The 224,881-nt window shown below is 56.1% G+C and carries 211 protein-coding genes and 2 tRNA genes (1 of these 213 only partly in view); 101 read left to right on the top strand and 112 right to left on the bottom strand.

Annotation, left to right across the window (positions count from 1 at the left end):
• The 3 genes from ACR0BD_RS11840 to ACR0BD_RS11830 all read right to left on the bottom strand — a co-directional run.
• A partial coding sequence (locus ACR0BD_RS11840; protein ID WP_480830649.1) for a (2Fe-2S)-binding protein occupies positions 1–460 on the bottom strand: 460 nt, incomplete at its 3' end.
• Between the two features lie 110 nt (positions 461–570).
• On the bottom strand, positions 571–1,572 hold the full coding sequence (locus tag ACR0BD_RS11835; protein WP_480830648.1) for a molybdopterin-binding protein: 1,002 nt from the start codon (positions 1,570–1,572) through the stop codon (positions 571–573).
• Positions 1,569–2,537: an XdhC family protein gene (locus ACR0BD_RS11830; RefSeq protein WP_480830646.1), complete on the bottom strand. Its 969-nt coding sequence runs from the start codon at positions 2,535–2,537 to the stop codon at positions 1,569–1,571. Before ACR0BD_RS11830 ends, ACR0BD_RS11835 begins: the two co-directional genes overlap by 4 nt.
• Positions 2,538–2,782: 245 nt before the next feature.
• Between ACR0BD_RS11830 and ACR0BD_RS11825 the strand changes: the two genes are divergently transcribed.
• Positions 2,783–3,283 carry a hypothetical protein gene (locus ACR0BD_RS11825; protein WP_480830644.1) on the top strand — a complete coding sequence of 167 codons (501 nt, stop codon included), beginning with the start codon at positions 2,783–2,785 and terminating at the stop codon, positions 3,281–3,283.
• 3 nt (positions 3,284–3,286) lie between these two features.
• On the opposite strand, the gene ACR0BD_RS11820 is transcribed toward ACR0BD_RS11825, so the two are convergent.
• Positions 3,287–4,543, bottom strand: coding sequence for a vWA domain-containing protein (locus tag ACR0BD_RS11820; protein WP_480830642.1), 1,257 nt, complete (start codon positions 4,541–4,543; stop codon positions 3,287–3,289).
• A 58-nt stretch (positions 4,544–4,601) separates the two neighbouring features.
• Positions 4,602–5,510: an AAA family ATPase gene (locus ACR0BD_RS11815; RefSeq protein WP_480830640.1), complete on the bottom strand. Its 909-nt coding sequence runs from the start codon at positions 5,508–5,510 to the stop codon at positions 4,602–4,604.
• Between the two features lie 132 nt (positions 5,511–5,642).
• Between ACR0BD_RS11815 and pyrC the strand changes: the two genes are divergently transcribed.
• A complete protein-coding gene (gene pyrC / locus ACR0BD_RS11810; protein ID WP_480830638.1) occupies positions 5,643–6,680 on the top strand; it encodes a dihydroorotase in 1,038 nt (345 codons plus the stop codon).
• Here the strand turns inward: pyrC and ACR0BD_RS11805 are convergent.
• Both ACR0BD_RS11805 and ACR0BD_RS11800 read right to left on the bottom strand, forming a co-directional pair.
• The gene (locus ACR0BD_RS11805) at positions 6,677–7,972 is read right to left on the bottom strand and encodes an MmgE/PrpD family protein (protein WP_480830636.1); all 1,296 of its coding nucleotides are present in this window, start codon (positions 7,970–7,972) and stop codon (positions 6,677–6,679) included. The genes pyrC and ACR0BD_RS11805 overlap by 4 nt on opposite strands.
• Positions 7,973–8,010: 38 nt before the next feature.
• Positions 8,011–8,457, bottom strand: coding sequence for a type II toxin-antitoxin system RatA family toxin (locus ACR0BD_RS11800; protein WP_480830634.1), 447 nt, complete (start codon positions 8,455–8,457; stop codon positions 8,011–8,013).
• Positions 8,458–8,529: 72 nt separating this feature from the next.
• Between ACR0BD_RS11800 and hpt the strand changes: the two genes are divergently transcribed.
• Complete coding sequence (gene hpt / locus ACR0BD_RS11795; protein ID WP_480697304.1) at positions 8,530–9,072, top strand: hypoxanthine phosphoribosyltransferase; 543 nt, start codon at positions 8,530–8,532, stop codon at positions 9,070–9,072.
• Between the two features lie 35 nt (positions 9,073–9,107).
• On the top strand, positions 9,108–9,257 hold the full coding sequence (locus tag ACR0BD_RS11790; protein ID WP_480830632.1) for a hypothetical protein: 150 nt from the start codon (positions 9,108–9,110) through the stop codon (positions 9,255–9,257).
• 1 nt (position 9,258) lies between these two features.
• Here ACR0BD_RS11790 and ACR0BD_RS11785 read toward each other — a convergent pair whose 3' ends face one another.
• Together ACR0BD_RS11785 and lipA are read right to left on the bottom strand one after the other, a co-directional pair.
• The gene (locus ACR0BD_RS11785; RefSeq protein ID WP_480830630.1) at positions 9,259–10,401 is read right to left on the bottom strand and encodes an amidohydrolase; all 1,143 of its coding nucleotides are present in this window, start codon (positions 10,399–10,401) and stop codon (positions 9,259–9,261) included.
• A complete protein-coding gene (gene lipA, locus ACR0BD_RS11780; protein ID WP_480830628.1) occupies positions 10,398–11,348 on the bottom strand; it encodes a lipoyl synthase in 951 nt (316 codons plus the stop codon). The genes ACR0BD_RS11785 and lipA overlap by 4 nt, the downstream gene beginning before the upstream one ends.
• 264 nt (positions 11,349–11,612) lie before the next feature.
• On the opposite strand from lipA, the gene ACR0BD_RS11775 reads away from it, so the two are divergent.
• Complete coding sequence (locus tag ACR0BD_RS11775) at positions 11,613–12,161, top strand: redoxin family protein (protein WP_480830626.1); 549 nt, start codon at positions 11,613–11,615, stop codon at positions 12,159–12,161.
• 35 nt (positions 12,162–12,196) lie between these two features.
• Here ACR0BD_RS11775 and ACR0BD_RS11770 read toward each other — a convergent pair whose 3' ends face one another.
• Positions 12,197–13,123, bottom strand: coding sequence for a hydrogen peroxide-inducible genes activator (locus ACR0BD_RS11770; RefSeq protein WP_480697314.1), 927 nt, complete (start codon positions 13,121–13,123; stop codon positions 12,197–12,199).
• Between the two features lie 50 nt (positions 13,124–13,173).
• Entirely contained in the window at positions 13,174–14,280 is a 1,107-nt protein-coding gene (locus ACR0BD_RS11765; protein WP_480830624.1) for a DUF6456 domain-containing protein, read from the bottom strand.
• Positions 14,281–14,522: 242 nt separating this feature from the next.
• Here ACR0BD_RS11765 and ACR0BD_RS11760 point away from each other — a divergent pair, with 242 nt between their 5' ends.
• Positions 14,523–14,822, top strand: coding sequence for a DUF6477 family protein (locus tag ACR0BD_RS11760; protein ID WP_480697318.1), 300 nt, complete (start codon positions 14,523–14,525; stop codon positions 14,820–14,822).
• Here ACR0BD_RS11760 and ACR0BD_RS11755 read toward each other — a convergent pair whose 3' ends face one another.
• Positions 14,823–16,367 carry a trimethylamine methyltransferase family protein gene (locus ACR0BD_RS11755; protein WP_480697320.1) on the bottom strand — a complete coding sequence of 515 codons (1,545 nt, stop codon included), beginning with the start codon at positions 16,365–16,367 and terminating at the stop codon, positions 14,823–14,825. It lies immediately after the preceding gene.
• Positions 16,368–16,499: 132 nt separating this feature from the next.
• Complete coding sequence (locus ACR0BD_RS11750; protein ID WP_480830621.1) at positions 16,500–16,982, bottom strand: GNAT family N-acetyltransferase; 483 nt, start codon at positions 16,980–16,982, stop codon at positions 16,500–16,502.
• Positions 16,983–17,022: 40 nt separating this feature from the next.
• Here ACR0BD_RS11750 and guaA point away from each other — a divergent pair, with 40 nt between their 5' ends.
• The 9 genes from guaA to ACR0BD_RS11705 all read left to right on the top strand — a co-directional run bounded on the left by guaA (position 17,023) and on the right by ACR0BD_RS11705 (position 26,329).
• Positions 17,023–18,582: a glutamine-hydrolyzing GMP synthase gene (gene guaA / locus ACR0BD_RS11745; protein WP_480830620.1), complete on the top strand. Its 1,560-nt coding sequence runs from the start codon at positions 17,023–17,025 to the stop codon at positions 18,580–18,582.
• A 95-nt stretch (positions 18,583–18,677) separates the two neighbouring features.
• A complete protein-coding gene (locus tag ACR0BD_RS11740; RefSeq protein ID WP_480830618.1) occupies positions 18,678–19,583 on the top strand; it encodes a DMT family transporter in 906 nt (301 codons plus the stop codon).
• 124 nt (positions 19,584–19,707) lie between these two features.
• Positions 19,708–20,850, top strand: coding sequence for an OmpP1/FadL family transporter (locus ACR0BD_RS11735; protein WP_480830615.1), 1,143 nt, complete (start codon positions 19,708–19,710; stop codon positions 20,848–20,850).
• A gap of 98 nt (positions 20,851–20,948) precedes the next feature.
• Positions 20,949–21,845 (top strand): DMT family transporter, encoded by an 897-nt coding sequence (locus ACR0BD_RS11730; RefSeq protein WP_480830613.1) that lies wholly within the window; start codon positions 20,949–20,951, stop codon positions 21,843–21,845.
• 49 nt (positions 21,846–21,894) lie between these two features.
• Positions 21,895–22,767, top strand: coding sequence for an ATPase (locus tag ACR0BD_RS11725; protein ID WP_480697332.1), 873 nt, complete (start codon positions 21,895–21,897; stop codon positions 22,765–22,767).
• A gap of 39 nt (positions 22,768–22,806) precedes the next feature.
• Entirely contained in the window at positions 22,807–23,745 is a 939-nt protein-coding gene (metA, locus tag ACR0BD_RS11720) for a homoserine O-acetyltransferase MetA (protein ID WP_480830611.1), read from the top strand.
• 4 nt (positions 23,746–23,749) lie between these two features.
• The gene (locus tag ACR0BD_RS11715; RefSeq protein WP_480830609.1) at positions 23,750–24,700 is read left to right on the top strand and encodes an alpha/beta fold hydrolase; all 951 of its coding nucleotides are present in this window, start codon (positions 23,750–23,752) and stop codon (positions 24,698–24,700) included.
• Positions 24,701–24,748: 48 nt separating this feature from the next.
• On the top strand, positions 24,749–25,621 hold the full coding sequence (ppk2, locus tag ACR0BD_RS11710) for a polyphosphate kinase 2 (RefSeq protein ID WP_480830607.1): 873 nt from the start codon (positions 24,749–24,751) through the stop codon (positions 25,619–25,621).
• Positions 25,622–25,714: 93 nt separating this feature from the next.
• Positions 25,715–26,329, top strand: coding sequence for a TetR/AcrR family transcriptional regulator (locus tag ACR0BD_RS11705; RefSeq protein WP_480830604.1), 615 nt, complete (start codon positions 25,715–25,717; stop codon positions 26,327–26,329).
• Between the two features lie 6 nt (positions 26,330–26,335).
• Here the strand turns inward: ACR0BD_RS11705 and ACR0BD_RS11700 are convergent, their stop codons facing one another.
• From ACR0BD_RS11700 to ACR0BD_RS11690, 3 genes are all read right to left on the bottom strand, one after another.
• A complete protein-coding gene (locus ACR0BD_RS11700; RefSeq protein ID WP_480830601.1) occupies positions 26,336–27,394 on the bottom strand; it encodes an adenylate/guanylate cyclase domain-containing protein in 1,059 nt (352 codons plus the stop codon).
• Positions 27,391–27,759: a group I truncated hemoglobin gene (locus ACR0BD_RS11695; RefSeq protein ID WP_480830599.1), complete on the bottom strand. Its 369-nt coding sequence runs from the start codon at positions 27,757–27,759 to the stop codon at positions 27,391–27,393. Before ACR0BD_RS11695 ends, ACR0BD_RS11700 begins: the two co-directional genes overlap by 4 nt.
• Positions 27,760–27,880: 121 nt before the next feature.
• Positions 27,881–28,723, bottom strand: coding sequence for a glycosyltransferase family 25 protein (locus ACR0BD_RS11690; RefSeq protein WP_480830597.1), 843 nt, complete (start codon positions 28,721–28,723; stop codon positions 27,881–27,883).
• Between the two features lie 140 nt (positions 28,724–28,863).
• Between ACR0BD_RS11690 and speB the strand changes: the two genes are divergently transcribed.
• A complete protein-coding gene (gene speB / locus ACR0BD_RS11685) occupies positions 28,864–29,838 on the top strand; it encodes an agmatinase (protein WP_480830595.1) in 975 nt (324 codons plus the stop codon).
• Positions 29,839–29,856: 18 nt separating this feature from the next.
• Here speB and ACR0BD_RS11680 read toward each other — a convergent pair whose 3' ends face one another.
• The 8 genes from ACR0BD_RS11680 to ACR0BD_RS11645 form a co-directional block, all read right to left on the bottom strand.
• The gene (locus ACR0BD_RS11680) at positions 29,857–31,077 is read right to left on the bottom strand and encodes an aminopeptidase P family protein (protein ID WP_480830593.1); all 1,221 of its coding nucleotides are present in this window, start codon (positions 31,075–31,077) and stop codon (positions 29,857–29,859) included.
• 159 nt (positions 31,078–31,236) lie between these two features.
• Positions 31,237–32,448 (bottom strand): ABC transporter permease, encoded by a 1,212-nt coding sequence (locus tag ACR0BD_RS11675; protein WP_480697350.1) that lies wholly within the window; start codon positions 32,446–32,448, stop codon positions 31,237–31,239.
• A 5-nt stretch (positions 32,449–32,453) separates the two neighbouring features.
• Positions 32,454–33,725, bottom strand: coding sequence for an ABC transporter permease (locus tag ACR0BD_RS11670; protein ID WP_480697352.1), 1,272 nt, complete (start codon positions 33,723–33,725; stop codon positions 32,454–32,456).
• A 65-nt stretch (positions 33,726–33,790) separates the two neighbouring features.
• Positions 33,791–34,879 (bottom strand): extracellular solute-binding protein, encoded by a 1,089-nt coding sequence (locus ACR0BD_RS11665; protein ID WP_480697354.1) that lies wholly within the window; start codon positions 34,877–34,879, stop codon positions 33,791–33,793.
• A 101-nt stretch (positions 34,880–34,980) separates the two neighbouring features.
• On the bottom strand, positions 34,981–36,072 hold the full coding sequence (locus tag ACR0BD_RS11660; RefSeq protein ID WP_480697356.1) for an ABC transporter ATP-binding protein: 1,092 nt from the start codon (positions 36,070–36,072) through the stop codon (positions 34,981–34,983).
• Positions 36,073–36,219: 147 nt separating this feature from the next.
• Positions 36,220–36,927, bottom strand: a complete 708-nt coding sequence (locus tag ACR0BD_RS11655) for a maleate cis-trans isomerase family protein (protein ID WP_480830589.1) — start codon at positions 36,925–36,927, stop codon at positions 36,220–36,222.
• Positions 36,924–38,069 carry a M24 family metallopeptidase gene (locus ACR0BD_RS11650; protein WP_480830587.1) on the bottom strand — a complete coding sequence of 382 codons (1,146 nt, stop codon included), beginning with the start codon at positions 38,067–38,069 and terminating at the stop codon, positions 36,924–36,926. The genes ACR0BD_RS11655 and ACR0BD_RS11650 overlap by 4 nt, the downstream gene beginning before the upstream one ends.
• Positions 38,066–39,109: a pyridoxal-phosphate dependent enzyme gene (locus tag ACR0BD_RS11645; RefSeq protein WP_480830656.1), complete on the bottom strand. Its 1,044-nt coding sequence runs from the start codon at positions 39,107–39,109 to the stop codon at positions 38,066–38,068. The genes ACR0BD_RS11650 and ACR0BD_RS11645 overlap by 4 nt, the downstream gene beginning before the upstream one ends.
• A gap of 86 nt (positions 39,110–39,195) precedes the next feature.
• Here ACR0BD_RS11645 and ACR0BD_RS11640 point away from each other — a divergent pair, with 86 nt between their 5' ends.
• Together ACR0BD_RS11640 and argE are read left to right on the top strand one after the other, a co-directional pair.
• The gene (locus tag ACR0BD_RS11640; RefSeq protein ID WP_480830585.1) at positions 39,196–40,380 is read left to right on the top strand and encodes a M24 family metallopeptidase; all 1,185 of its coding nucleotides are present in this window, start codon (positions 39,196–39,198) and stop codon (positions 40,378–40,380) included.
• Positions 40,377–41,534 (top strand): acetylornithine deacetylase, encoded by a 1,158-nt coding sequence (gene argE, locus ACR0BD_RS11635; RefSeq protein WP_480830584.1) that lies wholly within the window; start codon positions 40,377–40,379, stop codon positions 41,532–41,534. Before ACR0BD_RS11640 ends, argE begins: the two co-directional genes overlap by 4 nt.
• On the opposite strand, the gene ACR0BD_RS11630 is transcribed toward argE, so the two are convergent.
• Genes ACR0BD_RS11630 through ACR0BD_RS11605 form a run of 6 tightly spaced genes read right to left on the bottom strand, consistent with a single transcriptional unit; the run spans position 41,531 to position 47,217 of the window.
• Positions 41,531–42,397: an urea carboxylase-associated family protein gene (locus tag ACR0BD_RS11630; RefSeq protein ID WP_480830582.1), complete on the bottom strand. Its 867-nt coding sequence runs from the start codon at positions 42,395–42,397 to the stop codon at positions 41,531–41,533. The genes argE and ACR0BD_RS11630 overlap by 4 nt on opposite strands.
• Positions 42,398–42,429: 32 nt before the next feature.
• Positions 42,430–43,908, bottom strand: coding sequence for an aldehyde dehydrogenase (locus ACR0BD_RS11625; RefSeq protein ID WP_480830580.1), 1,479 nt, complete (start codon positions 43,906–43,908; stop codon positions 42,430–42,432).
• Between the two features lie 8 nt (positions 43,909–43,916).
• Complete coding sequence (locus tag ACR0BD_RS11620) at positions 43,917–44,951, bottom strand: LLM class flavin-dependent oxidoreductase (protein ID WP_480830578.1); 1,035 nt, start codon at positions 44,949–44,951, stop codon at positions 43,917–43,919.
• Positions 44,951–45,871: a flavin reductase family protein gene (locus ACR0BD_RS11615; protein ID WP_480830577.1), complete on the bottom strand. Its 921-nt coding sequence runs from the start codon at positions 45,869–45,871 to the stop codon at positions 44,951–44,953. Before ACR0BD_RS11615 ends, ACR0BD_RS11620 begins: the two co-directional genes overlap by 1 nt.
• On the bottom strand, positions 45,858–46,646 hold the full coding sequence (locus ACR0BD_RS11610; protein WP_480830575.1) for an alpha/beta fold hydrolase: 789 nt from the start codon (positions 46,644–46,646) through the stop codon (positions 45,858–45,860). Before ACR0BD_RS11610 ends, ACR0BD_RS11615 begins: the two co-directional genes overlap by 14 nt.
• The gene (locus ACR0BD_RS11605; RefSeq protein ID WP_480830574.1) at positions 46,618–47,217 is read right to left on the bottom strand and encodes an amino acid synthesis family protein; all 600 of its coding nucleotides are present in this window, start codon (positions 47,215–47,217) and stop codon (positions 46,618–46,620) included. Before ACR0BD_RS11605 ends, ACR0BD_RS11610 begins: the two co-directional genes overlap by 29 nt.
• A gap of 107 nt (positions 47,218–47,324) precedes the next feature.
• Here ACR0BD_RS11605 and ACR0BD_RS11600 point away from each other — a divergent pair, with 107 nt between their 5' ends.
• Positions 47,325–48,185, top strand: coding sequence for a LysR family transcriptional regulator (locus ACR0BD_RS11600; protein ID WP_480830572.1), 861 nt, complete (start codon positions 47,325–47,327; stop codon positions 48,183–48,185).
• Between the two features lie 72 nt (positions 48,186–48,257).
• Here ACR0BD_RS11600 and ACR0BD_RS11595 read toward each other — a convergent pair whose 3' ends face one another.
• The 14 genes from ACR0BD_RS11595 to pyrH all read right to left on the bottom strand — a co-directional run bounded on the left by ACR0BD_RS11595 (position 48,258) and on the right by pyrH (position 63,620).
• Complete coding sequence (locus ACR0BD_RS11595) at positions 48,258–48,869, bottom strand: YrbL family protein (protein WP_480697378.1); 612 nt, start codon at positions 48,867–48,869, stop codon at positions 48,258–48,260.
• 235 nt (positions 48,870–49,104) lie between these two features.
• A complete protein-coding gene (locus ACR0BD_RS11590) occupies positions 49,105–50,514 on the bottom strand; it encodes a hypothetical protein (RefSeq protein WP_480830570.1) in 1,410 nt (469 codons plus the stop codon).
• A complete protein-coding gene (locus tag ACR0BD_RS11585) occupies positions 50,514–51,260 on the bottom strand; it encodes a methyltransferase domain-containing protein (protein ID WP_480830569.1) in 747 nt (248 codons plus the stop codon). Before ACR0BD_RS11585 ends, ACR0BD_RS11590 begins: the two co-directional genes overlap by 1 nt.
• Before the next feature lie 9 nt (positions 51,261–51,269).
• Positions 51,270–51,656, bottom strand: coding sequence for a GtrA family protein (locus ACR0BD_RS11580; protein WP_480697384.1), 387 nt, complete (start codon positions 51,654–51,656; stop codon positions 51,270–51,272).
• The gene (locus tag ACR0BD_RS11575; RefSeq protein WP_480697386.1) at positions 51,653–52,612 is read right to left on the bottom strand and encodes a glycosyltransferase family 2 protein; all 960 of its coding nucleotides are present in this window, start codon (positions 52,610–52,612) and stop codon (positions 51,653–51,655) included. Before ACR0BD_RS11575 ends, ACR0BD_RS11580 begins: the two co-directional genes overlap by 4 nt.
• Positions 52,613–53,350: 738 nt before the next feature.
• Positions 53,351–53,440 (bottom strand) — tRNA-Ser (locus tag ACR0BD_RS11570).
• A gap of 91 nt (positions 53,441–53,531) precedes the next feature.
• The gene (locus tag ACR0BD_RS11565) at positions 53,532–55,961 is read right to left on the bottom strand and encodes a DUF3772 domain-containing protein (protein WP_480830566.1); all 2,430 of its coding nucleotides are present in this window, start codon (positions 55,959–55,961) and stop codon (positions 53,532–53,534) included.
• On the bottom strand, positions 55,961–56,995 hold the full coding sequence (locus tag ACR0BD_RS11560; RefSeq protein ID WP_480830564.1) for a cysteine synthase A: 1,035 nt from the start codon (positions 56,993–56,995) through the stop codon (positions 55,961–55,963). The genes ACR0BD_RS11565 and ACR0BD_RS11560 overlap by 1 nt, the downstream gene beginning before the upstream one ends.
• 69 nt (positions 56,996–57,064) lie before the next feature.
• Positions 57,065–58,180 (bottom strand): NUDIX domain-containing protein, encoded by a 1,116-nt coding sequence (locus tag ACR0BD_RS11555; protein WP_480830563.1) that lies wholly within the window; start codon positions 58,178–58,180, stop codon positions 57,065–57,067.
• A 26-nt stretch (positions 58,181–58,206) separates the two neighbouring features.
• The gene (locus ACR0BD_RS11550) at positions 58,207–58,647 is read right to left on the bottom strand and encodes a TrgA family protein (protein WP_480830561.1); all 441 of its coding nucleotides are present in this window, start codon (positions 58,645–58,647) and stop codon (positions 58,207–58,209) included.
• Between the two features lie 16 nt (positions 58,648–58,663).
• On the bottom strand, positions 58,664–59,872 hold the full coding sequence (locus ACR0BD_RS11545; protein ID WP_480697436.1) for a class I SAM-dependent methyltransferase: 1,209 nt from the start codon (positions 59,870–59,872) through the stop codon (positions 58,664–58,666).
• Positions 59,873–59,941: 69 nt separating this feature from the next.
• Positions 59,942–61,366, bottom strand: a complete 1,425-nt coding sequence (locus ACR0BD_RS11540; protein ID WP_480830559.1) for a cryptochrome/photolyase family protein — start codon at positions 61,364–61,366, stop codon at positions 59,942–59,944.
• Positions 61,367–61,414: 48 nt separating this feature from the next.
• Complete coding sequence (locus tag ACR0BD_RS11535) at positions 61,415–62,641, bottom strand: aminotransferase class V-fold PLP-dependent enzyme (protein ID WP_480830654.1); 1,227 nt, start codon at positions 62,639–62,641, stop codon at positions 61,415–61,417.
• A 226-nt stretch (positions 62,642–62,867) separates the two neighbouring features.
• Positions 62,868–63,620 carry a UMP kinase gene (pyrH, locus tag ACR0BD_RS11530; RefSeq protein ID WP_480697440.1) on the bottom strand — a complete coding sequence of 251 codons (753 nt, stop codon included), beginning with the start codon at positions 63,618–63,620 and terminating at the stop codon, positions 62,868–62,870.
• Between the two features lie 96 nt (positions 63,621–63,716).
• On the opposite strand from pyrH, the gene miaA reads away from it, so the two are divergent.
• The 5 genes from miaA to ACR0BD_RS11505 all read left to right on the top strand — a co-directional run bounded on the left by miaA (position 63,717) and on the right by ACR0BD_RS11505 (position 71,433).
• Positions 63,717–64,610, top strand: coding sequence for a tRNA (adenosine(37)-N6)-dimethylallyltransferase MiaA (gene miaA, locus ACR0BD_RS11525; protein WP_480830557.1), 894 nt, complete (start codon positions 63,717–63,719; stop codon positions 64,608–64,610).
• A 326-nt stretch (positions 64,611–64,936) separates the two neighbouring features.
• Positions 64,937–66,607 carry an ABC transporter substrate-binding protein gene (locus ACR0BD_RS11520; protein WP_480830555.1) on the top strand — a complete coding sequence of 557 codons (1,671 nt, stop codon included), beginning with the start codon at positions 64,937–64,939 and terminating at the stop codon, positions 66,605–66,607.
• 121 nt (positions 66,608–66,728) lie between these two features.
• Positions 66,729–67,775: an ABC transporter permease gene (locus ACR0BD_RS11515; protein WP_480697446.1), complete on the top strand. Its 1,047-nt coding sequence runs from the start codon at positions 66,729–66,731 to the stop codon at positions 67,773–67,775.
• A gap of 13 nt (positions 67,776–67,788) precedes the next feature.
• On the top strand, positions 67,789–69,252 hold the full coding sequence (locus tag ACR0BD_RS11510) for an ABC transporter permease (RefSeq protein ID WP_480830553.1): 1,464 nt from the start codon (positions 67,789–67,791) through the stop codon (positions 69,250–69,252).
• Between the two features lie 93 nt (positions 69,253–69,345).
• The gene (locus ACR0BD_RS11505) at positions 69,346–71,433 is read left to right on the top strand and encodes a dipeptide ABC transporter ATP-binding protein (RefSeq protein ID WP_480697450.1); all 2,088 of its coding nucleotides are present in this window, start codon (positions 69,346–69,348) and stop codon (positions 71,431–71,433) included.
• Between the two features lie 58 nt (positions 71,434–71,491).
• Here the strand turns inward: ACR0BD_RS11505 and ACR0BD_RS11500 are convergent, their stop codons facing one another.
• Positions 71,492–72,070 carry a lytic transglycosylase domain-containing protein gene (locus ACR0BD_RS11500; protein ID WP_480830550.1) on the bottom strand — a complete coding sequence of 193 codons (579 nt, stop codon included), beginning with the start codon at positions 72,068–72,070 and terminating at the stop codon, positions 71,492–71,494.
• A 207-nt stretch (positions 72,071–72,277) separates the two neighbouring features.
• On the opposite strand from ACR0BD_RS11500, the gene ssb reads away from it, so the two are divergent.
• Together ssb and ACR0BD_RS11490 are read left to right on the top strand one after the other, a co-directional pair.
• A complete protein-coding gene (ssb, locus tag ACR0BD_RS11495; RefSeq protein ID WP_480697454.1) occupies positions 72,278–72,781 on the top strand; it encodes a single-stranded DNA-binding protein in 504 nt (167 codons plus the stop codon).
• 18 nt (positions 72,782–72,799) lie between these two features.
• Positions 72,800–73,870, top strand: coding sequence for a site-2 protease family protein (locus tag ACR0BD_RS11490; protein WP_480830548.1), 1,071 nt, complete (start codon positions 72,800–72,802; stop codon positions 73,868–73,870).
• Here ACR0BD_RS11490 and aroB read toward each other — a convergent pair whose 3' ends face one another.
• Both aroB and ACR0BD_RS11480 read right to left on the bottom strand, forming a co-directional pair.
• Complete coding sequence (aroB, locus tag ACR0BD_RS11485) at positions 73,871–74,983, bottom strand: 3-dehydroquinate synthase (protein ID WP_480830546.1); 1,113 nt, start codon at positions 74,981–74,983, stop codon at positions 73,871–73,873.
• On the bottom strand, positions 74,983–75,570 hold the full coding sequence (locus ACR0BD_RS11480) for a shikimate kinase (RefSeq protein ID WP_480830544.1): 588 nt from the start codon (positions 75,568–75,570) through the stop codon (positions 74,983–74,985). The genes aroB and ACR0BD_RS11480 overlap by 1 nt, the downstream gene beginning before the upstream one ends.
• A 79-nt stretch (positions 75,571–75,649) precedes the next feature.
• On the opposite strand from ACR0BD_RS11480, the gene ACR0BD_RS11475 reads away from it, so the two are divergent.
• The 9 genes from ACR0BD_RS11475 (at position 75,650) to ACR0BD_RS11435 (ending at position 87,195) form a co-directional block, all read left to right on the top strand.
• On the top strand, positions 75,650–75,799 hold the full coding sequence (locus ACR0BD_RS11475; RefSeq protein ID WP_480697462.1) for a hypothetical protein: 150 nt from the start codon (positions 75,650–75,652) through the stop codon (positions 75,797–75,799).
• The gene (locus tag ACR0BD_RS11470; RefSeq protein ID WP_480830542.1) at positions 75,789–77,312 is read left to right on the top strand and encodes a hypothetical protein; all 1,524 of its coding nucleotides are present in this window, start codon (positions 75,789–75,791) and stop codon (positions 77,310–77,312) included. Before ACR0BD_RS11475 ends, ACR0BD_RS11470 begins: the two co-directional genes overlap by 11 nt.
• 2 nt (positions 77,313–77,314) lie before the next feature.
• Positions 77,315–78,268, top strand: coding sequence for a site-specific tyrosine recombinase XerD (locus ACR0BD_RS11465; protein WP_480830539.1), 954 nt, complete (start codon positions 77,315–77,317; stop codon positions 78,266–78,268).
• A 64-nt stretch (positions 78,269–78,332) separates the two neighbouring features.
• Positions 78,333–79,640 (top strand): HlyC/CorC family transporter, encoded by a 1,308-nt coding sequence (locus ACR0BD_RS11460; protein WP_480830537.1) that lies wholly within the window; start codon positions 78,333–78,335, stop codon positions 79,638–79,640.
• A gap of 93 nt (positions 79,641–79,733) precedes the next feature.
• The gene (locus ACR0BD_RS11455) at positions 79,734–82,151 is read left to right on the top strand and encodes a GcvT family protein (RefSeq protein WP_480830535.1); all 2,418 of its coding nucleotides are present in this window, start codon (positions 79,734–79,736) and stop codon (positions 82,149–82,151) included.
• Positions 82,152–82,182: 31 nt separating this feature from the next.
• Positions 82,183–82,782: a nucleotidyltransferase family protein gene (locus tag ACR0BD_RS11450; RefSeq protein ID WP_480830533.1), complete on the top strand. Its 600-nt coding sequence runs from the start codon at positions 82,183–82,185 to the stop codon at positions 82,780–82,782.
• A 753-nt stretch (positions 82,783–83,535) separates the two neighbouring features.
• On the top strand, positions 83,536–84,972 hold the full coding sequence (locus tag ACR0BD_RS11445) for a DegQ family serine endoprotease (protein ID WP_480830531.1): 1,437 nt from the start codon (positions 83,536–83,538) through the stop codon (positions 84,970–84,972).
• A 182-nt stretch (positions 84,973–85,154) separates the two neighbouring features.
• The gene (locus ACR0BD_RS11440; protein ID WP_480697475.1) at positions 85,155–85,835 is read left to right on the top strand and encodes a response regulator transcription factor; all 681 of its coding nucleotides are present in this window, start codon (positions 85,155–85,157) and stop codon (positions 85,833–85,835) included.
• Complete coding sequence (locus ACR0BD_RS11435) at positions 85,828–87,195, top strand: sensor histidine kinase (protein WP_480830529.1); 1,368 nt, start codon at positions 85,828–85,830, stop codon at positions 87,193–87,195. Before ACR0BD_RS11440 ends, ACR0BD_RS11435 begins: the two co-directional genes overlap by 8 nt.
• On the opposite strand, the gene ACR0BD_RS11430 is transcribed toward ACR0BD_RS11435, so the two are convergent.
• Genes ACR0BD_RS11430 through ACR0BD_RS11420 form a run of 3 tightly spaced genes read right to left on the bottom strand, consistent with a single transcriptional unit; the run spans position 87,176 to position 89,916 of the window.
• Positions 87,176–87,643, bottom strand: coding sequence for a CYTH domain-containing protein (locus ACR0BD_RS11430; protein ID WP_480830526.1), 468 nt, complete (start codon positions 87,641–87,643; stop codon positions 87,176–87,178). The genes ACR0BD_RS11435 and ACR0BD_RS11430 overlap by 20 nt on opposite strands.
• Positions 87,640–88,395: a ParA family protein gene (locus ACR0BD_RS11425; RefSeq protein ID WP_480830524.1), complete on the bottom strand. Its 756-nt coding sequence runs from the start codon at positions 88,393–88,395 to the stop codon at positions 87,640–87,642. The genes ACR0BD_RS11430 and ACR0BD_RS11425 overlap by 4 nt, the downstream gene beginning before the upstream one ends.
• Positions 88,396–88,398: 3 nt before the next feature.
• Positions 88,399–89,916, bottom strand: coding sequence for a CHAD domain-containing protein (locus ACR0BD_RS11420; RefSeq protein WP_480830523.1), 1,518 nt, complete (start codon positions 89,914–89,916; stop codon positions 88,399–88,401).
• Positions 89,917–90,139: 223 nt separating this feature from the next.
• On the opposite strand from ACR0BD_RS11420, the gene ACR0BD_RS11415 reads away from it, so the two are divergent.
• Positions 90,140–90,487: a TfoX/Sxy family protein gene (locus ACR0BD_RS11415; RefSeq protein ID WP_480830521.1), complete on the top strand. Its 348-nt coding sequence runs from the start codon at positions 90,140–90,142 to the stop codon at positions 90,485–90,487.
• 53 nt (positions 90,488–90,540) lie between these two features.
• Here ACR0BD_RS11415 and ndk read toward each other — a convergent pair whose 3' ends face one another.
• Entirely contained in the window at positions 90,541–90,963 is a 423-nt protein-coding gene (gene ndk, locus ACR0BD_RS11410) for a nucleoside-diphosphate kinase (RefSeq protein WP_155143779.1), read from the bottom strand.
• A 102-nt stretch (positions 90,964–91,065) separates the two neighbouring features.
• Positions 91,066–92,268 carry a multidrug effflux MFS transporter gene (locus ACR0BD_RS11405; protein ID WP_480830519.1) on the bottom strand — a complete coding sequence of 401 codons (1,203 nt, stop codon included), beginning with the start codon at positions 92,266–92,268 and terminating at the stop codon, positions 91,066–91,068.
• 104 nt (positions 92,269–92,372) lie between these two features.
• On the opposite strand from ACR0BD_RS11405, the gene ACR0BD_RS11400 reads away from it, so the two are divergent.
• The 8 genes from ACR0BD_RS11400 to ACR0BD_RS11365 all read left to right on the top strand — a co-directional run bounded on the left by ACR0BD_RS11400 (position 92,373) and on the right by ACR0BD_RS11365 (position 99,684).
• Positions 92,373–94,223 carry an ABC-F family ATP-binding cassette domain-containing protein gene (locus ACR0BD_RS11400; protein ID WP_480830517.1) on the top strand — a complete coding sequence of 617 codons (1,851 nt, stop codon included), beginning with the start codon at positions 92,373–92,375 and terminating at the stop codon, positions 94,221–94,223.
• Entirely contained in the window at positions 94,220–94,612 is a 393-nt protein-coding gene (locus tag ACR0BD_RS11395) for an ACT domain-containing protein (RefSeq protein WP_480830515.1), read from the top strand. The genes ACR0BD_RS11400 and ACR0BD_RS11395 overlap by 4 nt, the downstream gene beginning before the upstream one ends.
• Positions 94,609–95,229, top strand: a complete 621-nt coding sequence (locus ACR0BD_RS11390) for a MarC family protein (RefSeq protein WP_480697492.1) — start codon at positions 94,609–94,611, stop codon at positions 95,227–95,229. The genes ACR0BD_RS11395 and ACR0BD_RS11390 overlap by 4 nt, the downstream gene beginning before the upstream one ends.
• A gap of 41 nt (positions 95,230–95,270) precedes the next feature.
• Entirely contained in the window at positions 95,271–95,852 is a 582-nt protein-coding gene (locus ACR0BD_RS11385) for a retropepsin-like aspartic protease family protein (RefSeq protein ID WP_480830513.1), read from the top strand.
• A gap of 48 nt (positions 95,853–95,900) precedes the next feature.
• Entirely contained in the window at positions 95,901–96,521 is a 621-nt protein-coding gene (locus tag ACR0BD_RS11380; protein ID WP_480830511.1) for an ImuA family protein, read from the top strand.
• 64 nt (positions 96,522–96,585) lie between these two features.
• Positions 96,586–97,800: an MFS transporter gene (locus tag ACR0BD_RS11375; RefSeq protein WP_480697498.1), complete on the top strand. Its 1,215-nt coding sequence runs from the start codon at positions 96,586–96,588 to the stop codon at positions 97,798–97,800.
• The gene (locus ACR0BD_RS11370) at positions 97,797–98,393 is read left to right on the top strand and encodes a YceI family protein (RefSeq protein ID WP_480697500.1); all 597 of its coding nucleotides are present in this window, start codon (positions 97,797–97,799) and stop codon (positions 98,391–98,393) included. The genes ACR0BD_RS11375 and ACR0BD_RS11370 overlap by 4 nt, the downstream gene beginning before the upstream one ends.
• A gap of 70 nt (positions 98,394–98,463) precedes the next feature.
• Positions 98,464–99,684, top strand: coding sequence for an MFS transporter (locus ACR0BD_RS11365; protein WP_480697502.1), 1,221 nt, complete (start codon positions 98,464–98,466; stop codon positions 99,682–99,684).
• A gap of 37 nt (positions 99,685–99,721) precedes the next feature.
• On the opposite strand, the gene ACR0BD_RS11360 is transcribed toward ACR0BD_RS11365, so the two are convergent.
• Positions 99,722–101,395, bottom strand: a complete 1,674-nt coding sequence (locus ACR0BD_RS11360) for a flotillin family protein (RefSeq protein WP_480830507.1) — start codon at positions 101,393–101,395, stop codon at positions 99,722–99,724.
• A 32-nt stretch (positions 101,396–101,427) separates the two neighbouring features.
• On the bottom strand, positions 101,428–102,183 hold the full coding sequence (locus ACR0BD_RS11355) for an OB-fold-containig protein (RefSeq protein ID WP_480830505.1): 756 nt from the start codon (positions 102,181–102,183) through the stop codon (positions 101,428–101,430).
• 218 nt (positions 102,184–102,401) lie between these two features.
• On the opposite strand from ACR0BD_RS11355, the gene metG reads away from it, so the two are divergent.
• The 3 genes from metG to ACR0BD_RS11340 all read left to right on the top strand — a co-directional run bounded on the left by metG (position 102,402) and on the right by ACR0BD_RS11340 (position 108,707).
• Positions 102,402–104,120, top strand: a complete 1,719-nt coding sequence (metG, locus tag ACR0BD_RS11350) for a methionine--tRNA ligase (RefSeq protein WP_480830503.1) — start codon at positions 102,402–102,404, stop codon at positions 104,118–104,120.
• A gap of 267 nt (positions 104,121–104,387) precedes the next feature.
• Positions 104,388–105,566, top strand: a complete 1,179-nt coding sequence (locus ACR0BD_RS11345) for an efflux RND transporter periplasmic adaptor subunit (RefSeq protein ID WP_480830500.1) — start codon at positions 104,388–104,390, stop codon at positions 105,564–105,566.
• 3 nt (positions 105,567–105,569) lie between these two features.
• On the top strand, positions 105,570–108,707 hold the full coding sequence (locus ACR0BD_RS11340; protein ID WP_480830497.1) for an efflux RND transporter permease subunit: 3,138 nt from the start codon (positions 105,570–105,572) through the stop codon (positions 108,705–108,707).
• Between the two features lie 32 nt (positions 108,708–108,739).
• Here ACR0BD_RS11340 and glpD read toward each other — a convergent pair whose 3' ends face one another.
• Complete coding sequence (gene glpD, locus ACR0BD_RS11335) at positions 108,740–110,314, bottom strand: glycerol-3-phosphate dehydrogenase (RefSeq protein ID WP_480830495.1); 1,575 nt, start codon at positions 110,312–110,314, stop codon at positions 108,740–108,742.
• Positions 110,315–110,508: 194 nt separating this feature from the next.
• Between glpD and ACR0BD_RS11330 the strand changes: the two genes are divergently transcribed.
• The 4 genes from ACR0BD_RS11330 (at position 110,509) to ACR0BD_RS11315 (ending at position 114,607) form a co-directional block, all read left to right on the top strand.
• Positions 110,509–111,270 (top strand): DeoR/GlpR family DNA-binding transcription regulator, encoded by a 762-nt coding sequence (locus tag ACR0BD_RS11330; RefSeq protein ID WP_480830492.1) that lies wholly within the window; start codon positions 110,509–110,511, stop codon positions 111,268–111,270.
• Between the two features lie 233 nt (positions 111,271–111,503).
• Positions 111,504–111,866 carry a DUF3302 domain-containing protein gene (locus tag ACR0BD_RS11325; protein WP_480697517.1) on the top strand — a complete coding sequence of 121 codons (363 nt, stop codon included), beginning with the start codon at positions 111,504–111,506 and terminating at the stop codon, positions 111,864–111,866.
• Between the two features lie 21 nt (positions 111,867–111,887).
• Entirely contained in the window at positions 111,888–113,033 is a 1,146-nt protein-coding gene (locus tag ACR0BD_RS11320) for an HlyD family secretion protein (RefSeq protein WP_480830490.1), read from the top strand.
• An 11-nt stretch (positions 113,034–113,044) separates the two neighbouring features.
• The gene (locus ACR0BD_RS11315) at positions 113,045–114,607 is read left to right on the top strand and encodes an efflux transporter outer membrane subunit (RefSeq protein ID WP_480830488.1); all 1,563 of its coding nucleotides are present in this window, start codon (positions 113,045–113,047) and stop codon (positions 114,605–114,607) included.
• A gap of 3 nt (positions 114,608–114,610) precedes the next feature.
• On the opposite strand, the gene mprF is transcribed toward ACR0BD_RS11315, so the two are convergent.
• Positions 114,611–117,220: a bifunctional lysylphosphatidylglycerol flippase/synthetase MprF gene (mprF, locus tag ACR0BD_RS11310; protein ID WP_480697522.1), complete on the bottom strand. Its 2,610-nt coding sequence runs from the start codon at positions 117,218–117,220 to the stop codon at positions 114,611–114,613.
• Between the two features lie 96 nt (positions 117,221–117,316).
• On the bottom strand, positions 117,317–117,745 hold the full coding sequence (locus tag ACR0BD_RS11305) for an Lrp/AsnC family transcriptional regulator (RefSeq protein ID WP_480697524.1): 429 nt from the start codon (positions 117,743–117,745) through the stop codon (positions 117,317–117,319).
• Positions 117,746–117,831: 86 nt separating this feature from the next.
• On the opposite strand from ACR0BD_RS11305, the gene rocF reads away from it, so the two are divergent.
• On the top strand, positions 117,832–118,752 hold the full coding sequence (gene rocF, locus ACR0BD_RS11300) for an arginase (protein WP_480830485.1): 921 nt from the start codon (positions 117,832–117,834) through the stop codon (positions 118,750–118,752).
• Positions 118,752–119,795, top strand: coding sequence for an ornithine cyclodeaminase (locus tag ACR0BD_RS11295; RefSeq protein ID WP_480830483.1), 1,044 nt, complete (start codon positions 118,752–118,754; stop codon positions 119,793–119,795). Before rocF ends, ACR0BD_RS11295 begins: the two co-directional genes overlap by 1 nt.
• A 119-nt stretch (positions 119,796–119,914) precedes the next feature.
• Here ACR0BD_RS11295 and ACR0BD_RS11290 read toward each other — a convergent pair whose 3' ends face one another.
• From ACR0BD_RS11290 to ACR0BD_RS11280, 3 genes are all read right to left on the bottom strand, one after another.
• Positions 119,915–121,318 (bottom strand): TRAP transporter large permease, encoded by a 1,404-nt coding sequence (locus ACR0BD_RS11290; RefSeq protein ID WP_480830481.1) that lies wholly within the window; start codon positions 121,316–121,318, stop codon positions 119,915–119,917.
• 3 nt (positions 121,319–121,321) lie between these two features.
• Positions 121,322–121,951, bottom strand: a complete 630-nt coding sequence (locus ACR0BD_RS11285; RefSeq protein WP_480830479.1) for a TRAP transporter small permease subunit — start codon at positions 121,949–121,951, stop codon at positions 121,322–121,324.
• Between the two features lie 64 nt (positions 121,952–122,015).
• The gene (locus ACR0BD_RS11280; RefSeq protein ID WP_480830477.1) at positions 122,016–123,032 is read right to left on the bottom strand and encodes a C4-dicarboxylate TRAP transporter substrate-binding protein; all 1,017 of its coding nucleotides are present in this window, start codon (positions 123,030–123,032) and stop codon (positions 122,016–122,018) included.
• Positions 123,033–123,461: 429 nt separating this feature from the next.
• Here ACR0BD_RS11280 and acs point away from each other — a divergent pair, with 429 nt between their 5' ends.
• From acs to ACR0BD_RS11240, 8 genes are all read left to right on the top strand, one after another.
• Entirely contained in the window at positions 123,462–125,426 is a 1,965-nt protein-coding gene (gene acs / locus ACR0BD_RS11275; protein ID WP_480830474.1) for an acetate--CoA ligase, read from the top strand.
• A gap of 7 nt (positions 125,427–125,433) precedes the next feature.
• Positions 125,434–126,117, top strand: coding sequence for an adenylate kinase (locus tag ACR0BD_RS11270; RefSeq protein ID WP_480830472.1), 684 nt, complete (start codon positions 125,434–125,436; stop codon positions 126,115–126,117).
• Positions 126,118–126,302: 185 nt separating this feature from the next.
• Positions 126,303–126,587, top strand: coding sequence for a DUF4212 domain-containing protein (locus ACR0BD_RS11265; protein WP_480697539.1), 285 nt, complete (start codon positions 126,303–126,305; stop codon positions 126,585–126,587).
• Between the two features lie 5 nt (positions 126,588–126,592).
• The gene (locus tag ACR0BD_RS11260; RefSeq protein WP_480697541.1) at positions 126,593–128,377 is read left to right on the top strand and encodes a sodium:solute symporter family protein; all 1,785 of its coding nucleotides are present in this window, start codon (positions 126,593–126,595) and stop codon (positions 128,375–128,377) included.
• A 111-nt stretch (positions 128,378–128,488) separates the two neighbouring features.
• Entirely contained in the window at positions 128,489–130,312 is a 1,824-nt protein-coding gene (locus ACR0BD_RS11255; protein ID WP_480830470.1) for a DUF294 nucleotidyltransferase-like domain-containing protein, read from the top strand.
• 25 nt (positions 130,313–130,337) lie between these two features.
• The gene (locus ACR0BD_RS11250; RefSeq protein WP_480697544.1) at positions 130,338–130,856 is read left to right on the top strand and encodes a hypothetical protein; all 519 of its coding nucleotides are present in this window, start codon (positions 130,338–130,340) and stop codon (positions 130,854–130,856) included.
• Position 130,857: 1 nt separating this feature from the next.
• Positions 130,858–132,270, top strand: coding sequence for a 3'-5' exonuclease (locus ACR0BD_RS11245; RefSeq protein ID WP_480830467.1), 1,413 nt, complete (start codon positions 130,858–130,860; stop codon positions 132,268–132,270).
• 89 nt (positions 132,271–132,359) lie between these two features.
• Entirely contained in the window at positions 132,360–132,860 is a 501-nt protein-coding gene (locus ACR0BD_RS11240; RefSeq protein WP_480830465.1) for a flavin reductase family protein, read from the top strand.
• 3 nt (positions 132,861–132,863) lie between these two features.
• Here the strand turns inward: ACR0BD_RS11240 and ACR0BD_RS11235 are convergent, their stop codons facing one another.
• Genes ACR0BD_RS11235 through ACR0BD_RS11225 form a run of 3 tightly spaced genes read right to left on the bottom strand, consistent with a single transcriptional unit; the run spans position 132,864 to position 135,096 of the window.
• Complete coding sequence (locus ACR0BD_RS11235) at positions 132,864–133,343, bottom strand: DUF6505 family protein (protein WP_480830463.1); 480 nt, start codon at positions 133,341–133,343, stop codon at positions 132,864–132,866.
• Positions 133,340–134,038, bottom strand: coding sequence for a biotin/lipoate--protein ligase family protein (locus ACR0BD_RS11230; RefSeq protein WP_480830461.1), 699 nt, complete (start codon positions 134,036–134,038; stop codon positions 133,340–133,342). The genes ACR0BD_RS11235 and ACR0BD_RS11230 overlap by 4 nt, the downstream gene beginning before the upstream one ends.
• Positions 134,035–135,096 (bottom strand): Mrp/NBP35 family ATP-binding protein, encoded by a 1,062-nt coding sequence (locus ACR0BD_RS11225; RefSeq protein WP_480830459.1) that lies wholly within the window; start codon positions 135,094–135,096, stop codon positions 134,035–134,037. Before ACR0BD_RS11225 ends, ACR0BD_RS11230 begins: the two co-directional genes overlap by 4 nt.
• A 109-nt stretch (positions 135,097–135,205) precedes the next feature.
• Between ACR0BD_RS11225 and ACR0BD_RS11220 the strand changes: the two genes are divergently transcribed.
• Positions 135,206–135,934: a c-type cytochrome gene (locus ACR0BD_RS11220; RefSeq protein ID WP_480830457.1), complete on the top strand. Its 729-nt coding sequence runs from the start codon at positions 135,206–135,208 to the stop codon at positions 135,932–135,934.
• On the opposite strand, the gene ACR0BD_RS11215 is transcribed toward ACR0BD_RS11220, so the two are convergent.
• Positions 135,928–137,880 carry a 4Fe-4S binding protein gene (locus ACR0BD_RS11215; RefSeq protein ID WP_480830455.1) on the bottom strand — a complete coding sequence of 651 codons (1,953 nt, stop codon included), beginning with the start codon at positions 137,878–137,880 and terminating at the stop codon, positions 135,928–135,930. The genes ACR0BD_RS11220 and ACR0BD_RS11215 overlap by 7 nt on opposite strands.
• Before the next feature lie 262 nt (positions 137,881–138,142).
• Between ACR0BD_RS11215 and ACR0BD_RS11210 the strand changes: the two genes are divergently transcribed.
• The 11 genes from ACR0BD_RS11210 to ACR0BD_RS11160 all read left to right on the top strand — a co-directional run bounded on the left by ACR0BD_RS11210 (position 138,143) and on the right by ACR0BD_RS11160 (position 147,719).
• Positions 138,143–138,697 carry a DUF3305 domain-containing protein gene (locus tag ACR0BD_RS11210; RefSeq protein WP_480697559.1) on the top strand — a complete coding sequence of 185 codons (555 nt, stop codon included), beginning with the start codon at positions 138,143–138,145 and terminating at the stop codon, positions 138,695–138,697.
• Positions 138,694–139,281, top strand: a complete 588-nt coding sequence (locus ACR0BD_RS11205) for a DUF3306 domain-containing protein (protein ID WP_480830453.1) — start codon at positions 138,694–138,696, stop codon at positions 139,279–139,281. The genes ACR0BD_RS11210 and ACR0BD_RS11205 overlap by 4 nt, the downstream gene beginning before the upstream one ends.
• A 4-nt stretch (positions 139,282–139,285) precedes the next feature.
• The gene (locus ACR0BD_RS11200) at positions 139,286–139,897 is read left to right on the top strand and encodes a TorD/DmsD family molecular chaperone (protein WP_480830451.1); all 612 of its coding nucleotides are present in this window, start codon (positions 139,286–139,288) and stop codon (positions 139,895–139,897) included.
• 63 nt (positions 139,898–139,960) lie between these two features.
• Positions 139,961–140,149: a ubiquinol-cytochrome c reductase iron-sulfur subunit N-terminal domain-containing protein gene (locus ACR0BD_RS11195; protein ID WP_068334771.1), complete on the top strand. Its 189-nt coding sequence runs from the start codon at positions 139,961–139,963 to the stop codon at positions 140,147–140,149.
• Positions 140,150–140,256: 107 nt separating this feature from the next.
• Positions 140,257–143,151 (top strand): formate dehydrogenase subunit alpha, encoded by a 2,895-nt coding sequence (locus ACR0BD_RS11190; protein WP_480697565.1) that lies wholly within the window; start codon positions 140,257–140,259, stop codon positions 143,149–143,151.
• Between the two features lie 15 nt (positions 143,152–143,166).
• Positions 143,167–143,763, top strand: a complete 597-nt coding sequence (gene fdh3B / locus ACR0BD_RS11185) for a formate dehydrogenase FDH3 subunit beta (RefSeq protein ID WP_480697567.1) — start codon at positions 143,167–143,169, stop codon at positions 143,761–143,763.
• Positions 143,764–143,869: 106 nt separating this feature from the next.
• Entirely contained in the window at positions 143,870–144,220 is a 351-nt protein-coding gene (locus tag ACR0BD_RS11180) for a putative quinol monooxygenase (RefSeq protein WP_480830448.1), read from the top strand.
• A gap of 26 nt (positions 144,221–144,246) precedes the next feature.
• Positions 144,247–145,443 carry a formate dehydrogenase subunit gamma gene (locus ACR0BD_RS11175; protein ID WP_480697571.1) on the top strand — a complete coding sequence of 399 codons (1,197 nt, stop codon included), beginning with the start codon at positions 144,247–144,249 and terminating at the stop codon, positions 145,441–145,443.
• Positions 145,444–146,706 carry a c-type cytochrome gene (locus ACR0BD_RS11170; RefSeq protein WP_480830446.1) on the top strand — a complete coding sequence of 421 codons (1,263 nt, stop codon included), beginning with the start codon at positions 145,444–145,446 and terminating at the stop codon, positions 146,704–146,706.
• A gap of 14 nt (positions 146,707–146,720) precedes the next feature.
• Positions 146,721–146,846, top strand: coding sequence for a hypothetical protein (locus ACR0BD_RS11165; protein ID WP_480697575.1), 126 nt, complete (start codon positions 146,721–146,723; stop codon positions 146,844–146,846).
• Positions 146,847–147,719 (top strand): substrate-binding domain-containing protein, encoded by an 873-nt coding sequence (locus ACR0BD_RS11160; protein ID WP_480830444.1) that lies wholly within the window; start codon positions 146,847–146,849, stop codon positions 147,717–147,719.
• A 1-nt stretch (position 147,720) separates the two neighbouring features.
• Here the strand turns inward: ACR0BD_RS11160 and ACR0BD_RS11155 are convergent, their stop codons facing one another.
• The 9 genes from ACR0BD_RS11155 to ACR0BD_RS11115 all read right to left on the bottom strand — a co-directional run bounded on the left by ACR0BD_RS11155 (position 147,721) and on the right by ACR0BD_RS11115 (position 156,643).
• The gene (locus ACR0BD_RS11155) at positions 147,721–148,536 is read right to left on the bottom strand and encodes an ABC transporter substrate-binding protein (RefSeq protein WP_480830442.1); all 816 of its coding nucleotides are present in this window, start codon (positions 148,534–148,536) and stop codon (positions 147,721–147,723) included.
• Positions 148,537–148,555: 19 nt separating this feature from the next.
• Entirely contained in the window at positions 148,556–149,290 is a 735-nt protein-coding gene (locus ACR0BD_RS11150) for an ATP-binding cassette domain-containing protein (RefSeq protein WP_480830439.1), read from the bottom strand.
• On the bottom strand, positions 149,283–149,996 hold the full coding sequence (locus tag ACR0BD_RS11145; RefSeq protein WP_480830437.1) for an ABC transporter permease: 714 nt from the start codon (positions 149,994–149,996) through the stop codon (positions 149,283–149,285). The genes ACR0BD_RS11150 and ACR0BD_RS11145 overlap by 8 nt, the downstream gene beginning before the upstream one ends.
• Before the next feature lie 151 nt (positions 149,997–150,147).
• Positions 150,148–151,137, bottom strand: a complete 990-nt coding sequence (locus tag ACR0BD_RS11140) for an ABC transporter substrate-binding protein (RefSeq protein ID WP_480830435.1) — start codon at positions 151,135–151,137, stop codon at positions 150,148–150,150.
• Positions 151,138–151,193: 56 nt separating this feature from the next.
• Positions 151,194–152,039, bottom strand: a complete 846-nt coding sequence (locus ACR0BD_RS11135; protein ID WP_480830433.1) for an ABC transporter permease — start codon at positions 152,037–152,039, stop codon at positions 151,194–151,196.
• Positions 152,036–152,968, bottom strand: coding sequence for an ABC transporter permease (locus ACR0BD_RS11130; RefSeq protein ID WP_480697589.1), 933 nt, complete (start codon positions 152,966–152,968; stop codon positions 152,036–152,038). Before ACR0BD_RS11130 ends, ACR0BD_RS11135 begins: the two co-directional genes overlap by 4 nt.
• Before the next feature lie 24 nt (positions 152,969–152,992).
• Positions 152,993–153,790, bottom strand: coding sequence for an ABC transporter ATP-binding protein (locus ACR0BD_RS11125; RefSeq protein WP_480830431.1), 798 nt, complete (start codon positions 153,788–153,790; stop codon positions 152,993–152,995).
• Positions 153,791–153,845: 55 nt separating this feature from the next.
• Positions 153,846–155,300 carry a dihydropyrimidinase gene (gene hydA, locus ACR0BD_RS11120; protein WP_480830428.1) on the bottom strand — a complete coding sequence of 485 codons (1,455 nt, stop codon included), beginning with the start codon at positions 155,298–155,300 and terminating at the stop codon, positions 153,846–153,848.
• A gap of 92 nt (positions 155,301–155,392) precedes the next feature.
• On the bottom strand, positions 155,393–156,643 hold the full coding sequence (locus ACR0BD_RS11115) for a Zn-dependent hydrolase (protein WP_480830426.1): 1,251 nt from the start codon (positions 156,641–156,643) through the stop codon (positions 155,393–155,395).
• A 171-nt stretch (positions 156,644–156,814) separates the two neighbouring features.
• Between ACR0BD_RS11115 and ACR0BD_RS11110 the strand changes: the two genes are divergently transcribed.
• A complete protein-coding gene (locus ACR0BD_RS11110; protein WP_480830424.1) occupies positions 156,815–157,423 on the top strand; it encodes a TetR family transcriptional regulator C-terminal domain-containing protein in 609 nt (202 codons plus the stop codon).
• Between the two features lie 34 nt (positions 157,424–157,457).
• On the top strand, positions 157,458–157,682 hold the full coding sequence (locus ACR0BD_RS11105; protein WP_480830422.1) for an N-(5'-phosphoribosyl)anthranilate isomerase: 225 nt from the start codon (positions 157,458–157,460) through the stop codon (positions 157,680–157,682).
• Between the two features lie 48 nt (positions 157,683–157,730).
• On the opposite strand, the gene preA is transcribed toward ACR0BD_RS11105, so the two are convergent.
• The 3 genes from preA to ACR0BD_RS11090 form a co-directional block, all read right to left on the bottom strand.
• Positions 157,731–159,035 carry an NAD-dependent dihydropyrimidine dehydrogenase subunit PreA gene (gene preA / locus ACR0BD_RS11100; protein WP_480830420.1) on the bottom strand — a complete coding sequence of 435 codons (1,305 nt, stop codon included), beginning with the start codon at positions 159,033–159,035 and terminating at the stop codon, positions 157,731–157,733.
• Between the two features lie 45 nt (positions 159,036–159,080).
• Positions 159,081–160,415, bottom strand: a complete 1,335-nt coding sequence (locus tag ACR0BD_RS11095; RefSeq protein ID WP_480830418.1) for an NAD(P)-dependent oxidoreductase — start codon at positions 160,413–160,415, stop codon at positions 159,081–159,083.
• A gap of 159 nt (positions 160,416–160,574) precedes the next feature.
• A complete protein-coding gene (locus ACR0BD_RS11090; RefSeq protein ID WP_480830417.1) occupies positions 160,575–161,207 on the bottom strand; it encodes a cupin domain-containing protein in 633 nt (210 codons plus the stop codon).
• A gap of 173 nt (positions 161,208–161,380) precedes the next feature.
• On the opposite strand from ACR0BD_RS11090, the gene ACR0BD_RS11085 reads away from it, so the two are divergent.
• The 3 genes from ACR0BD_RS11085 (at position 161,381) to ACR0BD_RS11075 (ending at position 164,456) form a co-directional block, all read left to right on the top strand.
• Positions 161,381–162,376 carry a hypothetical protein gene (locus ACR0BD_RS11085; protein ID WP_480830415.1) on the top strand — a complete coding sequence of 332 codons (996 nt, stop codon included), beginning with the start codon at positions 161,381–161,383 and terminating at the stop codon, positions 162,374–162,376.
• Positions 162,377–162,448: 72 nt separating this feature from the next.
• Positions 162,449–163,741 (top strand): O-acetylhomoserine aminocarboxypropyltransferase/cysteine synthase family protein, encoded by a 1,293-nt coding sequence (locus ACR0BD_RS11080; RefSeq protein ID WP_480697608.1) that lies wholly within the window; start codon positions 162,449–162,451, stop codon positions 163,739–163,741.
• Positions 163,742–163,745: 4 nt separating this feature from the next.
• Positions 163,746–164,456, top strand: coding sequence for a GNAT family N-acetyltransferase (locus tag ACR0BD_RS11075; RefSeq protein WP_480830413.1), 711 nt, complete (start codon positions 163,746–163,748; stop codon positions 164,454–164,456).
• Between the two features lie 2 nt (positions 164,457–164,458).
• Here the strand turns inward: ACR0BD_RS11075 and ACR0BD_RS11070 are convergent, their stop codons facing one another.
• Positions 164,459–165,154 (bottom strand): SIMPL domain-containing protein, encoded by a 696-nt coding sequence (locus ACR0BD_RS11070; RefSeq protein ID WP_480830411.1) that lies wholly within the window; start codon positions 165,152–165,154, stop codon positions 164,459–164,461.
• Between the two features lie 164 nt (positions 165,155–165,318).
• Between ACR0BD_RS11070 and ACR0BD_RS11065 the strand changes: the two genes are divergently transcribed.
• Positions 165,319–167,268, top strand: coding sequence for a hypothetical protein (locus ACR0BD_RS11065; RefSeq protein ID WP_480830409.1), 1,950 nt, complete (start codon positions 165,319–165,321; stop codon positions 167,266–167,268).
• Positions 167,269–167,329: 61 nt separating this feature from the next.
• Here ACR0BD_RS11065 and hppD read toward each other — a convergent pair whose 3' ends face one another.
• Positions 167,330–168,427, bottom strand: coding sequence for a 4-hydroxyphenylpyruvate dioxygenase (gene hppD, locus ACR0BD_RS11060; protein WP_480830407.1), 1,098 nt, complete (start codon positions 168,425–168,427; stop codon positions 167,330–167,332).
• A 146-nt stretch (positions 168,428–168,573) separates the two neighbouring features.
• On the opposite strand from hppD, the gene ACR0BD_RS11055 reads away from it, so the two are divergent.
• The gene (locus tag ACR0BD_RS11055) at positions 168,574–169,029 is read left to right on the top strand and encodes an Lrp/AsnC family transcriptional regulator (protein WP_480697617.1); all 456 of its coding nucleotides are present in this window, start codon (positions 168,574–168,576) and stop codon (positions 169,027–169,029) included.
• A gap of 18 nt (positions 169,030–169,047) precedes the next feature.
• Entirely contained in the window at positions 169,048–170,928 is a 1,881-nt protein-coding gene (locus ACR0BD_RS11050; protein WP_480830406.1) for a monovalent cation:proton antiporter-2 (CPA2) family protein, read from the top strand.
• A gap of 25 nt (positions 170,929–170,953) precedes the next feature.
• On the opposite strand, the gene cobT is transcribed toward ACR0BD_RS11050, so the two are convergent.
• Complete coding sequence (cobT, locus tag ACR0BD_RS11045; protein ID WP_480830404.1) at positions 170,954–171,967, bottom strand: nicotinate-nucleotide--dimethylbenzimidazole phosphoribosyltransferase; 1,014 nt, start codon at positions 171,965–171,967, stop codon at positions 170,954–170,956.
• A 79-nt stretch (positions 171,968–172,046) separates the two neighbouring features.
• Here cobT and cobS point away from each other — a divergent pair, with 79 nt between their 5' ends.
• Positions 172,047–172,811, top strand: coding sequence for an adenosylcobinamide-GDP ribazoletransferase (cobS, locus tag ACR0BD_RS11040; protein WP_480830402.1), 765 nt, complete (start codon positions 172,047–172,049; stop codon positions 172,809–172,811).
• Here cobS and ACR0BD_RS11035 read toward each other — a convergent pair.
• The 6 genes from ACR0BD_RS11035 to ACR0BD_RS11010 form a co-directional block, all read right to left on the bottom strand.
• On the bottom strand, positions 172,808–173,578 hold the full coding sequence (locus ACR0BD_RS11035) for an ion channel (protein ID WP_480830400.1): 771 nt from the start codon (positions 173,576–173,578) through the stop codon (positions 172,808–172,810). The genes cobS and ACR0BD_RS11035 overlap by 4 nt on opposite strands.
• Positions 173,579–173,694: 116 nt before the next feature.
• Positions 173,695–174,204 carry a CarD family transcriptional regulator gene (locus ACR0BD_RS11030; protein WP_480697627.1) on the bottom strand — a complete coding sequence of 170 codons (510 nt, stop codon included), beginning with the start codon at positions 174,202–174,204 and terminating at the stop codon, positions 173,695–173,697.
• A 284-nt stretch (positions 174,205–174,488) separates the two neighbouring features.
• Positions 174,489–174,827, bottom strand: coding sequence for a ferredoxin FdxA (fdxA, locus tag ACR0BD_RS11025; protein WP_171121124.1), 339 nt, complete (start codon positions 174,825–174,827; stop codon positions 174,489–174,491).
• Positions 174,828–174,893: 66 nt separating this feature from the next.
• Complete coding sequence (locus ACR0BD_RS11020) at positions 174,894–175,259, bottom strand: RNA-binding S4 domain-containing protein (RefSeq protein ID WP_480830398.1); 366 nt, start codon at positions 175,257–175,259, stop codon at positions 174,894–174,896.
• Between the two features lie 6 nt (positions 175,260–175,265).
• A complete protein-coding gene (locus ACR0BD_RS11015) occupies positions 175,266–178,067 on the bottom strand; it encodes a helicase-related protein (RefSeq protein ID WP_480830396.1) in 2,802 nt (933 codons plus the stop codon).
• A 22-nt stretch (positions 178,068–178,089) separates the two neighbouring features.
• Positions 178,090–178,698 carry a tetratricopeptide repeat protein gene (locus ACR0BD_RS11010; RefSeq protein ID WP_480830394.1) on the bottom strand — a complete coding sequence of 203 codons (609 nt, stop codon included), beginning with the start codon at positions 178,696–178,698 and terminating at the stop codon, positions 178,090–178,092.
• A gap of 31 nt (positions 178,699–178,729) precedes the next feature.
• On the opposite strand from ACR0BD_RS11010, the gene ACR0BD_RS11005 reads away from it, so the two are divergent.
• From ACR0BD_RS11005 to ACR0BD_RS10995, 3 genes are all read left to right on the top strand, one after another.
• Positions 178,730–179,020: an SCP2 sterol-binding domain-containing protein gene (locus ACR0BD_RS11005; RefSeq protein ID WP_480830392.1), complete on the top strand. Its 291-nt coding sequence runs from the start codon at positions 178,730–178,732 to the stop codon at positions 179,018–179,020.
• Entirely contained in the window at positions 179,020–179,997 is a 978-nt protein-coding gene (locus ACR0BD_RS11000) for an alpha/beta fold hydrolase (RefSeq protein WP_480830390.1), read from the top strand. Before ACR0BD_RS11005 ends, ACR0BD_RS11000 begins: the two co-directional genes overlap by 1 nt.
• A 66-nt stretch (positions 179,998–180,063) precedes the next feature.
• A complete protein-coding gene (locus ACR0BD_RS10995; protein WP_480830388.1) occupies positions 180,064–181,884 on the top strand; it encodes a M3 family oligoendopeptidase in 1,821 nt (606 codons plus the stop codon).
• Here ACR0BD_RS10995 and ACR0BD_RS10990 read toward each other — a convergent pair whose 3' ends face one another.
• Genes ACR0BD_RS10990 through ACR0BD_RS10980 form a run of 3 tightly spaced genes read right to left on the bottom strand, consistent with a single transcriptional unit; the run spans position 181,885 to position 184,083 of the window.
• Positions 181,885–182,772 carry a DMT family transporter gene (locus ACR0BD_RS10990; protein WP_480830386.1) on the bottom strand — a complete coding sequence of 296 codons (888 nt, stop codon included), beginning with the start codon at positions 182,770–182,772 and terminating at the stop codon, positions 181,885–181,887. It abuts the gene before it with no gap.
• 9 nt (positions 182,773–182,781) lie between these two features.
• Positions 182,782–183,051, bottom strand: a complete 270-nt coding sequence (locus tag ACR0BD_RS10985) for a DksA/TraR family C4-type zinc finger protein (protein WP_480830384.1) — start codon at positions 183,049–183,051, stop codon at positions 182,782–182,784.
• A 57-nt stretch (positions 183,052–183,108) separates the two neighbouring features.
• On the bottom strand, positions 183,109–184,083 hold the full coding sequence (locus ACR0BD_RS10980; RefSeq protein ID WP_480830382.1) for a Gfo/Idh/MocA family protein: 975 nt from the start codon (positions 184,081–184,083) through the stop codon (positions 183,109–183,111).
• 130 nt (positions 184,084–184,213) lie between these two features.
• On the opposite strand from ACR0BD_RS10980, the gene ACR0BD_RS10975 reads away from it, so the two are divergent.
• On the top strand, positions 184,214–185,395 hold the full coding sequence (locus ACR0BD_RS10975) for a dipeptidase (protein WP_480697649.1): 1,182 nt from the start codon (positions 184,214–184,216) through the stop codon (positions 185,393–185,395).
• Between the two features lie 46 nt (positions 185,396–185,441).
• On the opposite strand, the gene rpoH is transcribed toward ACR0BD_RS10975, so the two are convergent.
• Together rpoH and ACR0BD_RS10965 are read right to left on the bottom strand one after the other, a co-directional pair.
• Positions 185,442–186,338 (bottom strand): RNA polymerase sigma factor RpoH, encoded by an 897-nt coding sequence (rpoH, locus tag ACR0BD_RS10970; protein WP_480697650.1) that lies wholly within the window; start codon positions 186,336–186,338, stop codon positions 185,442–185,444.
• A 146-nt stretch (positions 186,339–186,484) separates the two neighbouring features.
• Positions 186,485–187,519, bottom strand: a complete 1,035-nt coding sequence (locus ACR0BD_RS10965) for an RluA family pseudouridine synthase (RefSeq protein WP_480830379.1) — start codon at positions 187,517–187,519, stop codon at positions 186,485–186,487.
• Between ACR0BD_RS10965 and ACR0BD_RS10960 the strand changes: the two genes are divergently transcribed.
• Positions 187,518–187,820, top strand: coding sequence for a DUF6476 family protein (locus tag ACR0BD_RS10960; RefSeq protein WP_480830377.1), 303 nt, complete (start codon positions 187,518–187,520; stop codon positions 187,818–187,820). The genes ACR0BD_RS10965 and ACR0BD_RS10960 overlap by 2 nt on opposite strands.
• A 7-nt stretch (positions 187,821–187,827) precedes the next feature.
• Here the strand turns inward: ACR0BD_RS10960 and ACR0BD_RS10955 are convergent, their stop codons facing one another.
• From ACR0BD_RS10955 to ACR0BD_RS10930, 6 genes are all read right to left on the bottom strand, one after another.
• A complete protein-coding gene (locus tag ACR0BD_RS10955; protein WP_480830375.1) occupies positions 187,828–188,811 on the bottom strand; it encodes a hypothetical protein in 984 nt (327 codons plus the stop codon).
• Positions 188,812–188,842: 31 nt separating this feature from the next.
• Positions 188,843–189,841 carry a glycosyltransferase family 2 protein gene (locus tag ACR0BD_RS10950; RefSeq protein WP_480830373.1) on the bottom strand — a complete coding sequence of 333 codons (999 nt, stop codon included), beginning with the start codon at positions 189,839–189,841 and terminating at the stop codon, positions 188,843–188,845.
• Positions 189,842–189,956: 115 nt separating this feature from the next.
• Entirely contained in the window at positions 189,957–191,951 is a 1,995-nt protein-coding gene (locus ACR0BD_RS10945; protein ID WP_480830372.1) for a hypothetical protein, read from the bottom strand.
• Entirely contained in the window at positions 191,948–192,892 is a 945-nt protein-coding gene (locus tag ACR0BD_RS10940) for a hypothetical protein (RefSeq protein WP_480830370.1), read from the bottom strand. Before ACR0BD_RS10940 ends, ACR0BD_RS10945 begins: the two co-directional genes overlap by 4 nt.
• A gap of 5 nt (positions 192,893–192,897) precedes the next feature.
• Positions 192,898–193,881, bottom strand: a complete 984-nt coding sequence (locus ACR0BD_RS10935; protein WP_480830368.1) for a glycosyltransferase family 2 protein — start codon at positions 193,879–193,881, stop codon at positions 192,898–192,900.
• A 151-nt stretch (positions 193,882–194,032) separates the two neighbouring features.
• A tRNA-Leu gene (locus tag ACR0BD_RS10930) sits at positions 194,033–194,119 on the bottom strand.
• A 142-nt stretch (positions 194,120–194,261) separates the two neighbouring features.
• On the opposite strand from ACR0BD_RS10930, the gene ACR0BD_RS10925 reads away from it, so the two are divergent.
• The gene (locus ACR0BD_RS10925; protein ID WP_480830366.1) at positions 194,262–194,921 is read left to right on the top strand and encodes a DsbA family oxidoreductase; all 660 of its coding nucleotides are present in this window, start codon (positions 194,262–194,264) and stop codon (positions 194,919–194,921) included.
• 39 nt (positions 194,922–194,960) lie between these two features.
• Positions 194,961–195,623, top strand: a complete 663-nt coding sequence (gene lipB / locus ACR0BD_RS10920) for a lipoyl(octanoyl) transferase LipB (RefSeq protein ID WP_480830365.1) — start codon at positions 194,961–194,963, stop codon at positions 195,621–195,623.
• A gap of 310 nt (positions 195,624–195,933) precedes the next feature.
• Here lipB and ACR0BD_RS10915 read toward each other — a convergent pair whose 3' ends face one another.
• On the bottom strand, positions 195,934–196,353 hold the full coding sequence (locus ACR0BD_RS10915) for an HIT family protein (RefSeq protein ID WP_480830363.1): 420 nt from the start codon (positions 196,351–196,353) through the stop codon (positions 195,934–195,936).
• A 290-nt stretch (positions 196,354–196,643) separates the two neighbouring features.
• On the opposite strand from ACR0BD_RS10915, the gene ctaD reads away from it, so the two are divergent.
• The 3 genes from ctaD to ACR0BD_RS10900 all read left to right on the top strand — a co-directional run bounded on the left by ctaD (position 196,644) and on the right by ACR0BD_RS10900 (position 199,574).
• Positions 196,644–198,302: a cytochrome c oxidase subunit I gene (gene ctaD, locus ACR0BD_RS10910; RefSeq protein WP_480697672.1), complete on the top strand. Its 1,659-nt coding sequence runs from the start codon at positions 196,644–196,646 to the stop codon at positions 198,300–198,302.
• Between the two features lie 137 nt (positions 198,303–198,439).
• A complete protein-coding gene (locus ACR0BD_RS10905; protein ID WP_480830361.1) occupies positions 198,440–199,039 on the top strand; it encodes a DsbA family protein in 600 nt (199 codons plus the stop codon).
• Positions 199,040–199,082: 43 nt separating this feature from the next.
• Positions 199,083–199,574 carry a DUF2244 domain-containing protein gene (locus ACR0BD_RS10900; RefSeq protein WP_480697675.1) on the top strand — a complete coding sequence of 164 codons (492 nt, stop codon included), beginning with the start codon at positions 199,083–199,085 and terminating at the stop codon, positions 199,572–199,574.
• Positions 199,575–199,598: 24 nt separating this feature from the next.
• On the opposite strand, the gene ACR0BD_RS10895 is transcribed toward ACR0BD_RS10900, so the two are convergent.
• A complete protein-coding gene (locus ACR0BD_RS10895; RefSeq protein WP_480697677.1) occupies positions 199,599–200,084 on the bottom strand; it encodes a GatB/YqeY domain-containing protein in 486 nt (161 codons plus the stop codon).
• Between the two features lie 184 nt (positions 200,085–200,268).
• Here ACR0BD_RS10895 and carA point away from each other — a divergent pair, with 184 nt between their 5' ends.
• Both carA and ACR0BD_RS10885 read left to right on the top strand, forming a co-directional pair.
• Positions 200,269–201,435, top strand: a complete 1,167-nt coding sequence (gene carA / locus ACR0BD_RS10890; protein WP_480830358.1) for a glutamine-hydrolyzing carbamoyl-phosphate synthase small subunit — start codon at positions 200,269–200,271, stop codon at positions 201,433–201,435.
• A 78-nt stretch (positions 201,436–201,513) separates the two neighbouring features.
• Entirely contained in the window at positions 201,514–203,379 is a 1,866-nt protein-coding gene (locus ACR0BD_RS10885) for a glycosyltransferase (protein ID WP_480830356.1), read from the top strand.
• Between the two features lie 3 nt (positions 203,380–203,382).
• Here ACR0BD_RS10885 and ACR0BD_RS10880 read toward each other — a convergent pair whose 3' ends face one another.
• Positions 203,383–204,030 (bottom strand): GntR family transcriptional regulator, encoded by a 648-nt coding sequence (locus ACR0BD_RS10880; RefSeq protein WP_480830354.1) that lies wholly within the window; start codon positions 204,028–204,030, stop codon positions 203,383–203,385.
• 100 nt (positions 204,031–204,130) lie between these two features.
• On the opposite strand from ACR0BD_RS10880, the gene ACR0BD_RS10875 reads away from it, so the two are divergent.
• The 3 genes from ACR0BD_RS10875 (at position 204,131) to ACR0BD_RS10865 (ending at position 206,384) form a co-directional block, all read left to right on the top strand.
• Positions 204,131–204,775: a pyrimidine 5'-nucleotidase gene (locus ACR0BD_RS10875; protein ID WP_480830352.1), complete on the top strand. Its 645-nt coding sequence runs from the start codon at positions 204,131–204,133 to the stop codon at positions 204,773–204,775.
• Between the two features lie 87 nt (positions 204,776–204,862).
• Complete coding sequence (locus ACR0BD_RS10870) at positions 204,863–205,111, top strand: hypothetical protein (RefSeq protein WP_480830350.1); 249 nt, start codon at positions 204,863–204,865, stop codon at positions 205,109–205,111.
• Between the two features lie 76 nt (positions 205,112–205,187).
• Positions 205,188–206,384, top strand: coding sequence for a UbiH/UbiF family hydroxylase (locus tag ACR0BD_RS10865; RefSeq protein ID WP_480830348.1), 1,197 nt, complete (start codon positions 205,188–205,190; stop codon positions 206,382–206,384).
• A 7-nt stretch (positions 206,385–206,391) separates the two neighbouring features.
• On the opposite strand, the gene ACR0BD_RS10860 is transcribed toward ACR0BD_RS10865, so the two are convergent.
• Entirely contained in the window at positions 206,392–207,519 is a 1,128-nt protein-coding gene (locus ACR0BD_RS10860) for an aminotransferase class V-fold PLP-dependent enzyme (RefSeq protein WP_480830346.1), read from the bottom strand.
• 274 nt (positions 207,520–207,793) lie between these two features.
• Here ACR0BD_RS10860 and ACR0BD_RS10855 point away from each other — a divergent pair, with 274 nt between their 5' ends.
• Positions 207,794–208,450 (top strand): GntR family transcriptional regulator, encoded by a 657-nt coding sequence (locus tag ACR0BD_RS10855; RefSeq protein ID WP_480830344.1) that lies wholly within the window; start codon positions 207,794–207,796, stop codon positions 208,448–208,450.
• A 1-nt stretch (position 208,451) separates the two neighbouring features.
• Here the strand turns inward: ACR0BD_RS10855 and ACR0BD_RS10850 are convergent, their stop codons facing one another.
• On the bottom strand, positions 208,452–208,910 hold the full coding sequence (locus ACR0BD_RS10850; RefSeq protein ID WP_480830342.1) for an Lrp/AsnC family transcriptional regulator: 459 nt from the start codon (positions 208,908–208,910) through the stop codon (positions 208,452–208,454).
• Complete coding sequence (locus ACR0BD_RS10845) at positions 208,907–209,362, bottom strand: Lrp/AsnC family transcriptional regulator (protein ID WP_480830340.1); 456 nt, start codon at positions 209,360–209,362, stop codon at positions 208,907–208,909. The genes ACR0BD_RS10850 and ACR0BD_RS10845 overlap by 4 nt, the downstream gene beginning before the upstream one ends.
• 132 nt (positions 209,363–209,494) lie before the next feature.
• On the opposite strand from ACR0BD_RS10845, the gene ilvC reads away from it, so the two are divergent.
• Both ilvC and ACR0BD_RS10835 read left to right on the top strand, forming a co-directional pair.
• Positions 209,495–210,517 carry a ketol-acid reductoisomerase gene (gene ilvC, locus ACR0BD_RS10840; protein ID WP_480830338.1) on the top strand — a complete coding sequence of 341 codons (1,023 nt, stop codon included), beginning with the start codon at positions 209,495–209,497 and terminating at the stop codon, positions 210,515–210,517.
• A gap of 72 nt (positions 210,518–210,589) precedes the next feature.
• A complete protein-coding gene (locus ACR0BD_RS10835) occupies positions 210,590–211,492 on the top strand; it encodes a DMT family transporter (RefSeq protein ID WP_480830337.1) in 903 nt (300 codons plus the stop codon).
• On the opposite strand, the gene glmM is transcribed toward ACR0BD_RS10835, so the two are convergent.
• From glmM to ACR0BD_RS10790, 9 genes are all read right to left on the bottom strand, one after another.
• Positions 211,489–212,832: a phosphoglucosamine mutase gene (gene glmM / locus ACR0BD_RS10830; protein WP_480830335.1), complete on the bottom strand. Its 1,344-nt coding sequence runs from the start codon at positions 212,830–212,832 to the stop codon at positions 211,489–211,491. The genes ACR0BD_RS10835 and glmM overlap by 4 nt on opposite strands.
• A 36-nt stretch (positions 212,833–212,868) precedes the next feature.
• A complete protein-coding gene (folP, locus tag ACR0BD_RS10825; protein WP_480830333.1) occupies positions 212,869–213,867 on the bottom strand; it encodes a dihydropteroate synthase in 999 nt (332 codons plus the stop codon).
• Entirely contained in the window at positions 213,864–214,784 is a 921-nt protein-coding gene (locus ACR0BD_RS10820; protein ID WP_480830331.1) for a dihydroneopterin aldolase, read from the bottom strand. The genes folP and ACR0BD_RS10820 overlap by 4 nt, the downstream gene beginning before the upstream one ends.
• A gap of 101 nt (positions 214,785–214,885) precedes the next feature.
• Entirely contained in the window at positions 214,886–216,253 is a 1,368-nt protein-coding gene (locus tag ACR0BD_RS10815; RefSeq protein WP_480830330.1) for a multicopper oxidase family protein, read from the bottom strand.
• 72 nt (positions 216,254–216,325) lie between these two features.
• Positions 216,326–217,000: a cell wall hydrolase gene (locus ACR0BD_RS10810; protein WP_480697709.1), complete on the bottom strand. Its 675-nt coding sequence runs from the start codon at positions 216,998–217,000 to the stop codon at positions 216,326–216,328.
• A 153-nt stretch (positions 217,001–217,153) separates the two neighbouring features.
• Positions 217,154–219,694 (bottom strand): putative PEP-binding protein, encoded by a 2,541-nt coding sequence (locus tag ACR0BD_RS10805; protein ID WP_480830327.1) that lies wholly within the window; start codon positions 219,692–219,694, stop codon positions 217,154–217,156.
• A 64-nt stretch (positions 219,695–219,758) separates the two neighbouring features.
• Positions 219,759–222,032, bottom strand: coding sequence for a glycine--tRNA ligase subunit beta (glyS, locus tag ACR0BD_RS10800; protein WP_480830326.1), 2,274 nt, complete (start codon positions 222,030–222,032; stop codon positions 219,759–219,761).
• Between the two features lie 9 nt (positions 222,033–222,041).
• Positions 222,042–223,256, bottom strand: a complete 1,215-nt coding sequence (gltS, locus tag ACR0BD_RS10795; protein WP_480830325.1) for a sodium/glutamate symporter — start codon at positions 223,254–223,256, stop codon at positions 222,042–222,044.
• Positions 223,257–223,259: 3 nt separating this feature from the next.
• On the bottom strand, positions 223,260–223,781 hold the full coding sequence (locus ACR0BD_RS10790) for a DUF6446 family protein (RefSeq protein WP_480830323.1): 522 nt from the start codon (positions 223,779–223,781) through the stop codon (positions 223,260–223,262).
• Between the two features lie 91 nt (positions 223,782–223,872).
• Between ACR0BD_RS10790 and ACR0BD_RS10785 the strand changes: the two genes are divergently transcribed.
• On the top strand, positions 223,873–224,505 hold the full coding sequence (locus ACR0BD_RS10785; RefSeq protein ID WP_480830321.1) for a MarC family protein: 633 nt from the start codon (positions 223,873–223,875) through the stop codon (positions 224,503–224,505).
• Positions 224,506–224,513: 8 nt separating this feature from the next.
• Here the strand turns inward: ACR0BD_RS10785 and ACR0BD_RS10780 are convergent, their stop codons facing one another.
• Positions 224,514–224,881, bottom strand: the 3' portion of a protein-coding gene (locus tag ACR0BD_RS10780; RefSeq protein WP_480830319.1) for a glycine--tRNA ligase subunit alpha. The gene runs 562 nt beyond the window's last position; 368 of the gene's 930 nt are visible here — the last part of the coding sequence; the start codon falls outside the window, past its right edge — the gene reads right to left on this strand; the stop codon is at positions 224,514–224,516.

The raw sequence follows: 224,881 nt of genomic DNA, 5'->3' as shown, positions 1-224,881 counted from the left end.
CCTGACCCGATGCGGCCATGATCGCCTTGACGATGTTATGATAGCCCGTGCACCGGCACAGGTTGCCTTCCAGATAATGCCGGATCTCTCCTTCCGTCGGGCGCGGGTTCTCTTTCAACAGCGCCGCCGCACTCATCACCATGCCCGGCGTGCAGAAACCGCACTGAAGACCGTGATGATCCTGAAACGCCTGCTGGATCACGTTCAGAGACCCATCCGCATTCGCCTGACCCTCAATCGTGCCAACATCCGCACCATCCGCCTCAAGCGCCAACATGTTGCACGACTTCACAGCCTCGCCGTTCACATGCACAACACACGCACCACATTGCGCCGTGTCACACCCAACATGCGTCCCCGTCAAACTTAAATGATCACGCAAAAATCCAGACAATAACGTCCGACCCTCAACTTCACCGCTCACAGCTACGCCGTTCACAGTCATCGAGACCTGTGCCATGAAATCCTCCCTTTTCGTGTTTTCCCTTGAGCCGAGTTAAACACGGGGGTTTTCATTTGAGAACAGAAAACTCAGCAAAGCCGGGGGCTTTTCCTGGTACCGCGAACTGTCTAGCGCTTGCGCTGTGACCGGGGTTGCGGTCTTGTTGGGATCTCTTTCAGCAAGCCACCAACGCCCATACCGGCGATATCGCGCCCCAAAGTTTCAACGCCGCAGGCCACGCGCGACAACACCCAATCCGCCCCGTTCAGGGCGGGAGAACGCGCACAGCCCGGCAGCCCAATGACGGGTCGAGCACCAATAGAGCCAAGGAACAATAGATTGCCCGGATCAACTGGCATTCCGAATCTATCCACCTGACCACCAGCCCTGCGAACGGCTTCGGGCGCAACGTCAGAGACATCGGATGTGGCTGACCCGGTCAGGATCATGACAATGTCCCCTGTGTTTTCTGACACGGCTTTGGCCAGCTGACCCGTTTCATGCGGAACGATGCAGACATCTTTCAGCGACATGCCCAGTGCCTCTACACGGCCCCGAATGGCCGCGATGCCTTTTTCATTTGACGGCCCGCCGGGAATATCCGTGACAACCAAACCCGCCGTTTCGTGGACCGGCGACGCCAACCGAATTGATGCCTGCGCAAGCTGTGATGCACGTGCTACATCTTCTGCCGGGACCGCGTATGAAATGACCTTGATCGTCGCAACCATCCCGCCCGCACTCATTTGCTGGTGCTGTGGGACTGTTGCGACGGTAATCATTGGATTGACCTGATTAAAGTCTTCAAGCGCCTCGACATTCAGAACAACCACACCCGGCCCGTCCGCCAATAGATTGACCCGACCGGTAAAGGGTTGCGTGACACGCAGCCCCGCAGCCGAAGGATCGGGTGCGAGAGCAGCTGCCAGCATCTGCGCGGCTTCATCTTCATGACAATCACCCGGCTCCAACCGGGCAGCGATGACCGAGGTATGCCCGGCCCCAATCAACTGGTTCTGGTGTTCGGCGGTTAGAACAATTCCCTTGCGAAGTTTTTTGTCATCGACCTGCACGGAATGCGCAAGAATGGCTCCCTGCGCTTTTTCAATGGGAATGGATCCGAATTTCACGCTTTTCCCCGTAGCACGGCTGTCATCTGGGCAAGAATAGCAACGGCGATTTCCGATGGATCTGCAGCGCCAATATCCAGGCCTATGGGGCCGTGAATACACGCGATCTGCTCTTGGGTAAAACCCGCCTCAGTCATTCGAGCCACGCGTTTTGCATGTGTCCGGGTGGAACCCAGCGCACCGATGTAGAAAACGCCCGCTTGAAGGGCGGATTCAAGTGCAGGATCATCCAGTTTTGGATCGTGGGTCAGCAGCACCACGGCCGTACGCGCATCAAGACCAAGCTTAGCAACGGCCTCATCTGGCCAATCGGTCAGGATAGTTTCGCCCGGAAAACGGGCGTCGGACGCGAATGCGTCCCTAGGATCGATGATCGCAGGATCATATCCGGCAATGCGCGCCATCGGCACCAGAGCTTGTGTAATGTGAACGGCCCCGACAACAATCAAGCGCAGTGGCGGGTTGTGGACGGCCACAAACGTCTTGCCATCCTCTTCGAAGCCCGACCGGTCCATCCGCAAGCGATCCAGATGTGCATCGCGGCGCAAAGCCCGTCGTCCCGATTCAACGTTGACCTCGTAAACCAGCGGCTCGCGGTTTGCGCGGGCTTCGACCAGTTCTTGCAGCATCGGTTCGGGCATGACGCTGCCAATCGGCTCGACCAACACCCGTATCTTTCCGCCACACGCGAGGCCTACGGCAAATGCGTCTTCGTCACTCACACCGAACTCAAGCAAACGGGCCTCGCCCTCTTCGATCGCTTCAAGGGCTTCTACGATCACGGCACCTTCGACACAGCCACCAGAAACCGAGCCTTCGATCCGGCCGTCTCCGCCTATGACCAGTTGCGCGCCCACGCGGCGCGGTGCACTGCCCCAGGTTTCCACAACTGTTGCAAGCGCAGCCTTTCGCCCGTCTTTCACCCAGCGCAAAGCCGTCTCAGGGCTGTTGTCGAATCTGTCCATTGCACCCTCCCGGCGTGTTCTGATCCAACATAGGGAGGTTTGGCGCAATGAAAAGTCAGCCTAAAGACCAATATGTTCAGCGCACTTTCTAAAGCTGATCTATCTGCGCACGTGATCGGCATAAAAGAGCCCAGATTAAGTCAACATATGCAAATTATTGATTGTCGAGATGTCAGATTCTACCTTAGACAAGCAACTGGGACGTACCAGTATGCCCCATCATTTTTTTCAATGGAGACAGAGAGTTGAAACGCATTTTAACACTTGGAGTGGCCCTTGGCTTGTTGGCGTCTACCGCAGCTACGGCTGATACTTTCTTGCGTTACGGCGAAGTGGAAGGGTGGAAGGTCTTTATCGACCAGGACAAGAAATCCTGCCTGATCGAGGCCGTGGACGACTCGGAAAACGTTGTGCAGATGGGCCTCACCGAAGATCGCGGTGTTGGCTATGTTGGCGTATTCACCAAAGCAAAGACCGATATCAAACGGGGCGATAAAGAGGCCGTTGCCATCCTGTTGGGTGACAACATTTATATCGGCGAAGCGACGGGCATGAAGGGCAATATTACCAAAGGGTATTCCGGCGGTTATGTCCTGTCAGACGACCCTCAATTTGCCGAAGACATTGCCAAGAAAGAAGTAATGATCGTGTTTCCTGAAAAGGAATTTGCGTTCACCGTTGATCTGACCGGCACATTCAAAGCCATGGAAATGGCCCGCAAGTGCAATCAGGAACAACTGAGCTGACGGTTAGCCGGAAAGCGCGGATAACAACCGCGCTTTCTCACCGACATCGTCTTGCTTGGAGATCACAGTTGCCAAATCTTCGAGCGACGAAATCGAATGCCCGGCACGGAAACTGTCGACATAAGGCAACATCGCAGCCACACCTTGCGCTTTGGGGGCGAAACCATCCCACCGGAGGAGAGGGTTAAGCCAGATCAAACGGCGCGCTGACAAATGCAGGCGCTCCATCTCTTTTCCCAACGCCTCGGGCGCGCCGCGGTCCAATCCATCCGAGATCAAAAGTACGACGGCACCCTGCCCCATAACCCGCCGTGACCAATCCCGGTTGAAGGCGTGCAGGCACTCACCAATCCGTGTGCCGCCTTCCCAGTCTTGTGCCTCGGCGCCGGCGGCGGCCAGCGCGGCATCGACATCGCGCTGTTGCAGATGGCGGGTGATATTTGTCAGCCGCGTTCCGAACGTAAACGCATGCACCTTGGCCCAGCCTGCGCCCTTGGCGTTCGATACCGTGTGCAGGAAATGCAGGATGATCCGGCTGTACTGGCTCATCGACCCAGAAATATCGCACAGCACGACAAGGTTCGGCCAACGCTGCTTGGGCTTCAACCGGGCAATTTCATGCATCTCGCCGCCTTGACGCATGGCAGCCCGCAAAGTCCCGGCGCGATCGATGCGGTGACCAAGATGGCTGGCCTGACCACGCCGCGATTCAATGGGTTTCACAGGCAACGCCATCCGGGCAAGGATACGTTTCGCTTGCGCGATTTCCGCGGTGCTCATCTGCTCGAAGTCAAGGCTGCGCAGGCGTTCTTCGGACGATGCGGTTTGAGATGCGTCGATCTCAAGCTCTGTCTCTTCCTCGGTCTCGGCAGTCTCGGGCAGGTCCTGTTCGACGCCATCCAACAACGCCTCAGCCGCCCGCTTTTCGGCGGCATCAGCCTTACGCTCCTCCTGCACACCACGAATGGCAGGCAGCATCATGGACATCATGTGCTCCATATACCGTGGGTCACGCCAATACATGCGAAACACTTGCGCAAAGACGGTGCGGTGTTCCGGACGGTTCACGAAACACGCGTGAAGCGTCCAGTAGAAGTCCCGCTTTTCCGAAAACCCGGCGGCCTGAACCGCGCGGATTGCATCAACCACACGCCCTGTTCCGATCGGCAAACCCGCTTTGCGCAGCGCGCGTGCAAAATGCGTGATGTTCTGCGCCAGCTTCGGGTTATCGGGTATGTCGAGGGGAAGTTGTTCAGCCATCAACGCTTATGGGGGTATAGCCCTCAATCCTCCGCAGAATGTTCAACCAGAGAAAACATCAGGCCGGTTCAAGAGTGGCTTTCGCCTCATCCAGTATCCGTTTCGCCTCGGAGCCTTGCAATTTTTGGATATCGTCCTGGTATTTGAGGATCGCGCCCAAAGTATCCCCGATCACCTCAGGGCTAAGGTTAATCACGTCCAGTGCAAGCAGACACTTGGCCCAGTCGATTGTTTCTGCCACGCCGGGCTTTTTGAAAAGATCTTCGGTACGAAGGTGCTGAACAAAGGCGACAACCTCACGGCTCAGCGCCTCAGCTGCTTCTGGTGCACGGGCATGCAGAATTTCAATCTCGCGCTCAAAGTCGGGATAATCCACCCAGTGATACAGACACCGACGCTTGAGCGCATCGTGAACTTCGCGCGTCCGGTTCGAGGTGACGATCACAATCGGAGCTTCCGGAGCGACGACTGTTCCAAGCTCGGGTATCGTCACCTGAAAATCGCTGAGTGCTTCCAGCAAGAAGGCTTCAAACGGTTCATCCGTTCGGTCAAGCTCATCGATCAACAAAACCGGTGCGCCCTGCTCGTCCGGACGCATGGCCTGCAAAAGCGGACGCTCGATCAGGTAGTCGTCCGAGAACAGTTCCGTTTGCAGCGCGCCACGATCCGCGCCACCTGATGCTTCTGCGGTACGGATCGCAACCATCTGCGCCGGAAAGTTCCATTCATAGACTGCTGATGACGCGTCCAGACCCTCATAACACTGAAGCCGGATCAATCGACGATTCAGACCAGCAGCAAGCGCCTTGGCGATCTCTGTCTTACCGACGCCAGCCTCACCCTCCAGAAACAGCGGACGTCCCAGTTTCAACGACAGGAAAACCACCGTCGCAAGGGCGCGCCCGCACACATAGCCTTGCTCGCCCAGCATGGTTTGAACCGCGTCGATGGAATTTGGCTGCGTCATGATATTCTCCCTTGCCACAACAGGTCATGGCCGCGTGCGCACGTCAAGGCCGTGGTCTTTTCCAGACCTACGACGTTCCGACGTGTTGACAAGGCCTTTTACGGGCGTCCCCTCTGTGCTAGCCGGAGCAGCATGACCGATAGCATCACGATCCGCCGCCCCGACGACTGGCACCTGCACCTGCGCGATGGCGCGATGTTGCAGGCCGTCCTGCCCGAAACTGCGCGCCACTTTGCCCGCGCAATCATCATGCCCAACCTTGTGCCGCCTGTGGTGCGTGGTGATCAGGCCGCCGCGTATCGCGATCGCATTATGTCAGCCCTGCCCGAAGGCATGACCTTTGAGCCCCTTATGACCCTGTATCTGACCGAAGACACCGATGCCGAAGATGTCGCCGCAGCCCATGCAAGCGGATTGATCAAGGCGGTCAAACTGTACCCGGCTGGTGCAACGACCAACTCTGCCTCGGGAGTGCGGGATTTTGACAAGGTGCGGCCTGTCCTCGAAAAGATGGCCGAAATTGGATTGCCAATGTGTGTGCATGGCGAGGTTACCGATTCCGACATAGACATCTTCGACCGCGAGGCTGTGTTTATCGACCGCGTTCTGGACCCGATCCGCAAGACGACCCCGGGTCTGCGCGTGGTGATGGAGCACATTACGACCTCGAACGGTGTGGAATACGTCAAGGCCAATGAAACCGACCTTGGCGCGACCATCACCGCGCACCATTTGATCATCAACCGCAACCACATTCTGGTTGGCGGCATCAAACCGCATTATTACTGCTTACCCGTCGCCAAACGCGAGGAACACCGTTTGGCGCTGTTGGCCGCTGCGACATCCGGCGATAAGCAGTTCTTCCTTGGCACTGACAGCGCCCCGCACACAGACGCCAACAAAGAGATGGCCTGCGGCTGCGCCGGGTGCTTTACCGCGACAAACACAATGTCGCTTGTGGCTGAAATGTTCGATCGCGCAGGCGCTTTGGATAAATTGGAAGGGTTCGTCTCGTTGAATGGGCCAGCCTTCTATGGGCTACCGGTGAATGGCGAAACGATCACACTGACAAAAGGCGATCCCGTCTCTTATCCGGACAAGATCGAATCTGGTGACGGACCGGTTACGGTTTTCGATCCCGGCTTCCCTTTACATTGGCGCGTCGTTTAACCCGCCAGCAAAGCCGCCAGATCGCGGGCGCGACCTCCGGTTCGCAGCATGGACCAGATAGCGTCCGTATCATCGCCACCAATCAGTTTGGCCGCCTTTTTGCGGACCCTTTCTTCGCGATCTGCCAACGTCATGGGGGCTAGCAGGTCGTAGTCGGCCTCTTTCCGTGCTCCGTCCCGGCGCAGCAGTGTCAGATGGGCTTGGGTCTCGGACAAGCTGTCATCAGCTTCGACCGATATGCGCTCGCGCAGAGACAGCAGACGACCGTCGCTACAAACCTTTTCGGAATAGCTGCTTGGTAAAGCCGTATCATAACCAAGCGCCTGCATTGCGATAACGGTTCGGTACGAGAACTTGGCACCCAATCCGGTGGTCGGCGACATTTGGTTGCATACGCTCATCCAACGTGGATGGGTTTTGATCTTGATCTCTGCAACTTCGGGTTCCGCGATATCCAGTTCCAACGCGGCCTCAAGTGCCGCGTGAAGGCCGTGGCAGCACGCGTGGAACTTGTGGCTGACGGCTTCAAACAACCACTCATCGCCAAGCCCCTGCAATGCAGCGCTTGTATCATCCTGCCCATTATGCGTCGCGCCGAAGCCAAATGGCCCTTCCATCGCGTTCGCGCTTGGCTCGAACCCTTTGGAAACAAGCAAAGCGGTTTCGACACCAGCGCTCGCAGCAAGCCCCGCGTTGTAAGGCTTGCCCATTGTCCCGAACTGCGCTTTTAACCCCGCAGCGCGCGTCGCCGTCAAACCCAGAACCTTGCGCATTTGCTCGGCATCGAAACCCAGAAGCCGGCCCGCCGCTATGGCCGAGCCGAACGCACCTGCCGTAGCCGTTTGATGAAATCCGGCTTGGTAGTGGTCACGCCCCAGCCACAGACCCACGCGAATTGAGACCTCCATCCCAACAAGCGATGCTTCCAGAAAATCCACCAGTATCCGGTCGTCCCACTCGCTAAATGCCAGCGCGGCTGGCAATACGGCAACGGATGGATGCCCTATATGGGAAAAGTGTGTATCGTCGTAATCCAACGCATGTGAAACGGTCCCATTGACCAAAGCGGCCGCGCGCAAAGGTACGCACCCACCACCAAAGAGATGAGCTTGGGCCGTTCCCCCTTCCTCCAACACCAGATCGCGCACGGTCTTGGAAACGGGCTCATTCCGCCCGGCCCGTCCAACGGCAATCCAATCGAGTGCGGACAAGGATGTAACAACCCGCGCGTCAGAAGATGTCGAAACGGGTGCTGCCGCAAACCCGGCAATGGCAGAGGTAAAATCGGACATGCAGCGCAGTCTAGCGCGCGCCGACCAGGGGTAAAGCCTTAGCCGTACAAATCTGCGGCACGGCTTTCGAAAGCGCGGACAACACGCTGCATGGCCTCATTGAAAACAACCCCGATAATGCCTTGCAGGATTGCGTTCTTAAATTCGAAATCCACGTGGAACGAGATGTTGCATCCTCCGTCCGCTGCGTCCTCGAACTGCCAGTCTGACTTCATGTATTTGAACGGGCCGTCCAGATACTCGGTGTCGATCCTGCGCTGTTCGGCAAACAAGGTAACCCGGCTGCCAAAACGTTCGCGAAACACTTTGAACGATATGATCAGGTCGGCTTCCATCACCTGAGCCTCACCCGCAGCGTACGTTCGGCGGATGCGGGCGGCGGCACACCATGGCAAAAACTCGGGGTATTTCGCCACATCGGCCACCAGATCATACATCTGCTGAGCGGTATATGGCAGGTGTCGGGTTTCCGAATGGGTAGGCATGGCGTCCGGTATTAACAGGTGACAATGGCGCGTGATTTCGTATGTTGCGCGCCAAAGATCAAGGGGGCAACGATGAGCGACCGCGCATATGTGATAGATGAGATGATCTCGGCAAAGGCAATCGCCGCCCGGATCGAAGAGCTGTGTCGCGAAATCACGCTGGAATTCGGCAATACCGACAAGCTGGTCGTGGTCGGATTGCTGCGTGGCAGTTTCGTGTTTATTGCCGACCTTGTCCGAGAGCTGGACCTGCCTATCGAGGTCGACTTTCTTGAGGCATCCTCTTACGGCGACGCGATGGAAAGCAGCCGCGAAGTGCGTATCCTGAAAGACCTGCGCGGCGCAATTGAAGGCCGGGATGTTCTTGTTGTCGAAGACATTGTGGATACGGGCCACACCTTGAATCACGTAACCAAGCTGTTGCGCAGTCGAAAACCAAGCCGATTGAAGTCCATCGCATTGTTGGACAAACCCAGTCGTCGTGAGGTCGATTTCCGCTCGGATTGGATCGGCTTTGAGATTCCGGATGAATTTGTCGTTGGGTATGGGATCGACTTTGCGCAACGTAACCGCAACCTGCCCTTTATCGGCAAAGTGCGTTTCACCGAAGACTGATCGAGGTTGGAATGAATCCACGCCACCTTTTTCGAATGTCGTTGTGGGCGCGAAATCCGCCTTCGGAAAAGCGCGTAAAGTTCGTGTTTGGTATCGTGCTTTTTGTCTTGCTGATTGGCGGGATCGAATACATGGGCTGGTGGCCAGATTGGGCCAAAGGGGAATGGACCCGCTTTAAGCCCTAGCTCAGCCCAGCAAATGTCGGATGGTCGACAGGAATACCCCTGATCCAACCGGTATCAATTCGTCTGGAAAGTCATAGTCGGGATTGTGGAGTTGCGGGTGATCGCGTCCAGCCCCCAACCACAACATAGCCGCCTTGGCGCTCTTGCCGAATTGTCCAAAATCCTCAGAGAACTTTTGTGGCAGCGACGTCAGTTCAAAATGCACACCCTGATCTTCAAAGCCGCATACCAGCGCGGAAACGGCTTCGCTATCGTTCACGCAAGCCTCGAATACATCGTCATACGCGATGTAAACTTGCAAACTGTGTTCTGCGGCAGTGCGGTTCACGATATGCTCTGCCTCGGTTACCAGTTGCTGCATCCGAGTGTCGGACACGGTGCGTAAGGTGACCCAAATCTCTGCCTGACCCGGAGAGACGCCAAAAGTCGGTTGACCCAAATTGGCGTGTGTTACCGTGGTCAGCGCAAATTCGGCGTTCAGATCCCCTCCTGCACCCAAATCTGCAAGCAATGGCATAAGAGACGACACCGCTTTGGCCGGTGAAATGCCATCTTGCGGCGCGGCTGCGTGAGACGTCTTGCCAGTCAACGTGATCCGCATGCCGCGCGAAGCGCAATTGGTCGGGCCCTTGCACAATTCGATCCTTCCGAGGTCCAGCCCCGGCAAGTTGTGCAGCGCAAAGATGTAGTCAGGCGCAATCTCGGCAAAACGTGGATCGTTGCGATAAGCTATCGCACCCTGCCCCGTTTCTTCGGCAGGCTGAAAAACAAGGGCGACTTTCCCTTTTGCCGAACGTCTTTGCCCCAGTGATTGGGCGACGGCAAGCACCATTACCATGTGCCCATCATGCCCACACAGATGCCCTTTGCCCGGAACGCGCGAAGTGTAATCGGACTGACCCAAATCCTCGATCGGCAATCCGTCCAGTTCACACCTGATCGCGACCGTCGGCCCCGGCTTGCCACTGTCAAACACCGCGGCCACACCATGCCCACCAAGCTGAGTCATTACCCGATCTGCACCAGCCTTGGACAACAGGTCAGCCATACGGGCGGCCGTATTTTGCTCCTGACCAGACAGTTCAGGATACATGTGCAACTCGCGCCGCAGCGCAGTCAGCTTCGTCAGTGTGTCCGGGGTCAACCTTGGGTCAGTGCCTTTTGGCGCGCATCCTGCAAGCGGGCGAAATCGTCGCCGGCATGGTAGGATGATCGCGTCAATGGCGTGGCCGATACCATCAGGAAGCCTTTGCCATATGCCGCCTTTTCGTAAGACGCGAACTCATCCGGTGTAACGAAGCGATCCACAGCATGGTGTTTCGGGGTCGGCTGCAAATACTGACCAATCGTGAGAAAATCGATATCGGCTGCGCGCATATCATCCATCACCTGACGCACCTGCTGTTCTTCTTCACCCAAGCCGACCATGATACCGGACTTTGTGAAGATCGACGGATCCAGTTCCTTGACCCGCTGCAGCAAGCGCAGCGAGTGGAAGTAACGCGCACCAGGACGCACCTCGGGGTACAGTCCGGGAACCGTTTCAAGGTTATGGTTGAACACGTCCGGTTTCGCCTCAACCACGACCTCCAGCACCGACGGTGCGCATTTCAGAAAGTCCGGTGTCAAAATCTCAATCGTTGTTTTCGGCGACCGGTGACGAATGGCACGGATCGTCTGAGCAAAGTGATCCGCCCCGCCATCCTCAAGGTCGTCCCGGTCAACCGAGGTGATTACCACGTGGTTCAGACCAAGTTTTTCAACTGCATGCGCAACCCGGCCCGGTTCGAAAACGTCCAGCGCATCCGGGCGACCTGTTGCAATGTTGCAGAATGTACAGCCACGGGTACAAATCTCGCCCATGATCATCATGGTCGCGTGGCCCTGGCTCCAGCATTCGCCAACGTTCGGGCACCCGGCCTCTTCACACACAGTTACAAGATTGTTGTCGCGCATGATCCGGCGCGTGTCGGCATACCCTTTTCCGCCTGGCGCCTTTACACGGATCCAGTTGGGTTTCTTCGGTTGCGCATTATCGGGTTTATGCGCTTTTTCAGGGTGACGTTGTTCGGGGATCTTCAGATCACGCACAGCTGGCTTTCCTGACTTTGGGTCAATTTGCTGACCTGTAACATAGTACACCCATGTGTACTATGCCACTGAGACATATCCGCCATGCAACGAAAATGCTGCAGCACAGCATTCATAATATCGAATAATACCTAAAAGTCCGTTTTAAGCTATATTTTTCAGACAACTAAGATTCTCTCACTTGCAGAAAATCGCACATTGAAGCCGCTCCACAACTGTTTTAGACACCGCCAAAAAACACCAAAAGCTTAACGGAGCTCATAAATGAAGACTGGCGCAAAACTGCCTGCGGTCACCTTTCACACCCGCGTACGCGACGAACAGATCGAAGGCACGAACCCCTTCCGCTGGGAGGATAAAACCACAGCGGACTACTTTGCGGGTAAGCGGGTCATCCTGTTTTCGCTACCGGGCGCGTTCACGCCCACATGCTCAACCTATCAACTGCCCGGATTTGAAAACGGCTATGCAGATTTCCTAGCTGAAGGCATTGATGAGATTTACTGCATGTCGGTAAACGACAGCTTTGTCATGAACAAATGGGCTCAGGATCAGGGATTGAAGAACGTAAAGGTTATCCCAGACGGCTCAGGCGAATTCACTCGAAAGATGGGTATGCTGGTGGACAAGGATAACCTTGGCTTTGGCATGCGCTCGTGGCGCTATGCGGCGATTGTCAACGACGGCGTCGTCGAGGCCTGGTTCGAAGAACCCGGTTTGATGGATAATTGCCCCGAGGATCCTTATGGCGTGTCGTCCCCTGAAAACCTGATGACACATCTGAACGAAGCCAAGGAACCCGCACTTGCTTAAATTCTAGCGTTCAAAGGCCCGCTTTTTGGCGGGCCTTATGGCATTCTGGTGGCGGTCACGATCTCGTCCCCGACAACGCGAATAACATTTGCCAGACTGTCGAACCAATCCTCTGTTGCTGTCGATACACGTCGAACAAGCCCAACGGTACGGGATGGCTGTGGCGTGCCAAAACGCTGCAATACAAGACCGGGAACAGCGTGCGTTTCAGCACGCGCCGCCAATTCCGGCATCAGGGTTAACCCAAACCCTTCTGCCACAAGGCGCGACAACGTGGCCAAAGAAGATGCCCCCATGTTGATCAAACCGCTACTGCGATCCTGCCCGCAAACCTCCAGGGCCTGATCAGTCAAACAATGCCCATCGTCCAAAAGCATCAATTGAGACGTTTTGAGGTCGACCGGCCGCAAAGATTCAGGGTCCTGTGCCATATCCTGAATACGACCCGCGCTGCCCGCCAATAAGAACCGGTCTTCGAACAAAGGCAGCTCGATCAGTTCACTATCACCTGTTGGCAGCGCAACGATCCCGGCATCAATCTCTCCGGCCCGGAGCATCGCTAGCAGTCGTTCAGTCCGCGCCTCTCGCACTTGCACCCTGAGTGATACATCAGACGATCTGAGCCCTGCCAGAACGCCCGGTAGCAGATAAGGCGCAATCGTGGGGATAATCCCAATAGACAAGGACCGGTGCCCCCCGGAATGATCCCGTGCGAACTGATCCAGTCTTTGTGCAGATCCCAATACCTGCCGTGCGTATTCCAGAACATCGCGTCCGAGTGGTGTTAGAAGAATATCCCGGGCCTGTCGTTCGAAAAGCGCACCACCAAGAGTATCTTCCAACGACTTCACCTGCACCGAAAGCGCTGGCTGAGACACATTGCAAACCTGTGCCGCGCGCCCAAAGTTGCGCTGTTCTGCGACAGCGTTGAAGTATTGAAGCTGGCGGAGCGTAAAGTTCATAACCTTTGACTATCACCACCGCCCAATCCTTCAACCCTGAATTATGGCTTTCAGCCAATCAAACGGCTCTTCTCCGCTTGATCCTGATAGTGGCGTTTGAGGCGCTGCAACGCGATCCGCAACACTATCTTTCCGGATCGTGCGGACCATCCCATACGTTTCTCAGCCAATTCCAGCCCTTCAAGGTAGCAGCAACAGCGCAAGGCAACATCACTTAAACCGGGTCCGAGGTCTGACAGCGCGCGTTCAACCCGATCCCGTGCGTCAGAAAACCCGCGACCGTCCGAAACACCCGACCCAAAACTACCGCGCCCGCCCGCGGTTAAAAAGCTATCCCAGTTCTGCGCGACCTGAGGCCCAATCTGCGCTATCTCAAAGTCTTCGCGCAAATGCTCTCCGGCGCGCACAAGGCTCTCGTCAAGAAAGGGTTTGCCGTCACGATCACGTCGGCGCGCTAAGGCAATCAAAGGGCTTTCGGCTGTGCTGTACCGAATACGCCGTTGTCTTTGATTGCTATCCAGCCCCGGTTGCGCGCGGGATGGAGCGGCCTTGAACGAGGCCTGAGCTTCGGCCATCCCAAACTCATTACGTGTTCGGGCCCTATTCTCTGTGTCTGCGATTAATTGACTAAGCGCATTGCGACCAGCAGCGGAAATCCGATAGCGTGAGATGCGTCCAGGGTTGTCGCAAGTGATCCAGTCCTTCAATGCCAACGCCTGCGCGGTCTTGCATTCGACAACAGCCGTTCTGGTAGTGCCGCATTCGCCCGCATCTCGCACGACGACCGCCTTGTCCATGTCTTCGGCAACAGCCAGAACAGCACCAGTTTCGCACAGGCGGCGAAGTACGCGCAGGGCCTCGCGATTGAAATCCTCTTCGGCGGCAACCGCATCTTCTTCTTGCAACGCTGCAAACGAACGTTCTGGTATCCCGTTTTCCGAAAAATGATCCGCAGCCAGGGTCTGTAGTGCGGCATCAACCAGCGGATCATCGCGCCGCATTTCGATACGGCGTATTTGTCTGAGTATTGTCGAAGCATGGCACCCCGCTGATCGCGCGATGTCGCGGATCGACTGACCGGTCTCGGTATGCGCAAGATATCGCTGTGCGCCTTCAGGTACCCAAGCCGGAATGGTGAAAGCCATGTTATTTTCCATAGTTACTTGCCCTCGTCGACAAAACAATTCCGTTCTCAATCGCCCCCGATGAATTTGTTAACCAAAACTAACTAGAGTTGCTTTCGTTACTCGTTCGTTAACCCAAGGCGGTAAGTGCCAGATTTGATTTAAAATCATAAACACTGGTGAAGTCAGAGTTCGGAGGGAAAGCACCCAAGGCAACACCCGTTAAAGTTGTGTGACAAAAGTGGCGACTTTCATTCGGACAAGGAATCCAGAAAATGCAGGACCTGATGACCATGATTACCGCCCTTCGCCGCCCTCGCCTTTTGGCGCGGGCCGCAAGACATGGGGCGCGGGATTATGATCGGGATCGCCACCTTCAGCGTCTGCTGGGCTACGGTTCTCTGCCAAGCACAGGCGCTGCGCTTGTCCGACTTTTAGAGCTGGAGAAAGAAGTTAACGCGCTACGTCTGGCCGAGGATGCCGCATATTCTCTGGCACGGCACCTGGATGTGCTCATCGCGCTTTTGGGCGAGGCGCAGCTGTACAAAGCCAGCCGCGCCGCGCAGTATCAGTAATCAGGCGAAGGCATCCGGCATGGATGCCTTTTTCTTTTCAATGTACTCGTTCAGAGCGGCATGGATTGCCGGGTCGAGCTGCGGCTGTTGGTAGTTGGCCAACAAGTGTTCGACCCGTTCCGAGGCCAGTTGCCGCGTGTCCCGCGCGCCTTCGTCTTCCCAGGTCTCATAGGGTTTGTAGTCCAGCAACTCGGACTTCCAGAACGCTTCCTTGAAGTTCGCTTGTGTGTGCGCGCACCCAAGATAGTGACCACCGGGCCCAACTTCACGGATCGCGTCCATCGCCTGAGCGTTTTCGTCATAGGCGATCCCTTTGGCGAGGCCGTGCAAAACGCCCAACTGATCGGCATCCATCACGAACTTCTCAAAGTCAGCGACAAGGCCGCCTTCGAGCCAGCCGCAAGCGTGAAGCATAAAGTTCACACCGGACATCAGGCCCATGTTCAACGAATTAGCGGTCTCGAACGCCGCCTGCGCGTCGGGTAGTTTGGAACCACAGAAGGAGCCGGCCGAACGGAACGGCAGCCCAAGTCGGCGTGCCAGTTGCCCTGCCCCATAGGTCACCATCGACGCTTCGGGCGTTCCAAACGTCGGCGCCCCTGAGTTCATGTCGATGGAAGACACGAAAGCACCAAAGATCGCAGGTGCACCCGGCCGCACGATCTGGCTGTACGAGACACCGGCCAAAACTTCGGCCAGAACCTGCGTCAACGTCCCGGCGACCGACACAGGCGCCATCGCGCCCCCGACAATAAAGGGCGAGATGATGCATGCCTGGTTGTTTGCGGCGTAAACCTCAAGCGACCCCATCATCACATCGTCGAAGGTCATCGGCGAGTTGATGTTGGTCAGCGACGTCATGACCGTGTTTTGCTGAACAAAGTCTTTGCCGAACAGAATCTCGCACATTTCGACAGAGTCTTGCGCGCGGCTTGGGTCGGTTACGGACCCCATGAACGGTTTATCCGACAAGGTCATATGGGCCATCAGCATATCCAAATGGCGCTTGTTCACCGGAATATCCGTCGGCTCGCACACGGTTCCGCCCGAGTGGTGCAGCCACTTGGACATGTATGCCAGTTTCACGAACTTGTTGAAATCGTCCATCGTAGCATAACGACGACCGCCCTGAGCATCCCGTACAAACGGGGGGCCATAAACAGGGGCCAAAACCAGATTTCGCCCGCCGATAACCACCGATTTTTCGGGGTTACGCGCATGCTGCGTAAACTCGCTGGGCGCTGTCTTGATCAACTCGCGCGCCAAGCCGCGAGGGATGCGAACACGTTCTCCATCCACATCTGCGCCCGCGTTTTTCCACCGCTCCAACGCTGACGGGTTGTCGACAAAGTTTACGCCGACTTCAGCCAGAATTGTTTCCGCGTTTGCTTCGATGATCTGCAACGCTTCTTCGTTCAGAACTTCGAAATTCGGAATATTACGTTCGATGTATTTGGCGGTTTCGATGCGAACCGCAGTGCGTTCGGCCCGGCGGGCGGCGCCACCGCCACCTCTTGCCCGACGCCGGGTGTTTGCCTCAGCCATGAGAAGATCCCGTCTATTGGTTGATTTGATGATTTTGTTAAAGGAACCGACCAATGCCAAGCATATGGATTGCGGCGCTATAGGGGAAAAAGCGACATCTAAGCGGCGTCTTTTGACAAGCCCGCCATCACCTCAATCCAAAGGTTTTTCCATCAGGATGCTGTTTCCCGAAACCTCGACCGTCACCCAGCCCAGATGTTGGTACATGGAAACCGTCTTTTGCATCTTTTGATGTGTTCGAAGCCTTTGGCAGTGCAAGCCCGCGTCCTTACCCGCCTTTTCAGCCAGGTTCATCAGTTTCCTTGCAAGCCCTTCTCCCTGCGCCAAAGGCGAAACGGCGAGATTGAAAATCATGACGCAATCATCGACCTGATCAAAAACGATGAAGCCCACCACATCACGCCCGGACACGGCAACCCAAGCTTGATGACCGGTGATATCATCCGCCACTCCGCCGGCGACATTTGGCATGTCAGGGATATCCACCAACGCTTGGGCATAGGCAGCCTGAATGCACTCGGTCGCGCCGTTTGCATCATCTCGGATGGCGCGGCGAATGATGATCTCAGGCATTTCGACCTCTTTCCGGGTTTCACCCTGCATAATTGGCGTCATAGAGCTTGCACATGCAAGGCTTGCAACCTAATAGCCAACCATGACCCAAGACACGCATGACCGCCTTCTGATTATCGACTTCGGCAGCCAGGTAACGCAGCTTATTGCGCGACGCCTGCGTGAGTTGAACGTCTATTGCGAAATCCACCCTTATCAGAACGTCACAATGGAATTTGTGCGCGGAATGGCCCCCAAGGCTGTGATTTTCTCGGGCGGCCCAGACAGCGTAACGCGCGACGGATCCCCTCGCGCGCCCCAAGAGATCTTTGATTACGGCGTTCCTATCCTTGGGATTTGTTATGGCCAGCAGGTCATGATGCATCAATTGGGCGGCAAAGTCGAAAGCGGGCACGGCACTGCCGAGTTCGGGCGGGCGTTCGTTACACCCAATAACAGACTGGATATTCTGGACGGCTGGTTTGCCGAAGGCGACGAACAGGTCTGGATGAGCCACGGTGACCATGTCAGCCAGATCGCCCCGGGTTTTGAGGTTTACGGCACCTCACCCAATGCACCATTTGCGATAACGGCCGATCCGAACCGGCACTTCTATGCCGTTCAGTTCCACCCCGAGGTTCACCACACCCCCAAGGGCGCAAAACTATACGAGAACTTCGTAAAACTGGCCGGGTTCAGCGGCGACTGGACCATGGGTGCCTACCGCGAGCAGATGATCGAGCAGATTCGTGCGCAGGTAGGCGATAAAAAGGTAATCTGTGGTTTGTCCGGCGGCGTTGATAGCTCGGTCGCGGCAATTCTGATCCACGAGGCGATCGGCGACCAATTGACCTGCGTCTTTGTCGATCACGGGCTGTTGCGCAAGAACGAGGCGGATGAAGTCGTCGGCATGTTCCGGGACAATTATAACATCCAACTGATCCACGCAGACGAAAGTGAACTTTTCCTCGGCGAGCTTGAAGGGCAAAGCGATCCTGAAACCAAGCGTAAGATCATCGGCAAGCTGTTCATCGACGTGTTCCAGAAACACGCAGATACAATTGACGGGGCTGAGTTCCTTGCTCAAGGCACGCTTTATCCCGATGTGATTGAATCGGTCTCTTTCTCTGGCGGTCCTTCCGTAACAATCAAGTCTCACCACAATGTCGGCGGCTTGCCCGAGAAAATGGGCCTCAAACTGGTTGAACCACTGCGAGAGTTGTTCAAAGACGAAGTGCGCGCATTGGGCCGTGAACTGGGCCTGCCCCAAAGCTTTATCGGCCGCCATCCCTTTCCTGGGCCCGGTCTGGCCATTCGTTGCCCCGGTGAGATCACGCGTGAAAAACTTGATATTCTACGCGAAGCTGACGCGGTCTATATCGACCAAATCCGGAAACATGGTCTTTATGATGAGATCTGGCAGGCTTTCGTCGCGATCCTTCCGGTCCGCACTGTCGGCGTTATGGGCGATGGACGCACTTACGATTATGCATGTGCGCTGCGCGCAGTAACCTCGGTAGATGGAATGACCGCAGACTATTACCCCTTTAGCCACGAGTTTCTGGGAGAGACCGCAACGCGGATCATCAACGAAGTCAAAGGTATCAACAGATGTACCTATGATATCACGTCGAAGCCTCCGGGAACGATCGAATGGGAATAGCGCAAAGCCGGGCACTGACCCGGCTTTTTTTATTGCGAAAACTCGGAACTCTGTTTTGTTCCCAAGTCGAACCTCCACGCATGTAAAGACGCGTCATGGACACCAAAAAACCTCAGATCGGCAAAGTTGCACTATGGATGACCGGGGCGATTGCGTCGTTTTCTTCCATGGCTGTCGCCGGGCGCGAACTGAGCGTGACGCACGACACCTTCGAAATCATGTTCTTCCGCAGCCTCGTCGGGATTTGCGTGGTGGCCCTGGTTTTGACAGTCACTAGCAAATGGCACCAAGTCTCGACGCATCGACTCGGGCTACATGGCGTTCGGAACGTACTGCATTTTACGGGGCAAAACCTGTGGTTCTATGCTGTTTCCGTTGCTCCACTCGCACAGGTATTTGCGCTGGAATTTACGCAACCGATTTGGGTCATCTTATTATCACCCTTGTTGTTGAAGGAACGTCTGACAACAGTTCGGGTCATGTCCGCTTTGATTGGCTTTGCGGGCATCCTCATCGTTGCACGCCCCGGAGCCGTTCCCCTGAGCGCAGGTATCTTAGCCGCGGCAGCCTCGGCTGTGTTTTTCGCGCTGACAACAATATCAACAAAGAAGCTGACCCAATTCGCCAGCATAGGTTGCATCATGTTCTGGCTGACAGTGATTCAGGCTGTATTGGGATTGGTTGCTTCGGGCATTGATGGGCACATCACTCTGCCGACTTTGGACACCGCCCCGTTTTTGTTGCTAGTCGGTTTGGCCGGCTTGCTGGCCCACTATTGTATCACTAACGCGCTGGCTATTGCCCCGGCCACAGTGGTCATCCCGTTTGACTTTGCGCGTCTGCCTACAATCGCGATTGTTGGGGTGATTCTTTACCACGAACCGCTGGATCATTGGACGCTTCTGGGCGCTCTGGTGATCTTCTCGGGTATCTTTCTGAACGTTCACGCCGAGAATCGTAACAGTTTAGCAACAGTTTTGCGTAACAGTCGTGTCAAGTAACGCACCGTCACCAGTTGACGCTAAAATGAACGACGAGTGAATATCGAGCGACACAAGTAATCTTTCTGCGCGTTTTACACCACATTACGGCGCAGCTCACAGGACAGAAGATGGGAGGAATTCGATGAAAAAGGCGCTTTTACAGGCGTGCGCTTTATGCGTTGGCGCGACCGGCGCTCAGGCTGGGGGGCTTGATCGCAGCGGACAGGGCATCAACGTGATCTTTGAGGACGGCTCGGTCGTTCAAGCTCGGCTGGGGTTCACCACACCCGATATCAGCGGCGAACAAAACGGCGTCGAGTCGGGTGACGTGAGCGAGAATTTCTTCTCACCTGGTTTGGCATACAAGCGCGCCCTTACTGACACTTTGGATTTTGCTCTTATCTACGATCAGCCATTTGGCGCAGATATTGCCTATCCTTCCAACTTTCCGTTGTCCATCAACCCGCTTGCACCACTGGGCGGTCGCACAGGAGTTCTCAGTGCGGACGCGGATGTAGACGCCCTGACAGCCGTTTTGCGCTATAAGCTGGGCAGCGGTTTCAGTGCGATTGGCGGTATTCGCGGCCAGCGCGCGGAAGCTAACGTTTCGGTTCCCTTCGTGGCCGGTTACGAAGTCGATTTCGACGACGCAATTGATTTCGGCTACCTGGTCGGTGTCGCATGGGAACGCCCGGAAATCGCGGCACGTGTTTCGCTGGTCTATAACTCGAAAATCACCCATGACTTGGGTACGACAGAGACGTTTGACCTGCCAGTCCCGCCGGGTGCCCCACCAGTTGGTGTTGTTCCTGTAACTCAGGAAAGCACGACGGAAATTGAAACACCGCAGTCTGTGAACCTTGACTTCCAGACAGGTGTTGCACCGAAGACCCTTGTCTTCGGCTCGATCCGCTGGGTGGACTGGCCGCAGGCGGCCGTTGCGCCTGATGTGTTCTCAACTCTGACTGGGGGAACGGACCTTGTGAACTTCGAGGACGACACCTTCACCTATACACTGGGTGTCGGATACCAGTTCTCGGATGCATTCTCGGGTGCGTTGTCGGTCGGTTATGAAAGAACCACCGGTTCCGAGGTTTCGAACCTCGGCCCGACAGATGGTTTCTGGAGCATCGGCGTAGGCGGGACTTACACCATTGAGAACGCTCAGATCTCAGGTGGTTTGCGCTACACCGACATCGGTGACGCGACGACCACTACCGGCGGTGAATTTTCGGGTAACTCAGCTTGGAGTGTTGGTCTCCAGCTGACATACGCTCTGAACTAATCGGAAAAAACACAACTATTAACGGCCTCGCCCAAAAGGTGGGGCCGTTTTCGCATGTTTCGGGTCGCGCCATCGGCGCAGGGGTGCGAAACAAAGCCATGAGCACGCAAAAACACCTCTCTGCCAAAGCATGGGCAGAACTCTTGTTACTCGGATTGATATGGGGAGCATCCTTTGTTGCGATCCGTATCGCGCTGGATACGGTTCCCGTTATGACATCGGTTCTTCACCGGGTGCTCTGGGCGACTTTGGCTTTGTGGCTGGTTGTCTGGCTGAGGGGTTTGCCAGTCCCAACGTCGCCGCGCATTTGGTTTTCGTTCCTAGTCATGGGTCTGCTGAACAACGCCTTACCGTTCACGCTTATGGCGTGGGGACAGCTACATATCGAAACGGGTCTAACTTCGATCCTGAACGCAACAACTGCGATTTTCGGTGTGTTAGTCGCGGCATTTTTTTTCGCGGATGAACGCCTAACCCTTCCGCGCGTCATTGGCGTTGGCCTTGGTTTTGTGGGGGTGACCACAGCCATAGGCTGGCAGAACTTCACCAACTTTGACATCCGCAGCTACGCGCAACTGGCGATCCTGGCTGGAACAGTATCGTATGCCCTGGCAGGTGCCTGGGCCCGCGCGACTTTGTCAGGCTTGCCACCTGTCGTAGCTGCTGCCGGAATGCTAACAGGAGCGACGCTTTTCATCCTTCCAATCACGTTGTTTGTGGATGGTCCTCCGTCGCTGAGTTTGCCCGTAATTACATGGGCAGCGATTGGCTACTACGCGTTGATCGCAACGGCTGGTGCTTACCTGTTGTATTACCGTGTGCTGGCCCTTGCAGGCGCGGGAAACCTGATGCTTGTAACACTGGTCATCCCGCCCGTTGCTATTGTCCTGGGGTCGCTGCTGCGCGACGAAACCCTTCCACCGCAAGCCTTTCTGGGATTTGCAATTCTTGCGCTGGGACTACTTATGCTCAACCGCTCAGGTCGACCCGATTGACGCCGCCCCCTGCCCGTTTTAGCAAGGTCGGAAAAAGGGATATGGGTCGATGATTTACAGCTCGGCAAAAGACTGGCGAAACGCCCCGCGTAAAAAAGTGCTGTTCTTCGGCATGTCCGGCCTTGGAAAAACGTACGTATCAAACGTCCTGCGGGATTCGGGCAATTGGTTCCACTATTCCATCGATTACCGGATCGGCACCCGGTACATGGGGGAATACATTACCGACAACGCCAAGGCTGAAGCGATGAAGGTCCCCTTCTTGCGCGAACTGCTGTTGTCCGACTCAATCTACATTGGCTCAAATATCTCATTCGAAAACCTGACCCCCGTGGCCGCGTATCTTGGCAAACCCGGTGATCCAGCCTTGGGCGGGTTGGAACTGTCTGAGTATCGCCGGCGTCAGGAGCAGTTTCGCCTGGCCGAAATCCACGCTCTTCTGGACACAGAATACTTCATTGACCGGGCGGAACGCCTATACCAATACCCCAATTTCATCTGTGATACCGGCGGTTCTATCTGCGAGTGGGTTGATCCCGATGACCCCCGCGATCAGGTACTCTCCGAGCTTTCGCGTCAGACACTGATGATCTGGCTCAAGGGGGATGAGGATCACACGGCTGAGCTGATCCGCCGATTCGACAAGGCACCTAAGCCCATGTCATACCAGCCCGAATTCCTGACCCGCGTATGGGATGAATACCTTCAGGAAAAGGGTTGCGAGCCGTCACAAGTGGACCCCGATGCTTTTGTCCGGTGGACCTACGCCAAAGCCTTGGCGCATCGTCAGCCACGGTACAAAGCTATGGCTGAAAACTGGGGCGTTTCCGTAACGGCAGACGACATGCACAACGTCCGTGATGCGGGTGATTTCGACGAGTTGATCGAACGCACTCTTGAGACACAGCCAAACCGCGCTTAATTACCCCTCTTACACTCTGTTTCCAAAGGCTTGCACCTGATGCCGATCAAGATTCCCTCTGACCTGCCTGCATTCGACGTCCTCAGCAAAGAAGGCGTCATGGTCATGGCCGAGGATCAAGCAATGCGTCAGGACATTCGCCCCTTGCGCATCGGTTTGCTGAACCTGATGCCCAAGAAAATCCAGACAGAGAACCAGTTCGCCCGCCTGATCGGGGCAACACCGCTGCAAATAGATCTGTCGCTGATCCGTATGACCGAACACCGGACAAAGAATACGGCTGCCGAGCATATGGCCGAATTCTATCGTCCTTTTCAGGAGGTCAAAGACGAAAAGTTCGACGGCCTGATCATAACCGGGGCGCCGATTGAGCATCTGGAATTCAATGACGTCACCTACTGGGACGAGATCAGCGAAGTATTTGATTGGACCCAGACTAACGTTCATTCAACCTTCGGCGTATGCTGGGGTGGTATGGCGATGATCAACCACTTCCACGGCGTCCGCAAACACATGCTGGATGCCAAGGCCTTTGGCTGTTTTCGCCACCGCAATCTGAATGCGGCATCACCATTTCTTCGCGGGTTTTCGGACGACTGCTTCATACCTGTCAGCCGTTGGACCGAGATGAAGCAAGAAGAGATCGACGATACACCGGGACTGACTACTCTGTTGGGCAGCGAGGAAGTCGGACCATGTCTTGTCGAAGACCCGAGCCATCGGGCGCTCTATATCTTTAACCATTTTGAGTATGATCGGGATACGTTGAAACAGGAATACGACCGGGACATTGCCAACGGTACGCCAATCAACGTTCCTGCCAACTATTACCCGGATGACGATCCGACCCAGACGCCGCAGAACAGGTGGCGCAGCCATGCACATTTGTTGTACGGCAACTGGATCAGTGAAATCTACGGAACCACGCCCTATGACATCAGTCGGATCGGCGTTGATACGACCGATCTGAGGGCCTGACGAAATGATACGAGCAGGCGTCATAACCCTTACGGTTTTAGTCCTGCTATGGGGTCTGGCAGTTTGGCGCGCCAACCGGAATGAAGCCCAGACCGAGGTGGATTTTCCACCCGAAGGGCAGATTGTCGACGTTGATGGCATACCTGTTCACGCGGTGGTCATGGGCCAAGGACCAGACGTTGTTTTGATCCATGGGTCCAGCGGCAATACACGCGATATGACCTTTGCTTTGGCTCCCATTCTGGCCCAGAACTATCGTGTCATTGTATTTGACAGGCCGGGACTGGGGTACAGTGCCAGCTTCAACCCCGATGGTGAAACCATCACGGAACAGGCGGAAATCCTGCAAAAAGCTGCAGCGATTTTGGGGGCAGAAAAACCGATTGTTGCCGGTCAAAGCTATGGCGGATCGGTGTCATTGGCGTGGGCCATAACGCGCCCCGACAATATATCCGGGCTTGTGTTGATCGCTGCTGCCGCCATCCCGTGGGAAACACCGTTGGATGGCTTTAACAAGATGGCCTCAACGCCAACGGGGAATGCGCTAGCTCTCCCCCTGATCAGCGCCTTTATACCCAGCTGGTACGTCGAAAGTGCGTTGGATCGCGTGTTTGCCCCTCAAACAGCGCCCGAAGGATACGCGGATCACTTCGGTCCCGGCCTTACAATCCGACGCGCCTCGATGCATGCAAACGCCAAGCAAAGAGCCAACCTTCTGGAAGAAGTACGCGCGCTACAGCCGCGCTATGGTGAGATAGACGTTCCCACAGAAATCGTACACGGAACGGCGGATGACACGGTTGGTTTGGACTGGCATTCCAATCGTTTGATCGACCAAATCCCCGGCGCGGAATTGATCGAACTTGAAGGGATCGGCCACATGCCGCAGGTCGTCGCAGCCCCCGAAGTTGCCGCAGCCATTGACCGGGCCGCACAACGCGCGGGTTTGCGTTAATCCCCCGGCTAATTCATAGTAAGATATGGATTTTATTTGGGGGACCTCATGAGCCGTTCCGAAAACGATGCCATCGAAAAATACTTTCGCGAAAACGCCCCCAAAGATGTTCGGCAAGCGATTGAGAACGCGGGAAAAGACGACATCCTGAACCCGACCTATCCTTACGACGAAAAAATGAAGCGTAAGGACTATGAAAAACAGATGGAGGCTCTGCAGATTGAGCTGGTCAAGATGCAAGCTTGGGTCAAATCAACCGGCAATCGTATCGCCATGGTTTTCGAAGGTCGGGATGCAGCCGGAAAAGGTGGCACTATCAAACGTTTCCGCGAGAATCTTAATCCCAGAGGCGCGCGCAATGTCGCCCTCAGCAAACCGACAGATCAAGAACGAAGCCAGTGGTATTTCCAACGCTACGTGTCCCATCTGCCGTCCGCAGGTGAAATCGTTTTCTTCGATCGAAGCTGGTACAACCGAGGCGTGGTTGAAAACGTGTTTGGGTTTTGTGAGCCGCAAGAACGTGAGCTATTCTTCCGACAGGTCCTTCCGCTCGAGACTGGGTTGGTTGATGATGGAATTCAGCTATTCAAATTCTGGTTGAACGTTGGCCGCGCAGAACAGTTGAACCGCTTTCTCGCCCGTGAAACCGACCCTTTAAAGCACTGGAAGCTAAGCCCAATCGATATAGCCGGGCTTGCCAAGTGGGATGAGTACAGCCAGTCAATCTCAGAAACCCTCACCCGAACGCACTCTGAGAATTGCCCATGGACCATTGTTCGTTCCGACGACAAAAAACGCGCCCGCCTCGCTGCGATTAGAACGGTCCTACACGCGGTGGACTATGATGCCAAAGACACCGATGCTATTGGCGAAAATGATTCCAGTATCTGCGGCGGTCCGGAAATCTGGGAAGCGCAGTAAACCTGAATACCCCAAAGGCGCGTTGGACCCGGGCAAGAAGACACACTATGTCTTGATTTTACAGGCAAAACAAAAAAGGCGACTGATCAGGGGATGACAAAACGCGGCTATCACCACGGCAATCTCAAGCAAGCGTTGATCGAGGCAGCCTTGTCTTTGATCGAAGATAAGGGCCCCACTGGTTTCACCTTGTCCGAGGCCGCCAAAACCGCCGGTGTGACGCCTGCCGCAGTCTATCGTCACTATCAAGGGCGCGAAGATCTGATCGCCGAGGCGGCCCGTCAGGGTTTTGAGATGTTTGCTGACCTCATGCAATACGCTTACGACAAGGGCCAGCCTTCTGCGCTGGCCGCGTTTGAGGCAACGGGGCGCGCCTATCTTGCCTTTGCGCGCAAACACCCCGGGCATTACATCGCCATGTTCGAAAGCGGTATCTCGGTGAACCGCACACCCGAGCTTTCGTTGGCGTCAAATCGCGCAAAAAACGTATTGGAAAAAGCCGCGGCCGATCTGTCGCAACACATTCCGCCAGAAAAACGCCCTCCTGCTTCGATGTTCAGCGCGCATATTTGGGCAATGAGTCATGGCGTCGTTGAATTATTCGCACGCAATACCGGAGCAAGTTCTCCTTTCCCGCCAGAGGAACTTTTGGAAACCGGTATTGGTATATATCTGCGGGGCTTGGGTTTGGTTCCACCGGATGAATAAGCGGCTTTAGAGTACCGATTTAGGCTGCGGCATGCTCAGGCCGGACGACACCTTTATCAGATCCATTTCGCCCATACCCTTGATGTTTTCGCGGCCCAAGTCGGACACCTGAAATTCATCGATCAGCGCATATTTCATTTCGTTCGGAGCAACTATTTCCATCGGGTTTGCAAATACTTGCAGGCGTGCAGCCGTGTTCACTGCCGGCCCGAACACGTCATATACGTATTTCTGTATACCAACGACAGAACCTACGACCGGCCCCATTCCAAGTCCGACGCGGGCCTGCCATTTGTGGGGATGGTTTTCATTCCGACGCTCTAAATAACGCAGAAACCGCACTGCACAATGTGCAACAGAGGTCGCGTGGTCTGGTGACGCGTCAGGCATACCGGAAACGGCAAGATAGGCGTCGCCGATCGTTTTGATCCGATCACACCCAAACTGTTCAACGATCCTGTCAAAGGCGGTAAAAATATCATTCAATTCGCTCAACGTAACCGTCGGATCGGTTCGGGCTGCGAAATCCGTGAACCCGACAAAGTCTAGCATGACCACTGAAACTTGCTCGTATAGCTGAGGGCTTACGACGCCAAAGGTCTTGAATTCCTCATACACCGCGCGCGGCATCAGGTTGAGCAGCAGCTTTTCAACCCGTTCTTTTTCGCGCTCCAACTCTCGTGTATTGCGCTCGACCATGGTTGAGTAGCTGTCGATCATACTCTCCAGCTCTCGAATCCGGGTGATGTTCTGACACTCGATGACCAGCAGCTGTTCTTCGGCCCCGGTCGCAAGGGACACCGCGGTCGCAAAGACTAACGTCCTGCGTTTGGGTTTCATCTGCATTTCAACCGAGTATCGCAAACCCGACTGCTTGACGTCTTCCAACTCGCGTGGATCAAGATCCGGGAAAACATCCAATAGCGTCTGACCGGCACTGGGGGCTCCGAACCATTCCGAGAAGGGGCCATTTACGAAGACAAAGCCGAAATCTGATGCCCTGACCACGGCCACTCCGACGCCGATCGCGCGCAGTAATTGTTCGTTTATCTCGAGAATGCTCATGCCGCGCGACGCGTAACGATAATCGCACGTTTGGATTCGATAGCTGCAACAGCAATCTCAATATGGTCGTCTTCCATGCCATGCATTTCCAGCGCCTGCGCGAACAAGTCCGCCATTTCGTCGAAATCCGCATGCGAGATGTCGAGGTGCTGGTGAACCGCTTGTATCCGATCATCGCTAAAAGACGCGGGCCCACCCACCAGTGAGGACACAAATTTAGTCTGATGATCGATCAACCGAGGCATGTCGATGTCTTCGAAATGATCGCCAATCTGGTCGGAATCCAAGGCCATCTCATAGAAGGTCATCACGACCCTGCTGATCGTTTTGAAGCCGCCATATCTGTCGTAAATCGTCTGGCCCATACCAAAAACCCTAGCATTAACCTACAACAACACCGCAACGATATATCAAATCGACAGTTTTGTTAACGTTAATAGGCTTGATGTGTAAGGGATTGGTTAACCCTGCACAGAGATTGCGCGCTTAGACGCTCAGGTCCTCGGCGCAAGGGATGAAACCGCAATAGCCGCCCTGCTCCAACAACCGTTTTTGACCACCCAAACGCCAGTATAATTTACGACCGGCGGCCTTGACCTCTCGCTGAAGGCGAAACCAGGTTGGTCCCTTGTCCAGACCGCTGTTGGTTTTATGGTCCTGAGACCGTTCGCTCACCTTAACTTCTTCCACGATTTCTGCTTGTTGTTTGGACCAGATGACCTGCACGCCTACCGCTGGAAAAAGCTGAAACATCCGCCAGTCCGGACGCGGAATGGACACAAAATCGTCCAGGTGGTCCGAGTATTCGACAGACCAATCCAGTAGTTTACGGCAAGCCGTTTGTGACAGAATATAAGCCGCCGCACTCGGTGCCATTTCCAACATCGGACGGGCCGTCACCGGGCCAATTTGTGTCGTCGCGCCGAAACGTAAAGAACGCGGTGAATAATCCAGTTTGACAAAGTCATACTCCCCTTCACGCTGCAGGATATCGACTATCACACGCCCGGCAGTTTCCGACATTTCCAAGTCATCTTCAAAGATCGCGACGGCGCGCAAACCTTTTTCTACCGCAGCTTTCCAAACCGCTCTGTGGCTTTCGAAACAGGCGATTTCACTTTGCTTCAAACCCCAGCGGCTGCCGGTTCCCGGAACATAGCCGTTTCCGTCCAAAGCTCCTGCCACCTGCCCATCTGTGGCGCTGAATCTCGTTGCGCCAGCTAGACCGGCACGGGCGAACTGCGCTTCCATAAAGGTGCGTCTGGCCGGTACGCGGTCAAGGTTGATGTAAAAAACACCCGTTTCCGGTGGCAGTTCAAAAGCTTCCAAGGCGTTTCCTTTCCAACGTCCCTGTCAGATAGACATTGAAGAGGAAAACATTCAAGCTGACCTTCCGAAACCTCGCCGCTATTCACAGCGTGTGATCTCAACTAAGTTGCTTTGGAAGAACAAGAAACGAGGATCGCGAAATGTCATCGCATGGGTACTCAAGTGGTCGTTTGAACCTACCGTTCGTCGGGATTTCAACGTTTGGAAAATCGCCGTACGTCGAGGATTGGGATCAAATCGACGCGGACGTCGCCATATTGGGTGCTCCGTTCGACTTCGGCACGCAATGGCGGTCCGGGGCAAGGTTCGGTCCGCGCGCCGTTCGCGAAGCCTCAACCCTGTTCAGCTTTGGCCACGCCGGTGCGTATGACCATGAGGATGACGCCACTTATCTGGATAGCTCGGTGCAAATGGTCGACATTGGTGATGCGGATATCATTCACACCAAGACCGACGAAAGCCATGCCAATATCCAGTTTGGAGTCGAAAAGATTCTGAACGCAGGCGCCCTGCCCGTGACGATTGGCGGCGATCACTCGATCAACATTCCCTGCATCAATGCGTTTGCTGATGACTGCGAAGAGAATGGCCCGATTCATGTGGTTCAAATCGACGCTCACCTGGATTTCGTAGACGAACGGCATGGTGTTACCGCAGGGCATGGCAACCCAATGCGGCGCGCAATCGAAAAGCCCTATGTGAGCGGAATGACCCAGCTTGGGATCCGCAACGTATCTTCGACCGCCAAGGAAGGCTACGACGACGCGCGCGCGCGCGGTTCAGACATACTATCGGTACGTCAGGTACGAAAGCTGGGTACAGAGGGCGTTTTGGCGCGTATCCCCAAGGATGCTCGGTACTATGTCACGATCGACATTGACGCCTTCTGCCCCTCGATCGCGTCTGGGACCGGTACGCCCAGCCACGGTGGTTTTCTTTACTATGACGTTCTGGAGATTCTGCAGGGTCTCGCAGGACAAGGCAATGTGGTCGGGATCGACCTGGTCGAGGTTGCACCGAATTATGACCCTACAGAAAGTACTCAGATTTTGGCTGCTCAGGTGTTGTTGAACTTTATTGGGTTCATTTTTCACGAACGCAGCAGGAGGGGATAACCTCCTCCTGCCGACGGATCACGCATGGATCGTGTTGTGCTCCGGCCCATATGGGAAGCCTGTGATATTCTGCGCGCCGGTTTCATCGACCACCAGAATATCATGCTCGCGATAACCACCCGCGCCGGGTTGTCCTTCGGGGACCCATAGCATTGGCTCCATTGAGACGACCATGCCGGGTTCAAGCACAGTGTCGATATCTTCTCGCAGTTCCAGGCCAGCTTCACGTCCGTAGTAATGGCTAAGGACGCCGAACGAATGGCCATACCCAAATGAGCGATATTGCAACAAGCCCTCATCAGCAAAGAACCGGTTGATCTCTGCGCAAATGCCGGAACAGGTCGCACCCGGTTTGATGAGGCTAAGACCCAGCTCATGCGCAGCCACATTTGCCTGCCAAATGCGAAGACTGTCTGCGTCAGGCTCACCCAGGAACAGGGTGCGTTCAAGCGCGGTGTAATAGCCTGAGATCATCGGAAAGGTATTTAGTGACAGGATATCGCCCTTTTGCAGCGCGCGTTTCGTAACCGGATTGTGTGCGCCATCCGTGTTCAAACCAGATTGGAACCAAACCCAGGTATCGCGGTATTCTGCATTCGGGTAAGCCCGCGCGATCTCAGCCTCCATCGCATCGCGGCCCGCCATCGCAACCTCGATCTCGGTTACGCCTTCGCGAATGGCGGCGTGAATGGCGGCTCCGCCAATGTCTGCGGTGCGCGCGCCCCCTTTGATCAGCTCAATCTCTTCGGATGATTTCACCATGCGCGCCGCCATCGTGTCCGGGGCAACATCCAACAATTCGACCGCGCCCAGCATGTCCAACGCGGTATCGCGCATGGCCAGTGTAAGGTGGTCGCCTTCAACCCCGATCCTGCGCGCAGAGCCGATCAGACTGGCGACCGCGCGCCAGTAGTTGTTCCGCTTCCAGTCGGTGTAAATCACGTTGTCTTCGACCGAACGACGCCACGGTTGCCCCGCGTCGATATTGGCCGACACCGTCGTACAGGCATCCTGCGTCACGACGCAGCCGTAGGGACGACCAAAAGAGCAGTACAAGAACCCCGAATAGTACGCGATGTTGTGCATCGATGTTAGCAACACCACAGGAATATCTCGCGCGGCCATCATCTGGCGCAAAGCTGTCATGCGCCTTTCATACTCGGCCTTACTAAAGGGCAAAGCGGCCTTATCGCCATTGTGGCTGGTGAAAAATTCGGGGCGGTCGCTCAGATCAGTCATCATGGTCTCTCCTCTTGCCGGACAGGCAGTGCCCGGCCACAAGCCCCGGCGTTCAGGACAAGCGGCCTCGGGAACCGAGAGCCATGCGCCCGTTAAGATGTCACGACGCCATCGTGACCGGGCTACATACCGTATCGCTATTTCAGGTTTCGGCCTGCGTCAAGCCGGGCTCAACCCACGCAGTCGCTCTGACCGCCGCCGCAGCAGCTCTACCGTCGTGAGTAGCGCAATGGACAGAACCACTAGAATAGTCGCAACCGCCAGGATAGTCGGGCTAATCTGCTCACGCAGGCCGGTGAACATTTGCCACGGCAGCGTTTTCTGGCTGGCCGATCCCACGAACAGCACCACAACAACTTCGTCAAAGGATGTGATGAACGCGAACAAACCGCCCGAGATAACACCGGGCAGGATCAGCGGCATTTGAATTTTGAAGAAGGTGCGAACAGGCCCTGCCCCCATGTTTGCGGCCGCCCGTGTCAGCGATTGATCGAACCCGACCAGAGTAGCGGTCACAGTGATGATCACAAACGGAATACCCAGCACCGCATGCGCCAAGATGACCTTAACATAGCCGACAAAGTTCTTGTCCATGCCAAGGGTTCCTTCCAGGAACCGGCCAATATCGCTGTAGAAAAAGAACATACCCGTGGCCGAGATGATTAGCGGAACAATCATCGGTGAAATCAGAATTCCCATAATTGCACGCCGCCCAGGAACATGGCTTTGGCTCAACCCAATCGCGGCAAGCGTCCCCAACGAGACCGAGATGATGGTAGCGATCGGCGCAATGATCAAAGAGTTCTTAAAGCTTCGCTGCCATTCGTTATTGGTGAAAAAGTCGCGATAGTGCTTCAGCGAATACCCTTCTGGATCAAGGCGTAGCATCTCTGGCGTGAAGGTGAAGAAGTCCTGTGCGTTGAACGACAACGGCAGGACCACCAGGATCGGCGTGATCAGGAACACAAAGATCGCGCCGCAGGTGACACGGAACGCATAATGCCAGAACACTTGCTGCCCGGTCAGGTAGGGCAACAGTTTTTGCCGGTAGCGTCCTTCGTATAGCCAGAAAATGAAAAAGGCGAAGAACCAGCCGACCAACAAGCCGATAATCAAACCGGTCAATCCTGCAAACAATAGGCCAAGTGCGGCCATCCCCAGAATGGTAATCCAGCGGGCGGCACGCTCGTTGTCCAACATGGTGATATAGACCCACGCAAGACCTGCCATAAGGGCAGCGCCAATCAGGATACCAAGCAGAACACTGCCCTGCCCGGCCCCGACGAACATACCGACCAGACCTCCGGCGATGGCGACTGCTGGTAGAACCACGGACAACGGTTTGCGGGATATTGGTGTAAGTGCAGCCATCGTCTTTATCCCAGCTTAACGTTGTCGATGCCTACGATCTTGTCGTAGCACCAATAAAGCAGCAGCACGACCGCCAGCAGGATTGTCCCCAAGGCAGCTGCCAGTCCCCAGTTCAATGAGGACGAAATGTGATAGGCGATCCGGTTCGAGATAAAGACACCTTTGGTACCGCCGACGATTTCCGGCGTGATGTAGTAGCCGATGGCAAGAATGAACACGAGGATTGACCCCGCACCAATACCCGGAATGGATTGCGGAAAGTAGATACGCCAGAAGGTCGTCCAGTTCGTTGCACCCATCGATTTGGCCGCACGGGTGTAAGACGGCGGAATGGTCTGCATCACCGAATACATCGGCAGGATCATAAACGGCAGCAGGATATGCGTCATCGCAATGATTGTCCCGAACTGGTTGTTGATGATGACCAGCCGAGCATCATCGGCCACCAGCCCAAGCCAGACGAGGGTTTCATTGATGACACCTTGCTGCTGCAGCATCACTTTCCACGCTGAGGTTCGCACCAGCAAAGATGTCCAGAAGGGTAACAACACCAATATCATAAGCAGGTTGGACACCCGCATAGGCAATGTGGCCAGCAGATACGACACAGGGTAAGCCAAAATAATACACGCACCGGTAATGATCAAAGACATCATCAATGTGCGGCCGAATAGCTTGATCAGAATTTGCTTATCTTCTGGCTGCGCCTGAGCCCCCTCCGGCGTACGGCGCATGTCGACTGCATTGAGGAAATACCCGTTCGTTATTGGAACAGAATGCGTCTTGATCGTACGCCATGTATCCACGTCGCCCCAACCATCGTGGATTTCGATAAGCTTGTCTTTGAAAGGCCCGTCCGTCTCTGGGTCCAGCTTTTTGATCTGACGGCCCGACCGACGGAACATTGACGACATGCCGGTCTGCTCATAGTTCAATCGGGATCCAAGACGCGTGTGGGTTTTCGCGTCAATCGCGGTTACCATGTCCTTGGTGAATGCAGCATATAGCGCCTCATCCGGCAGCTCTCCGCTTTCCGCATCCCAGTTTCTAAGCTCAACCACAGTCAATGGCAGGGTTTCTGCCACGATGCTGTTTTCCACCGACCGGAATAGCATTGAAACGATTGGTATTACGAAAGACAGCAGGACGAATAACAACAAGGGCGCAATAAGTGCCAAAGCGCGCAATTTGCGGCGGCGCAAAGACCGTGCCAACGATTTCTTGAGAGGCGTACCATCGGCGGCCAACATAGGGCCGGTTTGCGTAGCGTCAGTCATCTGCGTCCCTTGGTCTTTGGTGGGCTGGGGCCAATAGCGGCCCCAGCCATGTTCTCTAAGTCAGCTTATTGCGCCAACCACGCCTGAAACTTGGCGTCGATGTCGTCGCGGTAATCCGCCCAGAACTCGTAGTTATACAGGAACGTGTTCTTTGCGTTTTCCGGATCGGTCGGCATGTGCGGTGCCATGTCGATACCCAGATCGGCGTGCTGACCTACCAGCGGTGCCGACGAGGCGCGGGCCGGACCGTACGAGATGTACTTGGCCTGATCTGCCAGTCGCTGCGTGTCTGTCGCGAACATGATGTAGTCAAGTGCACGCTGCTGACGCTCTTCGCTCAGGCCTGCGGGGATGATCCAACCATCCAAGTCAAACACCTGTGCGTCCCACAGCATAGCGACGGGCTGCTTCTGCTCTTCGATCACGCTGAACAGGCGACCGTTATAGGTCGAGCCCATGATGACCTCGCCATCTGCCAGCAACTGCGGCGTGTCGGCACCTGCTGACCACCAGACAACGCTGTCCTTGATGGTGTCCAGCTTGGCCAGCGCCTGATCCTGTCCTTCAGGGGTTGCCAGAACGTCATAGACGTCGTCCTTGGCCACACCGTCACACAGTAGAGCCCATTCCATGTTGTTGATCGGACGCTTTTCCAGCGAACGCTTGCCCGGATAGTTTTCCAGGTCAAACACTGCGCAGATTTCAGTCGGAGGATTGTCACCCACCAAATCCGTGCGATAGCCGAAAGTCGTCGAGTAGACGATCTGCGGGATGAAGCAATCGCTGACCAGAAGTTCGCCAAAGTCATCCGAAGCAGGCGTTCCGTCCGGTGCCGGTGCCAGCATGGTGTCCGGATCAATCTCAAGCGCCAAGCCTTCATCGCACAAGCGGATCGCGTCTGCTGCAACAACATCCACCACATCCCACGTGATGTTGCCCGCTTCGTTCATCGCCCGCAGTTTTGCAACCGCTTCTGCCGAGCTGTCATCATTCAGGATGGTGACACCTGTCTTTTCCGAATAGGGCTCGTGATACGCCTTGAGCTGCGATTTGGAATACGCGCCGCCCCAGGATACGATGGTCATCTCTTCGGCCATCGCACCGCCGGCAACGGCTGCAACCGCACTTGCCATAAGAGTGGTTTTTACTTTCATGATTTACTCCCTGTTATGCCCGTTGATTTTCTTCCTGAGGCCGGGCCACGGGGCAACCCAACCAAGCTTCATCCCTGCGTTTGGCGCAGGGTATTCCGTACTCAGGCGTCCAGCGCGCGGCAATCGTGCGCCAGCCAGCCAATTTCCACCTCTTGTCCAGGCGACAACCGTACAGCATCGGGTGCGTTACGGGTCTTGATGATGAAGTCATCATTTCCGGCCACCGACATACGGAACCGGAAAACATCGCCCATATAGATGAATTCTTTCACTTTCGCCTTCAGCGTATGCGCATCCGCATGCAGGCGGTCTTTGTTGAATTCCACCCGCTCGGGGCGGATCGAAACCTTGGTCCGTTCGCCAGCAGATGTAACATTGACCGGCTTTGCATCGATCTCCGATCCGTCGTCCAAGGTAACCACACATGAATCACCATTTATCGATTTAACCACACCCTCCAAGGTATTGTTTTCACCGATAAATTGGGCGACAAAACTATTCTCTGGCTCCTCATACAACAGATCCGGCGGGGCCAACTGCTGAATCCGTCCGTCGTCGAACACCGCCACCCTGTCTGACATCGTCAGCGCCTCGGTCTGGTCATGCGTCACGTAAACAGTTGTAATCCCAAGCTCATGCGCAAGACGGGTAATTTCGAACTGCATATGCTCACGCAACTGCTTGTCCAGCGCACCCAGCGGTTCATCCATCAGGACAAGTTCAGGTTCAAAAACCAGTGCACGGGCCAATGCGATACGCTGCTGCTGCCCCCCGGACAATTGGGCAGGACGGCGGCTACCAAAAGCACCCATCTGAACCATGTCCAAAGCGCGCTTTACCTTTTCTTCCCGCGCCTCTTTCCCGATCTTCCGAACTTCCAACGGGAAAGAGAGGTTTTCGGCAACTGTCATGTGCGGAAACAGAGCATAGTTCTGGAACACCATGCCGATCCCCCGCTTATGTGGTGGGATATTGTTGATAGGCCGCCCGTCCAACATGATTTCGCCATGCGTCGCGGTTTCAAACCCTGCCAACATCATCAGACACGTCGTCTTGCCAGACCCTGACGGGCCAAGCATTGTCAGGAACTCGCCTTTTGGCATTGATAGGTTTAAATCTTTTACGACAAGGATCTCGCCGTCGTAAGATTTCTGGACACGCTGAAACTCGACGAACGCTGCGTCATTAGACATTACCAACTTGGCTCCCCTGTGTGCCCTTGGTCGCCCGGTTTATCCGGATCTCAAGGACCTGTCGCAGCTATTTAAGGACATGCAAGCGGCATCGCGCAACCAAAATGTGTCAGACCCATGACAATGATTTTATCACGCGCCTGTTATTCAGGCGGAATTCAAAACGCGCATGTGCCATGCAAGGCTTTGATTGCTGGAAAGAACTGGCTTCCTTAGCCTCTTCTCCACCTCGGGGATTGCGTCGATTGTCCTTAGATTTGTGCAACTTATAAAAACAGCTTCAACCATCGGATCAGCTCCCAATTTGAGAGCTGCGTCAACCACGGATTGTCGAGAGATTCGAACGACCTTGGCCTCTTCTGCCTCTCCGAAAGAACCAAATAAATCCATGGAGATTCCATTCTGAGCAAAAGCTCGCCGCAGGGGCTCATTCACTTCTTCGATATAAGGTGACAACAACGCAAATTTGGACACTCCCAAATGCGCCGCGCAGGCTGACGCAGCCCGCAACGGGTTCGTGACCACGGCCGTGTTGCAGGTCTTTTGAACCATCTGTTCGACCTTGTCAGAACCGATGACAGAACTTGCCGAAGTGCACCCGTACCCCACGACCTTGTAGCTTCGGGCTTTGGGTAGCAAATCGGCCGCCGCAGGCAGTGCTTTTTCCATCTCTGAAAGCGTATCTGTCGTGACTTCAGAGCCGCTTGGAATTCTGGACACGTAGATTGGGCACTTAGGATCAGCAAAATAGGCGCTGAACTCGGGTTCAATTGTCTCATCGGTCTGCAAAACGATGAGGCCTATTGGTGACGCCTCAGGATCATCTTTTTCAAGTTCGTAAGGTAAGTATTTCATATCACGGGAATCTCTGGGCCAATCCTTGGGCTTAGGAAACGCGCCGAGGTTTCCGTTATGACGATGTTCTCTTCATGCACCAAGATCTTTCCATCCACGGTAATTCCGGGCTCCAGCGTCAAAACCATTCCGGGCTCGAGCACCGTGTGATCGTCCGGTATCAAAGATGGCCATTCAGTCAGAGACATACCCAGACCATGACCCAGACGCCCAGCACCGGTTTCGCCACTTTGTCCCGACAAAACACTGCTCATCGCATGAAACAGATCGGACGCTGTCGCCCCCGGTCGTGCCATTTCGAAAGCGGCATCCGAAGCCTCGACCAGCGCGGCATAAGCTGAAGAAACTTTACCCGAAGCGGGACCTATCGACCAATTCCGATCATAGTCACAGAAATAGCCATCCCAAACCAAACCTGTGTCCAGCATCAAGACATCACCAGGTTGCAAAGCTTTTTCACTGGCCGGTGAGATTACGTCCGAATATCCATCTTGCCCCGCTCCACCCGCAAGATAGGGAACCCAGTCAGCACCTTCTTCAAGGCAAAGCATCTGAAACCGGCGAAATACATCATCAAGCGAACGACCTGCGCCAGCAACCTCAGGCACGCGATGAAAAGCGCGGGCCGCGATGTCACAGGCGGTTTCGATCTTTGCGATCTCGGCCTGCGATTTGATCATTCGCAACGCACGCAATATGCCCGCATCCCCTTCAAGGGAACGTGGCTTCATCAGGGATTTCAAACGCGTCAGGTCCGCCAGTGGCATTCGAACGTGCGTTTCGTGTCCGTCTGGAATACCTATCATCGCGCCAGCCGGTGTGATCTCTGACAAAGTATCAGCTAACAGACCTATTCCGTCATCCTTCAGGTCCGGTGCGCTCCAGGTTCGGATGTCATCTATCCATGTCTGCCCCATCAAATCGGCTCCGATCGAGGGTATGACCGCAATCGGTTTTCCGCTGGACGGAACGATCAGGTACCAAGGTCGGGTTGGGCTTTCCCAGAACCGGGTCAGGTAACCCGTGAAGTACCGCACCTCTGGCTCAGTCGTGAGCAATAAGGCCGAAAGCCCTGCATCAGCCATCATATGCTGGGCACGAGTGACCCTCGCACTAAATTCCGAAGTTGCGAACCCCCTCATTCAGCAACCTCAGACAGGAAACACAAAACCCGCGCATCAGGCCCAATCCCCAATTCGCGGCGCGCATCAGGGTTCATTGCCGCTGCGACCCCAGCCCCGCCCGAAGCAGTCGTCGAAATCCCCGCCGCCGCTATTGCAGGCAAATACTGGCTCACTTCGTCATCCGTCAGGGTCAGGAAGCTGTCTGCATCGCGTGCAAGCCCATTCAGCGCGATTAGTGAGGGCTCTTTGCAATCCAATCGCCCCATTATGCTGTCTGGTCCGTCGGCAAAAACGCACGACCCCGCTTCGATGCTAGCTTGCAGCGCTGGTGCAGCATCGGGTTCAACGACGACAATCTCGGGGACATCACCGTGGACATCACGGATATGGGCCGCAACAGCCCCGGCCAATCCACCGACACCGGCTTGCAGCATGATGTGCGTGGGTACCTCTGGACATTGCCGAGTGGCCTCGGCGGCCATCTGCAGGTATCCCTCCATCAGCGTATGCGGCAAGTCATAGTACCCGTCCCACGAACTGTCAGACAGCAGCGTCCAGCCATTTTCTACCGCAGCCTGACTGGCGGCGTTCATACTGGCGGCATAGTCTGCTCCCTGCCGGACCACGCGCGCGTTCTGCGCGCGCAGACGTTCCGCAAAGCTCTCAGGCACGGTTTCCGCTATGTAAACCACTGCATTTGCGCCAAAAACACGGGCACCGGCTGCAACGCTCATTCCGTGGTTTCCAGCACTCGCGGTCACGTAAGTGCGATCACTTAGCGTCGTTTCGCTTGGTTCCTGGTTGATTTCCGCGGCATGTCGCGCGATAACGTAGGCCGCACCAAGCGCTTTGAACGACCCAAGGTTCATGCGGCTCCGTTCATCCTTGACCCACAGCTTTGACACGTCTGCCAAACCGTCCACTTCGATCAGATCAGTCTCGGCTGCAGCGGGGCATTGTGCCAACAGCTCGGCAACACGGGCTGCATTCGTCGATGGGTACGGCGCCTCGGCGACAAGCTTCTGACCGCCGCGATAAGGGTTATGCGTGATTTTCAAGTGAGGGCCTTTCCTGTGTTGCCCATTGACGTGACCGTATTCCTCAAGTTCTGTCAACAGAACTCCACCGTTACAGGAAACCGCATATGGCGCACGCTGACCCGGCATTCTCGCAGGCCGAATATGACCGCCGACTTTCCAAAACACGCGCGGCAATGGCCGCGGCAGATCTGGATGCATTGTTTATCGAAGACCCCTCGAACATGGCGTGGTTGACCGGGTATGAAGGATGGTCATTTTACGTCCACCAAGGCGTATTGGTTCAGCACGATGCCGATCCTATTTGGTGGGGCCGCAGCCAAGATTCCAACGGCGCACGGCGCACGGTTTGGATGAATGATGACCGTATACACGGCTATGCCGACGAGTTTGTTCAATCCACCGTGCGGCATCCGATGCAGGATCTGGCCCGGCTGATCCGCGACAATGGGCTGGCAAGTAAACGCATCGGTGTTGAGCTGGACAACTATTATTACTCAGCCAAGGCACACCTGACGTTGGAGGCCGAACTGCCCGAGGCTCGTTTGGTGGATACCAATGCTTTGGTGAATTGGCAGCGCGCGGTCAAATCTGATGAAGAGATCGTATTGATGCGCAAGGCTGCGCGCATTTCCGAACATATCATCGACGGTGTGATCCAACGGGTCGAGCCCGGCTTGCGCAAAAATGAACTGGTGGCGCAAATCTATCAGGATGCCATTTCCGGCAGTGATGGGATTTGGGGGGACTACGCCGCCATTGTTCCACTGCTGCCATCCGGTCCCGACGCGGCCGCGCCGCATCTAACGTGGGACGGCGCGCCGTTCAAAACCGGCGAATGCACGTTTTTCGAGTTGTCGGGCTGTTACCGTCGATACCACGCTCCGTTTTGTCGTTCGGTCTTTCTGGGAAACCCTCCTGATCATCTGCGTCGGGCCGAGGCTGCGTTGGTCGAAGGGCTAGAGGCTGGTCTGGATGCCGCACGGGCCGGAAACCAGGCACGTGACATTGCGTTGGCACTGGCCGCACCGCTTGAACGCGCGGGGATCGAACGCGGTGCGCGATGTGGTTATCCCGTTGGCCTTAGCTACCCGCCAGATTGGGGCGAGCGTACCATTTCCCTGCGCCTCGAGGATGAAACCGTTCTGGAACCCGGAATGACCTTCCATTTCATGCCCGGCCTTTGGATGGACGATTGGGGGCTTGAAATTACCGAGTCCATTCTGATCACTGAAACAGGTGCCGCCGAGTGTTTCTGTAACCGCCCCAGAAAGCTGTTTGTAAAACCATGACATTGCCACGAACCAAAGAAATCCTTGCCGATCTGATCGCTTTTGAAACCGTGTCGGCAGACAGCAATCTGAAGATCATCAAATACCTTTCCGACCGCCTTAAGGCACTTGGGGCAAAGTGCATCGAAACCCGGGATGAAACCGGCACAAAAGCGAATGTCTTTGCGACGCTTGGACCAGATATGCCGGGAGGGATTCTTCTTTCAGGCCATACTGATGTTGTGCCCGTTGCAGATCAGAACTGGACATCGGACCCGTTCGAGATGACCGAACGGGACGGAAAACTCTACGGGCGTGGCACCTGTGACATGAAGGGGTTCATCGCGGCATCCCTGGCTTTTGCGGAAACGCTGGATACAACCAAATTGAACCAGCCGCTGCATTTTGCCTTCACCTACGACGAAGAAACAGGGTGTCTGGGCGCCCAGACCCTTGTTAACGACCTGTCCGAGCGCGGCATTGTCCCGGACGTCGCCATCATCGGTGAACCGACCGAGATGCGCCTGATTGAAGGGCATAAGGGCTGCTATGAATACACCACTCGGTTTGTTGGGCTAGAAGGCCACAGTTCAGCCCCGGATGATGGGGTAAATGCGGCTGAATATGCCGCCCGCTATGTCGGCAAGCTGCTGGAATTACGCGGCATTCTGAAATCACGCGCACCAAAAGGAAGTGCTTTTGAACCGCCTTGGACAACGATCAACATAGGCTTTTTCAATGGCGGCGTTGCACATAACGTCATAGCCAGCAAAGCCGAAGTCGGTTGGGAGATGCGACCAGTTCAAGCCAGCGACGCTGATCTCGTCAATCAAACCCTGTCGGACTACGTGACGCACACCCTGTTACCCGAGATGCAAACTGTACACTCCGAAGCAAGCATCACTCAGGACATCACTGCCGAAGTCGCAGGGCTTGAGCCGATGGATCAAAACGCCGCCCGTAAACTGGTAGCGGAACTGACCGGGGCGAACGGAACAGGCGTTGTGTCCTTTGCGACCGAAGCCGGGCTATTCCAACAATTGGGCGTCCATTCGATCGTGTGCGGACCGGGATCCATCACACAAGCGCACAAGGCCGATGAGTACGTCGAGATCGAGCAACTGGACCTTTGCTGCCGTATGCTGGATCGGCTGGGTCATCGACTGACCGCTTAGACGACACCATGCGTGCGATCATAGGGTGAGGGCGCCGGCTGAATATGGGCGGCACGCGCCTCTTCCCCGGGGTCGTAGACTTCCATCAACAATGGGAAGCAAGCCGCCGCATCCGACGAATGCTCGGATGAGCAATCGCCGCCCGGGCAAGCGGACAAACCGACAATCAGATCAATTTCGGCATAAAACTCCAGATAGTCTCCGGGCCGAACCGGACTGGCCTTCATAAAATATTGCCCAGTATCACGAGTGAACCCCGTGCACATGAAAACGTTGAGTACATCATGCACAAGCGTCTCTGCCTCGTGCAGCGGTAGGTCACAGTGGCTGGCCAACGCACGCGTCAGGTTTGAATGGCAGCAATAGTGGTAGTCATCCCCAGACAGCAACCTGCCGGTATAAGGATCACACCGAGTACCGATCACATCATGGACCGAGCCACCAAAGGCATCGAACCCATACCAGTCCAACGTATCCCCAATGATCGTCGCCATTGGGCGCAAGGTCGGAAAGCTAGACCACATTCGATCACCGGTCGACAAATGAGTGCCGTGTAACGCGCGTGTTTTCCCGGAATAGAACCGTTCGGTCAGATCATGCTTGTTCCACATGTTCAGATCACCGACCTGCGGACCATCAACGGAAACGACGCGAATAAAGGCACCAGCCGGAACCTCGATACAGGCCGCGTCACGTGGCGCAGCCGTCGCCTCGCCTGTTTTCACAGCCATGTCACGCAATGCGTTCAGTGCGGCAATGTCAGGTTGCGGCAGTGTATCAGGCGGATAACAGATGACCGGAGCAATCGCTTTGCGTTCCTGCGCATCAACCGGCGCTTTGAACTTCGGATCTATTAACTTCATTGCCGCATTCCCGTCTTTGCCTTTCCAAAGACTTAACGCATCACGAACGGGTTCGCCATTGGCTCTTTCGACGTACTGATCCAGGTGGTTTTCGTGCGGGTGTAATCCAGTATCGCCTCAACACCAGCCTCGCGGCCATATCCCGATTGATTGAACCCCCCGAACGGAGCGATCGGCGAGATTGCCCGGTACGTATTCACCCAACAGATACCCGCCCGAATACGCCGCGAGACGCGGTGAGCACGTGCCAGATTTTCTGTGAAAACGCCGGACCCCAGACCATAGGGCGAGTCATTTGCCAATGCGATTGCTTCTTCTTCGGTGTCAAAAGGCAGCAAGGACATCACCGGCCCGAACATCTCGACCTTGAGTGTCTCAGTCTCGGGCGTAGTGCATTCGACCAGGGTTGGGTTCATAAAGTTGCCAGGACGATCAGCCGTTTGCCCCCCGATATGAATGGTCGCACCCTGCCCTTGGGTCTTGGCCAGCGTCTCTTCTATCCGGCGAACCTGCGCCTTTGTGCATAGTGGCCCGACATGCGTGTCTGCATTCAAGGGGTCGCCCAACCGAATGGTTGCGGTCTTTTCCTTGATCCGCGCAATCAGCGGCTGGAGTATCGACCGATGGACCAAACCGCGGGTGCCTGCAACACAGCTTTGGCCAGCAGCGCCGAAATTCCCGGCGATCAACCCATTCGCGGCACCTTCCAGATCGGCGTCTTCAAAGACCAGGATCGGAGATTTTCCGCCAAGCTCTAACGAGGTTACAGCAAAGTTCTCGGCCGAATTGCGCACCACATGCCGTGCCGTTTCGGGCCCGCCAGTAAAGGCGATGCGATCCACGTCCGGATGCCGGGTCAACGGAATAGCGCAGTTTTCAGCGTCACCTGTAATCACCGCGACAACACCGGGCGGAAATCCCGCCTGTTCGATCAGACGCGCAAATTCAAGCATTGGCGTCGGCGCAATTTCTGATGCCTTCAAAACCACGGAACATCCTGCAGCCAATGCAGGCCCCAGTTTTGTTGCCGTCAGGAACATCTGCGCATTCCAGGGTACAATCGCCGCAACAACCCCAACGGGTTCCCGGGTCGTAAAGACATGCATGTCCGGTTTGTCGATCGGCGGAACGGTGCCTTCCACCTTGTCCGCCAAACCTGCAAAGTAACGATAATAGTCCGCCACATACCCGGTTTGGGCCGCAGTTTCGGCCAGCAACTTGCCACTGTCCGTCGTCTCAAGCTCACCTAAACGGGGGGCGTGTTCAGCAATAAGTTCCGCGAGGCGATACAACAGCTTGCCCCGCGCAGTCGCAGTCAAATCCCGCCACGCCGGATCAGACAAGGCGCGTTTGGCTGCGGCAACAGCACGATCTACATCCTCTTGCGCTGCACATGCAAAGGTGGCCCATCCCTGCCCTGTGGCTGGGTTTTCAGATGTCATGACTTGTGAAGCGGCGCCCTCGCTCCATTGTCCATCAATGAAAAGCTGAAAATGCGGTAAGTTTCCCATGATGGTCCTCACTGAAAAGCCGGCATGACGTCGTCGATGAACCGCGCCAGCGAGGCATGCTTTCGTTCATTGGTCATTCCGCTATCGACCCAGAATGAAAACTCATCATAACCCAGATCTTCATATCGTTTGATCCGGTCGATCACCTGCTGAGCTGTGCCAACGGTCAGATCCTGCGCCAGTTTCTCGTTTGTGTACATAGGGTTGGCGTCCATTTCTGCATCCGTCAGTTGCTTGATCAGCCCTTGCTGTATTGGTCGTTTGTTCATGAACCAAGCGCCGAAGTAATTGTAGTACCGCCGCAACTGCTGAACCCCCAAGGACACGTCATCTTCGTCTGCCCCGACATAGGTGTGGTGCAACAACATGATCTTGGGCCGCGGTCCATCGTAGCTGTCACAGGCATCGTTGAAACGGCTCATCAACGTCTCGATTTCTTCCATCCCCTGCCACAACGGTGTCACCTGAATGTTGAACCCATTGTGCACCCCGAATTCGTGGCTGTTGGGATCCCGCGCGGCAATCCAGATGGGCGGGCCGTTTTCCTGCAACGGCTTTGGCGCAGAAGTCGTTGGAGGGAAGGAATAAAACTCGCCCTCATGCGCACAGTCGCCTTGCCAGATCTTCGGAATAAGCGGGGTGGATTCCCGCATGCGCTGCCCTGCTTCCCACGCATCCATTCCCGGCATCAGGCGTTCGTACTCAAAGGAATATGCACCACGCGCGATCCCCAATTCGATCCGACCTTTCGTCATCTGATCAGCCGCTGCGGCCTCACCGGCCAGTTTGATCGGGTGCCAGAACGGCGCAATAACCGTACCCGTGCCCAAACGCACGTTCCGGGTTTGATGAGCCAGATCCACAAGCGACAGGAAGGGATTGGGTGCTATCGTGAATTCCATCCCGTGATGTTCACCGGTCCAGACGGCTCGCATGCCCCCTTCATCAGCCATTTTCACAAGACCGACGAACTCATCATGCAATACGTCATGAGGTTGATCAGGCGTTAGACGCTCCATGTGGGCAAACAGAGAAAACTCCATCAACCGGCTCCTTTGTCGAAAGTATGTAATTCACCCTGTTGCGCGTCTCCAAGGTACAAAGAGAAATTTCCCTCGCGCGCTTCAAGAGCGTAGCGGGTCATCATTTTCCCAACGCTTTGCGTGGCGTAGTTCAGGTTGGGCAGCGCGCTGACGTCTACCCATTCAGCGCCGGATGACGGCGTGATCTGATCGCAGCTTGCAAGGAAAAACGTGTAATGCTGCTTGGTCCTGGCATCGCCGAACGAAGAATAGACCTGATCAAGATGCGCATTGATGTTGCGGTCCGACAGTTCTTGTTCAAGCCTTAGCCGCTGCCCGCCCGGTTCAGCTCCGGAGACCTGCACTGGTGAGTATTTACCGTCTCGCAGATCCATCAAAACTTTCTCGCCGGATCGAATAATGGCTCCGCTAATTGTAGGTCGTTCGGCGTCCATCTCCTGCTCGAGCCCAAGGCTAAAATAGGACCCGCCGACATAGCCCAGACCGTTTCCTTCGCCATGTGCAAAATCAGCCACCTGCCCGATCAGGATTGTGTGGTCTCCGGCCGGAATGGCCTGATGGGTTTCACAACAAAACTGCGCCAAAGCGCCGTCAATCAATGGCAGGTCGAACTGTCCGTTGTGATGGGCAACCTTGGCAAAACGATCACCCTTAAATCCCGCGAAAGTATTCGAGATTTCACGCTGGTCTTCGGCCAGAATGTTGATCGCGAAGTGAGTACACCCAGCAAAGATATCATGCGTCGACAGGAACTTTCCGGGGCATACCAACAAGAGCGGCGGGTCCAGTGAGACCGATGAGAAAGAGTTGGCTGTAAAGCCAACCGGATTACCTGCAGTATCCCGGCTGGTGACCACGGTTACTCCGGTCATGAAACTGCCAAACGCATCCCGCAGGGCGCGGGGATCAAGCTGCGACATGACCGACCTCCTTCAGAAAGCGCAACAGGGCCGAATTGACCTGTTCGGGGTGTGTCATTGGCATCATGTGCGCCGCGTTCTCGACGATCTCGACCCGGCCATCCGGAACCAACCCAGCCATACGCTGGGACATTTCAGGAGTGGAGTTCGGCTCGTCACCGCCCGTCATGAAAAGCGCAGGACATTTGATGTTTCTTAACTGGGTTGCTGTCAGCCCATTGCTGGCGGCAAACGCAGAATAAGCGGCTTTGTATGCCTTGGGGTTTACCTCGGTCAGCCAACGGGCACAGGCTTCACGCTCAGTCGACGGCTGATTGGCAAACCAGCGCGTCAGAGTCTGCGTCGGGTCGTTTACACGGTCTGCACTCAAACTCTCTGCCCGCTGCAGAATAGCCTGATGGGCTTCAGGCGTTCGCTGATGAACGGCGTTCAAAGCAACCACGCCTTTTATGCGGTTATGGCCCGATGCCGCGATCAGCAAGGCGATCAACGCACCCATGGAATGCCCCACAAGCACCGCCGGTTCTTGCAAAAACTTTAAGACCGGCGCGACGTAGCTTTCCAAAGTCTCAGGCTCAGAAAACCGCGTCTCTCCGTGCCCCAGCATGTCCGGGCATAGAACTCTGTACCCAGATGAGACCAGAGGGGCGATCTGCGCCCCCCAGGCTTCGCTACGCAACCCGACACCATGCAACAAAACCACCAAAGGTCCGCTGCCCTGTGCAATTACTGCAAGATTGCCAATCTCAGACCGAGGCCGGGTTGTCCACGTCATGTCCCAGATCCTTCAGGTCCTGATAACGGTCTCCGATACGATGATGCGGGCGCCCGGATGTGGCACCACCCAGCACGACCACAACCTCATCAGCGCGAGGAGCATCGGGAATGGCGAACTGCAGTGTCAGGTAATGCGACCGGCGGCCCGCATCGTTCTTGTCCATCATTGGAACCATAATCGGTGTATTGGCTGGCCCGCGGGTGTTGGTGAAAGACAAGTACGACTTTGCGCCAACCGCCTGACGGTAGAAATTTCCGAAATGCAGCGTGTGGATCAGGCCCGAGGCATGCTCGACCTCACCGTCCAGCCCGACAACCGCGGCTTTCCCATAAGCCGCGATCCCGTCACCGTCACCTGCCAAGGCCACCATCCGGTCGGTCAGCATTTCACCCAACACAGGGCCATACGCCAGGATTTCGGGCCGCAAATCCTCGACATATCGACCCGCCCACGGGTTTTGAACAACGGCAGCAACTGCGAACATGCGCCACGGGCGATCTGCCTGACGGAACCCTTCGACCAGAACTTCTTCGTCGAAGGTGACAATTTTGCGGATATTTGGCTGCACAGAGCTCTCCCATTCAAACTTGGGAAAATATTTCTGCCTGAATCATCTTTTGACAAACGAAAGAACTTGAGCCTTAGGTATTAACATCACTTATAGGTTAATTACCGATGGCCAAAACTCTACCCCCGCTGACCTGGTTCAGATCCTTCGAAGCTGCTGCAAGACGGCTGAGTTCAACTGCTGCCGCAGACGAAATCGGGTTGACCCAATCAGCTGTCAGCCAGCAGATCAGGTCGCTTGAAACGCGCTTGGGGGTCGTCCTGTTTCACCGACACGCACGAGGTCTTAGCCTGACTGATGAGGGCCGCAAGCTGTTGCCGCAGGTCGAAGCCGCGCTTGAGATGCTGAGTCAGGCAGCTTCTCCGTATTTGACCGAGGAAAAGTCGAGACACATTACAATTGCCGCATCGATCAGCATCATAGAATGGGTGATCGCACCAGCATTGCCCGAGTTTCGAAGGATTCACCCAGAAACGTCTATGCGATTTGTCAGCACTATCTGGCCCGACGAATACGCCGCCTCGCGCGCGGACGTGGAGATACGCTTTGGATCGGCCAAGCAAGTTGGCGGAAATGCCGTCGCCTTGAAGCCCAACAATCTAGTGCCAGTAAAGTCCCCCGCTTTGGAAGGCAGCATCGACGATTTGCCGCTTATTGAGTCCGTCGGTACGTCGGATAACTGGACAACATGGGCCGAAGCATCCGGAAGAAAGATCGGCGCACCCAGTTACTATGTGGACTCATACGGGCTTGCACTACAGATGGCAGTTTCGGGTAATGGCGTCGCCTTGGTTAACACCATAATCGCCGATAATGCATTACGCCGAGGGACAGTTGTCGTGGCAAGCGACGTATTGGCGCAAGCGTCAGAGGGGTACTTTTTGGCCGTTCAACGTCGCTCCAGCGAAGTCGATGCGTTTACTGCGTGGTTTTCGGCACTTCTGGGCTCGGCAGACGCATCGCCGTAGCCGCAGTCAGAAAAAACATCCAACTTTCATAAGTCTATTCTAGTGGAGCGGTGTGATCATGATCGGCAGGCTTCAAGTTGTTTTAGGGCGCAACCCACTGAGCATCCGCTCGCGACGTCGTTTAATGGACTTGCGGAAGGCAAAATCGCTGACCAATGCCAGAGGAAACAGGACCCGTTCTCCGACGCCGTCAATGACGACAAGTCTGCCGCCCCGCTCTTGCGCGCGAACCACGTTTTCATGCCCCATGTCGCCCACAATGATGCGCCCACGCTCTAGGTCGTCCATGAGTTCTGCAAAGTCATCATGAAGCCGTTTCAGAGCCTGCGGATCATCTTTTACCTGACGCCATTCCGCGTGAACAGTTGGCGCCAAGCGACCATCGGGCCCGGTAAATTTCTCAACTACAAGCGCAGGACCTAGAGAGGTCGGCGCATAACCCATGAAACGCGCCAACCGCTCAATCTCGGGGCAGCCGCGGTGCAGAGCAGCAAGGTACTCATTCGCCTCGCGGTTCCATTGCCGCAGGTTTCCATATCTGCGTTCTGCATAGCGTGGGATAGCATGATCACGCACCGGAACATCGGACCGGACTTTAAGCAAAGCGCCATTCTGCTCCGGGTGATCGAACAACAAGTAATTCCGACTTTTGCGCAACGGTTTAAGCTTACTAAGATCAATCATTTCACTGCCTTGGACCTGAACCCGGTCAATTTACATGTCTCGCAAAGTACCAAATCGAAATGAGTTCATAAAACCTTCTTGAAACCGTTACAAATTACTTTTCGGCTCAATAATTGCGGACACTAAGAAATTTAAGCGCTCTTCTTTGGTCAGCGCCAAAGAAATCGGTTAAAAACTGATAGACTCACCCATTAAAACAATCGACGTTTCCGGTGTGTGTCCAATTGCCCCTGGTTCAAGGTCCTACCGGAGGATCAGGTAGCAAAACATAGGTGGTCTTGCCTTCCGTCTCGATAATCGGGGCGTAGGTCCATCCACCTGAGTCAAACGGGGGATTCAAGTCTTCGCAGTCCTTTGGTGTTTCGTCGCACATGATAGCTTTGACACCATTCAGATAGGTCAACCGCAAGCGAAGACCTCGGGGAAACTGAATCCCAGCGGGACCCGCACCGTTCAGCCCCAGATAGTGGCCATAGATGTAAACCTCTTCGGTTTCCGCCGGTATGGACGCCGCGAGTTCACGCGTGGTGTTTTGCCATTCTGGAATGCGAAAATATGTGGAACGTCCAAAGAGGATCATCTTTATCAACAACACATAAAGTATTGTAATTCTGGCAATACTTGCCCATCTACCCGGCGTCTTGGAAATGTGCAGTGTCACCGCTGTAAGAGTGAACCCGAACAGAATCCAAATCCAGCCGAAGGCCCGCACCGGCACCAAAACTCCAGACATCAAGGATTTTCCAAGCAAAGGCCCCAAACCGACAACAGCTGCAATCACAACCGTCATCGCCGTAAATCGGTCTGCCTTGTATAAACCGGCCCAAGCCAACGCGACGATTAGAAGAAGAACGGCTCCGCTTCCGGGTGTGCCACCTCCGAATTGTCGAACGGTACTTTGCAGGTATACTTGCAGTTTCCCTAGATTTTCGACCAAGTCCGCTAGGGTTTCGACCTCGGACGGCGACCGCCACTCAGCGATCGGAATGCCAAAAACCCCATGATGTAAGTAATTTAAGGAGTACACTGAAAGCACCGCAATGCCGAGGCCTGCAAAGAAAACAACCAGTGTGATCGCAATGCTTTTGTATGTTTTAGGCGCCTTGTGAGACAAAAGCACCAAGGTCATTAGTAGAAACGGATAGGTTGTGTACGCCATGAAAGAAAGTGGGACAGCAATCAGCAGCAATGCCAACGCGGCACGATGCGGAAGAAACACAACTGCCAGAGCATAAAGGGCAATGACCCAAACACCTGGAAGAAGGGTGTTGAACCAGAAACCAATCATGAAGGCCGGCAGCGAAAGAGCCACGAACAGGGCAAAAAAGCCCTTGTACCAACGGGGAGCCTCTAATCCGAACGCGACAACAGAGGTGCACGCCGAAAATATAGACCAACCAAAAAGATACAATGCAAAGCTTACAGGTGAAGACCAGATTATAGGGCGAAATTGCCACCAGTAATTTAGCCAGCGGCCTTCGTCCAGTGCTTTCCGATATGCCATGTCGCGTGTTCCCAACAAGGCTGGGAAATCGTCGTGACGGACCAGTGGATCCATGAGCAACGGCGCGTAAACAATCAACAACGCGCAGAGGCCAAGCAAAGAAAAGCGGGCGACGTCCCGCCCTAACGAACCTGATTGCATCATTTGCTCCGGTGAGAGCGCGCAATGACCGATGCGCGCGCTTGGGCAATCTGCGTTACCGTCTTTTGGGGTAAACGACGAACAATCATTTTACGAAGCTTCCAGCCGAGACTGCCAACCTCTTTCAACGCGCCCGACCCGACCTTGGTTTGCAAGACCTCCGACGGCAAACCCTGAGCCCCTGCTTCGTTGGCATAGAGGACACTGTTGTACCGGTACCAAGGCTCGATGGATGCATCGTTGAACAAGATCGGCCTCAGGCAGTCGTAGGCTGTGTAGCCTTGTTCCTCGAAAAGACCTTGCCAAAAAGATAGCGGCTGTTCGTTTACATGGAATTCTCCACCCTGCCCTGGGACCGCGGCCGAGAACAGAACCAGATCGCTGTGGGTCGTTAAACTCTGAACCAAACTGCCCGAAGCAGAGTTTGGAAGATGCTCGCCCACTTCCAAGGATTGTGCCAAGCCAAACTTGCGACCCAGCTCAACCGGTTTACTCAAGTCCTCACCGAAAAAGGACTCACGCGGGATCGCCAGACGGTCGCGATCGACATAGTCGCCATCCACGCCGGCGACGTCCTTGCAACCGGCGGCGATCCATTCGGACAACCAGACGCCGCGGCCACACCCAAAATCAACAACGCTGTCGGGGGTGACCCATTTTTGCAAACTTCCGATCAGTTTAACCGCAGACTGCCGCGCGCCGCGATCGATGTAGTCGAAAAACTCGTTGGAATAGATATGCGACATGATCACTCTCTAAATGGAATTTTCTTCGCGATAGACCCAAAGGCGCAGGATCACGAAATTGATGACGGGAAGAACAACCACGACCAAGGCGGCTGTAAGTGGCTCGTTTAGCCCAAGTTTTGGACCTGCAATGGCAGTAATGATCGAGGATACGATAAGGCCGATACCGATCATGCACAGAAACCGCCCGAATTGGCCCGGTGCAACCAGTGTTTTGCCAAATGTCCAAGCGGTTTGGCCAATGTACTGGATCAGGATCGCAGAACCAAAGGCCAGAAAATTCGCAATCCAGGCTGAACCGAACAGCTGCAACAACCCTAGGTAAGCCACGAAGTAATACCCCGCGACAACTGTGCCGACCACGGCGAACCGGAATATGCGGCGGCGTTCGCTCATGCGCGTTTGCTCATGTCTTCGGGCAGCTCTTCCAGCGGGTCACCGACTTGTTCGTCCACAAAGAACAACGGACGGCCCTTGGCTTCGATGTAAAGACGCCCAAGATACTCGCCGATAATCCCCAAAGTCAGCAGTTGGATGCCCGAGAAGAAACTGATGACAAGAACGGTCGACGCCCAACCAGCGACCGTACTGTACAGGATAAGGGACCAGAAAACGTAGATTGCCATGAGGGCCGCGATGACCAGGGTCAAGAATGCCAGCCGCGTCGCTACCTGCAAAGGCTTGATCGAAAAGCTCGACAACGCATCAAAAGCAAGCTTGACCATCTTGGACAATGGATACTTGGTTTCGCCAGCCATGCGCGGGTCACGCACATACTCGATCCCGATTTGCTTAAAACCTGCCCACGCAAACATCCCACGAATGAATCGCGCGCGCTCTGGCATATCAAGCACCGCGTCCAGCACACGACGGCTGACAAGGCGGAAATCGCCCGTGTCATTTGGAATAGGAACATCCGACAAACGGTTGAGAATGCGATAAAACCCATGCGCCGTCAGCTTTTTGAACCAGCTTTCGCCTTTCCGTTCACTGCGGCGCCCGTAAACCACGTCATAGCCGCGATCCATCATTGCCATCATGTCTGATAGCAGCTCTGGCGGATCTTGTAGATCTGCGTCCAACATGAAAATGCGATCACCGCGCGCGGCCATCAACCCAGCAGTCAACGCCACTTGGTGACCTCGGTTGCTGGATAGCTTTATACCACGCACACGAGGGTGTTGCGCACTTTGCGCACAGATACCGCGCCAGGTCTCGTCGGTTGATCCATCGTCAACCAGCAAGATTTCCGTATCATCTGCCCAAGATTCAGTAGCTGCAACAAGACGCTCGACAAGCATAGGAAGAGATGCCTCTTCGTTCATGCACGGAACGACGACTGACAGTAACATTTAACCTCCGAACGCGATCTGTCCTGCTCGATTTTGTGCGATTTACTCGCCTTTTCCGGAACACGTCGCTTTGGTTTTTCTTTCGTTTTGGGTCGCTGCCCTTGATATCTCAACAATAGTTCGTCGCTAATCGGCTTGTGCGAGTTTTCAATTCGTAGTTACCGATGCGACACATCCCTTTTGCCAGGCTCAAACGGTGTCCAAGCCTCACGTTTGATCCGTTCTTGCCGATACGATGTGGCAGCAATACGCCATTCTTTTGTCAAACCGTAGATTAAAGCGAATTTGGAACCAATTCACAAAAACCGATCTGAATTGGGCGCGACATTCCATAAAAATAGGACCATTCCAATCAGGCGGCAAAATTTGGAACATTCTTCCAACAAGCGCGGTGGCCTTCAAAGCGCAAATCTCATATTCAATAGCGCGAGTGTAAAGTAAGCGGTGCGGTCAAACGAATTCGAACGCGTCGCAGTTGAAACAATGACATTATGCTTTGTTGCGCGCCAAGCTCGTGTTGAAAATCATCCGCGTTCCGAAAGAAAAGCAGAAACCAAAAAGATAGCATTACAGCCCGGCTAATGATGTTGGCTTTGGTTTTGTAGGATTTGAACGAAGCTGGTTAGGTCGGGTTCGAAGGCTATGCAACCGCACTTCCCTGCTCAAGCAAAGCTATTCCAAGAGCCCTCTAGAAGTCTACTCGCTAGTCGGACGCCAGAGACCGGTGGTGAGGGTTGGTGGCGGAGAGACAGGGATTCGAACCCTGGAGACGGTTTCCCGCCTACACACTTTCCAGGCGTGCGCCTTCGACCACTCGGCCACCTCTCCGTGCGGGCGATATTTGGACTATCGCTTGCGGATTTGCAAGTCCCGAATATCGCTAAAATTCAACCGATTCCGTTCCTGCCGAACAAACGGCTTAAACTTCGTCACCGTCCCCGTCTGACAAGTCTGTCTCGGTCATCCGAGCAGGCTTTGTTGAGACAGTTGCAGCGCCTGATGTCCCGGTCTCTGGCCTAACAGCAGGGCCTGAGTCGCGCAGCGTTTCGGGATTGCGCAACCAGACATCGCGTTGTGCGAACGGGATTTCGATCCCTTCCTCTAGGAACCTGCGGTTGATTTCGTGATTCATGTCCGACTTCACAGATAGGACCCAATTCACATCTCGCAGGATTGCGCGAATTTCAAAATCCAAAGAGTCTGCGCCAAAACCCTGAAACACAACGCTTGGTGCCGGATGCGCCAAAACCATCGGATGCGCATTCGCGATCTCGCCCAGGATCTTTTCGACCCGTCGTGTGTCAGTGCCGTAGGCCACGCCGACCGGAACGATGACCCTGCCAATTGTGTTTCCGCGGGTGTAGTTTGTCACAACCCCGCTGATCAGATCAGAGTTGGGAACGATAACGTCAGAACGGTCGAATGTTTCAATACGCGTCGAGCGAACCGAGATATCGGCCACATAGCCCATCATCCCGTTGACGTCGATCCAATCCCCCTTCGAGATCGGACGTTCGACCAGCAAGATGATCCCGGACACGAAATTCGAAACGATGGTCTGCAGACCGAAACCGATACCAACCGACAAAGCACCGGCAACAATCGCCAACGACGACAGATCGAACCCGGCCACCATGATCGCCGACAACGCGGCAAGAAAAATCCCGACATAGCCTGTGCCCGCAACAATCGCGTTCTGCCCACCGGGGTCAATCTTGGTCTTGGGTAGCAACGAGGTACGCAACCCGCTTTGGAGCATGCGGGTCAAACCGTAGCCGATGGCAAATATGACGAGGAACGTAAAGAAATTACTGGGTGAGATCGTTACGCCGCCGATATCAAACCCAAGCAACAGACGCGACCATGCCTCAAGCAAATCAGTCTGGCGCGCGCCCCAGTACAAAGCCAGAATAGGGAGCGCGAGGATGGCCATACCAAAGCCGATCAAGACAGCGAAAAGTGAATCCTTGGCGGCCTCGCCCTGCCCTGTGATCCAGCCATAGACCGATGTCAAAAACCGCTGAACGATCACCAACGCCGCAATCAGGACCAGCGTCTTGACTGCCGGATAAACGATGGCCTCGGCCGCGTTTGTATACCCGATAAGGGCCAGAATTGGGCTGGCGATCCCCAAAAAGAACAGCGCCCGACGCAGGAATTCGACCAACTGACTGAGCCCTGCCCCCCGAGCTGTGGCCGACGGATCCTCTTCCTGTACAGGAACTTCTGTACTGCGCACCAAACGGACCCGCAGCAAAACCAATGCAGTGGCGATCGTAATTGGAAAGCCAACAACTGCGCGCGTGGCATCCGAGATATTCTCGATTTGCTCGAACAGGTTCACCAGTTCGTGCAGGATTAGCAGGATCGCCAGTACATCCAGGTAGACGCGCAGTTCGGCCACACGTTTCGCTGTGAGGCGTTTGAAACCCTGCGCCTTTTGCAAAACGTAGACTTGTCGGCCAATCCAGTCGAAGTACAACAATATGGCCGCCCAATACGGCACGTTATCCATCAGGAGCGTACCGCGAAGGCCCAGAACCCCCGTCAATACCACCGCCTCAACAAGCAGCCAAACGCCGACCCAAGGAAGCGCAATCCGCAGCAATGAGGTCAGGAATGTCCAGACACCGCTACCTTGCCCGCCCCATTGACGTAGGTATTCGCCCGCCAGTTCGGACCAGCGCCGCCCATAGACAAGTAAAACCCCGGCGACGACGACTAAAAGAAAGATGCCCAGCCCACGGTCCCGCAACCGCTCTCGTACGACGTCGGTCTGAAAGTTGCGGCGCGCTTCATTGAAAAGTGATCGCGCAGCCTCGGTCACATCAATCCAGGCAGGGTGCCAATAAGTTGGATTAACCGGCGAAGGGCCACGTTCCAAAAGCTCTTTGGTCTGGCGGCTGCGTAGAAGCTGATCAATCTCGGTAATCAGGCCATTGGCGCGGCTGAACGCTTCTTCGGAAATGATCTGCGGAACCTGAAGCGTATTCAGTTGCTCTTCAAGATGCGCGCGCAGAGTCGCAATATCTGCAGGTTCGGTCGCATCGCCCTCGGGTTTGGGCCCAAGGGTTTGAATTTGCGCTTCAAGCGTTTGAATACGTTCGGTATTCGCCCCCCGCGCCCGATTAAAATCGTCGCGGTATTGGTGGATTTCGGCTCGCAGGTTTTCTAAAGACGCGTTTGACGCACGATTAGCCTCGATAACCGCTTCGGCACGATCCGCCGTCTTGATCCAGCCTTGGTAATACTCACTTTGCCTGTCGCTTAACTGAGCGGCTGCAGGACCGCCCAGAACCGCAAGACACAGCGTTAACAGTGCTAGGAACAGGCGAACCTGCTGCAGCATCACACGTCCTCAAAAACGCCGGGAATACCACGAGGCGCTTCTGTCATCCAATCCGGCACCGGCAGCTCTTTCTCGCGCAGGAATTCTGGATTGAACAATTTCGACTGATAACGCGTTCCGTAATCACAGAGGATCGTCACAATCGTATGGCCCGGCCCCAAATCCTTGGCCAGACGCACCGCGCCTGCCATGTTGATCGCGGTCGACCCACCCATGACCAGACCTTCCTCGCGTAGCAGATCAAAGATGTATGGCAGCGCTTCGTTGTCTGACATCTGGTAGGAAAAGTCCGGTTTGAACCCTTCGAGGTTCTTGGTGATGCGGACCTGACCGATTCCTTCCGCGATCGAGCTGCCTTCCATCGCGATTTCACCGGTAGTGTAATACGAGTACAGCCCCGCGCCCATTGGATCGACCAGACCGATTTTCACACCTTTGGGCTGTAACGCATCCGCGACCCCAGCCAGTGTTCCGCCCGAACCGACGGCGCAGACGAAGCCGTCAACCTTACCATCGGTCTGTTCCCAAATCTCGGGGCCCGTCGTCTCAACATGCGCTTGACGGTTGGCGATATTGTCAAACTGATTTGCCCAGATCGCACCGTTAGGTTCTGTTTGCGCCAGTTCCTCGGCCAGCCGACGCGAGTAATGCACAAAGTTATTGGGGTTGCGGTACGGAGCTGCTGGAACCTGAACAAGCTGCGCGCCAGCCAGGCGGAGCATGTCCTTCTTTTCTTCCGACTGCGTCTCCGGGATCACGATCACTGTCTTAAAGCCCATCGAGGCCCCAACCAGCGCAAGTCCGATACCGGTGTTGCCAGCCGTACCTTCGACAATCGTTCCGCCCGGTTTAAGATCGCCGCGCGCGATGGCGTCACGGATGATATAAAGCGCCGCGCGGTCCTTAACGGATTGGCCGGGGTTCATGAACTCGGCCTTACCGAGAATCTCGCATCCGGTTTCCTCACTGATACGTTTCAACCGGATCAGCGGCGTTTTCCCGACTGCGTCGGCAAGGTCTCGTGCAATGCGCATGGCGCCCTCATTTCTTTAGGTATCAACGAAGATTTATAGATGCCGTGCGTCAACCACAAGCGGCGATCTTTACGCGCGCAGACGGTTCCGATGCCGCCCCAACCACTGAGCCAACGCAAGCAGGGGTAAGTCCTTGAAACCATGCGAATCCACTTGGTCCATAAAGTCGACAAACGGCAGGATTTGGGTGCGAATATTCTCTCCCTCAGAGGCCAGACCACCGTTGTCAATTGTCCGGTTTAGATCTGCCAAACCAACATAGAGGTACAGAAACTCTGTCGACGAACCGCTTGAGGAATAGGCCGATCCCGCACTTTCCAACGCAAGCAAATTGACCTGAGCTTCTTCCAGCGTTTCACGACGGGCCGCCTGCTTAGGAGTTTCCCCGGGATCAATCATTCCAGCGACAGGTTCCCACATCCAAGGTTCGGGATCGTCTGCCATAAAGACCGGGGCTCGGAACTGCTCAACCAAAAGAACGGCATCGCGGATCGGGTCATACGGAAGAACGATAACCGCGCTACCCTGCATCAAGCCGCTACGATGCATGACGGGCCCCATAGCTCCGTCATACCGCCGGTGCTGGAAATCAATCGCTTCCATACCAAAGTAGTCAACGCACTCGTGTGACCGATGGTGCAGGATTACATCTTTGCTGATGTTTCGCGGATCACCGGTCAATCGTTTTCGCGCGGCAATCTTCGCCCAAGCACGGGTTTCAATCGCGGGAAAACTGCGCGCGATTTTCTTTGCATCGATCTTGCCGAAATAACCCATCACTTCTTGCGCGGCGGCCAAACACATTTCGCCCCACTCGTCCACCCAATCCTGCAGTGACCAAGGTTCTTCGGGTTCCCATAGCCCGGGTTCGGGAAAGAATACATTGGCTTTTACACGCACGCCGTCTGCCCGCTCGACCGCGAAGGGAGTGACATCATATTCAAAGCCTGCCTCGTAAAAGCTTAACCGCCGCAAGTCTTCCCCGCTTAGACCCTCTAGAAGTATGCCCTGTGCGTGGCCGTTTTCTTCGGCAACGATCATGGGAAACGCTTCATCTCTCACCGCGTATACCGCGTGGTCCGCTAGAAATGCTTCGGACATTTCCGCACCGGAAACCGGGCGGCCCAGTACCAACTCAAGCAGTGGAATATGGCGGAGCGTTCCGTAGAAAAACAAATCTGACACTAACACAACTTTCGAAACAACACTTGCTACCGCCAGCGACGGCTGGCTTCTTCTGTCGCCAGACCTGCGACCAGAGCACCAATGGCCAGTGTCCATAGTATTTCAGGTGCCAGCAATTGCTGCCCAAACTCCAGGCCAATCTGCAGGATCGCCAAAAGGGCTTCGAAAGGCCCCTCATAGCGGTGGCGCATCGCCAAGCGGAACATCTCATAGCAGCCCTGAACGAAAAGTCCCCAGAAAACCAAAGACACCATTCCAGTCAGGCCGTTGTTAACGGCAGAGGTCCACCCACGGCCTGCCCGTTTTCCCATGATCTTCCAGCCGCATGCGAGGCCCAAGATCATGTTGACGTAGGTGAAGTACCCATAGTCTTTGCCCTCTTCCCCGTTCTGGATCACCATGCTCGACACTATAAACGCCACAACCATCAGGCATATGGCGGCTACGAGTCGCGAGGCGGTGGGCATGTGGTGGGTCCGTTCATTACGTTGGTTTCGCTACAGTAATCTGTGTCACATCGCAATTACCGGTGTCAAAGGCTGCGCCGCAGGCGGTCAAATAATAATTCCACATGCGGCGGAAACGCTCATCAAATCCCAATTCCGAAATAACGTCCCATTTGTCGTTGAACGTTTCATACCAACGGCGCAGCGTCAGGTCATAACTTTTGCCAAATTCCTTGGACGTCACAACGTTCAAACCGCTTTTCTCCACTTGCTCTTTCAGCACGGAAGGCGCAGGAAGCATACCGCCGGGGAATATATATTTCTGAATGAAATCAACGCCGTTACGGTACACATCCCACCTGTGATCCGCGACAGTGATGATCTGCAAAGTAGCCTGTGCCCCGGGTTTCAACCGGTCGCGTACGGTTTCGAAATAAACTGGCCAGTATTTTTGACCAACGGCCTCAAACATTTCGATCGAGGCAATTCCGTCATACTGGCCACGCTCGTCCCGATAATCTTGAAGCTTAAACTCGACCATGTCCGAAAGACCAGCCTTATCAATACGTTCCTGAGCGTACTTCAACTGTTCCTGGCTGATTGTCAAACCTGTGACCCTTAGGCCACGCTCTTTCGCAGCATATTCGGCAAACCCACCCCAGCCACAACCGATTTCCAGGATATGATCACCGGGCTTAGCGCCCATTTCATCTACGAGACTGGCGTATTTGGCTGTCTGTGCTTTTTCCAGGCTTTCCTGTCCGGTTTCGAACAACGCGCTGGAATATGTCATCGTGTCATCAAGCCATAGGCCGTAGAATTCATTACCCAAATCATAATGATACGAGATGTTCTTCTTAGCTTGCTTGCGACTGTTTCCATTCAACCAGAACCGAAGCCGTTCATACGCTTGGACGAGGAACTTGCCAGTAAAGTCGTCATACACGGTCTCAGTGCCAAGATGCACCAGATCCATAAAAGAACGAAGGTCAGGCGTGCTCCAATCACCCTCAAGGTATGCGTCAGAAAAGCCTAGCTCGCCTTCACGGACCAATCGGGCAAAGACGTCCGGGTTGTGGATATCAACGCGGGCGACCGGTCCCGGTTTTGGACCTTCGGATCGGAAGATACGCCCATCAGGCAAGGCTATGTCCAGCCGTCCGGATTCCATTTTATCCAGCATCTTCCGCACTTGCGTAAAATACCGTGGCAAGTCTTTCTGACCATCTGTCGTCGTAAGGATCATCCGCTCTCCCCTGTGCGGTTGTTGTTTCAGGCTAGGCCGAGTTTGTGTTTGTGGCAAGTTTTCAGTTCCTTAACGGTTTTTGTGGCGCTCATAAGCGGCCAACGCAAGCGCCCGCCCTGAAGCTAGGTCAACAACAGGACTTGGGTACGCAGCTTGGGGACTAAGCCCCCATGAACGCGGCACAGCCTCAAAATACGACAACGCAGTCACCGGAGGATCCTTCTGCCCTTCGGCGACCCAACGCCGTACATACTTGGACAAGGGATCGAACTTTTCTTGTTGTGTGTTCGGATTGAAGACTCGAAAAAACGGGGATGCATCTGGACCAGACCCAGCAACCCATTGCCACCCCATTGCATTCGAAGCCGGATCCCAGTCGACCAAACATTCTTCAAACCAGTTCATTCCTACGGACCAATGCGTCATAAGATGCTTTGTCAGATAACTGGCTACAATCATACGCACGCGATTGTGCATACGCCCGGTGACATACATTTCACGCAAGCCTGCATCTACGATTGGGATACCTGTCTGCGCGCGTTTCCATGCCACGACATTCGGATGGTCCTCATCAATCGACCAAGGGAACCCGTCCCACTCTGGCCGCCAGTTGCTTGTGAGCATATGCGGCGTATGAAACATCAAATGGTATGCGAATTCACGCCAAGCGAGCTGACGCAAGTACGGCTCGGTTCCGGACGCACCGTTCATTGCAGCACGTTGAACGGCGCACCAAACAGTGCGAGGGCTGATTTCCCCAAGCGAAAGGTATTCCGACAGGCAAGACGTGCCATCGACATCCAGCCTGTCACGATCAGTACGATATGAGCTGATCCGGTCCAAAAAACTGTGGAGCACATCCAAGGCGGCCTGCTCGCCCGGGCGCACATGACGCGAAACCACCGAAGAGCCCCGGTTCATGGCCGCGGAAAGGTTAAGTTCGTTCAAGCTTGCTGTATCGGGCCACATTTTGGGGGCCTTTAAGGCTATGGGAGCTTTGATCGGCGCTGGGACTTCACGACCCTGCACAGCCCTCCACATTGGGGTAAAGACCCGAAAGGGTTGACCCGTTTTTGTGGCAACTTCCCAAGGCTCAAACAACAAGTGTCCCGTAAAGGACTTTGCCACAACGCCCTTTTCCTTAAGCGCAGACTTTATTCGGGTATCGCGTGCGATGGATTCAGGGTCATAGCTGCGCGACCAAAAAACGGAATCGGCTTTGGTGTTTTCCAGCAAATCACACAAGACATCCAGCGCATCGCCACACCGAATGGTCAGCCGGCTGTTGATTTCGGTCAACGATTGCGCAAACGCGCTCAGCCCCAGCCCCAAGCGCCACTTTGGGGCCGCGCCTAACGCGTCGACAAATTCGTCTTGAATGAAAACCGGAATGATCGGCTGGCCCGTTCGAACGGCCGCGTCCAAAGCAGGGTGGTCCGACAAGCGCAAATCCCGTCGGAACCAAACAATGATTGGTGGCTGCTCTTTTTCCATTCAGGTACCGATGTTTTCTTCGCAATACGAAGCAGAGCGAACAGCGGATCACAAAACGGCGTCAAGTGCACCTAATAACTTATTGATTTCATTTTGCGACGTGTAATGCGTAAAACTGACACGCAATACACCCTGGTTCATATCCACGCCCATCGCCTGCAAGGGCCGCACAGCGTAGAAGTCACCTCCCCCCGCCATAATTCCATAACCGGCCAGTTCTTCGGCGACATCTTCCGCGTTTCTGTTTAGCTCCATTGCAACGGTTGGGGCTCGTTTAGTTGCATCGGACGTACCGATCAGACGCACCGTGTTGCGATCCTTGACGGCATCAAGAAGCGGCTGCAACAACGTAACCTCTTGCGCGCGCATCAGGTCGTGAACAAATGCACCGCGATCTGTGGCTTCGGTTTCGGGGCCGCCGTGGTGACTGCACAGAAGATCGACATAGTCTGCCATCCCCGCGCAAGCCGCAATCTGAGCATGGTCCGGGCCCGCAGGAGTAAACCGTTTGTGCAGTGTCCCTCCGTTGAAATAGTGGGCTTGGTTGGGCAACAGCTCTCCGATTGAGCGTCGGATCACCATACAACCCTGATGCGGCCCATAGGTTTTATAGGCTGAAAACAGGTAGATATCTGGCCCAAGATCACCCACGTTTGGCAGCCCGTGCGGTGCGTAAGATACGCCATCTACGCAAACGAAAGCGCCAGCCGCATGTGCAAGCGCCGTAATCTCGGTCACAGGGTTGATTTCCCCAATAACGTTCGAGCAATGCGGGAAACAGACCAGCCGGACACTTTCATCCAGTAGGTTTTCCAAGTCTTGCAAGTTTAACGAACCTGTTTCCGGATCAATCTGCCACTCTCGTATTTCGATCCCTTCTTCAGCAAGACGCCGCCAAGGGCCGGAATTCGCTTCATGATCCTGATTGGTGACGATAATCACCTCACCCGGCTGCATCCATCTGCGAAACGCCTGGGCCAGCACGTATGTGTTCTGCGTTGTAGACGGACCAAAACTTAGTTCGTCATCGTCAACACCAAGGATCGCAGCCAGACGCGTGCGGGCTTCGTCCATTTCCGCGCCTGCCACACGGCTGGTTTCATACGGGGCGTACGGCTGCACTTTTCGTTGGGTATAGAACCGAAAGAGCCGATCCAAGACCGGCTGGCAAGTATATGAACCACCAGCGTTTTCAAAGAAAGCCTGCCCCTGCAGACTGGGCTCGGAAAAAGCTGGAAATTGAGACCGGACAAATTCGATATCCAGAGCGGTCATGGCGTATGCCTCCTTGATCATGCAAGCCTATCCACGAGGGACCGGGGCATGATTTCGGTCCCCCTCGGAAATCATGGCAGGTCTTCCAGCCAGCCGATGTGATTGCGTCGGCAGTTCCTACTGCGTGCAAGAACGGCGCCACGTTGCCCAGACACAGGTCAGAGGTCAACTCACGAAAGAAAAAGCCGGACACAAAGCCCGGCTTTTCAGTAACTCAGGTGCGGTATTAACCTTGCACCTTGGTGTAGGTACCTTCGCCGGCCAGAATACCGCGGAAACCGCCCGGCTCATCCAAGCCGAAAACGATCAGAGGCAAGTTGTTGTCGCGCGCCAGCGCGATCGCAGAGGCATCCATGACCCGCAGCCGCTTGGCCAGAACATCATCGTATGTGACGGTGTCATACCGTACCGCATCCGCGTGTTCCTTGGGGTCCTTGTCATAGACCCCGTCCACGCCATTCTTACCCATAAAGATCGCTTCGCAAGCCATTTCATTTGCTCGCAAAGTCGCTGCTGTGTCTGTCGTGAAATACGGGTTGCCAGTACCCGCTGCAAAAATGCAGACCCGTTTCTTTTCAAGGTGCCGGACGGCCCGACGGCGGATATAAGGTTCGCACACTTCGTCCATACGAATGGCCGAGATAACCCGTGTAAACACTCCAACCTCTTCAAGGGCCGACTGCATACCCAGCGCATTCATGACTGTCGCCAACATACCCATGTAGTCGGCTGTCGTCCGCTCCATCCCCTGCGCCGAACCGCTGAGACCACGGAAAATGTTGCCTCCACCGATAACCATACAGATCTCAACGCCAAGATCATGAACCGACTTTACCTCTTGCGCGATGCGCTGAACGGTTGGCGGGTGCAGGCCAAAACCCTGATCACCCATCAGTGCCTCGCCGGAAATCTTCAGCATTACACGTTTGTACTTGGTTTTAGGTGTCTCAACGGCGTCGGTTGTAGGAGAAAGGCTCATGTTGCGCTCCGGGCTGGCACGGGTTTAATTCCGGCGCAAAATGAAGCAAAACCTCTGCGGGTTCAATGCGGATCATAAGGAACAAGGCACTCCCGAATGACCAATGCCAGTGAAGAACAGATTTGGGACCGCCTGCCCCGCATACCAGACGACAAACCGGTCTTGATTGCCGGGCCGACAGCTTCGGGAAAATCCGCACTGGCACTGCAAATTGCTGAAACCCATGGCGGCGTAATCGTCAACGCCGACGCAAGTCAGGTCTATGACTGCTGGCGTGTCATTTCGGCCCGCCCATCTGCCGAGGAAGAGGCCCGCGCACCGCATCACCTTTATGGCCACGTTACCTATGATCAGGACTATTCCACCGGTCACTGGCTGCGTGACGTGCAGCCTTTGCTGCAAGGCGGGCCACGACCCATTATTGTCGGTGGAACGGGTCTATATTTTTCTGCTTTGACTGAAGGCATGGTGGATATCCCACCTACCCCTCGGGAAGTCAGAGCAGAAGCTGATCAGTTGGATTTGCCGACACTGATCCGCGGCGTAGACGCAGAAACGCTTAGCGCGATTGATACACAAAACCGTGCACGGGTTCAGCGTGCTTGGGAAGTCCTGCGGTCCACTGGCTTGGGGCTTCGCGCTTGGCAGGCCCGTACCCCTCCGCCGATACTTGACCTTGCGCACACTGTACCCATCGTATTTGACGTGGATAAACAATGGCTTTTGGACAGGATGACCCGTCGCTTTGATCTAATGCTGGAGACGGGCGCGCTGGCCGAGGTCGAGGCTATGCGCGCGCTCTATGATCCTTCGCTTCCTGCCTTCAAAGCCATCGGTGTTCCCGAGTTAATAGCCTACCTGGATGAAGACCTGACGCTTGACGCTGCGCGTGAGCGTGCAACGATTTCCACCAGACAGTTCGCCAAGCGACAGCGCACATGGTTTCGTGCGCGCATGAAGAACTGGAATCATATTGATTTCTCAAAGTGATACCACAAATAGTTGATTGAAATCTGCCTGTGCAGGTTCGCAATCGTTCGCGCGCTCGAATCTGTTGCCTCAGATGGCACCAAATCACCGCCCATAGCGCACCGACCGGGTACACAATCGGTCAAGGACGCTACCCGATGTCGTTTTTGTACGTTTAATGACGAATTCGAACATTGACCTCACCGGGAATCTGGTGCGGAATGAGGTCATGGGGATGAAGAGTATCCAAAAAACCAAAACCTGCGAACCTGCTGCCCAACACCACAGGGTCTAAAGCGGTTCCGTAATCCAATCAAAAAATATCTATGTCACAGGGAGAGACATTAATGCAAAACCAAACATTGACCGGAGCACCGATGCACTGGGCGGCGGAAATGCACGCGAAGGAATACCGGGAAGGCAATCTGAGCCGCCGTGAATTCCTGGCACGCGTCACCGCGCTGGGTGTAGCCGTACCGGCGGCCTATGGCATGATCGGTTTGCAATCACCGGCAGCAGCGGCAGAGCCGCAGCGCGGTGGCACGATCCGCTATCAAATGGAAGTTCGCGCGCTAAAAGACCCGCGCACATATGACTGGACGCAAATCGCGACCTACACCGCCGGTTGGCTGGAGTATCTTGTTGAGTACAACAACGACGGTTCGTTCAAACCAATGCTGCTGGAAAGCTGGGAAGCGAATGACGACGCCACCGAATACACCCTGAACGTCCGCAAAGGCGTTAAGTGGAATAACGGTGATGACTTCACAGCCGAAGACGTGGCGCGCAACATCGAAGGTTGGTGTGATGCTTCGATGGAAGGCAACTCGATGGCATCGCGGATGGCCTCTCTGGTTGATGAGAGCACACAGAAAGCCGCCGATGGCGCCATCACTGTCGTCGACTCGCATACAGTCAAACTCAAGTGCAGCGCACCGGATATCACGATTATCCCCGGCATGGCCGACTATCCCGGCGCGATCGTTCACAGCAGCTTTGACGCCAACAACATGCTGGCCAACCCAATCGGCACTGGCTTTATGAAGCCGGAGAGCCATGAAGTGGGCGTCAAAGGCGTACTTGTCCGTAATGAAGACCACGACTGGTGGGGCTATGAGGCCGGCAAAGGCGGCTATATCGACCGGATCGAGTTCATCGACTACGGTACAGACCCAGCCGCGTTCCTGGCGGCCTATGAAGCCGAAGAAATCGACATGAACTGGGAGTCAGTGGGCGAATTCGTCGACATCTTTGACGGCATCGGCCTCGTCCGCTCGGAAATTCCGTCGGGCTTCACCATCGTCATTCGTCCCAACCAGCTGGCCGAAGACGCAAACGGCAACAAGATCTACGGCGACAAGCGCGTCCGTCAGGCCCTTGCCATGGCCGTCGACAACGAGGTCTGCCTGGAACTCGGTATGTCCGGATACGGCATCCCAGCCGAGAACTGCCACGTTGGCCCGATGCACCCCGAGTATGACTCGGCCGTGACCCGTATCCCTTATGATCCAGCGGGCGCGAAGGCACTGATGGACGAAGCGGGCATGGGTGACTACGAGCACGAAGTTCAGTCCATCGATGACGACTGGCGCCGGAACACCACTGCGGCGGTCGTGGCTCAGCTCAACGATGCCGGCATCAAGGCCAAGCACACGGTTCTGCCCGGATCGACCTTCTGGAACGACTGGACGAAATACGCCTTCTCGTCGACCAACTGGAACCACCGCCCGCTGGGCACACAGGTTCTGGCTCTGGCCTATAAATCCGGGGTTGCGTGGAACGAGACCGGCTTTGCCAACGAAGAGTTCGACAAGCTGCTGGCCGAAGCAAACTCACTCGCGGATGTCGATATGCGCCGCGAGGTGATGGCCAAGCTGCAGGCGATCATGATCGACGAAGGCGTCGCCATCCAGCCCTATTGGCGGACGGCGATGCGTCACCACCGCGACAACATGGTGGGCGTCGAAAAGCACATTGCGGACCTGCCGCAGCTGTATAAGTTCGGCCTGACATCCTAAGCCGAAAACAAACAGGCCGCACCATAACGGTGCGGCCTTTTCGTCCTGAATGAGGCGACCCAAAAAATAGCAAAGCGTGAAGGTCTGAGCCATTCGCGCGAGCCGACCAACAGGGGCTACCATGGGATTATTCATACTTAGACGCGTGGGTATCATGCTGTTGACAGCATTGTGCCTGACGTTCTTGGTCTTCTTCCTGACCAATCTCTATCCAAATCTGGAAAAGCTGGCCAAGACACAAGGCAACTTTCGGATGTCGGATGAACAGGTCGAGAGTTTTCTGGAAAAAGGCGGCTACCTTCAGTCAACGCCTGTAAAGTACGGCGAATGGCTTGGTGTTCTTCCCTCTTACCGTCATACGAATGAGGACGGAACAGTTCAGGGCAGATGCATCCTTCCCGGCAAAACCGCCGAAGAGTCGCCCAATTTCTGTGGTATTCTTCAAGGCTATTGGGGATATTCCACCGTCTTTAAGGAAGAGGTGTCGACGGTTGTCGGCAACCGTTTGGCTTTGACGGGACGGCTGATGTTCTGGGTAATGTTGCTGATGGTTCCATCCGCGCTGGTCCTTGGAATTCTTGCGGGCATGAAAGAAGGGTCCGCAACGGACCGCACGCTTTCGACATTTGCAATCACGACGACAGCGACGCCGGAATATGTGTCTGGCGTTATCTTCATCGCGATTTTCACCTCGTCCGCGGTAGGATTGAAATGGTTTAAGGGCACAGCCACGCAGGCGATGGAAAATCCGACGTTCGAGAACTTTTTCTTACCGGTTCTAACCATTGCACTTTACGGGATGGGCTACATCGCCCGCATGACCCGTGCGTCCATGACCGAAGTTATGACAGCGCAATACATCAGGACCGCGCGTCTGAAAGGTGTCTCGTTCTCTAACATCGTGATGAAACACGCGTTGCGCAACGCGCTGATCGCCCCTTTCACCGTCATCATGCTGCAGTTCCCATGGCTGCTGAATGGCGTGGTGATCGTTGAGACCCTGTTCAACTATAAGGGCTTTGGCTGGGCGCTGGTTCAGGCGGCGGGCAATAACGACATTCAGTTGCTTCTGGCGATCTCGGTCGTGTCGGTCTTTGTGGTGCTGGTAACGCAGCTGATCTCGGATATCGGCTATGTCTACCTCAACCCGCGTATTCGCATTTCATAAGGAGGGTTAGATCATGGAACCACTTACCTGGACCGGCTCTATTGCCTTCCTCAATCCGCTATTCGCATTGGCGCTTGGCCTGATGATTTTGTCCATCGTGGTCTGGATGCTGGCCAGCATCGTACTGCCAGAAGACCATATGACCGTAAATCCCGATGGCACACTTACTTCCAACTCGAGCACGCGAATACTGATCCAACTCGCCTTGCGGTACAGCTTTCTGGCGAGCGTCGGCATTGCTGTGGGCTATATCGTGCTTGGCATTGTGATGGGCACGAACGCCGGCATCATCGGGGCAATTGCCCGACAGTTTTTGCCTGTCTGGCTGTCGCTGATTATCCTTTATGCCATGTCGATTGCCTTTAAGCGCAAGCTGGGCTTGTACGGTAAACTGTTCGACAGCCCGATTGGGATGATCGGCTTTGGCCTCGTGATGTTCTGGGTCTTTACCGGTATCTTTGGCGCGATGGATCTGATCGTCACGCATGATCCGCTGTCGCAGGTCTCAGGCATGAAGAACAAGGTTCCCGGAACGCCCCTGCCAAGTGCAGAAGAAGGTGCGTATTCTTGGTACCTGCTGGGTGGTGATAACCTTGCACGCGACGTCTTTAGCCGGATGGTAAAGGGTGCGTGGATCGTTGTGCAGATTGCTCCGCTTGCGACGATGTTTGCCTTTATGGTCGGTATCACGCTGGGCCTGCCTGCCGGTTACTATGGCGGACGACTGGACACGTTGCTTTCGTTCCTTGCCAACCTGATCCTGGCCTTCCCTGTTATCCTGCTGTTCTATCTGCTGGTGACCCCTGAAATCGTGGCGACCGGTGTTCCGAACTATATGGCGGCCGTTCTGTTCGTGTTCCCGATAATCTTCCTGGGCGTGCTGCTCAATTCGCGTTACTATACGCGCCCGAATTTCCGAACACCCCTGCTGATCGGAGTTCTGGGTGTCGCCCTGTGGCTCTACCTGTCTTTGATAACAACTGACGGATACATCATTCGCACGGACAGTTACGGGATCTGGGGTCTGCCGACCTATCTGGACCTGTTCGACATACCAGGCGGTATTCTGGTGGTCTTTGTCTCGGTGGTCTTTGTGAACTCTCCTACAGTGTTCCGGATTGTGCGTGGTTTGGCCCTGGACATCAAAACGCGTGACTATGTTGCTGCGGCGCAGACGCGTGGCGAGGGCCCATGGTACATCATGTTGTGGGAAATCCTTCCTAACGCGCGTGGACCACTGATCGTCGATTTCTGTCTGCGTATCGGGTACACAACCATCCTTTTGGGGACATTGGGCTTCTTTGGTCTGGGTTTGCCGCCCGAAAGCCCGGACTGGGGTTCGACGATCAATGAGGGGCGTAAGCTGCTTTCGATCTACTTGCACCCCGCCCTTCCGCCTGCGCTGGCCCTCTTGTCACTGGTTCTTGGTTTGAACCTGTTGGCTGACGGTCTGCGCGAAGAAAGTCTGAAGGACTGATTGTGATCGAGGCCGGGGGCTCTGCCCCCGGACCCCCGGGATATTTTTAGCCAGATGAAGGGGATCCCCCGGACTCTCGCGAGGAGTAACAAGATGAGCAAAATGGCGGATTATGACGGGCCTATTCTGGAGATCGACAAACTGTCGATTTCGTTCTTTACCCGGCTGCGAGAAATTCCTGCCGTTATGGATTTCTCGGTCAGTGTACAACCGGGTGAGGCCGTCGGGCTGGTGGGTGAATCCGGATGCGGCAAATCCACGGTCGCTTTGGGTGTCATGCAGGATTTGGGCAAGAACGGGCGCATTGTTGGCGGCTCGATCAAGTTCAAGGGTCGCGATCTGGGCGAGATGACCACGGAAGAACTGAGGGACATTCGCGGCAATGAGATCGCAATGATCTATCAGGAGCCCATGGCCTCGCTGAACCCGGCGATGAAAATCGGCAAGCAGCTGATGGAAGTTCCGATGATCCACGAAGGTGTGAGCCAGGAAGAAGCCTATGCCCGCGCTCTGGAAGTGGTGACGGACGTGCGCCTGCCGGACCCCGAGAGGATGTTGAACTCATTCCCGCATCAGTTGTCGGGTGGTCAGCAGCAGCGGATCGTGATCGCGATGGCGCTAATGTCCAAACCCGCGCTGTTGATTCTGGATGAGCCAACCACGGCGTTGGATGTGACTGTTGAGGCCGCCGTGGTCGAGCTGGTCAAGGATTTGGGTAAGAAATACGGCACGTCGATGCTGTTTATTTCGCACAACCTAGGGCTGGTTCTGGAAACCTGCGACCGCCTTTGTGTGATGTATTCGGGTGAAGCGGTCGAGCGCGGTTCGATCAAGGATGTGTTCGATGAGATGCAGCATCCGTACACACAGGCGCTGTTCCGTTCCATCCCGCTGCCCGGGGCCGATAAGAACTCGCGCCCGCTGGTTGCTATCCCAGGGAACTTTCCCCTGCCCCATGAACGCCCGCCGGGATGTAATTTCGGGCCGCGTTGCGACTATTTCGAAGAAGGCCGTTGCGACGCGAAAGAAATCCTTATGGAAGCTGTGCCGGGCAATGACCGCCACCACACGCGTTGCTTGAAGTTCCAGGAGATTGACTGGAACGCGCCAATCACTGTGGGTGAGCAAAAAGAAAAAGCCGAGATTGGGCGGGCCGTTCTGAAAATGGACAACCTCAAGAAATACTATGAAGTTGCCGCGAACGCCTTGTTTGGGGGCGGCGAAACCAAAGTCGTTAAAGCCAACGAAACCCTCAGCTTTGAGGCACATGAGTCCGAGACGCTTGCCATTGTGGGTGAATCAGGTTGCGGCAAGTCGACCTTTGCCAAGGTTCTTATGGGCCTAGAGACAGCAACCGACGGTCAAATCCTTCTGGACAATCGCAATATCGAAGCTGTTCCGATTGAGGAACGGGATGCCAAGACAGTGGGTGAGGTTCAAATGGTGTTCCAGAACCCGTTTGATACGCTCAACCCCTCTATGACGGTTGGCCGACAGATCATTCGCGCGCTTGAGATTTTCGGCGTCGGTAATTCTGAAGCCGAGCGCAAGAAACGCATGCTCGAGCTGTTGGATCTGGTGAAGTTGCCGCGCGCTTTCGCTGACCGGATGCCGCGTCAGTTGTCAGGTGGGCAAAAACAACGGGTGGGGATCGCGCGTGCTTTTGCAGGCGACGCCCGTATCGTTGTGGCCGACGAGCCTGTGTCTGCGTTGGATGTGTCGGTTCAGGCGGCGGTCACTGATCTGTTGATGGAAATTCAGCGCGAGCAGAAGACCACCCTGCTGTTCATCAGCCACGATCTGTCGATCGTACGCTATCTCAGTGACCGCGTGATGGTGATGTATCTTGGTCATGTGGTCGAGTTGGGTACCACCGATCAGGTCTTTAGCCCACCCTACCATCCCTACACCGAGGCCCTGTTGAGCGCGGTACCGATTGCGGACACGTCCGTTGAAAAACAGCACATCGTATTGGAAGGCGACATACCTTCGGCCATGAACCCGCCTCCGGGTTGTCCGTTCCAAACACGCTGTCGTTGGAAGTCCGAAGTACCGGATGGCCGTTGTGAATCGCATGTGCCACCGGTGCAGACTCTGGAAGATGGCCATCAGGTCAAATGCCATCTGTCTGAGGATATTCTGGCCAAGATGGAGCCTGTGATCAAAATCGCAGCCGAATGAAACATAAAAAAAGAACCGGCCTCAGCGCCGGTTCTTTTGTTATCCCATTTCGGTAGAGTCAGCCGCCCCAGATAACCTCAACATAGTTCTGGGTTTCCTTGTAAGGCGGCACCCCGCCGTGCTTTTCAACGGCACCGGGGCCCGCGTTATAGGCGGCAAGCGCCAAGCGCCACGATTTGAACTTGCGGTATTGCCAGGACAGGTAGCGCGCGCCGCCTTCAAGGTTCTGTTTTGGATCATGTGGATTCACACCCAAAAGCTGCGCAGTGCCAGGCATGAGCTGTGCAAGGCCCAAAGCCCCTTTGTGGGACACGGCACGTGGGTTCCATCCACTTTCTTGCTGTACAAGACGCAAGAAAAGCTCTTCTGGGACATTGTGCTTTCGGGCAGCTTCACGGGCGAGCGTCACATACTCACCTTTGTATTTTCCGGTGTAGCGTTGGCTGAACTGACGTTTGGGTGTCTTGGGCTTTAGTCGCTCCGACCCCCGATACTGAGTTGCAGCCCGCGTATCCAAAACCTTGGATTGTTTGAGGAAAATATCACGGCGGTTCTTGGTCGACAGCGTTTCCGCTGTCGCATGGCCAGCCACCAGCGCAAAGCACAGAACCGAAAAACAACCAACTCGTAAACGCATAAATGCCAGTCCCGATCTCTCATGAACCCGATTGAGTATAGATATTTCAGCCAATAATGAAAGCATGGTTAATCTAATCCGAATAAATTCCCGGTCAGAACGGTACCAATCAACTGTGTTTTAACCATGACGCAGGCCGTATAGGGTCGCAGGGATACATGGTGTCAGATTCGGACGCTCACTAGTCAGTTAAGAACGGGAAAGTATATGGCAGGCTCAGTCAACAAGGTCATTATTGTGGGAAACCTCGGTCGCGACCCCGAAGTACGGTCATTCCAAAACGGTGGTAAGGTTTGCAATCTGCGCATTGCAACTTCAGAGACCTGGAAAGATCGGAACACTGGCGAGCGTCGCGAGCGCACGGAATGGCATTCCGTGGCGATATTCTCGGAACCTTTGGCGCGCATTGCCGAGCAATACCTGCGCAAAGGTAGCAAAGTTTACATCGAAGGCCAGTTGGAAACCCGCAAATGGCAGGACCAATCCGGTCAAGACAGATACACGACCGAAGTCGTCCTGCGCCCATATCGCGGTGAGCTGACCTTGCTGGACGCCCGAGGTGAAGGCGGTGGCGGTGGCTACGGCGGCGGACAGTCAGGCGGATATGGCGGTGGTCAGGCCGGGGGCGGATACGGCGATCCCTATGGTGGGCCATCCAGTTCCCCTGCCCCAGCTTCCAGCGGAATCGACGACGACGAGATTCCGTTCTAATCGACACGGAGACATAAAATGGCGTGGTCCCTTTCTCTCGGCCGGTTACTTGGGTCGGAACTTAGGGTCCATGTCACTTTCTTCTTGCTTCTCGCCTGGGTTGGGTTTGCCGCCTTTTCGAGCGGCGGACTGTCAGCTGCGCTTGAAAACCTAATCTTTGTACTCGCGCTTTTCGCATGTGTCGTTGCGCATGAGTTCGGCCATGCGTTGATGGCGCGCCGATATGGGATCAAAACTCCGGATATCACCCTATTGCCAATCGGCGGTTTGGCCCGGTTAGAACGAATGCCGGAAAAGCCGATGCAGGAAGTCTGGGTCGCGCTTGCGGGACCCGCGGTTAATATTGGTATCTGGCTGGTGCTTTTTTTGTTCGGCGCGGGAAGGCCGATGGAAACTTTGGCCCAAATGGGCAGCGGCACTCCTGATCTGGTGAACCAGCTAGCTTACGTAAATCTACTTTTGGCCGCGTTTAACATGATCCCGGCCTTTCCGATGGACGGCGGGCGGGTCTTTCGTGCCCTTCTCTGCATGAAGATGGATCGGGTGAAGGCGACACGGATCGCTGCAATCTCGGGTCAAGTCGTTGCAGTCGGCTTGGGCTTTCTGGGGCTCAGTCTGGCGAACCCACTGTTAGTTCTGATCGCTGTATTTGTGTTCGTGGCCGCAAACGCCGAGAGCCAGGACGTCGCGATGCGATCGGTCACACGGCGGGTTCTGGCCCGGGACGCGATGATCACTGAATTCCACGCGCTTTCACCTGATGACACTCTGGCAACAGCGGCGCAGGCGGTTATTCACACCACTCAGCACGAATTTCCAGTTGTCGAGACAGGCGGCGACTTGCTGGGGTTCGTCACGCGCGACCGCCTGTTCAGCGCGTTGGCAGGTGACACTCCACGATCGGAACCTGCGATATCCATCATGGAAACAGAGATTCCCAAGGTGCAATTAACAACCGGTTTGGCAACCGTACTGGATAAGCTGCACCAAGGCGCACCCGCTATAGCGGTTTGCACGAAAACCGGGCACATGGTGGGTTATATCACCCGTGAGAACATCGGCGAGTTGATGGTTCTCAGCGGGCGCTGATCAGGCCGTTTCCAAGGCATCCTGCAGAACGGTCAGAACAGCGTCGCGCGGAACATCCGAGGTGACGAAGGCTTGACCAATCCCTCGCGCGAGAATGAACCTAAGCTGACCGTCGATGACCTTTTTGTCCTGCGCCATCAGATCGACCAGCGCTTCGGCGCTTGGCAGTTCTCCGGGGATGTCTGCGAGATCAGTTTTCATGCCCATTGCTCGCAAATGCGCGCGAACACGGCTTGGATCTTCTTGCGAACACAGCCCTAAACGCGACGACAATTCGAACGCAAGCGCACAGCCTATCGCCACCCCCTCGCCGTGCAAAAGCCGATCTGAATAGCCTGTCGCTGCTTCTAAAGCGTGGCAGAACGTATGCCCAAGGTTCAACAGCGCGCGGTCGCCCTGCTCTGTCTCATCGCGGGCGACGATTTCAGCTTTCATCTCAACAGAACGCGTGACCGCCCGGACCCTTGCGGCCATATCGCCGCCTGACACATTCGTTCCATTCTGTTCGAGCCAGTCAAAGAACTCGGCATCCCCCAACAGACCGTATTTCACGACCTCACCATAACCCGACAGAAAATCCCGTTGCGTCATGGTTCCAAGCACGGATGTGTCCGCCAAAACCAAAGAAGGCTGATGAAAAGCGCCGATCAGGTTCTTTCCTTGCGGTGCATTAATTCCGGTCTTCCCGCCGACCGAACTGTCAACTTGAGCCAGCAAAGATGTGGGGATTTGAACAAAGCGCACGCCCCTACGCAGAACAGCGGCGGCAAATCCCGCCAAATCTCCGATTACACCGCCGCCCAAGGCAATGACGACGTCGCGGCGTTCGACTTTTTCGGCCAAAAGCCATTCGACGGAGCGTTCGAAATGGGGCCAGCTTTTCGTCGCTTCACCAGCCGGTAGCGCCAGCGATGTCATCTCAACCCCGGCAGTGGCCAAACCATCACGAAGCGCATCAAGGTGCAACGCTGCGACGTTCTCGTCGGTTAAGACGGCCACTCTGGGTCGATGCAGCAAGGGTGCAATCAACCCTCCGGAGCGGGACAATAAATCAGGTCCGATTTCTACGTCGTAAGAGCGCTCGCCCAGTTCAACATGTACCGTTTGGTGCATCAGTTCCGTTCCAAAACATCAGGGCGACTGGTCAGCGCGTTCACAACCCGGTCCACCATATTATCAATCGAGACCTCACCGTCTGAAATCACCGTAAGATCAGCCTGTTCATAAATAGGTACGCGTGCTTCGTACAATCCGCGCAGCGTCGCATATGGATCGGCAGTACGCAGCAACGGGCGTGTGTCCTTATGTTTGACACGATTCCAAAGCACGTTCAGGTCGGCTTTCAACCAGACCGAGGCGCCGCGCTCGGTGATCATGTGACGGTTTTTCGGGGCAAGAAAGGCACCACCGCCCGTCGACAGAATACCGCGTTTTTCGTCCAGAAGACGGCTGATTACCTGAGTTTCCTTGGTCCGAAAGAACGCTTCGCCATCGCGTTCAAAGATTTCCGGAATGGTCATATTTGCCGCTGATTCGATCTCAGCATCGCTGTCCAGAAAGGGAACGCCAAGCCGTGCGGCCAGCGCACGACCCACGGCCGTTTTTCCGGCCCCCATCATCCCAACCAGAACCACTGTTTTGTGCAGGGTAAAGCCCTGAACCGTGTCCGCTGAGTGAGTGTTATGCTTAATTTCGCTCATTTCACCGTGAATGACGTGATCTTAAGAAAAATGCCAGCTATAACTGAGACAAAAGAGAAAATTGAGGCAACGTTGAGCGATGGGCCGTCTAATCAAACTGCTGATATATCTGGTTTGCCTGTGTTTCATCGGGCTGGTGGGTTACGCCTATCTTGGGCCGGTCTTTGGCGTGGATTTCTCCGCGCCACAGGAAGAAATACGTGAACCGGTAATACTGAATGTCGAATAAAGCTGCGGTGATCGCGCTGTTATTGGCAGGCGCGGCACAAGCGCAACAGGAACCACTTTCTGCGATAGAATGGTTAAGCCAGCCGCCTGAGAACCTGCCGGGCACTGTTCTGCTGGAACCGCCGGTGTCGGAAACCGGCATACAACCGGATATCGAAGTCACCTCACTCGAAGCGCTATCGCAACCGCTGGGCCTTGTGTCTTCCAAGGTCACGGGTCTGCCGATGGGTATGTGGCAAAGCAGTGAACCCCAGCGATTAGCGGACCTGATTGCCAAAGTCCCGGTCAAATATAACCCTGCGATGCAACGCTTGCTGTTCACGCTTCTTTTGACCGAAGCCCGCGCGCCGTCAGGACCGGGTGCCGAGGAAACGCTGCTTTTGGCACGGCTGGACCGGTTGATGCATTTGGGCGCCGCCGATCCTGCACAGTCTTTGGTCCAACTGGCGGGTCCAACGGATACACGAGAACGGTTCCAACGCTGGTTCGATGCCACGTTGTTGACCGGGGACGAGGATCGAAGCTGCACAGCTCTGATCGCACAGCCTCATCTGTCTCAAGACTATGCGGCGCAGATATTCTGCAAGGCGCGCCGTGGTGACTGGGCCTCGGCTGCTTTGACACTAGAAGCCGCGCACGCCCTGCAGATTCTGCCACCAGAAGACTTGGATGTCTTGGATCGCTTCCTTAGTCCTGAGCTTTTTGAAGAAGCGGAGTATCTGCCGCAGCCCGACCACCCCGATCCGTTGACCTTCCGGCTATTCGAGGCCATCGGTGAACGTTTACCTTCAGCCCCGCTGCCGCGCGCCTTTGCCAATGCCGATCTCAGGGATGTTGCCGGCTGGAAGGCACAGATCGAAGCTGCCGAGCGTTTGACCCGTGTCGGAGCCTTAACACCGAACCAATTGCTGGGGCTCTATACCGAACGCAAACCCGCTGCGTCAGGTGCGGTCTGGGACAGGGTCGCAGCGATCCAGCGCTTTGAAAGTGCATTGAACGCTGGCGACACCGACGCGATATCCCGCACTCTGACCACAGTATGGACGCAGATGCGCAATGTCGGCCTTGAGGTGCCCTTTGCCGAGCTTTTCGCAGGCCGTTTGTCTCAAGTGAAACTGCCGGACTCTGCCGCAGAAACTCTGCGCTGGCGGATCCTTTTGCTGTCCGACCTGTACGAAACCGCCGCGTTGAAACCACCCAGTCGTGCCGAAGACATACAGTTCCTTTCCGCGCTGGCCCAGGGTGATCCGGGGCGTGCGCGCGCTCCCTCGCCCTTGGCGGATGCTGTGGCACAAGGGTTTGCCTGGTCGGCCCCCGTTCCGCGCGATATCGAAAACATGTTGGCCAATGACCAGCTTGGCGAAGCAATCCTTGAGACGATGGAACTGTTCGCCCACGGGTCACGCGGCAACCTTGTCGATCTGACAGCGGCGATTGCCACGCTGCGCCGCGTCGGTCTGGAAGACACCGCACGCAGGGCTGCTTTGAACCTGCTGATCCTTCAGGATGGCTGAATATGACCGCCCCTGCCACATATGAGCTTTGGATTTCCACCTTTCTGCAGGCCCAGGCTGCCGAGCTTGGAGCGGCCACGAACACACTGCTGGCGTATGGGCGCGATCTGAAAGACTTTGCGGCATGGTTAGCGCGCCGCAAGGTGACCTTCGACACCACAGAGCGTGATCATGTCGAGCGCTATTTGATAGATTGCGACGCTCAGGGTCTGTCGCAATCTACGCGCGCACGGCGGCTATCCGCGATAAAACAGATTTTTCGGTTCGCGTTTGAGGAAGGTTGGCGCGAAACCAACCCTGCCATTCAGATTAAGGGACCGGGACGCAAAAAGCGTCTGCCAAAAACGCTGGACGTTCCCGAAGTCGACCGGTTGCTAAAAGCCGCCCGAGATACCGGGCGTTCGCAATCAGACAAGATACGCAACACCTGTCTGATGGAAGTTCTTTATGCCACCGGAATGCGAGTGACCGAGCTGGTATCCCTGCCGGTGTCATCGGCACGCGGCGATCCAAGGATGCTGTTGGTTATGGGCAAAGGCGGCAAAGAACGGATGGTACCACTCTCTCCGCCCGCTCGTGAGGCGTTGGCGTTGTGGTTGCAAACCAGAGATAAGGCCGAGGATCGCTTGGTGGCAGATGGCGGCCAACGGTCCCGTTTTCTGTTCCCATCCCGAGGAAAATCCGGCCATTTGACCCGGCATATGTTCTTTCAACTGGTCAAAGATCTGGCTGTACAAGGCGGCGTTTCGCCGGAAAAGGTCACGCCGCATACATTGCGACATGCCTTCGCAACCCATCTGCTGGCCAATGGGGCAGACCTGCGATCGATCCAAACTCTGCTCGGCCATGCCGATGTCGCAACGACTGAAATCTATACCCACGTGCTGGATGAGCGGTTGTCAGAGCTTGTGTTAGAGCATCACCCGCTGGCGAAAGACCCAGAACCCAAGGGCTAACCCCTTGATCCAGCGGGGGCGCGACCCCATAACGAATGCATAAAACACCAACAACCAAGGACCGATGGAACCCTCTTCTTCTCTGATCGACGGCGCATTCTGGTTTACGACCGGCGCCATTTTGTTTTTGCTTATCCTGTCAGGATTTTTTTCGGGTTCTGAAACGGCGTTGACGGCCTCGTCACGAGGCAAGCTACGGGCGCAGGCCGACAAGGGCTCGCGCGGGGCCCAAAAGGCGCTTGATATAACGGACGACAATGAACGCCTGATCGGCTCGGTCCTGCTGGGCAACAACCTGGTGAACATCCTTGCGGCATCGCTGGCGACGGCCCTGTTCACACGGCTGTTCGGCGAAAGCGGTGTGGCGCTGGCAACGCTGGTTATGACCCTGCTGGTTCTGATTTTTGCCGAGGTTCTTCCAAAGACATACGCCATCACCAATGCCGAAAAAGCCGCCTCGCTGGTTGCACCGATCATCAGCGTTGTGGTCACCGTCTTTTCGCCGGTTGTGGCAGCCGTACGGCTATTGGTACGCGGCGTCTTGCGCCTGTTTGGCGTGCAAATCGACCCGGACAGCAACATTCTTGCAGTTCGCGAGGAAATTGCCGGCGCGCTTCAGCTTGGTCATTCGGAAGGCGTCGTGGAAAAAGAAGACCGCGACCGTATCCTAGGCGCACTTGATCTGGGGGAACGCGCGGTAGAAGAGATCATGCTCCACCGCTCGAACATCGAGATGATCGACGCCGACGACGCGCCACAAGCCATCTTGCAGCAATGTCTCGAAAGCCCGCACACGCGGTTACCCGTTTTCCGCGATGAGCCCGAAAACATCGTGGGCGTCGTGCACGCAAAAGACCTGTTTCGCGCCATGTATGCCCATGCGGGCAGCAGCGAAGGTGAAACCAACCGTCTGCAAGAATTCGATATCTCAAAAGTTGCGAACGACCCTTATTTCGTTCCCGAGACGACCACTCTGGACGACCAGATGCGCGAATTCCTGCGGATGCACAGCCACTTTGCTCTGGTGGTGGATGAGTATGGCTCGCTCCGCGGCCTCATAACGCTTGAGGATATTCTTGAAGAAATCGTGGGCGAAATTGCCGATGAATTCGATATCGAAGAGGATGTTCCTGTCACCCGCACCGAGGATGGACAGTTTCTGGTCGAAGGCGCAATGACTATTCGGGATGTGAACCGCGCCCTGGAATGGTCCCTGCCCGACGAAGAAGCCAACACTGTCGCAGGGCTGGTGATCCATGAGGCGCAGATGATCCCGATTGTAGGTCAGGTGTTTTCGTTTCACGGCTTCCGTTTTGAGGTCACGGCGCGTGAAGGCAATCGGATAACCGAGCTGAAAATACGTCATCTCTAAGCCCCCTCAAACGACGCTGAATGTCGGGAACGGGACAGTAAACCCCGACAACCCCTTACAGGCTTTGACCCAAATGCAATGGGAGGTGATGCGATGAAAACGACAACTCGGGTGGCCGTGATCGGTGGCGGCGTTGTGGGATGCTCGGTCTTGTATCACCTGACCAAGCTGGGATGGTCAGATGTGATGCTGTTAGAGCGTTCTGAACTGACCAGCGGGTCCACATGGCACGCGGCGGGTGGTTTTCACACGCTGAATGGCGACACCAACATGGCCGCCCTACAGGGATATACGATCCGTCTTTATAAAGAGCTGGAAGAGATTACCGGCATGTCCTGCGGATTGCACCATGTTGGCGGGGTGACACTGGCCGACAATCAGGACCGGTTTGACATGCTCTTGGCCGAACGGGCCAAACACCGGTTCATGGGTCTGGAAACCGAAATCGTCGGACCGGATGAGATCAAAAAGATCGCCCCTATTACCAATACAGATGGCATCATCGGGGCATTGTATGATCCTTTGGACGGCCACCTTGATCCATCGGGAACGACCCATGCCTATGCCAAAGCTGCACGTATGGGTGGGGCCACGATCGAAACGCATTGCATGGTCCGCGAAACAAACCAGCGGCCCGATGGAACATGGGACGTGGTTACGGACAAAGGCACAATCCACGCTGAGCATGTGGTCAACGCCGGTGGCCTCTGGGCCCGCGAGGTGGGCGCCATGGCGGGTGTCTATTTTCCTTTGCACCCGATGGAGCATCAGTATCTGGTGACGGACTCGATCCCCCAAATCGAAGCAATCATAGACGCAGGGGGTGAACATCCTCATGTCATGGATCCGGCCGGAGAGAGCTATCTGCGGCAGGAAGGACGCGGTCTGTGCATCGGCTTTTATGAACAACCCTGCAAACCGTGGGCCGTCGATGGGACCCCTTGGGACTTTGGACACGAGTTGTTACCGGATGACTACGACAAGATCACCGACAGTATCGAGTTCGCGTATAAACGCTTCCCCGTTTTGGCTGAAGCCGGGGTGAAATCCGTGATCCATGGGCCGTTCACCTTCGCACCCGATGGCAACCCCTTGGTGGGCCCGGTGCCCGGCTTACGCAACTATTGGTCAGCGTGTGGCGTAATGGCGGGCTTCAGTCAGGGCGGCGGCGTTGGTCTGACCTTGGCGCAATGGATGATCGAAGGCGAGCCCGAGCGCGACGTGTTCGCAATGGATGTGGCCCGTTTTGGCGACTGGATCAGCCCAGGCTACACCCGCCCCAAAGTGGTCGAAAACTACCAGAAACGTTTCAGTGTCGCGTACCCGAACGAGGAACTGCCCGCCGCCCGCCCCTGTCGAGCAACGCCTATGTACGACATTTTCACCGATCTCGGTGCCGTCTGGGGCCAGCAATATGGGCTGGAGGTTCCTAATTATTTTGCCCAAGCCGGTGAGCCTGACTTTGAAACGCCTTCGTTCCGCAGGTCTGATGCGTTTGTGGCAACGGGCCGAGAAGTCCGCGCCGTTCGGTCGGGTGTGGGCATCAACGAAGTGCATAATTTCGGTAAATATCGGATCACCGGCGACCACGCCCGGGCTTGGTTAGATCGGATGATGGCCGGACGAATTCCACAACCGGGGCGTTTATCGCTGACGCCCATGCTTTCTCACAAGGGCAAGTTGATCGGTGATTTCACCGTTTCTTGCTTAAACGAGACAGAGTTTCAGTTGACCGCCTCTTATGGTGCTCAGGCATTTCACATGCGCTGGTTCCAGCAGAACCTCGAAAGTGGTGTACAGATCGAAAATATCAGCGACCGTTTGAATGGCTTCCAGATTGCGGGACCCAAAGCATCGGCTGTTTTGGCCGCGTGCACGCGCGAGGACATTTCTGACCTTCTTTTTCTGGATGTACGCCGGATGACGGTCGGGATGACGGACTGTATTGTTCAGCGCGTCAGCTATACGGGCGATCTGGGGTATGAGATTTACTGCGATCCGATGGCGCAACGACAGCTTTGGTGGACGCTCTGGCAGGCCGGTGAACCAATGGGCATGGTACCCTTTGGAATGCGCGCCATGATGAGCCTGCGATTGGACAAGTTTTTCGGATCCTGGATGCGCGAATTCTCACCTGCTTACACGGCTGAAGAAACTGGCTTGGATCGTTTCATCTCATTTTCAAAGAATGTTGCCTTCATCGGCCGCTCTGCCGCCGAAGCTGAACAGCGCACAGGGCCAAACCGCAAGCTGGTTTCCTTTGTCGTGGACGCCGCAGACGCAGACGTAAACGCCTATGAGCCGATCTGGCTGGATGGAGAGGTTGTCGGCTTCTGCACGTCGGGCGGATACTCTCACCACGCAGAAAAATCTGTCGCAATGGGTTTTCTGCCCACTGAACGCGTTCAGGATGGGCTAGAGGTTGAAATCGAGATTCTGGGGAAATTGCGAAAAGCACATATGATCTCAGAACCTCTGTTTGACGCCGATGGAACCCGCATGCGGGGATGACTTGGGCGCGAACCGAGGGCATGCTAGCGCCATGAAAGACATACCGATCATACTGTTAGCCGCCGGGCAATCCCGGCGCATGGGCGGCGCCGATAAGCTGCTGCAGGACGTCGACGGAGAATCTTTGCTACGTCGAATGGCCCTGATCGCCTTGCAGGTTGGCGACGTCTACGTGGCGCTTCCACCCAAGCCGCATGACAGATATCAGGCGCTTGATGGGCTGGACATGCAAAAGATCGAAATACCAGACGCCGCCGAGGGGATGAACGCGAGCTTGCGCGGCGCTTTGGCTGGCCTGCCAGCAGGCAAATCCGGCGCAATGGTTTTGCTAGCCGATCTGCCCGAACTCACCAAAGAAGACCTGGTATGTGTCCTTCAATCGGTATCCGATTACCCTGACAACTTGATATGGCGGGGCGCAACTGCGGCAGGAAAGCCAGGACATCCCGTAATTTTCGATGCTGAGCTTTTTCCCGAACTGAAAGCTCTGCGTGGGGACGAAGGCGCCCAGTCGGTTGTTCGTGCAAACCGACAAAAAGTTCACTTGTGCGCCCTACCCAATCACAATGCTCTGCTTGATCTCGATACGCCCGAGGAATGGGCCGAGTGGCGCAAAAACCGGGTGACCTAAATAAACACGGCCCGGTCTTTTCAGACCGGGCCGGTGCCCAATGCAGGACTACCACGTTTCACTGTCCCAAAAACGCTGCCACTAATGCCGATTGGCACCATGGCTATTCCGCTGCCGAACCTAAACAAGACCCCCTCGTTAACATGCCGCTCAGCGTTTCTGGTGACTGTGACAAGCCATTGGCACCCCCTAGTGCCGCTGGCTACCCCTCGCTTGGGCGTGATCATCGTCACCGATCCAGTCCGGGCAAACAACGCAAAACTAGAACCTTCGGTTAATTTTAAGTGATTCTGAATGGTATTTACGCAACAACTGGGCACCAATCACTCTACCTTAAGGCGATTTTTCTTGGCTCAATTTGATTGGAAAATGGCCATTATGCGCACATCAAATGAACCAATGGTCGGTAAGATTTATAGTAGATCACTGGTCATGGTCATTAACCCAATTTGAGACTACAACCCAAAGCTGAGCGTCAAAGCAGTCATCGAAGCAGTATGCGATTTGTTTTCAAAACTGAATCAATTCGCCGCTTTTCCGGGTTTGGCTGGGTAACGGGAAACAATTGCACGATTCGTATCATTCGATTCGCAGCTCAACGCCCGACTCGCCACACAGTTATTTTGAATCAAACACGCCATTTGTGGCAAAATTAAGATTTCTTAATCTTTATCTCAGGAAAAGATCAGACTTGTACCGCATCTCCTGCATTAACGCGCGGCAGTAACCGCGTGAGTCAAACAGGAGACAAAAATGAGCATCCGTAAATCCTCTCTTCTCGTCCCACGCACGTCCAACTGGGTAGGTGTCAGTGCTTTGGGGGCCGCCTTGCTGGCAACCACTGCCCTGCCCGCGAAAGCGGACGAAGCACTGGCGGACTTGGTCGAGAGCGTTTCGCCGTCGGTTGTGACCATTCTAGCGGAACAAGAGGCGCGCCCGACGCCCGCGCAGGGACAAGGTTTTGATTTTGAAGGTCACCCTTTTGGCGAATTCTTCAAACGCTTTGGCACGCCCGAAGGTTTTGACGCCCCCCAGCGCGGACCCGCTCAGGGTTTGGGGTCAGGTTTCGTTCTGGATGAGGCCGGGTATATCGTGACCAACCACCACGTCGTCGACAATGCCTCGACCGTAACCGTGCGACTGAATGATGACCGTACTTTCGAAGCTGAGATTGTCGGCACTGACCCCCTGACCGACATCGCGGTTCTGAAGATTGACGCAGGCGAAACCCTGCAAGCCGTCGAATTGGGCGACAGCGACGTAATTCGTGTTGGCGAAGATGTTGTGGCTATCGGTAACCCGTTTGGCCTCAGCTCGACCGTGACCACCGGGATTGTGTCGGCCAAAGGTCGTAACATTTCGCAAGGGCCCTATGCTGAGTTCATCCAGACAGACGCTGCGATCAACAAGGGCAACTCAGGCGGGCCGTTGTTCAACATGGACGGAGAAGTTGTCGGCGTAAATTCGGCCATCTACTCGCCCAGCGGCGGTTCAGTTGGTCTGGGTTTTGCAGTGACGTCAAACATTGTCGAACACATCGCGGCCGATCTCCGAGACGATGGTCAGGTCAGCCGCGGATGGTTGGGTGTCTCTATTCAAAACGTGAGCCCTGAAATCGCAGCGGCCATGGGTATTGATGCATCGTCCGGTGCGCTCGTGTCTGATGTTGTGACCGGCAGCCCAGCCGAAGGCATCCTGAAACAAGGCGACATCATTCTGACCTTCAACGACGAAGAGGTCGACTCTAGCAGCGATCTGCCGCTGTTGGTGGGTACGACCAAGGTTGGCACCGAAAGCACACTGACCGTACTGCGCGACGGATCCGAGCAGCAGTTGCAGTTGACCATTGGCCAGCACCAAAGCGCAGAGGCTGAGATCGATAAGTCTGTCGACGATACGATCGAAGGCACCGCACTGGGTGTGACAGTTGCTCCGCTGAACGACACGACGCGTAGTCAGATGGGTGTGGCTGAAACTGTCGAAGGCGTGGTTGTTACTGAGCTTCAGCCCGATAGCCCGGCAGCCCGAGCTGGCCTCCAGCCCGGTGATGTCATCGTCAAACTGGGCAGTCAGGAAACCACGACGCCCGACGCGCTGAAGACCGCGCTCGACAACGAAAAAACAGGGCCCGCACTGGTTTTGATCAACCGCGGCGGCAGCCAGATTTTCGTGGCCGTTGACATCGCCTGATTTCACACCCGCGCGCGCCACGTGATGGGGAATATCTGGCGTGCGCCTCCCCGGCGGATTGAATTGTCCGCGTTCCGCCGGGACTGCCGGGTGCGCAACGACGCACCCGGCACGTTTTCTCCTAACCCCAGTGTCTTGCCCCAAAATTTGTGTTTAAATACTATATCAAAGGAGTTCGGAACATGAGCCGTCGCCTGCTGATCGTCGAAGATGATGAAGACACCCGCGAGTTCATTGCCAAAGGCTTTGGCGAAGAAGGCTATGTTGTCGAACAGGCCGCTGATGGGCGTGAGGGTCTGTACCATGCAACAGATGGCGGGTTTGACGCGATCGTTCTGGATAGGATGCTGCCCGGACTGGATGGTTTGTCGCTGATCCGATCCTTACGTGCAGCGGGCTTGAACACGCCGGTTCTGATGCTCACCGCCATGAGCGCAGTAGACGAGCGTGTTAAGGGATTACATTCCGGTGCAGATGACTATTTGGTAAAGCCTTTTTCTTTCCAAGAGCTACATGCCAGAATTGAAGCACTGTTGCGCCGCCCTCAGGAGGCCGAGGAAACCTCGACCCTGACCTGTCGCGACCTTGAGATGGACTTGCTGACCCGTAAGGTCACGCGTGAGGGTCATGAAATCACGCTGACCCCACGCGAGTTCCAGATCCTTGAATACTTCCTGCGCCGCAAGAACCGCGTGGTGTCCAGAACAATGCTGCTGGAGGGTGTGTGGGATTACCACTTTGACCCCAACACCAATGTGGTGGACGTCCATATCTCCAAACTGCGCCGCCAGTTGGATGAAGGCGGACGATCCCCGCTTATTGAAACCGTACGAGGTGCCGGATACATGATATCCGATGGATAACATTCGGCTTTCGTTCAATAATTCGCGTACGCGCCTTGTACTGGCCAGTATGGCACTTAGCACTTTGCTAACGGCCACTGTTCTGGCCTTGGTGTATTTTACCGCGAACCGAAGCATTGAGGGGGAAACACGATCGGTCGTCTCTGCCGAACTAACCGGGCTTGCGGATGAATACGAAAGGCGCGGTCTGATAGGGTTGATGACCGCAATAGAACGACGCCTTCCAAGCGCGTCAGAACGGGATGCGCTTTACCTTCTAACCGACCGTTTTGGCGCAACTTTGGCAGGCAACTTAAAGCAATGGCCTGCAGGTATTGCCGCGGGCAGCGGCTGGGTTGACCTTGAACTGCACCGTGCCGACAACAACGCCTTGGTTCCGATTTCCGCGGCGTCTATTCGACTACCGGGTGGAGAGCGGCTGTTGGTGGGTCGAGACGCCCTTGCCCGCCAGCAATTTGACCGCGCGCTGCTCCGATCAGTTGGGATCGCTCTGGCCATTGCCCTGGCGCTCAGCGTTCTGACCGGGTGGCTTTTTACCCGGTTGGTTTTTTCCCGCCTGTCAGACATTGCCAGCACAGCCGAAAACATCGTGTCCGGCGATTTATCCCGCCGTATGCCGATGCGCGGGACCGGTGATGAGTTCGACCAGGTCGCCGGGACGCTCAACACCATGCTGGACCGCATTGAAGAGTTGATCAGCAACCTGCGCACGACCTCGAATTCCATCGCGCATGATCTTCGATCTCCGCTCGCCCGCCTCAAACAAAGGGTCGAAGCACTATCCGACCCCAACAAAACCGAGCAAGAGCGTGAGATCGACGTGGCAAGGGCATCTGTCGAAATCGACCACGTTCTACGGGTCCTGAGTCAGTTGACCGAGATCTCGCGCGCAGAGGCAGGCGTTGGGCGCGAGCAGTTTGAAACCGTTGATCTTCAACAACTCGTTGCGGATGTCGCCGAGCTGTACGAACCCGTCGCAGCAGATCAGGGTATCGCGCTTGAGGTGCGGGGAACGGCTGCTCCGATACAGGGTCACCGTCCGTTGCTGTCCCAAGCCTTGTCAAACCTCTTAGAGAACGCCATGCGCTATGCGCCTGAAAACACGGCCATAACCATCACTATAGGTGAGGACGAATCTACAGCGCAACTTAGCGTTCGGGATCGTGGACCTGGTGTGCCGGCGAGTGAGCTTTCCCAACTGCAAGTGCCATTTGTAACGCTGGATCCTGCCCGGACCGAGCGCAATGCAGGGCTTGGGTTGGCTTTGGTCGCAGCGATTTCCCGCATGCACGCAGGCGCGTTTACCGCCCGCAACTGCGACCCGGGCCTAGAGGCGACGATCAGTCTGGCACGCCATTAACGGCCATTGCCTTGTTCTTATAGCGTGGGTCGTCTGTCACATCTTTGCCGAACCATTCCGGCGGCGCATAATCGCGCGCTTCGACTTCGGTCTGAAACTCGACCTCTACTAAGCACAATGGTGCCAGCGTGCCCTGAAACACATCCAGCTCAAATACATGACCATCTGATAACTGCCCGGAATACCGTTCTTTTTCGACGCGGCGACCTTCGGTCTCTGCCCAGAATGTCTCGAACTGTTCGACTGATATCTCAGCTTCGCGTTCGACCCTTACCATTCCACCACCACCTTTTAGCGTCAGGTAATAGCGGTCATTCTTTTGTCGAAGCCGCAGTTCGGTCGAATCTTCCGGAGCGGTCAAGTAGCCTTGGCGAACAACGGCCTTACTTGTTCCGGTTAAAACCGGCATTTGGGCGACAAGGAATTTTCGTTCAATTTCAGCGCTCATCCCTTTGAAGTCACTCCATTCTCTAGCTCTTCAAATAGCTCCGCATAGGCCGCTGCCGATGCGCTACGCTGCGCGAAAACCTTTACAGGCGCGCGGTTCTGTCCCATCCGTTCGATATCAGCGGCAAATGGGATTGCAGTTTGCATAAACCGTTTGGGGTACGTTGCTCGCATGCTCTCCATCGTCTCAAGATGCAGGCTTTTGCGGCGCTGTAGCATGGAAAAGAAGGCCTTCAGCTTCTTTTTGGGCAGGTTCTTTTGCTCGAAGAAATCAAACAGTTGGCCGAATGTACGTTCGGACAGGGTTGTTGGTATCACCGGAACAACGATCACATCCGCCGCTTTGAAGATGTTTTCGGACAGGGTCGAGAAATTCGGCGGACAGTCCAGAATGATAACGTCATAATCACTTCCGGCGGCGGCAAGAGCCTTTTTCAACCGCGACCTCTTGTTCCGCATCCGGGACAGGAAAACATCAAAGTCGCGGAACGTCAGGTTGGCAGGCAGGACATCCAGCCGATCGAAATAGCTTGCACGGATGGACTTGATAAACCGTTCGACATCCTCAAAAAATCGAGCCTCGGTCAATTTCTTGGACGGCTTTACACGGAGGTAGAATCCAGATGCACCCTGCGGGTCAAGATCGCACAAAAGTACCGTTTTACCGGCCGCAGCGTATGCATAAGCCAGATTAACCGACGTCGCGGTTTTTCCGACGCCGCCCTTGTTGCTGTAACAGGCAATGATTTTCAATCTTTAGCCCTCCATTCGGTGAAACAGATTTTGGAACAGCGCCCGGATTTTCGGGCTGTCAAAATGGCGGAAGTTGTTGATCACCTGATCCCGTTCAGCCTTTTGTCGTTCATCCAATACTGCGATCAACCCACCAATCGACATTGCCAATTGGGCGTTCGCTCGGTTCTGCTTGTTCGTTTTCTGCTCGACAAAAGCAAGTAAGCTTTCTTTTTGAACCGAACAATCATTGAATTGACCCAGATTATCCTGCAGCCTTTTCAAAGGCTTGATGATCGTTTTGAATGCTTTCCTGTCATACAGGGGGCCAAAAAACTCCATAAGATATCTCAGCTTCTTACAGTCGATGCGTAAGTCATGCACCAATGCATCGGGTGTCTGTGGGGTTATGCGGCGAGCCAGCTTACAAACCTTGCTATAGCGTTTCCAAATCAGTTCGCAGGCATAGTCAAATGCGCTGCGTTCAGCATTCGGGCCTGGATCGAGGTTTTTCGACGTCGCGAACAGAGACGTTAATTTACAGATTTCTTTTTCATAGGCAGATGATTGCAGCCATTTTCTAAGGTCTTCCAGTGCCTTCGTTCTTTCCGCTTGGAACTCGGTAAACATATCTTCGGCGCCCGCATGCAAACTGGTTGGGATCAACTCGAAATAGGTTTCTTTTTCCAGCAGGTAGACATCCAAGTCCCGCACACGACCCGTTGGCGACATAAGGGCCGCGAAAGTCTGTTTTAGTTCGGCCGTTTGAGCGGGAGACAAAACTCCTTTGAAGAGGCTTAAAACCGATCGAATGCGCCGCAAAGAAACGCGGTAGTCATGGAGGAATTCCGTATCGATATCCGCGGTGATACCCGCTTCGTTCTGGCGTGCGACCGATAGGAACGTCTGAATGATGTCGGTAGCCACTTCGATAGACGGCTCATCCCTGCCCAATTTTATTTCTGGTTTGGCCTGATACGGCACTGCGTTGGGAAAAAGCGCTGCAACAAACGGCTCCATCCCGTTTGCAAGAACGGGCATTGCGTCGATCAACTTACAAACGGCCTGATAGGTCCCTTCGTAGCCACGCATTGGTCGGACTGAGACAACACTGGCTTGGCCATTTACTGATGTCAGGGTTGTGAGTTCTCCGCGCATTTGGGTTTTTTGGACGTCATCCAAAACAGCAAAAGTGGTCGTCGACCGTTCCCCTTGCCCGATTGTCGTCAAAGCGCGCAACTTGAGAAATCCGACCAGCGCCTTTCGAACGGGCCCGTCGGACAGATCCTGAACAAAGTCACACTGCCCGCTCCCGGCTTGCGAAAGGATCTGCCCGTTCTCCAGGATCAAATTCAGTTCGCCAGCGCCCTGGATCAAAACCCGCCCATTTGCCCGGATAGACTGGTCGTAACAATCCAGCATTTGGAAGGCGGTCGGACGGCTGGAGTCCCCAACACTTACTTCGAAGCCGGGCAATGAGGCTGAAAGCGTTTTTGGATCAAACGAACCCGGCAGGACAAACGTCGTTTCTCCCTCCGTCATTGCGTTCGTCCTTTCCAACAGAAGTTACCCTAGAAAGCCGCCGCCCTTCGACGCCAAAGCTGTGTATTTAGTCGAGTTTTGGTGTTTTCTACGCTCTTGGCCTGCGACATAAGCACTTGCTTGATCATATGAAAACGCGAAACGGAACTATAATCAACCAAAGAACAACGGCTACCTGAGATCGGCAGATGACAGGGTCCAAGAACGCCGCTAAGACAAAAGCATGTCCGATCCAGTCTCATCGATCCGCAACCTTGGCCCGGCGTTTGAGCAGGCTTGCGCACGGGCCGGTATCCATTCAGCCCAGCAGTTGCGCGAAATCGGTGCAGACGCGGCGTATAGCCTGCTGCTGCAAAACGGATCACGCCCACATTTCATAGGGTATTATGTTCTGGTTATGGGCTTGCAGGGTCGGCCATGGAACGACTGCAAAGGCCAAGAGAAGAAAGAACTGCGCAAGCGGTTCGATGCAATCAAAGCCAATGTGCGTACCGCACCCGAGGCAAAGATGATCGCGGATCTGGATGCAATCGGGGTCCGAGTGAATGCTGGCGATATCAAACCAGAATAAAAAAAGCCGCACCCGGAAACCGGGAGCGGCCTGAAGACTAAGCTGGTAACGGATTAGCCGACCAGTTCGATGCCCGAGAAGAAATAGGCGATCTCAACTGCCGCGGTTTCCGGAGCGTCGGAACCGTGAACCGAGTTTTCGCCAACCGATTCAGCGAACTCGGCACGGATGGTGCCAGCGGCTGCGTCCGCGGGGTTGGTTGCGCCCATGACTTCGCGGTTCTTGGCAATGGCACCTTCGCCTTCCAGAACCTGCACAACGACCGGAGCCGACGACATGAATTCGCACAGTTCGTCATAGAACGGACGCTCGGCGTGCACTTCGTAGAACTTGCCAGCTTGCTCTTTGGTCATGTGGATGCGCTTTTGCGCAACGATGCGCAGGCCGGCTTCTTCGAACTTGGCGTTGATTTTGCCAGTCAGGTTGCGGCGGGTTGCATCGGGTTTGATGATCGAGAATGTGCGTTCCAGTGCCATATCGGCCTCTCCTTACAATGTGGCGCGGGGTGTGCGCCGAAATCCATCGCGCGCCGCCTAGCACGGTACGTGACCTAAGAAAAGTGTTATGTGGCTCGTCGCTCAGATCGTGTCCGGCAATGGGTCCAACTGATCGACCCGACGCACATAAAGGATGGATAAAAGCCCCGCGAAACTGCTAGCGAACATCATACCCAACACGATAAACGGCGCGTTCTCTGCGGTGACCAATCCACCTGTGGCAAAGGTCAGCAACGCGCCCAATGCGACGGTCATCGCCCCCGACAAACCAGCCGCGCTACCTGCCAATTGCGGACGGACCGACATCAGACCTGCAGTGGCGTTGGCGACGGTCAACCCGTTGCCAAAACCCACCAGAATGGCCGAGCCGAAAAAGGTCCAGACGCTGCCGCCTTCGGCAGCAAAGACCACGAACCCCATCAAAGGCCCGACCGAGGCAATGATCCGCCCGGTCAGGATCATATTGTTCAGTCGAACGCGTGCAGCCAGCCGTCCGGTCAGAAAGCTGCCCGCCATGAAACCCAGCGTGATAATACCGATCCCTAAACCCAGCAGCGCAGGGTTCAGATCGAACCATGTCGCAGCCACAAGCGGCGCGCCGGTGATAAACGCATAAAACCCGCCGATCGAAAACGCGGCGCAGAAAGAATAGCCCCAGAACCGGCGCGAGTTGAACAGTTGTGGGTAGAGCTTCATTTGCGCGGTAAAAGTGGCTGTCGTGTTGGTATTCGTCTCTCCCAGATCAGCCCAGACCAGCATCAGCAAGCCAACCCCCAGCAGAAAATACAGCACAAAGCCTGCGCGCCAACCGAACAGCATCTCGAGCAGGCCACCCAGCATCGGCCCCAACATCGGAGCCAGCGCCATAGCCATCGACACATACCCTAGCTTGCTGGCCGCCTCGTTCGGCGGATGCATGTCGCGGATCGCGGCGCGTGCGAGCACCTGCCCCGCGACAACCGCGCCCTGCAGCATTCGAAACCCGAGGAAGACCCAAATCGACTCGGCCAGTGCGCAGCCGATCGAAGCCACAACAAACACAGTCATGCAGAAAAGCAGAACAGGTCTGCGCCCAAATCGGTCAGACAATGGCCCCATAATCAATTGCAAGACCGCCGACAGGGCCAAGTAACCCGCTACAGACAGGTTGACGAGGCCGTAATCCGCCCCAAGCGCTTCGCCGATACTTGGCAACGAGGGCAGAAACATGTTCAGCGACAGCACCGACAACGCGGTCAGAAGGACCAGCGTGATCAAGGATGGAGGAGATTGTGCCGGTCTCATCAAATGTTCCAATGCAGCCAAACATATCAGCGCTATCACATTGATCGTTGGATGAACATGTCAACCCGCTGGCGGCGGCAAGATCGCTCTGCTAAGAGCGGCCCATGCTACGGATCGAAGACATCACCTATGCCGTCGAAGGCCGCCCTTTATTCGACGGGGCCAGTGCGACCATCCCCGATGGGCACAAGGTTGGTCTGGTTGGCCGCAATGGCACCGGCAAGACCACGCTATTTCGCCTGATCCGGGGCGAACTGTCGTTGGAATCGGGAAGTATCAACATTCCCAAACGCGCGCGGATCGGCGGCGTGGCGCAAGAGGTGCCCTCGTCCGATGTCTCTTTGATCAACACGGTTCTGGCCGCCGACACCGAGCGCAACGCCTTGATGGCTGAGGCTGACAGCGCGACAGATCCGACAAGGATCGCCGAAATACAGACGCGACTGGCTGATATCGACGCGTGGTCGGCCGAAGCTCGGGCGGCGTCAATCCTCAAAGGTCTGGGGTTTGACGATGAGGACCAACTCAAGCCGTGCTCGGATTTCTCAGGTGGTTGGCGAATGCGCGTGGCGCTGGCTGCGGTTCTGTTTGCGCAGCCAGACCTGCTGCTGCTGGACGAACCGACCAACTATCTGGATCTTGAAGGTGCGCTATGGCTGGAAAGCTACCTCGCTAAGTATCCTCATACCGTGATCATCATCAGCCACGACCGGGGGCTGCTGAACCGCGCTGTGGGGTCGATCCTGCATCTGGAAGACCGCAAATTGACCTATTACGCGGTCCCCTATGACAAATTCGCCGAACGCCGCGCCGAACGTATTGCGCAAGCGGAATCGGAAAACGCCAAGGCCAAGGCCCGCATCGCCCATCTGCAAAGTTTCGTGGACCGGTTTCGTGCCAAGGCCACCAAGGCCGTGCAAGCCCAGTCCCGCCTGAAGATGATCGAGCGCATTCAGCTTGTCTCAACCCCGCAAGAGGCAGCCCTGCGCGCGTTCTCTTTCCCCGAGCCCGAAGAACTATCGCCCCCGATCATTCATCTGGAAGGCGGCGTCACCGGCTATGGCGACACCGAAGTGCTTCGCCGCCTCAACTTGCGCATTGATCAGGACGACCGCATCGCGCTGCTGGGCAAGAACGGTCAGGGCAAGTCTACGCTCTCCAAACTGCTGTCCGACCGCCTGCCCCTGATGGCGGGCAAGATGACCCGCAGTTCCAAACTGCGCATCGGCTATTTCGCGCAGCATCAGGTCGACGAGCTTTATGTGGACGAGACCCCCTTGGATCACCTGCGCCGCCTGCGCCCTGATGAGGGGCCCGGCAAATGGCGATCGCGTCTGGCCGGGTTTGGCCTGAATGCAGATCAGGCTGAGACAGAAGTCCGTCGCCTGTCGGGCGGTCAGAAAGCCCGCCTGTCGCTGCTGCTGGCCACCATTGACGCGCCACATATGCTGATCCTGGACGAACCTACCAACCACCTCGACATCGAAAGTCGCGAGGCGCTGGTCGAGGCGCTGACTGCCTATTCCGGCGCAGTGGTTCTGGTCAGCCACGACATGCACCTGCTGTCGCTGGTGGCGGATCGGCTTTGGCTTGTCTCTGACGGCACCGCCAAACCGTTCGACGACGATCTGGAAGCTTACCGCGCGCTGCTGCTTGCGCGAGACAAGCCGGTTAAACAAAAGCTACAGCCCACTAAGGCAAAACGCCCGTCGCGCGATACTATGCTGGCCCTACGCGCCGATTTGCGCAAATGCGAAGATCGGATTGAAAAACTGACAGACATGCACGACAAGCTGTCGGCGAAACTGGCGGACCCTGCCTTGTACGAAGACGACCGGATAAACGACCTTGAAACGTGGAACCGCAAGTTCACCGAAGTGGTTGAAGCAATGCAAAAGGCCGAGGCTCTTTGGGTTGCAGCCGCAGAACGTCTTGAAGAGGCAGAAGCCTCATGACCGAACCTGTTGTGGACCGCAATGCGATGATCGCAGGAATGCGCCCGGAAATTCAGCCCGGCGAATTCGCTTTCGTAGTCTGGCCCAGCGATCAAGCCTGGCCTTCGGGAACGCGGGGCAGCTATGTTGAGGCTGAGGGGCTTTCCCTTATTGTGCCCTTGGACGCCGCGCCTTCAGATGCGATGCCCATGCGTTGCATCACACTGCAGGTGCATTCCTCGCTAGAGGGGGTAGGTTTGACGGCAGCAGTTTCCAGCGCGCTTGCCCAAAGTAACATCCCTGCAAATATGGTTGCGGGCTATCACCATGATCACGTTTATATTCCCAGCCGTTTGGCCGATGAGGCGCATTCAATATTGCTGGCACTGCAGCAAGGCACGGCGGAATGATTGATCTGGCCTTTTTCATAACTGCATTCACAACGATGTTCGTTGTGATTGACCCTTTTGGAACAACTCCGATTTTTGTCGCTCTTACGCAGGACATGGATGCTGCAACGCGCCGCAAGACTGCGATCCGAAGCTGTCTGACTGCCGTTTGTATCCTGATCGCGTTTGCCGCCTTTGGTGAGGCCGTTCTGGGGTTTGTCGGCATCTCCATGCCGGCCTTTCGCGTCGCCGGAGGCGCGCTGCTGTTCCTGACCGCGCTCGACATGCTGTTCGAGCGCCGCACCAAGCGACGCGAAGATCGCGCCGAAGAGGAAGAGCATCCAGACCCTTCGGTCTTTCCCCTGGCCATCCCGTTGATTGCCGGTCCCGGATCCATTGCCACGATCATCCTGTTGGCCGGGCAGAACCCCGGCATTTCCGGTATAGCTGCCGCATGCGGCGTAATGCTTGCCGTGATGCTGGTGGTGTTTGTCTTCTTTCTTGCGGGTGGTTTGATCGCCCGCATTTTAGGAAAAACCGGTTTGAACGTACTGACCCGGCTTTTGGGAATGTTGTTGGCCGCCTTATCCGTCCAATTCATTCTGGATGGCCTAAAGGCCTTTGGTTTCGCGTCGTAAATCCCCATATACCCTTCAGGGTAACAGGTTAGGATTACAGTATGGACGGCGACAGCATTGCACGTTTGGCCTATCTGGGGTTGCTTGGCGCTGCTGTTGTGGCGTGGTTCATCTCGCAAAACCGTCAAACGCTGAATAAAACGCTGCAACAGGCGATGGCCTGGGTGTTCATTTTTGTCGGCGTCATCGCCGTCGTTGGCCTGTGGGAAGACATCCGCAGCACCGTTGCCCCCTCGCCCCAACTGACCTTTACAGGGGAAACGATCGAAGTCCCCCGCGCCTATGATGGTCATTATTACCTGCCGATTGATGTGAATGGTCAGACTATTGATTTTCTGGTGGATACGGGCGCCAGTCAGATTGTCCTCAGCTCACAAGACGCCGAGCGTTTGGGGATTGATCCCGACCAACTGAACTATTTCGGGCGCGCCGCCACTGCGAATGGAGAGGTCCGGACTGCTCCGGTCCGGCTCGAGACGCTGACTGTAGGTCCTGTCACGGACCGCAATGTCTCGGCCTGGGTGAATGAGGGTGAGCTGTTTCAATCCTTGTTGGGGATGGATTACCTGCATCGGTTTTCCAACATTCAGTTCGCCGATGGCCGGATGATCCTGTCCCGTTGATTGCACTCCGGGATTGAGAACAAAATAAGAACATGCTAGCTTGCACGCATGTCTACACATCTTCTTGGCCGCAAACCAGCACGTGCAGCATCCGGGGTGGCGCTGCATCCTCAGATCACATTGCAATTGGGTCGCGTGCACGAGGCGTGCGGCTCCGCCCGACGAAGCTTTGCCCTATGGCTGGCCGGGCAGACGCAAGGACCGGTCTTGTGGATTTCACCCGCGTGGGAGCCGGGACAGTTGAACCCCGATGGGATGATGCCTTTTGCCGATCCGGCCCGATTCATCTTTGTCCGCCCTACCCGGGTCGAGGATCTGCTATGGTGCCTGGAAGAGGCACTGCGCAGCGGGGCGATCCCGCTGGTGATCGGCGACCTGCCAGACGCGCCTGCCCTGACGCCAATACGTCGGATGCATCTGGCCGCCGAACAGGGCGGTTTGATGGGACAGGCACCACTTGGGCTGCTGCTCACGCCCGGTGATGGCGGCGCGCAGGGGGTCGAAACCCGTTGGCACATGGCCGCGGATCATCAAGGGGAAACCCGTCGCTGGACCCTGACCCGCCGTCGTGCTCGTGCCCTGCCTCCGGTCAGTTGGCATGCCACCCAAACCAAGCCACGCGCCGGGCTGAACCTGCAAAGAGTCAATAAAGAAGAGGTTTTAGCGTGACATCACCATGTGCTCACGCAAGATGTGACTAGCCAAACCCCTACCCGCGCCCTAGCGTTCCGGGATGACCCACGCGATCCACGATAGCCGCTATTCCTGGCTGCGCCTGCTTATAACGCTCGCCATTGCGATGGTGGCGAATGTCGGCATGTGGGCCGTCATCGTGGTGATGCCTGCGATTGAAGCCCAGTTCGACGCGGGTCGGGCCGAGGCGTCATTGCCGTATGTGCTATCCATGATCGGTTTTGCCTTGGGGAATATGTGGCTAGGTCAACTGGTTGACAGGTTGGGTGTCACCAAAGCGCTGATCGGCGCGGCCGTGCTCAGCGCAATCAGCTACCTATTGGCAACACTTGCCCCGAACATGGTGATGCTATCGCTGGCACATCTGCTATTGGGATTGGGCACCTCGATCGGGTTCGGCCCTCTGATCGCTGATATTTCGCACTGGTTCATGAAACGGCGCGGTATCGCGGTCGCATTGGTGGCCAGTGGCAACTATCTGTCTGGGGCGATCTGGCCAACTCTGCTGTCGGGTATTCTGGCCCGCGAGGGCTGGGAACAGGTCTATCTGACCTTGGCGGTGATGACGTTGATCGTTGTCATCCCCCTGTCGTTTCTGCTGCGCCGCCAAGTACCAATCGAAGCCCACCAGACCGCTGCAGCCAACGCGCAGGTCAATGCGCGCAGCGTCGGCATTTCACCGCGTGCACTGCAATACATCCTTGGTCTGGCCGGCATCGGTTGCTGTGTGGCGATGTCCATGCCCCAGGTTCATATCGTTTCGTACTGCGTTGGATTGGGATACGGGCCAGCAGTCGGGGCTGAAATGCTGTCATTGATGCTGTTGGGTGGCGTCGTCAGCCGTGTCATCTCGGGGCTTGTTGCGGACAAGCTGGGGGGCATTATGACCCTGCTGATCGGCTCAGTCCTTCAATGCATCGCGCTGTTCTTGTTCCTGCCGTATGACGGCATGGTCTCGCTTTATGTGATCAGCCTGCTGTTTGGGCTGGCTCAGGGCGGCATCGTGCCCAGCTATGCCCTTGTGGTGCGGGAATACATGCCCCCGCAAGAGGCCGGGGCCCGCGTGGGTTTTGTCATGATGATGACCATCATGGGTATGGCTTTGGGCGGGTGGATGTCCGGGTGGATTTACGACGTAACCGGAAATTATCAATTGGCCTTTATCAATGGCATTCTCTGGAACGGGCTGAATATCGCAATCCTGCTGATGTTACTGAAACGCTCGCGTCCACGCAGGCAGGAGGTCATGGCATGACCCAAATGACACGGCGCATCATCTTGGCGGGGCTTGCTGCATTGGCATTCGGCTGTCCCTCAATCGCGGCCCCCAGTGCGTATGAGCTTGTTCCCGATGAAACCTCGGTCGATTTTACATTCGATCTGTCAGGCATCACCCAAACCGGGACCATGCCAATTCAGTCGGCGGATATCCTGATTGACCCGAACGATCTGCTGAACAGTCGGGTGGACGTCATCCTCAACGTCGCCAAGGCACGCACCAAACTACCCTTTGCGCGCAAACCGATGCTCAGCGAAAGCGTGTTGGACGCAGAGGAGTTTCCGACCATCCAGTTCGTGTCGACAAGTGTTCAATTAGGTGAAAGCGGCCGCATCTCGGGTGGTGCAAAGATAAGTGGTGATCTGACCGTTCGCGGGGTCACCCGTCCTATTGTTCTAAAAGCCGATCTTTTCCGCCCCGCCGGCAGCGCGGCAGACAGCCTGGACGATCTGTCCATTCGTCTGACAGGCGCGTTGAACCGACATGACTTTGGGGCGTCAGGCTTTGCAGACCTCGTGCAAGACACAGTCAGTCTGGACATCCGGGCAGAAATCAAAAAAGCGCCATAGGTCAAAAACGACGCGACAAAGTCGATAAGCTGCGTGCAACGCATGATGGATAGGCCAAGCTAAGGCCATTATGCGTACGATCATTTCCTTCGCGGCCCTGTTTCTGTCGGTCATCCTGCTGCAGCTATCAACCGGCGGGGTTGGACCGCTGGATGCGATCTCGGGGTTGACCCTGGATTTCACCACCGAACAGATCGGCCTGTTGGGATCGGCCCATTTCATAGGCTTTTTCGTTGGGTGCTGGTGGGCCCCGCGCCTAATGGGCAGCGTCGGACATTCGCGTGCTTTTGCAGTGTGCACAGCCCTTGGGGCGATGGGCCTGCTGGGGCACACCCTCACGGAAAACCCCATGATCTGGGCCGTGCTGCGGATCGCCTCGGGCACCTGCGTGGCAGGGTGCTACACGGTTATCGAAGCTTGGTTGAACGCAAAGGTCACAAACGAATCCCGCGGCCGGGTTATGGGCAGCTATCGCATTGCCGACCTTGGTGCCTCGTTGTGTGCGCAGTTGATTATCGCCGTGCTGCCGCCGGCCTCTTACGTGTCATACAATCTGCTGGCTATTTTGTGCTGTGCATCACTGCTGCCGCTGACCTTGACTAAGGCAAGCCAACCCAAAACGCCTGAGGCCCCGCGCTTGCGGCCCAATCTGGCCTGGCGGAACTCACCACTCGCTGTGGCAGGCGTTATCGTATCCGCGCTCAGTTCGGCGTCCTTTCGAATGGTCGGCCCTGTTTATGGTCAGGAGGTCGGCCTGGGCGTGGACCAGATCGCTTTCTTCCTCGCCTCGTTCGTTTTGGGTGGTGCACTGGCGCAGTATCCGCTGGGATGGTTGGCTGACAAATATGACCGACGCTGGGTCCTGATCTGGTTGTCCGCAGCGGCGGTGCTAAGCTGCGGGATCACCATGGCTGCCAGTGGCGCAGGAACGTTGGGTGTCATGTTGGCCGCCGGACTATTCGGTTTGACTACCTTTCCGATCTTCTCGGTGTCTTCGGCCCACGCCAATGACTTTGCTACGACAGAACAGCGAGTTGAGCTGTCCGCTGCGCTGATGTTTTGGTACGCATTGGGAGCCATTGCATCGCCTTATGTCTCATCGACGCTCATCCAGCAATTCGGACCGGGCGCCCTATTTGCCTTTGTGGCCGTCGGACACTTGGGTCTGATCGTTTTTGGGCTTGCGCGCATGCGCTCGCGCCCGACCCCCGAGGCGCGCACGAATTACGTCTATGCTCCGCGAACATCTTTCACCATCGGGCGTTTGCTGAAGCGATCGCGCGAAGAATAGAGAAAGGGCCGGGATAACCCCGGCCCATTTTTTGCCTTTACTGGTGCGTTTGCGGTGCTTCGTCCTCAAGCACCTCTGCGGCTTCGGTCGGTTCCGGGGTCGCTTCAAGCGCGCCGTTCACTACGCCGCCTACCCCGTTTTCCATCGACAGCCCCAGTTCTTCGCCCAGCTTCTTGAGCGCGGGCATCTGCACCGCCATACCCATGATCGAATCCAATGCCTGATTGACCACCGGCTTGTCGCTGTTGGCCGCACCGCCCGAGGCACCGGCCCCGATACCACCCACCTGATGGATTTTGATCGAGTCGATCTTTTCGGCTGGCTTGACCATTTCCGAGATGATCGAGGGCATGGTCTCAATCCGCGCCAGATCAACCTTCATACGGATCTGTGCTGCCGACAGAGCGTTATCTGCCTCAACAATCGCTCGCTTACCTTCCGCTTCGGCCAACATGTCGTTCTTCTTGGCCTCGGCCCGGATGTTCAGCGCATCCGCCTCGGCCTGTGCTTCCTCACGGCGCGCTTCGGCGCGGTCTGCTGCGGCCTCTTTCTCGGCCTGCGCAGCCAGACGGATCGCCGTTGCCTGACGCTCAGCTTCACGGGTCGCCTCGATCAAAACGATCTGCTTCTGACGCTCGGCCTCGGCCACTTCGCGAGCCGTTGCCACCGCTTCGGTCGCTTTCGTTGCCTCAGCCCGAGCCAGGTCAGCGGATGCACGCGCGCGGCTTTCCTCTTCGGATTTCTGCGCGATGATGATCTGGCGCTCTTGCTCGGCCACTTCGATCTCACGCTCTTTGGCGATCTCGGCATCGCGGATTTTACGCTCACGCTCAATCTCAGCCGCGCGAATGGCCTCTTCACGGGCGATCCGGGCGCGTTCGGTTTCACGCACTGAGTCTTCGGTCCGCGCGGCGATCTCGGCCTCTTGCGCCACGCGCAGGGTTTCAACCTTCTGCGTCTGCTCAATGCGCGCCTGCGCCTCATCCTGTTCGATCAACAGCTTCTGACGCTCGGCCTCCATCGCAGCGCGCCGCACTTCGACCTCGGCCTCTGCATCGATTTGCGCGCGCTCTTTCTTGGACACGGCGATAACCTCAGCCAACTTGCGCATACCCACGGCGTTAAAGGCGTTGTTCTCGTCCAGAGCCTCAAACGGAGTCTGGTCCAGCGCGGTCAGCGAGACAGATTCCAGCGACAAACCATTCTTCAGCAGGTCTTCGGACACGGCGTTCTGCACCTCTTGCACAAAGTCGGCACGGTTTTCGTGCAGCCCATCCATGGTCATCTGAGCGGCCACAGCGCGCAGACCGTCGATCAGCTTACCTTCGATCATCTCGCGCAGTTGCTCGACATCAAAGGTGCGGTCGCCAAGTGTCTGCGCGGCACGTGCGATCCCCTCTTCGGTCGCCATGACTGAGACGTAGAACTCGACGCCCACATCCACGCGCATGCGGTCTTTCGTGATCAAAGCCGCCTCACCGCTACGCTGAACCTCAAGGCGCAGGGTCTTCATGTTGACGGGGCTGACTTCATGCAGCAGCGGCACGATGATAACACCGCCATCCATGATGACTTTCTTGCCGCCCGCACCGGTTTTCACCAGGCTGACCTCTCGGGTCGCGCGGCGGTACAGGCGGCCAAGCACAAGGCCAATGAACAAGAGTACTGCTAAAATGGTCACAACTGTGACGGCCAGGAATTGAAGTTCCATGCAAATCCTCCTTATTGGGGGTTAAAAATTGATTAGTCTGACAAACCGACCAGCACGAACCGGTCGTGTCGTCGATCACGCAGAACAAGGACATCAGAACCCTGTTCCAGCGTGTCTTTCTCCTGCAGCGGTTCTGCGCGCAGGTAGTGGGTATTGCCGAACCGGTCCATAACGCGCACCTCGGCCGGGCGGCCGCGAGACGCGGTGCCCTGAGTGATGACGCCGCGACGGCGGGCCAGCATCCGCTCTGACATGGCTTCGGTTTCTGTCTTGGGCAGAAGGCGGGCGAATACACCGCCGAAACCACGCGCAAACCACAGGCCAAAGACACCTGCAGGTATTGCAGCCAGCCAAGTCGGCAGGTCGAAGCCCAGCAAGTCACGCAAGGCCAGTTGAAGACCCATACCCGACAGGCCGAAACCTGCCAGCAATACAGCCAACCAGATCATCACAGGCACCCGGCCAATCCCAAGCCATGCAATCGGGCCCGCCGGAGCGGCATCAGGGGCGTCGGCTTCCACGTCGGCCAGCTCAAAATCGCCAAGATCCACACTCGCGTCTATATCAAGATCGAAATCGCCAAGATCGACATCTGGTGCATCAACCACGTCCAGATCGACCTCACCCTCACCCGCCAGCAGGCTGCCGCCCACCATCAAAGCGATCAGTTCCAGCGCCAAAAGGCCGAACAGAAGCGCAAGCGCAAAGGTAAAGGGCGCAAAAGCACCCTCGAGCAAAAAGTCGAACATCAGGAAATTGCCCTCGGTTTTGTATACTTTTGTATACACAGTAGATGGGAAGCCATTTTTAACATTTCAAGAGGTTGTGATTCCAATTTACAACCTATGGGTATTGTGGCCGCGCTTTGGATCACAACCCAAGAACAGCCTCAGACAGTTTTTTTCACCTGTTGCGTGTTTAAAATGACCAAGGCCGCGACGCCGGGGTTTTGCTGGCCGTTCACATAAGGTAGACGAGCCCGCAGTTAGATACGTGGAAACGGAACATGGCTCGGATTCTCATCACTTCGGCGATCCCCTACATCAACGGGATCAAGCACCTCGGCAACCTGATCGGCTCGCAATTGCCTGCGGATCTGTATGCACGTTACCAGCGTGGCCGGGGGAACGAGGTCATGTTCCTTTGCGCAACAGATGAACACGGCACCCCAGCCGAACTGGCCGCAGCCAAAGCGGGCAAACCGGTCGCTGAATACTGCGCGGACATGTACGCAGTTCAAGCGGACATCGCAAAGCGCTTTGGTCTGAGCTTTGACCATTTCGGCCGATCCTCCAGCGCGCAAAACAAGGCTTTGACGCAGCACTTTGCTGGCAAACTGGACGAAGCTGGTCTGATCCGTGAAGTCAGCGAAAAGCAGGTCTACTCCAACGCCGATGGTCGCTTTCTGCCCGACCGTTACATCGAGGGCACCTGCCCCAACTGTGGCTATGACCGCGCCCGCGGAGATCAGTGCGAAAACTGCACCAAGCAACTGGACCCGACAGATCTGATCGAGCCGCGCTCGGCCATCTCTGGTTCTACTGATCTGGAAGTACGTGAAACCAAGCATCTATATCTGCGCCAATCGGCGATGAAGGATCAACTGGATGCTTGGATCGACAGCAAAACTGATTGGCCGATCCTAACCACGTCGATTGCCAAGAAATGGCTGCATGACGGCGACGGCCTGCAGGATCGCGGTATCACTCGCGATCTGGATTGGGGTGTGCCAGTTAAGAAGGGCGATCAGGACTGGCCCGGCATGGAAGGCAAGGTTTTCTACGTCTGGTTCGACGCCCCCATCGAATATATTGCCTGCGCCAAGGAATGGGCCGATGCCAGCGGGAAACCGGATGCCGAATGGGAACGTTGGTGGCGCACCGATAAGGGCGCTGAAGATGTTCGTTATGTGCAGTTCATGGGCAAGGACAACGTGCCCTTCCACACCCTGTCCTTCCCGGCCACCATTCTGGGATCGGGCGAGCCGTGGAAGATGGTCGATCACCTGAAATCCTTCAACTATCTGAACTATGACGGCGGTCAGTTCTCGACCTCTCAGGGTCGCGGTGTCTTCATGGATCAGGCGCTGGATATTTTGCCCGCTGACTACTGGCGCTGGTGGCTGCTGAGCCATGCCCCTGAAAGCAGCGACAGCGAGTTCACGTGGGAAAACTTCCAGCAATCGGTAAACAAAGACCTTGCCGACGTGCTTGGCAATTTCGTCAGCCGGATCACCAAATTCTGCCGCTCGAAATTTGGTGAAGCGGTGCCGGAAGGCGGAGAACTCGGCGCGCGCGAGCAAGAGCTGATCGCCGATCTCACCCACCGCGTACGCGCCTATGAAGGCTTTATGGAGACGATGGAAGTGCGCAAGTCTGCTCAGGAACTGCGTGCGATCTGGGTGGCCGGAAACGAATACCTGCAATCCGCAGCCCCTTGGTCAACCTTCAAAGAAGACCCTGAACAGGCGGCGGCGCAAGTCCGCTTGGGCCTCAACCTTATCCGCCTTTACGCCGTGCTCAGCGCACCGTTTATTCCAGACACTTCCGCTCGGATGCTCAGCGCGATGAACACGTTGGATACCAGTTGGCCCGATGATGTTGCGGCGGCGCTGCAAGCGCTGCCGGCGGGCCATGACTTTGCCGTTCCCGAGGTTTTGTTTGCCAAAATCACGGATGAGCAGCGCGAAGACTGGGAAACGCGGTTCGCTGGAACCCGCGACTGACGTCAGGCTGGAAGGAATTTTCAAAGGGGGGCCAATCAGCCCCCCTTTTTTCGTGCAATACACCTGTTGTGTTCGCCAAAAGGTATACCCCATCGACGTAAGCCTGCCGCATGTCAAAGAAAATTCGGCCCTGAAAACCTTAGAGCCTTGTGTCATCACGCTTGAGAAAAAAACATAAACCCGCCATCCTGAACCCAGGTTCAGTCGACTCGGAACTGGCTTTCGGCAACCGGTCGCATTCAGTTTTTCTACAACGAGGCAATTGCCATGTCCCTTGCATCAGTGTTTTCGCAACTCCGCCATAGCTGCACGGCGCCGGAATTTCTCAGGCAAACCGCAGCCGTGGCTTTGATCGGACTGGCATCCTCGGCCGCGGCACAAGATCAAAGCGACGCGCCGCCACCAAAGGTTTCAATTGCTGCCGCCTATACACAGGAAATAACCGAAGAGGCCACGTTCATCGGTCGGGCCGAAGCGTTGAACAAGGCCGATATCGTAGCCCGTGTCAGCGGCTTTCTCGACAGCCAAGACGTGGAAGATGGCGCGCTGGTCAACGAAGGCGATTTGCTTTTCAAAATTGAGCCCGATCTGTATCAGGCAACGCTGGAAGCGCGTAACGCCGATCTGGACAGGGCAGAAGCCAATCTGGAACTGGCCAAGGTCGAACTGGCGCGAAAACAGGAATTGTACGAGCGTGACGCGACGCCGGAATCCGAGCGCGATATTGCGCGCGCAAACGAGTTGGTTGCCGAGGCCGAGGTCAAATCCGCCAAAGCCGCCATCCAACAAGCTCAGCTAGACCTAAGCTATACGGAAATTCACGCGCCATTTACCGGCCGGCTCGGTCGTGTTGCGACCAGCGTCGGCGACGTCGTGGGCCCCAACAACCCACCGCTAGTAAATATTGTGAGTGAAGCGCCGATATATGTGAATTTTGCGCTGAACGAAAAACAGTTCACGTCTGTTCTGGAAACAGTTGGTGAAAACGCTGCATCACTCGCCGAAAGCAACAAAAGCCCTGTGGTGAAGGTCATTCTTCCCAACGGGTCAGAGTTGGACGAGACCGGCAAAATCGTCTTTGTCGACAACAGAATTGATCCCTTGACCGGTGCCATCACAATAAGGGCCGAGTTTGACAACACAGACCGCCTGATCATCGACGGTGCATTCTTGAACGTCCAGATCGAAGCGCTCGAACCAACGCTTGAGGTTCTGGTGCCGCAAGCCGCGTTGCAACGTGACCAGCGCGGAGACTTCGTTCTGGTGGTCAACGACCAACAGATGGTCGAACAGCGGTACATCACCACGGGCAACACCGTTGGGACAGCTATCATCGTGAAAGATGGTTTGCGTGAAGGCGAAAGTGTGATTGTCGAAGGGCTTCAGCGCGTACGTCCCGGTGTTGCCGTCGACGCTGTTGTCGCTGCCGAGCAGCCGGGAGAGTAACGGATGTTCTCAGCCCTGTTTATCAGCCGGCCCAAGCTGGCGCTCGTTATCTCGCTGGTGCTGACCATTATGGGCGGCATCGGCTATCTGGTCTTGCCGGTCGCACAGTTCCCGGACATTACACCGCCAGTTGTCAGCGTTTCGACCACCTACACCGGTGCAAACGCGGAAACCGTTGAAAACACGGTCGCCGCCCCAATCGAGGCGCAGGTCAACGGTGTGGATGACATGATCTACATGACATCGACCTCGTCGGATAACGGCTCGTATTCTCTGAACGTGACGTTTGAGGTCGGAACCGACCCCGACATCGCATCCGTGAACGTGCAGAACCGCGTGGCGCAGGCGATGTCGTCCTTGCCAGCCGAGGTTACGTCATCCGGTGTGGTCACCCAGAAGGCGTCGACCAATATGTTGCTGCTGGTGACGCTTACTTCGCCAAACGGTACATATGACAGTGTTTTCCTGTCCAACTATGCGTCGATTAACCTCAAGGATGCGTTGGCGCGTATTCAGGGCGTTGGTAAAGCAGATGTTCTGACCAACCTGGAATACGCGATGCGGATCTGGATGGACCCGGACAAGATGGCGGGTCTCTCTATCACTCCGGGCGATGTGATCAGCGCCATTCGCGAGCAAAACGTTGAGGTTTCGGCCGGTTCTATCGGTGCGCCTCCGGTGCCCGAGGGGCAGACGTTTCAGTACACCATCAAGACCAAAGGACGCCTGACATCTGCGGCCGAGTTTGGTGAGATCGTCATACGCACCGGTGACGCCGGTTCAATTGTCAGGGTCAAAGACATCGCACGTGTCGAACTGGGTGCCCAATACTACGCGGCATCAGGGTTCTTCCAAAGTGTGCCAGCGACGGTTCTTGGGATTTATCAGGCACCGGGCGCAAACGCCCTTGCCGTGTCCGAACGCGTTCAGGCCGAGCTTGAGCGCCTGTCACGTTCTTTCCCGACAGACGTGGAATATGCCGTCCCGTTCAACACAACAGATTTCGTTGAACAATCGCTGAACGACGTCGTTTCAACACTGATCCTGACCTTCATACTGGTGATATCGGTTGTGTTCGTCTTCCTTGGAAGTTGGCGCGCAACGATCATTCCTGCGGTGGCAATTCCGGTCTCATTGATCGGGACATTTGCCTTCTTGCTGCTATTCGGGATGTCGCTGAACACGATTTCCTTGTTCGCCTTGGTTCTGGCGATCGGTATCGTGGTCGACGACGCCATCGTGGTTGTTGAAAACGTCGAACGCATCATCGCCGAAGAGGGTTTGCCCCCAGCCGAAGCGACACGTAAGGCGATGGGTCAGATCACTGGCCCTGTCATTGCAACCACCCTTGTTCTGCTGGCGGTGTTTGTTCCGGTTACCTTCATGCCCGGTATTTCCGGGCGGCTCTACTCGCAGTTCGCTGTGACAATCTCTACCGCTGTGGTCATCTCATCGGTCAACGCGCTGACATTGTCGCCTGCTTTGTGTGGTCTGGTCTTGCGCGCGCGGTCAGGAACCCCCAAGGGTCTTTTGGCGGTCTTCGAAAAGTTCATCGGAACGGTTCGGTCTGGCTATGTTTCTATCGTGCGCCGGTTGCTGATTTTGCCGGTCATCGCGCTGGGAATTATTGTTGCCCTTGCGATGGGGACCGGGACAATCATGTCCAAAACCTCAAGCGGGTTCCTTCCGCTGGAAGACAACGGTTACCTTTTTGTCGACGTCCAACTACCTGACGCCGCAACGCTGGAGCGTACGGAGGTCGTCACCAAGCGTGTCGACGATCAAATCCGCGAAATCCCCGGCGTCGCCAATACGGTTCTGGTCAATGGCTTCTCGATTCTGAACGGGACTTCGACGAATGGCGCCGCAATCTTCGTCAATCTCGATAACTGGGATGAACGACAGGAAGACGACCTGAGCGCCAATGCCATTCTGCAAAAGGTTCTTGCCATCGCCTATGGCGAGACGGCTGCGTCCATCGTGGCCTTCAACCCGCCGCCTATTCAGGGTCTTGGTAACTCGGCCGGTGTCGAGATGGAGGTTCAGCAGACCGGTGGCGGCACTCCACAGGACCTGGCTTCGGCGGTGGGTTCGTTTGTCTACGCCGCGAACCAGCGGCCCGAAATCGGACAGGCATACACAACCTTCCGCGCGAACGTTCCGCAGCTTTTCGTCGATCTGGACCGGGAAAAAGCCAAAACACTGCAAGTGTCCGTGGCCGAGATTTTCCAGACCATGCAAGCGCAGTTGGGGTCTTATTACGTGAATGACTTCAACCTGTTCGGCCGCGTGTATCGCGTTATGATCCAGGCCGAGGGTACATACAGGGACAACGTCGAAGATATTTCCAACCTGTATGTACGATCGACCCAAGGTGAGATGGTGCCCCTTGGTACGCTCATTGACGTCGAAAACGTGCTTGGGCCTGTCTTGCTGAAACGGCATAATCTGTTCCGATCCGCAACTGTGACCGCCGTCCCAGCCGAGGGGCTGTCGACCGGGGATGCGATCACCGTCATGACGGAAGAATCCGCAACCGCCTTGCCCCCGGGCTATGCCTTCGAGTGGACCGGAACGGCGCAACAACAGCTGGCGTCAGGAGGTCTGGTGATCGTGATCCTCGGGTTGGCGATATTGTTCGGCTACCTCTTCCTTGTCGGGCAATACGAAAGCTGGTCAATGCCGGTGTCGATCCTGCTGTCCGTGATCGTCGCTTTGTTTGGCGCGGTCGCTGCTGTCGCCATCGTGGGTAGTGACATCAACCTCTACACGCAGATCGGGATGATTATGCTGGTGGGGCTGGCGTCAAAGAACGGCATCCTTATTGTCGAATTCGCGATGGAACAGCGCGCAAAGGGATTGTCGATCAAGGACGCGGCCGCCGAGGCGGCGCATCAGCGTTTCCGCGCCGTTATGATGACCGCACTGTCCTTCCTGCTGGGCGTGGTGCCATTGTTGGCCGCAAGCGGTGCGGGCGCTGCCAGCCAAAAAGCCATTGGTGTGGCCGTGTTTGGCGGCATGCTGGCGGCAACGCTGATCGGCGTCATTCTTGTACCGGTTCTATACGCGCTTATGCAGAGCCTCAGGGAATGGATTAAAGGCACCAAGACCGACCCTGAACCTTCGGAAGGTACAGCCTGACGAAAAAGCCCCGCCAAACAGCGGGGCTTTTTTTATGCCAATCGGTTTTTAATCCAATCCTGAACGCGCGCGATCTGTTCTTTCGTCAATCTAAGGCCCAGCTTGTTGCGACGCCAAACTGCGTCCTCAGCACTGCGTGCGTATTCCTTGGCAACCAGCCACTCCAGCTCTTTTTCTGTGAGCGTCGCGCCGAATTCTTCGCCCAAGTCCTCGGCTGTTTTCGCATCTCCCAATATCGCGCGCGCCTCGGTTCCATAGGCACGCACCAGACGGTGAGCCCATGCTTGATCCAAAAATGGAAAGTTTGACAACAGATCCGTAACCAGATCAGAAAAGCCGTCGACTGGAAAATCCCCGCCGGGCAAAGCAACACCAGCTGTCCAGGGCCCGGGAAGATCCTCAAACTGCTCAGCCACTTTTTCAAGCGCGCTTTCCGCCAGTCTTCGATATGTGGTGATCTTACCGCCAAATACGTTCAGCACCGGCGCCCCACCCTGCGCATCAACCTTTAAAGTATAGTCTCGAGTAGCCGCGGTCGCGCTGCTTGCACCATCATCGTATAGCGGGCGAACGCCGGAATAAGTCCAGACGATGTCGTCACGTGTTATGGGGTTTTCAAAGTACTTCGTTGCGAAGGCACACAAATAGTCCTGCTCGGCCTCGGTGCAGACGGGACGTTGCGACGGATCGGGATGGTCCTGATCTGTCGTTCCAATCAAGGTGAAATCACGTTCATAGGGAATGGCAAAAATGATCCGCCCATCCTCGCCCTGAAAGAAATAGCATTTGTCGTGGTCGAAGAGCTTTTTGGTGACGATATGGCTTCCGCGCACCAATCGCACGCCTTCGCGTGAGTTCACGCGAATCTTGGTCTGGATTATGTCCCCAACCCAAGGCCCCCCTGCGTTGATCAACATCCTGGCCATTACCGTCGTGGTCTGACCGGTGGCTTTGTCGCGCATTGTGACCTGCCAGACGTCATCGACGCGCTCTGCTGACAGAACCTCGGTTTGCACCAGTATTTTAGCGCCACGCGCCTCGGCGTCGCGGGCGTTTAGAACAACCAGGCGGGAATCCTCGATCCAGCAATCCGAATACTCATAGGCAGTTTCGAACTTGTCTTGCAGCGGCGCACCCTCGGGGGCTGATCTCAGATTTAGGGATGTGGTACCGGGCAAGATTTTTCGTCCGCCAAGATTGTCGTACATGAACAGGCCCAACCGGATCAGCCATGCGGGGCGGCGCCCGCGCATCCAAGGCATGACCGTACTCAGCAATCGCGAGGTCGGCGTATCAGACTCGAACCGCATATCTTGGTGATAGGGCAACACGAAACGCATCGGCCAACTGATATGAGGCATCGCCCGCAACAGCGTTTCGCGTTCGATCAACGCCTCGCGGACAAGGCGAAATTCGAAATACTCAAGATAGCGCAACCCACCGTGAAACAGTTTTGTCGAGGCCGACGATGTTGCCGACGCCAGATCATTCATCTCGGCCAACGTGACCGAAAGACCCCGCCCTGCCGCGTCGCGGGCGATCCCACAGCCATTAATGCCACCGCCGATTATAAAAAGATCGGTCACCTGATCGTTTTGCCGTTCCATATCCAGAAGAATCCTCGTGCTGGAAACTTGGGGCCATTAACATTTTGATCGCTCGACTCGTCAATGTTATTTTTCGTTTTTGTTCGTTATGACACACCATACTCCCTAAAAATTTCCGATTAATTGGACTTACTCTGTTTTTAAGTCATAACTTTTGTAAAACGAAAAATACCGAAAATACTCCGGAGCATCCCGTGTCCCTTTCCTTCCGCCAATCCGACATCATGAAAATCGCCAAGCAGGACGGCCGCGTCATGGTCGAGGAACTGGCCTCGCGTTTCGACGTAACCGTTCAGACTATTCGTCGGGATTTGTCGGATCTGGCGGACTTGGGCAAACTCGACCGTGTCCATGGCGGTGCGGTTCTGCGGTCAGGCGTATCGAATATCGGATACGAAGACCGTCGCGCTTTGAATGCAGACGTAAAGGCCCGCATCGCGCAGGCTTGCGCCAATGACATTCCCGACGGGGCGTCGGTGTTCATGAACATTGGCACATCGACCGAGGCCGTCGCGCGCGCATTGCTGAACCACAAGGACCTGATGGTCGTGACGAACAATATGAACGTGGCAAACATTCTTGTCGAAAACACCGATTGTCAGATCGTTGTAGCCGGCGGCGTTCTGCGCCGGTCAGACGGAGGACTGGTAGGCAACCTGACAATTTCCACAATCCAACAGTTCAAATTCGACTACGCAGTGATTGGTTGTTCCGCTTTGGATGCCGAAGGGGATCTTTTGGATTTCGACTTTCAGGAGGTCGGCGTCAGCCAGACAATCATTGCACAAGCGCGCCAGACGCTACTCGTTGCTGATCAATCCAAGTTTCAACGAACGGCCCCTGCTCGCATCGCCTCACTGTCTGACGTCGATGTTTTCCACACTGACGCCCCCTTAGATGGCAACTTGGCCAAAAAATGTCTGGATTGGGGTACGGTCGTTAAGACCTGCGACTGAAGCCTGAGCGCCTTTCTGACGCACGTGAAAACAAGCGTGCGATTCTTAAAGAGTACGTGAAAATCTAACGATGAGCAGACCTGGCGAGACTAAGTCTGCGATCACAATAGCCTTGGTCACATTAAAGGTAAGCGTCAAATTCCACAAAGACCTGTCAACCCCTGATAAATACATTGACGAACTGGACTCCAACAACTGAGGATGGGTCAACCTTCCCCCTAGGAGGCGCGAGCATGGGATTACTGGGACAGCCGCTGGGCTATTACGATTATCTGACCTTCGTCGCTTTGATCTTACTACTTGCAGCGGTGATGGGGCTTTTTCTGTTTCTCATGGGTTTGCCCGGTCGCATCGCCATTAAGCGAAACCATCCACACGCCGAAGCCGTAAAGATAATGGGATGGATGGGTTTTCTGGCCATCGTGCCATGGGTACATGCCTTTATCTGGGCTTTCCACGACGGAACAACCGTCGACATTCGGCGCATGCCGGATGACGAACGCGACGCCGTGCGCAAGGAAATCAAACGCCTCGGTGGAACGTTAAACGAGGAATACCGCGATCCGCTGGATCCCGAAGAGCCGCAAAAAAGCTAAGGCCAAAGGAAACCGAATACTATGTTTGTCGCCCTCGGCATTACGCTTTTTTACCTCATCTTCGTCTGGCTCATTTTCTTCAAACTGCAATGGCTGAAGTTCAACATTGCATGGGGTATCGTTTCATTCTGGGTCGGCGCACATCTATTGCTGATCTTTCTTGTTGCGCTTCGTTTTTTTCAGCCGTTTTCGCTGGACAGTCATGTGGTGCGGTCAACAATTCAGATTGTACCGCGTCTGACCGGCCCCACCCTGTTGACCGAGGTGCTGGTCACACCCAACACCGAAGTCAAAAAGGGTGAACCGCTGTATCGTTTCGACGACACGATCTTTGCGCTCGAGGTTCAGGAAGCCAACGCTCAGCTTGTAGCGGCCCAGCAAAACGCAAAAATTCTTGAGCAAGACGTCATAGCAGCAGGCGAAGCTGTTGAGCGCGCCAATGCTCAGCTGGCCTACGCGCTGACGCAGCAAACGCGGTATGAAAATCTGGTACCAGCCGGTGGCGCACGACAGGATGAGCTTGACCGTTGGAACGAACAAGTCACCGAGGATCAGGCCAAGATCAAGGAGGCGCAGGCCAATCTGGAAAAGGCTGAACTGGCGCAGGCATCGCAAATCGACGGCGTGAATACCGGTATACTTCAGGCGCAGGCACAACTTGAAAAAGCGCAATACTACCTCGACAACACAACGATCTATGCGCCCGAGGATGGCATGATCGTTTCACAGCAGGCCCGCCCCGGTCTGGTTGTCGGTGACCTGCGTCTGGGCGCGATCGCCAGCTTTGTCACGAAAGACAACCCATATATTCTGGCAACATACCGACAGCAAAACCTGAAATTCGTAGAGCCCGGACAAGACGTTGAGGTTGCGCTGGACCTCTACCCCGGTGAAATCCTGACCGGCAAGGTCGAGGCGATTTGGTGGGCGACGCGACAGGGCCAATACCTGCCGTCCGGCCGCCTGCCCGGCTTTGAACTACCCAGGCTGCCCGGTCGTATCGCCGTTCAGATTTCTGTCGATTTGCCCGACGGCCATACCCTGCCAGCTGGCGGGCACGCCGCAGTGGCAATCTACACCGGTCAGGGAAAAAGTTTCGAGTTCCTGCGGCGCATCAATATCCGCTTGTACTCGTTTGCCAACTTCATCCGACCACTGGATATCTGAGGATGCGCAGCATGAAACGGGCAAAACTTTACCGCACGATCTTGGGCACAACTCTGAGCGCTGCGCTTTTGGTTGGCTGCGCTCCGGTCGGTCCGGACTTTGTGCGCCCCAACTCACCCGTTGTGAAAGAGTGGATTGAGGTGAATAGCCCATCCGCCGGATCCAGCGGTTTGACGTCACGTAGCGCGCCCGTGGTTAGATGGTGGGAAACCTTCAACGATCCCACCCTGAACAAACTGATCGCTGAGGCATACGCCCAGAACCTTGACTTACAAGTTGCAGGATCACGTGTGCTGCAGGCCCGCGCACAGTTGGGTATTGCCTTTGGAGAATTGTACCCACAATCACAAGCCGTCGGTGGCTCGATCGAGCGTCGACAGATCAGCGAAAACCTTGGGCCAATAGCCGACATCAACGAGATCGTCGCGCTGGATACCGAATTTTCAACCTCGCAGGTCGGGTTTGACGCCCAATGGGAGCTGGACCTCTGGGGCCAGCAGCGTCGCGGCGTACAAGCCGCCCGGTCCAACCTGGCGCTGCAAGTGGCAAATTATGACGACGCGTTGGTGACCCTGACGGGCGACGTCGCCGCGATATACGTCAACATTCGTGCCCTTCAGGAATCCTTAGGGGTCGCGCGAGAAAACATCGGGTTGCAACAGACATCCGCCGATTTGACTCAGTTGCGGTTCGAGAACGGCGTAACGACGGAACTTGACGTGCAGGAATCCAAGGCACTGTTGAATAATACCAAGGCCATAGTTCCGGAGCTGGAAAGCGATCTTCAACAATCCAAAAACGCGCTGGCCGTGCTGCTGGGCACAACGCCTTCTCGTATGACGAGCCTGCTGGGGAACTCGGGCCGTATTCCATCGGCGCGCTCGAACGTGGCCGTGGGCGTCCCGGCCGAGCTATTGCGTCGCCGCCCCGATGTACGCGCCGCCGAACTGGCTGCGGCCACGCAGTCCGCTCAGGTCGGAATTGCGTTGGCGGACCTCTACCCGCAGTTCATCTTGTCCGGCTCGATTGGCCTGCAAGCCTCGGGCGGACGGGACCTGTTCAGTGGTAACAGCACCACCGGGTTGGCCAGCGCAGGGGTTGTCTGGAACGTACTTAACTATGGGCGCATCAAGAACAACGTGCGCGCGCAGGATGCGGCTTATCAGGCACTGATTGCCAATTACCAGAACACAGTTCTGACCGCGTATTCCGAGGTTGAAAGCGCGATGGTTGCCTATGTGCAGGCACGAAAACAGGTCGGATTTTACGAAAACAGCGTTGCCGCTTCGCGCAAGGCCTCAGAAATTGCGGTGGATCAGTACCGGGACGGCATTGTCAGCTACTCTCGTATTCTCAATACTCAGACCGCCCTGCTGCAGTCACAGGCGAACCTTATTCAAGCCCGCCAACAGGTTTCCAGCAATCTGGTGTCTGTCTACAAAGGCCTTGGTGGCGGCTGGCAGATCCGCCAGAATCAGGAATTCCTGCCTGAAACCGTTCTGGCCGAAATGGCGTACCGCACGGATTGGGGTGACTTGCTGCAGCAAGATCCAACGCGGGCAAGTCTGAACTAAGCGCTACTTTGTCAGGCCGCTCAGACCGCCCGAGATCAGGATATTCACCTCGTACAGAATACGGGGCGCGGCCAGACCACCGGGGCTTGCCAGATAGTTGGGGCTCCATTCCGGGTCGAACTTCTGCTTGAAGGATCGCAGCCCTTCGAAGTGATAGAACTGTTCGCCATGCTCGTAAACGAAGCCGCCGACCCGGTTCCAAAAGGACGCCAGTTGCCTGCTTTCGATCCCAGAAAAAGGCGCAGCGCCTAGCGAGAACCAGTGAAACCCCTGTTCCGCCCCCCAAGACATCATCTCGGCGAACAGGGCATCCATTACAAAACTCGGGCTGTCGGGCTCATAACGCATCAAGTCCAACGACAATTCCGACTTGTGACCACCTTGGAACAGGTTGGCAAAGGCATGGATCTGCCCCGTTTCACCATTCCTTAGAACAGCATGGTCAAAATAGGATAGGTATTGTTCGTCAAAACCGCCAAGGGCGAAACCCTTTTCGGCCCCTGCTTTTTGCGCCAACCAATCATCTGAAATCTGACGCAGTTTAGGTAAAACCGGGGCCAATTCTTCTTTCGGGATGATTTCGAATACAAAGCCTTCGCGCTCGGCCCGGTTTTTGGCCTGCCGAAACCGCTTGCGCGACTTGCCGTCCAGCGAAAACCCTTCGAGCGGGACGCGCGCAACCTCACCTATTTTCAGGATCGACAAGCCAAGATCCAAAAAAGTTGGCAGGTACTTGGTCGACACGCTGTAAAACGCACATAGTTTCCCCTCGCGATCCGCCATTTCCCGCAACTGCCAAATCAACTGTTGGCCGGCCTTTTCATCGCCGACCGGTTCGCCCTTGGTGATCAGCGCGTTGCCTGTATCGGCATAAGCCAAAAACGCCGTCTCATCCGGTGAGATCAAGAATTGTTTGTCACCCGTCAGGGAGATTTGGGATTCCGTGTCTTCACTTTCCATCACCAGGCGTTCGACCACAGCGGGAATCTCGGTCCGAACCGGTTCAGGGATCTCGCGCCCGAACAGAGAAGTGACAGCAACCACACCCAGAATGACAGCAACCACGAGACTGGACCGTAAGAAGCGTGAGGCGTCTCCGTCCCACGCGAAATCCCACCACAGGGCATTTTGGTATTCGACGTGTGAATAGGCGAACAAACCGATCCAGAAGATCACCGCAAGCAAGGCAAAAACGCTCAACAGCCACGGGATGTTCAACCGAAAAATAGACGCTCCGCTCACGCGGTAGAACGCGTCCCTGAATGTGGCCAGGATCGCAATGGTGGCCAACATGCTGATCGCTTCGTGTGTGTCGAGACCTTTGGCCAACGACGCGACGAAACCCGCCACCATCAACATCATCGCCACGATCCACGCGCGGTAGAGTTTTCGAAACAATCCGCGCGATACAAGGATGAGCAAGACGCCGATGGCACTGCCTGCAAGGTGAGAAGCTTCTACAAAAGACAGCGGTAAGACGTTTCTAAGGACACCAAGGCTCTGACTACTGGCTGGCAGGGCTCCTGATACCAACAGGATAACGCCAGCAACGGCAGCGACACCGGCCGCGACCATCGGAACGACTGGTCGAATGACGCGGTACACCCATGTTGCTGCGCCCGTGATGTGGTGACGATGCGACAAAGCAGAGGCTACCGCGATGGATAAGCTCGCGATTGCAAATGGCAGGAAGGTGTAAACCAGTCTGTATAGCAGCAGTGCGGCAATCACATCTGACCGGCCAGACGCCCCAAGGCCCGCGATCAGAGTAGCCTCGAACGCGCCAATTCCGCCCGGCGCATGACTAAGGATACCAACCGCAATGGCGGCAATGTAAACGGTGAAGAAATAGGGATACCCAACCCCCAAATCGTCGGGCATCAAGATGTACAGCGTCATGGACGCCCCGAACAAATCGCCCAATGCGGCCAAAGTCAGTAAACCTGCCAGCTTACCCCCTGGCAGGTTGAAACCCACACCACCATAGGCCAAGCGCCGACCGCCCTTTGCAAGCCACAAAAACAAAGCGGCCAGTGCTGTCAGAAGACACAAGCCAATGATGGTTTCGGCCGTGTCACTAATAGGAACAATTTTGGAAATCCCGTCGGGATGCAGGGTCAGAAGACAACCCAATAGCAAAACCATCCCCGACCAGAACGCGATCCACGAGGTCGCAATAACACCTGCAACGCGGCCAAGATCTAACCCAAGTGACGCATAGATCCGATAGCGGATCGCAGTCCCGGTTATGTAGGAAAACCCAAGGCAATTGGACACAGCATAGCCACAGGCCCCTGCCATGCCCGCAACCGGCAATGGCACTTCGCCGTCCGCAACACTCTGGACGGCGAAAACATCGTATAGAGACAACGAGAAAAAGCTAACTGCAGTCCAGCACACCGCGAAAAACATCAATTTCCATGAGGTGTTCGCGACATCCGTTTGAACATCTGCCCATTTGACGTGCGACGACAGTTCGTGCAGGACAGTCAGCGCGACCAGCATTACGAGGACGGGGATGATTACTCGGACCCAAGGGCGTTCAAGAAATCCGGTTACTCTTTCCGCCAACCGAACGGCCCAAAGGTCTTCGCCAGTTCCCTGATCGGTCATATGTCTTCCCTGCCCCTGGGTTTTTTGCTGCTCGTGGATGGAAACGCGCAGGCATACTGTTGCACAATTTCCTTGAACCTCAAAGCGCTACGGCATTCATACACGCCCCTTGCGCGTCGATAGCAGCAAATTGGTTTCGGACCGGGTTATTCCTTCCATACGGCGGATCTGAAACAGGATTTCGTCCAGTTCAGCCAACGTCTCGGTGCCGATCTCGGCAATCAGGTCCCAACTGCCATTGGTTGAATGCACCGCCCGCACCTGAGGCATCGCCGCAATACGTGACATCGTGCGTTCAGTACCGCGCCCTTCGATTTCCAACATCATCAATCCGCGAACCGGGCTTTGCGCCACGTCCTGGCGCGTCAGCACCGTGAAACCTACGATCTCGCCTGATTGTTTCAGGCGTTGCAACCGGCTGCGGACGGTGGTTCGTGTTACACCAAGCGTTTCCGCCAGCTCTGACAAGGACGCCCGCGCGTCGCGATGCAATGCGCTGAGCAGCCTGTTATCCAATTCGTCCATAGTGACTTTCCAAATTGATTTATCAAAATTCTTTTTGAGCATTTTGATATCTTTTCGCAACCCGTTCCGAATGACTAAATAAGCATATGGAAAATATGAATGTAATTTTGGTCGGATCGCCAATGGATGCCGGCAAACGTCGGCAAGGATGTCGAATGGGTCCCGATGCATATCGTGTCGCCGGACTTAGAGAAGCGCTTGTCGACTTGGGCCATTCAGTTTTGGACATGGGCAACATCACAGCCGATGCAACGGACATCGGAGAACACGAACATCTTTTTGCCCTTCCTGAATGTGTCGGCTGGACCCAGGCCCTGAACCGCGCAGCGCAGGATGCTGCCCCCAAGGGCCTGCCGATCTTTATGGGCGGCGATCATGCCCTGTCTATGGGAACCGTGGCCGGAATGGCTGAACATGCGCAAAGGCTTGGGCGCCCGCTATTCGTGCTTTGGCTGGACGCGCATAGCGACTTTCATACGCCAGACAGCACCGCAAGTGGCAACCTGCACGGAACGCCGGTTGCGTATTTCACCGTACAAAAGGGTTTTGACAGTTTTCCACCAGTGAAGGCCCCTATCCCCACGGACCGAGTAGGAATGATCGGCCTGCGATCTGTCGATCCCGCCGAACGTGCGCGGCTTGAAGAAGACCATGCCATGTTGGCCGACATGCGCAGCATTGATGAGCATGGCATCAAGGCCCCCCTGCTTGCATTCCTGGATCGTGTCCGTACCGAGAACGGCATCTTGCATGTGTCACTGGATGTAGACTTTTTGGACCCTTCCATAGCGCCCGCAGTTGGCACCACGGTACCGGGGGGCGCGACAGAGCGCGAAGCGCATCTTGTGATGGAACTGCTCCACGAAAGCGGGGTTGTGTGCTCGCTCGATCTTGTCGAATTGAACCCCTTTCTTGATGAACGCGGCCGGACCGCAAAACTGATGGTCGATCTGGCTGCCTCTTTGATGGGGCGTCGCATTTTCGACCGCCCGACCCGGAGTTTCTGATGACACAACCGTCTGACAAGGCCCTCGTGCCGTTCGTTTCCGTCGATAACATGATGCGGCTTGTCCATCACATCGGGCTCGAACGAATGATCAGCCAGATCGCCGAACAAATCGAAGAGGATTTCAAACGGTGGGAAAGCTTTGACAAAACCCCGCGCATCCCTGCCCACTCGCCGCACGGCGTTATTGAGCTGATGCCGACATCCGACGGTGAGGCATACGGCTTCAAATACGTAAACGGTCATCCGAAAAACACCTCGGAAGGGTTGCAAACCGTTACCGCCTTTGGGCTGCTTGCGGACGTTTATACCGGGTACCCAACGTTGCTGACCGAGATGACTTTGTTGACGGCGTTACGTACGGCGGCGACCTCGGCTTTGGTGGGGCGCTATCTTGCGCCTCAGTCCGCGACCACGATGGCAATGATTGGCAATGGCGCACAGTCCGAGTTTCAGTGCCTGGCCTTCAAGGCAATGTGCGGGATCAACACGGTGCGACTGTATGATACGGACACCAACGCCACCGAGAAATGCGCGGCAAACCTGAAAAACTCCGGCCTGACTGTTGTTCTGTGTAAGACGCCCGAAGACGCAATCGAAGGCGCGCAGATCATCACCACCTGCACGGCCGACAAGAAATACGCTACCATTTTAACAGATAACATGGTCGGCCCCGGGGTCCACATAAATGCCATTGGCGGCGATTGTCCGGGGAAAACCGAGCTACACCGAGACATCCTTTTGCGATCCGACATCTTTGTCGAATATCCCGATCAGACGCGGGTTGAGGGTGAGATTCAGGCTCTGGAACCAGATCATCCTGTCACGGAAATTTGGCAGGTTATGACTGGGCAAGCCGAAGGTCGCCGCGATGACCGTCAGATTACCCTGTTTGACAGTGTGGGTTTTGCGATCGAAGACTTTTCAGCCTTGCGGTTTATTCAGACAGCAATCGAAGGCACGGATTTCTATGAACCGTTGGATATGTTGGCCGACCCCGACGATCCTCGGGACCTGTTCGGTATGCTCATGCGGGCGGGATAAGGTGGGGGCTCTGCCCCCGTCGCCCTTTCGGGCGCCTCCCCCGGGATATTTTTAGCCAGATGAAGAGGCGGATTTTTAGCCTCTTGTTTCACCGCTTAATCGTTTTCCAGTTTTTTTCGCTATCCCGCCAGTGACGGGAGGTACAGAACAATCCCCGGGAAGGCGACCAACAGTGCAATCGTCACTGCATCTGCGACGAAAAACGGTGTCACGCCTTTAAAGACGTCCTGAACGCTGAGGTCAGGGCGGACACCCGCGACAACAAAGCAATTCAGGCCTATCGGAGGGGTGATCAGACAAAACTCGGCCATTTTAACGACGAGTATCCCGAACCAGATTGCGCACATGGGGCCGGACATTCCAAAGGCGCTTTCGGCGGCGCTGACCGTTTCACCACCATTGAGCGCCATGACGGCGGGATAAACGACCGGCAACGTCAGCAGCAGCATTCCGATTGCATCCATGAACATTCCCAGCACGGCATAGGCCAGCAGGATGCAGATCAGGATCAACATCGGCGACATCTGCAAAGACGTGATCCAGTCAGAAAAGGCTCCGGGCAGATCAGCGAAGCCAAGAAACCGAACGTAGATCAAGACGCCCCAGATGATCGAAAAGATCATTGCGGTCAGCTTGGCGGTCTCAAGCAAAGCTGATTTCAGCTCTTTCCAGCGCATGCCGTGGAACAGGGCGAAACAGAAGACGATGAATGCGCCAATCGCGCCCCCTTCGGTCGGTGTGCCCCAAGCTTTTTCGCCGAAGGGGTTATAGACAAAGCAGATGATGATCAGAATGACAGCGACAATAGGAAACGCTCCGGGCAATGAAGAGAAGCGCTCTTTCCAGGTAAATCCCGTAACCGGTGGTCCGACGGATTTAAAGATCACCGCAATCCCGACGATCAGCAATCCGTAGACGACCGCCGAAAATGCCCCGGGAATAAACCCGGCCAGCAGCAGCTTACCCACATCCTGTTCGACGATGATTGCGTAGATGACGAGGATCGCCGAAGGCGGGATCAGCGAAGCCAGCGTTCCGCCCGCGGCCACGACGCCTGCAGCGAACTGTTTGTTATAGCCGACCTTCAGCATTTCCGGAATTGCGATCCGGGCAAAGACAGCGGACGTAGCGACAGACGCGCCAGACACGGCCGCGAAGCCTGCCGTTGCAAAGACGGTCGAAACCGCCAACCCTCCGGGCACCCATGCGACCCAGCGTTTAGCTGCCTCGAAAAGCGCTCTGGTCAGGCCAGCGTAATACGCTAGATATCCGATGAGAATAAACGTGGGGATCAGGCTTAATGTATGCGCTGCCACTTTCGAGTGTGGAACCTGCCCTGCGGTTTTGACAGCCACGGTTACGGCTTTGCCAAAGCGATCGGGGTCGTATCCGAACTTAGCCCAAAAGATCCAGACCAGCCCGATCAGACCGGCGAGGCCCGCGGCGAACGCAACCCTCATACCAGTGACGACCAGAACCAGCAGTCCCCCGGTGACCCAGAGGCCAATATCAATAGTGTCCATCTGCTAGTCCTGCCCTTCGAACTGTTCGACCTCGGCAGCGGCCTGCGCGGCGACATCCTGTATCAGAGGCACCGCAACCGGGCTTTCAAGTCCCAGAACAAAAGCCCGCCCATAGCCCCAGATCTGCAGAACGAGCCGTACACACAGAACCGAGAATGCGACCGGCGCCAAAAGTTTGGCGGGCCAGAGCGGGATGCCGATGTCAATCGAGCTATCACGGCTCCAAAGTGGCGCACCAAAATCGAAGGACCGATCAAAATGGGACCAGCTTCCCCAGACCAACGCCAACATCAGCACAAGAATAAGAAACACCGAGATGAGCTCGAACAGCCAGAGTGCCCTTCCGTTCAGTCGCGATATGACGATGTCCATCCGAATGTGCCCACCATCGCGCTGGACATAAGAGATTCCCAGAAACGCGATCAGCGGCATAGCCTGCTCGATCCAATCCACGTAACCCGGCAGAGGTGCGTTTAGGGCATTTCTGCCGCTTACCGAGACAACAGCCAGCACCATCAGCCCGAACACTGCAATCCCGCTGATCAAAGCCAGAAAACGTTCAAGTCGCAAAAGTTGATGGTCCAGCCGGCTGAGACGGCTGTCATCCTCAAGCACCGTGGCCTGTCCTGCCATTCCGGTGATCCCCTATTTTCTTAAATGTTGCCCGAGCGCCCATTGGGGCGCTCGGCGCTGTTGATCAGTTGCCGCCGCGCTGCTGTTTCAGCGTAGCCTGAACAAGATCATACAAGTCCTGTGCCGGAAGCCCCTGCGCAGACATATCTGCAATCCATTTTTCACGGATCGGGTCAGCGGCCTTTACGCGGAATTCTTCGATCACCGCATCGTCGATGCTTACTTTCTCGACGCCCTTCTCGCTGAGAACGCCATCCCATTGCTCCAACAAACCACCGTAGTTCGTCAGGTAGTGATCAATCGCCTCGTCGATAGAGCTTTCCAGCGCTTCGCGGTGTTCTGCGGGCAACGCCTCATAGGCGTCGATATTTACCACAACCGGGCAGTTCACCGTGCCGGGGTTCAGGTTCGCCGTCCACCAATCTGCTTCGTTGATTGTGCCAAATGACAAATGCGCGTGCTGAGCAAAGGCGACGGTGTCTACAACACCGGATTCCATTGCGTTAAACGCTTCAGTCGCGGGAACCGATGTCGGAACGCCACCGACGGCCTCGAATGCCTGTCCCAGACCGCCGGTCGCGCGGACGCGCATTCCGTCAAAGTCTGCCAGCGTCGCACGCGGATCACCCGTGCCTACAAGGTTATATTGCGGCATCGGCGAGGTCATGATGATCTTGGCGTTCCACTGCGCCATCTCGTCCTTGACCGCAGGATGATCGTAAACTGCGTGGCTGACGGCAACCTCCTCCTCAAGGTTGTTCACGCCCAGAAACGGCAGTTCCAGCACGGTGATGGCGCGGTTCTTATCCCGGTGATACCCGGCACAGAACTGGGCCATTTCAAACGCACCGATCTCGATACCATCCAGGTTTTCGCGCGGCTTGGACAGTCCACCATAGCTGACATTGATCGTGAACTCGCCGCCGGTCTTTTCGCTCACCAACTCGGCCAGCTTCTCAACATGTTCTGTAAAGGCCCGGCGCTTGCCCCAGACAGAGGCGCTCCATTCAGTCGCCGCGGCCTCGGACACGAACGCAACGGTCAAGGCGGCGACAGCGGCACCGCTCAACATCTTTTTCATCTTGATTTCTCCCTTTGATGCGCCCCCTTGCCGGGACGCTTGACGTCAAAGCTAGCGCCAACATCCATGTGTGCCAAGCCCCGGGAAAACTTCTGAAGCAGCACTTGGGGAAACTGTCATGCGCTAACAACCAAAAGGTGTATTCTAGATGTCTTTTGGCAAGCTCTATCCCGGTGCATTTGTCACCCAAAGACCGTTACAACTACATCTTTGTTTTTTTTATTTTTTTTATTCCATATTTACAATATATTTTCATTTTCACAAAAATGAGAAAAATTTTTTTACAAACTAATCTTTAGTTTTCGGTAATTTATTTCCTTGTTTTCAGTTCTCCGTATTATTCGGTATGGGGAGGAAGCGGGTCGACATTGCCCGATGTGCAGGCAACATCGACCGCGTGAATTTTAGTCCAGAGGGAGGAGCCTCAGAATGACAACCGCTGCCCAGGCAGATGCCAAAGCTTATCCGCCATCCGCAGACACTGTTGCACGCGCCCATGTCGACGCCAGCAAGTACGACGAGATGTACGCGGCCTCCGTTAATGATCCTGATGCCTTTTGGGGTGAACAGGGTAAACGTATCGACTGGATTAAGCCCTACTCCCAGGTCAAGGATGTCGATTACAATTTTGGGTCGGTTGGGATCAATTGGTTTGCCGATGGCACGCTGAACGTTTCTGCCAACTGTCTGGATCGCCACCTGGAAAAGCGCGGCGATCAAACCGCGATCATTTTTGAACCCGATGATCCAAACGAAGAAGCCCAGCACATCACTTATGCCGAGTTGCACCGCCGCACCTGCCGCATGGCCAACATCTTCGAGTCGATGGGTGTTCGTAAGGGTGATCGCGTTGTCATTTATCTGCCAATGATCCCCGAAGCCGCTTATGCGATGCTTGCTTGTGCACGGATCGGGGCAATTCATTCGATCGTATTTGCCGGCTTCTCTCCCGACGCGCTTGCCGCACGGATCAACGGGTGTGACGCAAAAGTCGTTATCACTGCGGACGAAGCGCCGCGTGGGGGTCGTAAAACACCGCTGAAATCAAACGCCGATGCCGCGCTACTGCACTGCAAGGACACGGTCAAATGCCTTGTTGTTAAGCGCACCGGCGGTCAGACCACATGGATTGACGGTCGCGATTTCGACTACAACGAAATGGCACTGGAAGCAGACGACTATTGCGCACCTGCCGAGATGAACGCCGAAGATCCGCTGTTCATTCTTTACACCTCTGGTTCAACCGGTCAGCCCAAAGGCGTGGTGCATACGACCGGCGGCTATCTGGTTTACGCATCGCTGACGCATGAAGTGGTGTTCGATTACCACGAGGGTGATATCTATTGGTGCACCGCCGACGTCGGCTGGGTCACCGGCCACAGCTATATCGTTTACGGGCCGCTGGCTAACGGTGCAACCACACTGATGTTCGAAGGTGTTCCAACATTCCCTGATGCAGGTCGCTTCTGGGAAGTGTGCGCAAAGCACAAGGTGAATCAATTCTACACCGCTCCGACCGCGATCCGCGCCCTGATGGGGCAAGGTAACGAATGGGTTGAAAAGCACGATCTCAGCGACCTGCGCCTTTTGGGTACAGTCGGTGAGCCGATTAACCCCGAAGCGTGGAATTGGTACAATGACGTTGTCGGCAAGGGCAAATGCCCGATTGTAGACACGTGGTGGCAGACGGAAACCGGCGGTCATATGATGACTCCGCTGCCCGGCGCCCACGCAACCAAGCCCGGTTCGGCGATGAAGCCTTTCTTTGGCGTTCAACCCGTTGTTCTGGACCCGCAATCAGGTGTCGAGATCGAAGGTAACGGCGTCGAAGGTGTTTTGTGCATCAAGGACAGCTGGCCCGGTCAGATGCGCACCGTCTGGGGCGATCATGAACGGTTCGAAAAGACCTATTTCTCGGATTATAAAGGCTATTACTTCACTGGCGACGGCTGCCGTCGCGACGAAGATGGCGATTATTGGATCACGGGCCGCGTGGACGATGTGATCAACGTTTCGGGTCACCGCATGGGCACGGCCGAGGTGGAAAGCGCACTGGTCGCCCACGCCGCAGTGGCCGAGGCCGCCGTGGTCGGCTATCCCCATGAAATCAAAGGGCAAGGCATCTATTGCTATGTCACTCTGATGAATGACCGTGAGCCCAGCGATGAGCTGCTCAAAGAGCTGCGCACCTGGGTCCGGACCGAGATTGGCCCGATTGCATCACCCGATGTCATCCAGTGGTCGCCAGGTTTGCCAAAGACACGTTCGGGTAAAATCATGCGCCGTATCCTGCGCAAGATCGCCGAGAACGATTTTGGATCGCTGGGCGACACCTCGACACTGGCGGATCCGTCGGTTGTCGAAGACCTGATCGAAAACCGTGCGAACAAGTGAGGACGTGATGGACGCTGCTACTCTCACCACCCCCGCTGTTCTGATCCTTCTCGGCCCTCCGGGCGCCGGTAAGGGAACCCAGGCTCGCATGTTGGAAGAAAAATTCGGTCTGGTTCAACTCAGCACTGGCGACTTGCTGCGCGAGGCCGTTGCTGCAGGCACCGAGGCGGGTAAAGCCGCCAAGGCCGTGATGGAAGCCGGCGATCTGGTCAGTGATGAGATCGTCATTGCCATTTTGCGTGATCGCATGGCGCAAGCGGATTGCCACAAGGGTGTTATTCTTGACGGCTTCCCCCGCACCACCGTTCAGGCCGAGGCGCTGGACGGGTTGCTGGCCACGTCAAACCAAAAGATCAACGCTGCAATCAGTCTTGAGGTTCAGGACGAGGAAATGGTGAGCCGCATCTCGGGTCGCTACACCTGCGCCGGTTGCGGAGAAGGCTATCACGACACGTTCAAGAAGCCGGTGAAAGAAGGCGAATGTGACAAGTGCGGCAACACCGAGTTCAAGCGCCGCGCTGATGACAACGCTGAAACCGTCGCTTCCCGTCTGACCGCGTACCACGCGCAGACGGCACCACTGATTGACTACTACCAGGCTCAGGGCGTGCTGAAAGGCATCGACGCCATGGGTCAGATAGATGACATCGCAACCGACCTTCAGGGTCTGGTGCGCGAGGTCATGAACTAAGGGGAGGAGATAAGCCCGAACCGGGCTTTGATCCTAAAACAGAATACTTCAACGGACCCGCCTTGGCGGACCAGAGAAGTTTTGCCTGACGTCACGGGGGCGTTTGGCACATTCGAGATGCGGCCTAACGCGCTGGAGGAGTTGGGCATCAGGCCGCCATCGAGGTAGCGAAGGAGGAACCCGCAATGGCGGATCAAACCACAAACTCCGCGCAGGCTGCAGAGTCCGACAAGGGCTATTGGCAGGCCAACCTGCGCCTTATCTACATCAGCCTTGTCATCTGGGCGGTGGTGTCTTTTGGATTCGGCATTCTGCTGCGTCCGTTGCTGTCCGGAATCGCCGTTGGCGGTACCGATCTGGGCTTTTGGTTCGCTCAGCAGGGATCAATCCTGGTCTTTCTGGTGCTGATCTTCAACTACGCCTGGCGCATGAACAAGCTGGACGCTGAATACGGCGTTGAGGAGGAATAAACCCCATGGACCAGTTTACCATCAACCTGCTGTTTGTTGGCGCGTCCTTTGCGCTATACATCGGCATCGCGATCTGGGCCCGTGCGGGTTCCACATCGGAGTTCTACGCCGCCGGTCGTGGCGTTCACCCGGTCACCAACGGTATGGCGACAGCGGCGGACTGGATGTCTGCGGCCTCGTTCATTTCGATGGCGGGCCTGATTGCCTTTACCGGCTATGACAACTCGACCTTCCTGATGGGTTGGACCGGTGGCTACGTGCTGCTGGCGCTGCTGCTTGCCCCTTACCTGCGTAAGTTCGGCAAGTTCACCGTCTCGGAATTCATCGGCGACCGTTTCTACAGCCAGACAGCCCGTATCGTGGCGGTTATCTGTCTGATCGTTGCGTCGGTGACCTACGTTATCGGTCAGATGACCGGCGTTGGCGTTGCCTTTGGCCGCTTCCTTGAGGTTTCCAACACCTCGGGTCTGCTGATCGGTGCCGCAGTCGTGTTCGCGTACGCGGTGTTCGGCGGGATGAAAGGCGTTACATACACTCAGGTCGCTCAGTACTGCGTTCTGATCACCGCCTACACCATCCCTGCGATCTTCATCTCGCTGCAGCTGACCGGCACGCCTGTTCCGGCGCTGGGTCTGTTTGGTGACACCGCCAGCGGTGAGCCTCTGCTGACCAAGCTGGATGCCATCGTGACCGAGCTGGGCTTTAACGACTATACCGCCCACCACTCGAACACGCTGAACATGGTGCTGTTCACCCTGTCGCTGATGATCGGTACCGCGGGTCTGCCCCACGTCATCATGCGCTTCTTCACCGTTCCCAAAGTGGCTGACGCACGCTGGTCGGCTGGCTGGGCGCTGGTGTTCATCGCTCTGCTGTACCTGACCGCTCCTGCTGTTGGTGCAATGGCTCGCCTGAACATCACCGACATGATGTGGCCCAATGGTGGCATCGAAGGTGGCGCTGTTTCGGTTGAACAGATCGACAATGACGCTCGGTATGACTGGATGGCCACTTGGCAGAAAACCGGTCTGCTGGACTGGGAAGACAAGAATGGCGACGGCAAAATCCAGTACTACAACGACGCAAACGCCGACATGCAGGCACTTGCCGAGGAAAAAGGCTGGGTTGGTAACGAGCTGACCAAGTTCAACCGTGACATCCTGGTTCTGGCTAACCCCGAAATCGCCAACCTGCCGGGTTGGGTGATCGGTCTGGTCGCTGCTGGTGGTCTTGCGGCCGCTCTGTCGACCGCTGCGGGTCTGTTGCTGGCGATCTCGTCGGCTGTATCCCACGACCTGATCAAGGGCGCTATCAATCCGAACATCTCGGAAAAAGGCGAACTGATGTCAGCACGTGTCGCAATGGCTGTAGCCATCGTTGTGGCAACATATCTGGGTCTGAATCCTCCGGGCTTCGCGGCGCAGACGGTTGCTCTGGCCTTTGGTCTGGCGGCTGCCTCGATCTTCCCGGCGCTGATGATGGGTATCTTCTCGACCCGCATCAACAACACCGGCGCGGTCGCGGGTATGCTGGCTGGTCTGGTCGTCACGCTGGTCTACATCTTCCTGCACAAGGGATGGCTGTTCATTCCGGGCACCAACTCGTTCACAGATGCTGACCCACTGCTGGGTCCGATCAAGTCGACCTCGTTCGGTGCGATCGGTGCGATGGTCAACTTTGCGACTGCCTACGTTGTTGCAGGCATGACCAAAGAGACCCCGCAGGAGATCAAGGAAATGGTCGAAAGCATCCGCATTCCCCGTGGCGCGGGCGCAGCTCAGGATCACTGAGACATGATGCGGCCCAAAGCGCACTTGCAAAAGGCCGCGTCTTTCGACTGACTACTCCCGCCCGGCACACCACCGGGCGGGATTTTTCTAGCGGAGCCTAAAGAGTACCCCATGCCCCTGTCCCATGACGAGATCATCCGGTTTCTGAAGTCCGTGCACCCCTATGACGCATTACCCGCAGATGTACTGGACACGGTCGCGCGACAAATTGAGGTGTGGGAGGTCGAAGAGGATTTCCCAGTCTACGAACTGGGGCATACCCTGCCCGGCGTTTTCGTAATTTACGAAGGCCAGGTCGAAATCAAAGATGAGAATGACGCCGTTGTCTCTCAGCTGGGTCTGCGCAATTCCTTTGGCGAACGTGGTCTTCTGAAAGACGGAAAAGCGATCACCAAAGCCAGGGCGCACACCCCTTCTGTGCTGTTGGTTCTGCCGCCTGATCTGGTGCGCGATCTTATCGACGGTCATCAAGTCGTTTCCAAATTCTTCAACCGCACCAGAGATGCACGCTCGGGACCGCAGAGTCTGGCGACCAGTTCCATTGACGTTCTGATGGCCCACAACCCCGCCACCTGCCCGCCTGACACTCTGGTGCAAGACGCTGCAAGGCTGATGCGGGACAAACATATCTCATCGCTTTGCGTCACCGAAAACGGCGCACTGCAAGGCATTGCAACACTGCGCGATATCTCGGGTAAATTCGTGGCAGATGGGCTGCCAACCGATACGCCCATTTCAGCCATCATGACCGCAGACCCAATCACTCTGTCACCAACAGACATTGGGTCGGATGTTCTGCATATCATGATGGAACGCGGGATAGGCCACATCCCAATATCCGAAGGGGGCCGTCTGGTTGGGATCGTCACCCAAACCGACCTGACCCACTATCAAGCCGTCAATTCGGCCGAGTTGGTCCGGCGGATCGCAAACGCACAGACAGCGCAGCAGATGGCGACGGTCACTGCCGAAATCCCACAGCTTTTGGTGCAATTGGTCGCCGCTGGAAACCGGCATGAAATTGTAACCCGCCTGATAACGGACATCGCGGATACGGCGACGCGGCGACTGTTGGCCTTGGCCGAAGAAAAACTCGGCCCGCCCCCAGTTCCTTATTTGTGGCTGGCCTGTGGCTCTCAGGGGCGACAGGAACAGACCGGCGTTTCGGATCAGGACAACTGCCTGATGCTGGACGATAGCGTGTCGGATGCGGACATGCCGTATTTTCATTCACTGGCAAAGTTCGTGTCGGACGGGTTGGACACCTGCGGGTATTTCTACTGCCCCGGCGACATGATGGCGACCAATCCACGCTGGTGTCAGCCGCTCCGGATCTGGCGGGACTATTTCCGAGGCTGGATCGCCAAACCCGACCCCGAGGCGCAAATGCTGGCGTCGGTCATGTTCGATCTACGCCCGATCGGCGGTGCCTTTCATTTGTTCGACGACTTGCAAGCTGACACGCTGGAAGCCGCACGCGCAAATTCGATCTTTGTTGCGCACATGATTTCGAATTCCCTGAAACATACACCGCCGCTTGGCCTATTGCGCGGCTTTGCAACCATTCGGTCAGGAGAGCATCGTAACACGCTGGATTTAAAGCATAACGGAGTTGTACCCGTGGTCGATCTGGCGCGGATTTACAGTCTGCAGGGTAAACTGACCGAGGCCAACACAAGGGCGCGACTGCGGACCGCTGGCGCGGCGGGTATCCTTAGCCCATCGGGCGCGCGTGACCTTTTGGATGCCTATGACCTGATCGCTGAAACAAGGCTCGAGCATCAGGTGCGCCTGGCAAAAGACGATAAACAACCCGACAATTTCCTGCCACCATCCGATCTATCCGACTTTGAGCGAAGTCATCTACGCGATGCTTTTGTCGTGGTAAAAACGATGCAATCCGCGGTAGGTCACGGTAAAGGGATGCTGGGGTAAGCCCCGGGAAGTTCGGAGAAATACAATGTTCCTAGAGCTGATTGGCACCATCTTTGCAGGCATCGCATTTGCCGGCGTGGTCATGCTGGTAAATAAAATCACTGGCGGTCGGCTGCCAAAATGGGCCGCTCCGGTAGGGGCCGGGCTGGGCATGATCGCGATGACGATTACCAGCGAATACTCGTGGTACGGCCGCACTGTCGACACTCTGCCCGAGGGGATGGAGATCGTGCAGGAAGTTGAAAGTAAAGCATTCTACCGCCCCTGGACCTATGCGATCCCATTTGTGAACCGTTTTGCCGCGGTCGACACAGTATCTGTTCGCACCAATGATCAGGTCCCCGAGCAACGGCTTGTAGACATGTATTTCTTTGGACGTTGGTCTCCGGTCTCAAAACTGCCCGTTGCAGTCGATTGCGCTGCGAACAGCCGTGCCAATCTGGCCGACGGCGCCGAATTCGGGGACGATGGTCGCCTGCTGAACGCCGACTGGTTGGCGCTGGGTGCTGAAGACCCGATAATCGAGGCAACTTGCGGAGTGTAACATGCTGACTCAGTTAAGCCTTCGCCTACGGATTTTTCTGTTTTTTTGCCTGTTGGCGGTGGGCGGCTTGGCCGTCAGCTCGATCTCGTTGTGGATTAGCTACAAGCGTGTCTCGAACCCCGCCCTGTTGGATGCCTTCGTATTTGCCGAAATCATTACAGCGTTTGGTCTGCTGGCCCTGATTGTAGGTGTGTGGCTGCTGTTTGACGACAACGTTGCCAAGCCGATCGAACGTCTCTCAGCCGAGCTGCGCGCAAGAGCGCATGCTGGGGTTCAAAGCGCTATGGACATGCAGGCTGCAAAGTATCTGGGCGATCTTGCACCCGCAGCGGCGGGACTAGCTGATCAGCTTTCAGAAAAGACAATGGATGTCGCCGAAGCGATCGCGGCAGAAACCGCCAATCTGGCGGCTGAAAAAGAACGGCTTACGGCACTTCTGACCGACATACCGGTGGCGATGCTGTTGGCTAGTCCGACGCATAAAATCGTTCTGTATGACGGACAGGCGGCAGGCGTCCTTGCGCAAATCTCTCACCCTCGTCTTAACGCATCCCTGTTTGAATACTTTCAGCATGGGCCGCTGGAACAGGCGTACAAAAAACTGTCTGCGTCGGGACTTGAGGTGCAATGCACCCTGACCAGCCTTGACGGTACTCAGACATATTCGACCCGCATGAAACCGCTGGGCGACGCGCCAGGCTATATGCTGATCCTCGAAGACAGCGCGACCAGCATCGCACCCGACGCCGCGCGGCCATTGGTTTATGACTTCGCGTTGCTGAATTCCGCGGCCAATCAGGCCTTTGAAGATCTTGAACTGCGGGACTTATGCTTTGTCGTGTTTGACACCGAGACAACGGGACTGCTGCCGCACAAGGATGAGATCGTTCAGATCGGCGCGGTTCGGGTCATCAACGGCCGGATCGTGGACGGTGAGCAACTGGACATGCTGGTGGATCCAGGTATGCCAATCCCTGCCGCGTCGACCAAGGTTCACAAGGTGACAGACAGCATGGTCGCAGGCGCGCCTGATATCGCCGAGGCAGGTCGCATATTCCACCAATTCGCCCGCGATGCTGTTATCGTTGCACATAACGCACCCTTCGACATGGCCTTCTTGCGGCGTCACGCACCCAAGATGGAAGTGGAATGGGATCACCCAATACTGGACACTGTTCTTCTTTCTGCGGTCCTGTTCGGTGCCAGCGACAAGCACACACTGGATGCGCTATGCGAACGGTTGGACATCGTCATTCCCCATGAGCTGCGCCATACCGCCTTGGGCGATGCTGTTGCGACGGCTGAAACTCTGGTCAAGATGCTTCCGATGTTGCAGGCCCGCGGGATGAATACCTTTGGTGCCGTGGTCGAGGCGACCCGTCAGCATGGTCGTCTGCTGGAAGACCTGAACTGATCTGGAAAATCTCGGATTTCGACACAGCTTTTCGTGGACAATTCCAACAGTCCGTGGCACCTGAGGCGCGGCCACAGAACGAGCGCGCGATGACCGAAAAGACTTTTACCCCGACACCAGATCAAAGCATCGCATTCCGCGAAGCCTTGGGCTGTTTCGGTACCGGTGTCACGGTCGTCACAACAACGACGGATCTGGGGCCGCGCGCAATAACAGTGAATTCTTTTTCGTCCGTATCATTGGACCCGCCTTTGGTTCTGTGGTGTTTGGCCAAGGATTCAAACCGTTTCCACGCGTTCAACGCCTGTCAACACTATTCGATCCACGTTATGGCCCAAGAGCAGCAGGATCAGGCCTTAAAATTCGCCCGTGACGGAAACGATTTTTCCCATGCGCAATGGGAAAAAGACCACGCCGGTCGCCCCCAGCTTGCGAATTGCCTTGCCCGATTTGATTGCCAACTCCACGCGAGCCATGAAGCCGGAGACCATCTGATCCTTGTCGGCGAGGTCGAGACTGTAATGTACCGCACCGGAAAGGGCCTGATTTTCAAACGCGGTCAATTTGGCGGGTTTGCGGACCTGATCTGACGATCACTCATCCAATGAGCCGTGCACAGCCAGCGCCTCAAGTTGGGTTTCCTGCGGTGTGATGATGCGAAACGCCTCGTGCACGCCTGTGTCCGACAGTTCGCGCGCAACGGTCAAAAGCGTATTGGGCGCGTGTTCTTCACACAATTCAGACATGTGAGTGATCTCAGCCTGCGCTACACCCATAGCGGCCTCGACGGAGGGCGCGCCGTAAAACTGCACAAAATGCTCTGCCAGGTTTTGCGCAATTTGGTCCAACTCGTTCGGTTCGACCTGTGTCACCGCCACGAAAGTCACCCGGCCAAAGGTCTCGACCCCCAACCAACCGTTCGAGAAAGCCTGACGAGACTTACCTTCAAGGTCACCATCACCCCAGTTCGAAAACTCGAAACCGCCAGATATGCACCACTCACCAGTTCGCGCCGGAGAGTGGAACACATTCATATCGCTTTCGTCGAAATGGATCGCGCGCGCCAGTTTCATGTCTTGTTCTCCAGTAACTCTGTCAGAGGTCGCAAACGGGTGTCCGAACCCTCGCGGATCAGCATCCCAAAGCGTTCATCTGCGCCTAGAAACACGCCGGTTTCGCCATAGTCCTCACCGACGCCACGCAGCAGCCCCATCCACTCGCCATGCAGTGGTGCGTTTCCGTCTTCCTGCCAGCGATTGAGCCATGTCAGCATGTGGCGCGACCAGCTTTCCACCAGTTGAACGGCAGAGACATCTGCGCAGCCTTCGTCATAAAGCGCTGTGACATCAGGTGTTTCGCCTGGTGCGTCACTGGTTTGCAGCAAAGCCAGCTCCCACCCGACGATGAGCCAGTCAGGCTCTGACTCCGGGTTGGTGTCCGATGCTACAACCTGAAACTTGCCGCATTTTGCGCCATTCACACAAATTGGACCGTCCCAATCCAAATGAACCGCAACCTCGGGCGGAGCCAAAGCGCCAAGCGCGTTCTGAAAACCGACTGAGCATAAAGGCAGCATCGCCATAGCGTCCTGCAAGGGAACTTCTGGCGTAAAGACAATCGCCACGCGAAGGCGATCGGCCTGTATGTTGTAAAACACGGTTCCCGCATCGCACCCAAGCGCCGCCATTGCTTGCGCACGCTCGAACGGATCGTCCCCACCCTGCACCGGGTGGCCCTGTAGCAGAGGGGGAAAAACCGGCTCAATCATGCGTTGCCCTTGGCAATCAGATCACGCGCAATCTTGCGGAACGCATCTGCTTGGGCGCTTTCGGGTTTGCTAACCACAATTGGCGCACCGCCATCGGCGGCAACACGGATATCCAGATGCAGCGGGATTTCACCCAGTAGTGGCACGCCTAACGAATCGGCCTCGGACGCGACGCCGCCATGGCCGAACACATGTTCTTCATGCCCACAGTTCGAGCAAATGTGCGTGGACATGTTTTCGATCATGCCGACAATGGGCGTCTTGAGCTGATTGAACATGTCGATGCCCTTACGGGCGTCGATCAGGGCCACATCCTGCGGGGTCGACACCACAATCGCGCCGTCCACCTGGAACTTCTGGCTGAGGGTCAACTGAACGTCTCCGGTTCCGGGTGGCAGGTCAACGATCAGAACGTCCAAAGCCCCCCACTGAACCTGATTCATCATCTGCTGAAGCGCACCCATCAGCATCGGACCGCGCCAGACAACCGCCTGCCCTTCATTCGTCATGAGCCCCATGGACATCATGGTCACGCCGTGATTGCGCAAAGGCAGGATCGTCTTTCCATCGGGGCTGGCCGGGCGGCCTGACACCCCTAGCATCCGGGGCTGGGACGGGCCGTAAACGTCAGCATCCAGCAGACCAACGCGACGCCCCTCGGCGGCCAAGGCGCATGCCAAGTTGGCCGACACCGTCGACTTACCCACACCGCCTTTACCCGAGGCGACGGCAATAATGCGGTCGACGCCCGGTACGGCCTGTGGACCGGTCTGCGACGGTTTCGGCTTGGGTTTAAGATCGGGTGGGGCCTTGTCCGAATGCGCAGTCAGCATGGCCGAGACCTTGGACACGCCATCCACCATCTGCGCCGCTTTCTCAGCCGTTGCGCGCACGGGTTCCATCTTTTCGGCGTTCTTTGGGTCGATCTCCATGACAAAGCGCACGGTGTCGCCTTCGACGTTCAGCGCACGCACAACTCCGGCGCTGACAATGTCCTTTCCGGAAACCGGATCAGTGATCTTTTTGAGGTTCGTCAGAACCGCGTCACGAACACTCATGCCTGTAACCCTTTGATTTCTTGAACCATATGGTTGCCGTTCATCGCATGTGTCTCCGTCTCTTTCTGTTTATTTGACGCGTTCGGGGCGCTGCCGCTAGGCTATACCCATGCGCGTTATTCTGTTGTGCCTGAGCCTGACGCTCACTGCCACCCCCTCTTGGTCGCAAGAGGCACTGGGGCTTGCCGCCCCGCCCGAGGTTACAGACTCTGGTCTGTTGCAACATATCCTTCCACGCTTCTCTCTCAAGACCGGGATACGCGTTATTGCCGATGAAACCGGTGTTTTGGTGCTGGAAAGTGGGCCACCCGGTGATCCGGTCTTTGCCCGGGACGGGGTGATCTACCACTTGCGGATCGGCGACGATGCGAAACACGAACGGTTCCGCGACTGGTTGCTGTCGGATATCGGAAAACGAACCGTCGAGGGATTCGCCCCTGAAAATGGCGCGCCCTTCTCGGCAGAGTTCGAAATCGCAGCGATACAGCAGGAAACCGTAATCGACGGCGATGCCCTGCGCGGTGAAGAGCTGTCGATGACCCACTGCGGACGCTGCCATGTAATCGGCCCCAAGAACCGCATGAACGGGCTGGGTTCGACGCCGTCCTTTGCCGTTCTGCGCGCGATGCCGGACTGGTCCGAACGGTTCGAGGCGTTCTTTGTCCTGAACCCGCACCCCGCCTTTACGCAGATCGACGGGCTGACGCTGCCGTTCGACCCCGAGCGCCCGTCGCCTATTCATCCCGTCGAGATGACGTTGGACGAATTGGACGCCATATTGGCTTTCGTCTCGGTCCTGAAGGCGGCCGACTTGGGCGCACCGCTGCAACTTCAGTGATCCTTCCGCTTTGAAAAGTAATCCTCGGTCGTGACGACCTTGGGTCGTGGGTTCGACTGGAAGGGATTGTCTTGTTGCTGGAACTGTACGTTGACACGGCAGTTGTCGCACATCTGGATCATTCGCGCCTTTTCCGAGGTCGCAAACATCGGATGCGCCCCCGACAGTTTCTCCATGATACGCTCCACGGTCGACTTTACGCCAAACAACGCCCCACATTCTACGCAGGCAAAGGGTTCTTCTTCGTTCAGTACCTGCTGAGACAAAGCGGCATCGCTCAGATCCAGTTGTGGGACCAGCGAAATGGCGTCTTCCGGGCAAATTGTGCTGCACATTCCGCATTGCAGACAAGCGTCCTGCTGAAAGTTCAGTTGCGGCTTGTCCGGATTGTCGATCAAGGCACCAGACGGGCACAAAGACACACAGCTGAGGCACAGCGTGCAGCTATCCTTATTTACGGCAACCGCCCCGTAGGGCGCGTTTTCAGGCAAAGGCAGCGGAGATTCGGCCCCCGGATTCAACGCCTGTGCCGCCAGTCGGGCAATCTGCCGTCGGTTTCCAAGCGGCAAAACTGGGTCCGCCAATGGTTGCGGCACGTCCTGTTCATATAGCAGGTCAGAAACCGCATCGGGATCAGCCTCGTCAATCAGGCCGACTTTTCCCACCCCGCAGATTGCTTGGGCAAGTTCCAGTTCCTTATCCAGCGCATCTCGTTCCGTCGTCGGGGACAAAAGCACATCCACCCGCGCGAAACCATGCGCAAGCGCTGCGAGCATTTCAGCGTGCCCAAATCCTGAGATTACTTCCAGCTCCAGCGGGATAACGTCTGCGGGCAGACCGCGCTCAAACCGCGCTGATAGCCGGATCATTTCAGCGCCATGTGCGTTGTGAACCAATAGCCGCGGAGCACTACCGCCAGCGCGCCGATAGGTACGCGCCAGAATATGCATTCGGGACAATAGCGCAGAAACCGGAGGGTCCTCGTAGGTGATCGCGGTCGATGGGCAGACCGCGGCACATTCCCCGCAACCAGCGCAGATCATCGGATCGATCGTCACATGTTCACCGGCGGGCGTAATCGCACCGGTCGGACAAATATCCAGACAATTCGTACACCCCACCTGCTCGGCCCGGGAATGGGCGCACAGCGATTCCTCCATCCGCACGTACAGAGGTTTCTCAAACGTGCCAACCAGTTGGGCAGCCTCAAAGGCCAACCGTTCAACCGCGAGCGCATCTTTGGGGTCTGCACGCAGATAGCCTTCGCGCTTGGCAGGGGCCTGAACAAACGCTGTGTCACCTGCGAGGTCTACGACAATGTCACAAGACGACTGAGCCCCGTCCTTCGGTTCCGACCACGCAAAAGCGCCACGTCCACCGGGCTCAAGCTGTTGCAGCCCGTCAAGCCGCATGGAAAACCCACCCAGCGCACCGGTAAGATTGCGGATTTTCCCGCGCACGACATCATAGGCACGCGACATAGGCTCAGCCGCATCGGTGCACAGGACCGTGACAGCCAGCGTCCCGGATAGTTTTTCAGCCAGGCCAAATGCAACCTCACCCGGGCCAATGATGAAACAAGTCCCTTCGCTGCACACATCTACACTGGGCGTAATGGGTTGCGGCAAAAGTGCCTCTGCCGTCAAAGCTGCCATTTTTTCTGCGACGTCATTGCCTTGTTCCGACCACCCTGCGCGGTCCCGCAAGTCGACAAATCCAGGCACGTCGACCTGCAATTCTTCAGCCAACGCCCGGAAAACATCCTGTTCCTGACCACATGCGATCACTGCATCGCCGTCCTGCAGCAGGGCTGCGGCGCTTTCCAGCTCGCGGGTGCAAAGCGCTGTGTGCACTTTTGAGCATGCCGTATCACAGGCCGAGGCTATCTTGTCTGCGTCAATAGATTGAGTCCCTGCGCAGTCACACAGCAATATCTTGGTGCTCATATCCCCTCCCCGGAAATCGCTCCATCCCTCAGCACATTAGGCTGTCGTCCCCAACCGGCAATGTAAAGACCCCGATTTTGGCCGAAAACTTACCCTTGGACGCGCAACCAAACCCTTATTTCACGGCGATCCACAAGCCCCCTCACGAATACGCTATCAACGTATACGACTAAGGTCGTAGTGTCCGGGCTTGGCTTTCTAGCAATTTGTGTACCATAGTGGACATGGGGAAGGCAGGGGAGAGCTTTCCGGGGAGGACTACGTGGCGAAGGCCGCTAACCAGATTGAAATGCCAATCGGCGTCGTCGTGCGCAAAACGCCTGGGGTAACCCGCTGGGCCAAATGGAACTGGCGTGCGGTTGCCGTTTTGCCGGGTGCCGCGCCTGCGGACTGGCTTGAGATGCGCCGCGAAGGTGAGGCCGTGGAGTATCACGCCGCGACCCTGCCGCTAAAGCTGTGGGCGGACGAAACCGAAGCTTATATGGTCAATTTGTCCGACGGACAGCCTTCGATCTATCTTGTTCTGCGCGATGCGCTGGATGGCGAGCGGCCCATGGATGCCGTTCTGGTAACCGCCTCACCTTACGAAGGTCAGGACTATGCCGATACCGGCGAGGAAATCGTCGAGAAAATCCCGATGACCGAAGGACTGATCGCCTGGGTTCGCGACTTTGCTTTGGAACACCATCGCGATGAGGTTTTCGTCAAACGCAAGCGGGACAAAAAGCGCACCGATCTGGTCGAGGACGGCAAAGGCGACTCCCGTATCCGGCAAGCCTCAGACGTCTACCGTGCGCCGCGTAGGATTATCCAATGACCGAAGCGCGCGATTTTTGGTCCCGCCGAAAGGCCGCTGTGCAAGCCGAGGCAGAAGCCGAAGTCATTGCGGCCGAGGAACAGGTAATCGCGGATCAGCGCGCAGAACTCGAAGAAAAAACGGATGCCGAAATCCTGGCCGAGTTGAACCTGCCCGATCCGGATGAGTTGCAGGCGGGTGACGACGTTTCAGGGTTCATGGCCAAGGCGGTTCCCGATCGTCTGCGCCGCCGCGCCCTGCGTCGGTTGTGGCGGCTTAACCCGGTACTGGCGAATGTCGACGGCTTGGTCGATTACGGCGAAGATTACACCGACGCCGCTTGCGTCATCGAAAACATCCAGACTGCGTATCAGGTTGGCAAAGGGATGCTGGCCCATGTCGAAGCCTTGGCTGCGCAAGCCGAGGATACCGAAGTAGACGAAGTCCAGCACGAAACCGAAACCGAGGTTGAAGAGCATCAACCTGAACCGGACGTAATCGAAGACCCGACCCCCGAACCATTCGAAATGGCGCAAACCGAAGAACCCGAAGAAGCAGAGCTTCCCCCTGCCCCGCGCCGTATGAAATTTGAATTTGAAGGATAACCTGATGACCGCAAGCGAAGCGCAACAAATCGATGTCTCGGCCGAGGATCGCCTGCGCGCGGATTTCTATAACTTTCTGGGTTTGCTGCTATCCGGCCCGCCCGATCAATTGCTTTTGGACCAGGTTGCGGGTCTGACTGGCGATGACACTGACCTTGGACAAGCTATCCAGGCAATGGCACGTGTCGCCAAAATCACCAAACCGGCTGCTGCCGAGCGTGAATTCAACGCGCTGTTCATTGGACTTGGACGCGGCGAGCTGCTGCCGTATGCCAGTTTCTATCTGACCGGATTCTTGAACGAAAAACCGCTGGCACAGCTGCGCAACGATATGGCTATTCGTGGCATCACACGCGCACCGAACGTGTTCGAACCCGAAGACAATATTGCCTCTTTGATGGAGATGATGGCCGGCATGATTGTTGGCCGCTTCGGTTCAGCCGCCGGGCTGGACGACCAAAAGGCGTTCTGGAGCAAACATATCGGTCCTTGGGCCACACATTTCTTTTCGGATTTGGAAGCCGCCGAAAGCTCGGTTCTCTATGCCTCGATCGGGACAGCCGGTCGCGTGTTCATGGAGATCGAGCGCGAGGCGTTCCGAATGACGACAGCGTGACGCGCTGTCATTCGCCAGCGCCCTTCGCGGGGCGTTAAACTGCAAATGGGAAAGGAGACACCCATGAGCAAGACCAAGGAAGAAGGCGCAACGCGCCGCGACTTCCTCAAACTGGCCGGAACCGCAGCACCCGCTGCTGTCGCCGCCGCCAGCCTGACCGGACAGGCCGAAGCAGCCGAGCTGCCTACGGACGAAACCCGGATGCAGGACACCGCGCACACGCGCGCATATCTCGACAGCGCCCGGTTCTAAGACCGGACGACGTCACCACCCGACTGACGGTTGCGATTGGCCCTGACGTCGGTTTTGGACAGTACCAAGCCAGCCGTGGCTGACACGGCGCGCAAGGGAGGAAAGTAATGCTTAGGAAAAAGACCAACGGGGTTGCGAGACGCCCCCAGCGGACAAGTATCCTGTCCCAGGTCGGCGAAAAAACCGTCGATCGCCGCGCATTTCTGCGTGGTTCGGGCCTGACGATCGGTGGCCTCGCCGCGATCAGCGCGACGGGTGGAACCGTAACGCAAGCCAGTGCCCAGACAGCGGCCAATCAGGCCGTGGAAAATATCAAGTCCGTATGTACCCACTGCTCGGTCGGTTGTACCGTCGTAGCCGAAGTGCAGAACGGTGTCTGGGTCGGGCAAGAACCCGGCTGGGACAGCCCGTTCAACCTGGGTGCACACTGCGCCAAGGGGGCCTCGGTCCGCGAGCACGCCCATGGCGAACGCCGCCTGAAATATCCGATGAAAAAGGAAGGCGGCGAGTGGAAACGCATCAGCTGGGAACAGGCGATCGACGAGATCGGCGACGGCATGATGAACATCCGCGAAGAATCCGGGCCGGACAGTGTTTACTGGCTGGGTTCCGCGAAACATAACAACGAACAGGCCTATCTGTTCCGCAAGTTCGCCGCCTACTGGGGCACGAACAACGTGGACCACCAGGCCCGTATCTGCCACTCGACCACTGTTGCGGGCGTTGCGAACACATGGGGCTACGGCGCCATGACCAACTCGTACAACGACATGCACAACAGCCGGGCCATCTTCATCATCGGTGGTAACCCGGCCGAGGCGCACCCCGTCTCGCTGCTGCATATCCTGCGCGCGAAAGAGCAGAACAATGCCCCTCTGATCGTCTGCGACCCGCGCTTTACGCGCACTGCGGCGCACGCGGATGAATATGTCCGCTTCCGCCCCGGTACCGACGTCGCACTGGTCTGGGGTATCCTGTGGCACATCTTCGACAACGGTTGGGAGGACAAAGAGTTCATCCGCACCCGTGTCTGGGGTATGGACCAGATCCGCGAAGAGGTTGCCAAGTGGAACCCCGACGAAGTTGAGCGCGTCACTGGCACCCCCGGCTCGCAGCTGCGCCGCGTTGCCCGGACGATGGTGAATAACCGTCCTGGCACCGTTGTTTGGTGCATGGGTGGTACACAGCACACCAACGGCAACAACAACACCCGCGCCTACTGCGTGCTTCAGCTTGCGCTGGGCAACATGGGCACTTCGGGTGGTGGCACCAACATCTTCCGTGGCCATGACAACGTGCAGGGCGCGACGGACCTTGGTGTTCTGTCCCACACCCTGCCTGGCTACTATGGCCTGTCCGCAGGTGCATGGGGTCACTGGAGCCGCGTCTGGGGCGAAGATCTGGATTGGCTGAAAGGTCAGTTCGCAACGATCAAGGACAAGGAAGGCAAGGACAAGCCGCTCATGAACGAGCGCGGCATCCCGGTCTCTCGTTGGATCGACGGTGTTCTGGAAGATCCTGCCAACATGGATCAGGACAATAACGTCCGCGCCATGGTTCTGTGGGGCCACGCGCCCAACTCGCAGACCCGGATGACGGAAATGAAGACGGCGATGGAGAAGCTGGACATGCTGGTCGTGATCGACCCGTATCCCACCGTCTCGGCCGTTCTGCATGACCGCACCGATGGCGTCTACCTGTTGCCCGCCTGTACGCAGTTCGAAACACGTGGCTCGGCCACGGCATCGAACCGGTCGCTGCAGTGGCGTGACAAGGTGGTTGATCCGCTGTTCGAAAGCTTGCCGGACGAGGTCATCATGGCCAAGTTCGCCAACAAGTTCGGCTGGGCAGATCGGTTCTTCCGCAATATCGAGATGGAAGACGCCGAAACCCCCAATGTTGAAAGCATCACGCGTGAATTCAACTCGGGCCTCTGGACTATCGGGTACACCGGTCAGTCGCCGGAACGTCTGAAAAGCCATATGGCCAACCAGCACACGTTCGACAGAACCACGCTGCAAGCCATTGGTGGACCCAACGACGGCGAATACTACGGCCTGCCGTGGCCCTGCTGGGGAACGCCTGAGATGGGTCATACGGGGACACCAAACCTCTATGACATGTCCAAGCCGGTGGCCGAAGGCGGCCTGACCTTCCGCGCCCGTTTCGGGGTGGAGCGTGATGGTGACAACCTGCTGGCCGAAGGGGTCTATAGCGTTGGATCGGAAATTCAGGATGGCTATCCCGAATTCACGATGCAGATGCTGATGGATCTTGGCTGGGATGGCGATCTGACAGCCGAGGAACGCGCGGCGATCGACGCTGTCGCGGGACCAGAGACCAACTGGAAAACCGACCTGTCCGGCGGTATCCAGCGGGTTGCGATCAAGCATGGCTGTGCGCCCTTCGGGAACGCAAAAGCCCGCGCGGTCGTCTGGACCTTCCCGGATCCGATCCCGCTGCACCGCGAGCCGCTCTATACGCCGCGTCGCGATCTGGTGGAGGACTATCCAACCTACGAGGACCGTCAGGCCTATCGCCTGCCAACCCTTTATGCTTCGATCCAGAAGAACGACTTTTCAAAGGATTACCCGATAATCCTAACGTCTGGTCGTCTGGTCGAATATGAAGGCGGCGGTGATGAGACGCGGTCGAACCCGTGGCTGGCCGAGCTGCAGCAGGACATGTTCGTCGAGATCAACCCCCGCGATGCCAACAACCTTGGTATTCGTGACGGGTCACAGGTCTGGGTCGAAGGTCCGGAAGGCGGCAAGGTCAAGGTGATGGCGATGCTGACCAACAGGGTCGGTGCCGGCGTAGCCTTCATGCCGTTCCACTTTGGCGGCCATTTCCAGGGCGATGATCTGCGGTCGAAATACCCCGCTGGTGCAGACCCCTATGTCTTGGGTGAAAGTTCCAACACCGCCCAGACCTATGGCTACGATTCAGTGACCCAGATGCAGGAGTCCAAGTGTACTCTCTGCAAGATCTGGGCAGCGTAAGGAGGAGAAGAGAAAATGGCAGCAAGAGCAAAGTTTCTCTGCGACGCCGAACGCTGCATCGAGTGCAATGCCTGCGTCACCGCGTGTAAGAACGAACACGAGGTGCCGTGGGGCGTGAACCGCCGCAGGGTGGTGACGATCAATGACGGCAACCCGGGCGAACGCTCGATCTCGGTGGCCTGTATGCATTGCTCGGATGCGCCCTGCATGGCGGTGTGCCCGGTCGACTGCTTCTATCAAAACGAAGAAGGTGTCGTCCTGCACTCCAAAGACCTGTGCATTGGTTGCGGTTATTGCTTTTACGCGTGCCCCTTCGGCGCGCCGCAATATCCGCAGGCGGGCAACTTCGGATCGCGCGGAAAGATGGACAAATGTACCTTCTGCGCCGGTGGCCCCGAGGAAACGCACTCGACCGCAGAGTTCGCCAAGTATGGTCGCAACCGGATCGCCGAGGGCAAACTGCCCATCTGCGCCGAGATGTGTTCCACCAAGGCCCTGCTTGCCGGTGACGGCGACGTGGTCTCGGCCATCTATCGCGAGCGCGTCGTCGCCCGCGGCTTTGGCTCGGGCGCGTGGGGTTGGGGCACAGCCTACGACCAGAAAGACGGCTAAGGTCTGACTAAAGCCTTACAGCCCCCTGCCCTTAGCCGGGGGCTGTTCCACTCTTGTCGGTGGCCGCTTGTCGGCCGCCGCATTTCCTGACCGTGGTGGAGCGAACATGACCGACGATGTCTACTGGCTGCTGAAGCTGGATCTGAACCCCGAAAAGCAGTCTGAGTTTGAGGGTCTGATGGCCGAAATGGTCGCCGCCACGCGCGAGGAAACGGGTGCCAAAAGCTATGAGTGGCACCAAAGCGACAACGCCATTCACATCTATGAACGTTACGCAAGTTCCGAAGATGCGATGATTCATATGCAAAATTTTGGGGCAAACTTCGCGGATCGGTTTATGTCTTTGCTTACGCCGGTCCAGTTTGATGTGTACGGCCCCGCGAAAGACGACCTCCAGGCGGCCCTGTCCCCTGTCGGAGCTGTCTTTCACACGCAAATCGGCGGCTTTGACCGCTGACACGACCAAGAATAGGGAAAGAACCCATGCGCCTGATCCATTTTTTGCTCGTTTCACTCTTTCTGACCGGGGCCGCATGGGCACAGGAAACGTCCGAGCCCGCAGCACCAGACCGGTCTGCAACAGGTGGCGCGACAACGCTTGAGGACATCCTCGCCCGCCAGCGCGGCGAAAAAGTGGACAACACGTATCGCTCGGAAAACACCGGTCAAGGCAATGTCGAAGGCCTGTTGGGTCAGTTCGGCACCCGAGGCGTCGCCTCGGACAGCGAGGTTTACCGCGCGCTTCGTTATGGGTCCGCTGACGTCACAGTATCCTCGCGCGGCCCGGCTGATAGCGTTCTTATCCAGGATGGCGGCATGTGGTGGTGGTCCTTCCGTACCGGCCCACTGCGCGAGTATGGCTCATACATCATCGCGGGAATGGCTGCGATCATTCTGCTTTTCTTCCTGATCCGCGGAAAGATCCGCATCGACGGTGAGAAAACCGGCCGCACGGTAACGCGCTTTAACGGAATTGAACGCTTTGGCCACTGGCTGTTTGCCGGGTCATTCCTGGTGCTTGGGATTACCGGGCTGCTTACCCTGTATGGTCGCGACTTTCTGATCCCTATCTTCGGGAAAGAAGGCTTCGCCACTATCGCACAGGGCTGCAAGTGGCTTCACAACAACCTCGCTTGGGCCTTTATGCTCGGGTTGATCATCATCACTGTTAACTGGATCGCCCACAATATCCCGAACCGAACTGACCTGAAATGGTTGGCTGCGGGCGGCGGGCTATTTACGAAAGGCAGCCATCCCCCGGCTAAGAAGTTTAACGCCGGACAAAAGGTAATCTTTTGGTCTTGTGTTCTGCTGGGTGTGTCCATCAGCCTGTCTGGGCTTTCGCTGCTGTTCCCGTTCGAGATGCCGTTGTTTGCCAAGACGTTCTCGATCGCGAACTCGACCGGCATTCCGCAAATGTTGGGTTTGAACCTGCCTGTGCAGATGTCCCCGCAAGAGGAAATGCAGTACGCGCAGGTTTGGCACGTGATGGTCGCGTATGTCTTCATCGCCATCATTATTGCGCATATCTACCTTGGCTCGGTTGGCATGGAAGGCGCGTTTGACGCCATGGGCACCGGTGAAGTCGAAGAGCAATGGGCGCGCGAACACCACTCGCTGTGGCTTGAGGAAGTCCAGGAAAAAGAGGCTGGCAAAGCTGCGGCCTCGCCCGCTGAATAAATGCGCGCCTTCGCGCTGGTTCTTGCCCTTTTGCCCCTGCCCGCCTGGGCCGAGTTCTTTACGCTCAAGGGGCATGGCGGTCCCATCATGGGTATCGCCTCTGCGCCAGACGGACGGATTGCGACGGCCAGCTTTGACAATTCGGTCGGCATCTGGTCCGACCAAATGCCCGAGTGGCTGGAAGGTCACGAAGCCGCCGTCAACAGCGTGGCCTTTAACGGTACCGCGATCTACTCCGCCGGGGATGACTTTACCCTGCGGCGCTGGCCCGGCGGCGAAGTCGTGGGCCGCCACAAAGGTAAGATCGTCAGTATTTCAGCGTCTAAAACCCATGTCGCTACAGCCAGTTGGGATGGCACGATTGGTGTTTGGCCGGTAGACGGCTCCGCTCCGCAGATACTTGGCCCGACAGGCAGCGGCGTGAACTCTGTCGTGTTTACACCGGACGGCAGGCAACTTTACTCGGCCGGTGTGGATGGAACTTTGCGGCTTTGGGATGTTGAAACAGGGCAAGAGACGTTGCGCATTGTCGAGCACGGCTTTGGTGTCAATGAACTGGTTCTGAATGCCCAAGACAACTGGATTGCGTACGGAGCGGTCGATGGCGTTACCCGCATTCGCGACCTGACCACGGGCGAGGAGCGGGATTTCACACTGGATCGCCGCCCTATTCTTGCTCTGGCGCTGAGCCCGGATCGCAGTCTGTTGGCTGTTGGTGATGGCGAAGGCTTTATTATGGTCATCGACACCAAGGAATGGCGCATCGCGCAAGACTTTCGCGCGACGCTGCGTGGGCCCGTGTGGGCGCTTGCCTTTTCACCGGACGGTCAAAACATCCATGCCGGTGGTATTGATGAGGCCATGTTCAGCTGGCCCGTCGACAGCCTGCGCGGTCAGGAACAGATGGCAGGTGCCGAACCAAGCTTTCTGAAAAACCCCAGCGAGATGAGCAACGGAGAACGCCAGTTCGCCCGTAAATGCTCGATCTGTCATAGCCTGACACCGGATGGTAAACGGCGCGCGGGCCCGACCCTGCACGGTGTATTTGGGCGAAAGGCCGGAACTCTGCCGGGATATTTTTTCTCGGATACCTTGCAAGACTCTGATATCATTTGGAATGATGAAACCATAAATACCCTTTTCGACGAAGGGCCAGACCACTACATTCCGGGGTCTAAGATGCCGATGCAACGGATAACGCAGGCCAGCGACAGGGACGATCTGATCGCCTTTCTGCGCCAGGCCACGGCACCGGAAAACTGAGCCGGAGGAAAACGATGAAAGCCTTTCTTGTCGCTGTCGCTGCGATGGTCGTTATTACCGTGGCTGCACCATATGTGCTGGGCCAGATCGGTTTCAGCGCGGCTGATGCAGGGACGGGTTCCGCCGTACGCCTCGACTGAATGAGCGAATACCTAACCACGAAAGAGCTTGCCGATCTGTTGCGCATCGGCGAGCGCAAAGCCTACGACCTTGCCTCGTCGGGCGAGGTTCCATGCGTGCGGGCGATGGGAAAACTACTGTTCCCGAGGGCTGAGATCATTGCCTGGCTCAACGCCTCGCGTTCCGGTCCGCAGGTGGCTGACCCCCCCCTGCCCCCGATCGTCGCTGGCAGTCACGATCCGTTACTGGATTGGGCGCTACGTGAAAGTGGATCCGGTTTGGCGACGTATTATGACGGGTCATTCGATGGTTTGAATCGTTTGAAAGATCGTACCGCGCAGGCAGCTGCCCTTCATATTCACGAAGAAGACGGTTTCAACGCCCGCGCTTTGCGCGACCAACTGGGCGAGGCACCTGTTGTTCTGTACGAAATTGCAAAACGCCAACGCGGGTTGCTGCTGGCCCCCGGTATTTCAGACATCAACACGTTCCGGGACTTGTCCGGGCGGCGTGTGATATTGCGCCAAAGCTCGGCAGCCAGCCAACGCTTGTTTGAGGCGCAGCTGCAGGCTCACGGTCTGTCGTACGAGGATCTCGATACTTTACCGACGTGCGCCCGTACCGAGGAAGAGTTGGCCATTGCCCTGCATGACGGCAAGGCAGATGCTGGTTTTGGACTTGGTGCCCTGGCCGGGTTGTACAATCTAGGGTTTGTCCCGACACATTCCGAGCGGCTGGACCTCGCGATCTGGCGCCGCGCGTACTTTGACGATCCTATGCTAAAGCTGCTGCAGTTCCTGCAATCCGACCGTTTTGCCAATCGGGCCGCTGAGTTTGGTGGATATGACCTGAAAGGTTTGGGTACAATCCATCACAACGGGGCCAGCGGCTAGATCACTTGGCATTGGGAAAGAACAACCGTTCTCCATCCAACTTGTACGATGCGATAGCCGCTTGCCCATCTGGGCCAGTTAGCCAATCGATGAAACGTTGCCCGGCCGCGGCACGCACGCGGGGATGTTTTTCAGGATTTACTAAGATTATACCGTACTGATTGAACAAACGAGGATCTCCCTCGACCAAAATCGCAAGATTCACCTTATTTCCAAAGGATTGCCACGTGGCACGATCCGTCAACGTATAAGCGTTCATACCGCTGGCAACATTCAGCGTAGCCCCCATGCCCGAGCCTGTTTCGCGGTACCATGTTCCGGACGCAGCCGTCGGATCTAAGTCAGCCGACGCCCAATGCTTCATTTCTGCTTTGTGCGTTCCGCTGTCATCCCCGCGCGATGCAAATGGGACTTCAGCCTCAGCGATTGCAGCAAGTGCCGCAATGATATCATCACCACCCTTTACCTTTGCCGGGTCCGAAGTAGGGCCGACCAGCACAAAATCGTTGTACATGACGTCAAATCGCTCAACGCCCCAGCCATCCGCAACAAATTGCTCTTCGGCAGGTTTTGCATGCACCAAAAGGACATCACCGTCACCGTTAACCGCATTCCGGATCGCTTGCCCCGTGCCCACAGCGACAACGCGAACGTCAATGCCAGTCTCAGCCTCGAACCCCGGCAAAATATAATCCAGCAGCCCTGAATTCTGCGTCGAGGTCGTGGACTGAACCACGATAAAGGGCGCTTCAGCAACGGCTGGGGCCGCCATCAATCCAAGCGATACCACAGCCATCCGAAGAAAAGTCCGGATCATTCAGATCTCCATCATTCGATTAAGTTACAAGTCCGCCTGCAAGATAGCGACGCGATGCAGCACTTTCAGGGGCATCCAGCACTTGCTTGGCAGCACCGTGTTCCACCACGCGACCAACCTGCATCATCACGACATCAGCAGCCAACCGACGCGCCTGACCGATGTCATGGGTTACCATAACGATGCGAACACCGCGGGCCGACGCACGCAGGATCATCCGCTCGATCATTTGTGTCGCCCCCGGGTCCAAGGCGCTGGTGGGTTCATCCAAAAACAGTGTTTCGGGGTTCAAGGCAAGCGCACGCAAAATGGCAAGCCGTTGCGCTTCGCCGCCGGACAATGAACGTGCCGATTGGCGGGCTTTGCCTTCCAGTCCGCCTTCGGCCAAAAGCTCTTCGATCCGGGATTTGCGCGATGCACGCGGCAATCCTTGACGTTTCAGCACAAAATCCAGGTTCCCGGCCACGGACCGGCGCAGCAGAACCGGCTGTTGAAAGACCATGCCCTGACGTGCTTTGTCATCGGCGTTTAGGGGTGATCCATCCTGAACCACCTGACCCTGATCGGGCACAATCAACCCGTGCAAACATCGCAGGAGCAAGCTTTTGCCAGCCCCATTGGGGCCAAGGATCAGGGTTGGACCGCGTCCGTCCAAAGACAAATGCGGGACGTCCAGCAAAGTTTTGCCGTTACGCGCGATTTTTAGCCCCTGAACGGCAAGGCCACCGGCCATTTCGCAAACGAGATCACGCATGACGCAGCCCCTCTTGTTCTGCCCTTAGGCTAACGGCACTGACCATGGCGTTCACGGCGACCGCAATGCCGATGAGTATGGCGCCCAATGCCAATGCCAGTGCCAGATTCCCCTTGGACGTTTCTAGGGCAATCGTCGTCGTCATCACCCGCGTTACGTGATTGATGTTGCCGCCTACGATAATAACGGCCCCAACTTCGGCTATCGCGCGCCCAAAACCGGCCAGCAAAGCCGTCACAAGCGCAAGCCGCGCATCCCAGAGCAGCACAGGAACCGAGGCCAATCGCGACACGCCCAGTGATCGCAGTTGTTCCGCGTATTCTTCGGCCAGCATTTCGATCACCTGTCGGGTCAGTGCCGCGACTATCGGCGTCACCAAAACCACCTGCGCGATGATCATAGCAGTCGGCGTATAGAGCAATTCCAGAACACCCAAAGGACCGGAACGAGACAACATCAAATAAACCAACAAGCCCACAACGACCGGAGGGAACCCCATCAAGGCGTTCATCAGAATAATCATCAGGCGTCGCCCCGGAAACCGTGCGACGGCCAAAGCGGCCCCAATCGGCATGCCGATCAAGGCGGAAATCAGCACAGCAAAAACGGAAACTTTAAGCGACAAAAGCACAATCGCCCAAAGCTCTGAATCTCCGTTCAGGATCAGAGAAAAAGCGGCACTGAATTCTGATGCAAATCCCTGCATATTTTTCCATCTTTATCGCATACCGGACGAAATGCGTTAAATTACAACAGAATACTATGCGATTTTTCCGGTAAGTACACACACTTTTCCGACATCAGAAACGCAAAACGCGGCCCCGTCGGGACCGCGTTCCGCTTACATCGAACTCGACTTAATTCAGAGCGGCGTCCGTGATCTTGTGCGTCCACGCTCCGTCGGGTTGCTTGGTGATCACCGGGTCTGAACCGCCAGCCAGCAGAGTGGCCACTGTGCGTTCAAAATCCGCAGGGTCTAGCGTACCGTTCGAACCAGCCGTCAGTTTGGCAATCTCACCCATCATACGCTTTTGGTGTTCCTCGGTCTGAGCACCGGTTGCGTCGTTTTCAAGCACGATATCGGCCGCTTCTTCAGGGTGCTCTTCGGCATATTTCCATCCCTTCATAGACGCACGGACAAAACGTTCCATCTTGCCCACAAAAGCTTCATCGCTCAGGTTTTCTTCCAGGACATAAAGACCGTCTTCCAGAGTTGCGACGCCCTGATCCTCGTACTTAAAGGTTACCAGCTCATCCGGGCTAACGCCTGCGTCAATCACCTGCCAGTATTCGTTGTAGGTCATGGTGCTGATGCAGTCGGCCTGGCGCTGCAGCAATGGATCGACGTTAAAGCCTTGTTTCAGCACCTCGACACCGCTTTCGCCTTTCCCACCGGTATCAATGCCCAGCTGGCTCATCCAACTCATGAATGGGAACTCATTCCCGAAGAACCAGACACCCAGCGTTCGGTTCTTGAGATCGGCTGGCGAAGCGATGCCTGCGTCCTTCCAACAAGTCAGCATCATGCCTGAACTTTTGAACGGCTGCGCGATATTGACCAGCGGCAAACCCTTTTCACGGGCAGCCAAGGCTGCTGGCATCCACTCGACAGTTACGTCAGCGCCACCGCCTGCAATAACTTGTGTGGGTGCGATGTCAGGACCACCAGGCAGGATCGTGACGTCCAAACCCTCTTCTTCGTAAAACCCCTTATCCTTAGCGACGTAGTACCCTGCAAACTGAGCCTGCGTGACCCATTTTAATTGCAGCTTCACCTCATCGGCGGACCAGGCCGCGCTTGCTGCCAGGCTAAAAGCGGCAACCGCCCCGCTGAGTAGCTTCTTCATCTTCATGTCTCCTAGTTGCTGTTGTTGCCCCATTTTCGGGGTCTGTTGAATTATGTTTACCCTCGTTGTGACGGGTGCCAGAACGTGACCGTTTTTTCGATCGCCGCGACCCCACCGTAAAACGCAGTTCCAGCCAGCGCCGCTACGGCGATCTCGGCCCAAACCAGATCGATTTCCAGACTTCCGACCCCCGTCGAAATGCGAAAGCCCATTCCGCGCGTCGGCGACCCGAAATACTCGGCCACGATGGCACCAATCAGTGCGAGTGTTGTCGCGATCTTCAGACCGTTGAACACAAATGGCATCGCCGCCGGCAGTCGCAGTTTGAGAAGCGTTTGCCAGTAGCTTGCCGCATAGGTCCGCATCAAATCACGTTGCATCGCATCAGCTTCACGTAAGCCTTGTACAGTATTGACCAAGATGGGAAAAAACACCATCACCACGACGACTGCGGCCTTTGATTGCCAGTCGAAACCAAACCAACTGACCAGAATTGGTGCAATACCCACGATCGGCAGCGCCGCGGCGAAGTTCCCGATGGGTAGCAGTCCGCGTGTTAGAAACGCCGACCGGTCAATTGCGATAGAACAGGCAAAGGCCGCAGCAGAACCGATGGCAAAACCCGTCAATGCGCCCTTGAAGACCGTCTGTTTAAAGTCTTCCCATAGAATGTTGGACGAATTCACAAATTCCTCGGCCACGTCCGACGGAGGCGGCAGGATCACTGGGGACACCTCGAGCCCGCGCACGAGGCCTTCCCACAGAACCAAAAGCGTTACACCGAAGAGTACCGGCACCAGAATCCGAACCCCGCGGTGCGTACGGTACTGCGAGATTGCCAACCGGTAGTTGGCCCACCACGCCAACCCCCAGAACAACAGTGAAAAGGATAGCCACGTCATGCGCTCAACCCCATCCGGCGCAGCGCTAGGCGCTGTAGCAGATCCAGCAGAGTAACCAAAATCCCGGCCAGAATAGCTGCGGCCAGCAAAGCCGCCCAGATCGCCAGTGGAGTTCCGAATTGATCACCAATCAGAATACGCGCGCCTAGCCCGGACACCGCACCTGTCGGCAATTCCCCGACAATGGTCCCGACAAGCGCCGCCGCAATACCGACCTTAAGCGAGGTAAAAAGATACGGCACCGAGGACGGCAATCGGAGCTTGAAGAACCCCTGCACACCTGACGCGCTATACGTTTTCAGCAAATCCAACTGCGGCGGCGACGGCGACCGCAAGCCTTTCACCATACCCACCAAGACAGGAAAATAACACAGGTAAGCCGAAATGATCGCTTTGGGCACACCGCGCCCTTCGATGCCAACTTGTGAGCTGACCACAATAATCATCGGCGCCAGTGCAACAATTGGGATCGTCTGACTGATGATGGCCCAAGGCATAAGGCTCATGTCGGCGACGCGCGAATAGACAATGGCGACGGCTGCCAAAATACCCAGCGTTGTCCCCAACAAAAAACCCCATAGGGTCGACTGCAGGGTGATACCCGCGTGATAAATCAACGACCTTTTCGAGAACGCCCGACCTTTGGCCACCATCTCTCCGGTCGTTTTCCAAAGCTCTTGCCCGACCTGCCCGGGCGTCGGCAAGCGTGGACGATCCAAAGAATACCCAACGGCAACATGACCGGGGTTCTTAGCCATCAAGATCCAAACAGATTCGTCCCGACGCGTACGCGATGTTTCCGGTGTTACCGTTTCTCCGGCGCGCTCGGCTTGATCCAAAGCGATACGGATATTCATCGGCGCTACTGCTGCATACCAAAGCACAACAATCGCGCCAAGGACCACGAGTATAGGCACAAGGTTCTTCATGCCGCCCCCACTTTGCACCAGTAATCAGTCTTCATAGGAATGCCCCGCCCTTAGGCCCTCACGCACCCGGTGCGCAACTTCGATGAACTCGGGCGTGTCGCGGATATCCAGCGGTCGTTCCTTTGGCAGTGGGCTGTCGATGACATCAGTGATCCGCCCGGGCCGAGGACTCATGACAACGATCTTGGTACTCAGGTAAACCGCCTCAGGGATGGAATGCGTCACGAAACCGATCGTTTTCTCCGTTCTTGCCCAAAGCGCCAAAAGCTGTTCGTTCAGGTGATCGCGAACGATCTCATCCAAGGCACCGAAGGGTTCGTCCATCAGCAGGATATCGGCATCAAAGGCCAGCGCCCGCGCGATGCTGGCCCGTTGCTGCATACCTCCGGATAGCTGCCAAGGGAATTTCCCGCCAAAACCTTCCAGATCAACAAGTTCCAGAACGTTCTTTACACGCTCTTCCTGTTCTGAGGCCGAAAACCCCATGATCTCAAGCGGCAGCTTGATGTTTTTGGCAATTGTCCGCCAAGGATACAACCCGGCAGCCTGAAACACATATCCATAGGCCCGCTTGCGCCGCGCTTCATCTGGCGTCATGCCGTTAACGGTCAGGGTTCCTCCGGTCGGCGTCTCAAGCGCAGCCACACAGCGTAGGAAGGTTGTCTTCCCGCAGCCGGACGGCCCGATGAAACTAACAAAATCACCCTTGTCGATGGTTAGGTTGACATCCTTCAACGCGTGAACCGGACCGTCATTGGTTTGAAAGGTCAGATCCAGGTTTTTAGCCTGGATCACCGGCCGCGTGGTACTTTCAGTATTCATTCAATTGCCTTGAAAAGATTTGGTTTTGGGCCGCAGCGCCTGCGGCCCGACCACGTTACACGCCAGTCGCAGGGATTCCCGTCCGCTCTACAGGTCTCGGCGCGGTCAGCTCTTTCCAGGTACTCAACGCCTTGTTCACATGCCCATTCGGTTCACGTGCGACGAACGCGCCATGTCCTTCCTGCGTGCGGATTTCGCCGTCATGAACTGCAACCTGCCCGCGCGTCAGGGTAAAGCGAGGCAGGCCTTTGACCTCTTTGCCCTCGAACACGTTGTAGTCGATCGCAGATTGCTGGGTATCCGCGCTGATCGTCTTGGTCTTTTCGGGGTCCCAGACAACGATATCTGCATCCGCTCCAACTAGAATCGCCCCCTTTTTCGGATAGCAATTCAATATCTTGGCAATGTTTGTTGACGTCACAGCCACGAACTCATTCGGGGTCAACCGCCCGGTGTTAACCCCGTGGGTCCACAGCATCGGCATCCGATCCTCCAACCCGCCGGTGCCGTTCGGGATCTTGGTAAAATCCCCCACGCCATAGCGTTTCTGTTCGGTAGTAAAGGCACAGTGGTCCGTCGCCACCACACTCAAAGTACCCGAATGCAACCCATTCCACAGGCTGTCCTGATGCTGCTTGTTGCGGAATGGTGGGCTCATGACCCGCCGCGCCGCGTGGTCCCAATCGTGGTGGAAATACTCGCTCTCATCCAAGGTCAGATGTTGGATCAAAGGCTCACCCCATACGCGCTTGCCCTGCATCTTGGCCCGGCGAATGGCCTCGTGGGCCTCTTCACAGGACGTGTGCACCACATAAAGCGGTACACCCGCCATGTCGGCAATCATGATTGCCCGGTTCGTGGCCTCACCTTCAACCTGCGGCGGGCGTGAATAGGCATGTGCCTCGGGGCCGGTATTGCCCTCAGCCAGCAGTTTGGCGCTGAGCTCAGCGACCACATCGCCATTCTCGGCATGAACCATGGCGATCCCGCCCAACTCAGCCAATCGCTTGAACGAAGCGAACAATTCATCATCGTTCACCATCAGCGCGCCTTTGTAGGCCATGAAATGTTTGAACGTGTTAATACCGCGCGTCTCGATCACGGTCTTTATGTCGTCAAACACCTGCTCGCCCCACCAGGTCACGGCCATGTGGAAGGAATAGTCGCAATTTGCGCGGGTCGATTTGTTGTCCCATCGTTTTAATGCGTCCAGCAGGCTTTCACCTGGGTTTGGCAGTGCAAAATCCACCACCATCGTGGTGCCTCCCGCCAATGCAGCCCGCGTCCCGCTTTCGAAATCGTCGCTGGAATATGTGCCCATAAACGGCATCTCGAGATGTGTATGAGGATCAATCCCGCCCGGCATGACATAACAACCGGTTGCATCCAGCTCTTTGTCACCTTTCAGGTCCAGACCGACTTCAGTGATAACACCATCTTCAACCATGACATCCGCTTTGTAAGACAGATCGGCGGTAACCACGGTTCCGTTCTTGATCACAGTGCTCATCTTATACTCCCTGATGCGGTCTGCGCCGCTTGCTTCATCTGGCTATAAATATCCCGGGGGAGTCGCCCCTCGGGCGACGGGGGCAGCGCCCCCTATTCCACGATTTCCGCCGTCTCGACGACTGCATGAAACAGTACATCCGCTCCGGCCGCAGCCCAGTCCTTGCTGATTTCCTCGGCCTCATTATGGCTCAAGCCATCAACACATGGGCACATCACCATGGCCGTCGGCGCAACCCGGTTGATCCAGCATGCGTCATGCCCGGCACCCGAAATGATATCCGTATGCGAATACCCCAAACGCTCAGCCGCATTACGAACGGCTGCGACACAGCCTTCGTCGAATTCAACGGGGTCAAACCCCCCCACCTTTTCAAACGAAATCTCCAGGCCCATTTCGTTGACGATATCCTCGGCCGCGACCTTCAGACGGTTTTCCATATCCGTAATCACGTCCAGATCGGGTGAACGGAAATCTACCGTAAAGACAGCCTTACCCGGAATAACGTTCCGCGAATTCGGGAAAACGTCTATGTGACCAGCAGCCCCAACGGCATGAGGGGCATGCGACCACGCGATCTCATCCACCTTTTCCAAAATACGGGCCATCGCCAAACCCGCATTCTTACGCATTGGCATAGGGGTTGACCCGGTATGGGCATCCTTGCCAGTCACTGTAACCTGTGTCCAGCTCAAGCCCTGACCATGGGTGACAACACCAATGTCCTTTCCTTCGGCTTCTAGGATCGGACCTTGCTCAATGTGCAATTCAAAGAATGCGCGCATCTTTCGCGCACCAACCTCTTCATCTCCGCGCCAGCCAATCCGCTGCAACTCATCGCCAAACTTTTTGCCCTCAGCGTCTTCACGCTCATAGGCCCAATCCTGCGTATGCATTCCTGCAAAAACACCAGACGACAGCATCGCGGGCGCGTAACGTGTACCTTCTTCATTCGTCCAATTGGTCGCAACGACCGGATGCCTGGTTTTGATGCCAAGATCGTTCAGCGTTCGGATGATCTCCAGCCCTCCCAAAACACCCAGAACGCCATCATACTTGCCGCCCGTGGGCTGCGTGTCCAGGTGAGAGCCAACATAAACCGGCAGCGCGTCGGGATCCGTTCCCTCACGGCGGGCAAACATGTTGCCCATCTGATCCAGACCCATGCTGCAACCTGCGTTCTCACACCACCTTTGAAACAGCGCGCGCCCCTCTGCGTCTTCATCCGTCAGCGTTTGACGGTTGTTCCCGCCTGCAACACCGGGGCCGATCTTCGCCATCTCCATCAGACTGTCCCACAGCCTGTCGCCATTGATCCTGAGGTTCTGCGCAGGAGCTGCCATCTTACTTTTCCCTGTTGCTTGCGATTTGGCTCGCTTTTGGTGTCTTGATTTGACCATCTGGTCAAACTCACGCTATCACGGGTTCGAGATCAGTCAAGAAATTGCAGGACACCGTCGGTTTTTTTGACCTATTCACCGCCCGCGTGCCGGAAAAAGAGACAACCTGAAAACATGCCCAAAGACCGCGCCCCAACCCGAATTCAGAAAAAGAACCGCGCCGCGATACTCGAAGCCGCACTGAACGTGTTTTCTGCGCATGGTTTCCGCGGTGCAACTGTCGACCAGATCGCGGCCGAGGCAGGTCTCAGCAAACCGAACCTACTGTATTACTTCCCCTCGAAAGAGGCTATTCACACCGCGCTCTTGTCGGGCCTTCTGGACGTTTGGCTTGCCCCGCTTCATGATTTGGATGCCGAAGGCGATCCGATGGAAGAGATACTGTCCTACATCCGGCGCAAACTGCAAATGAGCCGCGACCTGCCGCGCGAAAGCAGACTGTTTGCCAACGAGCTTGTACAGGGCGCGCCGCGAATTCACGAGTCGCTATCTACGGACCTAAAACAGTTGGTTGATGAGAAAACCGCGATTCTCACACATTGGATGGATCAAGGGAAAATTGCGCGATTGCACCCCTACCACCTTATTTTTTCGGTTTGGGCATTAACGCAGCACTACGCGGATTTCGATGTTCAGGTAAGGGCGATCTTGGGCGACGAAGATCCATTTGAGGGTGCCGAACCGTTTATCGATACGCTTTATCGCAAACTCCTGACCCCTTAAGTCGCTGTTAACTTAGAAGATACAATGTCGCGGCATGGTTACACTGCGCCCAAATCCCGAACCCTGGATCACACAGATGTTTTCCACCAAATCCGCGAAGGGCGGTGCGGTGGTGCGAAGATCAATCGCTTGGGTCGAGCGGGAGGTCGGGCACGAACGTTTCCAACAAGAGATAAAGCGGCGCGGATTTCACCTAATCCGCACCGCCAACCAATACATCGTGGTCTGCCATGGTGGCCCCATCGATATACTGTTCTAAGAAAATTCGTCGAATTTTCTCTACCAAGATTTTTCGACGAAAAATCTCTTACTCAGCCGCCTTAGCCATCGGATTATTCGGATGCGTCGTCCAGTTGGCATAGTCTGGCTGAACTTCAAGACCCGTGCGGGGATCAACTTCTCCTGCCTGCATGGGCACCATCGAAATACACCCATCGACCGGACAAACATCGACGCACAGGTTGCAGGCGACACATTCGTCGTCCATCACCTCAAAAACCCGGTCGTCAGACATCGAGATCGCCTGGTGGCTCGTATCTTCACATGCGGCGTAACACCGGCCGCATTTGATACACTGATCCTGATCAATCTTGGCTTTGGCCACGTAGTTAAGGTTCAGGTACTGCCAATCCGTCACGTTCGGCACAGCCAGCCCAACGATCTGCGAAACATCCTCATAGCCTTTCTCATCCATCCACTTGGACAGGCCGGCCGTCAGTTCGTCAATGACCTTAAAGCCATAAGTCATGGCGGCGGTGCACACCTGAACGGTGCCACATCCCAACGCCATAAACTCGGCCGCGTCGCGCCACGTGGTCACGCCACCGATGCCCGATATCGGAAGGCCATGCGTAGCCTGCGACCGCGCGATCTCGGAAACCATCGACAGCGCAATTGGCTTCACCGCTGGGCCGCAATACCCACCATGACTACCCTTGCCGTCGATTGAGGGCTCGGGGCTGAAGGTGTCCAGATTTACACTTGTGATCGAATTGATCGTGTTAATCAGAGAAACCGCATCCGCACCGCCATTTTTTGCAGCTTCGGCGGGTTTGCGGATATCGGTGATGTTGGGCGTCAGCTTTACGATCACTGGGCGATCATAGTATTTCTTGCACCATCGGGTCACCATCTCGATATATTCCGGAACCTGCCCGACGGCTGACCCCATACCGCGCTCGCTCATGCCGTGAGGACAGCCAAAGTTCAGCTCGATACCGTCCGCCCCGGTTTCCGCAACGCGTGGCAGAATCTCTTTCCAGGCCCCTTCTTCACAAGGCACCATGATGGACGCGATAAGGGCTCTGTCAGGGTAGTCCGCCTTGACCCGAGCCATTTCCTCGAGGTTGACCTCAAGCGGGCGGTCGGTGATCAACTCAATGTTGTTCAGACCCAGCAACCGCCGATCCGCACCATAAATCGCACCGTAACGAGGGCCGTTGACGTTTACGACGGGCGGGCCTTCGGCACCGAGTGTTTTCCAAACCACACCACCCCATCCGGCCTCGAATGCACGGCGGACATTGTACTCTTTGTCGGTCGGCGGCGCCGAAGCCAGCCAGTATGGATTGGGGCTTTCGATGCCCAGAAAGTTTGTCTTTAAATCAGCCATTTATCCGGCCTCCCTGATGCAATTTTGCATCTTGAACTGTAAGTTTCACGCAGTCAGGCTCGCGTGGATATCCATCGCGGCATCGCGGCCTTCGGCCACTGCAGTTACGGTCAGGTCTTCGCCACCCGCAGCACAGTCGCCACCGGCCCAGATACCTGCCATCGACGTGCGACCGGCTCCTGTGACCGCAATCTTGTTACCATCCAGCGCAAGCCCTTCTGGCGCACCCTCCAAGGTTTGACCAATCGCCTTGAGCACCTGATCAGCAGGAACGCGGATCATCTCACCCGTACCGGTCAGCTGGCCGTCAAGGCTGGACGTGTATTCCAACTCGATCTCTGCCGCTGCCCCGTTTCCATGAACGGCTACGGGTTGAACATTGGTCATGATTTTTACGCCATGCGAGGCTGCAAGGTCCTGTTCATACCGGCTGGCCCCCATGGCATCGCGTCCCCGACGGTAGGCGATTGTGACATGCTCGGCCCCAAGCAGTTTGGACTTTACCGCAGCGTCGACTGCCGTCATGCCGCCGCCGATAACCACGACATTCCGACCCACAGGTAAGCTGGCAAGATCATCCGCCTGTCGCACATCCGAAATGAACTCGACAGCGGCACGGACGCCGTCCTTGTCAATGCCGCCTGCACGCAGGGCGTTCACCCCAGCTAGACCAATGGACAAAAACACGGCATCATAGTTTTCGACCAGACCATCCAGCGAGACTCCTTCGCCAAGCGCAGAGCCGGTCTCAATCGTGATGCCACCGATTTTCAACAGCCAATCCACCTCGGCCTGCGCAAAATCGTTTGTCGATTTATAGGCGGCAATACCGTATTCGTTCAGACCACCGGGTTTGGGCTTACTTTCATGAATGACCACATCGTGGCCCAACATCGCCAGCCGGTGCGCGCAGGCTAGACCTGCGGGCCCTGCCCCAACCACTGCAACTGTCTTACCCGTTGCCGCTGCACGTTCAAACGGATGGTCGCCCGATACCATTACGCTGTCGGTTGCGTAACGTTGCAAGCGCCCGATCTCGACCGGTGATCCTTCGGCCGTCTCTCGAACGCACGCTTCTTCGCATAGTGTTTCAGTCGGACAAACACGCGCGCACATTCCGCCAAGAATATTCTGCGCAAGGATCGTTTCGCCCGCCGCCTCGGGTTGACCTGCCTGAATCTGACGCATGAACAACGGAATATCGATATCCGTCGGACAAGCCGTCACACATGGCGCGTCATAGCAGAAATAGCATCTGTCAGCTGCAACGGCGGCTTCGTGCGCGGCAAGCGGAGGATGTAAATCCGTGAAATTCGAGGTCAGCTCATCGCTGGAAAGCCGACCGGAGACTATGCCGGGGGCAATCTGGCCCTGTGCCATCGCTCTACTCCCTGTAGATATGTTCGTTATGGGGTCAGCTTGCCATAGTCTGAAATTTTATCAATTGGTAAAATTTGCCAATTGGTCAAAAAATGCAAAAACCGGGCCTTTTGACCCGGTTTCGGAAATGAATGCCTGTTTTTGCAGCGACGTCAGGCCTCAGACCATCTGCGACAGATGTCCCGTTTTCACCCAGACACGTGCGCCCGCCTCACCGGCGGTAGCCGATGAGCGTGATCCGGGCGGTAATCTGAGCCAATCCCAGGTCGCAAAATCCTCGCCCGCTTCGGTGACCATGCCGTCGATCACAAAAAGCTCAAGACCTTGTTCCGCGTCCAGATCAAGGCTTTCATCCGGAGCCATTGCCAGAACCCTTACATCTTCACCGGTGTCTTTATACAGTTGAACGTTCCCAACGCCATTAATCGACCGGCGTACTTCTGTGCGATCATCAGGATCAAACTGGTGTAGCTTAACCAGGATCGTCGCGCCCTCTTTCGCCGAAGGTGTATGTGACGAAGTCGGCGGATTGCGCACGTAGCTTCCGACAGGAAAGTCGCCGGTTTCATCCTGAAAGACACCATCCAGAACCAGATACTCCTCGCCCCCGTCATGCGTATGCGCGGCAAAGGCGCTGCCGGGTGCAAAACGAACAATCGTCGTTGCGCGGGCGACTTCCTCGCCAATGCGATCCAGCATCTTGCGCTCGACACCTGCTGCTGGCGAAGCAACCCATTCGTTCTGGTCGAAATGAACGGCGACGCGTTTGGTGAAATCTGCGTTGACCCTCATGTGCTCTCTCCTGCTGCAGCGTTCCTGCATAAAATGGGTAGGTCTCGGGGATTTTCAAATTTCATCGCGCAGACAGTCCTTCGCATCTGGTTTTGTCTGTGCCTCATGCGTACTGTGGCGCAAACGGAAATTGCTGCGCGCCGGTCTACGGCCGAACTCCTGAAAGACCTTCGATGCAGGCCAGGCCCCCAAAGTTCAACATCGTCATCATCGGGCAAGATAATCGTTTGCAATACGAGGCTGTGCTGTTTGCCGCGTCTCTTCGCCATAGCAGCCCAAACTTCGAAGGCCGCCTGATTGTCGCCGTTCCCCAGCCCGGCCCACGTTGGTCAAATGACCCCCGCATTCAAAACGAAGACGTTCTGAGAGCCTTGCAACAACTGGGTGCCGAGATATTGCCGTTCGACAATCAGGTCTTTGGTGAAAGCTATCCCTACGGCAACAAAATCGAGGCGCTAAGCACCTTGCCAGAAGGCGAACCGTTTGTATTTTTCGACAGCGACACGCTGATCACCGGGGACATCAACAGCGTTCCATTTGACTTTGACCGTCCCGGAGCGTCGCAAAAGGTCGAAGGCACATGGCCCCGCCCCACCCTTTATGGTCCGAGCTTCGATGGGATATGGCAGGCGCTTTACGGTCGGTTCGGGCTAGATTTTGACAGTTCGCTGGATAAAGAACAGCCGCCCGATTATTGGCGCCGCTACCTCTATTTCAATGCCGGATACTTTTTTTACAAATGCCCCCGGCAATTCGGCAAACTGTTTCTGGATTATGCACGCACGATCCGGGATGACGAAATTCCCGAACTGGCGGGTCAAACGTTGGATCCCTGGCTGGACCAGATCGCCCTACCCCTGGTCATTCACTCGCTCGGAGGTGGCCGCGATGTTCTGCCGCCAGGCCTGCTGGATGGGTCGGTCACCTGCCACTATCGCCTGTTTCCCCTACTTTATGCACGCGAGAGCGATCATGTGATCGACGTGTTGGAGGCCGTCGCGGCACCAAATCGCATCAAGAAAGTGCTGAAGGCCTATGAGCCGATCAAGAAACTGGTGATCCAGCAAAAAGGCCACAAAATCCGCGCGATGTTCGATCGCGATAACCTGCCGCAACGCGAACAAGCACTCCGCAATCAGATCAAAAGCAAAGGTCTTTGGATGCGGTGACAGGATTGTTGTGCGCAAGCCCTCAATCGCCTAGAGATTCTGCAACAAACATTCCAAAGGGAGATTTCAACGATGTCTGACGGCCCCACCTACGGTTTTGACACGCTTCAAATTCATGCGGGCGCGCGCCCTGATCCAGCGACTGGCGCTCGTCAGACACCGATTTACCAAACCACCGCTTACGTTTTCCGGGATGCTGAACATGCCGCAGCGCTGTTTAACCTGCAAGAAGTGGGCTTTATCTACTCGCGCCTGACCAACCCAACCGTAGCTGTCCTGCAGGAACGCGTGGCAACCCTTGAGGGCGGCGTGGGCGCGGTCTGCTGCTCGTCGGGACACGCGGCGCAGATCATGGCATTGTTCCCGCTGATGGGTCCGGGCTGCAACGTCGTTGCCTCGACCCGCCTTTACGGGGGTACTGTCACGCAGTTCAGTCAAACGATCAAACGTTTTGGTTGGTCCGCTAAGTTCGTCGACACGGACGACTTGGATGCGGTGAAAGCTGCAATCGATGAAAACACGCGGGCCGTCTTCTGCGAATCCATCGCCAACCCCGGCGGCTATGTCACCGACATCCGATCCCTAGCGGATGTCGCCGATGAAGCGGGCGTTCCGCTGATCGTCGACAACACCTCGGCCACGCCCTATCTGTGCCGACCGATTGAACATGGTGCGACATTGGTTGTGCATTCGACCACAAAGTATCTGACCGGCAACGGGACTGTAACCGGCGGCTGCATTGTGGACTCGGGCAAGTTCGACTGGTCCGCGAATGACAAATTCCCATCACTCAGCCAGCCAGAGCCCGCCTATCACGGCCTCAAATTCCACGAGACATTCGGCCCACTGGCCTTCACCTTCCACGGTATCGCCATCGGCCTGCGTGATTTGGGCATGACAATGAACCCTCAGGCTGCGCACTACACCTTGATGGGGATCGAAACCCTGTCCTTGCGGATGGAGCGTCACGTGGAAAACGCCCAGAAAATCGCGGCATGGCTCGAGGCGGATGATCGTGTGGACTATGTGACGTACGCGGGCCTGCCCTCCTCACCATACCATGACCGGGTCAAATCCCAGTACAAGAAGGGTGCAGGCGCGCTGTTCACCTTTGCGGTCAAGGGCGGCTATGACGCCTGTGTGAAGCTGGTGAATGCGCTCGAGATTTTCAGCCATGTGGCGAACCTTGGCGATGCGCGATCATTGATTATCCATTCGGCCTCGACAACACACCGGCAGCTTACACCGGAACAACAAGAGGCCGCAGGTGCCGGTCCGGGTGTTGTTCGGGTTTCTATCGGAATTGAAGACGCCGACGACCTGATCGCCGATCTGGATCAGGCACTCAGCAAAGCCAGCGCCTGAGGATATGGCCGAACATGGAACGAACGCGCTTGGCCAACCCATTGGCCTGCCGGTCTCGGGTGAATTCCCGCGTCCAGCCCCGCCGCGCAGCCCGATGGTGGGGCGATACTGTTCGGTCGTTCCATTAGACGCGAAAACTCATGCGCCCGGATTGTTCCGGGCGTTTTCACAGGATCCGTCTGGAGCGAACTGGACGTACCTGCCCGAAGACCCCATCGCGTCGCCGGACGCCTTGGAAGACTGGCTGGTGAAGTGTCAAAGCAGCAGCGATCCGTTGTTTTTCACAGTTCTGGATGGCAACGGTGATCCCGTCGGGCATGCCACATACCTGCGTATTCAACCGCAAAGTGGGGTTATTGAAGTTGGGTACATTCACTTCTCTCCCCTGCTTCAACGAACCCCAATGGCGACTGAGGCCATGTACCTGATGATGCGTCGCGTTTTCGACGAACTTGGATACCGACGCTACGAATGGAAATGCGACGCGCTAAACGCCCCATCGCGCAAGGCGGCCGAGCGTTTGGGCTTTACCTTCGAGGGCATTTTTAGACAGGCCACCCACTATAAAGGCCGCAACCGCGACACCGCCTGGTATTCAATTCTGGATAGCGAATGGCCGCGTATTCGTGCGGCTTTTGAGGCCTGGCTATCTGCTGACAATTTTGACGCGGCGGGCCAGCAACGAACTGCACTGCAGGCCCGCTCTAAGGGCTAAATTCAGTCCGAGATCCCAAATTCCATGGAAACAGTGACCGAGACAGAGACCTCTCCGCCAGCGACAGGTACTCCGCCGGCGTCAGCGGAAGCGAACTCTCGCATCTGAGCGGCCGGGCGCACGCTGCCCACCTGCTCGCTGATCTTACCGACTGGGCCCAAGGTGACATTTGCCGCCTGCGCCAGTTGTTCCGCCTTTGCTGTTGCCTCCCCGACGGCCTTGGCACGCGCTTCCGCTTCCAGCGGTTTGGGGTCCTGAATGCCAAAGCTGAGACCACCAAAGTCATTTGCACCGTCTTGAATGACCGCATCCATAACCGAGCCGAGCTGGTCCAAATCACGTACACGCACAATGACACGGTTCGACGCAACGAACCCCGTGATCTCAGGTTTTTCAGCCGTTGAGTTTCCGCGCCCTGACCAAACCGGAGACAGCGATACATCGCGCGTCTGCACATCGCGGGCATCAATCCCCATCCCATCCAAACGGGTGAGAATCTTGGACACCGCGTCCGAAGTTGCGCTCATGGCGTTTGACGCCTGAGTGTCCTCATTCGTAACACCAAGAGTAATCGTCGCCATATCGGGTTCAGCATGGACCACACCAGCCGCGCTAACGGTGATGTGACGTTCTTCCGCATGGGCCATTCCAGCGGCCGCCACAGCGATTGCTGCGGCCAAAAAAGCGAATTTCTTCAAGGTTTTCCCTCCAAAGTCGTTTCAAATTACATGGGGTGGCGGGTGTCTGCTGAACAAGAGGAATGCTTGCCTTTTTCTTTTCCTCGGCAAGATCCTGCTTTATTGTCAGTCTGCGGGCGATGTTTCGTCTGTTGTGACGCTGATAATTATGGTTCATCCGGATTATGATACCCGCCTTTGCGCTGTCTTTTTCTACTGCCGGAATTTCCTTGCACCACTTTTCCGACGGAGAATGGTTTTGCATTGGCGAGGTCCCACTGGATGTTGAGGACCTGAACGCCGAAGTAAACGCGCTGCGTGACAAGGCGTTCGCCCTGGAAAACGAGTTGACGTGCAAACTGGTGCTGCCCGTAGATCAGGTCCGGTTTCTCAAAGTCGAAGCTGAAAGCGCCGACATCTCAGACCAACAACAGCGAGTTCAGTATGCGCTGACAGAAGCGACGCCATATTCGCTGGATGAGCTTGTCTATGACACTGAAACACAAGACGGGGTAACTTATGTTGCAGCTATGGCCCGTCAGACACTGGACGAGGCCCATACTTTCGCAAGCGAACACGGTTTCCGACCCATCCAGGTTACTGTACCAACCGACGAGCAAGAATATCCAAGAACACCTGAGTTTTTGGTCGAAGAAACCGCCGAGTCTGACGAAGACACTACACCAGTTCCGGTTCAGGAGCCGCCAGTTCACGCGATTGCCGATGGTGAAACGCCGACAGAGTTTCGGCCCGCAGCGCTCGCCGAACATGGCAGTCAAAGTCAGGGCGCTGAACGCAAGGTTTTGCCCGCTTATGCTATCCCAGCGGGTGCCGCAGCCGCTGTACTCGTGACCGCGATTGTGGCTTGGGCATTGATCAGCCCCTCGGAACAGCCTCAGGCGGAAATAGCGCAGACCGAACCGGCTGAAACTCAGCCTGTGCCAGAGCCACCAGAGGTCATCGCCGCACTACCTGAACCGGTAGAAGTTCCTGAAACCACTGAGGAGCCCGAACCAGCCGCAGCCCCGGAGCCCGAGCCAACTGAAGAAACAGAAACGGCCGAGGTTGCACCGATAGAGGCGCTTCCAGACACCAGTGACGGCCAAGAAACCGAACTTTCGGCGACGGACGCAGCGATCCTCGAGGCATTGAAAATCGCTCCGACAGTAGTTGAAGAGGTGGCGCGCGATCCTGAACCCGAACCAGAGCCGGAACAGGTACATGCAGGCGCACGGATTGTTACGCCCGAAGCCTTGCCAGATCCTGACTTACAGCAATCTGATGTTAAGTTTCTTGCCTCAATCGATAAGTCCGATCTTTCCCGGGATGCGGTAGCGCTGCCATTGGTCAGCACATACGGGGCAGATGAACCGTTTGACCAAGTCACTGAACCCAGCCCTGCAGGCCAACGCTTTGATTTGGACGAACGCGGGCTTGTAACAGCATCGGTTGAGGGCACGTTAAATCCGGACGGCGTGTTGGTTTACCTGGGTCGCCCTGCAAAAGTTCCACCGGAAGTCCCCGTTCGGTTTGAGCAGGAGCCAATCGAAGAAGAGCCTAGTTCCAGATTGGCCGAGCTGCGCCCCAACCCGCGCCCAGCCAACTTGATAGAACAATTCGAGCGCGCACAACTTGGTGGGCGCACACGCATCGAACTCGCCGGGGTGCGCCCAAAACAACGTCCTGAATCCCTGCAGCAAACACCCCAGATCGACGAGACACCGACTGCTCTTGCTGTGGTGGTGGCCCCTCGGCCAAAACCACGACCCGCTGGCTTGTCCAGACCGGCGCAGGCCAGTACCTCGAGTCTTGGATCGACGGCAGCAGTGCAGCCGCCCGCAGATGAGCCCGGCTCGTTCCAGCCAAAAGCGGTTTCACCGAAGATCCCGTCGTCAGCCTCGGTCGCGCGGCAGGCCACGATCGACAACGCGATAAACCTGCGCAAGCTGAACCTGATCGGCGTCTATGGCACACCGGCGAACCGTCGCGCACTGGTGCGTTTGCCCAGCGGCCGCTACAAGAAACTGAAGGTCGGAGATCGAATAGATGGCGGCAACGTCATCGCGATCAGCGACAGTGAACTTCGGTACCAAAAGCGCGGCCAGAACGTTACCCTGCGTATGCCCCGCAGTTAGCGGACGTGAAAAGGCGGCGCATGATTTCTGCACCGCCTCAGTCGTTTATAAAATTCCAGCGTCAAGCGGCTGAAATTTCACCACTTTCAATTTGCTCGCGTTCAATCGACTCAAACAGCGCCTGAAAGTTGCCTTCGCCGAACCCATCGTCGCCTTTTCGCTGAATGAACTCGAAAAAGATCGGCCCGATGACAGTTTTCGAGAATATCTGCAGCAGGATACGTGTTTCACCGCCGTCGAGTACACCCTCGCCGTCAATCAGGATGCCGTGTTTCATCATGCGATCCAGCGGCTCTTCATGGTCGGCGACGCGTTCTTTGGACATCGCGTAGTAGGCCTCATTCGGGCCTGGCATGAACTTTAGCCCTTTTTGGGCAATCGCGTCAGTGGATGCGTAAATATCTTCGCTGCCGACAGCGATGTGCTGAATACCTTCGCCTTTGTATTTCTTCAGGTACGAGACGATCTGCCCTGTTTCACCGCGATCTTCGTTGATCGGAATGCGAATACGACCGCATGGCGAGGTCAGAGCACGGCTGTAGAGGCCAGTGAACTTACCCTGAATGTCAAAGAAACGGATTTCGCGGAAGTTGAACAGATCACCGTAGAACTTGAACCACTTGTCCATATTGCCCTTGTAGACGTTATGCGTCAGGTGATCGAGATAGTAGAATCCGTCCCCACGTGGCTTGGATTGCTTGGTCCACGTAAATTCCTGATTATAGGGCGAAGTATCGTAGTACTGGTCGATGAAATAAATCAGCGAGCCACCAATGCCTTTGATGGCAGGCACGTCCATGGTTTTGTCCACGGCCTCATAAGGCTCGGCCCCTTTCGACACCGCATGCTCAAAGGCTTTCTGCGCATCCACAACACGCCACCCCATGGCAGGCGCACAGGGGCCATGCTCTTGCACGAACTTGGCCGCAAAACTATCGGGGTCGGCATTGAGAATGTATGTCACGTCGCCTTGCTGCCATAACTCGACCAAAGGCATATCCGTATGATGGCCGACTAATTCGAACCCCATCTTTGCAAAAAGTTCGCGAAGTTCCTGCGGTTCTGGATGTGCAAACTCGACAAATTCGAAACCATCCGTTCCGGCCGGGTTTTCAGGCGTAATCGCAGATTTCGGGGCATTGTGAGGGAAAGGACCCATGGCGTGTCTCCTCCATAACAGGAATTTCTTTGCTGATTCCAAAATATGTCTTATCAAGCGCTGTTTCTGCGCGTATTTTTCATGTAAACTAACTTCATACGCGATAATTCCGCATATTTATGAATATTTATGGAGAAACGCCGCATATGCTGGATTCCACTGACACGCGGCTGTTGTCAGCCCTCCAAAAGAACGCGCACCTGACCGCCCATGAGCTTGGCGAGATGCTGAACCTGTCTGCCAGTCAGGCCGGGCGTCGTCGCCAACGGCTTGAGACGGAAGGCTACATAACCGGATACACGGCGCGGCTCGATCCTTTGCGCCTTGGTCTTCAGGTACAAGGTTTCATTCAAGTGCATTTAGGCACCCATGGCCCAGAGCAATCCGAAAGTTTTGCCCGTATGGTCGACACCCGCCCCGAAATCACAAGCGCGTGGACGATGACTGGAGAAGCAGACTATCTGCTACATGTCTATTGCGACGATCTATCCGCACTCAATCGCTTGCTTCATCAGGTGATACTGCCGCATCCTGCCGTTGCACGCGTGCAAAGCCAAATCGTAATGGACCAACTCAAGCGCGACGCCCCGCTACCCACCTGACTCGAGCAAGAGGACACTATGGACGATTTCCTTTACCAGGCTTCGATCTATCTGGCGGCCGCCGTGATCGCAGTTCCGCTTTCAGCGCGCCTGGGGCTCGGGTCCGTGTTAGGGTATCTGGCCGCGGGCATTGTCATCGGGCCCATGTTCGGATTGGTCGGCGCGGAAACGGAAAGCCTGCAGCACGTGGCGGAATTCGGCGTGGTCATGATGCTGTTCCTGATCGGGTTAGAGCTTGAGCCGCGCGCATTGTGGGACATGCGAGACCGATTGTTGGGCCTTGGTGGGCTGCAGGTGCTGCTGTCCACCGCTGTCATTGCATGTGTGGCCATGTACGCAAGTCATCCCTGGTCTGTTGCGTTGGCGGTGGGGCTGACGCTGTCACTGTCATCCACCGCGATCGTCTTGCAAACCCTGTCCGAGAAAGGGTTGATGCAAACCAACGGCGGACGCGCCACCTTTTCTGTCCTGCTGACACAAGACATCGCCGTTATTCCAATACTGGCTTTGTTGCCCTTGTTGGCATTGCCCGCGATCCCGCAAATCAACAACGACGGCTCTATCGCACGCGGCGGCAAGGACTTGCATGATGCAGCCCATCACAGCCTATCACTGGTCGAGGGTCTTCCCGGTTGGGCGGTAACGCTGGTCACCATAGGGGCTATCGCGTTTGTCATTCTGGCGGGCGTTTACCTGACCCGTCCCCTCTTCCGTTTTATCCACGCGACCCGCCTGCGCGAAATGTATACCGCGCTGGCACTGATGATTGTGGTCGGGATTTCGTTTCTGATGACGCTTGTTGGCCTTTCCCCTGCCCTCGGCGCGTTTCTGGCCGGCGTGGTGTTGGCAAGCTCAGAATTTCGACATGAGATGGAAAGCGACCTAGAGCCTTTCAAGGGCCTGTTCCTCGGCTTGTTCTTTATCACAGTCGGTGCGGGAATAGATGTTGCGTATTTCTTCAACGACCCATTAGACCTGATTGGTCTGGCACTACTGGTGATCCTTGCTAAAGGTCTCATCCTGTTTTTGGTTGGGCGCGCGTTCAAGCTGCGGGGGCGCGACCATTGGTTGTTTACGTTGGGGCTGGCCCAAGCGGGCGAGTTTGGTTTCGTGTTATTGGCCTTCTCGACCCAACAGAATGTAATTCCGCCGGACTTGTCTCAAAAACTGTTGATGATCATCGCGCTGACCATGCTGATCACGCCGCTTTTGTTCATCATTTATGACCTTGTATCGCGGCGTATCCACGATAACTCACCCACACCAGAACCCGATGAGATCGACGAAAAGGGCCCGGTCATCATCGCTGGCATCGGACGGTTTGGACAAATCGTCAACCGTCTGGTTCAGGCGAGCGGCTTCAAAACCGTTGTCCTCGACCACAACATTGAGACAATCCAGCTTATGCGTCGTTTCGGGGTGAAAGGGTTCCTTGGCGACCCGACCCGCCCGGAACTGCTGCGGGCTGCAGGGCTGGAAAAAGCATCGGTTTTAGTCGCTGCGATGGATGATGCGAAAACCGTCACCCGGCTGGTCGGTTTCGCACGCCGTCAACGTCCAGACCTTCACATTATCGCCCGTGCACATGACCGGACCCATGTTTACGAGCTATATCAGGCCGGGGCGAATGACATCGTACGCGAGATGTTCGACGGCTCATTACGTGCCGGACGTTATGTTCTGGAGAATATCGGTCTTAGTGAGTATGAGGCCGCGCAGGCCGAACAGACCTTTTATCACCACGACCGGACAGCGGTGCGAGAGCTGGCTGAACTTTGGATTCCGGGCATGCCAACGGCCGAGAATAAAAAATACATCGAACGCGCACGCCAACTTGAGAAGGATCTGGAAACCGAGCTGTTGGAACTGGCCGAGAAACATGCACAAAAGTCGGCCTGACCTCTGATCGGTCAGGCCAAACGGTTTAACCGTCCGAAACGCCCGCCTCTGCGTAGGTCGCCATGCCTGAATGGCAGGCGACAGCGCTTTTTAGGATGTTGATCGCCAACGTTCCGCCCGACCCCTCGCCCAGACGCAGGCCCAGGTTCAGCAACGGCGTTTTACCAAGCTTATCCAACACGGCCCCATGAGCCCCTTCGGCACTTTGATGGCCTGCGACGGTGTGATCGAGTGCGGTGGGTGTCACATCTGCAAGGCAAGCTGCAGCGGCCGAACAAATGAAACCATCCAACAGGACCGGTATCCGCAAAACGCGCGCAGCTGCAATTGCTCCGGCCATGGCGGCAATCTCGCGACCGCCAAGACGGCGCAGAATTTCCACTCCGTCACCTGATCCGGCATGAAGCGCAACACCTTCCGCCACGACGCGGGTCTTGTTGGCCAGACCGGCATCATCCACCCCGGTTCCGCGCCCGGTCCAGTCGGCAGCCTCGCCCCCAAACAGGGCGCAAGCGATAGCCGCGGCAGGTGTCGTATTACCGATCCCCATCTCGCCAACCACCAAGAGGTCAGCGTTTGTATCCACGGCGTTCCAACCTGTACGGAGCGCGTCCAGCAGCTCGACCTCGGTCATCGCAGGGCCAGCGGTGAAATCCGCCGTGGGTCGATCCAATTCCAGCGCGTGAACATCCATCTTTGCGCCAGCAGCCTTGGCCAGCTGGTTGATTGCCGCCCCGCCATGTTCGAAATTCATCACCATCTGGACTGTTACTTCCGGCGGAAATGCCGAAACGCCTTGCGCAGTGACGCCGTGGTTCCCGGCAAAGACAATCACCTGAGGCGCTTTGATTTGAGGCCGCGCATCTCCGCGCCAACTGGCATACCAAATTGCCAGATCTTCCAGACGCCCCAACGCCCCAGGCGGCTTGGTCAACTGACCGTTGCGACCAGTGGCACCTTGCAAGGCGCTATCATCAGGGCCGTCAGCCTGTATCAGGGCATCTCGGAAGGAATTCAGATCGTTAAGTTCAGGCAGCATCCAAAGCCTCGTTGCATCAGAGTGGTCCTGTGTGTTTAACCGAAGCAACTAAACCAACAAGACCCCGAAAGGCGCGGAAGTGCTAAAAAACGACACGAGGTTCATTTCCCGTTGGGATATCCCGCTGGCGCTGGTCCTGTTAACCCGACTTCCCATACCGCGTTTGCCTGAGCCTGTCTTTTCACGTCAGGCCCGCGCGGCATGGGCTTTTCCATTGGTTGGGCTTGTAGTGGGCCTGCTGGGCTGTGCCGCGGCCTGGCTTGTACTGTTTGCCGGATTGCCTCCGATCGTCGGTGCTGTCGTTGCGGTCGCGGTGCTTATCATCACAACCGGTGCCATGCACGAGGATGGTCTGGCCGATACGGTAGATGGCTTTTGGGGTGGTTTCACGCCAGCTCGGCGTTTGGAAATCATGAAAGATAGCCATATCGGGACATATGGTGTTCTGGCCCTGGTGCTGTCGCAACTGCTGCGCGTCGCCCTAGTTTGGACCCTGCTGACAGCCGGTGATCTGGGCGGCATTCTGGCGGCCTGCGTTCTGTCACGCGCGGTGATGCCGGTTTTGATGACAGCACTTCCAAACGCACGCCAGTCAGGGCTGAGCCACTCAGTCGGAGCCCCAACCACTGCGGCAGCGCTTGTGAGTTTAGGGATTGCTTTGCTTTTGACCTTCCTTCTGCTTGGCATAAGCACATTTTGGGTCATTCTGTTTGGATCAATACTCGCTTTCGCGATCGCCATAGTCGCGAAAACAAAGATTGGCGGACAAACTGGCGATGTCTTGGGGGCCTCGCAAGTCTTGTCTGAGATCGCCATCCTCATGGTCATCGCAGCACAGGGTTAAGACGCCCCTCCCGTTTCGATCCGAATGGTCGCGCCGCAGTGTTTGCAGTGCACGGCATCCGGATCATGGCGAAACAGCCCACAGCTTGGGCATTTGTGGCGTACCTTCTGAGGCATGAAAATGGCTTGCGCCAAACGCACAAAAAGCGCCACGCCCACGACCATAATGAAAACCGAAAACAACTTGCCGCCCGGCGTGGCAAGAGTGATGTCGCCAAAACCCGTTGTCGTAAGCGTTGCCATCGTGAAATAGAGCGCGTCGATATAGGCTGTTTGGCTGTGTTCGGGGATAAAAAACACCAGTACTGCGGTCGAGGTCACAAAGACGAAGACCAACAGGTTGATCGCAGCGATCACCGCGTCCTCATGCGTTCGGAAAAACTCGCTGTCGCGCCGTAAATCTCGCAGCAAATGATAGGAATGGATCAACCGCAGCGCACGAAGGATACGTAGAAACGCCAGGTTTCCCGACAAGAGCGGATCAAGCATCAAGGATATAATGACCACCAAATCCGCCAACGTGTAGATTTTGAAAAACAGCTTCCAGCGATCCTTAGCAATCCACAAGCGGGCCGAAAAATCCATCAGGATCAGAAGGCCTACAACCAGGCTGGCAATCGTAATGCCGGGGCCATGCGGGATATGCGCGGTTGAAATGAAGAATATGATTGTAACCGCATCGAACAGGATCAAACCGTACCTGAACCAGACGCAGACAGGGTCATGCGCGACGTAAAGATACTTGAGATTTTGTTTTAACTTATCCATGTACCCGCCTTGGCTGGCAGCAAAAATACCTTCAAACGCCGGACTTACCAAGCGACCGGCGACAAAAAAGGCCGCCCCTTTTCAGGAACGGCCCGAATTGCATAAATGCCTGAATATCAGGCGGCGCGAGAGGTCAGAACCTCATCTACTTGCTTAGCGGCCGAGACTTCACCCGCACCGGAAACGGCGGCAACTTCGCGTGTCAACCGCTCAAGCGCTGCTTCATAAAGCTGACGCTCGGAATAGCTCTGCTCGCGCTGATCATCGGTGCGGTGCAAGTCACGTACGACCTCAGCGATCGAAATCAGGTCGCCGGAGTTGATCTTTTGCTCATATTCCTGCGCACGGCGGGACCACATAGCGCGCTTCACCTTGGCCTTGCCCTTCAGCGTCTTCATCGCCTGACTGATAACGTCGGGCGAGCTGAGCGACCGAAGGCCCGATTCTGTAATCTTGTTGGTTGGGACCCGCAGGGTCATTTTGTCTTTCTCAAAAGAGATCACGAACAGCTCAAGCGAAAATCCCGCGACGTCCTGCTCTTCGATCGAGATGATCTGTCCTACGCCATGCGCAGGATAAACAACGTAATCGTTTGGGCGGAACTCAAGCTTTTTCGACTTAGACATACAGGTTCATCCTTAGTTAAACGAGGTGGGCAAAGACAACAAAACACACCGGCCCGCGCCAAAATCGGCTCGGTCAGGCGGCTGTCTTGTCAAAAAATCACAACTCCAAAGCGTTCATACTTACGGAGTACATCCCCAACTCAGTCATCATTCAGCTACTGAGTATATCACAAAAATGCGACATACGAAAGCAGAACCCGTCAAACCCGGGTTTAATCCATTTCGAAACAACCGCTTACGGCGCTTTTCTCCGTTCAGCGGAAAGTTTTGGTTAGGCGAATCGCTTAACCGCCCTCACCCGGTGCTTCAGAGAAATATTTCTCCATCTTGCCCTCTTCACCATCACGTTCCTCGGCCTCGGGCAGCGGATCTTTCTTGGTGACGATCACGGGCCACATTTCCGAGTACTTCCGGTTGAACTCGACCCACTGATCCATTCCAGGTTCAGTATCGGGGCGGATGGCGTCTGCGGGGCATTCCGGTTCGCATACACCACAGTCGATGCATTCATCTGGATGGATGACCAGCGTATTCTCACCTTCGTAGAAACAGTCCACAGGACACACTTCAACACAGTCGGTGTATTTGCAGCCAATGCAGTTTTCGGTGACAACATAGGTCATGGTGAGTTTCCCGTTTGCGCTTTGGGCGTCTAGCTAAATCAGTATGGCGTCGGCTTCAAGATATGATCAGCTATCTTGAATGCGAGAAAGATCAAGCGCGCGCCGATCTTTCTTTGTCGGACGACCTTTTCCCCCAAACCCCGGATTTGGCGGAGGCATGTCCTGCTTTTCGGTCAAATCCGAATAAAGTGTTTGCGCCTCGGTCGCTGGTCCGCGTCGTTCGCCCAGTTTTTCAACGCGAACAACCCGCACGATCCGCCCTTGAGGGAACGTTAATACATCCCCCGGCCCCACCGCTTGAGAAGCTTTCAGGACCCTGTTGCCATTAACACGCACATGGCCTGCAGTGACCTGCTTGGCGGACAGGCTGCGGGTCTTGAAGAACCGCGCCTGCCACAACCACTTGTCGATCCGCAGCTTGGCGTCCGCCATCCGAACTTAATTGCCGTCCTTCAACCCCATAAGCGCAGCCGCAAATGGGTTGTCGGGATCAATGGCTTTCTCTTTCTTGGGCGGACGGGACGAGAAGGACTTGGCGCCTTGCGGTTTGCCGCCCTTATTGCCGTGCGGTTTTCCGCGCCCCTGCTGAGGTTTGCCACGCGGTTTGCCCTTGCCCTGCCCGTGTTCACGGCGAGGGCCACGGTTCTGCTGTCGCTGACGGCCCCAAGTGAAGGTATAGAAAACCTCGACCTCGGGCTCTTCACTGGCCGGAGCCTCGGCTGCCGCCTCGGTGCTTTCGGTAGCCTCAGCTGACGCCTCGGCGGGCGCTGCGACCTCTTCCACCGGTGCTTCCGGTGCTGGGGTTTCTTCGGCGGCAGCTTGTTCAACCGCGTCTGCCGAAGGCGTTTCTGCGGGCGTCAATTTGATTTTTTCTCGCTCGCCGCGCTCGGCCTTGTAACCCAGACCCTGCATCAGATCGGCGAACTGATCCAAAGTCATACCGGTGATCGACAGCATATCAGCCTTGGCTTCGAAACCACCCCGACTGTCCTCAGCCCGCAACATATCGGCAAGCCGTTCCAGCATGTCGATACGGATCGAGCGATCGCCCGCATCACGGTACCCGCACATGGTGTCGTAACCTTGTGGCGCATCTTTGGCCACCGGGACAGTAACGAGGCCCGGAGGGGGTGCCTCAGGGAATTCCTGAAGGCCACTCGACAACGCCCAAAGAACCAGGCGCAAACGCGTTGGTGCAGGTTTCAGCAGCAGCGGCATAAAGATCGTGAACTGGCCGAACCGGATACCGTGCTTACGTAGAGCACCCCTAGCATCCTGATCCAGATCTTTGACCTCTTGCGCGACCTGTGCACGCGGCAGCACGCCCAGCGCCTCAACCATGCGGAAGGCAAATCCTTTGGCCAGCCCGGCGAGTTCTTCATCGCGAGACAGGTTCAGCAGCGGCTCGAACAGCGCGGCGATCTTGCGGTCGATGAAATGCTGCAACCGGCGCTGCACTTTCTGTTCGACATCGGGGCCTGCGGCCTCGTCCACAAAAACCTCAACCATGGGCTTCAGAGGCTCAGCACCGGCGACCAGTTTGCCGACTGCATATTCGCCCCACATCAGGCCGCCTTGTTCAGTGAAATCTATTTCAGTATCGGGCGCATTGTAGAAACGGTCGGCACGCAGATGAAATTGCGGCGCGAGGGCTTGCAAGGACGCCGATTTCAAAGCTTTCGCCTCGGTCCCATGCGCAGCCTTGTCCGGAATGAACCGGAACCCTTCAAGACGACCGACGAATTCACCCTCGACGGTCACTTCACCCTTATCATTTACTTCGGCCAAAAGGGCCTCCTTCTGTTTGAGCCGGCGCAGCAATACGGATGTGCGCCGGTCCACAAATCGCTGTGTCAAACGATCGTGAAGAGCGTCTGACAATCTGTCTTCTACAGTGCGCGTTTCCTCGCGCCAATGGGATTCGTCACGCACCCAACCGTTTCGTTGCGCAACATATGTCCAGGTGCGAATATAAGCCAACCTTTTGGAGAGTGCATCTATATCCCCGTCGGTGCGGTCAATCCGGCGGATTTGCCGCGCCATGAAGTCATCCGGGACCGAGTTCCGCTCGTGTAGGTGGCCGAAAATGACCTCCAGTAGACTGGCGTGTTCTGAATGGCTGATGCCCCGGAAGTCAGGGATTCGACACACATCCCACAATAAACGGACGGATTGGGGATCGCTCGCGCGCGCCATCACCTCGGTTACCTGAGACAGAGACTTCAGCACGTTCAGGTCGTCGGCCGGACGCGCCTTGATCAGGTGTTCGTTTTCAGGACCAACCTCAAGCGAGTCGATCAGCGTCTCGATCGAACCAAACCGCAAGGCAGCATTTCGCCAGTTTAGCTTTTTCATCGGCGTAAAGCGGCTGTCCATGATTGCCTGTGCGACGCCATCATCCAGCGGTGGGGCCTCACCGGTGACGCCAAACGTGCCATCAGACATTCCGCGACCGGCGCGACCTGCGATCTGAGCCAGTTCATTTGGCGCCAAAGGCCGCATCCGTCGACCATCAAATTTGGTCAGGGATGAGAACGCCACATGATTCACATCCAGGTTCAGCCCCATACCGATGGCATCCGTAGCGACCAGATAGTCCACCTCGCCATTCTGATAGAGGTCTACTTGCGCGTTCCGAGTGCGCGGGCTGAGCGCCCCCATCACCACAGCCGCCCCACCCTTTTGACGGCGCAGCAGTTCCGCGATGGCGTAAACACTGTCGACCGAGAACCCGACTATGGCACTGCGCGGTGGCATTCGGCTGATTTTCTTGGACCCGGCATAGACCAGTTGCGACATCCGCTCGCGCCGCACGAACTGTGCCTCGGGCACAAGGGCTGCAATCGGGCCGCGCATGGTGTCCGAGCCCAGAAACAGCGTTTCGTTCGTGCCACGGGACCTTAACAGGCGGTCCGTAAAGACATGGCCTCGTTCAGGGTCGGTACAAAGCTGAATTTCGTCGATGGCGACAAAGTCGGCCCCCATGCCTTCGGGCATAGCTTCAACCGTGCAAACCCAATACTGAGTTCGGGGTGGCACGATGCGCTCTTCTCCGGTAACCAGCGCGACCACGGATGGACCACGAATAGCGACAATCTTGTCATAGACCTCGCGCGCCAAAAGGCGCAGCGGCAGACCGATGACACCGGTCCGGTAGCCCAGCATCCGCTCGATCGCGTAATGGGTTTTACCTGTATTGGTTGGGCCAAGTACGGCCACGATTCGGGATGACCCGCTCACCTTTGCCCCCTGCCTTGGCTTCTCAGAGGGCTGATCCCTCGACCGATGGCTTAAGTCGATTCACCGCATTGGTTAATTCTTCGTGATGGGGATGTATAGCCAACGCACGCTCATACGCCGCAAAGGCTTTGTCCGGCTGACCAATGATCTCAAAAATCAGACCTAGCCCGTATATGGCTTCGTAATGGTTCGGGTTCAGCGTCAAAGCGTATTCCAGATCGGCAGCCGCCAATCCAAAACGCTCGACTCCAAAGAAGGCCGACGCACGCATGTGCCAACCTTCAGCGAAGTCCGGCGCGTGGTCTGTCAGTGCCGTAAGATGTTCTATCGCGGCTTTCGTATCCCCATCATCCAATGCGTCGCGGCCGCGCTCTAGCAGCAGGTCAGCCGAAGCAGAACCCGAAAGCGACCACAGCGACTTGAGCTGACGGTCGATGCCAATTGCTTGTTCCGGAGTTGATTGGGCCAGTTGCTGCAATAGCTCAGCTTCGTCCCTCGAATCCGCCTGTTGCGCGGAAGAAGGCATGGAAAACATCACTACGGCGACAAGTGCCGCAACGATACCTTTGAGATTGGTGCTTGCAATGCTCATAACAACGGTCAGTGTAGCGTAGCGTATCGGGATGTCCATTCCCGACGCTCAAATCAAAGTGAGGAAGAACATGAGCGACACTCTGGAAAAAGCGGCAGCGGCTCTGAACGAAAAACTGGCCGACAGCGGCTTTGGTGCATCCGCCAAGTTTGCCATTGAAGGTCTGGGCGCGATTGTGCTGGACGGCGCAGGTGCGCGGGTCAGCGATGAGGAAGCAGACGTCACCATGAGCGCGGACGCAGATACGTTCGAGCAAATCCTCAGCGGCGAACTGAACCCCACAGGTGCGTTCATGTCTGGCAAACTGACGGTGGACGGCGACATGGGTGTTGCCATGCAACTGGCATCGGCGCTGGCCTGATGGAACTGACGCCGGCCCCCTTTTTTGAAGACTTGGCCGGCGTACCCGCCGGTGGACAGGCCCATTGGCTGCACACCGCTGACGGTATTCGTATTCGTGCGGGACATTGGTTGCCGCAAGGTGAAAGCCGGGGCACTGTTCTGATGTTTCCCGGACGCACCGAATACATCGAGAAATACGGAGACGCGGCAAATGAATTCGTTGGCCGCGGCTTTGCGTTCATGGCGATCGACTGGCGCGGTCAAGGTCTGGCTGACCGCCTGCTGGACGACCCTCGCGTCGGTCATGTTGAAAAGATATCCGACTACCAGAAAGACGTGCAAGTCGTGCTGGATCTGGCGGCCGAGCTTGGATTGCCGAAACCTTGGCACGTCATTGGCCACTCGATGGGCGGTGCAATCGGATTGCGAGCGACGCTTGAAAACGATTGTTTCGCAACTTGCGCCTTTACCGGCCCGATGTGGGGTATTTTCTTCACTCCGTTGATGAAACCCCTCAGCCGGTTAACTGCGTATTGGGGTCCTCGGTTCGGACTGGGTGAGAAAACACCTCCGACGACCAGCCTTGAAAGCTATGTGCTGTCCCAACCTTTCGAAGGCAATGTGCTGACGCGTGACCCGGAAATGTACAAAATGATGCAGGACCAGCTGACCGCCTGCCCGGAGCTGGCCTTGGGTGCACCGTCGACGATCTGGCTGCGCGAGGCGTTGGACGAATGCGCCTGGTTGATGGAGCAAACCGCACCGACCATACCCTGCCTGACATACCTTGGGACCCACGAACAAATCGTGGACCGCAAAGCCATTCGCGCGCGCATGGCGAACTGGCCAAGTGGCACTCTGGTTGAAATACCTGATGGCGAACACGAGGTTTTGATGGAACCCCCCAACGTTCGCGGCCCGATTTTCGACCAATTGACTGCGCATTTCCTGACTGTCCAGCCCGAGCAATCAAGCGAACCCGCTATCCCGGGATAAGACCCTGCTTGTGATCCTTGTCCTGCGGCCCTAGATGTTTGCCAATGCAGATTTTCGAGGTGATCCATGCGCGACCTTCCCTTCCCCGTCCGTGACGCAAATGCAATCGGTGGAGCCGACAACCTTGGCAACCTTCCGGAATGGGACCTGACCGATCTTTACAGTTCGGAAGACGCGCCCGAACTGTCGCGTGATCTGGAATGGCTGGAGGCTGAATGCGCGGCCTTCGCATCGGACTATGAAGGCAAGCTGGCTGGCCTGAGTGCTGATGACCTTTTGCAATGCGTTCTGCGCAACGAAAAGATCAACGCTATTGCCGGTCGGATCATGTCCTTTGCCGGACTGCGCTATTACCAGCTGACCACGGATGCTGACCGTGCAAAATTCCTGTCGGATATGCAGGAAAAGATCACCATCTTTACGACCCCGCTGGTGTTCTTCACCCTGGAAATCAACCGCATTGATGATGAGGTTTTACAGGGTCACTTCGATGCAAACGCCGACTTGGCCCGGTATGAGCCTGTATTCCGCCGAATCCGCGCAATGAAGCCGTACCAATTATCGGACGAGCTTGAAAAATTCATGCACGATCTAGGCGTCGTGGGTGATGCGTGGGAACGCCTGTTCGACGAGACCATTGCCGGGCTGACCTTTGACATCGATGGCGAAGAGCTAAACATCGAAGGCACGCTCAACCTGCTGACAGAACAAGACCGTTCCAAGCGCGAAGCTGCGGCCCAAGAATTGGCACGCGTTTTCCAAAGCAACATCAAAACATTCGCGCGCGTACACAACACTCAGGCGAAGGAAAAGGAAATCGTCGACCGCTGGCGCAATATGCCCACGGCCCAAACCGGTCGCCATCTTTCGAACGATGTTGAGCCCGAAGTAGTCGAAGCCCTGCGCGAAGCTGTGGTAGCCGCCTATCCCAAACTGAGTCACCGCTACTATGAGCTAAAGCGGAAATGGCTGGGCCTTGATGTCATGCAGGTCTGGGACCGTAACGCCCCGCTGCCGATGGAAGACACGCGCATCGTTGGCTGGGACGAAGCCGAGACAATGGTGATGGAGGCTTATAACGCTTTCGATCCCCGCATGGGTGAGATCGCAGCGCCCTTCTTCTCGAAAGGCTGGATTGATGCGGCCGTCAAACCCGGCAAAGCGCCCGGTGCCTTCGCGCACCCGACCGTGACAGACGTCCACCCCTATGTGATGCTGAACTATCTGGGCAAACCGCGCGATGTGATGACCTTGGCGCATGAGTTGGGCCATGGTGTCCACCAGGTATTGGCCGCGGGTCAGGGTGAGATGTTGTCCTCCACCCCGCTCACGCTGGCCGAAACTGCATCGGTCTTTGGCGAGATGCTGACCTTCCGCAAAATGCTGGATAAGGCTGAAACGCCGGAACAGCGCAAGGTCTTGCTGGCCGGTAAGGTCGAAGACATGATCAACACGGTGGTTCGCCAGATCGCGTTTTATGACTTTGAGTGCAAGCTGCATGCCGCACGACGCGAAGGTGAACTGACACCAGACGATATCAATGCGCTGTGGATGAGTGTGCAGGCGGAAAGCCTCGGCCCCGCATTTGAGTTCATGGAAGGGTACGAGACATTCTGGGCCTATATCCCTCATTTTGTGCACTCGCCATTCTACGTTTATGCCTATGCCTTTGGGGATGGCCTCGTAAACGCGCTCTATTCTGTCTACGAAAGCGGCGCTGAAGGGTTCGAAGACAAGTACTTTGACATGTTGCGCGCCGGTGGCTCTATGCACCACAAAGAACTTCTGGCCCCGTTCGGACTGGACGCCAGCGATCCGCAGTTCTGGGACAAAGGTTTGTCGATGATTTCGGGCTTTATTGACGAGCTTGAAGCGATGGAAGGCTAATCACTTCTGGTTTTTGGTCGTGAGAAATATTGCGGCCACGATCAGCACAGCCCCGAGGGCTGCGATCGGCGTGATTGCAGCCCCCAAAAACAAAGCAGAGTTTATGAAGGTAAACACCACCGAGGCTGCAAACATCAGCGTTGCGGTCAACGTGGAAACGCGCGCTGCCGCCTCGTACCACAGGTAATAGGCTAACGCGGTCGGCAACATTCCCAGCAGGATCAAAAATACCACGTCATTCACTGTGGGAACTTGCAGGGAAAACATGGCCATCGGCAGCAGCAGAACGCCTGAGCACACGAAGATACCAAACAGGAAATTCAACCTCTCACCCGTCGACTGAGAGCTGCGCATCGCCCGGCTGCTGCAAATCAGAAACACCGCCCAGCTGAGACCTGCACCGATTTCCAGTAGGTCACCGAACAGCGGGTCTCCTCCGCCCTGAAAATCGCGAAAGACGGTCAGGAAAACGCCCAGAATTGCCAGGCCTGTGGCCAGTACATCCACACGCGTTACCGGAGCGTCAGCGAAAAAGTACAAGAAAACCAATACGAAGAATGGGGCCGTATTCTCCAACACTATCGCATTGGCGGCGCCCGTGTATTCCAACCCTATGTGGAAAAAAATGTAGTTGATGACGGTCGAAAGAACGGCCAGGCGGAAATTCCAGTCGCCCAGTTGAATTCGCGCAGGCACCCGCATCAGCTTTAGCAATCCATAGATCGCCAACGCGGCTATAAACAACCGTGAGACGGCGATCTGCAACCCGCCCAGATCGTTCGTCAGGTATCGAGCGATAACGCTGTGCGTGCCCCACAAGAAAGCGGCGAGAAACCCCAGCACCAAACCGTTTTGCATTAAAGCATTTGAAGTCTTGGTGCGCTTCATCCTCAACGCCTACTTCAACTGACTATCTTTGGAGCCGCGCCGGTTGATCCCAGCACGCGACTTAAAGGCTCCGTCCCGTTCCTGCTGACACTCCAGGCACAGCTTCACACCCGGCAAAGCGAGGCGTCGTTTTTCCGGGATAGGCTCTTCGCATTCAGCACAGTGGGTCAGGCTGTCGCCTACAGGTCGTTTGTTTGCCCTCATCCGAGCAAGCTCGTCCGAAATGGACGCTTCGATCTGTTCACTCACAGCGCCGTCGCGCGCCCAGCCACCAGCCATGGATGCCTCCTGTTCAGGTGACAGCCAGATTAGTTCAGCCGGGCACAGCGTGGCAAGTCAGAGCGACACAGCCCCTTCGAACACGCGGTCGATCATTTCCTGCGTGCCGCGCGAGAACTCCAGCGGGCAAGCGTACTCGACCCCTTCGCGGACAGATCTACTAAACGCCTCAACCTGCAGTTTGTAGTGATCATCACCCGGGAACCGCGTGACCTGCACCTCAAGCCCCGGCCGGTGCAGTTCAACCCTGGCTTCTCCAAAAACGCGGGCGTTGAACGGTGCGGTCAGACGGATAACGCCACCTTCACCGTGGAAAAGCATCTCTTGATAGGGGTGCAGGCGGATCGAAACGTAGCTGGAATAGGTAAAGTCCGGGAACTGAGCGCGAATTTCAGTGAACGCGTCGATCCCATCTTCCCAGCGGATAGCCGATTGAACGCTGACCGGTTCTTGCCCCGTCGCATAGCGGGCGCTGCCGATGACATAAACGCCGATATCGCGCAGTCCGCCACCGCCGGTTTCGGCCCGGTTGCGGATGTTTGCGGTGTCTTCGCGGTTATCAAAGCTGAACGCTCCGGTCACGTGTACCAGCTTGCCAATTGCACCATCTGCAATGAGCTTGCGTGCAAACTGCCACTGAGGATGGTGGACAATCATGTAGGCTTCTGCAGCCAGCAATCCGGTCTCGTCGCGCTTTTTGATCAGTGCATCGAACTCGGAACCCTGCATCGTCATCGGCTTTTCACACAACACGTGCTTGCCTGCATCCAAGGCTTTCAGGCTCCACTCCACATGCATGTGGTTCGGCAGCGGGATATAAACCGCGTCGATCTGCGGGTCTGCCAGCAGAGCGTCATAGCTGTCGTACACAGTCAGATCAGGACAAAATGACAGGAAAGGTTCCGCTTTTTCGGCGCTGGACGTTGCCAGCCCTGCAAGGCGCGCCCCGTCTGCCCCGTGAATTGCTGGTGCCATAAATTGACGTGCGAAATTGGCCGCGCCCAAAACGCCCCATTGAACTGGTTTTTGCATAATGTCCCCTCCTTTTCTTGCCGCTGGTGCGGCAGACAGAAGCCTGTTTATCAACCACCCGACGCAAAGTCAGGCTTTTCTAAGCCCCAATCCCGCGTAGTCTGCGCTGGGATGTCGGAAGGAAGAGCAGATGCGCAGATTCTTGAAATGGGTCGCCGGGTTTGTGGTTGTGGCAATCATCGCCGGTTTGATCGTTTTCTTCGTGTTTTTGCCACCTTACATCGAGTCCACACGGAACAACGTGATCGAGCACGACCCCTATGCGGTCGCGGAAGAAGCAGCCGCGCTACACAAAAAGTTGATCGTCGGAGACCTTCACGCAGACCCTTTGCTGTGGAGCCGCGATCTGACGAAACGCGGAACGCGCGGTCAGGTGGACATCCCCCGCTTGATCGAAGGCAATGTTGCACTGCAAGTATTCACGGCGGTCACGAAATCCCCCGCGGGTCAAAACTACGAAGCCAATTCTGCTGAGGCTTTCGACAATATCACCCTTCTTGCGATCGGCCAGCGGTGGCCGTTGCGTACCTGGAACAGCCTCAAAGAGCGCGCCATTTATCAAGCGGAGAAACTGCATCGGTTCGAGGCAACCTCGGACGGTCAGCTCAAAATCGTCAAGTCCCGCGCCGATCTGGATGCCGTTTTGGCGGCAAAGGCAAATGGTGAGGCTGTGGTCGGTGGAATTCTGGGGATCGAGGGTGCGCATGCGTTAGAGGGCGATATGGCGAACCTCCAAGACATATTCGACGCCGGGCACAGGGTTTTTGGACTACAGCACTTTTTTGACAACGCCTTGGGGGCTTCTTTGCACGGTCACGAAGACAGCGGTTTGACCGAATTCGGGCGCGCGGTGGTCGCTGAACTGGCCACCATGCCAGTTGTAATCGATCTGGCCCATTCCAGCCCACAGGTTGCCCGGGATGTACTGGCCCTGACCGACGCTCCTTTGATCGTAAGTCACGGTGGATTGCACGGGTTTTGTGCCGTCAAGCGCAACTATCCTGATGACCTAATGAAGGACATCGCAGCAACCGGGGGCGTGATCGGTATGGGATATTGGGCCGACGTGACCTGTGGCGACATTACACCCGCCGGTATTGCAAAGATGATCAAGGCCGCCGTCGAAACACTGGGCGAAGACCACGTGTCACTGGGGTCTGACTATGACGGATCTGTGGAAACCGCTTTTGATACTTCTGAGTTGGCTGCGCTGACGTCAGCCTTGCTGGCCGAAGGCCTGAGCGAAGCCCAAGTTCGCAAAGTGATGGGCGAGAACATGGTGCGTGTCTTCAGACAGCAACTGGCCCAATAAAAAAGCCCGCCGAAATCGGCGGGCTGTTCGTTGAGTTGGGCGTTCGTTACATCGCGCCCAACATTCCTTTTTCACGCGCAAGGTCCCGCATCTTCTTTTGCAGCTTTTCAAAAGCACGGACTTCGATCTGACGAATACGTTCGCGGCTGACGTTGTACTGCGTGCTCAGTTCCTCGAGCGTGACCGGCTGATCCATCAGGCGACGCTGAGTCAAAATATCCTTCTCGCGGTCATTCAGAACTTCAAGAGCGGCGGCCAAAAGCTCACGCCGCGCGTCAAGTTCATCGCGCGCCTCATAGTCGCCCGCCTGATCCGCATCTTCGTCCTCAAGCCAATCCTGCCATTGCATGGTGCCCTCGCCTTCGGATCCGACCGTCGCGTTCAGCGACGCATCGCCACCGGACATACGGCGGTTCATGCTAATGACTTCTTCTTCTGTCACGCCAAGGTCATTGGCGATCTGAGCGACATTCTCGGGGCGCAGGTCGCCCTCTTCCAATGCACCGATACGTGCTTTGGCTTTGCGCAGGTTGAAGAACAGCTTTTTCTGCGCCGATGTCGTGCCAAGTTTCACCAGCGACCAGGACCGCAGGATATACTCCTGGATCGAGGCGCGGATCCACCACATCGCGTAGGTTGCCAGACGGAAGCCCTTTTCAGGGTCAAACCGCTTCACCGCCTGCATCAGGCCCACATTGGCCTCGGAAATAACCTCGGCCTGCGGCAGACCGTAGCCGCGATAGCCCATGGCAATCTTGGCCGCCAGACGCAGATGCGACGTGACCATTTTATGAGCGGACTCGGTGTCCTGCTCTTCGACCCAGCGCTTGGCCAGCATGTATTCTTCTTCCGGCTCGAGCAGAGGAAACTTGCGAATTTCCTGCATATAGCGGTTCAAGCCGCCTTCCGGCGTCGGCGCGGGGAGATTTGCGTAATTTGCCATAATTCATGTCCCTCCGACAAATGTTTAAGTTGTTAACATAGGATATGGGAGGTCATCCCATTCCATTCAAGAGGTACCGTTAACAGTTTGGAATTAACGATGGATAAAGGAAAGATAAGAACGCGTTACTCACAACTGTTTGCACATTATGTCAGGGGTGTTCTCAGCTTATCAATCAGATTTTCCATATCCGCAGGCAAATCCGCCTCAAACCTTAAATATTCGCCTGTCACAGGGTGTTCGAACCCCAAAACAGCCGCGTGAAGTGCCTGCCGTGGGAAACTGCGTACAGCCTCGGCGACATCCGCGCTAAAGGCTTTCGCCGCCAGCTTTCTTTTGCCGCCGTAAACAGGATCCCCGACCAAACCGTGGCCAGCATGGGCTAAATGGACGCGAATTTGATGCGTTCGACCAGTTTCCAGCCAACATTCGACCAAGGCAAGCCCAGCCGGTGCGCCAAAGACCTCGACCACCCGTGCCCGCGTTACGGCGTGCCGACCACCATGGAACAGAACGGCCTGTTTTTGGCGATCCGTCTTGTGCCGAGCCAATTGCGTGGTCAGGCGCATGATGTTGCCGGGTTCGAAACTGACCCCTTTAACGCCACGCAACCTTGTATCATTGGCGTCGGGAACACCGTAACAAACGGCCCGGTAGTACCTCTCGACACTGTGGGCTTCGAACTGGGCCGCAAGGCCATGATGCGCGGCGTCAGATTTCGCAACAACAAGTAACCCGCTGGTTTCCTTGTCTATTCGATGCACGATTCCGGGCCGCTTTACGCCGCCGACACCGGACAATTCTGTACCGCAATGATGCAGCAGTGCATTCACAAGCGTTCCGTTTGGCGAGCCCGGTGCAGGGTGAACCACCATTCCAGCCGGTTTGTTGAGGACGATCAGGTCGTCATCCTCGAAGACAACATTCAGCGGAATGTCCTCGGGTCCAATATGGCTGTCTTCTGCTTCGGCGACGGATATGACCACGTGCGTGCCCTCGACCACTTTGGCCTTCGGATCGCGGATTTCGGCACCGTCGATTTGGACCGCCCCTTCTTCGATCAAGCGTCCCAACCTTGTGCGCGAGAGGTTTTCCTCGGCTGGAACATCGCGGGAAAGCGCCTTATCAAGGCGAGGCGGCGGATCAGCCGCGATCTGAAATTCAATCTGGCGAGTGCCCATGACTGTCCCTTCCGAGCCTCAAGAACCGATAGAAACGCCGCAGCTTAAACTGCTGAGACGGATGGTCATGCTGCTGACCGCGGTGATGATTGGCGGGGTTCTAGTGACATTCGCCCTGATTGTCATCCGGCTAACGGACAGAACCCCCACCCTTCCGGATCAAATCGACCTACCCGATGGCGCAAAAGCAGAGGCTCTGACAATCGGCAGCAACTGGTACGCTGTAGTCACAGACGACAATCGCATCCTGATCTTTGACAAAACGACCGGTCGTCAGCGTCAGGAAATTACGGTCGAATAACCGGGCTTTACGCGTCCAGCGCCATTCTGAGCACGATCTCAGACGCTTCTTTCAGCGCGGCGTATTCTTCCGCTGTATCCCGGCGAAACCCTTCGTCCTCTACGCTGAGCTGTTTGGGAGGGAACATTTCCGCTGTATCGCCAAAGAATTCCTGATGGAACGCGCGATCTTGCCCGGCCATGAATTCATCCAGCCACGCGCGTTCATTTGGCTCTAGCACATCATTCCGGCGGATCATTACCGGATCGTCCGGTGCCAACCGCCGCAATTGGCGGCTTCGCTTGCGTCCCACCGCACGCGTAACGATCCCGAACGCCTCGCTTGCGGCCCGTGATTGCGATGGGTTCGAGGTTTGATCCGTCACATACCCATCGGGCAATGGCGTACCAATACGCGTCAGAAAATCGTCCACGACATGACCGCGGATCATCTGGGACCGCTCATACAGAAGCGGCACCACGGTCACACCAGGAAAGGCTGCCCGTATCTGACCAAGCTTGAAAGCAAAGCTGTACCTTTGTGGGTCGCTTTCGATTTGCGACAGTTGTTCGCGAATATAGGGCGTGCCGATAACCGAAAGCCGACCGTTCTTTGCGCGTTGCTTGTAATCGGCTTCGAAGAAGTCGGAATACCGGCGACAATAAAACGTTATCCTCATCTCACGAGCCGGGATTTCCGAAAAAACCTGGGCCAATTTGGCCAGATCGCAGGAATAGAACATCTCGGATGACACAAGGCAGGTATGGTCAGAATATGCGTCGAACTCGGATGTCATTGCCGTCCGGAACGAGTCCATCGGCTGATCGCTTTGGTTCATATGAAAGGCGACGATGTTGTGGCTGATCGCCAAGCGAGAACTGCCCTCTAACCTGCGCCGGCCTGTCTCCATGTATCGAAGCCCGATATCGTTCAGAAGGTCTGGTTTGCCCCGCAAAAACGCCTGTAAAGCCGTGGTTCCAGTCTTGGGCATCCCCAAATGCAGCCAGAGCATCAGATGCGTCCCACCATCATCTTAGCGACCATCACACCGCCGCACTTGCGGAAACATCTGATGTCATTTGACGCAAAAGCTCTTGCATTTCAGGTATTTCCCGCAATTGAGCAATCTGCTGGCGATGCTGATCACAGGACAAGTGATGCAGGCGCGCTGTCTCGGGGTCTGACAACATCTCGTAATATATGGCGCGTTTTCGATCCAGAACGGCGTCGATTGATGTGTTGGTTTCGGCATTCTGGTTCATGGTGTTCCAGTACTCCAAACCCAAGCTTTCGCCCAAATGGTGCGCTCGCCCCCGCATTTTCTTGACCAGATAGCTCTCGCAAGACTTCAAAGCATAATGGTTCACCTGCACCAGATCATAACCGACCGAGTCGCGGGCCGAACGCCAGCTACTATCAAAATAACGCTCTGGCATAAGTTCACCGGATCCGTTGTACCAGTGGCAGTCTTGCATTGTCGCGACGGTCGGGCGTTTTGGTCGATGAACCCCCAAACCATCCCAAATCTCGCGCTGGAACATCGTTTTCAGACCCCAAGCCTGAGGGGGGCGGAAAATCCGCTCTGGCGCGGCTTGGCGGAATTGATCGGACAAAAAGCGATCTTCGTACTGAACGACGCCAGCGTTTCCGAACAAACGCCACGTCATCGAAATTGTCTTTGCATCCGGGATTGCGTTGGTCAAAGCCCGCAGCGTGTTATCACCTGTTTTGACGTTTATATGCTCATCTGCATCGATCACGATGACCCAGTCCTGAGGTCGCGCAAACTCCATCTTTAGAAATCGGTTGTACGCCCGTTTCTGAGGGCTGTTTTTGCGATGTGAATTATTGTCGACATGGGTGACAAAGCCCGTCTCATCCAGGCGCTGAAGCAAGGCATCCGACCCGTCCGAACAGTCATTGGTGAACACCACAATCTGATCAACACCAATCGCCCGATTATGGGCCACCCATTCCAGAACAAATGGCCCCTCATTCTTCATTGGGGTGATGCTTACATACCTTGGGTCCTGCCCGACCATTTTATTCTCCTAGACACGATCCGACAAAACCAGCGCATCGTGTTTTTTGCCACCATAATTGGAATGACATTCATATCCAAGACGCTAGCGAAGGGGAAAAAATATCGACTCACTCTTAGCCCTGCGCGCGTCTTAGTTGGTTGGCGTACCGCTTATAGTGTGGATAAAGATCATGTGCTTTCTGCAAATATCGACGCGCCGCAATTTTATCGCCGCGTTTGAGCGAAATTTGCCCTGCCGCACCCTGTATCGCAGCCGTGACATCATCCAGTTCAGCTGCATTCAGAATCTGATTTTGACCCTTTTCGTCTGATCCCGCTCTCTCAAGAACCCGCCCCATAGCAAATATCAAAAAAGGGTTTTCTGGGTCACATGCGACTGCTTCAGCCATTGAACGCCGCGCACTGTTGAGCTCGCCTTCGTTTTCATAAACTCGCGACAAACGCATATGATAGGTGGGGTTTTCCGGGTGCTTGGCAACACAGGCCCGGGTAGTATCAATAGCTGCTGACGAAGTTATGTCACCCAAATGAAACTGTAGTACCGCATTCAAGCTTTCAGCGCCTGGGTCAGTTTTCTCCACACGTTTGGCATTGATCAAAGCGGTGTGCAACCGTTCCAAACGCACAGAATCCTGAACCAGTCTGTGTGCCTTTTGATCGGTTGAAAGCTCAGCCCAGTCCAGAAGTATCATATCAAAATTGCAGGGCTGCCGAACGATAACTTTGTGCTGCAACAAATACAGGTTGTTAAAGGGTGGAAATCGCCGCTGTCGGATATCTCTTTGCAACCTCCAGTCTACGGGTGGAAACAACCGGTATGGGATCTGGTCACGGTACAGCATCCTAGAACCCAAAACGACCACATCCGGACGCAACGGCTTGGCCCAAAAAGCCCGAGCCAGCTGTCGCCCTGCTGACCAGCGTTTCTTTTGCGCGCCCAACGTCGCGGCATACAAAGCAGTTAGAACTGCGAAATCCTCAGGCCAGAGGTTGGGGTTTTCCAACCCCCCTTTGCAAAGAGCACCGCTTTCTTTCCATCTGGACATGTAAAAGCAATTCAGGGCTTGTAGCATCGGAAGAAACGCATTGTCCGGTTGTTCAGCAAGTATCGGCTCGGCCAAGTCATATGCGCGCTCGATCTGGTCCTGTGCACACAAGTACTGGGCGGCTTTTGCATATATGTGTGCCGCCTCGGATTTGTTTAGAAACGTACTCGGCCCCTCTGCGACGCGGTCGATAACACGCTCTGTTGCACAGGACATCTCCGCAGCCGAGAGAACTTCTTTGAAAACCAGCCGCTGGCGCCCGGAAATGCGGGCGGCGGCCATGGAAAACGCCGATATATACGGGGCAATTACCTGTTCCGCGCGCGACATCGTGTAAAGCTCCAGGAAATCCCGCTTGGCGCGTGTCATAATGGACAAGTCGGCGATATCTGACATCTGCAGAAGGTTGGGGAAACGTCTCTGGAACCGAGCAATAAGTTCTGGCTGGTCCGAAAATATGATCGCCTTTTGCCCGCCGCTTTTCTCAAGATGAGCCTCATAAAGCTCTTCGGGCTCGATCTTTGCTGGCCAGGTCGTGTGCTTCCATGGAAGCCCGTTCAAGATATCACCGCGACGGATGTGATAGGCAGAGACGCCCTGCCCTGTCAGCATCTTATCCGCGCGATCCATCACCGCTCGGATTTCATCGGTGAAGCCGATCCGATGAATGAAATCGCGATACCGGGGGCGGATTGCTTCAATGTCTTCCCAAGGAAAGGCCAGAACTTCGAACCCCTCCTCAACCAGCACCGAGTGACCTGCATTCAGATGCGCGATCAGGCGGTCAGGTGATGGATCGCCCAGAAATGCCCACACCGGCTTTGTGTTGCGATTGAGCTTTTCGAATTGAGCCGTTTTCAAAAAGTGCTTGCGCATCCAATCTTGCTTAAACAGCTCATCAGGTTGGTCCAATTCCGGGGCATCTGCGCCTTGCGGAAACCAGTTGACCTTGTACGTCGTCCCAAAATCTTCAGCCAGACGAATGCAGGTCAACATCATGAGCAGTCTTGCACCCATACGATCCTTGCGTTGGCCGATAAAGACGCCTTTGGCACCGCTCATGCGGGATCCTTTTCCGCATTGGCCGTGGCTTGCCGGCGCAGGTGCCTGAACCTCTGACGTGCGCGTTGTTTGAGCATGGGATGGCGATCACCGCAGTGGGCTTCGATTCCACGCATGTACAGAGGCAGCCGGCGTCTGGCCCGCATCATCTTATAGAACGCATCTGGTTCAAGCGATCCGTTCATCGCCGCCAACATAATAGGTTTTAGGATGTCCAACTTGCGCAACATCGGGGCCGCGAAATGGTTCGAAAACCACGTCTTCAGTAGATGGACGTTGTCCCCTTGCAGGCGCTGAACCTGTTGCCGGTCCAGATCAAAAAACGGGTCATAGAAGACGTAAACCTTGCTTGCGTTGGACACGGTTTTCGCTGCATCAGCTATCGGCAAATCCCAATCCTGCACCCGGCCAAAGCGATAGCGCGTCTCCCACGGAACAAGGCGTTCATCTAGCGTCGTCTGAGGGTTAAAGGCGATCACGATCGACCCGGGCACCAGGCTTGAAAAAGTTAGCGCTCCGAACCCGCCCATAGACGCGCCGGCAAAGACAACCCGGTCGAATTGGTCAAAAAAACCTTCGGCTGCCTTGGTTTGAAAATAGGTGATGATTTCCGGGTCGCGGTACCACGCCTTGGTGCGCGCAAAGACCCCCATATGCGACCACCCTTCGTCGCGGAAGAATTTCCAACCCCATGGCTCACGCGCGAAGGACAGGTCATTGGCATTCGCGATATTGTCGAAACTGACCACAAGCTGCGTGGCCGAGCGGTGATGAAACAGAACCGAATGACGCTCCAGTTTCTGCAGGAAGCCTTTTCCATCGCCACCCGGGTACAGTTCGACGAACCAAGGTGGTGCGGGATCCGTCAAAATACGCTCGTACCCCGTCTTGCGATCGGGGTGGTCCGGTTTGAGTTGCTGTTTCGAAAGATCCTCTGCCATTGCCGTCAGATCAGGTTCTCTGCCAGCCAAGCGCGGAATTCGATCCAATCCGGGCGCATTTTGATTTCCGTAACCTTCGCCCGATGCCAGTCACAGGCGCTTTCATGTAGCTCTCTTAGCTTGGGGTCTGATTTCAGTTCTGCCAGAACCGGGGCCGCTCTCTGCGCCGCGGGCAGGATGGATTGGTCCAGTTCTTTGTTGGCATTCATGTCTTGCCAGTAGGACTGCCCTTGGTCCACCCGGATGTGGTTTGTCCTGCCACGGTCGCGCTTGATCAAAAACCCCTCCAAGGACCGAACAGAGTAATGGTGAAGGCGACCAAGGGAATGATCAAAGTTCCGCCAAGCACGCCAGCCAACCTTATCTGCCGGGAACAGCTTACCGCCTGCATCCGACCACGCAATATCGGCGGCCCCCTCCTCCGTGAAGCCCTTGGGCCGATGGGGGCCAAATCGCGTGAACTTACCGTTGTTTCGGAACAAGGTCTTAAGTCCGTACGCACGCCCTGAATGATGTGGAAAAGCCAGATCCGCCATCGAGAAAGCCTCGGTCACCGGTTTATCTTCGAAACTGATATTTCCAGAACTTCCAAAAAGCTTCCACGCGAACGAAATCGCATCCACAGGTTGGCCCGCACGCTGCTCGACCTCTTCGATCAGGGCATGAAAACTGTTGTCCCCGCAGCGTATGTTCCAAAACTCGTCCACGTCCAGACACATGAGCCAGTCGGCTTCTTTCACCTTCGGCTGACGCCGTGCACGCCGAAGCATCTGGTGCTGCGGGTTACCGCCCTCTTTTACCTCGTTGGAAACGTGCGTCGCGATACCCAGTTCCTGCAATCGACGCGCGATATCATCGGTTCCATCTTCGCAACTGTTGGTAAAGATCACAAAGTGATCGGCCCCCAGGGACTTGTGAAAAGCCACCCACTCTAACATGTAGGGGCCTTCGTTTTTCATTGTCGTGAATATGGTGATGGCCTGAGACATCTGCACCTTTCCCGAGTGGTCTTGAGTTCAAGTCATACACATCCATAACGAGACGGGCGAGACAGGAATTGCAGGCAATATCAGTGAACCCGAAACTGGTGCATCTCTACACTGTGTTTCGTTAAATTTGCACTGCCAGATTTTCAGGGAATGGTGCGGTCGAGAAGACTCGAACTTCCACGGGAGTTACCCCACAGCGACCTCAACGCTGCGCGTCTACCAATTCCGCCACGACCGCACTGTCTGTGACTTGGTAGAGGGGCGTATAGACGGTGCGGAACGGGATGTGAAGAGGCAAAAACACGCCGGATTGATTTCCTGTCCCCCATTCATATCTGTAGCATGAAATTCAATACATCCGCCCAGTCAGGAGCCTTAGCATGACAACGCCAGACCCTCGCCCCATCGTTCAGGTGGATGTCGTATCTGACGTCGTTTGTCCTTGGTGTATCGTAGGTTTCAGACAATTGGATCAGGCTCTGCAGCAGGAAAACGTATTGGCCAAGCTCAGATGGCACCCTTTTGAGCTGAACCCGAAAATGCCGCCCGAAGGTCAAAACCTGCGTGAGCATATCATGGAGAAATACGGCTCGACCGCCGAACAAAGTCAGCAGGCCCGCGAAAGGCTGACGCAATTGGGCTCGGAACTGGGGTTCACCTTTAATTTTAGCGATGACAGCCGGATCGTAAACACGTTCGCGGCGCATCAATTGTTGGACTGGGCCGAGGCGCAAGGGCGTCAGCACCCGCTGAAGCTTGCGTTGTTCCAGGCCTATTTCACTGATGGTCAGGATGTTTCGGATACGAAGGTCCTGCTGAACGCCGTAGAAACCGCCGGGCTGGATCGGGACGCCGCACATGAGGCACTCACGTCTGGTGCGCACATCGCGCCGGTGCGGGAGAAACAACAGTTCTGGACCAGCCGTGGGATATCCGGCGTTCCATCCATGGTTTTTGGCGGAAAATATCTTTTGACCGGCGCACAAGGAACACCCACCTACACACAGGTTTTGCAGCGCTGCCTGGCCGAGGCTGCCTGACCTCTTTCCCTTGCTGCACCCGCACGATATGACACAGCCATGGAATGGAAGATAACAGACGGCTTGACCGACTATGACGATGCCGTGGCCTTTATGGAGGCACGCGTCGCCGATATCTCAGCGGGCGTTGCCGACGAATGCGTTTGGCTTCTGGAACACCCGCCACTCTATACGGCGGGAACATCGGCAAAGCCCCAAGACCTGACCGATCCCGACCGGTTTCCTGTGTACACGTCCAAGCGCGGCGGTGAATACACGTATCACGGGCCGGGTCAGCGGGTTGCATATGTCATGTTAGACCTGAACAAACGCGGCCGAGACGTACGCCTTTTCGTAAAACAGTTGGAAGCATGGGTCATCGCGTCGCTGGCCGAATTCAACGTAACCGGAGAAATCAGAGATGGGCGTGTTGGTGTTTGGGTGCGCCGCGACGACAAACCCCGGACAGTTTCCGGTCAACCTGCGGAAGACAAGGTTGCAGCAATCGGTTTGCGCCTTCGCAAGTGGGTCAGCTTTCATGGGATATCGATCAACGTCGAGCCGGATCTGGACCATTTCACGGGGATCGTGCCCTGCGGCATCACCGAACACGGCGTGACGTCTCTGGTCGATCTTGGACTGCCCGTCACGATGGAAGATGTAGACACAGCGCTGCGCAAAACGTTTGACGATATCTTTGCCTCAAATTCGCCAAATACATAACAGACGAATCGCTCAATCTCGGTATTTTTGTGAACAATCAGAGGCCACCAATCTGCTCTGTTTCCATTTCAGGGCAATAACTTACGAGCTGGAAGCCTCAAAACAGCTAAATTTACCTAAAATCCACTCAAGTGAATACAGGCCGCAAATTCGCGGCTAATATGATCCTACCGTTCGAGAGTGAGTGGTGTGTTAAACCGGTAACCATGGGGTATCCCATGAGGTCGGAAAAGTTCTTGTTAACGAGTCTGCCGTTCCGACCCCAAATCGGAACGGCAATTCTTTTTCAGCAAGGCCAGCCTCAAGTCTTTTAAGCAAGAGCAGCTTTGATTTTCTCGGCGTGCTGGGCGATCTGCTCAAAATCCCCCATATTTCCAGGTGCGCGCATAGGGACGCCTTCATGACGGGGCAAAACGTGGAAATGGAGGTGGAACACCTCCTGCCCGCCCGCGGCTTCATTGAACTGCTGAACCGTCACACCATCGGCATCGAACGCCTTCACAACCGCTTTGGCCAGTTTCTGTGTCGTGGATGCGACCGCGGCCAGTTGCACGGGCGTGGCGTCCAGAAGATTTCGACACGGTGTTTTCGGGATAACCAGCAAATGGCCATCAGATCTTGGCATGATGTCCATGAACGCCAATGTCTCGTCGTCTTCATAGACCTTCGTTGACGGGATTTCACCGCGCAGAATCTTGGCAAAGATATTGTCGGGGTCATAGGCGGTCATGTCAGTTCTCCGATTTCAGCGTTGAAACAAGTACTGCTGTGCCACCTCGCAAGGGTCAAGCCGCGAATTCGCCTTGGTATTCGGTGGCTTGAATTTTCATGTGCGATACCCAGATCTGCATTGCTTTAGGTCGAAAATACGCGGGTCCCTGTCTTGCCCGCGACAATTATTCTTGATCCAGATCAAACTCGACCATTGAAGGCGCCTCTTTCGCATTCTAAAACCAGCAGGAATCCCGCGCGCCGGAGAGGTCTGGCTGCGCGGTGCAGTTGCAACAGGAGGCACCTATAATGGCAGACGCAGCCATTCATGGTCACGATCATGAAGACAACCGTGGGTTTTTCACGCGCTGGTTCATGTCGACCAACCACAAGGACATCGGGATTCTCTACCTGATATTCTCGGCGCTTGCCGGGTTTATCTCGGTGGCGATGACCGTATATATGCGGCTCGAGCTGATGCACCCCGGTGTGCAGTATATGTGCCTTGAAGGCTTTATGGCCGACCCATGCACCCCTAACGGGCACCTGTGGAACGTTATGATCACCTATCACGGTGTTCTGATGATGTTCTTCGTTGTCATCCCTGCCCTGTTCGGCGGATTTGGCAACTATTTCATGCCGTTGCAGATCGGCGCGCCGGACATGGCGTTCCCGCGGATGAACAACCTGTCCTTCTGGCTGTATGTCGCTGGTACCTCGCTGGGCGTGGCCTCGCTGCTGAGCCCCGGTGGTAACGATCAGCTTGGTTCGGGCGTTGGCTGGGTTCTCTACCCACCGCTGTCCACGACCGAGGGCGGCATGTCCATGGACCTTGCGATCTTCGCCGTGCACGTATCGGGCGCCTCCTCGATCCTCGGCGCGATCAACATGATCACCACGTTCCTGAACATGCGTGCCCCGGGCATGACACTGTTCAAGGTGCCGCTGTTCAGCTGGTCGATCTTCGTCACCTCGTGGCTGATTCTTCTGTCCCTGCCGGTTCTGGCGGGCGCGATCACCATGCTGCTGATGGATCGTAACTTTGGCTTCACCTTCTTCGATCCTGCAGGTGGTGGCGATCCGATCCTGTATCAGCACATCCTGTGGTTCTTCGGCCACCCCGAAGTGTACATCGTCATCCTGCCCGGCTTTGGCATCATCAGCCACGTGATTGCCACCTTCGCGCGCAAGCCGATCTTTGGTTACCTGCCGATGGTCTGGGCGATCATCGCAATCGGTGTACTGGGCTTTGTCGTGTGGGCACACCACATGTACACCGTTGGTATGTCGCTGCGTCAGCAGGCTTACTTTATGCTGGCTACGATGGTCATCGCGGTTCCGACAGGCGTTAAGGTGTTCTCGTGGATCGCGACCATGTGGGGCGGATCGATCGAGTTCAAGACACCGATGCTGTTCGCATTTGGCTTCCTGTTCCTGTTCACCGTCGGAGGTGTGACCGGTGTGGTTCTGTCGCAGGCTGGTGTAGACCGCGCCTATCACGACACGTACTACGTCGTTGCGCACTTCCACTATGTGATGAGCTTGGGTGCCGTGTTTGCGATCTTTGCGGGCGTCTACTTCTACTTCTCGAAGATGACGGGCCGTCAGTATTCCGAGTTCTGGGGCAAGATCCACTTTTGGATGTTCTTCATCGGCGCAAACCTGACCTTCTTCCCGCAGCACTTCCTGGGCCGCCAGGGCATGCCACGCCGCTACATCGACTACCCCGAGGCGTTCGCCCAGTGGAACTTTGTATCGTCGATCGGTGCGTTCATCTCGTTTGCTTCGTTCCTGCTGTTCTTCGGCATCGTTTTCTACGCCCTCTTCCGCGGCGCGAAGGAAACACGTCCGAACCCGTGGAACGAATACGCGGACACGCTGGAATGGACCCTGCCCACGCCGCCGCCAGAACACACGTTCGAGCAGCTGCCCAAGCAGGAAGACTGGGACAAGGGCCACGCGCACTAATCCCGACCAACACCAAAACCCCGCCAAAACGGCGGGGTTTTTCTTTGGCGGCAACCCTTTCACGGAACAGTCGCGAAAACCCACAAAATCAGCTATCCTGCAAAGGGTGACACGTCCCGCCAAACCGGGGGTAGCTTATGTCTGAATTGGATTTTTGGTTCTCAATCGGCAGCACCTACAGTTTCCTGACGATTATGCGCATGGATGACTGGTGCGCGGAAAACAACGCGTCGGTGCGCTGGCAGCCATTCAACGTCCGCACCATCATGGCCGATCAACAGAACATCCCGTTTGCGGGAAAACCCACCAAGTCTGCCTATATGTGGCGCGATATCGAAAGGCGCGCTGCAAAGTACCACTTGCACGCCCATCTTCCTGCCCCCTATCCCGTGTCAGACCTAGCGCTGGCCAATCAAATCGCCTTGCTTGGAATGAGAGACGGCTGGGGCAAAGCTTTCACACAAAACCTGTACCGCATCTGGTTCGAAGATGGGATCGAGGCAGGCAGCGAGGCGGCGCAGACAGAGGCGCTGCATAGATGCCAACAGGACCCACGCATCGTTCTGGCCCGCGCACGCAGCCCTGATATTGTCGCGGCGCTAGAGGTCGACACTGACCGGGCTGCACGCTTGGGTGTTTTCGGGGCACCAACCTTTGTCGTGCGCGGAGAAGTCTTCTGGGGCGACGACCGCCTTGACGATGCATTGTCCTGGGCGCGGGTTGGCCACGTCACCTGATTACACCCGTCGACACGCGTTGCAGTGACGCTATTTTAGGATCATGCCCTATCAGTGGAATCAAACATCAGCATCCGAACAAGAATTGCGGCTTTGGCCGCATAACTCGTTACCACCGCGATGGGCCGGCCGTGTCGTACTGTCTGTCTTCCTGTTCGGGTTGATCCCCTTGATGGCCGTACTGGGATCGGCTGTGCTGTGGGGCCTGCTGCCCTTCCTGCTTGTGACTGTTCTGGGCGTTTGGCTCGCGATTCAAGCCAATTACAAAGCACGAAGTGTGTTTGAGGTCTTAACATTGAACGGCACCCAAGCGCGGCTAATCCACCATCACCCCCGCAAAGGCCCGCAAGAGTGGGTCTGCAACCGCTATTGGGCCAGACCTGAAATGCACGCGCATGGCGGACCGGTACCAAACTACGTTACGCTGTCTGGTCAGGGCCGTGAGGTAGAAATTGGCGCGTTTCTTACCGAAGAAGAACGGATTTCTTTATACGATGAGCTTACAAAAAAACTGCGCGAACCAGTCGCGCAGTAATCAGCCTTTGTCGTGATTTGTGGATCAGCAACCGCCGCTTGCGGATGCGCAAAGCTGGTCTTTAACCATCGGGCCGACCTTGCCGAAATCCATCTGACCCGTATAGCGCGTCTTAAGCTCGCCCATGACCTTGCCCATGTCACGGATCGAGCCCGCGCCAGTGGCGGTTATCGCAGTCTCAATCGCCTTGGAGACTTCGTCTTCGTCCAATTGCTTGGGCAAAAACTCTTCGATAACTTCAACTTCACGCAGCTCGCGCTCAGCCAGGTCCAGCCGTCCACCCTCTTCGTAGGCGCGCGCGCTTTCCTTACGCTGTTTCGTCATTTTACCAAGAATTTCAAGAACCTCGGCATCGCCGCAGCCCTTGGCTTCTTCGTTGTCTGATGCACGTGAGGCAATATCGCGGTCCTTGATCGCGGCATTGATCAAACGCAGCGTCGACAAACGCTCAGCTTCCTTGTCTTTCATTGCTTGCTTCAGGGCAGAAGTCACCCGCGAACGCATATCCATATGATCTGTCCATCCCCATGGAAAAAGGAACCCCGACCATATCGAAACAAAAAGCGCGACACAACCGGGGACGAATATGGCTAAGTTGTTGATTTATATAGATAGCCCAAAATTTGAACAGGCTTGACCCAAAGGCGTAACCCCCTTAGGTATGCGCCGGTTTACCTTGCAGGAGAGTCGCGCCATGGCACAGAACGCCCCGTCCAAGCCCACCGCATGTCTGGCATTGGCCGACGGTACACTGTTCTACGGGATCGGCTTTGGTGCCACCGGCCAAACAGTGGCTGAGCTGTGCTTTAACACCGCCATGACAGGTTATCAGGAGATCATGACCGATCCCTCATATGCCGGTCAGATCGTCACTTTCACCTTCCCGCATATCGGTAATGTGGGTGTGAACCCCGAAGACGATGAGACCGGCGATCCGGTTGCCGCTGGCATGGTGGTCAAATGGGACCCGACCGAACCGTCCAACTGGCGCTCGGCGGAAGAGTTGAAAACCTGGCTTGCGCGTCGCGGCCGCATCGCGATCGGTGGCGTCGATACCCGCCGCCTGACCCGTGCGATCCGTCAGCAAGGCGCTCCGCATGTTGCTTTGGCCCACGATCCCGACGGCAATTTCGACATCGAATCTTTGGTCGCTGCCGCGCGTGGGTTTGCCGGACTGGAAGGTATGGACCTCGCGAAAGAGGTCACTTGCGCCCAAAGCTATCGCTGGGACGAAATGCGGTGGGCATGGCCGGATGGGTACCCCCGTCAGGAAAACCCTGCCCACAAGGTTGTTGCCATCGATTATGGTGCAAAGCGCAACATCCTGCGGTGTCTGGCCTCTGCCGGTTGCGATGTGACCGTCCTGCCCGCCACGGCGACGGCCGCCGAAGTGCTAGCGCATAACCCCGACGGTGTATTTCTTTCAAACGGACCAGGCGATCCGGCAGCAACCGGCGAATACGCGGTCCCGATGATCAAAGAAGTTCTGGAGACAACGGACCTGCCGGTCTTTGGCATTTGCCTTGGCCACCAGATGCTGGCATTGGCCTTGGGCGGTCAAACCGTCAAGATGAACCACGGCCACCACGGTGCAAACCACCCGGTCAAGGATCTGGACACGGGCAAGGTCGAAATCACCTCGATGAACCACGGTTTTGCTGTTGACGCACAGTCCTTGCCCGACGGTGTTGTCGAAACGCACCGCTCATTGTTTGACGGCTCGAACTGCGGAATTCGGATGGCCGACCGCCCGGTTTACTCGGTGCAGTACCACCCGGAAGCCTCCCCCGGGCCACAGGACAGTTTTTACCTGTTCGAACGCTTCGCTAAAGCCATGGCTGAGAATAAAGCACAGGCTTGACGCACATCGTTAAGGATTAACCTGCTGTTAACCTTAATGGATCATCCCTGACACTCGTCATGTGTGTCAGGGTTTTTTATGGTTGAACTGAACCTGCAGCAATTCGCCCAAGCGAAGCCAATACCACGGCGGGTCAGAAAACCTTTGGGCACCTGCCTCGTTGACAGCGGTCTGATCAGTGATGATCAACTGGGAAAAGCCTTAGAACTGCAAAAGCATCAACAAGCACCGCTAGGGGAAATTCTGGTCGGTGAAGGCTGGCTGGATCGGCAAGACGTCCTGCATGGACTGTCAGCGCAATCCGGTTTGCAGGTTGTGGACCTTTCGATGCACGCGCCGGATAGCACTTTGTGCCAATTGATGAGCGTAGATTACTGGTTGTGGCACAACGTTATCCCTTGGTCGCGAGTCGGACCAATTCTGTTGGTTGCGACGGCCCGCCCAGACCTTTTCGAGGCAGTCCGGCGAGACTTGGATCAATTCGACTACACGGTCGTCCCTGTTCTGGCATCAAGTGAACAGATCGACCGCCATATCGAGCACGCTTTTTCCAAACAATTGGCCGAGGCCGCCGAAACCCGAGTGGCTGCCAATCAAAGTTGTCGTTCCTGGACTACGCGGACCCGTACCGGTCCAATGCTCGCACTGATTGGCATCATCGCTTTAGTAGCTGTCTGGCCCAGCCCGGGATTGGCCGCCCTTCTGGCCGCCGCTGTTTTATCGCTGGTCCTGTTTCTTGCGCTTAGGCTTGCGGGCCTGTGGGCTTGCTTGGCAAAGCCTAAAATTTCTCAGCAGTTTGAAAACCCACCCCCAAAAATGCCGCGCGTTTCCATTCTGGTTCCACTTTATAAAGAACGCGAAATCGCCAACGAGCTTATACGCAGGCTTCAAAGGCTGACGTATCCCAAGGCTCTGCTGGATGTAATTCTCGTGCTCGAGCAATCAGACGACGTCACCCGCAGCGCTTTGGCGAATATTACCCTGCCCAGTTGGATCAGAATTGTTGAAGCGCCTGAACGAAATGGGCTGACCACTAAGCCACGCGCTATGAACTACGCTTTGGATTTCTGCCGCGGGGACATCTTGGGTGTCTGGGATGCAGAGGACGCACCGCAACCCGACCAGATTGAGCGTGTCGTAGAACACTTTGCACGTGCGGATAAAGACGTGGTCTGCCTGCAGGGCGTGCTGGATTATTACAACCCTCAAACCAATTGGCGGTCGCGGTGTTTTACCATTGAATACAACAGCTGGTTTCGCGTGGTGCTGCAGGGCATAGCCCGGTTAGGTCTGGTCGTTCCCTTAGGCGGTACGACATTCTTTTTCCGGCGGGACAAGCTGATCGAATTGGGGGGTTGGGACGCCCACAACGTCACCGAAGACGCTGATCTTGGCGTTCGGCTTAGCAGGTCGGGATATCGCACCGAAATGGTAGATACGACGACTTATGAGGAAGCGAACTTTCGGGCCTGGCCGTGGATCAAACAACGCTCACGCTGGTTGAAAGGCTTCATGGTTACCTATCTGGTCCATATGCGCGCACCGCGCCAATTGATTGCGGAATTGGGGATCGTCAAATTTCTTGGTTTTCAGGCGTTCTTCGTCGGAACGATCGGGCAATTTCTGCTCGCCCCGGTACTTTGGTTGTTCTGGCTGACGACACTCGGCCTTGCAAATCCATTCAATGCAATACTGCCGATGCAGGCGATGTTCGGGCTGATTGGTCTGTTCATCTTGGCCGAGGTTACGAATTTGTCCGTGGGTCTGATTGCGGTTGCCGCACCCGAACGGCGGTTTCTAGTGCCATGGGTGGTGACGATGCCGCTCTACTATCCGCTTGGCGTGTTGGCTGCGTATAAGGCGCTTTGGGAGCTGGTCCGCAATCCATTCTACTGGGACAAAACCCAGCATGGACAGGCGGGGGAAGACATCCCGCTGCCTTAACCCTTAGTTTTCGCGACGCACAGCGTCCTGTTTCAAGCGTGTCATGAACGCGACTGAGATGTGCTCTTTCAATGCGCGCGCCGCGGCCTCTTCGTCCCGTTCGGCAATAGCGTCGACAATGGCCTTATGTTCGTTTTGGGCGATTTCACCCCGTCCCTGTGCGGCTAGAGACGTTGTCGCCATCAGCGCCATAGTTCTGTGCACAAGGTCAAGCTGCTGCACCAGATACCGGTTGTGCGAGGCAAGGTGGATTTGTTCATGAAACCTGCGGTTTGCGCGTGACAAGGCCGTTGGATCATCCACCAGCGCATCATCGGCGGCGACCATTTCCTGCAGAACCCTGATCTCCTCTTCCGTTGCGTGTTTCGCAGCTAGGCTGGCTGCTAAGCCTTCTAACTCGCGCCGGACCACGTAAAGCTCGGCCATCTGGTTGTGATCCAGCGAAGCCACAATCAGCGAGCGCCCATCCCGTTCGAGCAGAGACTGCGTTTCCAAGCGTTGCAAAGCTTCGCGGATGGGGGTGCGCGACACTCCGAACCGTTCGGCCAGTTCGCTTTCGACCAACCGGTCGCCGGGCTTGTATACGCCAACATCAATGGCTTCTAGGATCAGACTGTAGGCGTCCTTGTTGGATTGTTTGGAATGCGGCATCGGGTGGTTTGTCTCCTCGTTCGAACCTGTCTATCCGTCCCCGCCCCCTGCAATCAAGTGCGGCATTGAAAACCGGGTTGTGGCGGCCTAAACCCAAACCATGGTCAAACCTGCCTTTTCTCACGTCACGCAGTGGGTGTTCGATCTGGACAACACCCTTTACCCACCTCACATGCGCCTGTTCGATCAGATCGAGGTGCTGATGACGGATTACGTAGTAGACGCGATCGGCGTTGACCGGGCCGAGGCGGATCGGCTGCGTTCCCACTATTGGCGGGAATACGGCACCACGCTGGCCGGCCTGATGGCCGAGCACGATTTGGACCCAGATCCCTATCTGCACGCCGTGCATCAGGTCGACATGAGCCACATGGACCCCGATGCCGACCTCGCAGATCACATCCGCTCGCTGCCGGGGCGTCGCATCGTCTACACCAATGGCAGCGCGCCGTATGCCGAGCGTGTTTTGGCCGCACGCGGCCTCAGCGGTTTGTTTGACGCAATTTACGGAATCGAACACGCCGACTACCGACCCAAGCCACAAAAGGCCGCGTTTGAGGCGATCTTTGCGCAAGACGGAATTGACGCTGCCAAAGCCGCGATGTTCGAGGATGAACCGCGCAATCTGGCCGCCCCGCATGCCTTGGGAATGCGCACAGTTCATGTCGCGCCCGAGCCGCATGAGGCCGACCATATTCACCACCATACCGATGATCTGACTGCTTTTCTAAGCCTCCTGCGGTAGGCTGTCACACTGCGACGATCTGCACATTCTGCGGCTGCATTGGCATCCTTATATGCGCTGCAGCGACGAACAGAATCGGAGAATCCCATGAGCGCGACCGAAGGTCTTAGGCGCCTGCCAATCTGGCAGCGCCTTTTGTTTGCAATCCCCCTGTTTGGTTGGATGGCGCGTGATGTCGCCAACAGCGAGGGAGAAGACTGGGGCTATACCGCGATTGCGATTTTCAGCATGTGGGGTTGTTCGATCCTGCTGTTTGGATTGCCCGGACTGTATATTCCGGCGCTTATGATGGTGCCGGTTATGTTTCTGATCCTCATCCTGATCTCTCGCGGCTAGGATACGGGACAGGATGTCGCTTGGCACCTGACCATGAACCGATCTAGGTTCTGCCCAAGTTACGGAGGCCACGGTCATGACAGACAGCTGCGACATCCTGATTTCCGGCGGCGGCATCGCCGGATTGACCGCCGCAGCGGCCTTTGGTGCTGCTGGGTTTCAGGTAGTTTGCGTGGACCCTGCCCCGCCAATCACGGAACGCGACGTCGACGGGTCTGATCTGCGGACCACTGCGTTCCTGCAACCTGCACGCGGACTACTGGAACAATGCGGGCTGTGGGATAGGCTTGATGCCCATGCCGCTCCGCTACAGATCATGCGCATTGTGGACGCAGGCGGTGAGTTTCCGGAACCCCGCGTCGTACGTGATTTCAACGCGGCCGATATCTCGGACCAGCCTTTTGGGTGGAATTTACCGAACTGGTTGCTGCGGCGTGAAATGGTGGCCCGTTTGGCAGAACTGCCCAATGTCGATTTTCGCCCAGGCACTGGCACGGTGAGCCTTTTTACCCGCACAGCCGAAGCCCGCGTCGGGTTGAGCGATGGGTGTCGTATTCGGTGCAAACTGGTTGTTGCAGCGGATGGGCGCAACTCTGTCATGAGAGAGGCCGCGGGCATTCAGGTGCGGACCACGCGTTACGGCCAAAAGGCCTTGGCATTTGCGGTGACACACCCGACCCCACACGAAAACGTCTCAACAGAAATCCACCGCTCGGGTGGGCCTTTCACTTTGGTTCCCCTGCCCGACTGGCAAGGCCAACCGTCGTCAGCCATCGTATGGATGGAGCGCGGCCCTCGGGCAGTCGAGCTATTGAACACCGAAAAAGAAGCGTTCGAAGCCTTGATGACGGAACGGTCCTGTGGGTTGCTTGGACCTCTAACGCTGGCCTCACGACGGACGATCTGGCCGATCATCAGCCAGTCTGCTGAACGCTTATCGGGTGAACGTGTCGCCTTGATGGCCGAAGCTGCCCATGTTGTGCCCCCCATTGGCGCACAAGGTCTTAACATGTCACTGGGTGATCTACGCAGCCTTCAGGAACTGGCCCAGGCGCGACCCGATGGTTTGGGGGACGCACAGATGCTTGAGGCTTACCACAAGTCGCGCCATGCCGAGATTGAGATGCGGGTCAAAGGTATCGATTTGCTGAACCGCGCCTCAATGATTGAGGCGCGGCCATTGCGGGACGCTCGGGCGATGGGGCTAAACGCCCTGTACTCCCTTCCGCCGGTGCGCAAGACCCTTATGCAAATGGGTCTTGGCGTCCGTTAGGGCAAGATTACAGGACCTGGTCCAACACGCGCTTCAATCGCGCAATTGTGCCGTCGACGTCGTACAGCTTGTCCAATCCAAACAAGCCAAGCCGGAAGGTGCTGAAATCTGCGGGTTCATCGCATTGCAACGGAACGCCTGCAGCGATCTGCATCCCCAAGGCAGCAAATTTCTTGCCGTTCTGAATTTCGGGATCCGCCGTATAGCTGACAACGACGCCGGGTGCGCCAAAGCCATCTGCCGCAACTGAAACGACACCCTTGTCTTTGAGCATGGCACGCACGCCATCCCCCAAGGCCCACTGGGCGTCCCGCAGTTTCTCAAAACCGTATTCCCGCGTCTCTTGCATCGTGTCGCGAAACGCCTTCAGCGCATCCGTCGGCATCGTCGCATGGTAGGCATGGCCACCGTTTTCATAGGCCTGCATAATCTGACGCCATTTCTTGAGATCAACGGCAAAGCTGTCTGAAGTTGTTTCTTCCAAACGCGCCTCGGCCCGCTCGGACAGCATTACCAAGCCGGCGCAGGGTGACGCGCTCCACCCCTTTTGCGGAGCAGAGATCAGGACATCCACGCCGGTTGCCTTCATGTCGACCCACGCACAACCCGATGCGATGCAATCCAACACCATCAGCGCACCGACCTCATGCGCGGCCTGTGCCAAAGCAGTGACATAGGCGTCCGGCAAGACAACGCCCGCCGATGTCTCGACATGAGGGGCGAACACAACGTCAGGCTTTTGCTCCAGAATAGCTGCGACCACTTCCTCGATCGGTGCGGGCGCAAAGGGGGACGGGCTGGAATTTCCTGTCTGCCGCGCCTTGAACACGGTTGCTGACTTGGTCAGGCTACCGGACTCGATGATCTGGCTCCACCGATAGGAAAACCATCCATTCCGAACGACCAGCACATTGGCGTCCCGGGCGAATTGCCGCGCCACGGCTTCCATGCCGTACGTGCCGCCACCCGGAATAACTGCGACACCATCCGCGTTATACACCTCTTTCAGCATGCCAGAAATATCGCGCATCACAGTCTGGAACTGGGCCGACATGTGGTTCAGGGACCGATCCGTGAAGACGACCGAAAACTCTTCCAGACCATTCGGGTCAATGGTGTCCAAAAGCGCTGCCATGATTAATCCTTTCAGTTACAGCCGCCGACCGGGGCAACTGACCCGTTCTGGCACGCCGCACTCTAACCTTCGAGATTGACCCGAGGGAACCCAATAACGCCCCTCTGAAAACACTTTTTTTCGAGCTAACCTCGCAATAAATGACGCCAATTAGTATCACCTGCCCTTTACACTTCTACGTGTTTCTGACCAGATGCATTCACTTTACAGCAGAAAGGTATTTTCCAACGTGACGGCCCACAAGCGGATTAGTTTTCAAAATGTACGGGACGAGGTGAAACGGCGGATTGAAACCCGTATCTGGCCTCAGGGCGCTTTGTTGCCGACGGAAACCCAGCTTGCTGAAGAATTCAATTGCGCCCGCGCGACGGTGAACCGCGCGTTGCGGGAACTTGCCGATCAGGGCTTTGTTGAACGCAAGCGCAAAAGCGGGACGAGGGTCAAGAAAGAGCCCAGCAAACACGCCAAGCTTGAGTTTTCACTGACGCGGCAAACAGTGGAAAACCAAAACTCTACTTACCGCTATTCACTGGTTGAACGGAACATTGTCGAAAGCCCGGGTTGGTTGGCGTCACAATTGGGCGTGTCGCCCAATTCGCGTGTCTTGCATGTGGTTTGCATGCACTACGCAGACAACCGCCCCTTTCAACTTGAAGAGCGTTGGATCAACATCGAAGTCGTGCCCGATGTGGAATTCGCGGATCTGGAATCGCATGGGCCGCACGAGTGGTTGTTGAAAGCAGCCCCCTTCACCGAAGCCGAGGTCGCGTTCTGCGCAATTTCCGCAGATAGCCGCTTGGCCGAGTTCATGGGCACAACGGCTGGCGCATCGATGATCCAACTCGAGCGGACGACGTGGCGGGATGGCAAACCGATGACATTCGCACGCATGACGCACCATCCAGGTTACTGCATCAGAACAAAGTACTGACTTAGCCCATCGGCCCCGGCAACCTTTCTTCGCTGAGCAGCACGTTGGCCTCGACATCGCCTGCCCCGGGCAAGGTCATGATGCGCCGTCTGAGCACGCGCTCAAAATCCGCAATATCGCGGGCAACGACGCGCAACCGGTAGTCGTATAGTCCAAGGACGTGTTCTACCGTCTGAACTTCGGGAATGGCGCTGACGGCGCGTTCAAAGTCTGCAAGGCTGATCTGACCCTTCCGTGCCAGCTTAACACCTAGAAAAACGGTCACCCCAAAACCCAAAGCTTCGGCGTTCAATCGCAATCGGCGCCCCTTGATCACCCCGGCCTCTTCCAAACGGCGAATGCGGCGCCACGTCGCTGGCTGAGACAACCCCAATTTGCGCCCCAAAGCACCGGCGCTTTGCGCAGCATCCTGTACTAAGGATCGCAGGATGCGGCGGTCTATTTCGTCCAATTCAATCATACCGGCAGCACCACGTCGCTTTTGACTCGCGCAATGTGCATCAAGGCCTCGATGTCCGCGATATGCGGCAGCGTCAGGATCTGGTCGCGGTATAGCTGCTGGTAGTGCGGCATGTCCCGCGCCAACACCGATAGCCGCACATCCACACGACCCAGAAAAGTCTGGATTTCTATGACTTCCGGCACCTGTCTGGCTGCGGCGGTGAATTCGTCAAAGGCGCGCGGTTGTGTCTTGTCTAGAGTGATACGTAAGGACACCTCGACCGCATAACCCAACACGGACCAGTCGATCGCGGCCTCTTGCCCTTCGATGACGCCCGCTTCTTGCATTTTCTCGATCCGGCGCCAACACAGGCTGGAGGAGATACGGCTGCGCTCTGCCAGCTCGGCTGTCGACAGGCTGGGATCGGCCTGAAAGTGGCGCAGGATTCGCCGGTCTATTTCGTCAAGCATGATTTTTTCACAATCTTCAAATTTGGCGAATTACTTCTCATCAAAAATAGAAAATTTCAAGCTCTACACTGTCGTAATCTCGGATGACTGACTTTAGAACCTCCTTCAATCGAAACTGAAAGGACCAGCGACATGCGCGTCTATTACGATCGCGATTGCGACATTAACCTGATCAAAGACAAAAAAGTGGCGATCCTGGGCTATGGCTCGCAAGGGCACGCCCACGCACTGAACCTGCGTGACTCGGGTGCCAAAAACCTTGTCGTTGCTCTGCGTGAGGGCTCGGGCTCTGCAAAGAAAGCAGAAGCCGAAGGTCTGCAGGTCATGGGTATCGCAGAAGCCGCAGCCTGGTGCGACGTCATCATGTTCACCATGCCCGACGAACTGCAGGCCGAAACCTACAAGAAATACGTGCATGACAATATCAAGCCGGGCGCGGCTATTGCATTCGCCCACGGCCTGAACGTCCACTTTGGCCTGATCGAGCCCAAAGAAGGCGTTGACGTCATCATGATGGCCCCCAAAGGCCCTGGCCACACCGTACGTGGCGAGTATGTCAAAGGCGGCGGCGTGCCTTGCCTTGTTGCCGTACACACCGACGCAACCGGCAAAGCGCTGGAAATCGGCTTGTCCTACTGCTCGGCCATCGGTGGCGGCCGTTCAGGCATTATCGAAACCAACTTCCGCGAAGAATGCGAAACTGACCTGTTCGGTGAACAGGCCGTTTTGTGCGGTGGCCTGGTAGAGCTGATCCGCATGGGCTTTGAAACCCTGGTCGAGGCCGGTTACGCGCCCGAAATGGCTTATTTCGAGTGTCTGCACGAAGTGAAGCTGATCGTAGACCTGATCTACGAAGGCGGCATCGCGAACATGAACTACTCGATCTCGAACACCGCCGAGTATGGCGAGTATGTCTCGGGCCCGCGCGTTCTGCCTTATGAGCAGACCAAGAAAGAGATGAAGGCGATCCTGACCGATATTCAGACCGGTAAATTCGTGCGTGACTTCATGCAGGAAAACCAAGTCGGCCAGCCTTTCTTCAAAGGTACACGCCGCCTGAACGACGAACACCAGATCGAAGAAGTTGGTAAGAAACTGCGCGGCATGATGCCGTGGATCTCTGCCGGCAAACTGGTTGATCAGGAAAAGAACTGATCCCAACCTGATTTTGCGAGAGGGCGGCCTATTGGGTCGCCCTTTTTCGTCCTAGCCAAACCAAGGTTACATATGGTTGACCACCCTACATCCCGAGACTGGAGCGGCGTTGTCGCATTGGGCCTGATCTGGGGCGGAACCTTTATGGTCGTCGCGATGGCCCTTGAAGGGTATGGCCCGGTCACAGTTGCGACGGCTCGTACCACTTTAGGTGCCGTCATGTTGATGGCCTTGATGGCGGTGACAAAGCGCCCTCTTCCCAGCTACTCGCGAGGCCTATGGTGGTCGATCGGTATAATCGGTGTGTTGTCCACCGCCTTGCCATTCGTATTGCTGAGCTGGGGACAGCAATATGTTCCCTCGGCTTTTGCCGGGCTGTCGATGGCCGCCATTCCTCTCATGGTCTTGCCGCTGGCGCATTTTTTCTCTGACGAGCCCCTCAACGCGCGCAAATTTTTTGGCGTTTCGCTGGGTTTTGCAGGCGCTTTGGTCTTGATCGGCCCCGGTCTGGCGCAGCTTGGCCAAGGCGCCGAGCCGATTGCTCAACTGGCGTGCATCGGTGCGGCCTTGTGCTATTCCTGCGCTTCGATCTTCACCCGCCGCTGCCCTCCGATCGACCCGGTGGTGCTGGCAGCGCTGACCTTGCTGGTTGGCTCAGTCATCTTGCTCCCCATCATGTTGGTGACCGAAGGGATACCGCGTTGGGAAGGTACACGGCCCAGCCTTGCGATTATCGGACTAGGGCTGATACCGACGGCCTTTGCCACGCTCTTGCGCGTTTCGATCATCCGCAGCGCGGGCTCGGTGTTCCTGACGCTGGTGAACTATCAGGTTCCAATATGGTCGATGGTCTTCGGCGCTTGGATCCTGTCCGAAGCGCTGCCATTGCGGTTTTACATCGCTCTGGCGATGATCCTGACAGGTTTGGCTATCAGCCAATGGTTCAGCTTACGGCGGATGCTGATCGGGCGTTAACCCGCGACAGCCTCGACCTCGGCGACGATACCGTCGACGACCTGAGCCAGTAGCGCGTCGTCCTCGCATTCCGCCATGACACGGATCAGCGGTTCTGTACCCGATTTACGGATCAGCAGCCGCCCCTGCCCGTTCAACCGCGCCTCGGCATCCGCTATCGCGGCTTGGACGTTCGCGGCCTCTAGCGGGGTTTGTCCCGCCCCGTATCGTACGTTCTTGAGCATTTGCGGGACCGTTTCGAATTGCACCGCCAACTCGGACGCTTTGCGTCCCGAATGTACCATCTCAGCCAGAAAATGCAGACCTGCCATAAGGCCGTCCCCGGTGGTGGCGAAATCGCTCATGACGATGTGGCCCGATTGCTCGCCGCCAAGGTTGAAGTCGCCTTCTCGCATCCGTTCTACGACATAGCGGTCCCCAACCGCCGTGCGCTCCAGTCGTAACCCTAAAGAGCTCAAGTGACGTTCAAGCCCAAGGTTGGACATCACTGTGGCGACCAGAGCCCCGCCCCGCAGACGGTCGGCCTTGGCCCAGCAACCGGCCAACAACGCCATCAACTGGTCCCCATCGGCGATCTGACCGTTTTCGTCGACCATCACCACACGGTCTGCGTCACCGTCCAGACAAATCCCCACGTCAGCGCCATGTGCCACGACCGTTTCGGCCGCCAGCTGGGGCTTGGTCGACCCGCAGTTGAGGTTGATGTTCTTACCGTTCGGCGTGACGCCAACCGGAATCACTTCGGCACCCAACTCCCACAAAACTTCGGGCGCAGTGCGGTGTGCAGCACCATTTGCGCAATCGACCACAACCTTTAGACCGTCCAGGCGCAAATCACGAGACAATGACGATTTTACACGCTCGCCATAGCGAAACCGAGCATCATCCACACGACGCGCACGGCCAATATTCTGCGCCTGGGCTGGCTTGACGCCTTCATCAATCAAGCGCTCAATTTCGGCTTCTGCTTGATCCGACAGCTTGAACCCGTCCGGCCCAAAGAACTTTATTCCGTTATCCTCAGCCGGGTTATGACTGGCTGAGATCATTACCCCAAGATCAGCCCGCATAGACCGTGTCATCAAACCTACAGCCGGGGTCGGCACCGGGCCCAACAAAAGGACATTCATTCCTGTCGAGGTTAATCCGGCCGTCAGAGCATTTTCCAACATATACCCGGACAGGCGCGTATCCTTGCCAATAACCACCCGGTGAGCGCCAGACTGGTCACGCCGGAAATATCGCCCTACTGCGGCACCAATACGCAAAGCCATCTCGGCGGTGATCGGATGAGTGTTGGCAGTTCCTCTCACGCCATCGGTTCCGAACAGCTTGCGCATCTCTTCTCTCTCCGTACTTTCGTGCTTGCGACCGGATTACCGGACGGCAGCCCATAGACGCAAGGCTTGTGCAGTCTCGGCCACGTCATGCACCCGCAAGATCTGTACACCTTGTGCCAGACCAGCAAGACCAACTGCAATTGAACCCGGCGCGCGGGCGTCCTTGCGCGTCTCTTTGCCGATCTGACCGATGAAACCCTTGCGGGATACACCTAACAAAATTGGGCACCCAATGCCGTGAAACAGGCTAAGGTTTTGCAGCAGGGTCAGGTTGTGATCTGACGTTTTGCCGAACCCGATGCCCGGGTCCACCACGATCTGGTTTCGGTTTAACCCAAGCTTCTCCAGATGCGCGACCTGTTCATCCAAAAAATCAAAAACGTCCAGCAAGACGTTGTCATAAATTGGGTTTTTCTGCATCGTAGACGGATCGCCCAGCATATGCATCACGCACACGGCAGCACCCATCTGCGCGCAAAATGGGGCCAACTGCGGATCAAAGGTAAACCCCGAGACGTCATTGATCAGCCCGGCCCCTGCTTCCCACGCCGCTTTTGCAACCTCAGATTTTCGCGTATCAATTGAAATCAGCGCATCGGTCTTTTTACGGATCGCGCGGATCAGCGGCTCCGTTCGCTCGATTTCCTCGCCCGCAGGGACGAAAGACGCACCGGGTCGTGTCGACTCACCGCCGATATCAAGGATGGTGGCGTCGTCTTGCACCATTTGGATGGCGGCAGACTGCGCCGATTGAACTGAGTTGTGTACACCACCATCCGAAAAGCTATCGGGCGTTGCGTTTAGGATGCCCATGATATGGGGGCGATTCATATCAAGACCAACCAACGCCGTACGTGGGCGCGTCAGACGATCCAGTACGTCATCCGGAACTTCGGCAGCGGCAACTATCCGATGCGTTGAGTCCCGGCTCAACTGCTCAACATGCGTAAACCACAAGTTCTGACCCGCCAGCGGCATAGCCCCTAGGGGGCGCACTGATCCATTTTGAACAAGCGGACGGTAGTACTGTTTCACAGTTTCGCCTGATCCACGGAAACAGCACGCAGCGGCGTTTTAGGATCCTGAGGTAACGCACCGCCGATCACCATCATTTCGCTTGCCTCAAAAGTGGCGGCAAACCACGCGGCCAAAGCAACAGCATCAGAAGGCGCCGCCGAAGGGCCATCGACCGCATCCAGTACGATCTTGGACGGGGCCCAGACGCAAATCTGACCATTTTTCATAGCCCAATCTAACTCTGTTCGAGTGGATACAACAACGCAACGATGATCCCGGGCAGCCAAAACCCACGCATTTTGTTCAATTGCCAGCAGGTCGATCCGGCGCTGCGTCATCGCATGACCTGTCTGGGACACCGCGATATCCGCCGCTCCGACACAGAGGATAAGCGGACGTTGGCGGTTCTCAAGCTGGTCAATCCAACCCGTCAGATTTTCGGATGCAATCGCCTCATTCGAAAGGAAAACCAAACGGGGATGCGGGCGCTCTTCTTCAACGACCTCGTGTTGGACGGCATCCTTGCCACGAACAATCTCGACTCCCAAAGCACCTGGGCCACGGTCCAGCTTTTCTATTCTGACAAAGGCCCTTACCGCCTGAGGCTCAAGTAGAATTCGCTCCGCCACGCGGTCAGCTAAAGTTTCGAGCAAATTCAGTCGCTCAGCGGCGAGTTCAAAGGCGATTGCCTCGGTTACGCGATCATAAGACAGAATGCGATCCACATCGTCGTCAATCGGATCTGTCAGAGGGCGAACCTCAACAACGATATTGAAGCAAATGCGTTGCGTCGTACCACGTTCAGCCTGAAACGCCCCTATTTCAACATCAACGATGTGATCGCGCAGTGAAATGCGGTCCAATGGCCCCCGATCGGCTGTCGCTTCGGAACGCTCCGAAGGGTGCGCAAATGCGAGGCGGATTTCAGAACTCATAAGTTGGACCTTCTCGGGCTTTTGGACTGATCAGCCCAAATTAAACGATGCGCGCGCGTATAGCACTGCAACAAACGCCTTTCTACCCGTAGAATGCGTCGTCAGGTGACGCGAAACCAACTCATCATACCCGACGCGGCATGTCCCAACATATGACAATGTAGCAACCAGTCGCCCGGGTTATCCGCCACAAGAGCGACCTGCCGGGTCTGACCGCGTCCGACCAACACTGTGTCACGCCATGGTCCCAGTGTTCCGTCTGACAAAATCAGACGGAAGTGGTGGCCGTGCAAATGCATCGCATGCGGAAACGCCGTTTGGTTCACGAACTCGATCCGATGGGTTGTTCCCAGCGACGCATCCAGAAAGGGATCCTTTGGACGTTCAGCATATCCGTTCAAAGCCCAGAAACGCCCTAGCTGTGCTAATTCCTGACCGGACAATTCGGTCTCACCCAGCTTGGCAGAGGATAGCCATTGCATTGCCCCGCCTTGCATGGTCATCCGGTGCAAAGGCGCATCGTCCAGAACAACCTCTGGCACAGGATTGGGCGGCAGAGGCACAATCCCGGATCGCGCGGTCGCTGCAGCGCCCGAGACATCAAATCGAACCATCCCAAAGCCGCCATCGCGTTCAAAACTCACCAGACTGGCAGTGTCGGTTGAACCCGACACATCAACGATCAAATCCGCGCGCTGCGCCGGACCCAGCGGAAAGCTGTCGGTAACCTCAAGTGGCACATCCAAGGGCATTCCGTCCAACGCCACCAGCCATCCCGTCAAGCCGTCCAATCCCAGCTCGAATATGCGCGCGTTCGCAGCATTGACCAAGCGCAGCCGCAGGCGTTCCCCCGGCCCGACCTTATATGAGGGATCGAATTGCCCATTGACGGACACGATATTACCCAGCCTTCCGGCATGGCTCAGATCGTGGCCGTTATCAAAATCTTCCGAGATCTGCGCTGTCTCGGGCTCAAGTCGCCAATCGTCCAGCATGAGTGTCAGATCGCGATCTACGTCGACTGCAACAGCTTCTTCAACAATCAGTGGTCCGTATAAACCACGTGCCACCTGCTCCATCGAGCGGTTATGCGCGTGGTACCAATACGTTCCCGCATCAGGCACAACGAAATCGTAGTCGAAATTACCGTCGGCCTCGACCAGGTCCTGCGTCAACCCCGGCACCCCGTCCATCGCGTTGGCGATCCGGATGCCGTGCCAATGTATCGTCGTTGGCTGAGGCAGATTGTTCACCAAACGGCGTTGTACGCGACCACCCTGTGGTATTCGAATCTCGGTCCCCGGAACCGTTCCGCCATAAGTCCAAACGGATGTTTCAGGGAATGTATCAGGCGCAATCTGCTGTTTGGTTTGTTGGGCAACCAACGTGGGAAAAGATGCACGCGCCACGTTGGGCGCCAACATCAAAGCTGCACCGGTTTGCAGGAACTGTCTGCGGGAAAAAATCATTGCGAGCCTCCTGGCTCGCAACATAGGTCATAAAACGCCCCGCGCCATAAGGTTCCAGCGCAGGTGCGTCAGTTAGTTGCTCGCCGTACGATAGTTGTGCCGATAGAAGATGTGCACTCCGATACGGGCGGTTTCCTTATAGACACGTGACCAGGACGGGCGCACTGCGGTCGTATGGTAGTGCGTCGCTCCTTCGGTCAGATCCGGAATATTGCCGTCAATCGCCGCGCGCGCCACTTTGGACACCCGCTCATAGGCTTTTTTCTCACGGATCACTTCCTTGCGGCCATCGCAGGTGTAGGTGAACTGGCACTGGTATTTTTTGCCGGTCCCTTGCTTGATGACCCCACAGAGAGTGTCTGGGAACCGGCCGCTATCAACGCGGTTCAAGATGACTTCGGCCACAGCAAATTGACCTCGCACGCTTTCCCCACGCGCTTCGAAGTACAACGCTTCGGCCAGGCACTTAAAGTGTTCGTCCCCCGACGCTTTCGGTTGCTTGTCCAACCAGTCCTTAGAGTAGGACATTTTTCGTGGTTCAACCGCCTTACGCGGCTTGAACAGACTTAGGTAGTCACGGAAGTTTTGACCGGGCAATTCAGTCCGGGCCACTAGTTCACGCTTGGCAGTATCGGTTGCTTCCCTCTCAGCGACGGAAACACTCGGCAGCGTGGTTGCTGCCATTGCGGCAACAGCCAGTATGTATCGTAGCATCAGATAACCTCGCACAGGCACGTTACGCGCCATACCCTCCCCCGGCGGGCGCGACGAGGCTCTTAACGAATTGAATCGGAAACGTCCAGTTTTGGGCAAAAAGCAAGTGGAAAATCGCCGTTGTGCAAAATAATTCCAACAGCGAGGCTTATTGTTTCCTACAATTTCTAGCGTACAACACGCGTGTCAACCCCCAAGTCTGGACGAAATCGCCAGTTGAGCGGCAGCCAGCCGAGCGACGGGTACCCGGAACGGTGAACACGAGACGTAGTCGAATCCCAAATCCCGACAAAGGGCGATTGATTCGGGGTTCCCGCCATGTTCGCCGCAGACTGACAAAGTCACGTCCGGTTGCGCGCCTCTTCCACGTTCCGATCCAAGCTTGAGCAGCTCTCCGACACCGTCCGCATCCAGCACATGAAACGGGTCTTCGGCAAAAACACCCTGACGCACATAAGCCGACATGAACCGCCCCGCGTCATCGCGCGACAAACCATATGTCATCTGCGTCAGGTCGTTGGTGCCAAAGCTCAGGAATGCCGTCTGCGGCGCGATTTCATCCGCGCGCAAACACGCGCGTGGCGTTTCCACCATCACGCCCAGACGATATTCAAATTCCTGCCCTTGTTCAGCCGCAACCGAAGCCGCAACCGAATCTATGCGCGATTTAACCAACTCCACTTCCCGCTTGGCCGAGACCAAGGGGATCATCACCTCGGGCACAACGGGCGCGCCGTTTTTGCTGGCCTCTAAAGTTGCCTCAAAGATTGCGCGGGCTTGCATGTCATAGATTTCCGGAACCGTGACACCCAGCCGAACGCCTCGTAAGCCCAACATCGGATTGTATTCGCTCATCGCGTCCACACGACGTTCTACATCGGAAACCGGCAGGTCCAGTGCTTCGGCCAGTTCACGTTGCCCGCCGCGTGTCGTGGGTAGGAATTCGTGCAATGGCGGATCAAACAACCGGATGCACACGGGTTGACCTTCCATGATACGGAAAAGCTGAACAAAATCTTCGCGCTGCATGGGCAGCAGTCGCTCCAGCACCGCAGCCCGACCGGAGGACGTCTGCGCAAAGATCATCTCGCGCATAACGATCAAACGACCGGGGTCGAAGAACATGTGTTCTGTCCGGCAAAGACCGATCCCCTGCGCCATAAAGTTCCGGGCGGTCTGTGCGTCCGCTGGGGTGTCAGCGTTCGCACGGATCGCGATATCCCGCTCAGCGTCAGCCCATCCCATAAGTGTTTGGAAACAATCGTCTAACGCGGCTTCCAGCATTGCTGGCTGTCCGGCCAAAACCTGCCCGGAACTGCCGTCGATCGTCAGCGTATCGCCAGTAGTGAAAACCCTGCCGTCTGGTGCCGTCAGCATCTTTTTCTTGGTTTGGAAGCGCATCTCGGACGCGCCAACTATACACGGAAGACCAAGACCCCGGCCAATCACCGCCGCATGGCTGGTCATACCGCCCTTTTCGGTCAACACGGCGACGGCTGCATGCATCCCACGCACGTCTTCAGGGGCAGTTTCGCGACGAACCAGAATACAAGGCTCGCCCCGCGCGGCACTTGCTTGTGCTTCTGCTGAGGTGAAAACAAGCTTACCGGTCGCAGCGCCGGGACTTGCGGCAATGCCTGTGGTCAGAACATCTCGACGCGCCTCTGGATGAACCTGACGGTGGAGCAATTCGTTCAACGAATGGGGATCCACGCGCATCACGGCTTCTTGCGCCGGAATGATGCCGTCTTCGGCCAGCCGCACGGCAATCCGCATAGACGCGCGCGCGCTGCGCTGGACACGCACGCCATCAAGAATATGCACTCGGCCGTTTTCAATCACGAACTCGACCTGCATTTCCTCGCGCAGTTTTTCACGCATCAAAGCAGCATGAGCCTTGAGATCGGCGAAGGCCTCGGGCGCGACCTCTTCCAGCGACAAGCCGCGCGGATCCTTTTCCAGATACAGCGCCGCCACGCCCTCGCCCAAAGCGTCCCTACCCTGACTCTGGCTAAGATACCGCCCCGTTAGCTGAGGCATTCCTGTAGTCGGATCAACCAACTGCAAAACACCCGAGCCACATTCCCCCTGACCCACGCCCGGGATCATTTCCTGAATAACCAGTCCCAAGCCCGCATCTGCAGGGGCACCCTTGGCTTGCCGCAACAGGCGTGCAGATGTGCCGTCCCAAGCCCGCGCCATCGACCGCAAAACGGCGATGAGCTGCTCGCCCCGTTCTTGCGGAAAGCTCTCGTCGGTTTCGTCTTCATAGGCGCGCAGGGACTGCTTTAGACCTTCGCGGCCATCGGCGTCGATATCGTCGAAAACGTCAGCGTCCAAACGGGCCACATGTACTGCGTAGCTTTGCACAAACCGCAGATACAGCGCAGCCGCGGCCTCTCCTCCCATGGAATCAGATAAGTCCACATAGCGTGCGTCGTTCATCCCGATATTCAGGATCGCACCGGGACCACCCCAATCTGGATCTTCCGAGCTGGGGCGGACGCAAAGAAGCGCCGTCTGACTGAATTGGTCCAGGATTGCGCTTATGTCGGGCACCTGCCCTTTGGCAATGCTCTGCACTGCATCAAATGACAGCGCCACTGTCCTTGGAACCGGCATGTCCAGTCGGACAAGACGTTGCAGACATTTCGCCCGTCCACCATGGGTATGTGGCGTTAGGGGCGCTTTGGGCGTGATCAGCGTGGTATGCGGGTTATTCTGCACTGCGGCACCTTTTGGTTTGACCGCAGCATAAGCCCCTGCATCATTGACGCAAGGGCGATCTGGGTCAGCCCTCGATCTTGCTGAGATCCGCTACACGCGAACACACCTGGCGGATTTGGCTAAGCAGGTTCAAACGGTTGCGGCGCAGGATATCATTGTCCGTGTTGACCTGAACCTCGTCAAAGAAGGCGTCCACCGGGCCGCGCAACCCTGCCATAGTGCTCATGGCGGCGGAGAAGTCTTCTGCATTCAGCGCAGGCTCGATTTCCGCCTGTGCTTGATCCAGGGCCGCGAAAAGGGCCTTTTCGCTATCGGTCTCGGCAAATTTCACATCCGCGCCGTAGGAGTATTCGACACCGTCCTTTTCCTCGGCCTGCGTCAGGATGTTGTTGGCCCGTTTGAACCCCTGAACAAGGTTTTCACCATCTTCTGTCGCGATCACCGCGTTCAACGCACGGGCGCGCTTGACCAGCAGGTTCAAGTCATCGCTGCCATCCATGGCAATACATGCGTCGATGATATCGTGCCGGATGCCTTCGTCGCGCAGGAAGACCTTGAGGCGGTCATGGAAGAACGAGAGGAGGTCGCTTGCAACCTCAATCTGTCTACGCTTCACCCAACGCACCAACGTGCCCAAATCCCACTGGGCTTTGTGAGCTTCTGCCATCACATGATCAAAGAAAGCACTTACAATGTGGGGCGATTTCGGGTCAACCGTCACATCCGATATCGCGTCCAAAAATGCGTATTCTTTCCAATCCACTTCTCCTTTCTCGTCCAAAACATCGAGAAAGACTTGGCTATGTTGCAGCTTGGAAACCGATTTTTGGCATTCATCCCTTAGTGAAAATCGAACTCCGTTCTCCAAAATCAATCGAATAACCCCCAACGCCGCACGACGCAGGGCGAACGGGTCCTTTGACCCGGTGGGTTTCTCTTCGATCGCCCAGAACCCGGCCAACGTATCCAGCTTGTCGGCTAACGCAACCGCCACGGAAACCGGCGCGGTTGGAACGTCATCCGAGGGGCCCAGCGGTGAATAATGCTCTTCGCTCGCCTGCCCCACTTCTGCAGGCAGTTCGGCAGCATTTGCATAATAGCGGCCCATAAGGCCCTGCAACTCGGGGAATTCGAACACCATCTCCGACGACAAATCTGCCTTGCACCCTTGCGCCGCCATCATCGCCAGAGCGGGGGTAGCCCCTACCGTTGGGGCCAGTTCATGCGCCAAAGCCGCGATGCGGTTCACACGGTCCCCTTGCGAACCCAGTTTCGCGTGGAAGGTCACAGAGTCCAGTCTCTCGACCCACGGTTCAAACCCCTCGGATTTGACGATACGCAGGTCATTCTCCCAAAAGAACTTGGCATCGGCCAGACGCGCTGACAGAACCTTTTGGTTCCCCGCTAGAATGGTCCGCCCGTTATCTGAAGTCTCGCGGTTGGCGACGGTGATGAATTGCTCGATCCGACCGGTCTTGGGGTTCTTGACCGAGAAAAACTTCTGATGCTCTTTCATTGAGGTCTGCAAAACCTCGGGTGGCAGATCCAAGAATTCATCGTCGATCTTGCCCATCAAGACAACGGGCCACTCGACCAACCCGGCAACTTCAGCCAGCAAGCCTTTGTCTTCAACCACTTCAAGACCAGCGGCAAAAGCCATGTTCTGAGCGTCGTTCCAGATATGCTCTGCCCGATCCGCAGGGTTCAACACCACAAAAGCGCGTTTTAGTTTGGCCGCGTAGTCGTCAAAAGATGTTACGTTGAACCGACCGGGTGCCATGAAACGGTGCCCATCGGTTGTATCGCCAGATTTGATTCCGTCAATTTCAAGCGGCACAATCTCGGCGCCTGCTTCATTGCTGAGGATGCACAGGATGGAATGCAGTGGGCGCACCCAGCGCAGCGGACCACTGCCCCAGCGCATTGACTTGGGCCACGGGAAATTCCGGATGGTCGCCTCAAGAACTTCGGCTACAATCTCTGCCGCTGGGCGGCCCGCTTTTTCGATTGTCGCGAAATATACTGCGCCCTTGGGTGTTTCACGCTCTTCCAACTGTTCCCGCGTCAGCCCTGCGCCGCGCAGAAAACCTTCGATCGCTTTGTCAGGTGCGCCGACCTTGGGCCCCTTGCGTTCTTCGCGAATAGTCGGGCTTTCGGCTAGCAACCCTTCGACCGCCAGTGTCAGCCGCCGCGGAGTGGTCATCGCCGCAGCACCCGCATAGGTCAAACCAGCCTCAACCAACCCGTCGGTAATCCGCTTTTTCAGATCCTCACCGGCGCGGGTCTGCATGCGCGCGGGGATTTCCTCGGAAAACAGTTCGATCAGCAGGTCGGGCATGGTCGGTCCTTAGAATGAAACGATCGTCTGGATGACGATGGCATTAGCGATATCCACAAAGAATGCGGATACAAGGGGCAATACGATAAAGGCAATAGGTGAAGGGCCATATCGCTTGGTTACAGCGGTCATATTTGCGATTGCCGTTGGTGTTGCGCCCAAAGCGAAACCGCCAAACCCGGCTGACAGAACCGCAGCCCGGTAGTTTCCGCCCATGACGGGGAACAACAGCCAAACAACGAAGACAACAGTCAACAAAGTTTGCGCGGCCATTATGACGACAATGGCCAGACCCAGCTGAGCGATGGTCCAAAGCTGAAGGCTCATCAACGACATCGCCAAAAACGCGCCCAGTGAGAACTCGGATATTAAGGCCAAGGACGGTGTTCTTGCGACAGGCTTGGCCGAAGGGAACAGCGCGGATCGCAGGTTGGCGATCACTATGCCCATGATCAGACAGGGGACAAATAGTGGCAGTTTTAGCCCTGCCGCGCTGATCACCTGATGCAAAAGATACCCGGCGACAATCGCGAGATTCAAAAACAGCATGACCCGCATGATTGTCAGGTGATCGATCTTGGCTGCAGCTTCGCTTGGGCTTTCGGGCAATCCAACCGTGTGCTCTTCGGCCGGGCGATCGGGCGTCAGTTTTTTACCTTCGACAAGGAATCGCGCAATGGGCCCGCCGACAAGTGCGGCCAGAACCAAACCGACAGTCGCGACCGCCACTCCCAACTCGGTCGTGCCAGCAAGGCCGGTGATCTCACCAACTTCGGGTGCCCAGGCAATGGCTGTTCCGTGACCGCCAATCAAAGCGGCCGAGCCGAACAAAACACCTGCCTGCGCGGGATATCCGAACATGGCCGCGCCAGCGGCACCGACGACGTTTTGCAGAACGATCATCGCAAAAGTCAGGATCAATAGCAAAAACAGTGGCTTACCGCCCGCTATTAAATCCGACAACCGCGCGTTCAATCCTATGCCCGCAAAGAACAGCACCAGTAAGAAGTCTCGGGCTGCCAAGCCAAAAGACACCTCAATGTCAAAAACAAGGTAAAGCAGCAAGAAAAACAACGACGCCAACAAGCCACCGGTCACGGGCTCAGGAATGTTGAACTGTCGAAGCGCAGCAATACGTGCGTTGATTTCGGCACCGATCAGATAGACGGCAAAGCCCAGCGTCGCGGTCAAAAAGTCCGGGATCTGAAGCGTACCATCCACCATCGCTTATTCCTGCGGCCTGACCGGGCACTCTTCTCCTACGACGGTACCGTCATATGCTTTTTCACCGCAATTGTTCAGGGCGTGCCAGACGAAACCTCTGCCATCTTCTGTAATGGCAACAATACGATCCACGCCAAAGTGAATGTTCTTTTGCCCCATAAACGCCTGAGCGCGCCCTGCTTTCAAATCCTCGGCCAGCAACGCCGCATCATAGCAGTCAAACCAACCCGGAGCAGTCAGCGGCTCCGGGTTCTCGACCGGAACAAAACGGGACATGTCAGCCGGTGACAAATCCGCTTGAAAACAGGCCCGGTACCGGATCGGTGAACTGTCGGCGTCAATCGCCTGAAATGCGGTATAAGTAATTGCCTCAGGCTGCTCATCCTCAGACAGCATCAGCGAAACGTCCTGCCCTGGCACGGGTTCTACCGTGTAGTAAAAACCATAAACCTGCAGATAGTACATGGCCCCTCCGGCCACGGCCGCAGACGCGAGCAATAGGATAGCTAGCAGTTTTCCGGTCATAGTTCACACATCCTGATCACGCGGCCTCTTTCAAACATGTGAGAAATGGGACAAGTTTCAAATCATTACAGGCTGAAATGAGGCTTTTCGAATGGACTCTACCCTTGCCGTCGGATTCTTTGGCGCATTGTTCGCCATCATGAACCCGATCACCAACCTGCCCGTTTTCCTGAGCGTAACCGATGGCCTTACCCCGACAGATCAACGAAAGGTCGCCACTAAAACCGCTTTGTATTGTCTGATACTGGGCGGGGCATTTGCTGTGGTTGGGAACAAGGCACTGGGGCTCTTCGGCATCAGTGTCGATGATCTGCGTGTCGCAGGGGGGCTTGTCGTCCTGATGATCGGGCTGAACATGCTGAGCGGGAACGAAAGCACCACGCATCATGGCACCGCGGATGAAAAGCAAGCCTATCCCAAACCCGAAACCGTTGCTTTCTACCCCTTGGCCTTCCCGATTCTCGTGGGGCCCGGTACCATCACCACGCTGATCCTTTACGCGCACCACATTACGAAACCTGTGGATGCCATTGTTTACGCAGGTGTTTTTCTGGTCGTTCTGACTTTGTTGTTCATCACATTCTGGAACGCTTCGGCGCTGTCCAAACGCCTGTCCGAGAATGCCCGCGTAATCATGAGCCGGTTCATGGGCATGATCCTGTCTGCCATCGCGATCAGCATGATCGCAGACGGTCTCAAGGTTCTTTTGCCCGGACTGGCCTGAACCCGCCATCAGGCCTCGAACCCGGCGGCCTCGGTCATGACGAACGCATCAGCGCATTGCTTGGCCAGCGCCCGCACCCGGCCAATATAAGCCTGACGCTCTGTTACCGAGATCACACCCCGTGCGTCCAGAAGGTTGAAGATATGAGAGGCCTTGATGCACTGATCATAGGCCGGGTGTGCCATCACGATGCGCTTGCCTGTTTTGGGATCGTCATGCTCCTGCCCCAGAATAGCGGCACATTCCGCTTCGGCTTCTTCAAATTGACGCAATAACACCTCGGTGTTGGCAACGTCGAAGTTCCAACGCGCATACTCTTCTTCGGTCTGCTTGAAAATATCCCCGTATTTCAAAGGATTAGGCGATTGCGGGTCAT

This window comes from Ruegeria sp. G5, assembly GCF_056533365.1.
This window is presented reverse-complemented; position numbering and strand designations above follow the sequence as displayed.

What these genes read in the sequence shown, in the direction of transcription:
- ACR0BD_RS11830 (WP_480830646.1), bottom strand. Translation starts at nt 2,537, where the DNA reads ATGGACAGATTCGACAACAGCCCTGAGACGGCTTTGCGCTGGGTGAAA.
- ACR0BD_RS11820 (WP_480830642.1), bottom strand. Translation starts at nt 4,543, where the DNA reads ATGGCTGAACAACTTCCCCTCGACATACCCGATAACCCGAAGCTGGCG.
- ACR0BD_RS11815 (WP_480830640.1), bottom strand. Translation starts at nt 5,510, where the DNA reads ATGACGCAGCCAAATTCCATCGACGCGGTTCAAACCATGCTGGGCGAG.
- pyrC (WP_480830638.1), top strand. Translation starts at nt 5,643, where the DNA reads ATGACCGATAGCATCACGATCCGCCGCCCCGACGACTGGCACCTGCAC.
- ACR0BD_RS11805 (WP_480830636.1), bottom strand. Translation starts at nt 7,972, where the DNA reads ATGTCCGATTTTACCTCTGCCATTGCCGGGTTTGCGGCAGCACCCGTT.
- ACR0BD_RS11800 (WP_480830634.1), bottom strand. Translation starts at nt 8,457, where the DNA reads ATGCCTACCCATTCGGAAACCCGACACCTGCCATATACCGCTCAGCAG.
- hpt (WP_480697304.1), top strand. Translation starts at nt 8,530, where the DNA reads ATGAGCGACCGCGCATATGTGATAGATGAGATGATCTCGGCAAAGGCA.
- ACR0BD_RS11790 (WP_480830632.1), top strand. Translation starts at nt 9,108, where the DNA reads ATGTCGTTGTGGGCGCGAAATCCGCCTTCGGAAAAGCGCGTAAAGTTC.
- ACR0BD_RS11775 (WP_480830626.1), top strand. Translation starts at nt 11,613, where the DNA reads ATGAAGACTGGCGCAAAACTGCCTGCGGTCACCTTTCACACCCGCGTA.
- ACR0BD_RS11770 (WP_480697314.1), bottom strand. Translation starts at nt 13,123, where the DNA reads ATGAACTTTACGCTCCGCCAGCTTCAATACTTCAACGCTGTCGCAGAA.
- ACR0BD_RS11765 (WP_480830624.1), bottom strand. Translation starts at nt 14,280, where the DNA reads ATGGAAAATAACATGGCTTTCACCATTCCGGCTTGGGTACCTGAAGGC.
- ACR0BD_RS11760 (WP_480697318.1), top strand. Translation starts at nt 14,523, where the DNA reads ATGCAGGACCTGATGACCATGATTACCGCCCTTCGCCGCCCTCGCCTT.
- ACR0BD_RS11755 (WP_480697320.1), bottom strand. Translation starts at nt 16,367, where the DNA reads ATGGCTGAGGCAAACACCCGGCGTCGGGCAAGAGGTGGCGGTGGCGCC.
- ACR0BD_RS11750 (WP_480830621.1), bottom strand. Translation starts at nt 16,982, where the DNA reads ATGACGCCAATTATGCAGGGTGAAACCCGGAAAGAGGTCGAAATGCCT.
- guaA (WP_480830620.1), top strand. Translation starts at nt 17,023, where the DNA reads ATGACCCAAGACACGCATGACCGCCTTCTGATTATCGACTTCGGCAGC.
- ACR0BD_RS11740 (WP_480830618.1), top strand. Translation starts at nt 18,678, where the DNA reads ATGGACACCAAAAAACCTCAGATCGGCAAAGTTGCACTATGGATGACC.
- ACR0BD_RS11735 (WP_480830615.1), top strand. Translation starts at nt 19,708, where the DNA reads ATGAAAAAGGCGCTTTTACAGGCGTGCGCTTTATGCGTTGGCGCGACC.
- ACR0BD_RS11730 (WP_480830613.1), top strand. Translation starts at nt 20,949, where the DNA reads ATGAGCACGCAAAAACACCTCTCTGCCAAAGCATGGGCAGAACTCTTG.
- ACR0BD_RS11725 (WP_480697332.1), top strand. Translation starts at nt 21,895, where the DNA reads ATGATTTACAGCTCGGCAAAAGACTGGCGAAACGCCCCGCGTAAAAAA.
- metA (WP_480830611.1), top strand. Translation starts at nt 22,807, where the DNA reads ATGCCGATCAAGATTCCCTCTGACCTGCCTGCATTCGACGTCCTCAGC.
- ACR0BD_RS11715 (WP_480830609.1), top strand. Translation starts at nt 23,750, where the DNA reads ATGATACGAGCAGGCGTCATAACCCTTACGGTTTTAGTCCTGCTATGG.
- ppk2 (WP_480830607.1), top strand. Translation starts at nt 24,749, where the DNA reads ATGAGCCGTTCCGAAAACGATGCCATCGAAAAATACTTTCGCGAAAAC.
- ACR0BD_RS11705 (WP_480830604.1), top strand. Translation starts at nt 25,715, where the DNA reads ATGACAAAACGCGGCTATCACCACGGCAATCTCAAGCAAGCGTTGATC.
- ACR0BD_RS11700 (WP_480830601.1), bottom strand. Translation starts at nt 27,394, where the DNA reads ATGAGCATTCTCGAGATAAACGAACAATTACTGCGCGCGATCGGCGTC.
- ACR0BD_RS11695 (WP_480830599.1), bottom strand. Translation starts at nt 27,759, where the DNA reads ATGGGCCAGACGATTTACGACAGATATGGCGGCTTCAAAACGATCAGC.
- speB (WP_480830595.1), top strand. Translation starts at nt 28,864, where the DNA reads ATGTCATCGCATGGGTACTCAAGTGGTCGTTTGAACCTACCGTTCGTC.
- ACR0BD_RS11680 (WP_480830593.1), bottom strand. Translation starts at nt 31,077, where the DNA reads ATGACTGATCTGAGCGACCGCCCCGAATTTTTCACCAGCCACAATGGC.
- ACR0BD_RS11675 (WP_480697350.1), bottom strand. Translation starts at nt 32,448, where the DNA reads ATGGCTGCACTTACACCAATATCCCGCAAACCGTTGTCCGTGGTTCTA.
- ACR0BD_RS11670 (WP_480697352.1), bottom strand. Translation starts at nt 33,725, where the DNA reads ATGACTGACGCTACGCAAACCGGCCCTATGTTGGCCGCCGATGGTACG.
- ACR0BD_RS11665 (WP_480697354.1), bottom strand. Translation starts at nt 34,879, where the DNA reads ATGAAAGTAAAAACCACTCTTATGGCAAGTGCGGTTGCAGCCGTTGCC.
- ACR0BD_RS11660 (WP_480697356.1), bottom strand. Translation starts at nt 36,072, where the DNA reads ATGTCTAATGACGCAGCGTTCGTCGAGTTTCAGCGTGTCCAGAAATCT.
- ACR0BD_RS11655 (WP_480830589.1), bottom strand. Translation starts at nt 36,927, where the DNA reads ATGAAATACTTACCTTACGAACTTGAAAAAGATGATCCTGAGGCGTCA.
- ACR0BD_RS11650 (WP_480830587.1), bottom strand. Translation starts at nt 38,069, where the DNA reads ATGAGGGGGTTCGCAACTTCGGAATTTAGTGCGAGGGTCACTCGTGCC.
- ACR0BD_RS11640 (WP_480830585.1), top strand. Translation starts at nt 39,196, where the DNA reads ATGGCGCACGCTGACCCGGCATTCTCGCAGGCCGAATATGACCGCCGA.
- argE (WP_480830584.1), top strand. Translation starts at nt 40,377, where the DNA reads ATGACATTGCCACGAACCAAAGAAATCCTTGCCGATCTGATCGCTTTT.
- ACR0BD_RS11630 (WP_480830582.1), bottom strand. Translation starts at nt 42,397, where the DNA reads ATGAAGTTAATAGATCCGAAGTTCAAAGCGCCGGTTGATGCGCAGGAA.
- ACR0BD_RS11625 (WP_480830580.1), bottom strand. Translation starts at nt 43,908, where the DNA reads ATGGGAAACTTACCGCATTTTCAGCTTTTCATTGATGGACAATGGAGC.
- ACR0BD_RS11620 (WP_480830578.1), bottom strand. Translation starts at nt 44,951, where the DNA reads ATGGAGTTTTCTCTGTTTGCCCACATGGAGCGTCTAACGCCTGATCAA.
- ACR0BD_RS11615 (WP_480830577.1), bottom strand. Translation starts at nt 45,871, where the DNA reads ATGTCGCAGCTTGATCCCCGCGCCCTGCGGGATGCGTTTGGCAGTTTC.
- ACR0BD_RS11610 (WP_480830575.1), bottom strand. Translation starts at nt 46,646, where the DNA reads ATGACGTGGACAACCCGGCCTCGGTCTGAGATTGGCAATCTTGCAGTA.
- ACR0BD_RS11600 (WP_480830572.1), top strand. Translation starts at nt 47,325, where the DNA reads ATGGCCAAAACTCTACCCCCGCTGACCTGGTTCAGATCCTTCGAAGCT.
- ACR0BD_RS11595 (WP_480697378.1), bottom strand. Translation starts at nt 48,869, where the DNA reads ATGATTGATCTTAGTAAGCTTAAACCGTTGCGCAAAAGTCGGAATTAC.
- ACR0BD_RS11590 (WP_480830570.1), bottom strand. Translation starts at nt 50,514, where the DNA reads ATGCAATCAGGTTCGTTAGGGCGGGACGTCGCCCGCTTTTCTTTGCTT.
- ACR0BD_RS11585 (WP_480830569.1), bottom strand. Translation starts at nt 51,260, where the DNA reads ATGTCGCATATCTATTCCAACGAGTTTTTCGACTACATCGATCGCGGC.
- ACR0BD_RS11580 (WP_480697384.1), bottom strand. Translation starts at nt 51,656, where the DNA reads ATGAGCGAACGCCGCCGCATATTCCGGTTCGCCGTGGTCGGCACAGTT.
- ACR0BD_RS11575 (WP_480697386.1), bottom strand. Translation starts at nt 52,612, where the DNA reads ATGTTACTGTCAGTCGTCGTTCCGTGCATGAACGAAGAGGCATCTCTT.
- ACR0BD_RS11565 (WP_480830566.1), bottom strand. Translation starts at nt 55,961, where the DNA reads ATGCTGCAGCAGGTTCGCCTGTTCCTAGCACTGTTAACGCTGTGTCTT.
- ACR0BD_RS11560 (WP_480830564.1), bottom strand. Translation starts at nt 56,995, where the DNA reads ATGCGCATTGCACGAGACCTTGCCGACGCAGTCGGGAAAACGCCGCTG.
- ACR0BD_RS11550 (WP_480830561.1), bottom strand. Translation starts at nt 58,647, where the DNA reads ATGCCCACCGCCTCGCGACTCGTAGCCGCCATATGCCTGATGGTTGTG.
- ACR0BD_RS11545 (WP_480697436.1), bottom strand. Translation starts at nt 59,872, where the DNA reads ATGATCCTTACGACGACAGATGGTCAGAAAGACTTGCCACGGTATTTT.
- ACR0BD_RS11540 (WP_480830559.1), bottom strand. Translation starts at nt 61,366, where the DNA reads ATGGAAAAAGAGCAGCCACCAATCATTGTTTGGTTCCGACGGGATTTG.
- ACR0BD_RS11535 (WP_480830654.1), bottom strand. Translation starts at nt 62,641, where the DNA reads ATGACCGCTCTGGATATCGAATTTGTCCGGTCTCAATTTCCAGCTTTT.
- pyrH (WP_480697440.1), bottom strand. Translation starts at nt 63,620, where the DNA reads ATGAGCCTTTCTCCTACAACCGACGCCGTTGAGACACCTAAAACCAAG.
- miaA (WP_480830557.1), top strand. Translation starts at nt 63,717, where the DNA reads ATGACCAATGCCAGTGAAGAACAGATTTGGGACCGCCTGCCCCGCATA.
- ACR0BD_RS11520 (WP_480830555.1), top strand. Translation starts at nt 64,937, where the DNA reads ATGCAAAACCAAACATTGACCGGAGCACCGATGCACTGGGCGGCGGAA.
- ACR0BD_RS11515 (WP_480697446.1), top strand. Translation starts at nt 66,729, where the DNA reads ATGGGATTATTCATACTTAGACGCGTGGGTATCATGCTGTTGACAGCA.
- ACR0BD_RS11510 (WP_480830553.1), top strand. Translation starts at nt 67,789, where the DNA reads ATGGAACCACTTACCTGGACCGGCTCTATTGCCTTCCTCAATCCGCTA.
- ACR0BD_RS11505 (WP_480697450.1), top strand. Translation starts at nt 69,346, where the DNA reads ATGAGCAAAATGGCGGATTATGACGGGCCTATTCTGGAGATCGACAAA.
- ACR0BD_RS11500 (WP_480830550.1), bottom strand. Translation starts at nt 72,070, where the DNA reads ATGCGTTTACGAGTTGGTTGTTTTTCGGTTCTGTGCTTTGCGCTGGTG.
- ssb (WP_480697454.1), top strand. Translation starts at nt 72,278, where the DNA reads ATGGCAGGCTCAGTCAACAAGGTCATTATTGTGGGAAACCTCGGTCGC.
- ACR0BD_RS11490 (WP_480830548.1), top strand. Translation starts at nt 72,800, where the DNA reads ATGGCGTGGTCCCTTTCTCTCGGCCGGTTACTTGGGTCGGAACTTAGG.
- aroB (WP_480830546.1), bottom strand. Translation starts at nt 74,983, where the DNA reads ATGCACCAAACGGTACATGTTGAACTGGGCGAGCGCTCTTACGACGTA.
- ACR0BD_RS11480 (WP_480830544.1), bottom strand. Translation starts at nt 75,570, where the DNA reads ATGAGCGAAATTAAGCATAACACTCACTCAGCGGACACGGTTCAGGGC.
- ACR0BD_RS11475 (WP_480697462.1), top strand. Translation starts at nt 75,650, where the DNA reads ATGGGCCGTCTAATCAAACTGCTGATATATCTGGTTTGCCTGTGTTTC.
- ACR0BD_RS11470 (WP_480830542.1), top strand. Translation starts at nt 75,789, where the DNA reads ATGTCGAATAAAGCTGCGGTGATCGCGCTGTTATTGGCAGGCGCGGCA.
- ACR0BD_RS11465 (WP_480830539.1), top strand. Translation starts at nt 77,315, where the DNA reads ATGACCGCCCCTGCCACATATGAGCTTTGGATTTCCACCTTTCTGCAG.
- ACR0BD_RS11460 (WP_480830537.1), top strand. Translation starts at nt 78,333, where the DNA reads ATGGAACCCTCTTCTTCTCTGATCGACGGCGCATTCTGGTTTACGACC.
- ACR0BD_RS11455 (WP_480830535.1), top strand. Translation starts at nt 79,734, where the DNA reads ATGAAAACGACAACTCGGGTGGCCGTGATCGGTGGCGGCGTTGTGGGA.
- ACR0BD_RS11450 (WP_480830533.1), top strand. Translation starts at nt 82,183, where the DNA reads ATGAAAGACATACCGATCATACTGTTAGCCGCCGGGCAATCCCGGCGC.
- ACR0BD_RS11445 (WP_480830531.1), top strand. Translation starts at nt 83,536, where the DNA reads ATGAGCATCCGTAAATCCTCTCTTCTCGTCCCACGCACGTCCAACTGG.
- ACR0BD_RS11440 (WP_480697475.1), top strand. Translation starts at nt 85,155, where the DNA reads ATGAGCCGTCGCCTGCTGATCGTCGAAGATGATGAAGACACCCGCGAG.
- ACR0BD_RS11435 (WP_480830529.1), top strand. Translation starts at nt 85,828, where the DNA reads ATGGATAACATTCGGCTTTCGTTCAATAATTCGCGTACGCGCCTTGTA.
- ACR0BD_RS11430 (WP_480830526.1), bottom strand. Translation starts at nt 87,643, where the DNA reads ATGAGCGCTGAAATTGAACGAAAATTCCTTGTCGCCCAAATGCCGGTT.
- ACR0BD_RS11420 (WP_480830523.1), bottom strand. Translation starts at nt 89,916, where the DNA reads ATGACGGAGGGAGAAACGACGTTTGTCCTGCCGGGTTCGTTTGATCCA.
- ACR0BD_RS11415 (WP_480830521.1), top strand. Translation starts at nt 90,140, where the DNA reads ATGTCCGATCCAGTCTCATCGATCCGCAACCTTGGCCCGGCGTTTGAG.
- ndk (WP_155143779.1), bottom strand. Translation starts at nt 90,963, where the DNA reads ATGGCACTGGAACGCACATTCTCGATCATCAAACCCGATGCAACCCGC.
- ACR0BD_RS11405 (WP_480830519.1), bottom strand. Translation starts at nt 92,268, where the DNA reads ATGAGACCGGCACAATCTCCTCCATCCTTGATCACGCTGGTCCTTCTG.
- ACR0BD_RS11400 (WP_480830517.1), top strand. Translation starts at nt 92,373, where the DNA reads ATGCTACGGATCGAAGACATCACCTATGCCGTCGAAGGCCGCCCTTTA.
- ACR0BD_RS11395 (WP_480830515.1), top strand. Translation starts at nt 94,220, where the DNA reads ATGACCGAACCTGTTGTGGACCGCAATGCGATGATCGCAGGAATGCGC.
- ACR0BD_RS11390 (WP_480697492.1), top strand. Translation starts at nt 94,609, where the DNA reads ATGATTGATCTGGCCTTTTTCATAACTGCATTCACAACGATGTTCGTT.
- ACR0BD_RS11385 (WP_480830513.1), top strand. Translation starts at nt 95,271, where the DNA reads ATGGACGGCGACAGCATTGCACGTTTGGCCTATCTGGGGTTGCTTGGC.
- ACR0BD_RS11380 (WP_480830511.1), top strand. Translation starts at nt 95,901, where the DNA reads ATGTCTACACATCTTCTTGGCCGCAAACCAGCACGTGCAGCATCCGGG.
- ACR0BD_RS11375 (WP_480697498.1), top strand. Translation starts at nt 96,586, where the DNA reads ATGACCCACGCGATCCACGATAGCCGCTATTCCTGGCTGCGCCTGCTT.
- ACR0BD_RS11370 (WP_480697500.1), top strand. Translation starts at nt 97,797, where the DNA reads ATGACCCAAATGACACGGCGCATCATCTTGGCGGGGCTTGCTGCATTG.
- ACR0BD_RS11365 (WP_480697502.1), top strand. Translation starts at nt 98,464, where the DNA reads ATGCGTACGATCATTTCCTTCGCGGCCCTGTTTCTGTCGGTCATCCTG.
- ACR0BD_RS11360 (WP_480830507.1), bottom strand. Translation starts at nt 101,395, where the DNA reads ATGGAACTTCAATTCCTGGCCGTCACAGTTGTGACCATTTTAGCAGTA.
- metG (WP_480830503.1), top strand. Translation starts at nt 102,402, where the DNA reads ATGGCTCGGATTCTCATCACTTCGGCGATCCCCTACATCAACGGGATC.
- ACR0BD_RS11345 (WP_480830500.1), top strand. Translation starts at nt 104,388, where the DNA reads ATGTCCCTTGCATCAGTGTTTTCGCAACTCCGCCATAGCTGCACGGCG.
- ACR0BD_RS11340 (WP_480830497.1), top strand. Translation starts at nt 105,570, where the DNA reads ATGTTCTCAGCCCTGTTTATCAGCCGGCCCAAGCTGGCGCTCGTTATC.
- glpD (WP_480830495.1), bottom strand. Translation starts at nt 110,314, where the DNA reads ATGGAACGGCAAAACGATCAGGTGACCGATCTTTTTATAATCGGCGGT.
- ACR0BD_RS11325 (WP_480697517.1), top strand. Translation starts at nt 111,504, where the DNA reads ATGGGATTACTGGGACAGCCGCTGGGCTATTACGATTATCTGACCTTC.
- ACR0BD_RS11320 (WP_480830490.1), top strand. Translation starts at nt 111,888, where the DNA reads ATGTTTGTCGCCCTCGGCATTACGCTTTTTTACCTCATCTTCGTCTGG.
- ACR0BD_RS11315 (WP_480830488.1), top strand. Translation starts at nt 113,045, where the DNA reads ATGAAACGGGCAAAACTTTACCGCACGATCTTGGGCACAACTCTGAGC.
- mprF (WP_480697522.1), bottom strand. Translation starts at nt 117,220, where the DNA reads ATGACCGATCAGGGAACTGGCGAAGACCTTTGGGCCGTTCGGTTGGCG.
- ACR0BD_RS11305 (WP_480697524.1), bottom strand. Translation starts at nt 117,745, where the DNA reads ATGGACGAATTGGATAACAGGCTGCTCAGCGCATTGCATCGCGACGCG.
- rocF (WP_480830485.1), top strand. Translation starts at nt 117,832, where the DNA reads ATGGAAAATATGAATGTAATTTTGGTCGGATCGCCAATGGATGCCGGC.
- ACR0BD_RS11295 (WP_480830483.1), top strand. Translation starts at nt 118,752, where the DNA reads ATGACACAACCGTCTGACAAGGCCCTCGTGCCGTTCGTTTCCGTCGAT.
- ACR0BD_RS11290 (WP_480830481.1), bottom strand. Translation starts at nt 121,318, where the DNA reads ATGGACACTATTGATATTGGCCTCTGGGTCACCGGGGGACTGCTGGTT.
- ACR0BD_RS11285 (WP_480830479.1), bottom strand. Translation starts at nt 121,951, where the DNA reads ATGGCAGGACAGGCCACGGTGCTTGAGGATGACAGCCGTCTCAGCCGG.
- ACR0BD_RS11280 (WP_480830477.1), bottom strand. Translation starts at nt 123,032, where the DNA reads ATGAAAAAGATGTTGAGCGGTGCCGCTGTCGCCGCCTTGACCGTTGCG.
- acs (WP_480830474.1), top strand. Translation starts at nt 123,462, where the DNA reads ATGACAACCGCTGCCCAGGCAGATGCCAAAGCTTATCCGCCATCCGCA.
- ACR0BD_RS11270 (WP_480830472.1), top strand. Translation starts at nt 125,434, where the DNA reads ATGGACGCTGCTACTCTCACCACCCCCGCTGTTCTGATCCTTCTCGGC.
- ACR0BD_RS11265 (WP_480697539.1), top strand. Translation starts at nt 126,303, where the DNA reads ATGGCGGATCAAACCACAAACTCCGCGCAGGCTGCAGAGTCCGACAAG.
- ACR0BD_RS11260 (WP_480697541.1), top strand. Translation starts at nt 126,593, where the DNA reads ATGGACCAGTTTACCATCAACCTGCTGTTTGTTGGCGCGTCCTTTGCG.
- ACR0BD_RS11255 (WP_480830470.1), top strand. Translation starts at nt 128,489, where the DNA reads ATGCCCCTGTCCCATGACGAGATCATCCGGTTTCTGAAGTCCGTGCAC.
- ACR0BD_RS11250 (WP_480697544.1), top strand. Translation starts at nt 130,338, where the DNA reads ATGTTCCTAGAGCTGATTGGCACCATCTTTGCAGGCATCGCATTTGCC.
- ACR0BD_RS11245 (WP_480830467.1), top strand. Translation starts at nt 130,858, where the DNA reads ATGCTGACTCAGTTAAGCCTTCGCCTACGGATTTTTCTGTTTTTTTGC.
- ACR0BD_RS11240 (WP_480830465.1), top strand. Translation starts at nt 132,360, where the DNA reads ATGACCGAAAAGACTTTTACCCCGACACCAGATCAAAGCATCGCATTC.
- ACR0BD_RS11235 (WP_480830463.1), bottom strand. Translation starts at nt 133,343, where the DNA reads ATGAAACTGGCGCGCGCGATCCATTTCGACGAAAGCGATATGAATGTG.
- ACR0BD_RS11230 (WP_480830461.1), bottom strand. Translation starts at nt 134,038, where the DNA reads ATGATTGAGCCGGTTTTTCCCCCTCTGCTACAGGGCCACCCGGTGCAG.
- ACR0BD_RS11225 (WP_480830459.1), bottom strand. Translation starts at nt 135,096, where the DNA reads ATGAGTGTTCGTGACGCGGTTCTGACGAACCTCAAAAAGATCACTGAT.
- ACR0BD_RS11220 (WP_480830457.1), top strand. Translation starts at nt 135,206, where the DNA reads ATGCGCGTTATTCTGTTGTGCCTGAGCCTGACGCTCACTGCCACCCCC.
- ACR0BD_RS11215 (WP_480830455.1), bottom strand. Translation starts at nt 137,880, where the DNA reads ATGAGCACCAAGATATTGCTGTGTGACTGCGCAGGGACTCAATCTATT.
- ACR0BD_RS11205 (WP_480830453.1), top strand. Translation starts at nt 138,694, where the DNA reads ATGACCGAAGCGCGCGATTTTTGGTCCCGCCGAAAGGCCGCTGTGCAA.
- ACR0BD_RS11200 (WP_480830451.1), top strand. Translation starts at nt 139,286, where the DNA reads ATGACCGCAAGCGAAGCGCAACAAATCGATGTCTCGGCCGAGGATCGC.
- ACR0BD_RS11195 (WP_068334771.1), top strand. Translation starts at nt 139,961, where the DNA reads ATGAGCAAGACCAAGGAAGAAGGCGCAACGCGCCGCGACTTCCTCAAA.
- ACR0BD_RS11190 (WP_480697565.1), top strand. Translation starts at nt 140,257, where the DNA reads ATGCTTAGGAAAAAGACCAACGGGGTTGCGAGACGCCCCCAGCGGACA.
- fdh3B (WP_480697567.1), top strand. Translation starts at nt 143,167, where the DNA reads ATGGCAGCAAGAGCAAAGTTTCTCTGCGACGCCGAACGCTGCATCGAG.
- ACR0BD_RS11180 (WP_480830448.1), top strand. Translation starts at nt 143,870, where the DNA reads ATGACCGACGATGTCTACTGGCTGCTGAAGCTGGATCTGAACCCCGAA.
- ACR0BD_RS11175 (WP_480697571.1), top strand. Translation starts at nt 144,247, where the DNA reads ATGCGCCTGATCCATTTTTTGCTCGTTTCACTCTTTCTGACCGGGGCC.
- ACR0BD_RS11170 (WP_480830446.1), top strand. Translation starts at nt 145,444, where the DNA reads ATGCGCGCCTTCGCGCTGGTTCTTGCCCTTTTGCCCCTGCCCGCCTGG.
- ACR0BD_RS11165 (WP_480697575.1), top strand. Translation starts at nt 146,721, where the DNA reads ATGAAAGCCTTTCTTGTCGCTGTCGCTGCGATGGTCGTTATTACCGTG.
- ACR0BD_RS11160 (WP_480830444.1), top strand. Translation starts at nt 146,847, where the DNA reads ATGAGCGAATACCTAACCACGAAAGAGCTTGCCGATCTGTTGCGCATC.
- ACR0BD_RS11155 (WP_480830442.1), bottom strand. Translation starts at nt 148,536, where the DNA reads ATGATCCGGACTTTTCTTCGGATGGCTGTGGTATCGCTTGGATTGATG.
- ACR0BD_RS11150 (WP_480830439.1), bottom strand. Translation starts at nt 149,290, where the DNA reads ATGCGTGATCTCGTTTGCGAAATGGCCGGTGGCCTTGCCGTTCAGGGG.
- ACR0BD_RS11145 (WP_480830437.1), bottom strand. Translation starts at nt 149,996, where the DNA reads ATGCAGGGATTTGCATCAGAATTCAGTGCCGCTTTTTCTCTGATCCTG.
- ACR0BD_RS11140 (WP_480830435.1), bottom strand. Translation starts at nt 151,137, where the DNA reads ATGAAGAAGCTACTCAGCGGGGCGGTTGCCGCTTTTAGCCTGGCAGCA.
- ACR0BD_RS11135 (WP_480830433.1), bottom strand. Translation starts at nt 152,039, where the DNA reads ATGACGTGGCTATCCTTTTCACTGTTGTTCTGGGGGTTGGCGTGGTGG.
- ACR0BD_RS11130 (WP_480697589.1), bottom strand. Translation starts at nt 152,968, where the DNA reads ATGAAGAACCTTGTGCCTATACTCGTGGTCCTTGGCGCGATTGTTGTG.
- ACR0BD_RS11125 (WP_480830431.1), bottom strand. Translation starts at nt 153,790, where the DNA reads ATGAATACTGAAAGTACCACGCGGCCGGTGATCCAGGCTAAAAACCTG.
- hydA (WP_480830428.1), bottom strand. Translation starts at nt 155,300, where the DNA reads ATGAGCACTGTGATCAAGAACGGAACCGTGGTTACCGCCGATCTGTCT.
- ACR0BD_RS11115 (WP_480830426.1), bottom strand. Translation starts at nt 156,643, where the DNA reads ATGGCAGCTCCTGCGCAGAACCTCAGGATCAATGGCGACAGGCTGTGG.
- ACR0BD_RS11110 (WP_480830424.1), top strand. Translation starts at nt 156,815, where the DNA reads ATGCCCAAAGACCGCGCCCCAACCCGAATTCAGAAAAAGAACCGCGCC.
- ACR0BD_RS11105 (WP_480830422.1), top strand. Translation starts at nt 157,458, where the DNA reads ATGGTTACACTGCGCCCAAATCCCGAACCCTGGATCACACAGATGTTT.
- preA (WP_480830420.1), bottom strand. Translation starts at nt 159,035, where the DNA reads ATGGCTGATTTAAAGACAAACTTTCTGGGCATCGAAAGCCCCAATCCA.
- ACR0BD_RS11095 (WP_480830418.1), bottom strand. Translation starts at nt 160,415, where the DNA reads ATGGCACAGGGCCAGATTGCCCCCGGCATAGTCTCCGGTCGGCTTTCC.
- ACR0BD_RS11090 (WP_480830417.1), bottom strand. Translation starts at nt 161,207, where the DNA reads ATGAGGGTCAACGCAGATTTCACCAAACGCGTCGCCGTTCATTTCGAC.
- ACR0BD_RS11085 (WP_480830415.1), top strand. Translation starts at nt 161,381, where the DNA reads ATGCAGGCCAGGCCCCCAAAGTTCAACATCGTCATCATCGGGCAAGAT.
- ACR0BD_RS11080 (WP_480697608.1), top strand. Translation starts at nt 162,449, where the DNA reads ATGTCTGACGGCCCCACCTACGGTTTTGACACGCTTCAAATTCATGCG.
- ACR0BD_RS11075 (WP_480830413.1), top strand. Translation starts at nt 163,746, where the DNA reads ATGGCCGAACATGGAACGAACGCGCTTGGCCAACCCATTGGCCTGCCG.
- ACR0BD_RS11065 (WP_480830409.1), top strand. Translation starts at nt 165,319, where the DNA reads ATGATACCCGCCTTTGCGCTGTCTTTTTCTACTGCCGGAATTTCCTTG.
- hppD (WP_480830407.1), bottom strand. Translation starts at nt 168,427, where the DNA reads ATGGGTCCTTTCCCTCACAATGCCCCGAAATCTGCGATTACGCCTGAA.
- ACR0BD_RS11055 (WP_480697617.1), top strand. Translation starts at nt 168,574, where the DNA reads ATGCTGGATTCCACTGACACGCGGCTGTTGTCAGCCCTCCAAAAGAAC.
- ACR0BD_RS11050 (WP_480830406.1), top strand. Translation starts at nt 169,048, where the DNA reads ATGGACGATTTCCTTTACCAGGCTTCGATCTATCTGGCGGCCGCCGTG.
- cobT (WP_480830404.1), bottom strand. Translation starts at nt 171,967, where the DNA reads ATGCTGCCTGAACTTAACGATCTGAATTCCTTCCGAGATGCCCTGATA.
- ACR0BD_RS11035 (WP_480830400.1), bottom strand. Translation starts at nt 173,578, where the DNA reads ATGGATAAGTTAAAACAAAATCTCAAGTATCTTTACGTCGCGCATGAC.
- ACR0BD_RS11030 (WP_480697627.1), bottom strand. Translation starts at nt 174,204, where the DNA reads ATGTCTAAGTCGAAAAAGCTTGAGTTCCGCCCAAACGATTACGTTGTT.
- fdxA (WP_171121124.1), bottom strand. Translation starts at nt 174,827, where the DNA reads ATGACCTATGTTGTCACCGAAAACTGCATTGGCTGCAAATACACCGAC.
- ACR0BD_RS11020 (WP_480830398.1), bottom strand. Translation starts at nt 175,259, where the DNA reads ATGGCGGACGCCAAGCTGCGGATCGACAAGTGGTTGTGGCAGGCGCGG.
- ACR0BD_RS11010 (WP_480830394.1), bottom strand. Translation starts at nt 178,698, where the DNA reads ATGGACATCCCGATACGCTACGCTACACTGACCGTTGTTATGAGCATT.
- ACR0BD_RS11005 (WP_480830392.1), top strand. Translation starts at nt 178,730, where the DNA reads ATGAGCGACACTCTGGAAAAAGCGGCAGCGGCTCTGAACGAAAAACTG.
- ACR0BD_RS11000 (WP_480830390.1), top strand. Translation starts at nt 179,020, where the DNA reads ATGGAACTGACGCCGGCCCCCTTTTTTGAAGACTTGGCCGGCGTACCC.
- ACR0BD_RS10995 (WP_480830388.1), top strand. Translation starts at nt 180,064, where the DNA reads ATGCGCGACCTTCCCTTCCCCGTCCGTGACGCAAATGCAATCGGTGGA.
- ACR0BD_RS10990 (WP_480830386.1), bottom strand. Translation starts at nt 182,772, where the DNA reads ATGAAGCGCACCAAGACTTCAAATGCTTTAATGCAAAACGGTTTGGTG.
- ACR0BD_RS10985 (WP_480830384.1), bottom strand. Translation starts at nt 183,051, where the DNA reads ATGGCTGGTGGCTGGGCGCGCGACGGCGCTGTGAGTGAACAGATCGAA.
- ACR0BD_RS10980 (WP_480830382.1), bottom strand. Translation starts at nt 184,083, where the DNA reads ATGCAAAAACCAGTTCAATGGGGCGTTTTGGGCGCGGCCAATTTCGCA.
- ACR0BD_RS10975 (WP_480697649.1), top strand. Translation starts at nt 184,214, where the DNA reads ATGCGCAGATTCTTGAAATGGGTCGCCGGGTTTGTGGTTGTGGCAATC.
- rpoH (WP_480697650.1), bottom strand. Translation starts at nt 186,338, where the DNA reads ATGGCAAATTACGCAAATCTCCCCGCGCCGACGCCGGAAGGCGGCTTG.
- ACR0BD_RS10960 (WP_480830377.1), top strand. Translation starts at nt 187,518, where the DNA reads ATGACTGTCCCTTCCGAGCCTCAAGAACCGATAGAAACGCCGCAGCTT.
- ACR0BD_RS10965 (WP_480830379.1), bottom strand. Translation starts at nt 187,519, where the DNA reads ATGGGCACTCGCCAGATTGAATTTCAGATCGCGGCTGATCCGCCGCCT.
- ACR0BD_RS10955 (WP_480830375.1), bottom strand. Translation starts at nt 188,811, where the DNA reads ATGCTCTGGCTGCATTTGGGGATGCCCAAGACTGGAACCACGGCTTTA.
- ACR0BD_RS10950 (WP_480830373.1), bottom strand. Translation starts at nt 189,841, where the DNA reads ATGGTCGGGCAGGACCCAAGGTATGTAAGCATCACCCCAATGAAGAAT.
- ACR0BD_RS10945 (WP_480830372.1), bottom strand. Translation starts at nt 191,951, where the DNA reads ATGAGCGGTGCCAAAGGCGTCTTTATCGGCCAACGCAAGGATCGTATG.
- ACR0BD_RS10940 (WP_480830370.1), bottom strand. Translation starts at nt 192,892, where the DNA reads ATGGCAGAGGATCTTTCGAAACAGCAACTCAAACCGGACCACCCCGAT.
- ACR0BD_RS10935 (WP_480830368.1), bottom strand. Translation starts at nt 193,881, where the DNA reads ATGTCTCAGGCCATCACCATATTCACGACAATGAAAAACGAAGGCCCC.
- ACR0BD_RS10925 (WP_480830366.1), top strand. Translation starts at nt 194,262, where the DNA reads ATGACAACGCCAGACCCTCGCCCCATCGTTCAGGTGGATGTCGTATCT.
- lipB (WP_480830365.1), top strand. Translation starts at nt 194,961, where the DNA reads ATGGAATGGAAGATAACAGACGGCTTGACCGACTATGACGATGCCGTG.
- ACR0BD_RS10915 (WP_480830363.1), bottom strand. Translation starts at nt 196,353, where the DNA reads ATGACCGCCTATGACCCCGACAATATCTTTGCCAAGATTCTGCGCGGT.
- ctaD (WP_480697672.1), top strand. Translation starts at nt 196,644, where the DNA reads ATGGCAGACGCAGCCATTCATGGTCACGATCATGAAGACAACCGTGGG.
- ACR0BD_RS10905 (WP_480830361.1), top strand. Translation starts at nt 198,440, where the DNA reads ATGTCTGAATTGGATTTTTGGTTCTCAATCGGCAGCACCTACAGTTTC.
- ACR0BD_RS10900 (WP_480697675.1), top strand. Translation starts at nt 199,083, where the DNA reads ATGCCCTATCAGTGGAATCAAACATCAGCATCCGAACAAGAATTGCGG.
- ACR0BD_RS10895 (WP_480697677.1), bottom strand. Translation starts at nt 200,084, where the DNA reads ATGGATATGCGTTCGCGGGTGACTTCTGCCCTGAAGCAAGCAATGAAA.
- carA (WP_480830358.1), top strand. Translation starts at nt 200,269, where the DNA reads ATGGCACAGAACGCCCCGTCCAAGCCCACCGCATGTCTGGCATTGGCC.
- ACR0BD_RS10885 (WP_480830356.1), top strand. Translation starts at nt 201,514, where the DNA reads ATGGTTGAACTGAACCTGCAGCAATTCGCCCAAGCGAAGCCAATACCA.
- ACR0BD_RS10880 (WP_480830354.1), bottom strand. Translation starts at nt 204,030, where the DNA reads ATGCCGCATTCCAAACAATCCAACAAGGACGCCTACAGTCTGATCCTA.
- ACR0BD_RS10875 (WP_480830352.1), top strand. Translation starts at nt 204,131, where the DNA reads ATGGTCAAACCTGCCTTTTCTCACGTCACGCAGTGGGTGTTCGATCTG.
- ACR0BD_RS10870 (WP_480830350.1), top strand. Translation starts at nt 204,863, where the DNA reads ATGAGCGCGACCGAAGGTCTTAGGCGCCTGCCAATCTGGCAGCGCCTT.
- ACR0BD_RS10865 (WP_480830348.1), top strand. Translation starts at nt 205,188, where the DNA reads ATGACAGACAGCTGCGACATCCTGATTTCCGGCGGCGGCATCGCCGGA.
- ACR0BD_RS10860 (WP_480830346.1), bottom strand. Translation starts at nt 207,519, where the DNA reads ATGGCAGCGCTTTTGGACACCATTGACCCGAATGGTCTGGAAGAGTTT.
- ACR0BD_RS10850 (WP_480830342.1), bottom strand. Translation starts at nt 208,910, where the DNA reads ATGATTGAATTGGACGAAATAGACCGCCGCATCCTGCGATCCTTAGTA.
- ACR0BD_RS10845 (WP_480830340.1), bottom strand. Translation starts at nt 209,362, where the DNA reads ATGCTTGACGAAATAGACCGGCGAATCCTGCGCCACTTTCAGGCCGAT.
- ilvC (WP_480830338.1), top strand. Translation starts at nt 209,495, where the DNA reads ATGCGCGTCTATTACGATCGCGATTGCGACATTAACCTGATCAAAGAC.
- ACR0BD_RS10835 (WP_480830337.1), top strand. Translation starts at nt 210,590, where the DNA reads ATGGTTGACCACCCTACATCCCGAGACTGGAGCGGCGTTGTCGCATTG.
- glmM (WP_480830335.1), bottom strand. Translation starts at nt 212,832, where the DNA reads ATGCGCAAGCTGTTCGGAACCGATGGCGTGAGAGGAACTGCCAACACT.
- ACR0BD_RS10820 (WP_480830331.1), bottom strand. Translation starts at nt 214,784, where the DNA reads ATGAGTTCTGAAATCCGCCTCGCATTTGCGCACCCTTCGGAGCGTTCC.
- ACR0BD_RS10815 (WP_480830330.1), bottom strand. Translation starts at nt 216,253, where the DNA reads ATGATTTTTTCCCGCAGACAGTTCCTGCAAACCGGTGCAGCTTTGATG.
- ACR0BD_RS10810 (WP_480697709.1), bottom strand. Translation starts at nt 217,000, where the DNA reads ATGGCGCGTAACGTGCCTGTGCGAGGTTATCTGATGCTACGATACATA.
- glyS (WP_480830326.1), bottom strand. Translation starts at nt 222,032, where the DNA reads ATGCCCGACCTGCTGATCGAACTGTTTTCCGAGGAAATCCCCGCGCGC.
- gltS (WP_480830325.1), bottom strand. Translation starts at nt 223,256, where the DNA reads ATGGTGGATGGTACGCTTCAGATCCCGGACTTTTTGACCGCGACGCTG.
- ACR0BD_RS10790 (WP_480830323.1), bottom strand. Translation starts at nt 223,781, where the DNA reads ATGACCGGAAAACTGCTAGCTATCCTATTGCTCGCGTCTGCGGCCGTG.
- ACR0BD_RS10785 (WP_480830321.1), top strand. Translation starts at nt 223,873, where the DNA reads ATGGACTCTACCCTTGCCGTCGGATTCTTTGGCGCATTGTTCGCCATC.